General features: G+C 72.1%; 210 protein-coding genes and 1 pseudogene (2 of these 211 only partly in view). 99 read left to right on the forward strand and 112 right to left on the reverse strand.

Features of this window, described 5'->3' with window-relative positions; translation table 11 throughout:
- Positions 1-1,029 carry the 5' portion of a CgeB family protein gene (locus tag FF100_RS00495; protein WP_139033611.1) on the reverse strand. Its footprint begins 69 nt before the window's first position, so the window shows 1,029 of its 1,098 coding nt (coding positions 1-1,029); the start codon lies at positions 1,027-1,029; its stop codon lies beyond the left edge, outside the window.
- 167 nt (positions 1,030-1,196) lie between these two features.
- On the opposite strand from FF100_RS00495, the gene FF100_RS00500 reads away from it, so the two are divergent.
- The 5 genes from FF100_RS00500 (at position 1,197) to FF100_RS00520 (ending at position 8,886) form a co-directional block, all read left to right on the forward strand.
- Entirely contained in the window at positions 1,197-3,137 is a 1,941-nt protein-coding gene (locus tag FF100_RS00500) for an SDR family NAD(P)-dependent oxidoreductase (RefSeq protein ID WP_139033612.1), read from the forward strand.
- 562 nt (positions 3,138-3,699) lie between these two features.
- Positions 3,700-5,799 (forward strand): glycosyltransferase family protein, encoded by a 2,100-nt coding sequence (locus FF100_RS00505; RefSeq protein WP_246101855.1) that lies wholly within the window; start codon positions 3,700-3,702, stop codon positions 5,797-5,799.
- Positions 5,796-6,731: a class I SAM-dependent methyltransferase gene (locus tag FF100_RS00510; protein WP_139033614.1), complete on the forward strand. Its 936-nt coding sequence runs from the start codon at positions 5,796-5,798 to the stop codon at positions 6,729-6,731. The genes FF100_RS00505 and FF100_RS00510 overlap by 4 nt, the downstream gene beginning before the upstream one ends.
- Positions 6,728-8,050, forward strand: a complete 1,323-nt coding sequence (locus FF100_RS00515; protein WP_171070000.1) for a GT-D fold domain-containing protein — start codon at positions 6,728-6,730, stop codon at positions 8,048-8,050. Before FF100_RS00510 ends, FF100_RS00515 begins: the two co-directional genes overlap by 4 nt.
- A complete protein-coding gene (locus FF100_RS00520) occupies positions 8,047-8,886 on the forward strand; it encodes a PIG-L deacetylase family protein (protein ID WP_139033615.1) in 840 nt (279 codons plus the stop codon). The genes FF100_RS00515 and FF100_RS00520 overlap by 4 nt, the downstream gene beginning before the upstream one ends.
- Before the next feature lie 25 nt (positions 8,887-8,911).
- On the opposite strand, the gene FF100_RS00525 is transcribed toward FF100_RS00520, so the two are convergent.
- The 3 genes from FF100_RS00525 to FF100_RS00535 all read right to left on the reverse strand — a co-directional run bounded on the left by FF100_RS00525 (position 8,912) and on the right by FF100_RS00535 (position 12,607).
- Positions 8,912-9,844: a glycosyltransferase family 2 protein gene (locus tag FF100_RS00525; RefSeq protein WP_246101856.1), complete on the reverse strand. Its 933-nt coding sequence runs from the start codon at positions 9,842-9,844 to the stop codon at positions 8,912-8,914.
- 10 nt (positions 9,845-9,854) lie between these two features.
- Positions 9,855-11,663, reverse strand: a complete 1,809-nt coding sequence (locus tag FF100_RS00530; RefSeq protein ID WP_139033616.1) for an alpha/beta hydrolase — start codon at positions 11,661-11,663, stop codon at positions 9,855-9,857.
- A gap of 134 nt (positions 11,664-11,797) precedes the next feature.
- Positions 11,798-12,607 (reverse strand): WecB/TagA/CpsF family glycosyltransferase, encoded by an 810-nt coding sequence (locus FF100_RS00535; RefSeq protein ID WP_139033617.1) that lies wholly within the window; start codon positions 12,605-12,607, stop codon positions 11,798-11,800.
- 376 nt (positions 12,608-12,983) lie between these two features.
- Between FF100_RS00535 and FF100_RS00540 the strand changes: the two genes are divergently transcribed.
- The 6 genes from FF100_RS00540 to FF100_RS00565 all read left to right on the forward strand — a co-directional run bounded on the left by FF100_RS00540 (position 12,984) and on the right by FF100_RS00565 (position 19,969).
- Positions 12,984-14,351, forward strand: coding sequence for a lipopolysaccharide biosynthesis protein (locus FF100_RS00540; RefSeq protein WP_139033618.1), 1,368 nt, complete (start codon positions 12,984-12,986; stop codon positions 14,349-14,351).
- Position 14,352: 1 nt separating this feature from the next.
- Positions 14,353-15,393: a glycoside hydrolase family 5 protein gene (locus FF100_RS00545; protein WP_139033619.1), complete on the forward strand. Its 1,041-nt coding sequence runs from the start codon at positions 14,353-14,355 to the stop codon at positions 15,391-15,393.
- Between the two features lie 17 nt (positions 15,394-15,410).
- A complete protein-coding gene (locus tag FF100_RS00550) occupies positions 15,411-16,556 on the forward strand; it encodes a glycosyltransferase family 4 protein (protein ID WP_139033620.1) in 1,146 nt (381 codons plus the stop codon).
- A gap of 337 nt (positions 16,557-16,893) precedes the next feature.
- Positions 16,894-17,085: a lytic transglycosylase domain-containing protein gene (locus tag FF100_RS00555; protein ID WP_139033621.1), complete on the forward strand. Its 192-nt coding sequence runs from the start codon at positions 16,894-16,896 to the stop codon at positions 17,083-17,085.
- A 5-nt stretch (positions 17,086-17,090) separates the two neighbouring features.
- A complete protein-coding gene (locus tag FF100_RS00560; RefSeq protein ID WP_139033622.1) occupies positions 17,091-17,558 on the forward strand; it encodes a YaiI/YqxD family protein in 468 nt (155 codons plus the stop codon).
- A gap of 77 nt (positions 17,559-17,635) precedes the next feature.
- Positions 17,636-19,969, forward strand: a complete 2,334-nt coding sequence (locus FF100_RS00565) for an FdhF/YdeP family oxidoreductase (RefSeq protein WP_139033623.1) — start codon at positions 17,636-17,638, stop codon at positions 19,967-19,969.
- Positions 19,970-20,183: 214 nt separating this feature from the next.
- On the opposite strand, the gene mqo is transcribed toward FF100_RS00565, so the two are convergent.
- From mqo to FF100_RS00580, 3 genes are all read right to left on the reverse strand, one after another.
- Positions 20,184-21,884, reverse strand: coding sequence for a malate dehydrogenase (quinone) (gene mqo, locus FF100_RS00570; RefSeq protein ID WP_139033624.1), 1,701 nt, complete (start codon positions 21,882-21,884; stop codon positions 20,184-20,186).
- Between the two features lie 399 nt (positions 21,885-22,283).
- Positions 22,284-22,790, reverse strand: coding sequence for a CYTH domain-containing protein (locus FF100_RS00575; protein WP_139033625.1), 507 nt, complete (start codon positions 22,788-22,790; stop codon positions 22,284-22,286).
- A 251-nt stretch (positions 22,791-23,041) separates the two neighbouring features.
- On the reverse strand, positions 23,042-24,400 hold the full coding sequence (locus tag FF100_RS00580) for a formimidoylglutamate deiminase (RefSeq protein WP_139033626.1): 1,359 nt from the start codon (positions 24,398-24,400) through the stop codon (positions 23,042-23,044).
- Between the two features lie 125 nt (positions 24,401-24,525).
- Here FF100_RS00580 and hutI point away from each other — a divergent pair, with 125 nt between their 5' ends.
- Together hutI and hutU are read left to right on the forward strand one after the other, a co-directional pair.
- On the forward strand, positions 24,526-25,752 hold the full coding sequence (hutI, locus tag FF100_RS00585) for an imidazolonepropionase (RefSeq protein ID WP_139033627.1): 1,227 nt from the start codon (positions 24,526-24,528) through the stop codon (positions 25,750-25,752).
- 249 nt (positions 25,753-26,001) lie between these two features.
- On the forward strand, positions 26,002-27,666 hold the full coding sequence (hutU, locus tag FF100_RS00590) for a urocanate hydratase (protein ID WP_139033628.1): 1,665 nt from the start codon (positions 26,002-26,004) through the stop codon (positions 27,664-27,666).
- A 1,319-nt stretch (positions 27,667-28,985) separates the two neighbouring features.
- On the opposite strand, the gene FF100_RS00595 is transcribed toward hutU, so the two are convergent.
- Positions 28,986-30,077 carry a replication initiator protein A gene (locus FF100_RS00595; RefSeq protein ID WP_139034253.1) on the reverse strand — a complete coding sequence of 364 codons (1,092 nt, stop codon included), beginning with the start codon at positions 30,075-30,077 and terminating at the stop codon, positions 28,986-28,988.
- A gap of 289 nt (positions 30,078-30,366) precedes the next feature.
- On the opposite strand from FF100_RS00595, the gene FF100_RS00600 reads away from it, so the two are divergent.
- Together FF100_RS00600 and FF100_RS00605 are read left to right on the forward strand one after the other, a co-directional pair.
- On the forward strand, positions 30,367-30,771 hold the full coding sequence (locus FF100_RS00600) for a DUF1236 domain-containing protein (protein ID WP_139033629.1): 405 nt from the start codon (positions 30,367-30,369) through the stop codon (positions 30,769-30,771).
- 78 nt (positions 30,772-30,849) lie between these two features.
- A complete protein-coding gene (locus tag FF100_RS00605) occupies positions 30,850-33,162 on the forward strand; it encodes a PAS domain S-box protein (protein WP_139033630.1) in 2,313 nt (770 codons plus the stop codon).
- 25 nt (positions 33,163-33,187) lie between these two features.
- Here the strand turns inward: FF100_RS00605 and FF100_RS00610 are convergent, their stop codons facing one another.
- Positions 33,188-34,381 (reverse strand): MFS transporter, encoded by a 1,194-nt coding sequence (locus tag FF100_RS00610; protein ID WP_246101857.1) that lies wholly within the window; start codon positions 34,379-34,381, stop codon positions 33,188-33,190.
- A 91-nt stretch (positions 34,382-34,472) separates the two neighbouring features.
- Between FF100_RS00610 and FF100_RS00615 the strand changes: the two genes are divergently transcribed.
- Complete coding sequence (locus FF100_RS00615) at positions 34,473-35,042, forward strand: TetR-like C-terminal domain-containing protein (RefSeq protein ID WP_139033632.1); 570 nt, start codon at positions 34,473-34,475, stop codon at positions 35,040-35,042.
- Positions 35,043-35,207: 165 nt separating this feature from the next.
- Here FF100_RS00615 and pepT read toward each other — a convergent pair whose 3' ends face one another.
- From pepT to repA, 6 genes are all read right to left on the reverse strand, one after another.
- On the reverse strand, positions 35,208-36,455 hold the full coding sequence (gene pepT, locus FF100_RS00620; RefSeq protein WP_139033633.1) for a peptidase T: 1,248 nt from the start codon (positions 36,453-36,455) through the stop codon (positions 35,208-35,210).
- Positions 36,456-36,469: 14 nt separating this feature from the next.
- Positions 36,470-37,093: a glutathione S-transferase family protein gene (locus tag FF100_RS00625; RefSeq protein WP_139034254.1), complete on the reverse strand. Its 624-nt coding sequence runs from the start codon at positions 37,091-37,093 to the stop codon at positions 36,470-36,472.
- Between the two features lie 612 nt (positions 37,094-37,705).
- Positions 37,706-37,930 (reverse strand): hypothetical protein, encoded by a 225-nt coding sequence (locus FF100_RS00630; RefSeq protein WP_139033634.1) that lies wholly within the window; start codon positions 37,928-37,930, stop codon positions 37,706-37,708.
- A gap of 61 nt (positions 37,931-37,991) precedes the next feature.
- A complete protein-coding gene (locus FF100_RS00635) occupies positions 37,992-38,195 on the reverse strand; it encodes a hypothetical protein (RefSeq protein ID WP_139033635.1) in 204 nt (67 codons plus the stop codon).
- Positions 38,196-38,262: 67 nt separating this feature from the next.
- Entirely contained in the window at positions 38,263-39,354 is a 1,092-nt protein-coding gene (repB, locus tag FF100_RS00640) for a plasmid partitioning protein RepB (RefSeq protein ID WP_139033636.1), read from the reverse strand.
- On the reverse strand, positions 39,351-40,559 hold the full coding sequence (repA, locus tag FF100_RS00645) for a plasmid partitioning protein RepA (RefSeq protein WP_139033637.1): 1,209 nt from the start codon (positions 40,557-40,559) through the stop codon (positions 39,351-39,353). Before repA ends, repB begins: the two co-directional genes overlap by 4 nt.
- Positions 40,560-41,202: 643 nt before the next feature.
- On the opposite strand from repA, the gene FF100_RS00650 reads away from it, so the two are divergent.
- From FF100_RS00650 to FF100_RS00670, 5 genes are all read left to right on the forward strand, one after another.
- Complete coding sequence (locus FF100_RS00650; RefSeq protein WP_139033638.1) at positions 41,203-41,457, forward strand: acyl carrier protein; 255 nt, start codon at positions 41,203-41,205, stop codon at positions 41,455-41,457.
- 2 nt (positions 41,458-41,459) lie between these two features.
- Positions 41,460-42,671 (forward strand): acyl-CoA dehydrogenase family protein, encoded by a 1,212-nt coding sequence (locus FF100_RS00655; RefSeq protein ID WP_139034255.1) that lies wholly within the window; start codon positions 41,460-41,462, stop codon positions 42,669-42,671.
- Positions 42,671-43,639: an amino acid--[acyl-carrier-protein] ligase gene (locus tag FF100_RS00660; RefSeq protein ID WP_139033639.1), complete on the forward strand. Its 969-nt coding sequence runs from the start codon at positions 42,671-42,673 to the stop codon at positions 43,637-43,639. Before FF100_RS00655 ends, FF100_RS00660 begins: the two co-directional genes overlap by 1 nt.
- A 7-nt stretch (positions 43,640-43,646) precedes the next feature.
- A complete protein-coding gene (locus FF100_RS00665) occupies positions 43,647-44,648 on the forward strand; it encodes a DUF1839 family protein (protein ID WP_139033640.1) in 1,002 nt (333 codons plus the stop codon).
- 145 nt (positions 44,649-44,793) lie between these two features.
- Complete coding sequence (locus FF100_RS00670) at positions 44,794-47,223, forward strand: glycosyl hydrolase 2 galactose-binding domain-containing protein (RefSeq protein ID WP_139033641.1); 2,430 nt, start codon at positions 44,794-44,796, stop codon at positions 47,221-47,223.
- Between the two features lie 112 nt (positions 47,224-47,335).
- Here FF100_RS00670 and atzF read toward each other — a convergent pair whose 3' ends face one another.
- From atzF to FF100_RS00710, 8 genes are all read right to left on the reverse strand, one after another.
- Positions 47,336-49,132, reverse strand: coding sequence for an allophanate hydrolase (atzF, locus tag FF100_RS00675; protein WP_139033642.1), 1,797 nt, complete (start codon positions 49,130-49,132; stop codon positions 47,336-47,338).
- A complete protein-coding gene (gene hpxZ / locus FF100_RS00680) occupies positions 49,129-49,518 on the reverse strand; it encodes an oxalurate catabolism protein HpxZ (RefSeq protein ID WP_139033643.1) in 390 nt (129 codons plus the stop codon). The genes atzF and hpxZ overlap by 4 nt, the downstream gene beginning before the upstream one ends.
- A 141-nt stretch (positions 49,519-49,659) precedes the next feature.
- Entirely contained in the window at positions 49,660-51,045 is a 1,386-nt protein-coding gene (locus tag FF100_RS00685; protein WP_139033644.1) for an AtzE family amidohydrolase, read from the reverse strand.
- Positions 51,046-51,056: 11 nt separating this feature from the next.
- The gene (locus tag FF100_RS00690) at positions 51,057-51,272 is read right to left on the reverse strand and encodes a DUF4089 domain-containing protein (RefSeq protein WP_139033645.1); all 216 of its coding nucleotides are present in this window, start codon (positions 51,270-51,272) and stop codon (positions 51,057-51,059) included.
- A 9-nt stretch (positions 51,273-51,281) separates the two neighbouring features.
- Positions 51,282-52,943, reverse strand: coding sequence for a dipeptide ABC transporter ATP-binding protein (locus FF100_RS00695; protein WP_139033646.1), 1,662 nt, complete (start codon positions 52,941-52,943; stop codon positions 51,282-51,284).
- Positions 52,940-53,836: an ABC transporter permease gene (locus tag FF100_RS00700; RefSeq protein WP_139033647.1), complete on the reverse strand. Its 897-nt coding sequence runs from the start codon at positions 53,834-53,836 to the stop codon at positions 52,940-52,942. Before FF100_RS00700 ends, FF100_RS00695 begins: the two co-directional genes overlap by 4 nt.
- Positions 53,833-54,846: an ABC transporter permease gene (locus FF100_RS00705; protein WP_139033648.1), complete on the reverse strand. Its 1,014-nt coding sequence runs from the start codon at positions 54,844-54,846 to the stop codon at positions 53,833-53,835. Before FF100_RS00705 ends, FF100_RS00700 begins: the two co-directional genes overlap by 4 nt.
- Before the next feature lie 289 nt (positions 54,847-55,135).
- The gene (locus tag FF100_RS00710; protein WP_139033649.1) at positions 55,136-56,737 is read right to left on the reverse strand and encodes an ABC transporter substrate-binding protein; all 1,602 of its coding nucleotides are present in this window, start codon (positions 56,735-56,737) and stop codon (positions 55,136-55,138) included.
- A 228-nt stretch (positions 56,738-56,965) separates the two neighbouring features.
- Between FF100_RS00710 and FF100_RS00715 the strand changes: the two genes are divergently transcribed.
- Positions 56,966-57,622 (forward strand): GntR family transcriptional regulator, encoded by a 657-nt coding sequence (locus tag FF100_RS00715; protein ID WP_139033650.1) that lies wholly within the window; start codon positions 56,966-56,968, stop codon positions 57,620-57,622.
- A 51-nt stretch (positions 57,623-57,673) separates the two neighbouring features.
- Here FF100_RS00715 and FF100_RS00720 read toward each other — a convergent pair whose 3' ends face one another.
- Positions 57,674-58,111 (reverse strand): cupin domain-containing protein, encoded by a 438-nt coding sequence (locus FF100_RS00720; RefSeq protein ID WP_171070002.1) that lies wholly within the window; start codon positions 58,109-58,111, stop codon positions 57,674-57,676.
- A gap of 93 nt (positions 58,112-58,204) precedes the next feature.
- On the opposite strand from FF100_RS00720, the gene FF100_RS00725 reads away from it, so the two are divergent.
- Positions 58,205-59,149: a LysR family transcriptional regulator gene (locus FF100_RS00725; protein ID WP_171070003.1), complete on the forward strand. Its 945-nt coding sequence runs from the start codon at positions 58,205-58,207 to the stop codon at positions 59,147-59,149.
- A 36-nt stretch (positions 59,150-59,185) separates the two neighbouring features.
- Here the strand turns inward: FF100_RS00725 and FF100_RS00730 are convergent, their stop codons facing one another.
- From FF100_RS00730 to FF100_RS00740, 3 genes are read right to left on the reverse strand one after another with little or no spacing between them, the layout of a single operon-like run.
- Positions 59,186-61,276 carry an acetate--CoA ligase family protein gene (locus tag FF100_RS00730; RefSeq protein ID WP_139033653.1) on the reverse strand — a complete coding sequence of 697 codons (2,091 nt, stop codon included), beginning with the start codon at positions 61,274-61,276 and terminating at the stop codon, positions 59,186-59,188.
- Positions 61,273-61,647 (reverse strand): Zn-ribbon domain-containing OB-fold protein, encoded by a 375-nt coding sequence (locus tag FF100_RS00735; protein WP_246101858.1) that lies wholly within the window; start codon positions 61,645-61,647, stop codon positions 61,273-61,275. Before FF100_RS00735 ends, FF100_RS00730 begins: the two co-directional genes overlap by 4 nt.
- Complete coding sequence (locus FF100_RS00740) at positions 61,644-62,774, reverse strand: thiolase family protein (RefSeq protein ID WP_139033654.1); 1,131 nt, start codon at positions 62,772-62,774, stop codon at positions 61,644-61,646. The genes FF100_RS00735 and FF100_RS00740 overlap by 4 nt, the downstream gene beginning before the upstream one ends.
- Positions 62,775-63,383: 609 nt before the next feature.
- On the opposite strand from FF100_RS00740, the gene FF100_RS00745 reads away from it, so the two are divergent.
- From FF100_RS00745 to FF100_RS00780, 8 genes are all read left to right on the forward strand, one after another.
- Positions 63,384-64,196: an IclR family transcriptional regulator gene (locus tag FF100_RS00745; protein ID WP_139033655.1), complete on the forward strand. Its 813-nt coding sequence runs from the start codon at positions 63,384-63,386 to the stop codon at positions 64,194-64,196.
- Between the two features lie 187 nt (positions 64,197-64,383).
- Positions 64,384-65,496, forward strand: a complete 1,113-nt coding sequence (locus tag FF100_RS00750) for a mandelate racemase/muconate lactonizing enzyme family protein (RefSeq protein WP_139033656.1) — start codon at positions 64,384-64,386, stop codon at positions 65,494-65,496.
- 28 nt (positions 65,497-65,524) lie between these two features.
- On the forward strand, positions 65,525-66,613 hold the full coding sequence (locus FF100_RS00755; RefSeq protein ID WP_139033657.1) for a mandelate racemase/muconate lactonizing enzyme family protein: 1,089 nt from the start codon (positions 65,525-65,527) through the stop codon (positions 66,611-66,613).
- Between the two features lie 43 nt (positions 66,614-66,656).
- Complete coding sequence (locus FF100_RS00760; RefSeq protein WP_246101859.1) at positions 66,657-67,853, forward strand: ABC transporter substrate-binding protein; 1,197 nt, start codon at positions 66,657-66,659, stop codon at positions 67,851-67,853.
- A 24-nt stretch (positions 67,854-67,877) separates the two neighbouring features.
- Positions 67,878-68,738, forward strand: coding sequence for a branched-chain amino acid ABC transporter permease (locus FF100_RS00765; protein ID WP_139033658.1), 861 nt, complete (start codon positions 67,878-67,880; stop codon positions 68,736-68,738).
- A complete protein-coding gene (locus tag FF100_RS00770) occupies positions 68,735-70,540 on the forward strand; it encodes a branched-chain amino acid ABC transporter ATP-binding protein/permease (RefSeq protein WP_139033659.1) in 1,806 nt (601 codons plus the stop codon). The genes FF100_RS00765 and FF100_RS00770 overlap by 4 nt, the downstream gene beginning before the upstream one ends.
- Positions 70,521-71,252 (forward strand): ABC transporter ATP-binding protein, encoded by a 732-nt coding sequence (locus FF100_RS00775; protein ID WP_425463273.1) that lies wholly within the window; start codon positions 70,521-70,523, stop codon positions 71,250-71,252. The genes FF100_RS00770 and FF100_RS00775 overlap by 20 nt, the downstream gene beginning before the upstream one ends.
- An 82-nt stretch (positions 71,253-71,334) precedes the next feature.
- Positions 71,335-71,787 (forward strand): DUF4267 domain-containing protein, encoded by a 453-nt coding sequence (locus tag FF100_RS00780; protein ID WP_246101860.1) that lies wholly within the window; start codon positions 71,335-71,337, stop codon positions 71,785-71,787.
- On the opposite strand, the gene FF100_RS00785 is transcribed toward FF100_RS00780, so the two are convergent.
- The 3 genes from FF100_RS00785 to galE form a co-directional block, all read right to left on the reverse strand.
- On the reverse strand, positions 71,775-72,572 hold the full coding sequence (locus FF100_RS00785; RefSeq protein ID WP_139033661.1) for an aldolase: 798 nt from the start codon (positions 72,570-72,572) through the stop codon (positions 71,775-71,777). The genes FF100_RS00780 and FF100_RS00785 overlap by 13 nt on opposite strands.
- A 164-nt stretch (positions 72,573-72,736) precedes the next feature.
- Positions 72,737-73,924: a lytic murein transglycosylase gene (locus FF100_RS00790; RefSeq protein WP_139033662.1), complete on the reverse strand. Its 1,188-nt coding sequence runs from the start codon at positions 73,922-73,924 to the stop codon at positions 72,737-72,739.
- A 2-nt stretch (positions 73,925-73,926) separates the two neighbouring features.
- The gene (gene galE, locus FF100_RS00795) at positions 73,927-74,919 is read right to left on the reverse strand and encodes a UDP-glucose 4-epimerase GalE (protein WP_139033663.1); all 993 of its coding nucleotides are present in this window, start codon (positions 74,917-74,919) and stop codon (positions 73,927-73,929) included.
- Positions 74,920-75,099: 180 nt separating this feature from the next.
- On the opposite strand from galE, the gene galU reads away from it, so the two are divergent.
- Together galU and FF100_RS00805 are read left to right on the forward strand one after the other, a co-directional pair.
- The gene (gene galU / locus FF100_RS00800; protein ID WP_139033664.1) at positions 75,100-75,966 is read left to right on the forward strand and encodes a UTP--glucose-1-phosphate uridylyltransferase GalU; all 867 of its coding nucleotides are present in this window, start codon (positions 75,100-75,102) and stop codon (positions 75,964-75,966) included.
- 471 nt (positions 75,967-76,437) lie between these two features.
- A complete protein-coding gene (locus FF100_RS00805) occupies positions 76,438-78,570 on the forward strand; it encodes a sensor domain-containing phosphodiesterase (protein ID WP_171070004.1) in 2,133 nt (710 codons plus the stop codon).
- A 5-nt stretch (positions 78,571-78,575) separates the two neighbouring features.
- On the opposite strand, the gene FF100_RS00810 is transcribed toward FF100_RS00805, so the two are convergent.
- From FF100_RS00810 to FF100_RS00820, 3 genes are all read right to left on the reverse strand, one after another.
- Positions 78,576-78,866, reverse strand: a complete 291-nt coding sequence (locus FF100_RS00810; RefSeq protein ID WP_139034259.1) for a hypothetical protein — start codon at positions 78,864-78,866, stop codon at positions 78,576-78,578.
- Between the two features lie 98 nt (positions 78,867-78,964).
- Positions 78,965-80,179, reverse strand: coding sequence for a type II secretion system F family protein (locus FF100_RS00815; RefSeq protein WP_139033666.1), 1,215 nt, complete (start codon positions 80,177-80,179; stop codon positions 78,965-78,967).
- Between the two features lie 82 nt (positions 80,180-80,261).
- Positions 80,262-81,992: a GspE/PulE family protein gene (locus tag FF100_RS00820; protein WP_139033667.1), complete on the reverse strand. Its 1,731-nt coding sequence runs from the start codon at positions 81,990-81,992 to the stop codon at positions 80,262-80,264.
- A 156-nt stretch (positions 81,993-82,148) separates the two neighbouring features.
- Between FF100_RS00820 and FF100_RS00825 the strand changes: the two genes are divergently transcribed.
- From FF100_RS00825 to FF100_RS00835, 3 genes are all read left to right on the forward strand, one after another.
- Entirely contained in the window at positions 82,149-83,201 is a 1,053-nt protein-coding gene (locus FF100_RS00825; protein ID WP_139033668.1) for a hypothetical protein, read from the forward strand.
- Complete coding sequence (locus FF100_RS00830) at positions 83,198-83,722, forward strand: GspMb/PilO family protein (RefSeq protein WP_139033669.1); 525 nt, start codon at positions 83,198-83,200, stop codon at positions 83,720-83,722. Before FF100_RS00825 ends, FF100_RS00830 begins: the two co-directional genes overlap by 4 nt.
- A 147-nt stretch (positions 83,723-83,869) precedes the next feature.
- Positions 83,870-84,385 (forward strand): hypothetical protein, encoded by a 516-nt coding sequence (locus FF100_RS00835; RefSeq protein WP_139033670.1) that lies wholly within the window; start codon positions 83,870-83,872, stop codon positions 84,383-84,385.
- 556 nt (positions 84,386-84,941) lie between these two features.
- Here the strand turns inward: FF100_RS00835 and FF100_RS00840 are convergent.
- The 7 genes from FF100_RS00840 to FF100_RS00870 form a co-directional block, all read right to left on the reverse strand.
- Positions 84,942-85,430 (reverse strand): hypothetical protein, encoded by a 489-nt coding sequence (locus FF100_RS00840; protein WP_139033671.1) that lies wholly within the window; start codon positions 85,428-85,430, stop codon positions 84,942-84,944.
- Positions 85,431-85,585: 155 nt separating this feature from the next.
- The gene (locus FF100_RS00845) at positions 85,586-86,497 is read right to left on the reverse strand and encodes a type II secretion system minor pseudopilin (protein ID WP_139033672.1); all 912 of its coding nucleotides are present in this window, start codon (positions 86,495-86,497) and stop codon (positions 85,586-85,588) included.
- A gap of 7 nt (positions 86,498-86,504) precedes the next feature.
- Complete coding sequence (locus FF100_RS00850) at positions 86,505-87,125, reverse strand: general secretion pathway protein GspJ (RefSeq protein WP_139033673.1); 621 nt, start codon at positions 87,123-87,125, stop codon at positions 86,505-86,507.
- Positions 87,122-87,532, reverse strand: coding sequence for a type IV pilus modification PilV family protein (locus tag FF100_RS00855; protein WP_139033674.1), 411 nt, complete (start codon positions 87,530-87,532; stop codon positions 87,122-87,124). The genes FF100_RS00850 and FF100_RS00855 overlap by 4 nt, the downstream gene beginning before the upstream one ends.
- Entirely contained in the window at positions 87,529-87,975 is a 447-nt protein-coding gene (locus FF100_RS00860) for a pilus assembly FimT family protein (protein WP_139033675.1), read from the reverse strand. The genes FF100_RS00855 and FF100_RS00860 overlap by 4 nt, the downstream gene beginning before the upstream one ends.
- Positions 87,975-88,472: a prepilin peptidase gene (locus FF100_RS00865; protein WP_139033676.1), complete on the reverse strand. Its 498-nt coding sequence runs from the start codon at positions 88,470-88,472 to the stop codon at positions 87,975-87,977. The genes FF100_RS00860 and FF100_RS00865 overlap by 1 nt, the downstream gene beginning before the upstream one ends.
- On the reverse strand, positions 88,472-89,443 hold the full coding sequence (locus tag FF100_RS00870) for a hypothetical protein (protein ID WP_246101861.1): 972 nt from the start codon (positions 89,441-89,443) through the stop codon (positions 88,472-88,474). Before FF100_RS00870 ends, FF100_RS00865 begins: the two co-directional genes overlap by 1 nt.
- A 193-nt stretch (positions 89,444-89,636) precedes the next feature.
- Here FF100_RS00870 and gspG point away from each other — a divergent pair, with 193 nt between their 5' ends.
- The 3 genes from gspG (at position 89,637) to FF100_RS00885 (ending at position 93,800) form a co-directional block, all read left to right on the forward strand.
- A complete protein-coding gene (gene gspG, locus FF100_RS00875) occupies positions 89,637-90,101 on the forward strand; it encodes a type II secretion system major pseudopilin GspG (RefSeq protein WP_139034260.1) in 465 nt (154 codons plus the stop codon).
- A gap of 503 nt (positions 90,102-90,604) precedes the next feature.
- Entirely contained in the window at positions 90,605-93,022 is a 2,418-nt protein-coding gene (gspD, locus tag FF100_RS00880) for a type II secretion system secretin GspD (RefSeq protein WP_139033677.1), read from the forward strand.
- Positions 93,023-93,539: 517 nt separating this feature from the next.
- Positions 93,540-93,800, forward strand: coding sequence for a BrnA antitoxin family protein (locus FF100_RS00885; RefSeq protein ID WP_139033678.1), 261 nt, complete (start codon positions 93,540-93,542; stop codon positions 93,798-93,800).
- A gap of 162 nt (positions 93,801-93,962) precedes the next feature.
- Here the strand turns inward: FF100_RS00885 and FF100_RS00890 are convergent, their stop codons facing one another.
- The 7 genes from FF100_RS00890 to FF100_RS00920 all read right to left on the reverse strand — a co-directional run bounded on the left by FF100_RS00890 (position 93,963) and on the right by FF100_RS00920 (position 99,441).
- Positions 93,963-94,907 carry a YVTN family beta-propeller repeat protein gene (locus FF100_RS00890; protein ID WP_139034261.1) on the reverse strand — a complete coding sequence of 315 codons (945 nt, stop codon included), beginning with the start codon at positions 94,905-94,907 and terminating at the stop codon, positions 93,963-93,965.
- Between the two features lie 62 nt (positions 94,908-94,969).
- Positions 94,970-95,509: an SRPBCC family protein gene (locus FF100_RS00895; RefSeq protein WP_139033679.1), complete on the reverse strand. Its 540-nt coding sequence runs from the start codon at positions 95,507-95,509 to the stop codon at positions 94,970-94,972.
- A gap of 25 nt (positions 95,510-95,534) precedes the next feature.
- Positions 95,535-96,128 (reverse strand): DUF447 domain-containing protein, encoded by a 594-nt coding sequence (locus FF100_RS00900; protein WP_139033680.1) that lies wholly within the window; start codon positions 96,126-96,128, stop codon positions 95,535-95,537.
- A 16-nt stretch (positions 96,129-96,144) separates the two neighbouring features.
- Complete coding sequence (locus tag FF100_RS00905; RefSeq protein WP_139033681.1) at positions 96,145-97,536, reverse strand: DUF6513 domain-containing protein; 1,392 nt, start codon at positions 97,534-97,536, stop codon at positions 96,145-96,147.
- Positions 97,533-98,126, reverse strand: a complete 594-nt coding sequence (locus tag FF100_RS00910; protein WP_139033682.1) for an amino acid kinase family protein — start codon at positions 98,124-98,126, stop codon at positions 97,533-97,535. Before FF100_RS00910 ends, FF100_RS00905 begins: the two co-directional genes overlap by 4 nt.
- An 85-nt stretch (positions 98,127-98,211) precedes the next feature.
- Positions 98,212-98,910 carry a (5-formylfuran-3-yl)methyl phosphate synthase gene (locus FF100_RS00915; RefSeq protein ID WP_139033683.1) on the reverse strand — a complete coding sequence of 233 codons (699 nt, stop codon included), beginning with the start codon at positions 98,908-98,910 and terminating at the stop codon, positions 98,212-98,214.
- A 6-nt stretch (positions 98,911-98,916) separates the two neighbouring features.
- Complete coding sequence (locus FF100_RS00920) at positions 98,917-99,441, reverse strand: DUF3280 domain-containing protein (RefSeq protein WP_139033684.1); 525 nt, start codon at positions 99,439-99,441, stop codon at positions 98,917-98,919.
- Between the two features lie 151 nt (positions 99,442-99,592).
- Here FF100_RS00920 and FF100_RS00925 point away from each other — a divergent pair, with 151 nt between their 5' ends.
- The 7 genes from FF100_RS00925 (at position 99,593) to FF100_RS00955 (ending at position 105,132) form a co-directional block, all read left to right on the forward strand.
- Positions 99,593-100,834, forward strand: a complete 1,242-nt coding sequence (locus tag FF100_RS00925) for an ABC transporter substrate-binding protein (protein ID WP_139033685.1) — start codon at positions 99,593-99,595, stop codon at positions 100,832-100,834.
- A 146-nt stretch (positions 100,835-100,980) separates the two neighbouring features.
- A complete protein-coding gene (locus FF100_RS00930; RefSeq protein ID WP_246101863.1) occupies positions 100,981-101,958 on the forward strand; it encodes a YVTN family beta-propeller repeat protein in 978 nt (325 codons plus the stop codon).
- A gap of 215 nt (positions 101,959-102,173) precedes the next feature.
- On the forward strand, positions 102,174-102,596 hold the full coding sequence (locus FF100_RS00935) for a cupredoxin domain-containing protein (RefSeq protein WP_139033687.1): 423 nt from the start codon (positions 102,174-102,176) through the stop codon (positions 102,594-102,596).
- Positions 102,597-102,651: 55 nt separating this feature from the next.
- The gene (locus FF100_RS00940; protein ID WP_139033688.1) at positions 102,652-102,891 is read left to right on the forward strand and encodes a hypothetical protein; all 240 of its coding nucleotides are present in this window, start codon (positions 102,652-102,654) and stop codon (positions 102,889-102,891) included.
- Positions 102,888-103,640: an ABC transporter ATP-binding protein gene (locus FF100_RS00945; protein ID WP_139033689.1), complete on the forward strand. Its 753-nt coding sequence runs from the start codon at positions 102,888-102,890 to the stop codon at positions 103,638-103,640. The genes FF100_RS00940 and FF100_RS00945 overlap by 4 nt, the downstream gene beginning before the upstream one ends.
- On the forward strand, positions 103,637-104,494 hold the full coding sequence (locus FF100_RS00950) for an ABC transporter permease (RefSeq protein ID WP_139033690.1): 858 nt from the start codon (positions 103,637-103,639) through the stop codon (positions 104,492-104,494). The genes FF100_RS00945 and FF100_RS00950 overlap by 4 nt, the downstream gene beginning before the upstream one ends.
- A gap of 29 nt (positions 104,495-104,523) precedes the next feature.
- A complete protein-coding gene (locus tag FF100_RS00955) occupies positions 104,524-105,132 on the forward strand; it encodes a hypothetical protein (protein ID WP_139033691.1) in 609 nt (202 codons plus the stop codon).
- 109 nt (positions 105,133-105,241) lie between these two features.
- Here FF100_RS00955 and FF100_RS00960 read toward each other — a convergent pair whose 3' ends face one another.
- From FF100_RS00960 to FF100_RS00975, 4 genes are read right to left on the reverse strand one after another with little or no spacing between them, the layout of a single operon-like run.
- Positions 105,242-106,036: a formylmethanofuran dehydrogenase subunit C gene (locus tag FF100_RS00960; protein WP_139033692.1), complete on the reverse strand. Its 795-nt coding sequence runs from the start codon at positions 106,034-106,036 to the stop codon at positions 105,242-105,244.
- Positions 106,033-106,965, reverse strand: a complete 933-nt coding sequence (gene fhcD, locus FF100_RS00965) for a formylmethanofuran--tetrahydromethanopterin N-formyltransferase (RefSeq protein ID WP_139033693.1) — start codon at positions 106,963-106,965, stop codon at positions 106,033-106,035. The genes FF100_RS00960 and fhcD overlap by 4 nt, the downstream gene beginning before the upstream one ends.
- Positions 106,953-108,581, reverse strand: a complete 1,629-nt coding sequence (locus FF100_RS00970) for a formylmethanofuran dehydrogenase subunit A (RefSeq protein ID WP_139033694.1) — start codon at positions 108,579-108,581, stop codon at positions 106,953-106,955. Before FF100_RS00970 ends, fhcD begins: the two co-directional genes overlap by 13 nt.
- Entirely contained in the window at positions 108,575-109,666 is a 1,092-nt protein-coding gene (locus FF100_RS00975; RefSeq protein WP_139034262.1) for a molybdopterin-binding domain-containing protein, read from the reverse strand. Before FF100_RS00975 ends, FF100_RS00970 begins: the two co-directional genes overlap by 7 nt.
- 285 nt (positions 109,667-109,951) lie before the next feature.
- Here FF100_RS00975 and FF100_RS00980 point away from each other — a divergent pair, with 285 nt between their 5' ends.
- From FF100_RS00980 to fae, 7 genes are all read left to right on the forward strand, one after another.
- A complete protein-coding gene (locus tag FF100_RS00980; protein WP_139034263.1) occupies positions 109,952-110,920 on the forward strand; it encodes a beta-ribofuranosylaminobenzene 5'-phosphate synthase family protein in 969 nt (322 codons plus the stop codon).
- A gap of 120 nt (positions 110,921-111,040) precedes the next feature.
- Positions 111,041-111,949, forward strand: coding sequence for an NAD(P)-dependent methylenetetrahydromethanopterin dehydrogenase (locus FF100_RS00985; protein WP_139033695.1), 909 nt, complete (start codon positions 111,041-111,043; stop codon positions 111,947-111,949).
- Complete coding sequence (locus FF100_RS00990; protein ID WP_139033696.1) at positions 111,946-113,151, forward strand: ATP-grasp domain-containing protein; 1,206 nt, start codon at positions 111,946-111,948, stop codon at positions 113,149-113,151. Before FF100_RS00985 ends, FF100_RS00990 begins: the two co-directional genes overlap by 4 nt.
- Before the next feature lie 301 nt (positions 113,152-113,452).
- A complete protein-coding gene (gene mch, locus FF100_RS00995) occupies positions 113,453-114,439 on the forward strand; it encodes a methenyltetrahydromethanopterin cyclohydrolase (protein ID WP_139033697.1) in 987 nt (328 codons plus the stop codon).
- A 10-nt stretch (positions 114,440-114,449) separates the two neighbouring features.
- Complete coding sequence (locus tag FF100_RS01000; protein ID WP_139033698.1) at positions 114,450-115,364, forward strand: ATP-grasp domain-containing protein; 915 nt, start codon at positions 114,450-114,452, stop codon at positions 115,362-115,364.
- 23 nt (positions 115,365-115,387) lie between these two features.
- Positions 115,388-116,293, forward strand: a complete 906-nt coding sequence (locus tag FF100_RS01005) for a triphosphoribosyl-dephospho-CoA synthase (protein WP_425463274.1) — start codon at positions 115,388-115,390, stop codon at positions 116,291-116,293.
- A gap of 219 nt (positions 116,294-116,512) precedes the next feature.
- Positions 116,513-117,028, forward strand: a complete 516-nt coding sequence (fae, locus tag FF100_RS01010; protein WP_139033699.1) for a formaldehyde-activating enzyme — start codon at positions 116,513-116,515, stop codon at positions 117,026-117,028.
- 278 nt (positions 117,029-117,306) lie between these two features.
- On the opposite strand, the gene FF100_RS01015 is transcribed toward fae, so the two are convergent.
- The gene (locus FF100_RS01015) at positions 117,307-118,017 is read right to left on the reverse strand and encodes a HisA/HisF-related TIM barrel protein (protein WP_139033700.1); all 711 of its coding nucleotides are present in this window, start codon (positions 118,015-118,017) and stop codon (positions 117,307-117,309) included.
- 38 nt (positions 118,018-118,055) lie between these two features.
- Between FF100_RS01015 and FF100_RS01020 the strand changes: the two genes are divergently transcribed.
- Complete coding sequence (locus FF100_RS01020) at positions 118,056-119,111, forward strand: hydantoinase/oxoprolinase family protein (protein ID WP_139033701.1); 1,056 nt, start codon at positions 118,056-118,058, stop codon at positions 119,109-119,111.
- Positions 119,112-119,396: 285 nt separating this feature from the next.
- Here the strand turns inward: FF100_RS01020 and FF100_RS01025 are convergent, their stop codons facing one another.
- The 3 genes from FF100_RS01025 to FF100_RS01035 form a co-directional block, all read right to left on the reverse strand.
- A complete protein-coding gene (locus FF100_RS01025; RefSeq protein WP_139033702.1) occupies positions 119,397-119,999 on the reverse strand; it encodes an HD domain-containing protein in 603 nt (200 codons plus the stop codon).
- A 193-nt stretch (positions 120,000-120,192) separates the two neighbouring features.
- On the reverse strand, positions 120,193-120,690 hold the full coding sequence (locus FF100_RS01030) for a BLUF domain-containing protein (protein ID WP_139033703.1): 498 nt from the start codon (positions 120,688-120,690) through the stop codon (positions 120,193-120,195).
- 113 nt (positions 120,691-120,803) lie between these two features.
- Positions 120,804-121,868, reverse strand: coding sequence for a Rieske 2Fe-2S domain-containing protein (locus FF100_RS01035; RefSeq protein ID WP_139033704.1), 1,065 nt, complete (start codon positions 121,866-121,868; stop codon positions 120,804-120,806).
- 292 nt (positions 121,869-122,160) lie between these two features.
- Between FF100_RS01035 and FF100_RS01040 the strand changes: the two genes are divergently transcribed.
- A complete protein-coding gene (locus FF100_RS01040; RefSeq protein WP_139033705.1) occupies positions 122,161-122,577 on the forward strand; it encodes a DUF3597 domain-containing protein in 417 nt (138 codons plus the stop codon).
- A gap of 206 nt (positions 122,578-122,783) precedes the next feature.
- Here the strand turns inward: FF100_RS01040 and FF100_RS01045 are convergent, their stop codons facing one another.
- The 3 genes from FF100_RS01045 to FF100_RS01055 form a co-directional block, all read right to left on the reverse strand.
- Complete coding sequence (locus tag FF100_RS01045; RefSeq protein ID WP_139033706.1) at positions 122,784-123,284, reverse strand: hypothetical protein; 501 nt, start codon at positions 123,282-123,284, stop codon at positions 122,784-122,786.
- 176 nt (positions 123,285-123,460) lie between these two features.
- Positions 123,461-124,582 (reverse strand): polyamine ABC transporter substrate-binding protein, encoded by a 1,122-nt coding sequence (locus tag FF100_RS01050; protein ID WP_171070006.1) that lies wholly within the window; start codon positions 124,580-124,582, stop codon positions 123,461-123,463.
- Between the two features lie 2 nt (positions 124,583-124,584).
- The gene (locus FF100_RS01055; protein WP_139033707.1) at positions 124,585-124,944 is read right to left on the reverse strand and encodes a RidA family protein; all 360 of its coding nucleotides are present in this window, start codon (positions 124,942-124,944) and stop codon (positions 124,585-124,587) included.
- A gap of 165 nt (positions 124,945-125,109) precedes the next feature.
- Between FF100_RS01055 and FF100_RS01060 the strand changes: the two genes are divergently transcribed.
- On the forward strand, positions 125,110-125,382 hold the full coding sequence (locus FF100_RS01060) for a GlsB/YeaQ/YmgE family stress response membrane protein (RefSeq protein WP_139033708.1): 273 nt from the start codon (positions 125,110-125,112) through the stop codon (positions 125,380-125,382).
- Positions 125,383-125,516: 134 nt separating this feature from the next.
- Here FF100_RS01060 and FF100_RS01065 read toward each other — a convergent pair whose 3' ends face one another.
- The 6 genes and pseudogenes from FF100_RS01065 to rpsO all read right to left on the reverse strand — a co-directional run bounded on the left by FF100_RS01065 (position 125,517) and on the right by rpsO (position 130,201).
- On the reverse strand, positions 125,517-125,759 hold the full coding sequence (locus FF100_RS01065; protein ID WP_139033709.1) for a YgaP-like transmembrane domain: 243 nt from the start codon (positions 125,757-125,759) through the stop codon (positions 125,517-125,519).
- Between the two features lie 127 nt (positions 125,760-125,886).
- Positions 125,887-126,519, reverse strand: coding sequence for a glutathione S-transferase family protein (locus FF100_RS36835; protein ID WP_171070033.1), 633 nt, complete (start codon positions 126,517-126,519; stop codon positions 125,887-125,889).
- Between the two features lie 141 nt (positions 126,520-126,660).
- Positions 126,661-127,071, reverse strand: a pseudogene (locus FF100_RS36840) (PIN domain-containing protein); the annotation flags it as partial.
- Positions 127,068-127,307, reverse strand: a complete 240-nt coding sequence (locus FF100_RS01075) for a FitA-like ribbon-helix-helix domain-containing protein (RefSeq protein ID WP_139033711.1) — start codon at positions 127,305-127,307, stop codon at positions 127,068-127,070. The gene FF100_RS01075 and the pseudogene FF100_RS36840, both read right to left, overlap by 4 nt.
- A gap of 210 nt (positions 127,308-127,517) precedes the next feature.
- Entirely contained in the window at positions 127,518-129,686 is a 2,169-nt protein-coding gene (gene pnp, locus FF100_RS01080; RefSeq protein WP_139033712.1) for a polyribonucleotide nucleotidyltransferase, read from the reverse strand.
- A 245-nt stretch (positions 129,687-129,931) separates the two neighbouring features.
- Positions 129,932-130,201 (reverse strand): 30S ribosomal protein S15, encoded by a 270-nt coding sequence (rpsO, locus tag FF100_RS01085; protein ID WP_048427462.1) that lies wholly within the window; start codon positions 130,199-130,201, stop codon positions 129,932-129,934.
- A 307-nt stretch (positions 130,202-130,508) separates the two neighbouring features.
- On the opposite strand from rpsO, the gene FF100_RS01090 reads away from it, so the two are divergent.
- Positions 130,509-131,051, forward strand: coding sequence for a DUF892 family protein (locus tag FF100_RS01090; RefSeq protein ID WP_139033713.1), 543 nt, complete (start codon positions 130,509-130,511; stop codon positions 131,049-131,051).
- Between the two features lie 158 nt (positions 131,052-131,209).
- On the opposite strand, the gene FF100_RS01095 is transcribed toward FF100_RS01090, so the two are convergent.
- From FF100_RS01095 to FF100_RS01120, 6 genes are all read right to left on the reverse strand, one after another.
- Entirely contained in the window at positions 131,210-131,620 is a 411-nt protein-coding gene (locus FF100_RS01095) for a hypothetical protein (protein ID WP_205824726.1), read from the reverse strand.
- A gap of 116 nt (positions 131,621-131,736) precedes the next feature.
- The gene (locus tag FF100_RS01100) at positions 131,737-132,837 is read right to left on the reverse strand and encodes a hypothetical protein (RefSeq protein WP_139033715.1); all 1,101 of its coding nucleotides are present in this window, start codon (positions 132,835-132,837) and stop codon (positions 131,737-131,739) included.
- 452 nt (positions 132,838-133,289) lie between these two features.
- A complete protein-coding gene (locus FF100_RS01105; RefSeq protein ID WP_139033716.1) occupies positions 133,290-133,937 on the reverse strand; it encodes an outer membrane protein in 648 nt (215 codons plus the stop codon).
- A gap of 469 nt (positions 133,938-134,406) precedes the next feature.
- Positions 134,407-135,999: a sodium:solute symporter family transporter gene (locus FF100_RS01110; protein WP_139033717.1), complete on the reverse strand. Its 1,593-nt coding sequence runs from the start codon at positions 135,997-135,999 to the stop codon at positions 134,407-134,409.
- Positions 136,000-136,013: 14 nt separating this feature from the next.
- Positions 136,014-136,277 (reverse strand): DUF485 domain-containing protein, encoded by a 264-nt coding sequence (locus tag FF100_RS01115; protein WP_139033718.1) that lies wholly within the window; start codon positions 136,275-136,277, stop codon positions 136,014-136,016.
- A gap of 44 nt (positions 136,278-136,321) precedes the next feature.
- Positions 136,322-137,485, reverse strand: a complete 1,164-nt coding sequence (locus FF100_RS01120) for an NADH:flavin oxidoreductase/NADH oxidase (protein ID WP_139033719.1) — start codon at positions 137,483-137,485, stop codon at positions 136,322-136,324.
- A gap of 281 nt (positions 137,486-137,766) precedes the next feature.
- Here FF100_RS01120 and FF100_RS01125 point away from each other — a divergent pair, with 281 nt between their 5' ends.
- Positions 137,767-138,669: a helix-turn-helix domain-containing protein gene (locus tag FF100_RS01125; RefSeq protein WP_139033720.1), complete on the forward strand. Its 903-nt coding sequence runs from the start codon at positions 137,767-137,769 to the stop codon at positions 138,667-138,669.
- A 79-nt stretch (positions 138,670-138,748) separates the two neighbouring features.
- On the opposite strand, the gene FF100_RS01130 is transcribed toward FF100_RS01125, so the two are convergent.
- Both FF100_RS01130 and FF100_RS01135 read right to left on the reverse strand, forming a co-directional pair.
- Entirely contained in the window at positions 138,749-140,002 is a 1,254-nt protein-coding gene (locus FF100_RS01130) for a DUF2254 domain-containing protein (RefSeq protein ID WP_139033721.1), read from the reverse strand.
- A gap of 82 nt (positions 140,003-140,084) precedes the next feature.
- Positions 140,085-140,324 (reverse strand): hypothetical protein, encoded by a 240-nt coding sequence (locus FF100_RS01135; RefSeq protein ID WP_139033722.1) that lies wholly within the window; start codon positions 140,322-140,324, stop codon positions 140,085-140,087.
- Between the two features lie 371 nt (positions 140,325-140,695).
- On the opposite strand from FF100_RS01135, the gene FF100_RS01140 reads away from it, so the two are divergent.
- Positions 140,696-141,169 (forward strand): phospholipase A2 family protein, encoded by a 474-nt coding sequence (locus tag FF100_RS01140; RefSeq protein ID WP_246101864.1) that lies wholly within the window; start codon positions 140,696-140,698, stop codon positions 141,167-141,169.
- Positions 141,170-141,178: 9 nt separating this feature from the next.
- On the opposite strand, the gene FF100_RS01145 is transcribed toward FF100_RS01140, so the two are convergent.
- On the reverse strand, positions 141,179-142,099 hold the full coding sequence (locus tag FF100_RS01145) for an oxidoreductase (RefSeq protein ID WP_139033723.1): 921 nt from the start codon (positions 142,097-142,099) through the stop codon (positions 141,179-141,181).
- Positions 142,100-142,279: 180 nt separating this feature from the next.
- On the opposite strand from FF100_RS01145, the gene FF100_RS01150 reads away from it, so the two are divergent.
- The 3 genes from FF100_RS01150 to FF100_RS01160 all read left to right on the forward strand — a co-directional run bounded on the left by FF100_RS01150 (position 142,280) and on the right by FF100_RS01160 (position 144,336).
- Positions 142,280-142,519, forward strand: a complete 240-nt coding sequence (locus FF100_RS01150; protein WP_139033724.1) for a hypothetical protein — start codon at positions 142,280-142,282, stop codon at positions 142,517-142,519.
- 435 nt (positions 142,520-142,954) lie between these two features.
- On the forward strand, positions 142,955-143,188 hold the full coding sequence (locus FF100_RS01155) for a type 1 periplasmic-binding domain-containing protein (protein ID WP_139033725.1): 234 nt from the start codon (positions 142,955-142,957) through the stop codon (positions 143,186-143,188).
- Positions 143,189-143,337: 149 nt separating this feature from the next.
- Positions 143,338-144,336, forward strand: a complete 999-nt coding sequence (locus FF100_RS01160; protein ID WP_139033726.1) for an aldo/keto reductase — start codon at positions 143,338-143,340, stop codon at positions 144,334-144,336.
- 37 nt (positions 144,337-144,373) lie between these two features.
- Here the strand turns inward: FF100_RS01160 and FF100_RS01165 are convergent, their stop codons facing one another.
- Both FF100_RS01165 and FF100_RS01170 read right to left on the reverse strand, forming a co-directional pair.
- A complete protein-coding gene (locus FF100_RS01165) occupies positions 144,374-144,619 on the reverse strand; it encodes a hypothetical protein (protein ID WP_139033727.1) in 246 nt (81 codons plus the stop codon).
- Positions 144,616-144,987: an MmcQ/YjbR family DNA-binding protein gene (locus tag FF100_RS01170; RefSeq protein WP_139033728.1), complete on the reverse strand. Its 372-nt coding sequence runs from the start codon at positions 144,985-144,987 to the stop codon at positions 144,616-144,618. Before FF100_RS01170 ends, FF100_RS01165 begins: the two co-directional genes overlap by 4 nt.
- A gap of 92 nt (positions 144,988-145,079) precedes the next feature.
- Here FF100_RS01170 and FF100_RS01175 point away from each other — a divergent pair, with 92 nt between their 5' ends.
- Positions 145,080-146,135 (forward strand): SDR family oxidoreductase, encoded by a 1,056-nt coding sequence (locus FF100_RS01175; protein WP_139033729.1) that lies wholly within the window; start codon positions 145,080-145,082, stop codon positions 146,133-146,135.
- A gap of 28 nt (positions 146,136-146,163) precedes the next feature.
- On the opposite strand, the gene FF100_RS01180 is transcribed toward FF100_RS01175, so the two are convergent.
- The 3 genes from FF100_RS01180 to metX form a co-directional block, all read right to left on the reverse strand.
- The gene (locus tag FF100_RS01180; protein WP_139033730.1) at positions 146,164-146,664 is read right to left on the reverse strand and encodes a SclB protein; all 501 of its coding nucleotides are present in this window, start codon (positions 146,662-146,664) and stop codon (positions 146,164-146,166) included.
- A gap of 139 nt (positions 146,665-146,803) precedes the next feature.
- On the reverse strand, positions 146,804-147,463 hold the full coding sequence (metW, locus tag FF100_RS01185; RefSeq protein ID WP_139033731.1) for a methionine biosynthesis protein MetW: 660 nt from the start codon (positions 147,461-147,463) through the stop codon (positions 146,804-146,806).
- Entirely contained in the window at positions 147,460-148,632 is a 1,173-nt protein-coding gene (metX, locus tag FF100_RS01190) for a homoserine O-acetyltransferase MetX (protein WP_139033732.1), read from the reverse strand. The genes metW and metX overlap by 4 nt, the downstream gene beginning before the upstream one ends.
- Positions 148,633-148,894: 262 nt before the next feature.
- On the opposite strand from metX, the gene FF100_RS01195 reads away from it, so the two are divergent.
- Positions 148,895-149,737 (forward strand): chorismate mutase, encoded by an 843-nt coding sequence (locus FF100_RS01195; RefSeq protein WP_139033733.1) that lies wholly within the window; start codon positions 148,895-148,897, stop codon positions 149,735-149,737.
- Positions 149,738-149,955: 218 nt separating this feature from the next.
- On the opposite strand, the gene FF100_RS01200 is transcribed toward FF100_RS01195, so the two are convergent.
- Positions 149,956-151,302 (reverse strand): MFS transporter, encoded by a 1,347-nt coding sequence (locus tag FF100_RS01200; RefSeq protein WP_139033734.1) that lies wholly within the window; start codon positions 151,300-151,302, stop codon positions 149,956-149,958.
- A 145-nt stretch (positions 151,303-151,447) separates the two neighbouring features.
- Between FF100_RS01200 and cyoA the strand changes: the two genes are divergently transcribed.
- The 9 genes from cyoA to lysS all read left to right on the forward strand — a co-directional run bounded on the left by cyoA (position 151,448) and on the right by lysS (position 161,623).
- On the forward strand, positions 151,448-152,563 hold the full coding sequence (cyoA, locus tag FF100_RS01205; protein WP_139033735.1) for a ubiquinol oxidase subunit II: 1,116 nt from the start codon (positions 151,448-151,450) through the stop codon (positions 152,561-152,563).
- Positions 152,564-152,706: 143 nt separating this feature from the next.
- Complete coding sequence (gene cyoB, locus FF100_RS01210) at positions 152,707-154,752, forward strand: cytochrome o ubiquinol oxidase subunit I (protein WP_139033736.1); 2,046 nt, start codon at positions 152,707-152,709, stop codon at positions 154,750-154,752.
- Between the two features lie 10 nt (positions 154,753-154,762).
- On the forward strand, positions 154,763-155,395 hold the full coding sequence (gene cyoC, locus FF100_RS01215) for a cytochrome o ubiquinol oxidase subunit III (RefSeq protein ID WP_139033737.1): 633 nt from the start codon (positions 154,763-154,765) through the stop codon (positions 155,393-155,395).
- A complete protein-coding gene (gene cyoD / locus FF100_RS01220) occupies positions 155,392-155,787 on the forward strand; it encodes a cytochrome o ubiquinol oxidase subunit IV (protein ID WP_139033738.1) in 396 nt (131 codons plus the stop codon). Before cyoC ends, cyoD begins: the two co-directional genes overlap by 4 nt.
- Positions 155,784-156,530 (forward strand): SURF1 family protein, encoded by a 747-nt coding sequence (locus FF100_RS01225; protein WP_342778977.1) that lies wholly within the window; start codon positions 155,784-155,786, stop codon positions 156,528-156,530. Before cyoD ends, FF100_RS01225 begins: the two co-directional genes overlap by 4 nt.
- 182 nt (positions 156,531-156,712) lie before the next feature.
- Positions 156,713-158,071 (forward strand): ATP-binding protein, encoded by a 1,359-nt coding sequence (locus tag FF100_RS01230; RefSeq protein ID WP_139033739.1) that lies wholly within the window; start codon positions 156,713-156,715, stop codon positions 158,069-158,071.
- Between the two features lies 1 nt (position 158,072).
- Positions 158,073-158,609, forward strand: coding sequence for a response regulator transcription factor (locus FF100_RS01235; protein ID WP_139033740.1), 537 nt, complete (start codon positions 158,073-158,075; stop codon positions 158,607-158,609).
- A 108-nt stretch (positions 158,610-158,717) separates the two neighbouring features.
- Positions 158,718-159,965: an acyl-CoA dehydrogenase gene (locus FF100_RS01240; protein WP_139033741.1), complete on the forward strand. Its 1,248-nt coding sequence runs from the start codon at positions 158,718-158,720 to the stop codon at positions 159,963-159,965.
- Between the two features lie 158 nt (positions 159,966-160,123).
- Entirely contained in the window at positions 160,124-161,623 is a 1,500-nt protein-coding gene (lysS, locus tag FF100_RS01245) for a lysine--tRNA ligase (protein ID WP_139033742.1), read from the forward strand.
- A 13-nt stretch (positions 161,624-161,636) separates the two neighbouring features.
- Here lysS and FF100_RS01250 read toward each other — a convergent pair whose 3' ends face one another.
- The 9 genes from FF100_RS01250 to rpsF form a co-directional block, all read right to left on the reverse strand.
- Positions 161,637-162,104, reverse strand: a complete 468-nt coding sequence (locus FF100_RS01250) for an opioid growth factor receptor-related protein (protein WP_139033743.1) — start codon at positions 162,102-162,104, stop codon at positions 161,637-161,639.
- A gap of 50 nt (positions 162,105-162,154) precedes the next feature.
- Entirely contained in the window at positions 162,155-163,267 is a 1,113-nt protein-coding gene (gene sfnG, locus FF100_RS01255; protein ID WP_139033744.1) for a dimethylsulfone monooxygenase SfnG, read from the reverse strand.
- Between the two features lie 188 nt (positions 163,268-163,455).
- Positions 163,456-164,706 (reverse strand): acyl-CoA dehydrogenase family protein, encoded by a 1,251-nt coding sequence (locus FF100_RS01260; protein WP_139033745.1) that lies wholly within the window; start codon positions 164,704-164,706, stop codon positions 163,456-163,458.
- A 329-nt stretch (positions 164,707-165,035) separates the two neighbouring features.
- Positions 165,036-166,130 carry an alanine racemase gene (gene alr, locus FF100_RS01265; RefSeq protein WP_139033746.1) on the reverse strand — a complete coding sequence of 365 codons (1,095 nt, stop codon included), beginning with the start codon at positions 166,128-166,130 and terminating at the stop codon, positions 165,036-165,038.
- Positions 166,131-166,432: 302 nt separating this feature from the next.
- Positions 166,433-167,920 carry a replicative DNA helicase gene (locus FF100_RS01270; RefSeq protein WP_139033747.1) on the reverse strand — a complete coding sequence of 496 codons (1,488 nt, stop codon included), beginning with the start codon at positions 167,918-167,920 and terminating at the stop codon, positions 166,433-166,435.
- A 250-nt stretch (positions 167,921-168,170) separates the two neighbouring features.
- Positions 168,171-168,743, reverse strand: coding sequence for a 50S ribosomal protein L9 (gene rplI, locus FF100_RS01275; RefSeq protein ID WP_139033748.1), 573 nt, complete (start codon positions 168,741-168,743; stop codon positions 168,171-168,173).
- Positions 168,744-168,863: 120 nt separating this feature from the next.
- Entirely contained in the window at positions 168,864-169,814 is a 951-nt protein-coding gene (locus FF100_RS01280) for a DUF2232 domain-containing protein (RefSeq protein ID WP_139033749.1), read from the reverse strand.
- A gap of 103 nt (positions 169,815-169,917) precedes the next feature.
- Positions 169,918-170,169: a 30S ribosomal protein S18 gene (gene rpsR / locus FF100_RS01285; RefSeq protein WP_012332436.1), complete on the reverse strand. Its 252-nt coding sequence runs from the start codon at positions 170,167-170,169 to the stop codon at positions 169,918-169,920.
- Positions 170,170-170,172: 3 nt separating this feature from the next.
- Positions 170,173-170,652: a 30S ribosomal protein S6 gene (rpsF, locus tag FF100_RS01290; RefSeq protein WP_139033750.1), complete on the reverse strand. Its 480-nt coding sequence runs from the start codon at positions 170,650-170,652 to the stop codon at positions 170,173-170,175.
- Between the two features lie 412 nt (positions 170,653-171,064).
- On the opposite strand from rpsF, the gene FF100_RS01295 reads away from it, so the two are divergent.
- Entirely contained in the window at positions 171,065-172,060 is a 996-nt protein-coding gene (locus tag FF100_RS01295) for a DUF2336 domain-containing protein (RefSeq protein ID WP_139033751.1), read from the forward strand.
- A 45-nt stretch (positions 172,061-172,105) separates the two neighbouring features.
- Here the strand turns inward: FF100_RS01295 and FF100_RS01300 are convergent, their stop codons facing one another.
- The 3 genes from FF100_RS01300 to FF100_RS01310 form a co-directional block, all read right to left on the reverse strand.
- Positions 172,106-172,597, reverse strand: a complete 492-nt coding sequence (locus tag FF100_RS01300; RefSeq protein WP_171069991.1) for a hypothetical protein — start codon at positions 172,595-172,597, stop codon at positions 172,106-172,108.
- 167 nt (positions 172,598-172,764) lie between these two features.
- Complete coding sequence (locus FF100_RS01305) at positions 172,765-173,349, reverse strand: hypothetical protein (RefSeq protein ID WP_139033753.1); 585 nt, start codon at positions 173,347-173,349, stop codon at positions 172,765-172,767.
- A gap of 10 nt (positions 173,350-173,359) precedes the next feature.
- On the reverse strand, positions 173,360-174,451 hold the full coding sequence (locus FF100_RS01310) for a TadE/TadG family type IV pilus assembly protein (RefSeq protein WP_171070007.1): 1,092 nt from the start codon (positions 174,449-174,451) through the stop codon (positions 173,360-173,362).
- Between the two features lie 491 nt (positions 174,452-174,942).
- Here FF100_RS01310 and FF100_RS01315 point away from each other — a divergent pair, with 491 nt between their 5' ends.
- Positions 174,943-176,640: a methyl-accepting chemotaxis protein gene (locus FF100_RS01315; RefSeq protein WP_139033755.1), complete on the forward strand. Its 1,698-nt coding sequence runs from the start codon at positions 174,943-174,945 to the stop codon at positions 176,638-176,640.
- Between the two features lie 17 nt (positions 176,641-176,657).
- Here FF100_RS01315 and FF100_RS01320 read toward each other — a convergent pair whose 3' ends face one another.
- Positions 176,658-177,809 carry an alpha/beta hydrolase gene (locus tag FF100_RS01320; RefSeq protein ID WP_171070008.1) on the reverse strand — a complete coding sequence of 384 codons (1,152 nt, stop codon included), beginning with the start codon at positions 177,807-177,809 and terminating at the stop codon, positions 176,658-176,660.
- A 112-nt stretch (positions 177,810-177,921) separates the two neighbouring features.
- On the reverse strand, positions 177,922-178,596 hold the full coding sequence (locus FF100_RS01325; protein WP_171070009.1) for an HAD family hydrolase: 675 nt from the start codon (positions 178,594-178,596) through the stop codon (positions 177,922-177,924).
- A 169-nt stretch (positions 178,597-178,765) separates the two neighbouring features.
- On the opposite strand from FF100_RS01325, the gene FF100_RS01330 reads away from it, so the two are divergent.
- Positions 178,766-179,131, forward strand: coding sequence for a hypothetical protein (locus FF100_RS01330; protein WP_139033757.1), 366 nt, complete (start codon positions 178,766-178,768; stop codon positions 179,129-179,131).
- 10 nt (positions 179,132-179,141) lie between these two features.
- Here FF100_RS01330 and FF100_RS01335 read toward each other — a convergent pair whose 3' ends face one another.
- The 3 genes from FF100_RS01335 to FF100_RS01345 form a co-directional block, all read right to left on the reverse strand.
- Positions 179,142-180,098, reverse strand: coding sequence for a hypothetical protein (locus FF100_RS01335; protein ID WP_139033758.1), 957 nt, complete (start codon positions 180,096-180,098; stop codon positions 179,142-179,144).
- A gap of 9 nt (positions 180,099-180,107) precedes the next feature.
- Positions 180,108-180,560, reverse strand: coding sequence for a PRC-barrel domain-containing protein (locus FF100_RS01340; protein ID WP_139033759.1), 453 nt, complete (start codon positions 180,558-180,560; stop codon positions 180,108-180,110).
- A gap of 66 nt (positions 180,561-180,626) precedes the next feature.
- Positions 180,627-181,115 carry a DUF2721 domain-containing protein gene (locus FF100_RS01345; RefSeq protein ID WP_139033760.1) on the reverse strand — a complete coding sequence of 163 codons (489 nt, stop codon included), beginning with the start codon at positions 181,113-181,115 and terminating at the stop codon, positions 180,627-180,629.
- A 456-nt stretch (positions 181,116-181,571) separates the two neighbouring features.
- Here FF100_RS01345 and FF100_RS01350 point away from each other — a divergent pair, with 456 nt between their 5' ends.
- The gene (locus FF100_RS01350; RefSeq protein WP_139033761.1) at positions 181,572-182,246 is read left to right on the forward strand and encodes a PAS domain-containing protein; all 675 of its coding nucleotides are present in this window, start codon (positions 181,572-181,574) and stop codon (positions 182,244-182,246) included.
- A 194-nt stretch (positions 182,247-182,440) separates the two neighbouring features.
- Here FF100_RS01350 and putA read toward each other — a convergent pair whose 3' ends face one another.
- Entirely contained in the window at positions 182,441-185,530 is a 3,090-nt protein-coding gene (gene putA / locus FF100_RS01355; RefSeq protein ID WP_139033762.1) for a bifunctional proline dehydrogenase/L-glutamate gamma-semialdehyde dehydrogenase PutA, read from the reverse strand.
- A gap of 119 nt (positions 185,531-185,649) precedes the next feature.
- On the opposite strand from putA, the gene FF100_RS01360 reads away from it, so the two are divergent.
- Complete coding sequence (locus FF100_RS01360) at positions 185,650-186,114, forward strand: Lrp/AsnC ligand binding domain-containing protein (RefSeq protein WP_139033763.1); 465 nt, start codon at positions 185,650-185,652, stop codon at positions 186,112-186,114.
- Between the two features lie 185 nt (positions 186,115-186,299).
- A complete protein-coding gene (locus FF100_RS01365) occupies positions 186,300-186,590 on the forward strand; it encodes a hypothetical protein (protein ID WP_139033764.1) in 291 nt (96 codons plus the stop codon).
- 268 nt (positions 186,591-186,858) lie between these two features.
- Here FF100_RS01365 and cysK read toward each other — a convergent pair whose 3' ends face one another.
- The gene (cysK, locus tag FF100_RS01370; RefSeq protein WP_139033765.1) at positions 186,859-187,839 is read right to left on the reverse strand and encodes a cysteine synthase A; all 981 of its coding nucleotides are present in this window, start codon (positions 187,837-187,839) and stop codon (positions 186,859-186,861) included.
- A 342-nt stretch (positions 187,840-188,181) separates the two neighbouring features.
- Between cysK and FF100_RS01375 the strand changes: the two genes are divergently transcribed.
- A complete protein-coding gene (locus tag FF100_RS01375) occupies positions 188,182-189,567 on the forward strand; it encodes an NAD(P)/FAD-dependent oxidoreductase (protein ID WP_139033766.1) in 1,386 nt (461 codons plus the stop codon).
- A 154-nt stretch (positions 189,568-189,721) separates the two neighbouring features.
- On the forward strand, positions 189,722-190,816 hold the full coding sequence (locus FF100_RS01380) for a glycosyltransferase family 2 protein (RefSeq protein WP_171070010.1): 1,095 nt from the start codon (positions 189,722-189,724) through the stop codon (positions 190,814-190,816).
- Between the two features lie 27 nt (positions 190,817-190,843).
- Here FF100_RS01380 and FF100_RS01385 read toward each other — a convergent pair whose 3' ends face one another.
- A complete protein-coding gene (locus FF100_RS01385; protein ID WP_171070011.1) occupies positions 190,844-192,307 on the reverse strand; it encodes an FAD/NAD(P)-binding protein in 1,464 nt (487 codons plus the stop codon).
- A 34-nt stretch (positions 192,308-192,341) separates the two neighbouring features.
- On the opposite strand from FF100_RS01385, the gene FF100_RS01390 reads away from it, so the two are divergent.
- The 4 genes from FF100_RS01390 (at position 192,342) to FF100_RS01405 (ending at position 196,087) form a co-directional block, all read left to right on the forward strand.
- The gene (locus FF100_RS01390) at positions 192,342-192,974 is read left to right on the forward strand and encodes a 2-hydroxychromene-2-carboxylate isomerase (RefSeq protein WP_139033769.1); all 633 of its coding nucleotides are present in this window, start codon (positions 192,342-192,344) and stop codon (positions 192,972-192,974) included.
- Between the two features lie 106 nt (positions 192,975-193,080).
- Positions 193,081-194,496, forward strand: coding sequence for a M20 family metallopeptidase (locus FF100_RS01395; RefSeq protein ID WP_139033770.1), 1,416 nt, complete (start codon positions 193,081-193,083; stop codon positions 194,494-194,496).
- Positions 194,497-194,902: 406 nt separating this feature from the next.
- Positions 194,903-195,373, forward strand: coding sequence for a GNAT family N-acetyltransferase (locus FF100_RS01400; protein ID WP_139033771.1), 471 nt, complete (start codon positions 194,903-194,905; stop codon positions 195,371-195,373).
- Between the two features lie 510 nt (positions 195,374-195,883).
- Positions 195,884-196,087 carry a hypothetical protein gene (locus FF100_RS01405; RefSeq protein WP_139033772.1) on the forward strand — a complete coding sequence of 68 codons (204 nt, stop codon included), beginning with the start codon at positions 195,884-195,886 and terminating at the stop codon, positions 196,085-196,087.
- 31 nt (positions 196,088-196,118) lie between these two features.
- Here FF100_RS01405 and FF100_RS01410 read toward each other — a convergent pair whose 3' ends face one another.
- Positions 196,119-196,382, reverse strand: coding sequence for a GNAT family N-acetyltransferase (locus FF100_RS01410; protein WP_139033773.1), 264 nt, complete (start codon positions 196,380-196,382; stop codon positions 196,119-196,121).
- Between the two features lie 195 nt (positions 196,383-196,577).
- On the opposite strand from FF100_RS01410, the gene FF100_RS01415 reads away from it, so the two are divergent.
- The 3 genes from FF100_RS01415 to FF100_RS01425 all read left to right on the forward strand — a co-directional run bounded on the left by FF100_RS01415 (position 196,578) and on the right by FF100_RS01425 (position 199,572).
- Positions 196,578-197,735, forward strand: a complete 1,158-nt coding sequence (locus FF100_RS01415) for an aminotransferase (protein WP_139033774.1) — start codon at positions 196,578-196,580, stop codon at positions 197,733-197,735.
- Between the two features lie 225 nt (positions 197,736-197,960).
- A complete protein-coding gene (locus tag FF100_RS01420; RefSeq protein ID WP_139034268.1) occupies positions 197,961-198,353 on the forward strand; it encodes a DUF4112 domain-containing protein in 393 nt (130 codons plus the stop codon).
- 28 nt (positions 198,354-198,381) lie between these two features.
- The gene (locus tag FF100_RS01425; protein WP_139033775.1) at positions 198,382-199,572 is read left to right on the forward strand and encodes an ABC transporter permease; all 1,191 of its coding nucleotides are present in this window, start codon (positions 198,382-198,384) and stop codon (positions 199,570-199,572) included.
- Positions 199,573-199,695: 123 nt separating this feature from the next.
- Here the strand turns inward: FF100_RS01425 and FF100_RS01430 are convergent, their stop codons facing one another.
- Positions 199,696-200,148 (reverse strand): cupredoxin domain-containing protein, encoded by a 453-nt coding sequence (locus tag FF100_RS01430; protein WP_139033776.1) that lies wholly within the window; start codon positions 200,146-200,148, stop codon positions 199,696-199,698.
- Between the two features lie 254 nt (positions 200,149-200,402).
- Between FF100_RS01430 and FF100_RS01435 the strand changes: the two genes are divergently transcribed.
- From FF100_RS01435 to FF100_RS01455, 5 genes are all read left to right on the forward strand, one after another.
- A complete protein-coding gene (locus tag FF100_RS01435) occupies positions 200,403-202,025 on the forward strand; it encodes an ABC transporter substrate-binding protein (RefSeq protein WP_139033777.1) in 1,623 nt (540 codons plus the stop codon).
- Between the two features lie 252 nt (positions 202,026-202,277).
- Positions 202,278-203,255 (forward strand): ABC transporter permease, encoded by a 978-nt coding sequence (locus FF100_RS01440; protein WP_139033778.1) that lies wholly within the window; start codon positions 202,278-202,280, stop codon positions 203,253-203,255.
- A gap of 4 nt (positions 203,256-203,259) precedes the next feature.
- The gene (locus FF100_RS01445) at positions 203,260-204,111 is read left to right on the forward strand and encodes an ABC transporter permease (protein ID WP_139033779.1); all 852 of its coding nucleotides are present in this window, start codon (positions 203,260-203,262) and stop codon (positions 204,109-204,111) included.
- Positions 204,108-205,736, forward strand: a complete 1,629-nt coding sequence (locus FF100_RS01450; protein WP_139033780.1) for an ABC transporter ATP-binding protein — start codon at positions 204,108-204,110, stop codon at positions 205,734-205,736. The genes FF100_RS01445 and FF100_RS01450 overlap by 4 nt, the downstream gene beginning before the upstream one ends.
- Before the next feature lie 28 nt (positions 205,737-205,764).
- Entirely contained in the window at positions 205,765-206,556 is a 792-nt protein-coding gene (locus FF100_RS01455) for a VOC family protein (protein WP_139033781.1), read from the forward strand.
- A gap of 52 nt (positions 206,557-206,608) precedes the next feature.
- Here FF100_RS01455 and FF100_RS01460 read toward each other — a convergent pair whose 3' ends face one another.
- The 4 genes from FF100_RS01460 to FF100_RS01475 all read right to left on the reverse strand — a co-directional run bounded on the left by FF100_RS01460 (position 206,609) and on the right by FF100_RS01475 (position 209,661).
- Positions 206,609-207,418 carry an N-acyl homoserine lactonase family protein gene (locus tag FF100_RS01460; protein WP_139033782.1) on the reverse strand — a complete coding sequence of 270 codons (810 nt, stop codon included), beginning with the start codon at positions 207,416-207,418 and terminating at the stop codon, positions 206,609-206,611.
- 10 nt (positions 207,419-207,428) lie between these two features.
- Positions 207,429-208,328, reverse strand: a complete 900-nt coding sequence (locus FF100_RS01465; protein WP_139033783.1) for an NAD(P)-dependent oxidoreductase — start codon at positions 208,326-208,328, stop codon at positions 207,429-207,431.
- Positions 208,329-208,375: 47 nt separating this feature from the next.
- Entirely contained in the window at positions 208,376-208,771 is a 396-nt protein-coding gene (locus tag FF100_RS01470; RefSeq protein WP_139033784.1) for a carboxymuconolactone decarboxylase family protein, read from the reverse strand.
- A gap of 215 nt (positions 208,772-208,986) precedes the next feature.
- Positions 208,987-209,661 carry a DUF2268 domain-containing putative Zn-dependent protease gene (locus tag FF100_RS01475; protein WP_139033785.1) on the reverse strand — a complete coding sequence of 225 codons (675 nt, stop codon included), beginning with the start codon at positions 209,659-209,661 and terminating at the stop codon, positions 208,987-208,989.
- 381 nt (positions 209,662-210,042) lie between these two features.
- On the opposite strand from FF100_RS01475, the gene FF100_RS01480 reads away from it, so the two are divergent.
- From FF100_RS01480 to FF100_RS01485, 3 genes are all read left to right on the forward strand, one after another.
- Positions 210,043-210,309, forward strand: coding sequence for a hypothetical protein (locus FF100_RS01480; RefSeq protein WP_139033786.1), 267 nt, complete (start codon positions 210,043-210,045; stop codon positions 210,307-210,309).
- Positions 210,303-210,431 (forward strand): hypothetical protein, encoded by a 129-nt coding sequence (locus tag FF100_RS38275; RefSeq protein ID WP_281287238.1) that lies wholly within the window; start codon positions 210,303-210,305, stop codon positions 210,429-210,431. The genes FF100_RS01480 and FF100_RS38275 overlap by 7 nt, the downstream gene beginning before the upstream one ends.
- Before the next feature lie 288 nt (positions 210,432-210,719).
- Complete coding sequence (locus FF100_RS01485; protein ID WP_139033787.1) at positions 210,720-211,091, forward strand: hypothetical protein; 372 nt, start codon at positions 210,720-210,722, stop codon at positions 211,089-211,091.
- Positions 211,092-211,149: 58 nt separating this feature from the next.
- Here FF100_RS01485 and FF100_RS01490 read toward each other — a convergent pair whose 3' ends face one another.
- Positions 211,150-212,898 (reverse strand): carbamoyltransferase family protein, encoded by a 1,749-nt coding sequence (locus FF100_RS01490; RefSeq protein WP_139034269.1) that lies wholly within the window; start codon positions 212,896-212,898, stop codon positions 211,150-211,152.
- Positions 212,899-213,132: 234 nt separating this feature from the next.
- Between FF100_RS01490 and FF100_RS01495 the strand changes: the two genes are divergently transcribed.
- Positions 213,133-216,708, forward strand: a complete 3,576-nt coding sequence (locus tag FF100_RS01495; protein ID WP_139033788.1) for an AsmA-like C-terminal region-containing protein — start codon at positions 213,133-213,135, stop codon at positions 216,706-216,708.
- Positions 216,709-216,732: 24 nt separating this feature from the next.
- Here FF100_RS01495 and FF100_RS01500 read toward each other — a convergent pair whose 3' ends face one another.
- Entirely contained in the window at positions 216,733-216,936 is a 204-nt protein-coding gene (locus FF100_RS01500) for a hypothetical protein (RefSeq protein ID WP_139033789.1), read from the reverse strand.
- 263 nt (positions 216,937-217,199) lie between these two features.
- Between FF100_RS01500 and FF100_RS01505 the strand changes: the two genes are divergently transcribed.
- Positions 217,200-218,924, forward strand: coding sequence for an ABC transporter ATP-binding protein (locus FF100_RS01505; protein ID WP_139033790.1), 1,725 nt, complete (start codon positions 217,200-217,202; stop codon positions 218,922-218,924).
- 21 nt (positions 218,925-218,945) lie between these two features.
- Here the strand turns inward: FF100_RS01505 and FF100_RS01510 are convergent, their stop codons facing one another.
- From FF100_RS01510 to FF100_RS01525, 4 genes are all read right to left on the reverse strand, one after another.
- Positions 218,946-219,242 carry a hypothetical protein gene (locus FF100_RS01510; protein ID WP_139033791.1) on the reverse strand — a complete coding sequence of 99 codons (297 nt, stop codon included), beginning with the start codon at positions 219,240-219,242 and terminating at the stop codon, positions 218,946-218,948.
- A gap of 597 nt (positions 219,243-219,839) precedes the next feature.
- Positions 219,840-221,177 (reverse strand): globin-coupled sensor protein, encoded by a 1,338-nt coding sequence (locus FF100_RS01515; RefSeq protein ID WP_139033792.1) that lies wholly within the window; start codon positions 221,175-221,177, stop codon positions 219,840-219,842.
- A 69-nt stretch (positions 221,178-221,246) separates the two neighbouring features.
- Positions 221,247-222,203, reverse strand: a complete 957-nt coding sequence (locus FF100_RS01520; protein WP_139033793.1) for a LysR family transcriptional regulator — start codon at positions 222,201-222,203, stop codon at positions 221,247-221,249.
- Between the two features lie 73 nt (positions 222,204-222,276).
- Entirely contained in the window at positions 222,277-223,164 is an 888-nt protein-coding gene (locus tag FF100_RS01525; RefSeq protein ID WP_139033794.1) for an SDR family oxidoreductase, read from the reverse strand.
- A 102-nt stretch (positions 223,165-223,266) separates the two neighbouring features.
- On the opposite strand from FF100_RS01525, the gene FF100_RS01530 reads away from it, so the two are divergent.
- Positions 223,267-224,148, forward strand: coding sequence for a LysR family transcriptional regulator (locus tag FF100_RS01530; RefSeq protein ID WP_139033795.1), 882 nt, complete (start codon positions 223,267-223,269; stop codon positions 224,146-224,148).
- A 6-nt stretch (positions 224,149-224,154) separates the two neighbouring features.
- On the opposite strand, the gene FF100_RS01535 is transcribed toward FF100_RS01530, so the two are convergent.
- Positions 224,155-225,172, reverse strand: partial view of a methyl-accepting chemotaxis protein gene (locus FF100_RS01535; protein ID WP_139033796.1) — the 3' portion only. Its footprint extends 674 nt past the window's final position; 1,018 of the gene's 1,692 nt are visible here — the last part of the coding sequence; the start codon falls outside the window, past its right edge — the gene reads right to left on this strand; its stop codon occupies positions 224,155-224,157.

The raw sequence follows: 225,172 nt of genomic DNA on the forward strand, positions 1-225,172 counted from the left end.
GCGCGCATAGGTGTGCTGGTCGAGGATGCGGCGGCGCGCCGCCTGCCCGATGGCGCGAGCCCGCTCCTCCGTGAGCGCCTCGACATGGGCGGCGACGTCGCGCCCGTCGCGGGCGACCAGCACCTCCTCGCCCTCCGTCAGGAACATGTCGAGCCCGGTCCAGGCATCGGTGATCAGGCAGGCGCCGGCGCCGGCGGCCTCGAACACCCGGGTCGCCGGCGACCAGCCGGTGGCGGCCATCGAATCGCGGGCGATGTTGAGCACGGCGCGCGGCGAGGTGTTGAAGGCGTTGTGGTCGGCGGTCGGCACGTGGCCGATGCGGCGCACGTTCTCCGGCAGCGCCCGCCACTCCCAGCCGTTGCCGCCGATGAGGAAGCGCCGCTCCGGCAGGCCCGCGGCGGTGTTCAGGAAGAACTCCTCCACCCGCGCCTCGCGGTCGGGCAGCCGGTTGCCCAGGAAGGCGAGGTCGGCGGAGAACCGCGCTTCCGCCGGCACCGGATGGTGGGATTGGGGATCGAGCGCATTGTAGATCGGCACGCAGTCCTTGGCCCCGAAGCCGCGATACGCCTCCACCACCGGCGGCCCGCCGCCATAGGTGAGGACGAGGTCGAGATCCGGCAGGACCCGCCGCATCGGGTGATCGGGGGCGGCGCCGATCTCGGCGAGCGTCGCCGGGGCGTCGACGTCCCAGAACAGCCGTACCGCGTCGGGGCGGGCGGTGCGGGCCAGTTCCACGAGCAGCAGGTCGTCGAACACGCCGACGCCCGAGGCCTTCACCACCACGTCGGCCCGCGCCGCCTCGGCGATCACGCTCCGCGCGGCCCCCTCGGTGGCCTGGTAGACGACCACCTCGGCCCAGTCCGGCGGGTCGATGTCGCGGTGCTGCTGGCGCTCGAAGGCGTCGGGCTCGTAGAAGGTCGTGCGCCAGCCCCGGCCGGCGAGGTCGCGGATCAGGCCGCGGTAATAGGTGGCGGCGCCGTTCCAGTAGGCGGAGAGCAGGCTGGAGCCGTAGAAGGCGAGGCTGGGCATGCGGCGCGGGGGCTCCCTCTGACGCACCGCGCATCCCGCGATGCTCCCTGACTGTATGCCCAGATGGCGGAGCGGCGGCGTTTGGCAAATCCCGCCGCCGGAGAAACCGAGGCGACCGCCCGCGTTGACACCGCGGAAAGCCCGGCCGATACCGCGCCCGGCTCCCGATGCGCAGACAGATCCTCAAGACCGCGACGATCATCGTCCACGACCTCGTGGCGACGGCCCTCGCCGTGCTCCTCACCTTCGTGATCCGCTTCGACGGCCCGCTCCTGGCCGAGCGGCTCGCCCACCTGCCGGTGCTGCTGCCGCCCTTCGTGGCCTGCGCCGGCCTGGTCTACCGGGCCTTCGGGCTCTACCGGACCAAGTGGCGCTTCGCCTCGCTGCCGGATCTCGCCAACATCGTCCGGGCGGTGGCGGTCCTCACGCTGCTGCTCCTGGTGCTCGACTACGTGCTGGTCTCGCCGGTCGCGTTCGGCATCTACTTCTTCGGCAAGATCGCCATCGGGTTGTACTTCGTCCTGCAGGTCTTCCTGCTCGGCGGGCCGCGGCTGGCGTTCCGCTACCTGAAGTACAGCCGCTCGCGCCAGAGCGCGGCCCGCGCCGCCAGCACGCCGACCCTGCTGATCGGGCGCGGCCACGACATCGAGGTGGTGCTCCGGGCGATCGAATCGGGCGCGGTGCGCAAGCTCGACCCGAAGGGCATCCTCTCGCCGCGGGCCGAGGAGCAGGGCCAGACCATGCGCGGCGTGCCGGTGCTGGGTGCCGTCTCCGACCTCGACGAGGTGGTGGCCGGCATGGCCGCCCGCGGCATGCCGATCCGCCGCCTCGTCGCCACCCCGAGCGCGCTGGCGCCGGAGGCCGAGCCCGAGGCGCTGATCGCCAAGGCGCGCCGCCTCGGCCTGCCGCTGGCGCGCGTCACGAGCCTCGGGGATGCCGGGCGCGGGGCGGAGCTGGCGCCGATCGAGATCGAGGACCTGCTCCTGCGCCCGACCGTCGCCATCGACAAGCCGCGGCTCGAGCACTTCCTGACCGGGCAGCGGATCGTCGTCACGGGCGGCGGCGGCTCGATCGGCTCGGAGATCTGCGCCCGGGCCGTGGCCTTCGGGGCGAGCGCCGTCCTGGTGCTGGAGAGTTCCGAGCCCGCGCTGCACGGGGTCCTGAGCCGCCCCGGGCTGTCCGGCCACCCGGCGGTGAGCGGCGTCATCGCCGACATCCGCGACCGCGACCGCTTGTTCCGCGTGCTCAAGGACTTCCGGCCCGACTACGTCTTCCACGCCGCCGCGCTGAAGCAGGTGCCCTACCTGGAGCGCGACTGGAGCGAGGGCATCAAGACCAACGTCTTCGGCTCGGTCAACGTCGCGGACGCGACGCTCGCCGCCGAGGCCAAGGCCCTGGTGATGATCTCGACCGACAAGGCGATCGAGCCGGTGTCGCAGCTCGGGGTGACGAAGCGCTTCGCCGAGATGTACGCCCAGGCCCTCGATGCCGGGCGGACCAACGACGAGACCCGCCTGGTGGCGGTGCGGTTCGGCAACGTGCTCGGCTCGGTCGGCTCGGTGGTGCCGGTGTTCAAGGCGCAGATCGCCCGCGGCGGCCCGGTGACGCTCACCCATCCCGACATGGTGCGCTACTTCATGACGGTGCGCGAGGCGGCCGATCTCGTGCTCACCGCCGCCTCCCATGCCGACCGCGAGGCCCGTGCGCCCGGCGCCGGCGACCAGCGCGCCGCCGTCTACGTGCTCAAGATGGGCCAGCCGGTGCGGATCCGCGACCTCGCCGAGCGGATGATCCGGCTCGCCGGCTTCGAGCCCGGCGAGGATATCGACGTGGTCGTCACCGGCGCCCGCCCGGGCGAGCGCCTGAACGAGATCCTGTTCGCCCGCGACGAGCCGATGGTGAACCTCGCGGGCATCGACGGCGTGATGGCGGCCAAACCCGTCTTCGCCGACCGCGCCCAGCTCGCGGCCTGGCTCGACCGCCTGGCGGCGGCGCTGGCAGCGGACGACCGGACGGCGGCCGACCGGGTGTTCGGGGAAGCGATCCCGGACTTCCTGCTGCGCAGCGAGGCGGTGGGCGAGACCGCGCGCCTGTCGCGGGCGGGATAGGAGGCGGTCCCGCTCTGGGGATGCCGCATCCGGCCCCGAGCCGGCACGGCTCTCGTTCGGCCCGTTCTCTGTGACGAACCGGGGCCCGCCTCGCCGGACGAGGCTTCGGTCGGCCCGCACCCGGCCTGCGTGCACTTGGTCTCTCCCGGCGCAGGGAGCCGTGGACCGACGCCCGCAGCCCGGCAGGCGCAAGAGCTGTGGCAAGACCTGTGGCAGGAGGCGACGAGTCCCGCCCGAGCAGCGAAGGGCTTCGGTCATCCGTCACGATCTCGTGAACTTTGTACAATTTTAACGTGCGGCACCTCGCGACTGGTTTCTTCGATCGACCCCAAATCCGTGACAGATTTATCCTGTGTGTCTCTCGTCGAGCGAACAGCGCCCTACCTTCCTTCGTCTTTACAAAACATCCCAGGCTTGGTACCGCACGATCATCGGGACTCAGCAGGCCGGCCTGTTCGCACTTTTTGCTCGCGTTCGTCTGATGCGGCAGGTTATGAACTTACTCAAGAATATCTCACGAAATATTTTCCTACCGCGCAGCAATCGTCCCGCAACATCGGGCTTGCCCGAGATTTATCTCGGCGCAACCGATGCCGGCGGCGCCCCTGACGACGCCCCCACAACCATCCCGGCGGCGCTGCAACGGCGCGACCGGGCGGCGCCGCGCGAGACCCCGACGACCCTGCCGGCCGATTTCAGCCCCCAGGGCTATCGCGACTGCAACCCGGATCTCGGAGCTCTGGCCGATCACGAGGTCGCCCTGCATTACAGCACTGTCGGCAAGCCCGCAGGCCTTGCCTACCGGGCCGATCATGTCCCGGGCTTCGACCCGGACCATTTCCGCGAGACCCATCCGGCCTTCGCGCATGCCGACGACACGGCTTGCCGGAACGCCTGGCAGGCACAGGGCGGGCCGGATGCCACCCCGGGGAACCAGGCCGCGCATCTGCAGCGGCTCGGCCTGGCGCTGCCGGCTTACCCGAAGGCCTTTCCGTGGCGCTTCTACACGCGCCTCTACCCGCGCGCCGCCGCCCATCGTTGGGCGGCCCTCGCGCATTTCCTGCGGGAGGGCTTCGCCGAGGTCGCCGATGAGATCCCGTACGGCGACGACGCCCCGTCCTTCCTCATCGCCCTCGGCAACCACCTCGCCGCGCGCGGCCACCCGGCGGCGATCCGGGCCTACGAGCTGGCTATCACGCGGGACGTGACGCCCTCGCCGGCGGCGCGACGGCGGCTCGCCGAGGCCTATGGCCGCGCCGGCGCCTGGGCGGCCGCCCTCGATCTCTATGACGGCCTCCTGGACGATCTCCCGGAAGGCGACGGGGCCGAGTTGCGGGAGGCGGACCTGCGCGGCTTCGTCGGCGCGGCGGCGCGCCGGGCCGCGTGGCCGCGCCTGTTCACCCGGCTGCCCGGGGCGCTCGCCCGGCTGCCGGCGGCCGGCGACGCCATGGCCCGGGAGGTCACCGAGAGCTACTTCGCCGAGCGCGGCCGCGCCGCGCGGGCACTCTACACAGAGGGGCGTCGGGTCGAGGGGGACGCGGTCCTCGCCCGGGCGATCCGGGACGTCGCCGACCTCGCCGCCGCGTGCCTGCCTGCCGGCACGCGGGCCGCGGAGCAGGAGCCGTTCGTCGCCATCCTGGCCCACGGCCTGCCGGAGGGCGCCGGGCGCCGGCTGGACCATGCGATCATCCTCCTCGGCCGCGCCGGTCACGCCGTGCGATTCTTCGACCTCGGCACGGTGCGGGCCTTCGAGGAGGCGCTGCCTGCGGCCTCGGCCGCCATCGTGGTGCGGATGCCGGCCTGGCCCACCGTCGTCCAGGCCCTGGTGCGGGCGCGGCGGCTCGGCGTGCCGACCCTGTACGAGACCGACGAGCTGACCGTCGCGCCGGCTTTCGCGCCGCCCCCGCTAGCGGCGTTCGAGGGCCGGATCGGCGAGCGGGCCTACGAGGACCTGCTCTTCGGGGTCGCGCTCTACCGCGGCGCCGCCGCGCTCTGCGATCACGGCTTGGTGCCGACCCGGGCGCTGGCCCGGCATCTCGACGGGATCGTCGCCACCGGCCGCAGCTTCGTCGTTCGGGACGCCGCCGAGGCGGCGGAGCGGTCGCCGGCGGTGGACGACCGGGTCCGGCTGTTCCTGCACGCGCCGCGGACGCGGATCCTGGACGCCGCCGACCCGGCGGGCGCGGCACTGCTGCACGTCCTGCGGCACGAGCCGCGGGTCCGGCTGACGACGGCCGGCTTCATCGCGCTCGACGACGCCTTCGCCCCCTTCGCCGACCGCATCGACCAGCGCGGCCCGATCCCGGACTGGGAGGAGGCCCTGGCCGGATGCGACCTCAACCTCGTCCTCGCCGACGGGAGCGAGGCCGAGGACTGCCTGGCTCCGACCGGCTGGCTCGCCGCGGCGCGCCGAGGAATCCCGACGCTGGCGAGCGACACCCCCGCCCACCGTGAGACCCTGACGGACGGGACCGACATACGGCTCGCCGCCGGCGGGACGGAGTGGGCCGATGCCCTCGGCGCGCTCGTCGCCGCACCGGACCTGCGCGCGACGCTCGGCGCTGCGGCGGCGCGCCGGGCCGCCGACGCCTTCTCCCCCGAGGCCGCCGGCGAGGCCTACCGCGCCCTGCTCGCCATGCTCCGGAGCCCGACGCCGCGATGACCGTCTCGCCTCGCCTCAGCCTGACGGCCCTGCGCCGCGCGCTCGCCCGCCGCCTCGACCCCGATCGCGGGCGGCCAGGCCCCATCCCGGGCCCCGCTCCGGCGCCGCCCCCCGCACCGGTCGCCGACGACCCGGTTGCGCAAGACGACCTGGACGTGCAGCTCGAGCGCCTGATCAGGGCGATCACCGCCCGGGCGACGACGCTCGCGATGGACGGCTCGTTCTACCACGAGGTCGGCCCGGCCGTCGCCGGCGACCGCCTGGAGGCGCTCTCGGCCGAGGACCTGCTCGCCGCGGCCTTCCGGCCCGGCGCGCGGCTGCTCGATTTCGGCTGCGGGGCGATGCACAGCCGGCCCTTCATCGAATCGCTCGGCTATGCCTGGCAGGGCGTCGACTATCTCGACAGCGTCTCGAGCGGGGTGCGGGACGAGGTGGCGCGCCTCGGCGACGCCGCCGTGCGCTTCTACGACGGGCGCGTGCTGCCCTTCGCCGACGGCGAGTTCGACGTGGTCTGGGCGATGGTGGTGCTCCATCACGTCCAGCACATCGACCTCAGCTTCGGCGAGATCGCCCGGGTGCTGCGGCCCGGCGGCAAGCTGATCGGGCAGGTGGCCTATCTGGAGCAGATGCAGGATTACGGCACCTTCAACTTCACGCCTTACGGCATGAAGGTGGCGGCACGAGAGGCGGGCCTGCGCCTGACCCGGGTCGAGCCCAAGCACGACGCCTTCGTGTTCCTGCTGCGCCGCCTGCTGATCACCCTGACGGCGAGCGACGAGACCCCGTTCAACCGCATGATGGGGCCGGACGGCGCCGTCCACCGCGCCCTGATCGAGACCGGGCGCCGGCTCGGCCTCGACATCCGGACCATCAACCTGCTCCGGCTGCTGTTCTGCACGCATTTCGTGTTCGAGATCGAGAAGGCGCCGTGAGCCCGGGCGGGCTCTCCGAGGCCGGCGCCGCCCCTCGCGCCGGCTGGGCGCGGGCGGGCGCGGATCCCGTGAAGGCGGTTCGGGCGGCCGAGGCCCTGCGGGATGACGGCGACATCCTCGGCGCCGCCGCGATCCTGACCGAGCTGTGCCGGCTGTTTCCCCACCTGCCCTATGGCTGGCGCGAGCGCGCGATCCTGCGGCGGCGGGCCGGGGATGCCGCGGGCGCCGCGCACGACTTCGCCCGCGCCCTGGCGGCGAATCCGGGCGACCTGCTCACCCGGGTCCAGGCGGTGCGCCAGCTCGCCGGCGCGGGCAGGCTCGACGAGGCGCAGGCCTGCCTCGCAGCCTTCGTTCCGCGCACGCCCCAGCAGACCGGCCGGGTGGCGCGGCTCGACCAGCTCCTCGCCTACATGCGGCACCATCCCGAGGCGGAGGCGAGCCGGCTCGCCATGGCCATCCGCACCAGCCCCCGCCACCTCGACGCCGCCGCCGTCGAGGTGCGCATCGCCGCGGCCCTGGCCGAGGGGCGGCCCTTCTCGCTGATCCGGCTCGGCGACGGCGAGGGCGCCTGGATCAGCGACCCCGCGGAGGCGGACGGACGCTTCCGCGACCTTTATCGCCGCAACCGCAAGCGCATCCTACGGACCTGGTTCGGCACCGACGCCCTGATCGACCGCCGTGACTTCCTGGCCCTGCGCGAGCGGTTCCTGGCGACGGTCCCCGCCGCCACGGTGGTGGGCGTCACCTATCCGGAGCGGATCCGGCACGAATACGGCATCGCCAGCCCCGACGGCGTGCCGAGCTGCACCAACGTGCTGCGGCACGTCGCGCCGCTCCTGGATGGCGCGGGCCCGTCCTTCTGCACCCACGACATCCATCTCGACCTGCATCTCTCGGGGGGGTTGCACCGGCTCATCGGGGCCGGCCACCCGATCGGCCTGATCTCCTGCCACCCGCCGCTCGCCGCCGCGCTCGCCCGCCGGCCCGGCACCCGCCTCGCCGCCGCCCTGCTGGTGCCGGAGGAGAAGGAATTCGCCGGAATCATCGGCGCGACCGGGATGCCGGGCAGCCACTATCCGGAGGCCTTCGGCCAGGTGATCGCGCGGCTGCGCGGCCGGGACTGGACCGGGGTGCTCTGGCTCGTCGCGGCCGGCTACCTCGGCAAGCTCTACTGCCACGAGATCGCCGCCCGCGGCGGCGTCGCGGTCGATATCGGGTCGATCGCGGATGCCTGGTCCGGCAAGGCGACCCGCCCGGGCCTCGCCGACCTCGCCCGCTACCGCCTCGGCGACGGCCAGCACCAGGGAGCCCGCCGATGATCGCCGCCACCCTCGACTCTGCCGATGGAATCGTCATGACGACGGACCCTGCCACCGCCCGCGAGCGGGCGTTGCGTGCGCTGGCGACCCGCCAACCCCTGGATCTGGCAGTGGCGGTCGTCACGGCGCATCCGGACGACGAGACGGTCGGCCTCGGTGGAGCGATGGCGCGTCTGCGCAACCTCACCCTGGTGCAGCTCACCGACGGCGCGCCGCTCGAACCCGATGTCGCGGCCCGGGCCGGCTTCCCGAGCCGCCAGAGCTATGCCGCCGCCCGGCGCGGCGAGCTGGTCGATGCGCTCGCGGTGCTGGTCGAAGGGCGCCTCGCCCGCCAGGTCTTCTACGAGATCCCGGACGGCCGGCTGGCGGACCACCTCGCGGTGGCGGTCGAGCGTCTGGTCGAGGACCTGATCCACGTCGACGTCGTCCTGACCCATCCCTACGAGGGCGGGCATTTCGACCACGACGCGGCCGCCTTCGCGGTGCAGGAGGCCTGCGCCCGCCTGGCGCGCCACGGCGCGCACGCGCCGACGCGACTCGAATTCACGAGCTACCACCGGCTACACGGCCTCCTGCGCACCGGCCGCTTCCTCGACGACCCGGCCGCCCCGGAGATCGTCGTGCCGCTCTCGGCCGAGGCGGCGCGCCGCAAGGAGGTGGCTTTCGCCTGCCACCGCAGCCAGGCCGGGAATCTCCGCATGTTCGGGTTCGGCCCCGAACGGTTCCGGGCCGCCCCGACCTACGATTTCGCGCGACCGCCGGGCGGGGAGGCAATGTACGGGATGGAGGTGTGGCGGGGGCTGAGCCGGGCCTTCGCGGGCGCGACGGAAGCGTGATCCCCGCCTGTCCCCCCGCCCGGGTTCAGCGGCCGAAGGCCCTCTGCTCGCCCGCGGCCGTCCCTGCCGCCACCTGCCGTGCGGCGCAGTAGCCCGACACCGTGCCGATCGCCCACAGGACCTTGTCGCGGGCGGTGCCGGTGTCCCGGCGCAGCAGCGCGCGGCCGCCGCTCGCGGTGAAGCGAGCGAGGCGGAAGGCGAGATAGAACAGGCCGTAGCGGTGAAGCCGCAGGACTCGGCCGAAGCCGCGGGCGTAGTCGGCGGCGCGCGCGTGGCGGCCGGTCTCGGCGACCTGGTCGTGATGGACGGTCAGGCCGTGGCGGAACACCACCCCCCTCCCCTGCCCGAGGAGGCGCAGCAGGAAGTCGGTCTCCTCGCCGGAGCGGAACGGCGTCGCGGCGCCGACGCCGAGGGTCTCGTCGAAGCCGCCGATGGCGCGGGCCGCCTCGCGGCGCACGAACAGGCCGTTGGAATTGCCGGAGAACCACACGTTGCGCCGGTCGACCGCCTGGTCGGCGGCGAGGAAGGCGCCGAGTGATTCGCGGCCCGTCGCGTCGAGGGTGCGGCCGGTCACGGCATCGGCCTGGGGATGATCGGCGAACAGCCGCACCACCTCGGCGACGAGACCGGCCGGGTACCAGCAATCGTCGTCCGGGAAGGCGATCAGGTCGCCGCGGCAGCGCGCGAGCCCGACATTGCGGGCGCGCGACAGGCCCGGCGCCGAACGGGCATGGTCGATCGTCAGCCGGTCGCGGTAGCGGCCCACGATCGGCTCGAGGGTGCCGGGCTCGTTCTGGTCGACGAGCACGACCTCGAAATCCGGGCAGGTCTGGACCGCGAGGGACGCGAACAGCCGTTCGAGCTGCGCCGAGCGGCCTCGGGTGCAGACGAGCAGGGAGACGCGCGGCGGAGGATGGGAGGCGTCGGTGGACGAGGGCATGGCGGGCTCGGGGCTCATGGTCGGGTCCTCAGCCGGTGCGCGACAGCCGCAGGGTCAGGTCGGCTGGGGGCTTGGCCGGCTGCGGGCTGGCCGGCTCGGCGGCGGTGCCCGGCCGGTCGGCGGCCCGCGCCTCGCGCACCACCCCCTCGAGGATCGCGAAGATGCGGTCCTGGTCGACCGCGCGGCTGAGATTGTGGTCGGTGCCCTCGAGGATCTGGACCGGGTAGCCGAGGCGGCGGGCGACCCGCGCCTCCGAGTTGCCGAAATGCGCCTGCACCGTCGGGATGCCGAGGTCGTCGGCGCTGTAGACCATGCAGATCCGGGCGCCGCGCCGGCGCAGGGCGGCGACCCGGCCGGCGACGCTGGTGCTCTGCAGCGTCCGCCACGGCGCCCGGGTGGTCCAGCGGTCGAGGCGGGCGGCGGCGTCGCGCACGAGCGCGCGGGCGATCCTGGCGACGCTCAGGTCCCCGGTGAGGATCCGGCGCCAGAACCGGCCCTGGCGAGCCCGCGCCATGTAGCCCTGGCTGTGGCGGAAGGTGTCCCGCACCATCGTCTCGATGTCGGTGCCGGGCTTGAGGGCGAAGCGGTACAGGTTGACCAGCACCGCGGCGCGCAGGCGGGAATCGCCGCTCAGCGCCTGGAACGCCTGGTAGGCGCCGCTGCAATTGCCCAGCACCACGCCGGGCGCGAAGCCGGAGGCCGCGAGGTGGTCGATCGCCGCCGTCACGTCGGCGACCGAATCCGCCGCGTAGAGCGGCAGCGAGCCGTCCGGCCGCGCGGGACTGTCGCCGATGCCGCGCAGGTCGAAGCGGAACGAGGCGATGCCGGAGGCGGCGAGCCGCCGGGCGAGCCGCGTCGTCTGCCGGCCGTGGCCGGCCCGCGGGTTGCGGCCCGAATTGACCACCAGCACGGTGTCGCCGGTCCAGGGGCCGTTCGGCCGGCACAGGATGCCGACGAGGCCGGGGCCGAAGCGCGACACCTCCTCCTGCCACGCCGCATCCGCGAGCCGGCACGGTCCCGGCAAGGGGTCGGGCGAGGAGACGGGGAGGGAGCCGCCGGCCACCGCGAAGTCGCGCACCAGCGCGAAGGTCTGGTCGGGCGTGCGGGAGAAGAGCGGGTCGGAGACGAGCTGGGTCAGGTCGGGGAACGGACCGGTCTCGACCTCGCTGCCCAGCGCCCGGTATCGCTCGCCGAGGGCATCGACCTTCGGGCCGAGCAGCAGGATCCGCGGCGCCGGCGCGCGCTCCGCCGCCGCGAGGTCGAGCCGGGCAAGGTCGGCGAGGGTGCGGGGCCCGAGCAGGAAGCTGCCGACCATCAGCGAATCGGGCTCCTGCGGCATCGGCGTGCGGTCGGGCATCACGTCGATGAGGCGGGCCTGCATCGCCATCTCGCGGCGATAGGCCTTGCCGGTGGGAAACGGCGCCAGCATCACCAGCCGGTCGATCTCCGCGCCCGAGAGCGCCGCCAGGGTGGCGCCGAGCCGCAGCCCAACCACCACGATCTCCTCCGCGCCCGCCTGCTCGCGCAGGAACGCGACGCCGGCCCGGATCGTCTCGAGCGCCGCCGGGATCTCGGGGCCCGCCGGGTCGCGCGAATCGCCCTGGCCCGGATAGTCGAAGCGCAAGGCGGCGCAGCCGGCACCGGCGATCATCCCGGCCAGCTCGCGCCAGGAGCGGTAGGCGCACCATTGCTCGAACCCGAAGGTGCCGCACAGGAGCACTCCGCGCCGGCGGGCGCCCGGGCTGTACCAGCCGAACGCGTCGCCGAGCATGACCGGGACCGGCTCCGCCGCGATGGGCTCGTCGATGAGCGTCTGGCCCGCGCCATCGGTCAGCATCTGAACTCTTCCCTCTTCACCGCCGCCGAGCAACGCCGATCGCGCCGCTCCGGTCGATTGTTCTGGATCTTCAAGTTTGCTGCAGTGTCACCGGCGAGGCCGGCCCGCCGTCGTCGGGCGGAGGTCCCGCGGGCTCACGAGCGGGCGACGCGGACCGGGCGGCTCCGCGCCCGGCTCGCCAGCCGCAGGCGCAGGATCATCGCCAGGAAGACCACGACGTCGACGGTGTAGCGGCGCCCGAGGCGGCGCGGCTCGCGCAGGAGACGGAACAGCCATTCGAGCCGCGCGAGGCGGAACGCCGCGGGCGCACGCACCGCCGCGCCGGCGGTGTAGTCGAGGAGGGCGCCGACCCCCATCAGCAGCCGCGCGTCGATCCGCGGCGCGTGCTCGGCGATGAAGGTCTCCTGGGCCGGGTTGCCGAGGGCGACGAGGAGGATGTCGGGCGAGGCGGCGTTGATCTCGGCCAGCACCGCGCCGGTCTCCTCCGGCGCGAAATAGCCGTGCCGCACGCCGACGATCCGGTGCTGCGGATAGACCAGCGCCAGGTTGCGCGCCGCCGCCTCGGCGATGCCGGGCCTGGCCCCGAGCAGGAACAGCGTGCGCGGCTGCGTCTCGGCGACCAGGAAGGCCGGGACCAGATCGGTGCCGTTGAGGTTCTGCCGGAACGAGCGGCCGCGAAACAGCAGCGAGCACAAGTCGATGCCGAGCCCGTCGCTGACCAGGACGAAGCTGCGCAACGCCGCCGCGTAGGACGGGGTGCACAGGGCCTGCAGCAGCATGTTGGCGTTGCAGAATCCAAGGCAGAGCTGCGTGCGCTGATCGAGGACGGCGCGCAGGCGCCCGAACAGCTCGTCGCGGGTGATGTCGCTGACGCTGACGCCCTCGAGGTCGAGCCGGTCGACGCTCGCAGCTCCGGGCGCCGTATCGAGGGCGCTGTCAGGCATGGGACGCTTTCCCTATCGGTTGGATGATCCGTGTCGAGGCAAGACCATCGCCGGCACCGGTAAAGAAGTCCCAGCGGGATCGGCCCTCCGTCCAGTGAATGCACCCGCCCGCCATGCAGATGCAGCCTTAACTTCGCACAAGGTTAATGCGGCCTTCGACAGATGCCGACAAGCCACCGGCATAGTCACGGAACATGGCTAAGCTTGTCGTCTTAGGCCAGCCCGGGCGATGCTTTTGCGGCAATGGGGCCAAGGCGCGACGTCGCGTTAAAGTCCCGATAGGGGATCGCTGATAACCGTGAGACGTGGCGGGCGCGGGCGCCCCGCCGCCCGAGCCGATCGCGGCGCGGGCTCCACCGATGAGGCGACCGACACGATGCTGACACTCGTCGCGCGGCTGCGCCGGTCGGGCCGCTCGCAGCAATTCGCCTCGGCCTTCGTGGCGCGGATCGCCAGCGCGGTGCTCGGCTTCGTGATGCTGCTGGTCGCCAGCCGGCTCCTCACCACCTACGAGTACGGCGTCTACGTCTTCCTGTTCACGCTCGGCAGCGGGCTCGGGCTGATCGCGGCACTCGGCCAGCAAAACCTGGTGCTCAAGCATTACCGCGCGCAGGACGGCGTCACGCCCCACAACGACGCGCTGGTGCGCTACAATCTCGGCTGGCTCGCGGGGGCGATCGCCCTGATGCTGGCCCTCTGCGTCGTGGTGTTCGCCGTCGAGGACGCGCTGCCCGACCCGTATCACCGGCTCCACCTCGCCTGCGCCTTCGCGGCGGTGTTCGCCGTCGCCGAGTACCTGCAGAGCTACTTCCGCATCCACGGCCGGATCTGGCTGGCGCTGTTGCCGCGCGAGGTGGTCTGGCGCGGCGCCTGCTCGGTGCTGCTCTGGGGCGCCTCGCTCGCCGGCCTCCTGACCGGCGCCACCGAGGCGATGGAGATCGTGCTCGGCCTCCTCCTGGCGATGACGCTCTACCAAGTCTCTCACCTCGCCACGCATCACGGCTGGGATTGCTGGCGCGGCGGCTTCCGCCACCGGGAGAAGGGGCCGGCCTGGCGCGGCGAGAGCCTGCTCTTCACCGCCAACAACGTGATGGTGGCGGTGACCGCCTTCCTCGAGACCGTGATCGTCGGCGCGATGCTCGGCATGGAGCAGGCGGCGTTCTACTTCGTCGCCCTGCGCTACGCGACGCTCGTCAACCTGCCGAGCGCGGCGATCGACACGGTCAGCATGCCGATGATCGCCAGCCACTTCCAGGCCGGCGACCGCGAGGGCGCCCAGCGCCTGGTCGGCCGGCTGTCGCTGGCGAGCTTCGCGATCTCGGCGGCGGGCGCCGTCGTGATGGCGGTCGGCGCGCCCTTCGCCCTCGCGTTGTTCAAGCCCGATTTCGCCGCCCACACCGACGTGCTGATGGTGCTCAGCCTGTCCTCGGTCGTGACCGCGTTCTTCGGGCCGGGCGCCTCGCTCCTGACGATCGGCGGCGGCGAGCGCTACATCCTGGGAGCGAACGCGGTCCTGTTCTCCGCCTACGCGGTCCTGCTCTGCCTCGTGGCGGTCCCGTTCGGGATCCTCGGCGTCGCGGTGGCGAATGTGGGCTGGACCGTGGTGATCAACCTGGTGCTGGCCCGCTGGGTGCGCCGGCACTGGAACGTCGACAGCCGGGCCACCGCCTTCTTCACCCGCCGGGCCTGGGAGCCCGTCCCCCACGTCCCCTCTTCCGACATCGCCCCGCAGGCGGCCGAGTAAGATGCGTCACCTCCTCGTCCTCGCCGGCTTGGCCTCCGCCGGCCTGATCGCGGCCGTGCCCCCCGCCACGGCCACCGCCACCGCCACCGCCCCGCTATGCTTGCGCGGCGTCAACATCAGCGGGGCCGAGTTCGGCACCGTGCCGGGGCGCTACGGCTTCGACTACCTCTATCCCTCGGCCGGGACGATCAGCCGCTTCGCGGCCCTCGGCCTCACGGCGATGCGGCTGCCGATCCGCTGGGAGCGGTTGCAGCCGCAGCTGCGCCAGCCCCTCGACCCGGACGAGCTCGCCCGCCTCGAAGCCGCGGTCGCGGCCGCGACGCAAGCCGGGATGCGCACGGTGATCGACCTGCACAACTACGCCTATCATGGCAAGGCGCGGGTCGATTCGGAGATGGTGACCCCGGAGGCCTTCGCCGATGTCTGGCGGCGCCTGGCGCGGCATTTCCGCGGCGATGCCTCGGTGGTGTTCGGGCTGATGAACGAACCGCACGACATCCCGGCGGCGCGCTGGCTCGTCTCGGCCAATGCCGCCGTGGCGGCGATCCGCGAGACGGGCGCCAGGCAACTGGTGCTGGTGCCGGGCTCCGGGTGGACCGGGGCGCATAGCTGGACCGCCGACCTGCCGACCGGCAACAACGCCGCGATCATGCTCGGGGTGGTCGATCCGGGAAACAACGTCGCCTACGAGGTGCACCAGTACCTCGATGCCGATTTCTCCGGCACCCATGCCGAATGCAGCCGCGGCGCCGACGCCCTGCAGGCGGTGGAGCGGATGACCGAGTGGCTTGCCCGGAACGGGCGCCGGGCCTTCCTCGGGGAGATCGGCGCCTCCGGCCGCAGGGGCTGCCCGGAGCGGCTGCGGGCGGTGCTCGACCACCTCAACCGCAATCCCCAGCAATGGGTCGGCTGGACCGCCTGGGCCGCCGGCGAGCTGTGGGCGCCGGATTATCCCCTCAAGCTCGATCCCGGCGGGGCCAACGCCCCGGTCGTGGCCGCGGTCCAGGCCGCCGCCCGGGCCGAACCGTCCTGCGAACGCTGAACGAAGAGCCACCGACGATGCCGGCCGCCCCCCTGTCGATTCTGCACGTGGTCCGCCAGTTCCTGCCCAACCGCGGCGGGCTCGAGGATTTCGTCGCCAACCTCGCCCGCGAGCAGGCCCGCCTCGGCCATCGCGTCCGGGTGCTGACCCTCGACCGGCTGTTCTCGGCCCCCGAGATGCGGCTGCCGGCGCGGGAAACCCTGGAGGGGATCGACATCGAGCGGATCCCGTTCTTCGGCTCGCACCGCTATCCGGTGGCGCCGTCGGTGTTCCGCCACCTCGGCGACGCCGACCTCGTCCACGTCCACGCCATCGACTTCTTCTTCGACGCCTTCGCGCTCGCCCGGCCGATCCACCGCCGGCCGATGGTGGCGACCACCCATGGCGGCTTCTTCCACACCAACGCGCATTCGCGCCTCAAGAAGCTGTGGTTCGACGGCCCGACCCGGATGAGCGTGCGTGCTTACGAGGCGATCGTCGCCTGCAGCGACAGCGACGCGCGGCTGTTCCAGGCCATCGCGCCGGGCACCATCACGGTCATCCAGAACGGCGTCGACCTCGACAAGTTCGCCGGAGCCGCCGCGCCGGAGCCGCGCCGCGCGCTCCTGACGATCGGCCGCTTCGCCCGCAACAAGCGCCTCGACCGCCTGCTCGCGACCATGCAGGCGCTCAACGCCGAGGGCCCGGACTGGCGCCTGCGGATCGTCGGGGTGCCCTCCGACATCACCGCCGCGGCGCTCACGGCCGAGATCGACCGGATGGGCCTCTCCGGTGCGGTCACGCTCCATACCGGGCTCGACGCCCCGGCGGTCCGCGCGCTGATCGGCCAGTCGAGCCTGTTCGTCTCCGCCTCGGAATACGAGGGTTTCGGCATCGCGCTGATCGAGGCCTTGAGCGCCGGCCTCGTCCCGGTGGCCCATCCCAACGACGCCTTCGCTTGGCTTAAGGAGCGCCACCCCTTGATCACGCTGGCGGATTTCGCCGACGCCGACGCCGCGGCCGGGGCGATCCGGGGCGCCTATGACCGCTTGGCGCGGGGCGAGGTCACGCGCGGCGAGGATCTGTCGGATTACCGCTGGTCGGGCGTCGCGGCCCGCTACATCGCGGTCTACAAGGCGGCGCTCGCGGAAGCCGGGCACGGGGTGGCGGCGACGGCGGCGTGACGTTGGTGAGTGCGCGGATGACGCGCGGATGACCCCTCCCCCCCTCTGCGGGGCAGGCCGGGAGAGGGGCAGCGCGACGCTCATCCAGGACGTGCCCGTCGGAACGGGTCCGCCTCATCCGGAAGCGGCGTCCCCCTCCCTCCCCGGTCCGTGGGGCCCCCTCCCCCGCCGGAGGGGGAGGGGTCATGCGCACGCGGCGCCCACCCCGCATCAACACACCGTTAACCCTCATCCGCGACCCTGGCCGGGCGTCCCTCCCCCGGGCCCGCGCCCAGGGTGCTCGCCTCTTCGCGTCGGATCGTGCGATAAGCCGGCGAGCCCTCAACCAAGGATGACAATGCATCTCGTCGTGACCGCCCACACCGCCAACGGCCCGCTCTCGCACCAGCGCACCTCGCCCGAGGAGGCCCTGGAGAAGGCGCAGGAACTCGAGGCCGACGGCCACGATCACGTCGTCATCACCGACATCACCGGCCGGGACTACGCGCCGCCGGAATTCGACAGCCTGTTCCTCAATCCCGGCACCTGACGGTCATGTCCGGGATCACGATCTACGTCGATGCCGATGCCTGCCCGGTGAAGGACGAGATCTATCGCGTCGCCGGGCGTCACGGCGTTCACGTCGTGGTGGTCGCCAACGCCTTCCTGAATGTGCCGCGCGAGCCGTGGATCGAGCGGGTGATCGTGTCGGACAAGTTCGACGCCGCCGACGACTGGATCGCCGAGCGGGCCGGCCCGCAGGCGGTCGTCGTCACCGCCGACGTGCCGCTGGCGAGCCGCTGCGTGAAGGCCGGTGCCAGCGTGCTCGGGCCCACCGGCAAGGCGTTCACCGATTCATCCGTCGGCATGGCGCTTGCCACCCGCGACCTGATGCAGTCCCTGCGCGAGGCCGGCGCGGTGACCGGCGGCCCGAAACCGTTCTCGGCGAAGGACCGATCCGCCTTCCTCGGCGCCCTCGACCGGGCCCTCGTGCGGCTGCGGCGAAAGCCCCAGGGCGGCTGACGCCGCGTCCGGCGAACTTAACATCCCCCTGCGGGTTCCTTGTCGGCGGCTGTCCTGTCGCCGCCGGGAGAGCCAGCATGTCGGTCGAGGAGAAGACGGTCCATTACGACAGCCCGGCCGGCGGATGGGGCTCGGTGCGCGGCATCGCCGAGGTCTTCGGCAAGGAATGGGCGACGCCGCTCGCTACCGAGACCCTGTTCCGCCAGAACAAGCCGAAGGGCTTCATGTGCGTCTCGTGCTCCTGGGCGAAGCCGGCGAACTACCATCCCTTCGAGTTCTGCGAGAACGGCGCCAAGGCGACCCTGTGGGAGCTGACGACCCGGCGCTGCACGCCCGAGTTCTTCGCCAAGCACACCCTGACCGAGCTGCGCGGCTGGAGCGACTACGAGCTCGAGCAGACCGGCCGCCTCACCCACCCCTTGCGCTACGATCGCGCCAGCGACCGCTACGTCGCTTGCGGCTGGGACGAAGCGTTCCGGGCGATCGGCGCCGAGCTGCGCGGGCTCGATCCGAAATCGGTGGTGTTCTACTCGTCGGGGCGTGCCAGCCTCGAGACCTCGTACCTCTACGCCCTGTTCGCCCGGCTCTACGGCAACAACAACCTGCCCGATTCCTCCAACATGTGCCACGAGACGACGTCGGTGGCGCTGAAGAAGGTGATCGGCGCCAGCGTCGGCACGGTGGTGTTCGACGATCTGTCGAAATGCGATGCGATGTTCTTCTTCGGCCAGAATACCGGCACCAACTCGCCGCGGTTCCTGCACCCGCTGCAGGAGGCCTCGAAGCGGGGCGTGAAGATCATCACCTTCAATCCCGTGCGCGAGCGCGGCTTGGAGAGCTTCACCAACCCGCAGAGCCCGGTCGAGATGCTGACCCGCAAGGCGACGCCGATCAGCAGCCAGTATCACCAGGTCCGGCCCGGCGGCGACATCGCGGTGATGCTCGGCCTGTGCAAGCATGTCTTCGCGGCCGACGACGCCGCCAAGGCCAAGGGCACCCGGGTCCTCGACGTCGACTTCATCGCCCAGCACACGACCGGGTTGGAGGCCTTCGAGGCGAAGGTCCGGGCGACCTCCTGGGAGGAGATCGAGCGTGAATCCGGCCTCAGCCGCGCCGACATCGAGGCGGCGGCGCAGGTCTATGTCGAGGCCGAGCGGGTGTGCGCCTTCTACGGCATGGGCCTGACGCAGCACGTCAACGGCTTCGAGAACGTCGCGATGGTCGTCAACCTGCTGTTGCTCAAGGGCAATATCGGGCGTGAGGGGACCGGCGTATCGCCGGTGCGCGGCCATTCCAACGTGCAGGGGCAGCGCACCGTCGGCATCTCGGAGAAGCCCGAGCTGGTGCCCCTCGACCGGATCGCCGAGCAGTTCGGCTTCGAGCCGCCGCGCGACAAGGGCGTCAACACCGTCGAGGCCTGCGAGGGCATCCTGTCGGGCGAGGTCCGCAGCTTCATCGGGCTTGGCGGCAACTTCGTGCGGGCGATTCCCGATCAGGACCGGATGGAGAAGGCCTGGACCCGCATGCGCCTGACCGTGCAGGTCGCGACGAAGCTCAACCGCTCGCACCTCGTCAACGGCGAGATCGCCTATCTCCTGCCCTGCCTCGGCCGCACCGAGGAGGACAAGCAGGCCGGCGGGCCGCAGGCGGTGAGCATCGAGGACACGTTCAGCTGCATCTACGGCTCGCTCGGCCGCCGCACCCCGGCGAGCGACTTCCTCAAATCCGAGGTCGCGATCGTCGCCGGCATGGCCAAGGCGACCCTGGCGCCGAACCCGAAGGTCACGTGGGACGAATGGGTCGGCGATTACGGACTGATCCGCGACGAGATCGCCAAGACCTACCGGGAGGAGTTCCACGACTTCAACGACCGGCTCTGGATTCCCGGCGGGTTCTACCGCGGCAACTCCGCCCGCGACCGGATCTGGAAGACCGAGACCGGCAAGGCCACGTTCACCGCGCCCGCGATGCTGTCGGCGACGGGATTCGAGGACGAGCCCGGCCGCTACCGCCTCATCACCATGCGGTCGAACGACCAGTTCAACACCACGATCTACGGCTACAGCGACCGCCTGCGCGGGATCGAGGGCACCCGCGACGTGCTGCTGATGAATCCCGGCGAGATCCGCCGGGCGGGCCTCAGCGAGGGCCAGGTCGTGTCGCTCGTCGGCGATGCCGGCGACGGGATCGAGCGGGTGGTGACCGGGCTGACGGTGACGCCGTTCTCGCTGCCGGACGGGTGCCTGGGCGCCTATTACCCCGAGATGAACCCGCTGATGGCGCTCTCGCACCACGACGTGCACTCGAAGACGCCGGCGGCGAAATCGGTGCCGGTGCGGATCCGGCCGGAGCCGGGCGGCCCGAAGACCGACCGGCGCGAGCCGACCGGGCATTCGGCGCATCCGATCTGAGGGGGGTGGATCTGGTCCCGGACAGCCGCGTGGCGGTCGGATCAAACCCTTTCGAGATCAGGCGCGGGATCGCCTCTCCTGGCGATTCCGGGCTTGCCCGGTATCGCTGCAAGGTGTGGGAGAGGGGAGGCCTGTGCTCTTTTCTTCCCCGAACTGCCCTATCGGTGCGGGTAGCAGGCGAAAGTGCGAAACGGTCTTCTCAAGAGGCCGGTTCTCAGGGCGCCAGGTCGCCGACCGGGCCCTTGACCGGGGTGTCGGCGCTGTCGAGCACGGTGTTGCTCACCGGGGTGGGCTTGATCACCGCGCGGTCGATCGCCGGCGGGGCCGGCAGCTGCAGCTGCTCGCTGGTATAGGCCCAGGCCTGCGCCACCTTCCCGGGATCGTCGTTCAGCAGCGCACCGTAGCTCGGGACGATCCGGCGGATCGTCGCCTGCCACTCGGGCGTGGCGACGTTCTTGGGAAAGACCTTCTCCAGCACCTGCAGCATGATCGGCGCCGCCGTCGAGGCACCCGGCGAGGCGCCGAGCAGAGCAGCGATGCTGCCGTCCTTGGCGTTCACGATCTCGGTGCCGAGCTTCAGCACGCCGCCCTTGTCCTTGTCGCGCTTGATGATCTGCACGCGCTGGCCGGCCTGCCACAGGCGCCACTCGCCCTTCTTGGCGTTGGGGAAGTACTCGCGCAAAGCCGCCAGGCGGTCGTCGTCGGAGAGCATGAGCTGCCCGGCGAGGTATTCCACCAGCGGGTACTCGTCGAGGCCGACCTTCATCATCGGCCAGACGTTGCTGGTCGTGGTCGAGGTCAGCAGGTCGAAATACGAGCCCTCCTTGAGGAACTTGGTCGAGAAGGTCGCGAACGGCCCGAACAGGATGACGCGCTTGCCCCCCAGCACCCGGGTGTCGAGGTGCGGCACCGACATCGGCGGCGAGCCGACCGAGGCCTTGCCGTAGGCCTTGGCGAGGTGGAGCGTCGCGACGTCCGGATTCTCGTTGATCAGGAACGAGCCGCCGACCGGGAAGCCGGCATAATCCTGGCCCTCCGGGATGCCGGAGGCCTGGAGCAGGTGGAGCGCGCCGCCGCCGGCGCCGATGAACACGAACTTGGCGTCGACCGTCTGGCGCGACCCGTCCTTGAGGTTGCGCGCGGTGACCCGCCAGGAGCCGTCCGGGTTCTTGACGATGCCCTGGACCTCGGTCGAGACGTCGAGGCGGAAGGTCTTCTGGCGCTGGAGATGGGCGACGTACTGGCGGGTGACCTCGCCCCACTCGACGTCGGTGCCGAGCGGCGACCAGGTGGCGGCGATCGTCTGCTTCGGATCGCGCCCCTCCATCATCAGGGGCACCCACGTCTTGAGCTGCTCGGGATCGGTCGAGAACTCCATCCCGGCAAACAGCGGGCTCGCCTTCAGCGCCTCGTAGCGCTTGCGGAGATACGCGACGTTGTCGTCACCCCAGACGAAGCTCATGTGGGGGGTGTAGTTGATGAAGGTCTTCGGGTCCTTCAGGACGCCGTTCTTCACCTGCGAGGCCAGGAACTGGCGCGTGACCTGGAACGCCTCGTTGATCTCGATCGCCTTGGCGATCTCGATCTTGCCCTTCTTCTCGGGGGTATAGTTCAGCTCGGCGAGGGCCGAGTGGCCGGTGCCGGCGTTGTTCCAGCCGTTCGAGCTCTCCAGCGCCACCTGGTCGAGGCGCTCGACCATCCGGATCGACCAGTTCGGCTCGAGCTGGTTCAGCCACACGCCGAGGGTCGCGCTCATGATGCCGCCGCCGATCAGCAGCACGTCGACCGTGTCGGCGCCTTGCGCGAGGGCGAGCGAATCGGGCAGCGCCGCGGCCGCGAGCCCGGCCGCAGCGCCGCCGAGGATCTGGCGCCGGCTGATGCCCGTCGGGCAGGTGGTCGTGTCGTCGGCGCGCATGGCCCAATCCCGTTCTCGTGCGGGCCGGCAGGCGCGTGGGCGCCTCCGGCCGTGACCGGCGTCGAAGCGCGATCGAGCGGACGTGCTCGTTCGCAAAGCCGTTCGGGTGGGTTTCCTCGAGGATGGTCGCGGCACCCCGACCGGGATCGGTCGGTCCCTCGCGACGCGTCAGGCCCCGCTTCCGCGTGTGGTCGGCGGAGGAGGTGTCCACTCGCCGGAAGCGCGAGGCGGCGCACCGCGGATGAATCGCGGGCCGGCCCCAGTGACGGCAAGCGCGTTGGCCGGTTAGGCTCGATGCTGTTGCGGCGGGCTCATAGACGATACGGACGGCAAGGACAATCGCCGGGAGCATCCCCAGGGGCATCCGCCCGGTCCTCGGCGGTGCCGGCTCCCCTGCCCTCACAGCGGCGCGGCGATCACCTCGTGCAGGGTGACCGGACGGCCCGCCTCGCGGGCGAGGCGCAGCAGGGTCGATTGGCGGAAGCGCGGATCCGCCGTGACCTCGCGGCCGATCCAGTCCGGCATGGTGAGCACCTGCGCCTCGTGCTCCAGCTCGACCTCGGCCAGGACCATGCCCGACAGCGCGCCGCGATACTCGTCCACTGTCCAGACCACGCCGTCATGCGGCACGCAGTGGCGGGTCTTCTCGATCAGGCAGGTCTCGCAGACCAGGCGCAGCATCGCCTCGGCATCGGCGCGGGGGATCTCGTACTCGAATTCCGGCCGCGCCAGGCCGTCGCGCCGGCCCTTGATCGTGAGCCAGGCCGTCTCCTCGCCGAGCCGCACCCGGACCTTGCCGCCGGCGAACTCGCCCACGAGCCCGTCCGTGAGCCGGCTCCGGCTCACGGCATGGTCGCGCCACCCCGCATGGGCCACCAGGAACTTCCGCTCGACCTCGTACCGCATCACTCTCGACCGTTCACGCCCCGCCCGTCGGCCATGACCTTGCGACGACCGAGCCGGCTCGGCCTTCGCCGAGGCGGCGCGGCTGATAGCCGATCGCGCCTGTGAGGACCAGGGCGATCCATCCCCCGCGCGCAGAGGCGCGGAATACTCTCCTTGGGCTGATGTTCCTGCATCATTTTTGCCCCAGGGTCATCCCGTCGCGACGATCACCGTCGGGACAGGGCGCGACCCTGCGGGCGGACAGGACCGCCTCACTCCGCCATCAGCCGGCGGAGCGCCCCCGCATACCGCGCCGCCACCGCCTCGCGGGCGACGTGCCGTCCGCCCACGACGACCCTGCGGCCCGCCACCCAGACCCCCTCCACCGCGCGGGAGCCTGCGGCGAAGATCCAGCCGTCGAGGAGGGCGTCGCCCCGCCGTTCGAGCAGGGCCAGGTCGGCGCCGTCGAGGGCGACGCAATCGGCCGGCGCTCCGCGCGCGAGCCCACCGCTTTCCGCGGCGAGCGCCTGGGTGCCGCCGGCGAGGGCGGCGTCGAACAGGGCGCGCCCGGTCGAGGCGCCGGGAGCGGCGAGCACGTTGCGCTGGCGTTGGCCGAGGCGCTGGGCGTATTCGAGCTGGCGCAGCTCGTCGGCCGCGCCGATCAGCACATTCGAATCGGTGCCGACCCCGTAGCGCCCGCCCGCCGCGACGAAGCCGGGGGCCGGGAAGATGCCGTCGCCGAGACTCGCTTCCGTCACCGGGCACAGGCCGGCGACGGCCCCGCTCGCGGCGAACCGGGCGGTCTCGTCGGGCGTCATGTGGGTGGCGTGGATCAGGCACCAGCGCGCATCGAGCCCGACCCGATCGAGGAGCCACTGCACCGGCCGCGCGCCGGACCAGCTCACGCACTCCTCCACCTCCCGCGTCTGCTCGGCGGCGTGGATGTGGACCGGCCCGCCTGCCGCGAGACCGATCGCGGCGGAGAGGTCCTCCGGGGTCACCGCCCGCAGGCTGTGGGGCGCGATGCCGAGGGCCGCGCCGGGGAGATTCGCCACGGCGGACCGGGACGCCTCGACCAGGCGGGCGAACAGGTCGAGGTCGCTGACGAAGCGGCGCTGCCCCTCCGTCGGCGCGGCGCCGCCGAAATTCGACCGGCGGTAGAGCACCGGCAGCAGGGTGAGGCGCAGGCCCGTGAGCGCGGCCGCCGCGGCAATCCGCTCGGCCATTTCGGCGACATGGGCGTAGGGGCGGCCGTCGGGCGCGTGGTGCAGGTAGTGGAACTCGCCGACCCGGGTGAAGCCGGATTCGAGCATCTCGACATAGGCCTGCGCCGCCACGGCTTCGGCCTCGTCGGGAGTCATCCGCAGGGCGAAGCGGTACATCGTCTCGCGCCAGGTCCAGAACGTGTCGGCGCTCGCGCCGCGGCGCTCGGCGAGCCCCGCCATGCCGCGCTGGAAGGCGTGGCTGTGCAGGTTCGGCAGGCCTGGCACCAGCACCGCCACCCGGACGTCGCCCGGCTCCGGCGCCCGGCCGGCCTCGACCTCCGAGAAGCGCCCCTCCGCGACCGTCAGCCGGAGATCGGCCTGCCAGCCTGTCGGCGTCAGGGCGTGGGCGGCGTGCAGCACGGTCATCGGCGCGTCTCCTGCATTGGGGCTCGGCACTGTGACCCGAACGGCCCGCTCGCGTCCATTCATGTCTATACAAACTGGATCTCTCATGTCTATACATATGAGCGATTCACCGGGAGGATGCGGGTATGAGCGAGGCAGAGCGACCGCCGCAGGTCTGGCGCAACGTCAGGCTCGCCACCTTCGCGCCCACCCTCCCGGGCATCGGCGCGGTGGAGAAGGGCGCGCTCGCGATCCGCGACGGCCGCATCGCCTTCGCCGGCGCGGAGGCCGACCTGCCGGGGGCGGCGCTCGCCGGGGCCGAGACCATCGACGGCGAGGGCCGCTGGATCACCCCGGGGCTGATCGACTGTCACACCCACCTCGTCTGGGCTGGCGACCGGGCCCACGAATTCGAGCTGCGGCTCGCCGGCGCCTCCTACGAGGAGGTGGCGCGGGCCGGCGGCGGCATCGTCTCCTCGGTCGCCGCCCTGCGCGCGGCGAGCGAGGACGATCTGGTGCGCCAGACCCTGCCCCGGCTCGACGCGCTGCTGGCCGAGGGCGTCACCACCGTCGAGGTGAAGTCCGGCTACGGCCTCGACCTGCCGGGCGAGCGCAAGGCGCTGCGCGCCGCCCGCCGCCTCGGCGAGGTCCGGCCGGTCGGCATCCGCACCACCTTCCTCGGCGCCCACGCCCTGCCGCCGGAGGCTGGCGGCGACAAGGACCGGTACATCGCCGAGGTGGCCGGCACGATGCTGCCGGCGTTGGCCGCGGAGGGCCTCGTCGATGCGGTCGATGCCTTCTGCGAGGGGATCGCCTTCTCGCCCGAGCAGGTCGCGCGGGTGTTCGACCGCGCCGCGGCGCACGGCCTGCCGGTGAAGCTCCACGCCGACCAGCTCTCGAATCTCGGCGGCGCCGCGCTCGCCGCCCGCTACCAGGCCCTCTCGGCCGACCACCTGGAGCATACCGACGCGGCCGGGGCCGCCGCCATGGCGGCGAGCGGCACCGTCGCGGTGCTGCTGCCCGGCGCCTACTACTTCATCCGCGAGACCAAGCTGCCCCCAGTCGACCTGTTCCGGCGCTACGGCGTTCCCCTGGCGGTCGCCACCGACTGCAATCCGGGCACCTCGCCGCTGACCTCGCTGCTGCTGGCCATGAACATGGCCGCGACGCTGTTCCGCCTCACCGTCGATGAGTGCCTGGCCGGGGTCACCCGCGAGGCCGCCCGCGCCCTCGGGATCCTCGCCGAGGCCGGCACCCTCGAAGCCGGTAAGCGCGCCGACCTCGCGGTCTGGTCGGTCGAGCGGCCGGCCGAGCTCGTCTACCGGATGGGGTTCAACCCGCTTCATGTCCGGATCCGGGCGGCTCGCGACTGAGTGGCCGCCCTCATGACGCGACGGACCTGACATCCACCGGGTCATTCCGCGGCCGCACGGCTTGGCCCGGAATCCAGGACCGCAGGTGGAAAAGAACAAGGCGGACCGCGCCCCGCCTTGTCCCGAACCATCATCGCTTCCGACGTCCGGGCTCCGCTGCGCGGCCCCGGACTGACGATCGAGGGTTTGAACTCTTCCGGTTTCATCAAAGCACTGTCCGACTCACGTGACCGTCCGGAGCCCCCAGCCATGACCCGCATCGACAACGCCCGCACCATCCGCGCCCCCCACGGCTCGACCCTCACCGCCAAGAGCTGGCTCACCGAGGCGCCGCTGCGGATGCTGATGAACAACCTCGATCCCGACGTCGCCGAGCGGCCGGGCGAACTCGTCGTCTATGGCGGCATCGGCCGGGCGGCGCGGGACTGGGCGAGCTTCGACCGGATCGTGGCGGCCCTGCGCGACCTCGACGACGACCAGACCCTCTTGGTCCAGTCCGGCAAGCCGGTCGGCGTGTTCCGCACCCACGCCGATGCCCCGCGGGTGCTGATCGCCAACTCGAACCTGGTGCCGCACTGGGCGACCTGGGACCACTTCCACGAGCTCGATCGCAAGGGCCTGATGATGTACGGCCAGATGACGGCCGGGTCCTGGATCTATATCGGCAGCCAGGGCATCGTGCAGGGCACCTACGAGACCTTCGTCGAGATGGGCCGCCAGCATTACGCCGGCGACCTGTCGGGCCGGTGGATCCTCACGGCGGGCCTCGGCGGCATGGGCGGCGCGCAGACGCTCGCCGCCACCATGGCGGGCGCCTCCTGCCTCGCCGTCGAGGCGCAGGCCTCGCGCATCGAGTTCCGCTTGCGCACCGGATACGTCGACGTCCAGGCCCGCGACCTCGACCATGCCCTAGAGCTGATCGCGGAATCCGGCCGGACCAAGACCCCGCGCTCGGTGGCACTTCTCGGCAACGCCGCCGAGATCTTCGGCGAGCTCTACGCCCGCGGCGTGCGTCCCGACTGCGTCACCGACCAGACCTCCGCCCACGATCCGGTCAACGGCTATCTGCCGGCGGGCTGGACGGTGGCCGAGTGGGAAGCCAAGCGCGAGAGCGATCCGGCCGCGGTGGCGGCAGCCGCCAGGCGCTCGATGGCGGTGCATGTCCGGGCGATGCTCGATTTCCACCGCGCCGGGGTGCCGGTGGTCGATTACGGCAACAACATCCGCCAGATGGCGCTGGAGGAGGGCGTCGAGGACGCCTTCGCCTTCCCGGGCTTCGTGCCGGCCTATATCCGCCCGCTGTTCTGCCGCGGCGTCGGCCCGTTCCGCTGGTGCGCGCTCTCGGGCGACCCCGAGGACATCTACCGCACCGACGCCAAGGTGAAGGAGCTTCTGCCCGACAACCACCACCTCCACCGCTGGCTCGACATGGCGCGGGAGAAGATCCGGTTCCAGGGCCTGCCGGCGCGGATCTGCTGGGTGGGCCTCGGCGACCGCCACCGCCTCGGGCTCGCCTTCAACGAGATGGTGCGCACCGGCGAATTGAAGGCGCCGATCGTCATCGGCCGCGACCACCTCGATTCCGGCTCAGTCGCCTCGCCGAACCGCGAGACGGAGGCGATGCGCGACGGCTCGGACGCGGTCTCCGACTGGCCGCTCCTCAATGCCCTCCTCAACACCGCGTCCGGCGCGACCTGGGTCTCGCTGCACCATGGCGGCGGGGTCGGGATGGGCTTCTCGCAGCATGCCGGCATGGTGATCGTCTGCGACGGCAGCGAGGCCGCCGACCGGCGCCTGGAGCGGGTTTTGTGGAACGACCCCGCCACCGGCGTGATGCGCCATGCCGATGCCGGTTACGAGGAGGCGGCGGCCTGCGCCCGGGAGCACGGGCTGGATCTGCCGAGCCTGGGGTGAGGGTTTTCCCCGGGTTACGAGGACGTTCGGACCGGTCCTCCTGACGGTTCTCGTCCTGAAGCCGTGTCCGATCGTTCGTCATCACGTTCAAGCCCACGCCGTCATTCCGGGCTCTGCTGCGCGGCCCCGGAATGACGCGAAGGCTGTCCGTACCGGTGAGGACAGTTGGGAGGTTCTGATACCGCAGCGCCTTCGAACGAACTCGTTCGAAGGCACGAGGGTATGAGATCGGGATTGTGCTGACGTGAGAGCCGGTCCGCCGTGTCCAGACACCCTGCCCATCGTCGATGAGCCCTCCCGATACCGTCCGACGTACTTCGGGAACTTCCCATTCTCACGCCGCAACCCTGGCGAAGACGCCCGCACAGGGCGAAACCGGCCCTTGCTCGATTGGCCGCTGCCGATCCCCGGAGCCGCCCTCCCGCGCCCGCCCTGTCCACTGACGCAGGGTCCGGAATGGTGGGGAAACCGTGCATGATCCGGTCCCCGACCGGTCGCCCATCCCCGCTGTCCCCGATGTACGCCGCTCCGCCGATCCTCGTGCCATCCACCGCCGACGACCGCGAGTGGCGCCACCACACGGCGCGGTCGAGGGTCGGCCTCGCCCCGATGCCTTCGTTCCCGGATCAGTCGCTGCCGGGGCGTACTTCACGAACGGTTCGCCATGATCCTGATCCACGTCAGCCGTCGTCCCGCATCGCCCGATCCATCCCATCCGTTCCTGAATCCGCTCGTACGATGCGAGGTCTGACGAGTCGAGAACGCGATCCTCCACCCCGGAGAGTCCCACAGGAAAGCTTTCACGAGTCACGTCCTGCCGCTCCCGCTCCCTTCGACAGATGCGGTGGCCAGGTGATTCGTTCCGATGAGGCCTGTGGACTCCGGTGGACGCTCGTGGACGGCGACTCGACTCGGGTCTTCTCGGTTCGGGGGCTCGGTCGATGGGTGCGGACTCGGGGCGTGAGTCGTTGTCCGGCTTTTCCCCAGAATGCACCGCTTAGAGTGTTACAGGAATCTTTATGGATTTAGGCGCTTCGGCGGCGGCGATTCCCGAAACGCGCCCAAATGCTTAATGCGAGTCGGCCGTTCCCGTTGTGCCGAGGATCTGTCCCCGTTGTACCGCGAGTCCTGTCCCCGAAGTGCCGTGCCGGCGTTCCCGATCGCACGGTGCCCGTTCCCGAAGTGCCGATCCGACCCTGCGGCGTTCCCGAAGTGCCGAGTCCACCCGACTCGTTCACAGGGATTCCGGGGATTTCTCCTCGGGCACCCCCCGTCCCCATGGCCCCGGACCCGTACATCGGGAACGGGAGGCCTGTGGATCAGTGGGCGTCGCGCACGAAGCGCTCGGCGAAGCCCAGGAAGGCGCTCTCGTAGTTCTTCGGCTCGCGGTCGGCATCGCCTTCGAGCCAGTGGTCGAACTCGGTCTTCAGCCCGTAGACGTCCCAGCCCGGATGGGCCTTGCGGCAGAGCGCGATCGTCTCATCCGACAGGTGGCGGAACAGCGGCAGCTCCTGTGCCGCCTTCGGCTTGCGGGTGCGCTTGGTGGGGCTCTTGGGCTTCGGCGCGGCAGCGATCAGGATCTCGTCGGTCACGAGGTCGCGGCGGATCATCCGCAGGTGCGGCTCGCCGCGCTCCTTGTCCTCGATCCGCAGCACGAAGCCCGGCAGCTCGTCGGCCTTGGCGATCTTGGCGATCTCGAACTTGAACCGGCGATAGGTGCCCTCGGCGCCCGACTTCTCGAACAGGGTCGGCAGGCTGATGGCGAAGCCCCCCTCCCCTGCCCCGCCGGCATGCTTGCGGGCGATGCGGTAGAGCCAGCGCTCGCGTCCGCCGGTGATGCCGAAATAGGCGGGATCGATGGCGAGCACGCCGCCATCCATCAGCACGCCCTCGTAGAACCAGTCCGACAGGGTGATCGACATGCCGCGGCTGGCATTGGTCTCCTCGTCGATCGTGTCGTCGAACGAGTCGATCCAGCTGAACTGGCGCTCCTTGCGCTTGGCCTTCTCGGCCCGGATGTTGGTGCGCACCGAGGTCGATTGCAGGCGAAACAGCGCGTCGCGCAGGAGCTTGTACTGCCGCCCGCCAGTCTCGCGGCCGATGCCCTTCAGGAGGTCGTAGGGCATGAAGTTCAGCTTGCGCGGGATGTCGTTGCGGCCGCGCTTCTTCATCTCGCAGATCGTCGAGGCGGCCCAGATCAGGATGTCGGCATCCCAGATCGTCGCCATGCCGTAGGCCTGGTTCGGCAGCACCCGCACCCAGACCGAGCCGTCCGGGCTCGTATAGTCGATCTCCTTCAGGCGCTTCTGCTTGGCGATCGAGAAGAACGGCCGCTCCATCGTCTCCCGCTGGTCGCGGAAGTGCACGAAGGGCACCACCATGTCGATCTGGTCGTTGCGCCGATGGCTCATCGTCACGCCCGTGTCATGCCCGCATCCGGCAGCCCCGGCCCCTGCCGCGCCGTGCCGCTCCCTGCCGTCGTGCCGTCCAACATCCCGCTCATGCCGACGACGCTAGGACCCGCCCGCCTTCCAAATCGTGGACGCCAATGGGTTTTCGGAGGTCGTCCCCGATCCTCTTCAATCGCGGTTAACGTCGATTCCGGATTGCGGCGTTCGTCCAGGCGGCCGGCGCGGCCCGGAACTTCCCCCGCCCCCGCGCCGTTCTCCCGCAACAGCCAAGCTCAGCCTGAGACCTCCCATGCGCTTCGTCACCGCCGCCCTCCTCCTCGCCACCAGCCTCACGGCCGCCCAGGCCCAGGGCACCGTCCGGGGCGCACAGGACGGTGCGGCAAGGGGCGAGGCGATCGCCGGACCGGTCGGGGCGGTGGTGGGGAGCGCCATCGGGGCCGCCGTCGGCACCGCCAACAGCATCCTGGGCATCGACCGGCGCGAGCGATTCCGCATCTACGCCGCCGGCGAGCGCCGGCCCTCCTTCGCGTATCAGGGGCCGATCCGCGCCGGCACCGTGCTGCCGCCCGAGGGCGTGATCTACTACGACGTGCCGCCGGAATTCGCCCTCAAGGGCTACAACTACACCATCGTCAACGACCACCCGGTCCTGGTCGAGCCGGGCACCCGTCGCATCGTCGAGGTGATCGACTGACGGGGATAGGCCGCGATCGTTCGTGACGCCGGGGCCGGGTTCGGGGTAAGAGCCGGTAGGAAGAAACCCCCGTCCGGAATGTCACGCCCCTCCGATCCTCCGAGCGTCGTCTGCGACCCTGGCCGCCTGGCCGCGCTCGAGGCTCACGCCGTCCTCGACACCCTGCCCGAGCAGGGCTTCGACGACGTGGTGCGACTGGCGAGCCGCCTGTGCGACACGCCGGTCGCGCTGGTGAGCCTCGTCGCCGGCACCCGGCAATGGTTCAAGGCCCGCACCGGCTTCCCCTTGGCCCAGACCGACCTCGGCCGCTCGGTCTGCGCCCACGCCCTGACGCAGCCGGATTCGCTCCTCGTCATCCCGGACCTGACGCAGGACCCGCGCACCCGCGACAACCCGCTCGTCACCGCCTCGCCCGGCATCCGGTTCTATGCCGGGGCGCCTTTGCGCACGCCGGAGGGGCACGTCCTCGGCACGCTCTGCGTGATCGACTACGTGTCCCGGCCCGAGGGCTTAAGCGCGACCGAGGCGGACGACCTCCGCGCCCTGGCGCGCCAGGTGACGGGCCATCTGGCGATGCGCCGGGCGGCCGCCGAGCGCGAGGCGGCGCTGCGGGCGGTGCAGGCCACCGAGGAGCGCTACCGCCTGGCGGCGCGCGCCACCAACGACGCGATCTGGGACTGGGACTTCGCCACCGACCACGTGCTGTGGAACGAGGCGCTGCAGGCCGCCTACGGCCACCCCCTCGCGGAGGTCGCGCCGACCGGGGCGTGGTGGATCGACCATATCCATCCCGACGACCGCGCCCGGATCGACGCCTCGATCCACGCCGTCATCGACGGCGCCGGGACGGTGTGGAGCGACGAGTACCGCTTCCGCCGCGCCGACGGCTCCTACGCCGACGTCCTCGACCGCGGCTCTGTGATCCGCGACGCGGCCGGCCGGGCGATCCGGATGATCGGCGCCATGCTCGACCTCACCGAGCGCCGGCGCGCCGAGGCGGCCCGGCGCGATTCCGAGCGCCGGCTCGATCTCGAGCGCAGCCTGCTCAAGTCGGTCTTCCGGCAGGCGCCGGTCGGCATCTCGGTCGCCGGGACCGAGCCGGGCGCGCCGAACCTGATCAATGCCCGGGCCGAGGCGATCCTGGGCCACAGCCTCGGCGGGCCGGCGCTCACCCGCTACCAATCCTTCCGCGCCGAGCATGCCGACGGGCGCATCTATGCCCCGGACGATTACCCGTCCCTGCGCGCGCTCCGGGAGGGCGCCGTGGTGACCGGCGAGGCGATGCGCTACCGCAACGCCGCGACCGGCGCCCTGCGCCTGCTCGAAGTCTCCAGCGCCCCGGTGCGGGACGAGGACGGGACGATCCGGGCGGCGGTCACGGTCTTCCTCGACGTGACCGAGCAGCGCCGGGCCGAGGCCCAGCTCCGTCGCCTCGCCCTCGTCGCCGAGCAGTCGAGCGACTTCATCGCCATCGCGGATGCCGACGGCATCATCGACTACGTCAACCCGGCCGGCCGCGCCCTGGTGGGCCTGAGCGAGGACGCGGCGCGGGGAGCGCATCTCACCGACGTCTTCGCCCCCGAGGACCTGCCCTTCGCCGAAGGAACCATCCTGCCGGCGATCCGGGCCGGCGGCAGCTGGAGCGGGGAATACCGCCTGCGCCATCTCGCCAGCGGAGCCGTGGTGCCGGTGCGCTACAACCTGTTCGCGCTCCGCGGTCCCGGCGGCGGCTTCGAGGGCTTCGCGGCGGTGAGCCACGACATCTCGGCCCGCAAGGCGGCCGAGGCGCGGCAGGAGATCCTCAACCGCGAGCTGAGCCACCGGCTCAAGAATACCCTGGCGATGGTGCAGGCGGTCGCCGTGCAGACCCTGCGCAACGCCACCGACCCGGCGGCGGCCCGCGACGCGCTCGTCGCCCGCCTGGTGGCGCTCGGCAAGGCGCACGACATCCTGCTGACCGGCGAGGGCGAGAGCGCCGACCTGCGGGCGGTGCTCGAGGGCGCGCTGGCGATCCACGACGACGGCCGCCCCGGCCGGTTCCGGCTCCAGGGCCCGCCGGTGCCCTGCGGCGCCCGGGCGGCCCTGTCGCTGACCCTGATGGCGCACGAGCTCGCCACCAACGCGGTCAAGTACGGCGCGCTGCGCCATCCCGACGGCTACGTCACCCTCGACTGGGCCGTCGCCGGCCGCGCCGGGCCGGTCCTGTCGCTGCGCTGGCAGGAGCATGGCGGGCCCCCCGTGACGCCGCCCGCCCGCAAGGGGTTCGGCTCGCGCCTGATCGAGCGGGGACTCGCCGGCACCGTCGACGGCGAGGTCGCCACGCATTACCCGCCCGAGGGCGTGGTGTGCACGCTCACCGCGCCGCTGGCGGAGCTGCTGACGGGCGAGTGAGGGGCGTCCCCTCCCCTCCCCTTCCCTACGCCGCCGCCACGCCCCGCTCCGGCCGCGCCCGCAGCACCGCGAGCCCGCCCCCGCTGACCACCAGGATCACCGCCGCATACAGGTCGGCGGTCGTCGCGTAGCCGAGGCTGCGGGCGAGGAAGCCGGCGCCGACCGCCGGCAGGCTGAAGGCGAGGTAGCTCTGGACGTAGAAGGCGGCGAGCAGGCCGGCGCGCTCGTCGGGCCCGGCGAGGGGCATGATCGTGCCGAGGCAGCCGAGGAAGCTGGCGCCGAAGCCGCCGCCGGTGACGAGCGTGCCGAGGATCAGCACCGGCACGCTGGCCAGATGGATGCCGGCGACCACGATGACGACGCCGAGCGCCGTCGCGAGCACCCCGAAGGTCAGGTTGTCCCGGGGCGTCCGGCCCCGGCGCACGCTCACCGAGACCGCCCCGGCCACCATCAGCGCGGTGACGACGGCCCCGCCGGTGAGCGGCGCCCGGCTGCCGGTGGCCGCCGCGACGACCGAGGGCACCAGCGAGAGGTAGAAGCCGCCGAGCGTCCAATTGGCGAGGTTGATCGGCGTCACCAGCGCCAAGGAGCGCCGGATATGGGGCGGGACGGCCATGCGGGGCCTGAGCGAGGCGAGCGCCCCCGGCCGCGTCGCCGCGCTCTCGGGGATGAGCCGGACCGCCAGCGCCAGCCCGGCGAAGACGCAGGCGAGCAGGCCGTAGACGAGGTGGAGCGGCAGCGGCGCGACCTGGATCAGCGCGCTGGCGCCGAGCGCGCCCACCGCCATGCCGGCAAGCGGCGCCACCGCGTTGACGACCGGGCCGCGGGCACGGTCGACATCGACCAGGGCCGCGCCGAGGGAGGCGGCGGCGATCCCGGTGGCGAGGCCCTGGACGATCCGGGCGACGACGAGCCAGGCGGCGCCGTAGCCGACGAGCAGGAACAGCCCCATGGCGACCGCCTCGAGGAGCAGCGCCCCGGCGATCACCGGCCGGCGCCCGAGATGGTCGGACAGCGAGCCGGCGACGAGCAGCGCCTTGAGCAGGGCCACCGCGTAGACCGCGAAGACCAGGGTCACGAAGACCGGCGAGAGCGCCAGGGTCTCCTGGTAGATCCGGTAGAGCGGCGTCGGGGCCGCCGCGGCGGCGAAGAACGCCCCGAGCGTCACGGCGTGGACGCCGAGCGGGTCGAGCTGCCAGGATCCTTGACCTCTGCGCATCGCCATGCCCCTTAAAGCAAACCCGTTGCGTTAACGATCTAGAGCCGCGGGGTGCTAAAAGCAAATTCTTTGCGTTTGGAGGATGGCGGCGATGGCGGAGAGGGAGGCGGGACCGCGCCCGGGCGGGCGCAGCGCGCGCGTCCAGGCCTCGGTCCACCGCGCCGTGCGGGCGCTGCTCGCCCGGATGGACCGGGCCGAGGTCACGATCCCGCTGGTCGCCGCGGAGGCCGGCGTCACGCCCTCGACGATCTATCGCCGCTGGGGCGAGCTGAACGAGCTTCTGGCCGATGTCGCGGTCGAGCGGCTGCGCCCCGACATGGTGCCGGTCGAGACCGGTAGCGGGCGGGGCGACCTCCTGGCCTGGGCCGAGCAATATGCCGAGGAGATGTCCTCGGGCCTCGGCCGCGAGATGATCCGCGACGTGCTGGCGGCGGAGGGCGCCGCCGGTCCCCGGCGCTGCTGCTGTTACGCCCGCCAGCAGATCGCCGTCATCGCCGACCGCGCCGCGACCCGCGGCGAGGCGTTTCCGGATCTCGACGCGGTGCTCGACGGCGTCATCGCGCCGATCCTGTTCCGGATCCTGTTCGACGAGGCGCTGGGGGGTGAGCGGGTCGGGGTGCTGGTGGAGGGGGTGTTCGCGGGGTTCGGGCGGCGGGCATGATGACGGCCCGATCCAGCGGGCGCGCGGCGCAATCCCGGGAACCGCGCCGGCCTCGGGAACGCGCGGGCAGCGTGCCGCTTCGTGCCCTCCCCCCTGTGGGTCCGGATCCCGGGCTCGGCTGTCGCGGCCCGGGATGACCCGGAGGGTGTCACGGCCGCGGTCGGCTCACGACGCGCCCTCCCCCGCCGCCAGCAGGCAGATCCGCCGCGTCACCCGCCACGCCGTCGCGAAGGCCGGCACCGGCAGGAACTCGAACCGCGAGTGGAAATTATAGGCACCGGTGAAGTAGTTCGGCGTCGGCAGGCCGCGGGCCGAGAGCGCCGCGCCGTCGGTGCCGCCGCGCATCGGGATCTGGTTCGGCGTGACGCCTTCCGCCGCGAAGGCCGCGAGCAGCAGGTCGACCGGGCGGCGATCGTCGCCGAGGCTGTCGTGGATGTTGCCGTAGGTGTCGGTGATCCGACACTCCACCCGGCCCGTCGGATAGCGGGCCGCGATCTCGTCGGCGACCGTGTGCAGGCGCGCCTTGCGGGCGGCGAACCCGTCCTTGTCGAAGTCGCGGATCATCGCCTGCAGGCGGGCCTCGCCGGAATGGGCCTGGAGGCCGTTGAACCAGATGTAGCCCTCCCGGCCCTCCGTGTTCTCCGGCGTCTCGGCCCGATCGAAGCGGGCGATGAAGTCGTGCGCCATCAGGAGCGGGTTCACCATCACGCCCTTGGCCGACATCGGATGCGCGGCGACGCCGGTGAACACGATCTCGGCGCCGGCCGCGTTGAAGGTCTCAAACACCACCTCGCCCACCGCGCAGGCATCGATCGTGTAGGCGAAGTCGCAGGGAAAGCGCGCGAGGTCGAGGGCCTTGGCACCGCGCAACCCGATCTCCTCGTCGGGCACGAAGGCGACCCGGATGTCGCCATGCGCGTCCTCCGGCGTCAGGGTGGCGAGCAAGGTCATCAGCACGGCGATCGCCGCCTTGTTGTCGGCCCCGAGGACGCTGGTCCCGTCGCCGACGATCACGTCCTCGCCGGTCCACGGCGCGATCTCCGGGTGCTCGGCCGCCCGCAGCCAGATGTCCCGCTCGCGGTTGAGGCAGAGGTCGCCGCCGTCGAAGCGCAGCACCTGCGGACGGATCTCGGGCGAGAGCCCGACATCGACGGTGTCGAGATGGGCGACGAAGCCGATCGGCGGCACGCCGGGCCGGGTGCCGGGCTTTCGCGCCGTCAGGATCGCCTGCGCGTCGAGCTCCACCTCGGTGAGGCCCAGATCGCGCAATTCCCCGGCCAGCAGCTCGGCGAGCGCCCGCTGGCCCGGGGTGCTCGGCAGGGTGGTCGCGCGGGCATCGCTCTGGCTCGCCACCGCGAGGTAGCGGACGAAGCGCTCGACCAGTTGCGCCCGCAGGGCCGTCTCGTCCGGCATGGTCCGGTCCATCCTCAGCTGAGCGCCACGGCAAAGCCGCGCTGCACCGCCGGCCGCGCCATCAGGGCGTCGTACCAGCGTCGCACATGGGGGTGATCGGCGAGGTCGACCCGGTGCCGGGCGTGGCGCCAGGCCCAGCCGAGGATCGCGAAATCGGCGATCGAGAGCGCGCCAGCGACGTACTCGCCCTCGGCGAGGCGCCGGTCGAGCACGCCGTAGAGCCGGCGCGTCTCCTTCTGGTAGCGCTCGAGCCCGTAGGCGCGGTCTTTCTCGTCGACGGTCAGGAAGTGGTGGACCTGGCCCGGCATCGGCCCGAAGCCGCCCATCTGCCACATCAGCCACTCCATCGCCTGGACCCGGCCGCGCCCGCCGGCTGGGAGGAACAGCCCGGTCTTCTCGGCGAGGTAGACCAGGATCGCGCCGGACTCGAACACCGAGATCGGTGCCCCGTCCGGCCCCTCGGAATCGACGATCGCCGGAATGCGGTTGTTCGGGCTCAACCGGAGGAAGTCCGGCTCGAATTGCCGGCCCTTGGTGATGTCCACCGGCTCGACCCGGTAGGGCAGCCCCATCTCCTCGAGGGCGACGCTGATCTTGCGCCCGTTCGGCGTGTCCCAGGTGTAGAGCTGGATCATGATGCGCCCTCCTCCGGGGCCGGACCGTAGGACGGTTCGGGCGCGGAGTCGCGCCGGTTTTCGGCCGGGCGGGTCGCGGCGGATCCGCTTCCACGGCATGGCAGGGCCTGCCGCAGGCGACCGGGCCTGATCTCTCCCCGTCGTCTCCGCCGCCCGGCGTGGGGCGGGAGCGGAAGGCGGGGCATGGCTCGCTCGCGCGCGCGTTTCCGTCCGTGACCCCCGACCTCCCCTGCCCGGTCATCCTGGGCTTGAGCACGAAAGTGCCACATGCCCGCAAATGACGCACAATTGTGCTTGTGCGCCGGGCCGTCGCCGGGTACCACTGTGATCACAGACACGACACAGGCTGCCCTCGAGAGCGGCCCGAAGTCTGGGGAGGAACGCCCTCACAGAGGGCCAGCACCGCCGCGACGCCATCGCGGCGGTGCTTCCGTGATGGGCTCAGGCCGGCGAGCGGGCCGTGCCGGCCGCCAGGCCCCGCCGTGAGCGCAAGCCGCCGGAACGGGGCCGCCCCCGGGTCGCTACCGGCACAGCGGCTTCAGCCCAGGATCGCGACATCCGGCAACGACGGTCTCCACGGGGCGGACGATCCTGGTATCGGGTCGGGTCGCCGCGTCAGGCCTCCCTCCCCGGCTCCGGCGGCTCCGGGAACGGCGTCCAGTGGGTGAAGGCGTCCGGCGCGTAGCCGTACTCGGTGGTGGCGACGTGCCAGGGCCGGCCATCCCCGGCCCGTCCGGGATCCCAGCGGATCACGGCGCGCCGGTCCGGCACGTCCCGGTGGATGGCGATGATCCAGCGGCCGTCCTGTGGGGCGCGATCGATGGGCCTCCAATCGGTCATCGGCTGCTCCGCGGCGATTGTCCTCAGCACGACCAACGCGCCGGGCCCGGGCCCGTTCGCGTCAGCGCGGGGCGGCGCCGCGGGCCAGGCGCTCGCCGGCCTCGCACTCGCGCAGGTAGGTTTCCCGGTTGTCGCCGGTGATGCCGCTCTGGTCGGCCTTGGCCTCGCAGATCTGGCGGCCGTCGGCGGCGCCCGGTTCGGGCGCAGCTTGAGCGAGGGCGGTGGCGGGCGAAAGGAGCGCGAGAATCAGCACGGCGCGGCGCATCGGGGGCCTCTCGGGTCGCGGGCGGGACATCTGGAGACATGTCCCGCCCGGCCGTCCGGTTCCCCCATCAGGGCCGCGAGCGGCCGGCCCGGTAGGCGGCCAGGATCTCCGGCAGCCGATCGAGGACGTAGTCGGCCAGCCCCGGCTCCAGGCTCTCGTCGAAGGTCACCGCCACCCGGTCCTTCCCGCGCTCGATCCGGGCGATGCCGCGTCCGGCTTCGTCGCTCCACACCTGCGGCGCCGGCCGTGGTGCGGCGGCCGGTGCGAGCGCGGCCAGCAGCGTCGCGAAGCGCTCGTTGGTCGGCTTGTCGGCGAAGGCCGGGTCGGCAATGAGGCGGGCGATCCGGTCGGGGCGCGCCGCCTTGATCCGCTCGGCGAGCAGCATCCAGCGCGGGCGCCCGGCAGCCGGCGCCGGGCCGATGGCGCGGACGATCTCCGCCGGCACGGTGCGCGCCACCGAGATCAGGGTCGAGAGATCGCCCTTGCCGACGCCCATCGCGGCGGTGATCGTGGCGCGGGCAAAACCGTGCTCCTCGAGCCGGAGCGCGAAGAAGGCCCGCTCGATGTAGCTCAGGTCCTGGCGCTCCAGGTTCTCCTTGCCCTGCGCCACCACCAGCTCGGCATCGGAGAGCGGGCGGACCACGGCCCGGACCGGCCGGGCGAGCCGGTGCGCCGCCTGGATGCGCCGGCGACCATAGGCGACCTGATAGCGGTCCGGGGCGTCGGGATGCGGCCGCACCAGGATCGGCACCTGCTGGCCGCTCTCGCGGATGCTCTCGACGAGGGCGGCGAGGCCCGGATCATGCGCATCCGCCACCCGGTCGGCGATGAAGGAATCGTCGATCCGGCCCGGCTCGATCTCGACCACGACGCTGCCGGCCTCGATCTCGGCCGCGGCATCGGCCCGGGCGGCGAGGCCACGCAGGGTGCTGCTCATCGCCCGCACCGGGCCGCTGCGGCTGCGCTCCGGGGGCCTGACGTCCGGGCCCGTGGGGGTGTCCGGGGTGGCGGGGTTTGCATCTGCAAACTCCGGCTCGGCGGCGTCCGGGTTTGCAGCTGCAAACGCCTCCGGCTCGGGCGCCGGCGGGGCGGCCGGACCGGCGGGCTTCGGTGCCGGCCGGGCGCCGAACAGCGCGTCGAGGTTCGACTTGCGGCTCATGACCGGCCCCAGGCACGACGGATCAGGCCCTCGATCTCGCCGTTGACCGCCTCGAGGGATTCGAGCGCCCGGTCATAGGTCGAGCGGGTCACGCTCTCGCGGCCGATCTCGTAGAGGGTCTGCTTCGACAGCCCGGCATCCGACACCGCCGAGGATTTCAGCATCGGCGCGGTCAGCACCGCGTCCTCGAACAGCGTGCGCAGCATCCCGACGATGCGGGTCTGCGGCGCGTCCTGCTGCTCGTAGCGGGTCACGAGGTAGCGCAGCCAATCGTATTGCAGCCGCCCGCCGGATTCCGCCACCACGCCGAGCAAATCCTCGGTCATCGCCAGGAACTGGCTCATCGAGGCGACGTCGAGCATCTGCGGATGCACGGTGATGAGAAGCGAGGTCGCGGCGCAGAGCGCCGAGAGCGTCAGGTAGCCGAGCTGCGGCGGGCAATCGATCACCACCACGTCGTATTCCTCCGCCACCGTCTCGATGGCGTGGGCGACCCGGTCGAAGAACAGCGGCTCGCCGGCCCGGCGCCGGCTCAGTGCGCGGGGCGTCTCGTGCTCGAACTCCATCAGCTCGAGATTGGCCGGCACCAGGTCGAGGCCGGTGAAATAGGTCGGCCGCACCACCTCGCGCAGGGGCTTGGCGTCGTCGTAGCGGATCGCGCCGTACAGTGTCTCGTCGGCGCCGACATCGAGTTCGGGCTGCACGCCCATCAGGGCCGAGAGGCTGGCCTGGGGATCGAGGTCGATGGCGAGCACCCGGTAGCCGCGCAGCACCAGGGACTGGGCGAGGTGGGCGGTGGTGGTGGTCTTGCCCGACCCGCCCTTGAAGTTCGCCACCGCCACGACCTGCAGGTGCTCGTTCGCACCCCGCCGCGGGTGGTAGCGGCGGCCGCCACGGGTGTTCTCGTCGAGGTAGCGGCGCAGGCCGTGTATGTCGGCGAGGCTGTAGGAGCGCCGGCCGTTGGACGAGACCTCCGGCTGCGGCCCGAGCCCGTCGGCGGCGAGCTGCTGCAGCCGCGACACCGTCACGCCGATGATCCGGGCGGCCTCGGTCGAGGTAAAGCGCCGCAGACCCTTGGCGGCGGTGGGCGGAAACAGGCCGGACGAGATCGCCTGGAGCTGCTCGCGCAGGATCGACGCATGGGCGCCGATCATCGCAGCGGGCGCGACGGGGGCGGGGGGATGCGGCGGCGTATGCTGATTCATGCTCGCGAGCCCTGCTTGCAGAAAAATCGCCGGTTCGGCGTTCAAACTGCAATTGGCCTGTTCGAGCCCCGATTCGCAATCGCCGCCGCCGGTTCGACGCAAGCCTCGCGCAAGCCCGAGCGCCGAGGCGGCCGCCGATCCGGCAGGGCGACGGCAGGGGAGGGAGCGCCCGGCCCGCCACCTGGACCGGGACCTCCGGACGGACATGCGGCTACCTCGAAAGAGGGCTGCGCCGGCCGCTTCAACGCGCACGCCCCCGGCGCTAGGGTCTGGGTCGGCGCCGACCCCGCCTCCGCCGGACAGGGGAGACCACGGACATCCGCCGCACGGCCCCCACGTCCAAGGTCAAGCTCCTCCGGCGGAGCGGCTTAGGCTGAGACCACGAAAGGCTTAGGCTCCCGCCTCCCTGGATGAAATCCGTAAGCTTGACGGAATCCTCCGCCCGACTCCGCGATGGGATTTGCCAGCCGTTAAGCCGGGTCGAGTTTAGTGGCTGACATCAGCTCCGTTCGAGCGTCCTGCGCCGCAGTGGAGCAGGTGTTTCGCTAAAATAGACGCCCGAAAATTTACCAAGATTTATACCTGACATTGCACCCTCATCTGCGTGATGAGAGTGTCGTCTCATACAGGAAGGTGGAGCCTCATGGTCGAAATCTCCGATATCCGGGACGTGCTGAAGTCGCTCGAGTCGCTGAAGGGGGTGGTCGACACGCTGTCGGACGACGACGACCTGTTCGAGAAGGGCCTCGATTCCTTCGGCTCGGTCCAGCTGATGCTGGCCCTCGAGGAGCGGTTCGAGATCGAGTTCCCCGACTCGGCGCTCGGCCGGCGCTCGTTCTCGACCATCCGCATCATCCGGGACACCGTGGCGGGCCTCGCCCAGCAGGAGGCCGCATGAACATGCACGTCGAGGTCGCGGCGGCTCAGCCCGTCGCGACGCCGGTGCCGGCGGGCGGCCTCGACGCGCGGGCCAAGCGCGTCGCGGACATCGCCGCCCGGCACGCCGACGCGGTCGATCGCGAGGGCCGGTTCCCGGCCGAGGCGGTCGCCGCGCTCAAGGCCGAGCGCCTGCTCGGCATCCAGGTCCCGCAATCCTTGGGAGGGGAGGGGGCCACGATGAGCGAGATCGCCGAGCTCTGCGCCGTCCTCGGGCGGGCCTGCTCGGCCTCCGCGATGGTGTTCGCGATGCACCACATCAAGCTCGCGAGCCTCGTCACCCACGGGGTCGACAGCGCCTGGCATCGCGGCCTGATGGAGCGCGTCGCGGCTGAGCAGATGCTGATCGCCTCCTCGACCACCGAGGCCGGCATCGGCGGCGACCTGCGCAACAGCCTGTGCGCGGTCGAGGCCGAGGGTGACGTGTTCCGCCTCACCAAGGAGGCGAGCGTCATCTCCTACGGCGCGCAGGCCGACCTGATCCTCGCCACCGCCCGCCGCCATCCGGAGGCCGCGACCTCCGACCAGGTGCTGGTGGCGCTGCTCGCCAACCAGATCACGCTCGAGCGCACCAGCATCTGGGACACGCTCGGCATGCGCGGCACCTGCAGCGACGGCTTCGTGCTCCGGGCCGAGGGCCTGCCCCTCGTGCAGGTGCTGCAGAAGCCCTTCGCGGAGATCGCCGCGCAGTCGATGCTCGCCGCCTCGCACCTGCTCTGGGGCAGCGTGTGGTTCGGGATCGCCGCTTACGCGGTCGATCGCGCCCGCGCCTTCGTGCAGGCCGAGGCGCGCAAGAAGCCGGGCCAGGTGCCCCCGGGCGCGCTCCGTCTCGCCGAGGCCGCCAACGCATTGCAGGCGATGAAGAGCACGGTCGTCGCCGGGCTCGCCCGCTACGAGGCCGCCAAGGGCGACGCGGACGCCCTCAGCGCGATCGGGTTCTCGATCATGCTGAACAACGTCAAGACCACGGTCTCGGGCCAAGCCGTCGACATCGTGCAGCGCGCGCTCTCGGTGGTCGGCATCGCCGGCTACAAGAACGGCACCCCGTTCAGCCTCGGCCGGCAGCTGCGCGACGTCCTCTCGGCGCCGCTGATGATCAACAACGACCGCATCCTCTCCAACACCGCCAACCTCCTGCTGGTGCAGAAGGGCAGCGGCAAGCTCCTGAGCGCGTGATGGACCAGAGCCTCTCCTCCGATCTCCTGCCCGCCGCCGACGAGGCGCCCGTTGACGTGGCTCCCGAGCCGCGCTCCTTCCTCGACCGGCTGTTCGACCGCGGCCTCCTGATCCGCACCGGGGTCGACGGGCTCTACGGCCGCTCCGGCGCCTTCGAGAGCGTGGTCGAAGCCCTCGACCGGCTGGTCTCGCGCATCGGCGGGGCCGACGGCGCCGAGGCCCTGCGCTTCCCGCCCGGCATGGCCCGCTCCAGCTTCGAGCGCAGCGGCTACCTGAAGGGCTTCCCGCACCTCGCCGGCACGGTGCACAGCTTCTGCGGCAACGAGGCCGACCACGCCCGGTTGCTCGCCTGCCTCGACGCCGGCGAGGACTGGACCGCCAAGCAGGCGGCGACCGACATCGTGCTGACCCCGGCGGCCTGCTACCCGCTCTATCCCGTCGCCGCGGCCCGCGGCCGGCTGCCGGAAGGCGGCCTGCTGTTCGACCTGCAATCCTACTGCTTCCGGCACGAGCCCTCGCTCGAGCCGACCCGGATGCAGCTGTTCCGGATGCGCGAATACGTCCGCATGGGTACGCCGGAGCAGGTGCTGGCCTTCCGCGAGCTGTGGCTCGCGCGCGGCACCAAGATGATGAGCGACCTCGGCCTGCCGCTCGCCATCGACCCGGCCAACGACCCGTTCTTCGGCCGCGCCGGCAAGATGCTCGCCAACAACCAGCGCGCCCAGGCGCTGAAGTTCGAGCTGAACGTGCCGGTCAACAGCGAGGACAAGCCGACCGCCTGCCTCAGCTTCAACTACCACCAGGACCATTTCGGCACGACCTGGGACATCAATCAGGCCGACGGCTCGACCGCCCACACCGCTTGCGTCGGCTTCGGGCTGGAGCGGATCACCCTTGCGCTGCTGCGCCACCACGGCCTCGACCTCGACGCCTGGCCGGCGGATGTGCGCGCCCAGCTCTTCGGCTGAGGCCGCGATGTCGGCCGCCCTCGCACAACTCCCCCGGGATGTTGCGATCGAAGCCCCGCGGACGGAGACGTCCGCGGCCCGCTTCACCCCGCACGCGCTCCACGCCCCCGACCGGACCTGGCCGGAGACGAACTGCTACGTCGATCTCTGGATCGAGCTCCTGCACGTGCGGGGTCTCGCGCCCGAGGCGATGCTGGGCTTCACCCTGCGGCAGGATTTCGAGGGCGACCAGTTCACGTTCTTCAAGCCGAAGGCGGCCGATCTCGAGGCGCTCTATGGCCTCGAGATCCTGGAACTCGCGCTCTACGAAGACCTGGAGAGCCACAGCCTCGTCCAGGCGGCCCGCGGGCTGCCGGTGCTGGTCGAGGTCAACGCCTACTTCCTGCCCGACACCGCCGGCACCACCTACCGGCGGGAGGCCTCCAAGACCACGATCGGTATCCTGGCCCTCGATCCCGCGCGGCGCCGGCTCGACTACCTCCACAATGCCGGCCGCTTCACCCTCGAGGGCGAGGATTACGACGGCATCTTCGCCCGGGGCGAGCTCCTGCCCTATGCCGAGTTCGTGAAGCCCTGCGGTCCGGCCCTGGCCGGTTCCGCGCTGACCGACGCGGCGCTGACGCTGCTGCGCCGGCACCGGGCGCAGGCGCCGGAGGCCAATCCGGTCGCCGCCTTCCGCGCGGCCTTGGCGGCGAAGGAGGATGCCTTCGTGCAGCGGCCGCTCTCGGCCTTCCACGCTTACGCCTTCAACACCACCCGCCAGCTCGGGGCCAACTTCGAGCTGCTCGGCAGCCACCTCGCCTGGCTGGAGGCCGAGGGCGCAGGATCGTTCGGCATGGCGGCGGCGGCGGCGACGCGGCTCGCGCAGGAGGCCAAGGCGTTCCAGTTCCAGCTCGCCCGGGCCTACGCCCGCGGCCGGCTCGCCGGCCTGCCCGAGCGTCTGGCCGCCGCCGAGGCGAGCTACGCCGCTTTGTTCGACGCCCTCGACCGCGCCCTCGCCGCGGGGTGAGGGACCGTCTGACCGGCGTTGCCGGTCGAGCGGACACGCAGCGACAACCCTCGGCGTCATCCCGGGACTCGCCCCAGGCGACAATCCGGGATGACGCCGGGGATGTCATCGCCGTTGCGCCATTCCAGCACCCTCCAAGGACGACATGGCCCTTCTGCGGAACGCCGACCGGACCCTCGACGGGCCGTGGGAGATGATCGTCACCGGGCCGGGCGCCTGCGCCGGGCCGGCTGACCTCGATGCACTCGCCGGCTTCATCCCCGCTCCGGTGCCCGGCACCGCCGCCGGTGCCCTGCGCGCGTCAGGCCGCTGGTCGGAGGCCGCGCCGACGCCGCTCCACGGCTCCGACATCTGGTACCGCACGACGATCGCGGGTCAGGGCCGCGAGATCCTGCGCTTTGACGGGATGGCGACGCTCGGCGAGGTCTGGCTCGACGGTCGGCTCCTGCTCTCCAGCCGGTCGATGTTCCTCGCCCACGAGGTCGCGGTCGATCTCGACGGCACCCACAGCCTCGTCCTCGCGTTCCGTTCGCTCGGCCAGGATCTCGCCCGGCCGCACAAGCGGGGGCGCTGGCGGCCTCAGCTCGCCACGCCGGGCTCGCTGCGCCACGCCCGCACGACGTTGCTCGGCTTCATGCCGGGCTGGTGCCCGAGCGTCGACGCCGTCGGCCCCTACCGCGCGGTCACCCGGCGAGGGGAGAGGGGGCGCCCCACCGACATCGACCTGCGGACATGCGTCGAGGACGGGACCGGGATCCTCACCGTCCGGCTGACGGTCCCGGATGCCGCCGATCCCCCGACCCTGCGCTGCGACGGCCGCGGCACGCCCCTGACCGAGACCGCGCCCGGCCGTTTCGAGGGCCGGCTCGCCCTTCCCGACATCGCCCTGTGGTGGCCGCACACCCTCGGCGAACCACGGCTGCACGCCGTCGCGGTGGAATCCGGGGAGCGAACGTTCGATCTCGGCCGGGTCGGCTTCCGCACGATCACCCCGCTCCGCCCCTTCGCGGAGGGCCTGAGCCTCGCGGTGAACGGCGTGCCGGTCTTCTGCCGCGGCGCCTGCTGGACGCCGGCCGACCTCGTCGGGCTGCCGGACGACCGGGAGGCTTACGCCCCGCTCCTGCGGCTCGCCGTCGAGGCCGGCATGACCATGCTGCGGGTCGGCGGCACGATGCTCTACGAGGCGCACGCCTTCCACGACCTCTGCGACGAGCTCGGCATCCTGGTCTGGCAGGACCTGATGCTGGCGAATTTCGATTACCCGACCGAGGATCCCGGCTTCCGGGCTGCGCTGGAGGCCGAGATCGCCCAGCTCCTCGACCGGCTCCAGGCCTCGCCCTCGCTCTGCGTCGTCGGCGGCGGCAGCGAGGTCGAGCAGCAGGCCGCGATGCTGGGCTTCCCGGAGACGGTCTGGCGCGCCGCGGCGGTGGAGGCGATGCTGCACGAGGCCGTGTCCGCGCGTCGGCCCGACCTCGTCGTGGTGCCGAACTCGCCCTCGGGCGGCGACCTGCCGTTCTCCACCAATGCCGGCGTGACTCATTATTACGGCGTCGGCGCCTATGGCCGCCCGTTCGAGGATGCCCGCCGGGCCGAGGTGCGCTTCGCCTCCGAATGCCTGGCCTTCGCCAACGTGCCGGAGCCGGTCTCCCTGGCGGAGGCCGGGCTGACCGATCCCCGTGACCCGGCCTGGGCCGGAGGCGTGCCGCGCGACCGCGGCGCCGATTGGGATTTCGAGGACGTGCGCGATCACTACGTCGGCGCGCTCTACGGCGTCGACCCGGCGGCTTTGCGCCGCGACGATCCCGCGCGCTACCTGACCCTCGGCCGCGCCGCCGTCGCCGAGGTGATGGAAGCGACGGTTGCGGAGTGGCGCCGCCCCGCCTCGCTCACCGCCGGCGGCCTGGTCTGGCTCTGGCGCGACCTCGCGCCGGGGGCCGGCTGGGGCGTGGTCGATGTCGCCGGCCGGCCGAAATCGGCCTGGTACGCCCTCAAGCGCGCCTTCCGGCCGGTCCAGGCCGTGCTCTCGGACGAAGGGCTGAACGGTCTCCACGCCCATGTCCTGAACGAGACCGACCGGCCGCTCGACGCGACGCTGGCGCTCACCTTCACCGCCGCCGCCGGCAAGGTCGCCGCGAAGGCGGAGCGGTCCCTGTCGCTCGGGCCCCGCGCGTCGATCAGCCTGTCCTCCGCCACCCTGCTCGGCCGGTTCTTCGATGCGACCGTCGCCTACCGGTTCGGCCCTGCGGCGCATACCCTGGCGCATCTGCGGCTGACCGGTGCCGACGGGACCGTGCTGGCCGAGGCGTTCCACTTCCCGAGCGGTCGCGATGCGGTACCGCAGGAGATCGGCTTGTCCGCCGACCTCGTCGAGGAGGGGAGGGGGGTCGCGTTGCGGATCGCCTCGGCACGCCACGCGCTGGCCGTCCACGTCGCCCTCGAGGGCGAGGGGCGCCCGTCGGACAACTGGTTCCACCTGGCGCCGGGGGGCGAGCGCCGCCTCGCGTTGATCGGCACGCAGGGGCGGCCGACCGGCACGGTGCGGGCGGTGAACGCGAGCGAGGTGGTGCGGTTCTGACGCGGGTGCGGCCCGCCCGGCGGCCTCGCCCTCCCGGGTGATGCCGAAGCCGCTGCGCGGCCCCGGACCGAGGCGATGGATGGTGGGGCTGCCGGTGTCGTCGAGCGGGCGCTCAGCCCCCGGCCGCCAGATACGCCCGCCACCCGCCGAACCGCGACACGTCCTCGGCCGCCCGCACGCCCTCGGGCTCGCACAGGAACCCCTTCGGGGTCGTGCCGTCGGCGAGCCGCAGGGTGCCGATGCCGAGGGGGGCGGGGATCGCCGCGACGAAGCGGCCGAACGCCTCCGGCGACAGGGCCCAGACCTCGGTGGCGATCGCGGCCCCGCCCTCCGCCACCCGCACCAGGCCGGGGCGGCGCGGGCCTTCGCCCGGCAGGGCATAGAGCCGGTAGTCCGGCCGGGTCGCGACCGCGCGCAGGAGCTGCGCGCCGAGCGCCGTCAGCTCGCCGTTGAGGCCCAGGCCCGACAGGTGCGCACCGACCACCGCCAGCTCGACCGCATCGCCGGCCGCCCGCGCGGGTCCCGGCTCGAGCGCCGGCGGCAGCGTGGCGCCGGTCGCGCCCATCGGGACGCCGCCAGCGCGGTGGAGGGCGCCGCCGAGGGGAATCAGGGCGGCGTCGCGGCCCGCCGGCGCGATCAGCGTCACGCCGGCCGGCCCGCCATCGGCGCGCGGACGGCTCGGCACGGCGAGCGCGCAGAGATCGAGCAGGTTGACGAAGTTGGTGTAGGTGCCGAGCTCGGCATTGGGGCCGATCGGGTCGGCCTCGAGCGCCGCCAGGGTCTGCGGGCGCGGGAAGGTCGGCACGCACAGCGCGTCGATGTCGCGCCAGACCGGCTCGGTGGCACGGCGCAGCTCGGCGAGGCGGTAGCGGCCCGCGAAGGCGTCGGCGGCGGAGAAGCCGGTGGCGCGCTCGGTGATGGCGCGGGTGACCGGGTGCAGCGCCTCCGGCTGCGCGGTGATGAACGGGCGGATCGCCTCCCATCGCTCGGCCACCCACGGCCCGTCATAGAGTAGCGCGGCGGTGGCGAAGAACGGCGCGAGATCGACCGGTATCAGCGTCGCGCCCAACGCCGCGAGATCGGCGAGCGCGGCGTCGAAGGCGGCCTCGGACAGCGTATCGCCGAAGAAGCGCCGGCTCGCCGCATCCGGCACGCCGATCCGCCGTGGCAGCGCCCCGGGGCGCCCGAGGGGCAGGGCCCGCGAATACGGGTCGGCGGCGTCGAACCCGGCGAGCGCGGTCAGGCCGTCGAACGCATCCTCGGCGGTCAGCGCGAAGACCGAGACGCAATCGAGGGTGCGGCAGGCCGGCACGACGCCGCGGGTCGAGATGGCGCCGAGGCTGGGCTTCAATCCGACGATCGCGTTGAGCCCTGCCGGCACCCGGCCCGAGCCGGCGGTGTCGGTGCCGAGCGCCAGCGGCACCAGTCCGGCCGCGACGGCGACGGCCGAGCCCGACGACGAGCCGCCGGGGACGAGCCGCGGATCGAGGGTGTTGCGCGGCACGCCGTAGGGCGAGCGCACGCCGACGAGACCGGTGGCGAACTGGTCGAGGTTGGTCTTGCCGATGACGAGCGCCCCGGCTTGGCGCAGGCGTGCCACCACCGCGGCATCCGCCTCGGCCACCGCGGCGTAGCCGGGGCAGGCGCAGGTGGTGGGCAGGCCCGCCACGGCGATGTTGTCCTTCACGGCGACCGGGATACCGTGGAGCGGGCCCGCCGGCAGGTCTTGCGCCTCCGCCGCCACCTCGGCCTCGGGCCGCAGGGTGATGAAGAGCGCCGGATCGGCATGGGCCGCGATGCGCCGGTAGACCTCGCGCACCGCCTCGGCGGGGGTGAGGGACCCGGAGGCGTAGGCCTCGCGGTACTGGGCGACGGTCAGGGGCAAGGGGCTGAGGGGGGTGGAGGTCACGCCGGCACCTCGTCGATCAGGCTGACATGCGCCGCCACCACCCGCCAGCCCTCGGGAAACCGGACCCAGGACTGCATCTGACGCCCCACCTTGCCCGGATGGGCCTCGCGCCAGAACAGCGTCGAGGCGGTGGCGAAGTCGCGCCCGAAGGTGGTGATGACGGTCTGTCCGATGCTGCGCTCGACCCCGACCGGCGAGCGCGCCCGGCGGAAGGCCCGGATCGCGTCCATGCCGTAGAGGTTCTCGGCCGTGCCGTACCGGATGGTGCGGGAATCGTCCCGGAACAGGGCCTCGAGGGTCGGCACGTCGTTGGTGACGAGGGCGGTCTCGTAAGCAGCGAAGGCCGCCTCGACCTCGGCCTTCACGTCGGGGTGGTCGATGTCCATGGGGGTGGTCCTCCCTTCCATCGATGTGGAAAGATCCATGTCGGAAACGGAAAGTCGCGGGATCCCCTCTCCCGTGCGGGCGAGGGGTCGGGGTGAGGGTGGCGCGGTTCAGCGTGGCCGCGGTCGCACATCCGGCAGGGGTCACCCCGCCACCGGCGCCGCCCCCACCCCCGCCGCCTCGATCGCCCCGGCCACCCGCAGGGCCAGATCCTCCCGCCACGGCGCCGCGATCACCTGGACGGCCAGGGGCAGCCCGCCCCCGACCCGCACCGGCACCGCGACGACCGGCAGGCCGATGAACGAGATCGGCTGGGTGAAGATCCCGATATTCGGCCGCGCCGGCACGGTGACGCCGTCGAGCTCCATCGTCGCCTGGCCGATCGTGAGCGCCCGGCAGGGCGTGCAGGGGGCGAGGATCACGTCGACCTCGTCGAACAACGCCAGCACCCGGGCGCGATACCAGCTGCGGAAGCGCTGGGCGCGGTGGACCCAGGCGGCCGGAATCGTCGTGCCGGCGATCAGCCGGTCGCGCACCGCCGGGTCGTAGTCGCCGGGGCGCTCGCGCAGGCGGTCGAGGTGCAGGCCCGCCGCCTCGGAGGCGGTGATGACGAAGGCCGCGGCCCGCGCCCGCGCGGCTTCCGGGATCTCGATGCTGCGGGTCGCCGCCACCGCCTCGGCGGCGAGTCGCACGGCCGCGAAGCAATCGGGCTCGCCGCCGCGGGCGAAGTAGCCGCCGGCCACCGCGATGCGCAGGCCGGAGGTGCCCTGCGCGAGCGCCGCCGTCACCGGCTCGACCGGACGCGGCGCCTGCCAGGGATCGTCGGGATCCTCGCCCTGCATCGCGTCGTAGGCGAAGCTCAAGTCGGCGACCGAGCGGGCGAGCGGTCCGAGATGGTCGAAGCTCGCGACGAACGGGAACGAGCCGGCCCGCGACAGCCGGCCGAAGGTCGGCTTGAGCCCGAAGGTGCCGCAGAACGCCGACGGCACCCGGATCGAGCCGTTGGTGTCCGAGCCGAGGGTGAGGGGCACGAGCCCCGCCGCGACCGCCGCCCCCGAGCCGCCCGACGAGCCGCCGGTCATCCGCCCGCGGTCGTGCGGGTTGCGCGAGGGGCCGTCATGGGCGTTCTCGCCGGTGAAGTCGTAGGCGTATTCCCCCATGTTGAGGGCGCCGACGAGGATCGCGCCGGCCGCCTCCAGCCGCCGTATTAGGGCGCCGTCGCGGGCAGCCGGAGCACGGGTGCGGTTGATCTTCGAGCCGGCGCGGGTCGGGAGCCCGGCGACGTCGAACAGGTTCTTGACCGCGAAGGGCACGCCGGCGAGCGGGCCGGGCGGCTTGCCGGCGGCGCGCTCGGCGTCGAGCGCCGCGGCGCGGGCCCGGGCGCGCTCCGCCGTCACATCGGTGAAGGCGTTCACGCCCGGATCGACCGCGGCGATCCGCGCCAGGGCGGCCTCGATCGTGGCCGAGGCGGTGAGCCGGCCCGCCGCCACGGCGGCGGCGATCCCGACGGCGGTCTCCTGGTTCGTCATGCCAGACTCGCTCATGCCCGGAACACCGGCGCCGGCTCGACGGTGTCGTCGAGGGGGAAATCGAGCACCAGGCGGGCGGCCGCCGCCGTCGCCTTGACGCTGGCGATCACCGTCTCGCGCCACTCGGGCGCCATCGGGATGCCGGAGAGCGGCACCATCGCGTCGACGACCGCGCCGGCGGAGTCGTCGTCGAGGGGCACGGCAGGGGAGGAGGGAGAGGTCGTCATGGTTGGCCCTCACACGGGTGGGCGGGGAATGGCCGCGAGCAGCGCACGGGTGTACTCGGCCTTGGGCGCCTCCAGCACCTCGGCGGTCGGCCCCTCCTCGACGATGCCGCCGGCCCGCATGACGATGACGCGGTCGCAGAGCAGGCGCACCACCTGCAGGTCGTGGCTGACGAACAGGTAGCTCATGCCGAGCGCCTGCTTGAGGTCGGCGAGCAGGTTCAGCACCACCGCCTGCACCGAGACGTCGAGGGCCGCGGTCGGCTCGTCGAGGATGACGAGGTCGGGGCTCGGCGCGATGGCGCGGGCGATGCCGACCCGCGCCTTCTGGCCGCCGGAGAGCTGGTGCGGGAAGCGGTCGAGGAGGTCGACCGGCAGGCCGACGAGGCGGGCCAGTTCCTCGCAGCGCGCCCGGATCGCCTCACCTCCCTGCACGGTGCGGAAGCGCAGGAGCGGGTCGGCGATGGCCCGCGCCGCGGTCCAGCGCGGGTTGAGCGATTCGGTCGGATCCTGGAACACCATCTGGATCTTCGGCCGCAACGGATGGCGGGCGAAGCGCGCCGCCGGCACCCGGCCGATCTCCTCGCCGGAAAACACGATCGAGCCCTCGGTCGGGTCGAGGAGCCGCATCACCATCGTCGAGGTGGTGGACTTGCCGCAGCCCGATTCGCCGACGAGGCCGACGCTCTCGCCCCGGGCGACCGTGAAGCTCAAGGAATCGACCGCCCGGAACGGCGCCGCCGCCTTGCGCGAGAGCAGGGATTTCGCCTTCGGATAGTCCTTCACCAGCCCCGAGACCGCCAGCAGCGGCGCCCCCGCTCCTCGAGCCCGCTCCGGGGCTGCGGCCGGCGCCCCCTCGGGCAGCAAGTCGCGCAAGGTTGCGCCCGGGCGCGGGGTCGCCTGCATCAGCCGGCGGGTATAGGCGTGGGCGGGTGCCCGGAAGATCGTCGCCGCCGGCGCGGTCTCGACGACGCGGCCCTGCTCCATCACGACGATGCGGTCGCAATAGGTCGCGGCCAGCCCGAGATCGTGGGTGATGAGCACGGTGGCCATGCCGCGCTCCCGGGTGAGGCCGGTGACGAGGTCCATCACCGCCTTCTGGGTCGTCACGTCGAGGCCGGTCGTCGGCTCGTCGGCGATGAGGAGCTGCGGCCGGCACGCGAGCGCCAGCGCGATCACCACCCGCTGGCACATGCCGCCCGAGAGTTCGAACGGGTAGGCGTGATAGCGCTCTTCAGGCCGGGCGATCTTCACCTGCTCGAGCGCCGCGATGGCCTTGGCCTTGGCGTCGCCCGAGCCGGCCTCGGCGTGCTGGCGCAGCACGTCCTCGATCTGGTGGCCGACCTTGCGGATCGGGTTCAGGGCGGCGCGGGGATTCTGGAAGATCATCGAGATCTCCCGCCCGCGCAGGTCGCGCATCTGGCGCTCGGTCGCGGCCCGCAGGTCGATGCCGGAGAAGCCGACCTCGCCGCCGGCGATGCGCCCGGCCCGGTCGAGGATGCGCATCACCGCGTAGGAGGTGACCGACTTGCCCGAGCCGGATTCGCCGACGATGCCGACGGTCTCGCCCTTGGCGATTGAGACGTCGACCTGGCGCACCGCCTGCACCGTGCCGCGGCGGGTCGCGAACTCGACCGTGAGGTCGCGGATGGCGAGGAGCGGGAGCGCGGTCACGTGCGCCTCTGGGGGTCGACGATGTCGCGAAGGCCGTCGCCGATGAGGTTGAAGCAGAACACCGCGAGCATCAGGGCGAGGCCCGGGAACAGCGCGATCCACCACTCGCCCGAGACGATGAAGCCCGCGCCCTCCGCCACCATGATCCCCCATTCCGGGGTCGGCGGGCGCACGCCGAGGCCGATGAAGGAGAGCCCCGCCGCGTTGAGGATTGCGTAGCCCATGGTCAGCGACATCTGCACCATCATGATCGGCAGGATGTTCGGCAGGATCGCGGTGAGGACGATGCGCAGGTCGGTGTTGCCGGTGAGCCGCGCCGCCATCACGAAGCCGGCGTTGCGCCGCTGCGCGGCCTCGGCCCGGGCGAGGCGGGCATAGAGCGGGAAGTTGATGATGGCGGTGGCGAGCACGATGTTGCCGACGGTGTTGCCGAGCGCCGCGACGATCCCCATCGCCAGGACGAAGAGCGGGAAGGCCATGATGGTGTCGGCCAGCCGCCCGACGATCCGGTCGGTCCAGCCGCCGAAGAACCCGGCCATGATCCCGGCAAGCCCGCCGGCGACGAAGACGAGGGCCACCGAGAAGACCGCGATGGCAAGATCGAGCCTTGCCGCCACCACCACCCGCGAGAGGATGTCGCGCCCGAGCTGATCGGTGCCGAAGGGGTGGGCGAGCGTCGGGGCCTGGAGCGCCACCGCGGTATCCGAGGCGAGCGGATCGTAGGGCACCAGCGACGGACCCACCGTCGCGCAGGCGACGAGGCCGAGGAGCAGCGCGAAGGCGAAGCCCGTGACCGGGTTGCCGGCGATGACGGCGCGGGCATGCGCCAGCGTCGCCGAGACACCGGCGCGGGGCCGCTCGGCCGGGAGGGCAGGGGAGCCGGCGGCGCTCATGCGGCCTCTCTTACGCGCGGGTCGATCAGCCCGTAGGCGAGGTCGATGGCGAGGTTCAGCACCGTGTAGAGCAGCGCCATGGCGAGCACGAAACCCTGGACGGGGGCAAAGTCGGAGGCGATCAGGGCCTCGACCGCGTAGGAGCCGACGCCCGGCCAGGCAAACACCTTCTCGACCAGCACGTTGGCGCCGAGCAGGAACGAGAACACCATGCCGAGCGTCGTCACCACCGGCAGCATCGCGTTCCTGAGCGCATACGTGACCACGACCCGGCGACGCGACAGGCCGGCGGCGCGGGCGGTGCGGACGAAATCGGCGGCGAGCACCGCCAGCATCGCCGCCCGGGTGATCCGGGCGATGGGAGCGAGCGCGAAGATCGCCAGCGTCAGGCCCGGCAGGGCGATCTGCGCCAGTGCCGCCCGGAAGGTCTCGATGTCGCCCGCCATCAGGCTGTCGAGGAGGAAGAAGCCGGTGCGCGTCGGCGGCGGCGAGGCGAAGGCGTCGAGCCGCCCGAGCGGCGCCGGGGCCCAGCCGAGCACGAAGTAGAACGCGTAGACGAGGAGGAGCCCGGTGAAGAACACCGGCAGCGACACGCCCGCGGTCGCCACGATCCGGCAGGCGTGATCGACGAGCGAGCCTTGGCGCAGGGCCGCCGCGACGCCGAGCGGTACCGCGACGAGGAGCGCGAGGGCGAGGCCGACCAGGGTCAGCTCGGCGGAGGCCGGCAGCCGGGCGCCGAGATCAACTGTGACCGGCTGGCCGGTGGTGAGCGAGCGGCCGAGATCGCCGCGGGCGAGGTCGGCGACGTAGCGGGCGAATTGTTCGGGCAGCGGCCGGTCGAGGCCGAGCTCGGTGCGGATCTGGGCGATCGCCTGCGGGGTCGCGGCCGGCCCGGCGAAATAGGCCGCGGTGTCGCCGGGCAGGACGCGCGTGAGCAGGAACGACACCACGACCACCCCGGCAAGCGCCGGGAGCGTGGTGGCGAGGCGGTCGAGGAGCGTGCGCAGCATGGTGTGGCCCTCCTTGTGCGTGGCGGGAAAGACGAGGCGCGGGTTGAACCCTCCCCCCTCTGCGGGGGAGGGTGCCCGGCGGAGCCGGGCGGGAGAGGGGACGCCGCTTCCGGAGATGTTGCGCGTTTCATGAAGGGCGCTCACCGGAGCGGCGTCGCGCTGCCCCTCTCCCGGCTCACTGCGTTCGCCACCCTCCCCCGCAGAGGGGGGAGGGGGAAACCCGAGCCACTCCTTTCTTCCGGACAGTCCAGCGAACGAGGAAGGCGTCAGCGCCCCAGCATCCCACCCCTCACGACGCCGTCCCCTTGGTCAGGTAGCGGAAGTCCGGCTCGCGGCAGGGCTGGAACTGGTAGCCGTTGATCGTGCGCTGCATCGCGACGTCGTGGGTCGGCTGGGCGATCGGCACCATCGGCACCTCGCGCTCGGCGAGCGACACGAAGTCGATCACGCTCTTTTGGTAGACCGCCGGATCGTCGGTGAAGCGGGCGGTATCGATCAGCGTGTCGAGCGCCGGGTTCTGGTACGAGGCGATGTTGAAGATCGAGTTCGCCCCGTGCAGGGTCCAGAACAGGTAGTAGTCCGGGTAATCGAGCCAGCCGGCGAAGCGGTTGAGGACCATCGGGTTGGTCTTCTTCGAGATCTCGCCGCGAAAGTTCGCACCTGGGATCTTGCCGATCTCGACCGTGATGCCGATCCCGGCGAGCGCCTCCTTGATCAGCACCGCCATCGGCTCGGCGACGGTGGCGTTGCCGGCATCGAACAGCAGCGTGGTGGTGAGGCCGCCGGGCGCGGCGGCCTGCACCAGGGCCTTGGCCTTCGCCGGGTCGGTCCGGTACGGGAACGGTTGCGGCCAGGCCACCCGCGGCGTCTCCGGCCCGCCCGACATGTCGAGGCCGCGGCCGAACAGCGAGGCTTGAAGAATCTTCTCGTAGGGCAGCACCCAGGCGACCGCCTGGCGCAGGCGGACATCGGTGAACGGCCCGACCGCGGTGTTGAGGTATACCGACCAGACCCCGTTCGGGATCGGCACGCCGACGACCTTGATCTTGCCGGCGTCGATCAGGTCCTTGAAGTCCTTCGGCGGCAGCCCGTACGAGATGTCGGCATCGCCCTTCTCGATCAGCGCTCGGCGGGTCGAGGGCGAGGCGATGTCGCGGGCGATGACCCGGCGCAGCTGCGGCAGCTTGCCCGACGTCCAGGCATCGTTGCGGGCGTAGATCGTCTCGACGCCGGGCTTCCAGCTCTCGACCCGGTAGGCGCCCGAGCCCGCGACGTTGTTCTTGAGCCACTCCTTGGCCCAGGGGTCACCGCCGCCGTTGGCTTTCGCCAGTTCCGCATCGATCACGAACGGGATCGTCACGGCGAGGTTCGACATCGTCATCTTGTCCTTGCGGACGAAGTCGATGCGGAAGGTCTTGTCGTCCAGCGCCACGAACTGCTCGGGCTTCTCCAGCGAGCCGGCATTCATCTGCGTGGTGGCGAAGCCTCCGATCGACACCGCCCGGTCGAGGGACCACTTCACGTCCTTGACGGTGACCGGCCGGCCGGAATGGAACGTCGCGTCGCGGAGCTTGAACGTGCAGCTCATCCCGTCGGAGGCGACCTGCCAGCTCTCGGCGAGTTCACCCTCCAGCTCGCCCATCTTCACCGCATTGCCGCCGCCGCCCGGGATCGGCACCGGCTTGAAGCGCAGGAGCCGGTCGTAGCAGTTCAGTGCCACCCCGTTCACCGGCTGCGAGGCGCCGATGCCCTGCATGTCGAGGGAGTTCGGCCCGTATTCCTGCACCAGCAGCAGGGTTTCGTTGCGGGTCGGGTTCTGCGCGTGAGCCTGGCTCTTCGCCACGAACGGCGCGGCGAGCCCGGCGGCGAGAGCGGTGCGGCGGGTGATCATGCGGCGCGGACCTTCGTGGGCGAGAGGAGGCGGGTGCCCGCGTCGGCGGGCGTGACGCCACCGCGAGGCAAGGATCGGACCGGCATCGGAAATTGCATGCAACATGGAAAGAGTGCATGCATTTCGGCGATGTTGCACGCATGTTGTTTGGGCGCGGGAGCCGCAATTTCAGGCATGCCGGCGGCGTGACGATGCGGCAGGGTCTCGCCTGTTCGCGACGGGGATGAGATGGACGAGGCGGCAGGACGGACGCGGACCGAGCGGCTGGCGGCCGAGATCGCCGAGGCGATCGTCACCGGCGCGCTGGCGCCGGGCCACCGCCTCGACGAGCAGGCGCTGGCCGACCAGTACGGCGTGTCGCGCACGCCCGTGCGCGAGGCCCTGCGCCAGCTCGGCACGTCGGGCCTCGTCGAGGTCCGGCCGCGCCGCGGCGCGGTGGTGGCGCAGGTCACGCCCGCGCAGCTCGCCGAATTGTTCGTCGCCATGGCGGAGATCGAGGCGACCTGCGCCCGGCTCGCCGCCCAGTCGATGAGCCCGCTCGAACGCCGCCGCCTCGACGCCCTCCACGAGGTCATGGCCGACCTCGCCGCCACCGGCGATGCGGGCGCCTATGCCCGGGCCAACACGACGTTCCACGGCGCGGTCTATGCCGGCGCCCACAACGCGGTGCTGGCCGATTTCGCCCTCTCCTTGCGCCGCCGGCTCCAACCCTACCGCGAGGCGCAGTTCCGCCAGGACGGACGGCTCGCCCGCTCGCATGCCGAGCACGGGGCGGTTGTCGCGGCGATCCTGGCCGGGCGGGCCGAGGAGGCGCATGCCGCGATGCTGCGGCACGTCACGCTGGTGGAGAGCGCGGTGGAGGGAATGCTGGTGCGGGGGGCCTGACGCTTGCCGACCGGGGCCGGGCGAGATCGCCCGGACCCTGGCACCGCTGCCTCATCCCATGCTCACGCCGTACTGCGCGCAGATCGCGACGATCTCCGGCGGCGTCAGCCCGCCGGGCGCCGCGCGGCCGGCACGGTCGAAGTGACGGAACATCTCGAGCGCCTGGATGCCCGGCCGGGCCATGACCAGGAATCGCACCGGCCCCGTCATGTCGTTGCGGAAGCCGTGACGCGTGCCGCCCGGAAGCTGCACGGTCGTTCCCGGTCCGGCCCGTCTCTCGCCGGAGGCGCCCAGGATCGTCAGCTCGCCGTCGAGCACGAAGAAGACCTCGTCGTCGCCGGCATGGACGTGCGGCGGCACCCCGTATCCCGGCGGGATGATGTGCTCGCCGACGAACAATCCGTGCCGCGCAGGCTCGGCCTTCACCACCATCGCGGCGCCGAAGACGTTCAAGGCCTCGCCACCCCCGGCCTCTGTGAGGCCGGCCATCGGTTCCGTCGCATGGGTCATCGTCGATCCGTCCGTTCGAAGAGGGCTTGCGCCCCGCCCGCCTACCTTGCGAATTTCAGCGGGAGGGAGGAGATGGCGATCGTGGACGCGGTGTTCGCCCACGCGAACAATGCTGCCATACCTGCCCTCATGCGACCGTTCCTCGGCATCGAAGCCTTCGTCCGGGTGGTGGAGACCGGCAGCGTCACCGCTGCCGCCGAACGCCTGCAGACGGCCAAGTCCTCGGTCAGCGAGACGGTGCGCGCGCTGGAGGAGCGCCTGGGCGTGCGCCTCCTCGATCGCTCGACGCGGAATGTGCGCCCCACCGAGGCCGGCCGTGCCTTCTATCTCCGCTGCCTTCGGCTGCTCGCCGACGAGGAGGCGGCGCGGCTGGAAGCGCAGGCCTGGCAGACGGCGCCCGCCGGGACGCTGCGGATCGCAGCCCCGGAGTGCTTCACCGCCCGCCATCTCATTCCGGGCCTGCCGGCCTTCCTGTCGGCCCACCCCGCCGTCACGATCGAGTTCGTCGAGGGCGCCGCCTCCGTGCGGCTGGTCGAGGACGGCTTCGACCTCGCCATCCGGGTGGTCGAGACGCCTGCCGAGGGCCTCGTCGTGCGCCGGCTCGCGACCTCCCGCGTCGTGATCGTCGCCTCGCCGGGTTACCTGGCCCGGCATGGGCCGCCGGCCGAGCCGGCGGACGTGGCCGAGCACCGCTGCATCGGCTTCTCGCCCCTGCCCTGGCGGGACACCTGGCGGATCGGGATCGCCGCCGTTCCGGTCCGCCCGGTTCTCGCCACCGACAACGCCGAGTCGCTGCGCGCCGCGGCCCTGGCCGGCATCGGCCTCGTCGCCATTCCCGACTGGGCCGTGTCCGACGTCCTCGCGGCGGGCCAGCTGCAGCGGGTGCTGGCCGGCTACGACACCCCGGCGAGCGGCATCCTCGCGGTCTATCCGACGAACCGCCTCACGACGCCCAAGGTGCGCGCCTTCGTCGATCACGTCGCAGCCCTGCTGCGGCACCGCGGCCTGCCGCCCTGAGGCGTCCCGCCGTCCTCGGCCCGCCGCCCGGGGCGGTCACGGCGTGCCTTCCACGAACACCACCGCGTCGAGCGCCATGCACGCCCCCGGCTCCGTTCCCACCAGAATCGGGTTGAGGTCGAGGCTGGCGATCGCCGGCTCCTCGACCATCAGCCGCCCCACCGCCACCGCGGCGGCGAGGTAGGGCGCGACCGCGAGCGGCGGCTCGCCGCGCACGCCGGCGATGAGCGGGGCGATCCGCAACCCTCCGAGCGCCCGTTCCACCTCGGCCTCCGAGAACGGGGGCAGCAGCACCGCGACGTCCGGCATCGCCTCGACGGTGGTGCCGCCGTCGCCCACCATCACGACCGGACCGAAAACCGGGTCGCGATGCGCGCCGAGCACCAGTTCGCGCCGGCCCCGCGCCATCGCCGCGACGATGACGCCGGAGGAGGCGTGACCCGCCGCCGCCAGCCCGGTCCGGCAGGCCTCGAAGGCGGCGCGGACCGCTGCGTCGCCGCTCACCCCCAGATGCACCAGGCCGAGTTCGCTCTTGTGCGCCACCTCCGCCGAGCAGCCCTTGACCGCGACCGGGCCGCCGATCTCGACGGATGCCGCCACCGCCTCCTCCGCCGTGCGGCAGAGCCGGTGGCGCACCACCGGCACTCCGGCGCGGGCGAGGCGGCCCAGGCTCTCGGCCTCGTCGAGGAGGCGCGGCGGCGTTCGGGCCGGCGGGGGAGGGGCCGGGTGCGGCGGCCGGCCCGCGGCCGCCGCCATCCGCTCGCGGTGGGCGATGAGCTGGTGCAGCGCCCGCACCGCCTCGCCCTCGCCGGGGAAGACCGGCAGCCCGCGGGAGCGGAACGGCGATGCGACGATCTCCTGGGGGGCGACGATCACCACCGGCTTGCCCGTCGCCTGTGCGAAGGCGGCGGTGTCGCGGCCGAAATCGTCGACCGCGTAGGCCCGTCCCGCCACCGGCACCCCGACCAGGAAGGCATCGGCGGACGGATCCGCGGCGATCACCGGCAGGATCTGGCCGAACAGCGCCGAGTTGGTCATCAGCGCCGCCGTGATGTCGACCGGGTTGCGGGTCGCGGCGAAGCTCGGGAGGATCGCCCGCAGGCGGCCCTGGGTGTCCTCGCGCAAGGGGGCGATGTCGAGCCCGCAGGACGTGGCGGCATCCGCCGCCATCACGCAGGTCGCGCCCGAATTGCTGATCGCCACCAGGCGGCGCCCGCCCGGGCGCCAGCCCTTCAGGTACAGCTCGGCCGCCGCGACGAGATCGGTGGTGTCGCGCGCCCGCCAGATTCCGTGCCGCTCCAGGAAGGCGTCGACCAGCCGGTCCTCGTTGGCGAGCGCGCCGGTATGCGACTGCGCCGCCGCCTGCCCGGCGGCGGTGCGGCCGGACTTGAGCGCGACGATCGGCAGCCCGCGGTCGCGGGCGATGGCGGCGGCCTCGGCGAGGTGGTGCGGGTCGGGGATGCTCTCGAGGTAGAGGAGCAGCAGCCTGAGGGCCGGATCGGCCGCGACCGCGGCGGCGAGCTCGCACACCGTCACGTCGGCGTCGTTGCCGGTGGCGTGGGTGTGGCGCACGCCGATGCCGCGGGCGCGCAGCAGCCCGTAGGGCACGACGCTCATCGCCCCGCTCTGGCTGACGATCCCGACCGGGCCGTCCTGCGGCGGCGCCTCCAGGAACATGCTGGAGAAGCTCGCCACCGCGCCGGTGCCGAAATTGGCCAGCCCCTGCGCGTTTGGGCCGATCATCCGCAGGCCCCGGGACCGGGCGCGGGCCACCATCGCCCGCTCGGCCGCCTGGGCGGCGGGGTCGGCGGTCTCGCCGAAGCCCGAGGCCATCATGATCGCGACCTTGACGCCGATCGCGCCGCACTCGTCGAGGGCCGCCACCGCGGCCTCGCCCGGCACCGCGATGATCGCGAGGTCGGGCGCCCGCGACAGGGCCGAGAGCCGCGGCACCGTGCGCCGGCCCTGGACCTCGTCGCGCCGCGGGTTGACCGGCCAGACCTCGCCGCGAAAGCCGAAGCGCGACAGGTAGAGGAGCGGTCGGCCGCCGATCTTGTCGGGATTCTCGGAGGCGCCGATCACCGCGATCGAGCCCGGGTCGAGGGCGGCCTGGAGGCTCGACGTCATGGCTGGCTCTCCGGTACGACGAACGGGACGAGCCCGGCCCCGAAGGCGCGGAACGTCGTGCGCACGGAATCGCCGATCGCGATCCCCTCGGGCGGGCAATGCGCCATGAAGCGGAAGCCTTCCTCGGCATCGACCAGGGCAAGACCATAGGGGGCGTGGGCCTGGAGGTCCGGCGACGGCGCGCGGGACACCACGGTCACGGCGTAGACCGTGCCGCGGCCCGACGCCGAGTCCACGTCCGGATCCTCGCGGCCGCAGGACGGGCAGAACGGGCGGCGGACATACTGGACATGGCCGCAGGCGCGGCAGCGCGCGAGCGTCAGGCCCTCGCCGCCCATCGTCCAGTCCGGGGGCATGCCGTCCGGGCTCATCGGCCGTTCTCCAGGACGAGGCTGACATGGGAGGAGAGCACGCCGCCGTCGCCGTGCAGCAGCGCCAGCGCCGGGGGCGCGACCTGGCGCGGGCCGGCCTCTCCCCGCATCTGCCGCACGGTCTCGGCGAGATGGGCCATGGCGCCGCCGACCCCGCAATGGCCGTAGCTCAGGAGGCCGCCATGGGTGTTGAGCGGCAGCGCGCCGCTGGCGGAGAAATGCCCCTCGCGGGCGAGCCGCCCGGCGGCGCCCCGCGGCGCCAGGCCGATCTCCTCCAGCAGGATCGCGAGCGTGATGGTGAAGCTGTCGTAGATCGCGGCGTAGCGGAGATCGCTCAGCGCGATGCCGGCCTGGGCGATTGCCCGGCCGGCGCTCTCGCCGGCGCCGAAGGCGGTGAGGGAGGGCGCGGCGCTGACATGCTGGTGGGTATGGGCCTGCGCCGCGCCGCGGATGCGCGGGCCGGACCGCGCGGGGTCGTCGCGCTCGATCACGAAGGCCGCGCCGCCATCCGAAACCGGGCAGCAATCGAGCAGGCGCAACGGCGCGGCGATGAGCTTGGAGTCCCGCACCATTGCGGCGGTGATCGGCTCGGTCAGGTGGGCGCCGGGCGTGCGGGCGGCATTCGCCCGCATCAGCACCGCCAGTTCGGCATGGTCGTCGATGCCGTATGCGTGGGCGTAGCGCGAGGCGACGAGGCCGTAATAGGCGGGAATGGTCGGGCCGAGCGGCACCTCGTAGGTCGGGTGGCCGATCTGGGCCAGGGTCTGGACCGCCGCGTCGCGGGACTGGCCCGACAGCCGGTTCTCCCCCGCCACCACCAGGATCCGCTCCGCGGCGCCCGATTCGACCAGCAGATGGGCCAGCATCACCAGGGCGAAGCCCGTGGCGCCGCCGAGCTGCACCGCGTGGGCGTAGGCCGGCCGCAGGCCGAAATGCTCGGCGAACACCGTCGAGAGCATCAGGTGCGGGTGGGTGGTCGAGTAGCCGGTGACCAGCCCGTCGATCTCGCGCCGCTCCAGCCCGGCATCGGCGAGCGCATCCGCGGCGGCGCGGCTCATCAGGTCGAGGGTGGAGAGGCCGGAGAGGCGCCCGAACGGCGTGAGGCCGAAGCCGGTGATGCGGCTCATCGGGCGAGTGTCCGGAGAGGAGGGCCGACGTCACGGCCGCTCCCCCGTTCCCGGACGACTGGAGCGTCGCCGGAAGGAGATCCGGGATCCAGCACCAACGGTCGCGACGCGTCCGAATCTCCGCGCCGTTGATACGGCAGAGCCGCTTCGCGGCAGGTCTTGTGCTGGATCCCGGATCTCCTTCCGCGAGCGCTCCAGTCGTCCGGGAAAGGGGCCGGGCTCGTGGCGGACAGGCCGGCGATCCCCTCGGGCATCGCCCTGCACGGCCGCGCAGCACGGCCGGTCGCGGCCGGGCCATCGGAATGCCTAGTATTCCGCGTGGCGGAACTTCGCATCGGGCGTCCTCCGGGCCGGGCCGTCGCGGCGAAGGACGAGCCTTGTGCCGGCAACCTCTTGCCGGACGATGGTTGCCTTCCGACGAATAGCCTGTCAACACTGGTGCAAGCCGGGCGATGATCGGAGATCGTCGCCGGGCGGGGAGAGCCGGGACCGACCGAAAGAGTTCTGTTGCAAGGAACTCATCCCTCAAGGGCGGCGGGACCGGGAACGCGTGAGAGGCGCCATGCACCCTCGGCCGGGCCAGGATCCGCGTGCGGCGACGGGAGCCGCATGAGCCCGTCCGCCGAGGCCGACGACGCCCCGCCTCCCCCCACCCCGCCCGAGCCCAACGCGGTCCAGAAGGTGTGCGCCGTGCTGCGGGCGCTCGCCGCCCCCGCGCCGCGGCGCCTGACCGACCTCGCGGCCGAGACCGGGCTCAACAAGGTCACGGCACTCCGCATCCTCGACACCCTGGCGCAGGAAGGCTTCGCCGCCCGGGCGGCCGATGGCCGGCGCTGGCGGCCGGGGCCGGAGCTGACGGCGCTCGGCGCCAGTGCCGGCCGGCCCGACGATGTGCGGGCGCTGGCCCGGCCGGGGCTGGTGCGGCTCGCCGAACTCTCCGGCGACACGGTGCTGCTCTCGGTGCGGAGCGGGGTCGAGGCGGTCTGCATCGAGCGCGAGGTCGGCGCCTACCCGATTCGTGCCAACTACCTCGATATCGGCAGCCGCCGGCCCCTCGGGGTCGGAGCCGGGGCGATGGCCCTGCTCGCCTGGCTGCCGGACCGCGAGGTCGAGGCGATCCTCGGCATCGTGGTCCAGCGCCTCGGGCCCTATCCGCGCCTCGGCCGGGAGGAAATCCGGGGGGCGATCGTGGAGGCGCGGGCGCGGGGCTACGTCGTGCTCCTCGACCAGGTGGTGGACACGATGGGGGCGATCGGCGTGCCGGTGCGCGACGAAGGCGGGCGCACCGTCGCGGCTCTGAGCCTCGCGGCGCTCACCACCCGCATCCGGGCGCGGGAGGCGGAACTGGCGGAGGCGCTCCGGCGCGAGGCCGACCTGATGGAGCGGGAGCGGATCCCGGCGGGGCGGGGAGGGGAGGGGTGAGCGGAAGCCTGATTCCCGCCAGCGACCTCGCCCCGAGGTGTCCGTTCATCGACGATGGACCGATCGCGAAGGAGGGCTCCGCAAGCCCCTGCGATCCCTGGAGCCCTCCTTCGAGGCTGCCGCGCGAGGTCGTGACCAGGAAAGCTGTTCGAGCCGCGTGGAAAAACGTCACATCACGGAGACCCGGATGAACATCACCGACATCCAGTCCCAGATCGTCTCGCTCCCGTTCGACATGGGCGGCCCGCCGGCCAGCTTCGCCGGCAAGGCCTGGACCCATCTCGACATCCTGCTGGTGCGGGTCGAGACGGACGAGGGGCTGGTCGGCTGGGGCGAGGCCTTCGGCCATGCCGGCATCCAGGCGACGCGGGCCGCCCTCGACACCATCGTGGCGCCGCTCGTGCTCGGGCGCTCCTCGGGCGACATCGCGGCGCTGACGCGGAGCGTGCTCCACGCCACGCATCTGCTCGGCCGCAACGGCCCGTTCGTCTTCGCCTTCTCCGGGATCGAGACGGCGTTGTGGGACCTCGCCGGCAAGCGGGCGGGGCAGCCCCTGGCCCGCCTGCTCGGCGGCGAGGTCCGCGAGCGGCTGCCGGCCTACGCCTCGCTGCTCGCCTATCACGAGCCGGCGCTGGTGCGCCGCAACGTCGAGGCGGCCTGCGCCGCCGGCTACCGCCACATCAAGCTGCACGAGGTCACCGAACCGGCGGTCGCCGCGGCGGCCGAGGTGACGCGAGCGTTCGGGGCCGCCCTGATGGTCGACGTCAACTGCGCCTGGAGCGTCCCGGCGGCGCTGCGGATGGCCGACGCCTTCGCGCCCCACGACCTCCTCTGGTTCGAGGAGCCGGTCTGGCCGCCGGAGGACGTGCACGGGCTGGCGCAGGTGCGGGCCCGCGGCGTCCCGATCGCCGCCGGCGAGAACACCGCCGGGCTGTTCGGCTTCAAGGCGCTGATCGAGGCCGGCGCCATCGACGTCGCCCAGCCGAGCGTGACCAAGATCGGCGGCGTCGGCGAGATGCTGCGGGTGATCACGCTCTGCGAGGCGCACGGGATCCGGGCGGCGCCGCACAGCCCGTATTTCGGCCCCGGCCTCGTCGCGACGATGCACGTCATCGCGGCCCGCGTCGAAGACCCTCTGGTCGAGGTGCTGTGGCTCGACATGGAGGCGAACCCGTTCGATCCTTGGATCCGGGCCGAGAACGGCCACGTGCGGCTGCCCCCCGGGCCCGGCCTCGGCTGCGACCCGGATCCGGGCGTGCTCGAGCGCTACCGGGTCGGCGACATCGTCCGCACGGCATAGAATCAAGAGCAATCAGGGAGGACACGCCATGAAGGTCGACCGCGTCGAGACGCGCCCCATCCTGTTGCGCCCGGAGCGGCCCATCGGCTCGGCGCTCGGGCAACTGCATGCCTTCGGCTGCATCCTCGTCACGGTCCACGCCGACGGGCTCACCGGCGAGAACATCGTGTTCACGCTGAACGACCGCCGCACCCGGGTGCTGCGCAGCCTGATCGACGAGATGGCCGATCTGGTGGTGGGCCAGGATGCCGGCCACATCGCCGGCTTCTGGTCGCGGGCCTGGCGCGACGTCAACTTCATGGGCCACAAGGGCATGCCGATCATGGGCATCTCGGCCCTCGACGGGGCGCTGTGGGACCTTGGCGCCAAGCGCGCCGGGCTGCCGCTCTACCGCATGCTCGGCGGCGCGAGCGCCCGCGTCCCGGCCTACCAGTCCGGCGGCCTGTGGCTCGACCGCTCGACCGACGAACTCGTCGCCGAAGCCGCCGGCTTCAAGGCGGCGGGCTTCACGGCGATGAAGATGCGGCTCTCGGCCGGCGACCCGGACTGGAACATCGCCCGGGTGCGGGCGGTCCGCGAGGCGATCGGCCCGAAGATCCGCCTGATGGCCGATGCCAACCAGGGGCTGACAGAGACCGACGCCATCCGCCTCGGGCGGCGCCTCGAAGAGTTCGATCTCACTTGGTTCGAGGAGCCGCTGCCGGCCTGGGACGTCGAGGGGCTGGCCCGCGTCGCCGCCGCCCTCGATACCCCGATCGCCAGCGGCGAGACCGACTATACCCGCTACGGCTTCCGCCGGATGATCGAGCTGCGCTCGGCCGACATCCTGATGCCGGACCTCCAGCGCGTCGGCGGCGTCACCGAGTTCATGCGGGTCGGCCACCTCGCCGAGGCGCACGACCTGCCGGTGTCGAGCCACCTGTTCCCGGAGCAGAGCCTGAGCGTCCTCGGCGCCCTGGCGAACGCCCATTCTCTCGAATACATGCCGTGGTTCTCCGAGCTGTACTGCGAGAGACTGGACTTCGCCGACGGATCCGCCATCGTACCGGAGCGGCCGGGCTTCGGATTCACCTTCGACGAGGACAGGATCCGGCACCTGGAGCGGCAAGGCGCTTAAAAACCAACTGCGCCGGCCGGGACGACAACGGGAGGAGGACGCCATGGTGACGACGAACCGTCGTGCGCTCGTGATGAATGCTGCCGGCCTTGCGGGGGCGGCAGCCCTCGGGTTTCCCCGGCCGGCGCTGGCGCAGGGCGAGCCCCTGCGCATCGGCTGGCTCGCGGCGATGACCGGTCCCAGCTCGGCCCCGACGGTCGGCTTCAACCGCGGCGTGGTCTTCGCCGTCGAGGCGATCAACGGTGCCGGCGGGGTCAAGGGCCGCAAGGTCGAGCTGGTCACCCGCGACTCGCAGGGCGATCCGACCAAGGCGGTCAACGCCGTGCAGGAGATGATCAGCCAGGCCAAGGTCCACGCGATCTGGGGCCCGACCAATTCGGGCGAAGCGCTCGCCGTGACCCCGATCATGGCGCGGGCGAAGATGCCGAACATCCACCCCTGCGTGATCGACAGCCTGATCGATCCGGCGAAGTATCCCAACGCCTTCCGCATCGCCCCGTCGAACACGCAATGGGACGACGCGGTGCGCAGCTACTGCCTCAAGGTGCTCAAGGTGAAGCGCGTCGCGGTGATCGGCGACACGACCGGCTACGGGGTCACCGCCGCCAAGGCGTCGGGCGCGGCGTTCAAGCAGGACGGGGCCGAGGTGGTCTATCTCGGCAACATCGATTCGACCCAGCCCGACATGACCCCCGACCTCCTGCGCGCCCGCAATGCCGGCGCCGAGGTGATCGTGGTCTGGAGCGTGTCGACCGGCATGGATGCGCGCCTGTTCAACACCCGCGCCCGGATGGGCTGGGACGTGCCCTTCGTCGGCCATCCCTCAATGGCGTCGGGCGAGATCGGCGGGCTGCTGGAGAAGCCGGCGAACTGGGACAAGGTCTACGCGGTCGGCTATCGCAGCTGCTCCTACGACGAGGCCGGCAAGCTCACCCCCCGCAGCGAGGAGTTCGTGGGCCGGCTGAAGGGCAAGGTCGCGCTCGCAGACACCCTGCTGTGGTGGGTGGCGGCCGGCTACGACGCCGTCAGCCTGATCGCCAAGGCGGTGGAGGAGACGGGATCGAGCGCGCCCGACGCGATCGTCAAGCACTGGAACGGCCTGACTCAATATCCGGGCATCTTCGGCGACTACACCTACACGCCGACGCAGCATAACGGCTACCCGACCGAGGAGGTGGTGATGTCGGCGGCCAATTCCGGCCGCGACGGCAGCTTCCGGCTCGCACCGGGATACTCCTGAGGCGGCGATCCGGGGAGCGCCGCCATGCTCGCCTCGATCCTGGCCTCGGGCCTCGCCGTCGGCGCGATCTACGCGCTGATCGGCATCACCTACAACACGATGTTCTCGACCTCCCGGGTGATGAGCTTCACCGCCGGGCAGCTCGGGATGCTCGGCGGCGTGCTCGGCTCGCTGTTCAGCTTGCGCCTCGGGCTGCCCTGGCCGCTCGGGCTCGTGCTCACGCTCGCCTGCGGGGCGCTCGTCGGCATCGTCACCGAGTTCGTGGCGGTGCGCCCGGTCCTGAAGAGTCTCGACCAGCACCTCTACGTGCTCTCGACGCTCGCCTTGGCGCTGATGATCCAGCAGGTCACCGCGATCACCTGGAGCACCGAGCCGCAGCCCTTCCCGCGCCTGCTCGGCGGCTTCGGGGAGACCGTCCTCGACGAGAAGTTCTGGCTGCCGGTGGCGGCCTGCCTCGTCGTGGTGGTCGGGCTCGAGCTCCTCTACCGGCGCACCCTCCTCGGCCACGCCTTCCTCGCCGTGGCGGAGGACAATTTCGCGGCTCGCGCCCTGGGCCTGCCTGAGCGGCGCCTGCGGGTGATGAGCTACGCACTTGCCGGCGGCATCGGGGCGCTCGCCGGCTTTGCCGGCGGGGAGTTGCTGCTCGCCTTCTTCGCCAACGGGCCGCATCTCAACTTCTACGGCTTCATCCCGGTGGCGCTCGGGGGCTTGGGCAACAACCGCGGCGCGCTCGTCGGCGGCCTCGTCCTCGGGCTGTTCCAGCAGGCGGCGAACTTCGTCGTCGGCGGCATCTTCGCCTCGGTCGCCGTCTTCACCCTGTTCATCGTCGTGCTGCTCGCGGCCCCGCAGGGCCTGCTCGGCTCGGCCCAGGCGAGGCGCGTATGAGCATCCCGTCCGTTCTCGCCGCCGCGGACGCCCCCGTCCGCACCGGCCCGGGAGCCCGCCTCGCGGCGGCCGCGCCCTTCCTCCTCATCCTGGGCCTCGCGCTGGCGGTACCGCTCGCCGGCAACGATTACTGGACGCTGATCGCCACGCGGGCGGCGATCTACTGGATCCTGGTCTCGGGCCTCAACCTCGTCGTCGGCTTCGCCGGGCAGCTCGCCATCGGCTACGTGGCCTTGCTGCTCGTCGGCGCCTACACCACCAGCGTGCTCGCCGCCGGCACGGTGCTGCCGGCACTGCCCGCCTTCGCGGCGCTCGCCTGCGCCGGAATCGTCGGCGCTCTGGTCGGGGTGGTGGTCGGGCTGCCGGCGTTGCGGCTGCGCACCTTCTACTTCGCCATGACGACGTTGGGCTTTGCCACCATCGTCACGCAGATCGCGCTCGCCTGGCAGGACGTGACCGGCGGCGGCATCGGCATCACCGGACCGGAGATGCCGAGCCCGTTCGATTCGCGCCTCGGCTTCTACGGCCTGTGCCTCGCGGGCGCGGTGTTGTGCACCTGGATGACCCTCAACGTCGCCGGCAGCCGCTGGGGCCGGGCGCTCGTGGCGATCCGCGACGCCGAGGTGGCGGCGGAGGCGGTCGGCATCGCCAAGCCCAGGCTCCTCGTCGCGGTGTTCCTGTTCGCCGGCGGCGTCGCGGCCGTCGCCGGCGGGCTGTTCGCCTCGCTCCAGACCTACATCACGCCGGACGCGTTCACGTTCGACCTGTCGCTGCTGTTCTTCATCGCGGTGCTGATCGGCGGGCGCGGCTCGGTGCTGGGGCCGCTCATCGGCACGATCCTGCTCACCCTCCTGCCGGAGGTGGCGGCCCCGCTCGCGGCCTGGTCGACCTTCCTCTACGCGTTCCTGCTCCTCGTCATCGTGCTGGTGCTCCCCGGCGGCATCGCCGACCTCCTCGACCGCGGCAAGCACCGCCCGCTGCCGCTCGAGCGCAGCATCGCCCCGCGCGCCGCCGCGCTCCAGGACCTCGCGGCGCGCACGACGGCGCGGGAGCCGATCACGCTGACGGGCGTGCGCCTGAGCTTCGGCGCCGTGAGGGCGATCGACGGGCTCGACCTGACCTTGCGGCCGGGGGGCGTCCACGGGCTGATCGGCCCGAACGGCTCGGGGAAAACCACGACGCTCAACGTGATCTCCGGCTATTACCGGCCGCAGGAGGGCCGGGTGAGCCTGGGGACCCGCTCGCTGCTCGCTGAGGCGCGGGAGGCGCGGGCGCTCCTGCGCATCGCCCGCACCTTCCAGACCCCGCGGATCGTCGGCGACGCGACCGTGATCGAGAACGTGATGCTCGGTGGCAGCGTCGAGGGGCGGGCCACCCTGGCGGAGGCGTTGCTGGCGCTCCCGCGTCACCGCGAGGACGAGCGGGCTTTACGCGCCTCGGCCCGCCTCGCCCTGCGGGCGGTCGGGCTCGACGGTCTCGACGAGGTCCGGGCCGGGCGGCTCCAGCACAGCGAGCTGCGCTTCCTCGAGATCGCCCGCGCGTTGATGCTGCGCCCGGCCTTCCTGCTCCTCGACGAGCCGGCGGCGGGCCTCTCGGCCCAGGAGATCCAGCGCCTCGGCGGCCTGATCCGGGCGGTGGCGGATGCCGGGATCGGCGTTCTCCTCGTCGAGCACCACGCCGACCTGATCTTCGCCATCTGCGACGAGGTGACGGTGCTCAATCTCGGCCGGGTCCTCGCCGCCGGCACGCCGTCGGAGATCCGCAGCCACAGGGAGGTGGTCAGTGCCTATCTCGGCGGGTGAAACCTTGCTTCGCGTCGACGGCCTGGAGGCGGGCTACGGCAAGATCCGGGTGCTCCACGGCGTCGACCTCACGGTGGCGGCCGGCGAGGTGGTGACGCTGCTCGGCCCCAACGGCGCCGGCAAGTCGACGCTGCTGCGGGCGCTCTCCGGCCTGCTGCCGGTCCAGGCCGGCACCGTCCGGCTCGGAGACGCCCTGCTCTCGGGGGCCGGCCCCCGCCAGGCCGTGCGGGCCGGGCTCTCGCACGTGATCGAGGGCCACCGGGTCTTCACCGGGCAGACCGTGCGCGAGAACCTGCTGCTCGCGGCCTACGACCTGCCCCGGGCCGAGCGCGCGGCGCGGATCGACGAGGCCCTGTCCCACTTCCCCGAGATCGCCGCGAAGAGCCACGACAAGGGTGCCTCGCTCTCCGGCGGCCAGCAGCAGATGCTGGCGGTGGCGCAGGGCCTGGTGCAGCGCCCGCGCCTCCTGATGCTCGACGAGCCCTCCGCCGGCCTTTCGCCGGTGCTGGTCGACCGGGTGCTGGAGGTGGTGGCGCGGCTGCGCCGGCAGGGCACGGCGGTGCTGCTGGTCGAGCAGCTGGTCGAGAAGGCGAGGGCGGTCTCGGACCGGGTCTACGCCCTGGCGCAGGGACGGATCGTGCTGGAGGCGGTCGCCGGGGCGCCCGATCTGCCGGAGCGGCTCGAGCGGGCGTATTTCGGGGGGGTGGGATGAGCCGTCTGCTCTTCCGTCGGGCGCATGGCGACCCGGGGAGAATGCCCGGCGGCTCACCGGGCGAGGTCCGGATGTGCTCCAGGTGAAGGCACCCGCCCACCTGTTCAGGCATGCGGGCGCGATGAAGCGGCATGATCCCGACACCGGCGACGCACATCTCGGCCCCACCGACCCGCGCTCCTGGGCGGTGCTCGCCCTGGCGCTGGTCTTCCTCGCCCTCGGCGCCCTGTTCCTGGCCGCGCCCGGGGCCGGCGCCGCGATCTACGGCATCCCCGAGCCGGCGGGGTCCGGCCGGACCGCCCTGCGGGCCATCGGCGCCCGCGACGTGGCGCTGGCGCTCTACCTCGCCGGGCTGACCCTGGTCTCGACCCGGCGCGCCGTGGCGGTCGTGCTCGCGGCGAGCCTCGTCATTCCGGCCTGCGACCTGGCGATGGTCGCCGGCACGGCGCTGTGGTGGCAGGTGGCCCTGCACGTCGTGAGCGCCGGCGTGCTGGCGCTCGTCGCCTCATGGGTGATGTGGGATCACGCCGCGTAGTCCGGCTCCTCCCGGTCGAGCCGCCGGCGGATCGCCGCGAGGTGGAGGCGGGCGGATTCCGGGTCGCCCTCGCGCATCTGGCGATAGGCGGCCTCGGCGATGGCGGGATCGACCGGCAGGACCGGGCGGCCGGTCGAGAGGGCGAGCACCTGCACCTCGGCGGCGCGCTCCAGGTAGTACAGGTCGTCCCAGGCCTCGGCGATGGTCGGCCCCAGCACCATGACGCCGTGGTTCTTCATGAACACGATGTCGGCCTCGCCGACGCTGTCGGCGATGCGGTCGCCCTCGCGCGCGTCGAGGGCGAGCCCGTTGTAGTTCCGGTCGAAGGCGGTGCGGCCGTAGAACTTCAGCGCGGTCTGGCCGGCGAAGATCAGCGGATCGCCCTCGGTCATCGACAGGGCGGTGGCATGGGGCATGTGGGTGTGCAACGCCACCCGCGCCCGCGGGATGCGCGCATGCAGGCGGGCATGGATGTAGAAGGCGGTCGCCTCCGGCTGGCCCTTGCCCGACACCACGTTGCCGTGGAAGTCGCAGACCAGGAGCTTGGAGGCGGTGAGCTCGGCGAAGGCGTAGCCGTAGGGGTTGACGAGGAAGAGGTCGTCGTAGCCCGGCACCATCGCCGAGAAGTGGTTGCAGATGCCTTCTTCCAGGCCGTAGCGGGCCGCCATGCGGAAGCAGGCCGCCAGCTCCTCCTTGGCCTGCCGCACCTCGGGGCCGGCAAGGTCCGGCTGGTTGAGGCCGTCCGGAATCCGCTCGGCCGTCGGGGTGCCCAGTGCGTGAGCCATGGTTCTTCGTCTCTCCTCGCGAGGCGCCGATCCTCGCAAGAGACGGCCCTGCTTGTCCACCGCTCGAGCGTCTTCCGACGAGGCGGATTCCGGCTCGTCGGAGAACATGCGGCGACATCAAAGGTCCAGAGCACCGCCGGAGGGCGGCGCGATCGGGCGATGCCCTAGCGAGGTCCGCTCAGATGCTGCAGCAGGGCGGGGGTGGCGTAGCCGTCCGCCGGCAGCCCCGCGGCGGTCTGGTAGCGCCGCACGGCCTCGCGCAACTTCGGCCCCGCGCGCCCGTCGAACGGGCCGTCATAGTGCCCCCGGGCGGAGAGCCCGCGCTGGAGCGCGGTGAGCCCGGCCTGGTCGAGGCGCGGGCCGGTCGGCCAGGGAGCGGCGAGCGGCGGCCCGCCGGCGATCCGGTCGGAGAGGTGGCCCACCGCCAGCGCGTAGGAATCCGAGGTGTTGTAGGCCCGGATGGCCTCGAAATTCGCCGTGATCAGGAAGGCCGGGCCGCCGGCGCCGCCGGGCAGGAACAGGCTCGCCTCGCCGGCCTCGGGCAAGGCCTCCCCGTCGAGGGAGCGCACCCCGCGCCGGGCGAACTCGGAGAACGGGCCGCGGTAGCGCGCGAGGTCGAACCCCGCCGGCAGGGCGACGGCGACGCCCCAGGGCAGCTCGCGTTGCCAGCCAGCCTGATGCAGGAAGCTCGCGATCGAGGCGAGGGCGTCCGGAACGGAGTCCCAGATGTCGCGCTGCCCGTCGCCGTCGAAATCGACCGCCGCGCGCAGGTAGGCGGAGGGCAGGAACTGCGTCTGCCCCATCGCGCCGGCCCAGGAGCCGCGCATCCGCTCCGGGCTCACGTCGTGGTGCTCGAGGATCTCGAGCGCCGCCAGAAGCTCGTCGCGAAACAGCTCGCCGCGGTGGCGGGCCTCGGCCAGGGTGGCGAGCGCGCGCACCACCGGCAATGTGCCGGCGCTGGCGCCGAAATCCGATTCGATGCCCCAGAACGCGAGCAGCACCGGGCCGGGCACGCCGTAAGCCGCCTCGATCCGCGCCAGGATGTCGGCGCGGCGCGCGGCCTCCGCCCGCCCGCGGGCGATGCGCCCAGGCGAAACCGCGCCAGTCAGGTACTCCCAGACCGGGCGGCCGAACTCGCCCTGGCGGCGCAGGCGCGCCAGCACCGCCGGGTCCGGGGTCACGCCCCGGAACGCCGCGTCGAAGGTCGCGCGCGAGACCTTGCGCGCCTGGGCGGCCGGCCACAGCGCCTCGACGAAGGCGCGGAAATCGCCGGCCCCGGCGGGGGCAGCGAGGACCGGCACGCCGGCGAGCGCGAGAGCGGCACGCAGGGCCGCCACGCGGAAGCGGCGCATCGTCAGACCCGGTTGCGGCGGCCCAGCGCCTCTTCCCAGGCGAGCGCCTGGGTGACGATCTCGCGCAGGTCGTCGTGCTGCGGCGCCCAGCCGAGCTCGGTCCGGATCCGGTCGGCCCCGGCGACGATCCGGGACGGATCGCCGGGCCGGCGCGGCGACAGCTTGACCGGGAAGTCGACGCCCGAGACCGACTTCACCACGTCGATCACCTCCAGCACCGAGTAGCCGCGGCCGTAGCCGCAGTTGAGCGTCAGGCTTGCCCCCCCGCCGCGCAGGTGGTTGAGCGCCACGAGATGGGCCGCTGCGAGGTCGGAGACCTGGATGTAGTCGCGCAGGCAGGAGCCGTCCGGCGTCGGGTAGTCGGTGCCGAACACCTCGAGCTGGCCGCGCTTGCCGAGGGCGGCCTGCGTCGCAACCTTGATCAGGTGGGTGGCGTTGGGGCTCGACTGGCCCGAGCGCCCGCGCGGATCGGCGCCCGCCACGTTGAAGTAGCGCAGGACCACGTAGCTGATGCCGTGGGCGCGGGCGGCGTCCTCCAGCATCCACTCGGTCATCAGCTTCGAGCGGCCGTAGGGGTTGATCGGGCTCGGGGTCAGATCCTCGGGCACCGGCACCACGGCCGGCTCGCCGTAGACGGCCGCCGTCGAGGAGAAGATCACGTGGCGCACGCCCGCACCGATCGCCGCCTCGATCAGCGCCCGCGACTTGACCGTATTGCCGAGATAGTAGCCGAGCGGATCCGAGACCGAATCCGGCACCACGATCTTGGCGGCGAAGTGGGCGAGCGCGTCGATCTTGTGCCGGCGGATGGTCTCGGCGACGAGGGACTGGTCGGCGACGTCGCCGCGCACCAGCGTGACTTCCGGCGGGACCGCCCAATCGAACCCGGTCGAGAGATCGTCGAGGACCACGACCTCGTCGTGGCCGGCATCGATCAGGGCGAGCACCATGTGGCTGCCGATGTAGCCCGCGCCGCCCGTGACAAGTACCGCCATTCCGTTCGCTCCCCGCCGTGATGCGGGTTGATCCATAACGTGCAATGCTTCAGCGTCAATTAAGCTGTCCGGTGACAAGGCAGCGGGGAGAGGGTAGGCCGGCCGGGCGTGAGAGCCCGGATGCGCCCGTCCCCGCCGGGCGGTCCGGCAGCTCCCGCTATGTCGACTGGAACACGTACGATGAAACGCATTCGCAAAGCCGTCCTCCCGGTCGCGGGTCTCGGCACCCGTTTCCTGCCGGCGACCAAGGCGGTGCCCAAGGAGATGCTGACGGTCGTCGACCGTCCGGTGGTCCAGCACGTCGTCGACGAGGCCCGCGAGGCCGGGATCGAACACTTCATCTTCGTCACCGGCCGCGGCAAGGCGGTGATCGAGGACCATTTCGACATCTCCTACGAGCTCGAGCGCACCCTGCAGGAGCGCAACAAGACCGAGGCCTACGAGGCCCTGAGGAAGGACCTGCCGGGCGCCGGCCAGACCAGCTTCACCCGCCAGCAGGAACCGCTGGGCCTCGGCCACGCGGTGTGGTGCGCCCGCGAGATCGTCGGCGACGAGCCCTTCGCGGTGATCCTGCCCGACATGCTCAGCCGCGGCAGCATGGTGCAGATGCTCAGCGCCTACGAGAAGCACGGCGGCAACGTCATCGCCGTTGAGGAGGTCGCCCCCGACCAGACCCACCAGTACGGCATCGTCAGCGTCGGCCAGGAATTCGGCGACACCTTCGAGATCACCGGCATGGTGGAGAAGCCGCCGAAGGGCACCGCGCCGTCGAACTACATCATCTCGGGCCGCTACATCCTGCAGCCGGAGATCTTCTCGATCCTGGAGCGCGGCGAGCGCGGCGCGGGCGGCGAGATCCAGCTCACCGACGGCATGAAGCGCCTCGCCGAGACGCAGAAGTTCTACGGCATGCACTACCGCGGCAAGACCTACGACACCGGCTCGAAGCTCGGCTTCCTGGTCGCCAACCTCGCCTACGGCCTGGAGCGGCCGGAGCTGCGCGACGCGCTCACGCAGGAGATCGAGGCGCTGCTGAAGAAGGGCTGATCCGGCCCGTCCGAACCGCACCGGGCCCCGCGCGGCGCAGCCATCCCGCGCCGCGCGGTGGCCGCAACGGGCGGGCTCCCGCCGGGAGCCCCGCGCGCCCGGCGTCCCTTCCCGGGGCGGGGCCGGCCCGCCCCGGGAAGGATTGCACACGAGAGCACCGCCCGATCGCGCTGCGATCGGACGCTGCCCTCGACCTTTGATTGCGCCGCATTTTTTTCGCCGACGAACCGGTCTCCGCGTCGCCGGCAGTTGCTCCAGGTCTACCGGTATCGGCCGGCTTTACCGGTAGTATGGAGCCAATCCTCTCCCAGCGTCCGCAACAGGAGAGTTGCGTTCTGTTGACGCAGGACCGACTTGCGGTCCGGTGCCTTATGCAGGCGTAAGACTTAAAGGCGACGACGTCCGTTCTTGCCTCGAAATACCGTCGACCCTATGGTCGTCGGACCGAGCGGCTCAGCAAGTCGGCGACGCATGCCCCACTCCCGGAAAGACAAGCGGAGGGTTGCGGCCCTCGACAGGACCGGCCTGCTGTCGGCCCGCTCGGACGAGACGTTCGTCAGCTTGGTCGGGGTCGCCGCCGATGCGTTCGGGGTGGCGATCGCGACTCTCTCGCTGATCGATGCCGACCGTCAGGTCTATTTCGAGAAGGTCGGCATCACGGTTGCCTCGACCGAGCGCGGCATCTCGTTCTGCACCCGCACCATCGAGAGCGACGGGACGGTGGTGATCCTCGACGCGGCGCAGGACCCGCTCTGGCGCGACAACCCGATGGTCATCGGCCCGCCCTACATCCGGTTCTATGCCGGGGTGCCGCTGCGGATCGACGGGCAGGCGATCGGCACCTTCTGCCTCATCGACACTGCGCCGCGCGCCGCGTTCTCCGACGGCGAGCACCTGCGCCTCGAACGCTACGCCGCCATCGCCCGCGAGATGCTGGAGTTGCGGGCGCAGCACGCCAACCGGGACAGCGCACGGATGCGCTTCCGGCACATGGCCGAGACCAGTCCGGACGCGATGATCGTGTACGACGCCGAGGGCGGCATCCTGCACTGGAACGGCAGCGCCGAGCGAATGTTCGGCCATGACGCCGCCACGGCCGCCCGCCTCGACGTCTCCGACCTCACGGCCGGGCCGGGCGCGCGGGCGCCGTGGTTCGACGACGCCCCGGGGGCGATCCGCGAGACCGAGATCCGCCTGCGCGACGGGGCGACGAGGGCGGTGGAGGTCTCGCTGTCGCGCTGGCGCGAGGGCGGCGAGACGATCTACGGCGCCATCCTGCGCGACACCTCGCAGCGCCGCGAGCGCGAGGAGGCGCTGCACGCGCTCGCCCATCGCGACGCCCTGACCGGGCTCGCCAACCGGCCGCTCATGCGCCTGCGCCTCGAGGCGATGCTGGCCGCCGGGCCCGTGGCGGTCCTGCTGATCGACCTCGACGGCTTCAAGGACGTCAACGACACCGTCGGCCACGCGGCCGGCGACGAGGTGCTGAAGGAGGCGGCGGCGCGGCTCCTCGCCTGCGTCCGGGGCAGCGACGTGGTCGCCCGCATCGGCGGGGACGAGTTCGTGATCGCGTTGCCCGGCTGCGGCGATCCGGCGGTCGGCGGGGAGGTGGCCGCCCGCATCGTCGCCGCGATGGAGGAGCCGTTCCCGGTGCAGGAGCGCCGCGTGCGGATCGGCGCGAGCGTCGGCATCGCGCTGGCGCCGTCCCAGGCCGAGAGCATCGACGACCTGCTCTTCTGCGCCGACCTCGCCGTCTACAAGGCCAAGGCCGACGGCCGCCACCGGCACCGGCTCTACACGCCGTCCTTGCGCGCCGCGGTCTCGGACCGGCAGCGCTTCGTCCACGAGTTCCACCGCGCCCTGGAGCAGGAGGAATTCGTGCTGCATTACCAGCCGCAGATCCGCCTGCGCGACGGCGCTCTGGTCGGCGCCGAGGCGCTGATCCGCTGGCGGCACCCGGAGCACGGCCTGCTCCAGCCCGGCGCGTTCCTGCCGGCCCTGCTGTCGAGCCGCCACGCCGTGGCGGTCAACGACTGGGTTCTGCGCAAAGCCTGCAGCCAGGCCGCATCCTGGCTGCCCGCCGCCGGGCCGCATTTCCGCATGGGGGTGAATGCCTGCGCGACCCGCCTGCATTCCGGCGAGATCGACGCGGTGGCGATGGCGATCCTGGCCGAGACCGGGCTCAACCCCGAGAACCTCGAGCTCGAGATCACCGAGACCGTGGTGCTCGCCCACGGGAGTGCCACGACCGCGGCCCTCCATGCCTTGCGCGAGCGCGGCATCGGCATCGCCTTCGACGATTTCGGCACCGGCTACGCCTCGCTGAGCATGCTCGAGGAGTTCCCGATCACCCGGCTGAAGATCGACCGCTCCTTCGTGCGCAAGATGAACGACGCCCCGGACGTGCCGGTGATCCGGGCGATCCTGCAACTCGCCAAGGGCTTCGGCCTCGACGTGGTCGCCGAGGGGATCGAGACCGAGGACCAGCTCCGCCGCCTGCGCCGGAAGGGCTGCGCCGAGGGCCAGGGCTACTTCTTCAGCCCGCCCGTCGATCCGGAGACCTTCGCGGCGCGCTTCCTCTCGGGGGGCGTGACGGTGCCCTGACGGCGCTACTCGTCGTCGAACCAGTTGCGCCCGGGCTCGATGCAGCGATAGCCGACGAGGCATTGCGGCGTGTCGCGGGTCGGCACGACGGCGTTCCGGGTGATCTGCGTCGGCTCGCAGAAGCTGCGGTCGCGCACGTAGCGGTCGTAGGTGTAGCCGCCGGTGCCCAGCACCGCGGCGCCCTGCGCGGCCAGGAAGGCGCGGGCCTGGCCGCAGGTCATGGCGAGGGTCGAGGGCCGGCCCTGGGCGACGGCGAGGGTCGGAACCGCCGCGAGGACGAGGGCGGCGAGGAGGATCGAGGATCCGGGTTGTCGGCGGTCGGCGGACACGACGGGTGCGCTCCGATGGTCTGAGGCCCGCCAACGCCCGTGGGCCCGGCCTGGATCCGCCGCCCCTACTGCGTCAATTGCCCCACGCTCAGGATCGCCCCCATCACCGAGATGATGAGCCCGCCGATCAGCCCGCCGATCGCCACCGTCACCAGGGGGGTGAGCAGGGCGAGCAGCCGGTCGATGCGCTGGCGGGTCTCGGTCTCGTGCATCTCGGCGGCATGCAGCAGCACGCTGCCGAGGCGGTTCACCTGCTCGCCGCTGGCGATCAGGTTCAGGGTCGAGGCGGCGTAGGGCTTGAGCGAGGCCAGGCCGGAGGCGAGGCTGCCGCCCTCGGCGAGCCGCCGCCCGGCCTCGTCGAGGGCGCGGCGGAACACCCGGTTGCCGGCGAGCGGGCGGGTCGCCGCCACCGCGTCGGGGATGGGCACCTCGGCGACGAGCAGCGTGCCGAGCACCCGGCAGAACCGGCCGCACTCGATGCCGACCACGATCTCGCGCACCAGCGGCAGGCGCAGGGCAAGCTGCGCGCGGGCCGCCGCGAAGGCCGGCAGGCCCCACACCCGGGCGAGGCCGAGCACCGCGAGCGCCAGCCCGCCGACGAGGACCGGCCACGAGGCCGACAGCGTGTCGCCGAGCCATCCGGCGGCGCGGATCGCGAAGGGCGGCGCCTGGCCGCTGCCCTCGAACAGCGGCGCGAGGGCCGGCACCAGCACGCCGACGATCATCGCCACGGTGCCGATCGCCATCGCGACGAGCAGCGCGGGATAGATCATCGCCGAGATCAGGTGGCGCTTGACCGCGTCGCGCCGCTCGATCGACCCCGTGAGCGAGCCGACCACGTCGACGAGGGTGCCGGTCGCCTCGCCGGCCCGCACGATGTCGACCATGTCGCGCGGGAAGGCCTGCGGGTGGGCCGCCATCGCCCGCGACAGCGAGGCGCCGGCCACCACCCGCTCGAGCAGGTCGGTGAGGATCGGCTTCAGGGCCGGGCCGGCCTGGCGCTCGACGAGCCGCAGGGCCCGGTCGACGGTGAGGCCGGCGCCGATGAGCGTCCCGAACTCGCGCAGGAAGGCGACCCGGGCGGCGTCGTTGACCCGGTCGCGGCCGAACAGGTCGCGGCGCCAGAACGGAGCCGGGCCGGTGCTCGCCTGCTCGATCTCGTAGACCTGGAGCCCGTCGGCGCGGAGCAAGGCCACGGCGCGCTGACGCGTCTCGGCCTCGATCTTGCCGGCGCGCGAGCGCCCGTCGCCCGCATAGGCCTTGTAGGCGAAGCGCGGCATCTCGGTGCACCTCACGCAAGGCCCGCCGCGCCGGGTCCGGCACGGCGGGCAATGATGGTGATCGGGAGCGTCGCGAGAGACATCACAATGTCCCTTCCAGCACCCGTCCGACCTCGTCGAGGGTGGTATCGCCGTCGAGCACCCGCGCCCGCGCGCTGTCGGCAAGCCCGGTCATGCCCGCATCGCGCGCCCGGGCGGTCAGGGTCTGCTCGTCCGCGCGCTGGGCGATCAGCCCGCGCAGGTCCCCGTCGAGGGTCATGATCTCGGAGGCGACCATGCGGCCGCGATAGCCGGTGCCGTTGCAGGACGGGCAGCCGCGGGCACGCTTGAGGCTCAACGGCCGATCGGGCGGAACCCCGAGGCGCAGGCGCTCCTGCGGCGTCGCCGGTGTCGCCTCGGCGCAGAGGCCGCAGAGGCGCCGCACCAGGCGCTGGGCCACCACGCCGTTGAGCACCGCGGCGATGAGGTAGGGCTCGATGCCCATGTCCATCAGCCGGGTCACCGTCGCGGGGGCGGAGTTGGTGTGCAGCGTCGAGATGACGAGGTGGCCGGTCAGCGCCGCCTGCACGGCGATGCGGGCGGTCTCGCCGTCGCGGATCTCGCCGACCATCACCACGTCCGGGTCCTGGCGCAGGATCGAGCGGAGCGCCGCCGCGAAGTCGAGGCCGATGCCCGGATGGGCCTGGACCTGGTTCACCCCGGCCATCCGGTACTCGACCGGATCCTCGACGGTGACGACCTTGAGGTGCGGGCCGTTGATCCGGCGGAGCGCCGCGTAGAGCGTCGTGGTCTTGCCGGACCCGGTCGGGCCGGTGACGAGGACGAGGCCGTTCGGCCGGCTCGTCATCGCGGCGATCTCGGCGATCGCCGTAGCGTCGAAGCCGAGGGCGGAGAAGTCCTCGACGCGGCGCGAGCCGTCGAGGACGCGCAGGACCACGCTCTCGCCATGGGCCGTCGGAAGGGTCGAGACGCGGATGTCGACCTCCTGGCCGCGGTCGGGGGCCTGCATGCGCCCGTCCTGCGGCAGGCGCCGCTCGGCGATGTTGAGCCCGGCCTGGATCTTGATGCGGGTGGTGAGCGCCAGCTGCACCGATTTCGGCAGCCGCTCGGATTCGACCAGTACCCCGTCGACCCGGTAGCGCACCCGCATGTCGGCTTCTTCCGCCTCCAGATGGATGTCGGAGGCCGACAGCTCGAAGGCCTTGCGCACCAGCCGGGCCGAGAGCCGCACGATCGGCGCCTGGCTCGCCACGTCGGCAAGCCGCGCGAGGTCGTCGTCGCCGCCCGCCTCGCCCTCCTCGGCAACGTCGCCGTAGACGGCGCGGTGCGCCCGCTCGAAGCTGCCCGGGCCGACGAGGCAGGGCGCCACCGCACGGTCGACGAGGTGCTCCAGCGCCCGGGTGGTCTCAGGCTCGAACGGATCGACGAGGGCGACGACGAGGCGGTCGCGGTCGGCGGCGAGGGGCAGCACGCGGGCGCGGGCGCAGTAATCGGGCGAGAGGAGGTCGGCCAGGACCGGCTCGCCCGGCAGCTCGTCCTGGCGCAGGATCGGCAGGCCGGTCGCCTCCGACAGCGCGGTGACCAGGGTCGCCTCGTGGACGAGGCCGAGTTCGGTGAGCAGCAGCGGCAGCGGGCGCCGGCCGGGTCCGTCGAGGGCGGCGAGCGCACGCTCGTGGCCGGCGGCGTCCAGCACCTCGCTCTCGGCCAGCCGGTCGACGAACGCGCGCAGGTCCTCGGCCCGGCCGCGGGCCGCGTCGCGCCGGTCGGCCCGCAGCCGCCGCGGCCTGGTCTTCGCCCCCCAGATGCTCAGCATCGCCCTGCCCCAGAGAACCTGCCCGGAGAAACTCGCTCCGGCGCGGGGCCGGACGGCGCTATTCTCGCGCCGCGTCCTTAAGCGGACGGAAATATCGCGGCGTTAGACCGGTCCCCACGCCCCTCGTCCTGTCCGGGGCGCCGGAGCCGACCCGTCTTGCGCGCGCCATCCGCCCTGTCCTCGGTCGAGGCCTCGTTCCGCCAGGGCCTCGACGCCGCCTCGCTTCTCCTCGGCTTCTCCGAGCCGCGCACCGACCGCGCGCCGGCACTGCTGATCCTGCGGCTCGGGCCCCCGACCGATCCCGGCCTGACGCTGATCGACCGGCGCGAGGGCCAAGACCGGACCTACCGCCTCGATCTCGCGGCCGACGACCTCGCCGACCGGCTCGCCGCGATCCGGGGCGGCCGGACCGAGGCGCGGGCGAAGGTCCTGGTCGATCCCGGAGCCTGCTTCATCCGCACCCTGGACCTGCCGAGCGCGGCGCTGCCGCGGATGCGCGCGGTGCTGGCGCAGGAGCTGGAGGCCGCGACCCCGTTCCGCGCCGACCAGGTGTTCAGCGACTGGTACGTCGAGGGCGAGGACCCCGAGACCCGCACCCTGCGGGTGCGCCACGTCGTGCTCAAGCGCGCCCGCCTCGGCCCCGTGCTGGCGGCGCTCGCGGGGGCCGGCATGAGCGCGAGCGTCGTGGCGGTCGGCCCGTCCGAGGAGCGGACGATGCCGGTCGACCTGCTGTCGAGCGGGCACCGCGCCCTGCCGGGGCTCCTGCGCGGCGCGGGCGACCTCGTCCTCGCCGCCGTGACGTTCCTGTTCCTGCTCGCGGCCTTCCTGGGCTTGCGCCAGCACCAGGCGGCGACGCTCCAGGCCCTCGACGAGTCGTTCGCGATGGCGCGCCGGGCGGCAGCCTCGGGCCTGCCGCCGGCCGTGCAGGCGGGCGCGACCGCGATCCTGGCCGAGCGCGGGCCCTCCATGGCCCGCACCTGGGATGCGGTCGCCGCGGCGCTGCCGGCCACGGTGTCGGCGCAGAGCCTGCGCCTGACCGGCGCCGGGCTCGACTTGACGCTCGTCGCTCCCGACCCGCCGGCGGTGCTGGCGGCCTTGGGCACGCTGCCGGGCTTCGGCGCGCCGCAGCTGCGCGAGGCCTCCCCGATGGAGGGCGGCCAGCGCGTCGTCGTCGCGCTGCCGCGCCGTCCCGCCGGGGGCCGGCCGTGAGAGCGCTCCCGGTCAACGGCCGGGCGCTGATCTTCGGCCTCGCGGGGGTGAGCCTCGCCGCCGCCGTCGCGGCCGGGCCGGTGCTCGACGCACTGGCCGCCGCCGACGACATCGCGGCGTCCCGCGACCGCCTCGCCCGGGCGCAGGCCGCCGCCGCGGCGCCCCCGGTGCCGGCGCCGTTGAGCGCCCCGGACGAGACCGGACTCGTCCTCGCCTTCCGGTCCCGTCTCGACGCGCTGGCCGCCGAGCGGGTGGCGTCCGTCGACGGGGCGGGGATCAATCCCGATCCGGCGCGCCCGACCCTGCCGCGCCTCTCGGCCTCCCTGCGCGGCACCGCCGAGGGGCTGCACGGCCTGCTCCAGGCGCTGGAGACCGGGAGCCCCCTGATCGTGCCGGAGGAGGCCGAGCTCAGCGTCGAGCGCCCGGCCGATCCGGAGATCGGGCGGGCGACGGTGATGCGCCTGACCCTTACCGTGCGCGGCGTGCTGCTGCCCGCCCCACCGACCCAGGGGACGCCGTGACCGGGAGCCCGACATGACCGTGCGTGCCGCGGTACCGCCGCGCCTGAGAACGGGCGCGTTCGCAGGCGCAGGGCAAGCCCGCACGGGCGCCGGCGCCGATGCGCCGAGCGCCCGTGCGTCGAGGCGTCGTTGCAGAGGCGCGAGGCCATGAGACGGATCCTGCCCCCCCTGCGGGCCGCCCTGGCGGCGACCGGGCGCGGGTCGCGCGTGGCCTGCGCGGGCGCCGCGGCGCTGATGCTCGCCGCCTTCGCCTGGCCGGTCGATGGCGGGCCCGCCGCCCCGCCGCGCCGGGCCGCCGCCCCGGTGCCGCCCGCCGACGAGACCGCGCTCGCCCGCCCGCTCTTCGATCCCGGTCGCCGTCCCTGGACCGCCCGGGGCCCGCGCGACATCCTCGCCGGCGACCCGCCGCGGCCGGTCCTGACCGTGCGTGGCATCCTGCTCGACGGCTCGGCCGCCCGGGCATTGATCGACGACGGCAGCGGCATCCAGGCCTGGCTCGCCCGCGGCGAGGGGAGGGGGGATTGGCGCATCGCCGAGATCGGCCGCGACCGGGTCACCCTGGTCCAGGGCGAGCGCCGCTACGTCGCGACCTTCCTCGGCGCGCCCACGACCCTGAGGCCGGTGGGGGCGAAGCCGGTGGCCGAGGCGGGCCTGCGGCAGTGAGGGCGGGTGACGTGACGCCCGGCGACGGGGGCGTCCCGCGCCGGCCGACCGGAGGGCTTGGCTTGCGCTCACCGCGGCCTTCCCGAAAGGTGCGAGACGGCGGCGTGGTCGGACGAGGGAGGGGGGCCCTGGCGAGCCGCATCGCGTCTCGGGCCCGAAAACACGAAGGCCCGCCGGCGCACCGACGAGCCTTAAGGGGCAGGGTCCACGTTTCAGGGTGCGGGTGGTCGTGCACGATACGCCGATGATGGCCGACTCGGCCCCGTATCGTATTCAGCCCGCCCTGAAGCCACTATCCCTGTCGATCGTAGTCCGGTGGCGTTTCCTGATCACCGGCATCGGTCTGTGTCGCGTGAGGGCTGCAACCTTGAGAATTCATGGCTACCTCCTCGAGTTCAACTCGACGAAGACTATGCTGCTCCTCTCCGGAGGGATGGTCAAGCGGAATTCGTCGCCGACTTTTTTAAACTGTCGCGCTGGAACAAAAACCTAACGACAGGTTAACGCGTGTGATCCCCGGTTTCGCCTGGCGCCCTCCCCGGCCGTCGCGCCGGGGTCAGGCGACGTGCAGGATGGCGTCCTTCACCACCCGGGCGACGATGTCGCACGTCAGGGCGCTCGCGGCACAATGCGTCACCTGGCGGTCGCTCTGGTCGTGGTCGAGACGGGGGTCGCAGGCGCTGGCCAGGAAGTAGCCCGCATCGGTGATGCTCATCACGTAGACGTCCGAGGCGCGGCCGGTATGCCGGTTGATCAGCATGAACTGGGTGTAGGCCTGCTCGAAATCCGGCCGACCGCGAAGGGAGGGCCCGCGCTCGATCAGGACGCCGTGGGGCGCGAGCTGGCTGCCGGCCGCCTCCAGTACCTCGGCGGTGATGTCGCGCAGGAGCGCCACGCGCTGCGCGTCCTCGGGCGAGAGCGGCGCCGGATCCTGCGGCTCGGGATCCGCCTCGGCCTCGCGCCGGAGCCGGTGCTCCTCGAAGAAGGTCCCGAAATCCGACAGCACCACGTCCGGGCACCGCGGCACCGTCCTGGTCTCCGTCATCGCATCGCGCTCCCTTCCGTTCGCCCAGGCGCCGAATCGAAGACCTCCTCGCATCGAAGATCTCGCCGACCCTTCGCCTAAGCTTAACTCCGCGTCCCGCCGATCAGATCCGGTTCGATCGGCCCAGCCGGGACGCTTTCCTCTTCGGCATGGCGTCACGGCCCCGCCGCGAGAGCCACCGCGATCGGCGCGCAGGCGGGATGGCCGGTGCCGCCGACGAGGTCGGGTGCCACGGTCTGCTGCCAGACGACGAAGCCGGAGCCGCCGAGCGTGAGGATCGCCGAGCGCCCGGCCCGGGCGCGCCCCTCCTCGACGACGACCGAGAGGCGGAAGACCTGCCGCGGCGACGGGACCGGGCCGGCGGAGCCCGGCAGGGAGCGGATCGCCCCGGGGTTGGCCCGCCGCACCAGGGCGGCGAGGTCGAAGCGGCCACCCTCGTTGTAGACCGTCAGCACCGGCCGCAGGCGCGCGGCGATGGCAGGCGTCATCGAGGGCAGGCGGTCGACCTCGTCGATGCTGGCAAAGGGCGCGTTGCGCGGTCCCCAGGGCAGGCCGCGGGCGCGGTATTGCGGCAGCTCGGCGCCGCCATTGGGCTCCGGCGCGTCGTCTAGGTCGCGGTAATCGACGATCTCGGCGGCGAGCGCCAGCACCTCCCGGTCCGGGATGCCGAGGAGCCGGAACGCCTCCTCCATCGCCGGGCGCGGGGTGGCGTTGAGGTCGATCAGCGTGCCCTGGTCCTGGAGCGACACGTACGCGGTGCGGCCGGGCGAGAGCGGGCAGGCGGTGACGGTGCCGTCCTCCGGCAGGCCGATGCCGGTCCGGCGATTGGTCCGGGCGAGGTCGAGCTGGTAGGCGATCAGGCGGCCGATGCCGTCCGCCGCCCCCTGGAGGCGTACGGCCTCGGCCCGGGCCTGGGCGAGGCCGGTGGCGGAGCAGACCTGCAGGATCGCCGCCGCCAGCACGGCGCCCACGACGATGAAGATCGCCAGCACCGACAGGAGCACGAGGCCGGCCTCGTCGTCCTGGACCGGGCAGGCGTCGGGGGCGCTCACGTCTGGGAGGCTCATGAGAGGATCATGGGCCGGAATCGAGGGCGATCAGCAGGGGCGGCCATCGGCGGCGATCCGCCGGGGGGAAGGCGACCTGGATCTCGACGATCAGCGGCTGCCGGTCCGGCCGCGACCAGGCCGGCAGCCAGACCGGCCGGGCGCCCTCGGACGGGGCGCCGTAATAGCGCAAGACCAGCCCGGCGATCCGCCCGAGGATCACCTCGGCCCGCAGGGCCGCCGGCTGCCCCGGCATGATCTCGGCCTCGGTGCGGCTCTCCCGGAGGTCGAAGGCGCCGTCCCGGCCCGGAACGCGGGACAGCGTGACGGCGAGCTCGGTCGGGCGTTCGAGGGTCTGGTCGGGGGCGAGCGCCGCCACGAGCCCGTCCGGGCCGCCGCGCAGGGTCGGCCGGCGGCCGTCGGGGCGCCGTTGCGCCAGGCTGCCGAGGGTGCGCCGCAGGTGGTCGCGGACCGATTGCACCTCCTCGGCCCCGGCGGCCCGGGACGCCGCCGCCGCCGCGCCGCCGGCGATCCGCACGGCGTTGAGCAGCAGCACCCCGATCAGCCCGGCGAGCGCGAGGCAGACCAGGGTCTCGACCAGGGTGAAGCCGGCCTCCGCGGCCGCGCGCTCGGGGGGCGGCCGGCTCATTCGGGCCTCCCCGGGATCAGGGTGGCGTAGAGCGGGGCGTCCGTCCCGCCGCGGGAGACCCGGACCTGCCAGAGCGGCGGCGGCACCCGGCCGAGCCCGAGGACCGGGCGCAGGTCGGCGATGCTGAGCGTCCAGGGCGTGCCGTCCGAGAAGGTGCCCTGCAGCAGGCCCGGCCGCAGCGGGCCGTCGGCGAGGCGGCGCAGCACGACGCCCTCGGCCTCGTCGGCTGCGACGCGGCTCGCCTCGATCCGTCGGACCGCACCCGCCGCCGTGCCGGCGATCTGGAACGCCATCACGGTGGCGGCGGCGGCGATGCCGAACGCCACCAGCACCTCGACGGTGGTGAAGCCGTCCTCGTCCGACGGGTGCGGCCGGTACGGCAGCAGGCGGCGGAGCCGCGCGATCACCGCCCGTCCTCCCGCAGCACCCGGCCGGTGAGCGCGCTCACCGACAGGACGCGGCGCGCGGGGCCGGCGGCGAGCACGATCCGCCCGCCGGAGGAGCTGCCGTCGGGCAGCAGCCGCAGCTCGCCCGGCACCGGCCGCCCCGTCGGCCCGGGCTCGACCGCGATGCTCAAGGACCCGACCGGGATCGGCGCCGCACCCGGGCGGGAGCTCACGAAGCGGGCGTCCCCCGGCTCGAAGGCGAGGCGCCCGGGCCGGCCCGAGCGGATCGCCTCGGCCCGCAGGCGGCCGATCTCGGCGGCGACTGTCTCGGAGACGAGGAGCGCGCGCCGGTCGAGGGCGCCGGGGCCGAGCGACTGGAACGCGACCCCGGCGGCGAGGCCCAGGATCGCCATCGTCACCAGCATCTCGACGAGGGTGAAGCCCTCCTGTCCCCGCCCCGCCATCAGTCGATCGGGCCGAGGACGAGAGCGGCCTGGATCCCGAGCGCCGCGTGCAGCCCGAGGGCCAGGAACGGCCCGAACCGCAGGGCGGTGGTGCGTCCGATCTCCCGCCCGGTGGCGGCAAGGACGCCGATCACGGCGAGCGCCGACAGGCTGGCGGCCAGGATCAGCACCGGCAGGCCGCTCAGGCCGGTCCAGGCGGCGGCGGCCCCGATGAACTTGACGTCGCCGAGGCCGAGCCCGATCCGGCCGGTGAGACGCGCATGCCCGGCGCGCACCGCCCGGAACAAAGCGTAGGCGGCGGCCGCCGAGGCGAGGGCGAGGCCGAAACCCCGGATGCCGTCGTCCCAGGCGGCGACGCCGAGGCCCGAGACCAGGAGCGCGAGGTTGAGCGCGTTCGGGATGATGCCGCGGCGCAGGTCGATCAGGCTCGCCGGCAGGGTCAGCGGCAGCGGCAGCAGCGCGGTCAGCACCGCGCCGGCGAGGAGGGCGGCGGACATCACGCCCGCCGGCCCGGACGCGCCCGGGCCGGCGTGAGCGCCAAGATCCGGTCGGAGGGGATCCGGTCGGAGGGGATCCGGGCCGGGGCGGCCGGGCTGCGGATCTCGGCCGCGTCCGGCCGCGCTGGCGCGCGAGCCGCCGGGAGGTTCGGCGCGGGCGCCGCCGTGTTCCCGGGCTCGCGCGCCGGGGCGGGCTCGGGCGGCGATTCCGGTTGCGGTTCCGCCGCGTCGCGGGCGGCATGGCGCAGGGTCCATTCGCGCAGGTGCAGCCAGTAGATGTAGGCCGCCAGCGCGGCCGCCATGACGGCGGCGAGCCACAGCGCGAGCAGCAGGCTGGCGGGGACGCGGCCGTTCAGCTCGCGCATCAGCCCGAGGGCGAAGGCCGCGTACCACGACACGCCCGAGACTGCGCCGGAGATGAGGAAGATGGCGGTGCGCCGGCCCGACACCCCGTCGAGCATCGGCCGGGAGAGGTCGCGCAGCACGCCGGGTAGCACGACGGCGTGGATCAGGAGGCCGTTGACGGTGAGCGCCAGCACCACCGCGATCTTGGCCCAGAGCTTCGGGTTGTCGAACTTCTCCGGGGATTCGACCGCGTAGACGGCGAGGAAGCCGAGCCCGGAGAGCCAGAGCAGCCCGAGACCGACCGACACGACCTTGCTGACGAACAGGAAGATGCGGGCGATCTCGCCCGGCAGGCTGCCCCAGCGCATCCAGCGCAGGATCCAGAAATCGAGCATCGTCGCGCCGCCGAGGCCGAAGCTCAGGCCCACGAGGTGCACGGCGACGAGCAGCGTCAGGACGCGGATCGGCGGCAGCGGCGCCGGCAGCGGCACCTGAAGAGGCGCTTGCAGCGGCTCCCCAGCGAGCGCGGCCCCCCCGAGCGCGACGAGGCCCGCGAGCGCGAGCCCGGCGATCGCCGGCCGGCGCCCGCGCGACCGCCGGCCCGCGTATTCGGCTGCGCGCTGCATGCTTCCTCCTGCCGCTGCCCCAGGGACTCGTCGATGAGGCCGGGATCCTGGCCGGAATTGGATAACAAATCCCGACCGTCCCGCCGCGCCGTCCCTCCGTCAGCTTCGGCAGAGAGGGCTTCTTTACGAAGGACTGGCAGCGTGCCCGCGGATTGTCCGCTCGCCGCGAGGCCGCACGATGCTCGTCACGACCATGAAGCAAAGCCGGGAGCCGCTGGGGAAGCGGCAAGACGGCCAGACAGAAAGCCGGCGAGAGAACCAGGCCGGCTTCTCGCTGGTCGAGCTGCTCGTCGTCCTGGCGATCATCGGCATGATCGCCACGATGGTGACGCCGCAGGTCCTCGGTTATCTCGGCCGCGCCAAGGGCGAGACCGCGCGCATCCAGGTCAAGAACATCGCCCAGGCGGTCGAGCTCTACTACCTCGACCTCGGCGCCTACCCGACGACCCAGCAGGGCCTGCAGGCGCTGGTGCAGCCGAGCGGCCCGACCTGGCGCGGCCCCTACGTGCGCGATGCCCGCGGCCTGACCGATCCGTGGGGCCACGCCTATCTCTACCGTTCCCCGGGCGCCGGCGGCACGCCGTTCGAGGTCTACAGCCTGGGGGCCGACGGCAAGCCCGGCGGCAACGGCGATCAGGCCGACGTGGCGAGCAACTAGAGCATTTTCCGACGAGGCGGATACCGGTTCGTCGGAAAAAATGCAGCGAAATCAACGATCGGGAGGAGCGACCGCCGGCAATGCGATCGGACTCCGCTCCCCCGTCGCGTCCGGGTTGATGGGCTGCTCCGGCCGATCCAGCCCGATCGCCGAGGCCTCTGCGGGTCATCCCGGGTTCCGCCTGCGCGGCACCGGGATGACGGTCGTCGGTATCGGCGGCGTCAAGCCAAGTCTAATCGGCGTTCGGCCAGGTCATCGGACAGATTCCGCCGCCACATCGGGCGGTCTTGCGCCGCGTGTCCGGTCGCCGCCGCCGCCCCACGACTTCGCTCCCGACCTGATCCCGACTGGGCATCGCTCCGGCAGATCGCACGCGGAAGCTGCACGTCTCGCTAACGGCAACTGCCGGAACTGGACCGCCAGGCCGTCCTCAACTCCCCATTAACCATGATCCGCCTAACGTTCGGTCATCGACGAAGCGGGCTTTGGGGAACGGCGAGCGGATGACCAGAGTTGCGCCTGTCCTCGCCCTGGCGCTCGCCTGCGGCTGGTCGTCGACGGCCCACGCCGCCGAGCCGCTCCAGCACCATCCGGGCCGCCGCGATCCCGGTGCCCTCGTGCTGCGCGGCAACGACCGCCTGATTGGCGGCGAGGCGCCGGCCCGGGAGCCGATCCCGGGCGGCCCGGTCAGCCTCAACCTCGTCGAGGTGCCGCTGCCGGTCGCCGCCAAGGCGGTGTTCGCCGACACGCTCGGCTGGGGCTACAGCCTCGACGAGCGCGCCTCCGGCACCATCACCCTCCAGACCGGCGGGCCGGTGAGCCGCGACGCCCTGCTGCGGATGGTCGAGGGCGCGCTGGCGAGCCGCGGCCTGTCCCTGCGCCGCGCCGGCCGCAGCGTCCAGATCGTGCCCGCGGGCACGCCCGCCGAGATCCGCCCGGTCCAGGGCCTCGGGGCCGAATCGGGCGCCGTCGCGGTGCCCCTGCGCTGGATCTCGGCCGCCGAGATGCAGGCGATCCTGGGAGCGGTCGCGCCGCGCGAGGTCGTGCTGCGCGCCGACCGGGCGCGCAACCTGCTGATCCTCTCCGGCGACGCCAACCAGATCCGGGTCCTGCGCCAGACCATCGCGGTGTTCGACGTCGATTGGATGCGCGGCATGTCGACCGCGATGGTGCCGGTCCGCAGCTCGAACCCGGTGGCGCTGTCCCGCGACCTGACCCAGATCTTCGGCGGCGAGACCGCCGGCACCGGCGACGTCATCCGCTTCATCCCCAACGAGGCCCTGAACGCGATCCTGGTGGTGAGCTCGCGCGCCGCCTATCTCGACCGCGCCCGGGCGCTCCTGGAGCAGCTCGAGACCCTGGCCGCCGACCGCGAGCGCCAGCTCTTCGTCTACCGGATCCAGAACCGCTCGGCCAAGGAACTGGCCGCCGTGCTGCAGGGCGTGGTCATGGCGGAGATGGGCGGCGCCTACGGGGGCGCCGGGGCGGGCGGCTTCGGCGGCTATGGGGGAGCCTCCGGCGGCGGCTACGCCGCCTTGGGGGGCGGGATGGGCGGCGGGCTCGGGGGCGCGGGCGGCTTCGGCGCTGCGGGCGCCATGGGATCCGGTTCGATGGGAGCCGGCACCGCGGGCGGTCCTCTGGGCGGCGCGTCCGGCGGCGCCTCCCCGTCGGGCTCGGGCTGGGCCTCGGGCGGAACGGGCGATCCCGCCGCCGGCGGAGCCGGCTTCGGCGGCGCCTCCGGCGCGGCGGGGGGCTTGAGTGGCGGTGGCTTGAGTGGCGGGGTCTTGGGCGCGGGGGGCTTGGGCGCGGGAGGCTTTGGTGCGGGAGGGCTGGGCGCCGGTGCGCTCGGCGGCGGGGGCTATGGCGGCGGAGGTTACGGCGGCGGGCTCGATTCGGGCTTTGCCGGCGGCGCCGGCATGCGGCGGGACGCGATCGGCATCGTCGCGGACGACGCCAACAACAGCCTGGTGATCTCGGCCACCCGCAACCAGTACGACAAGATCCTGCGCATCCTCGGCCGCCTCGACGCGATGCCGACGCAGGTGCTGCTCGAGACCGTCATCGCGGAGGTGACGCTGAACGACAACCTGGCCTTCGGCGTGCAGTGGTTCCTCAAGCAGCAGGGCAGCCGCTTCAACCTCGGCAGCGCCGATACCAGCAAGGCCGCGACGGGCCTCGGCCTCAGCGGCACCTCGGGGCTGGTCGCCGCGGCGGCCCGCGGCGTGCCGGGCTTCAACTACCTGCTCAACGCCGCCGACTTCAACGTGGTGCTCAACGCGCTCCAGGGCGTGACCCGGGTCAACGTGATCTCGTCGCCCAACATCACGGTGCTCGACAACCGCACCGCCAAGCTCCAGGTCGGCGACCAGGTGCCGATCATCAAGCAATCGGGCCAGAGCGCGCTCACCGCCGGCGCACCGATCCTCAACCAGATCGAGATGAAGGATACCGGCGTCATCCTCTCGGTCACGCCGCGGGTGAACAAGAACGGCCTCGTCGTGCTCGACATCAACCAGGAGGTCAGCGACGTCGTCCCGACCACGACCTCGGCGATCGACTCGCCGACGATCCGCCAGCGCCGCGTCGCGACCAGCGTCGCGGTGAGCGACGGCCACAGCCTGGCGATCGGCGGCATGGTGCAGGAAAAGGCGCAGATCACCAATGAGAACCTGCCGGTGCTGAGCGACCTGCCGGTGATCGGTCCGGCCTTCCGCAACCGGATCGACAGCCGGGTGCGGACCGAGCTCCTGGTGTTCATCCGCCCCCGGGTGATCCGCGGCACCGTCGAGGCCGACCGCATCGCCGAGGATTTCCGCCAGCAGTTCCGGGCGATGATGCCGGTCCGCCCGGTCCTGCCGCCCGCGCCCCTGCCGATCGCGCATGAGGGGCCGGAAGGGATCCTGCGACGGATGCTGGATTGAAGGAGTGCTGCCTTGCGCCGTCCGCGCGAGCGGATCCGAGGACGGCGCGAGGGAATGTCGGTCGCTACCGCCCGCGCAACCTTCCCCGGGCAGCCCTGCGGCCGGCGGTCGGATCGTCATGATCCCGTAAGGATTCCGTAAGGTTTGTCCTCCGGATGGCGGCCTCGCGCAGTCGGCGACGAATCCCTCTTGACCATCCCTCCGGAGAGGAGCAGCATAGTCTTCGTCGAGTTGAACTCGAGGAGGTAGCCATGAATTCTCAAGGTTGCAGCCCTCACGCGACACAGACCGATGCCGGTGATCAGGAAACGCCACCGGACTACGATCGACAGGGATAGTGGCTTCAGGGCGGGCTGAATACGATACGGGGCCGAGTCGGCCATCATCGGCGTATCGTGCACGACCACCCGCACCCTGAAACGTGGACCCTGCCCCTTAAGGCTCGTCGGTGCGCCGGCGGGCCTTCGTGTTTTCGGGGCTCGCCATGCCGTGATAGAGCTAGGCGAGGAGGACCCTCATGTCATTCGACCGTTCCCGCCGCGGCAGCGATCCCCGGCAAGCCGCCGAGGCCGCGTTCCGGGCCGTGACCCGCAAGACCCCCGAGGGCCCGGCCCCCGACGCCAAGGCGGTCAAGCCTGCCGCGAAAGCTGCGGTGCCGGGCTTGCGCGAGACCGTCTCCTTGCGCCTCGACCGCGACGTGCTCGACCGTTTCCAGGAGGAGGGCCCGGGCTGGCAGGAGCGCATCAACGCCGCCCTGCGCAAGGCCGCAGGACTCTGAGTCGCGTGTCCCCGAGTCGGTTGGTTCCGGTGCGGCTGCGCTTCTCGATGCTTCTGCTGCTGCTGGCCGCCCCGGCGCAGGCGCAGGGCGGGCTGGTGACCAACCCGTTCGCGTCGAACTACCCCTCGGTGCCGATCCGCGAACGGGTGACCCCGCCGGGGCTCAGCGCAGGAACAGCCCGAAGGCCCGCGGTCCGTCCGCGGTCTTCACCGTTCCGGTCACACGCAGGGACGCGGTATCGATCACCGTGAGGGTGTTCGACTCCCAGTTCGCCACGTAGACGTGCCGGCCATCCGGGCTTGCCTGGATGCCCTCCGGGTACTCGCCGACATCGAGCCGGGGTCCCGGGGACAGGGTCGCGGTGTCGAAGGTGCTGACCGTGCCGCCATACTGGTCGGTGACGAAGGCGCGGCCGCCGGCCAGCGCCACCGCGTAGGGCCGCTCGCCGACCTTCACCCGGCCGACCTCCCGGCGCTCCGCGATATCGACCACCGAGACGTCGTTCGAACCGACATTGGCGGCATAGGCCCGCTTGCCGTCCGCGTCGATCGTGACCCCGAACGGCCGCGTGCCGACCGGGATCGTCGCGACCCGTTGGCGGGTCGCGGTATCGACGAGGGACAGGGCGTCGTCGTCCCGGTCCGCCGCCAGCAGGACGTGTCCGTCCGGCGTCACCGCGATGCCCGACGGCGAGGTGCCGACCGCGATCTCGGCCGCGACCGCGAGGCTCTGCGGATCGACCTCCCACAGCCGCTTGGCGTACCAGTCGGCGACGTAGACCGCCCCGCTGACCGGGTTGACCCCGACCCCGAGGGGCCCGCCGCCGAGCGGCACGGTCCGGGCGACCCGCCGCGACGCCGCGTCGATCACCACCAGCGCCTTGCCCTCCGGAGCGGTGACGTAGACCCGGGCCCGGTCCGGCGACAGGCCGATGCCGGCCGGCGCCCCGGGCACGGGGATCGTCGCCACCACCTTGAGCGCCTCGAGATCGACCACGTCGACCGCATCGGCATTCTGCGCCGTGACGAACGCCTCCGCCGCCCGTGCGGGGACCGGCGACACGCCGATCCCGGCCAGCAGGCAGAGCCCGGCAAGGTGCCGGGTCATCCTGGAGCGACGCAGGTTCTGATCGGAAAACCGCACGACACGTTTCCGGAACCTGCTCGGGCTCACGAGTTGCCCTTCTCGATCTTCGCCTTCAGGTTGTCGAGGCCGCTGCGATACAGCTCCTTGACCGCTTTGATCGCCGCCTCGTCGCTCAGCTCGGGCGGCGGATCGTTGTTCATGTAGCCGCGATAGAACGCGCCGTCCCACACCACCTCGGACGCCTTGCCGCCGTCGGCCGGCTCGACCTTGATCGTCGAGGAGTAGTTGTTGACCGGCAGCACCTTCACGTCGACCTTGTTGATCCGGTACGACAGGCTCTTCTGCTCGGCCGAGTACTTGTAGAGCTCTTCCTCGACGGTGGCGCCGCCCTTCAGCGTGAGGGTGCGGGTGGCCTTGATCTCGTTGCCGCCCTTGCCCTCGGTCTTCTCGACCGGCGGCAGCCAGCTCATGTCCTGGAAGTTGCCGACCACGGCCCAGACCTTGTCGGGGCTGGCGTTGATCGTGACCTTCTCCTCGACCTTCTTGCGGGTCGGGCCGTGGGCCTGGGCGGCGGGGGCCGCCGCGAAGGCGGCCACGAGGGCCGCCGCGATGATGCGCTTCATCGGGTCTCTCCTGTTCGCGCGTGTCTCACGCGTCATCGACTGCGAGGGTCGCGGCCGCCGCCTGCGGCAGGGCGGCCGCGACCCTCGCGGCGATCCAGTTCCAGGCCTCGCGCTCGGCGGGCCCGGCCGTCTTCTCGACGGCGATGCGGTGGTGGTGCAGCTCGGCCAGCACCGTCTCGGGATTCAGCATGTGCAGGCGCGTCGACAGGATCGCCGCCTCCAGCACCGCGTTGACCGCCCGGTTGTGACCAAGGAATGGCTGGTGCGCCTCCTCGTGCACCACCCGGCCGCGGAAGCGCGGCCGGACGGGATCGTCGCGCACCTCCACCACCTGCAATTCCATGTGGCCATAGGCCTCGGCCAGCCGCGGCACCGGGATGCTGCGGCACGGCACGGTCGGCCAGCCGCGCCGGCCGGTGACGCAGCCGGCGATCACCCGGATATCGGCGGGCGCCACCGCGGCGAAGTATGGCTGCGCTTCCAGGTTGGCGATGGTCGGCGAGGGCCGGAACGGCGCCACCCAATAATCCTCGCCCTCCCGGATCAGCCCGAACGGCACGAGGTGCACGGCCCCGTCGGCCGCGGCCGTCGTCACGATGGTCTCGAGGATCAGCGGCATGACTCTCGATGATTCCTCAGGGCTTGCCGCTGTGGCGCGTATGGCCCGGGGCCTTGAAGCGGGTGGTGTCCTCGACCTCGGCATCCAGGGCGCAGCCCCACTCCAGCGGCTCGTCCTGCACGTAGCGCTTGCCGAGGCGCCAGGCGAGTTCCGCCTTGGTCAATTCACCGCCGAGATAGAAGGCATGGGCGCCGTCCCCCTCGACGCCGAGATCGGGGAAGAACGCCATCGCGTCGCGCCCGGTCTTGTGGATGTCGCGGTTGTAGATGTGCACCCCGTCCTCCGCCACCGCCACGCGGTAATTGGGGTCGCGCACCTCCGCCGCCAGGGTCGCGATCTCGTCGGGCGTCTGGGTATAGGGGCGCTTGTCGTGGAGCGAGAGCAGGGCGCGGCCGTAACCCTTGGGCAGGGCGGCGTCGGCCTTCGCCGCGTACATCACCCGCCGGGCGGCGTCGTGCTCCTCGACCGTGCGGCGGGTGTGGTTCGAGACCTGCACGATCAGCACGTTGCCGATCGCCAGCTCCGAGCACACCCCCATCAGCAAAGCCGTCACCCCGAGGCTGTCGGCCTCGGTGAGTTCGGTCAGGTTGCCGGTGCCCATCATCATGGCGATGTCGGGGTGGCGGCGCCGTGTCTCGTGGTAGCGCACCAGCGAGGCGGCGAAGCCGAAATGGATCGGCTCGAGGATCGGGTCGGCGATGAACGGCCGGCCCGCCCGCTGCATCCGCGCGATCGCCCGGTCGAGGGAGGGCAGGTCGTCGGGCCGCATCGGCACCAGCACCGGCACCGCATCGGTCTCGAAGGCGAGATCCAGCGTCTCCTCGTTGAGGCTGAGCAGGAAATCGGCGCCGGCCGCGGCGCCCTGGCGCAATTCGTCGGCCGAGAACGAGTCGACGCTGACCCGCAAGCCTTCGGATTTCAGCAGCCGCACGGTGTCGCCGAGATGCGGGAACGGGGTGTCCGGCAGCCCGCCGAGATCGATCACGTCGGCCCCGCGCCGGGCGAGGTCGCGCGCCCGCCCCAGGATCTCCTCGGGCGACAGCCGCGACGCGTCGACGATCTCCGAGAAGATCCGCACGTCGTGGCGCGACAGGTCCACTTTTCGCCCGGCAAGCCCGAGGAAGACCGGCAGGTCGACGATTTCGTCGGGCCCGCGCTCCACCGGCAGGCCGAAATGCTCTGACAGCGCCGCCGGATCGGCCCGGCAGCGCCCGGGCAGGATCACCCGCGTCGCGCCCTCCGGCATCGTGACCCGACGGCGGATGATCTCCTCCGTCATCAGTGCCGCGACCTTCACGCCGGCATCGGCGATGGTCCAGGCGAAGCGGTCCGGCGGCAGGCCGGCGGCGATCTTCTCCAGCCGCGCCTTGGCGAGGCGCCCGGTGACGAAGACGAGATGCTCCCTCACGCGGCACACTCCGCGAGCGCGGCGCGGCACAGCCGGTCGCCGCCGGGGCCCCGCAGCACGATTCGTCCGGGGAACCGAGCCGCGAAACCGGGCAGGGCGGCATCGACGAGCCCGGTGCGGGCCAGCTCCGCCGGCCCGGCACCTAGCCGCGCGTCGGCCGATTTCACCAGCAGGCAGGTCCCGGCGCCGAGACGGGCCGCGAGCCACAGGGCCAGGCTGTCCGAGGTGACGTCCCAGGTCTCCGGGATCTCCGGCCGGCCGGCCTTGAGCGCCGAGGGGTCCCAGACCGGTACGGCACCGGCGCCGAGCGCTTGCGCAGGGTCCTGGGTCACCTCCAGGCGCGGCTCCAGGGCGGCGAAGATGCGGGCCATGCCCGCCATGGCGTCGAGGGCGAGGCGATGGGCAAGGGGATCGGGGAAGCCGAGCGCGCCTTGCGCCGCCCGCACCGCGTCCGCGAGGCCGCCGCCGCCCGGCACGATCACCACCGGCCCCTCGGTGCCATCCGCGAGCGCGCCGAGCAGCCGGCACAGCCGGGCCCGATCGGCCACGAGGCTGCCGCCGACCTTCACGACGCTGAGAGCGTGGCTCATGCTGCATGTCCTGCGCACGCAGGGATTCCGCGCCATATCTTGGTTCGGATGCGTCCTCGACCAGCCCCTACCCGCACGGTCACGACTACGCTGCCTCGACGCACGGCACGATGGCGGCGAGGCAGCGCGCGGCCTCGGCGATCCGCTGCGGGTCGAGGCCTCCCGTCCGGTCGGCCCCGGCGCACAATCCCCCGCGGAAGCCGAGATAGCCCGGCCCCAGCGCGGCCAGGACCGGGATGTCGTCGAGCCTGAGCGACCCGGCGAGGCCGGACAGCAGCCCGTGCGCCCGGCACGCGGCGGCGAACCCGGCGAGGCGCGGGAGGGGCAGGTGGTCGGTGAGCCGGCGCCCGTCCTTGGCCCTCGTGTCGATCATCGCGCCCGAGAAGCCGGCGGCGGCGAGCGCCGGCACGTCGGCGCCGTCCGGCCCGTCCTCGGCGAACAGCACCGCGATCACCGGGAGGCCGGCAGGCAGGCGCAGGCCCGCGGCCTCGCGGCCCGGCGCCCAGGCGATCTTGAGGTAGCCCACGCCCGTTCCGGCGAGCGCCGCAAGGCAGGCCGAGGCCGCGTCGGCGTCGCCCGGCTCGCCCGCCACCGCGCTCGACAGCCGGTCGCCGGCGGCGGCGGCGATCGCCCGCACGATGTCGGCGGGGAGGGCGCCGAGGGCGCCGCGGTCGGGATCCTTGGCGTCGATCAGGTCGGCGCCGTGATCGCGGGCGAGCGCCGCCTCGGCGGGGTCGCGCACGCTGACGAGGAGGCGGACGCGGGAAGGAGAGGGGTGGGGCACGGGACGTCAGGACCGGTTCGGCAGCGGCTCGGCGAAGAGGCGGTTCTTCACCAGCGAGCGCACGCCGTGAAGCCAGGTGTCGTCGGTGTCGCCCTGGATCACCACCTGGCCGCCGCGCAGCACCTTGCCGCTCTCGGCCTCCGTGATGGTGATGGTGAGGTTGAGCACCTGCGGGGCGCTGCGCTGGACGTAGCCGTAGACGACCAGCGCCGCTCCCGCCGCCTTGGCGATGGTTTCCGCGCAGCCCTCGCATTTGTAGAGCGGCGCGTCGCGCCGGATCGCCGCGGCCTGGGGGCCGAGGTCGACGGGGTCGAGCCCGCGGGCCACCACTTCCCGCCGCAGGGCCTCGCTCGCCAGCGCCAGCCGCTTGGCGTCCTGCGGCTTCAAGGGGCGCGGCCCGATCGTCCCGGGCTCGGCCAGCTCGATCCCGAACAAAGCCGCCTTGTCGGCGGCCGCCGCGGCGGGCAGGCCGACGAGCAGGGCCGCGAGGGCCGAGAGGGCGCGAAGACCAAGGGCGCGGAGAACCAGCATCGCCCCGACCCTCGCACGGCGATGCGGGGGGACGCAACGCGGGCCCCCGGCGCCCGCCTTCGGACTTTGGGGGGAGGGCCTGGGTCCTTAGGGAATCCTCATCGATGAGGCGTTGAGGCTGCGGGAGAATCCCTGGTAGCGTGCCGACCGCATGGCACAGTTCCGCACGGCCACCCTCGCCCTTCTCGCCGCCCTGGCCGGCATGCCAGCCGCCCTCGCGCAGGCACCCTCGCCGCCCGCCGCGGCCGCGCCACAAGGGGCCGAGATCCGCATCGGCCTGATCTATCGGCCGGTCCCGGCCCCGTCCTCCTACGACGCCCAGGCCGCGCCCGAGGACGAAGGGCTGGCCGGCGCCAAGCTCGCGATTCAGGACAACACCACGACCGGACGCTTCGTGCGCCAGAGCTACGCCCTCGACGCGGTGGCACTCGGCACCGCCGCCCCCGGCGAGACGCCGCCGCAGAGCCCGGTCGACGCCGCCCGCGACCTCGCCGCGAAGGGCCTGCGCTTCATCGTGCTCGCGCTCCCCGCCGACGAGGTGCTGGCGGTGGCCGATGCACTGAAGGGCTCCGGCGTCGTCCTGTTCAACGCGGCCGCCCCCGACGACCGCCTGCGCGGCGCCGATTGCCGGGCCGACGTGTTCCACGTCGCCCCGAGCCGGGCGATGCAGACCGACGCGCTCGCGCAGTTCCTCGCCTTCATGCGCTGGCGCAAGCTCTTCCTGATCACCGGTCCGCAGGACGGCGACAAGCTGTGGGCCGAGGCGATGAAGCGCTCGGCGAAGAAGTTCGGCCTGCAGATCAGCGCCGAGCGGCCCTGGACCTTCGGCCCGCTGGCGCGGGCCCGCGGCGACACCCCGACCCGGGCCGAGGCCCTCGTCTTCACCCGCGGCCTCGATTACGACGTCGCCGTGGTCGCCGACGAGGCGGGTGACTTCGGCGACTACGTGCCGTTCCACACCGTCGATCCGCGGCCCGTCGTCGGCACGCAAGGGCTCGTCCCGACCACCTGGCATCCGACGCTGGAGGTCTGGGGCGCCGCCCAGGCCCAGAACCGCTTCCGCCGCCTCGCCGGCCGGCTGATGCGCCCCCTCGACTACCAGGTCTGGGCCGCGGTACGGGCGGTCGGCGAGGCCGCGTTCCAGAAGAAGACGGTCGATCCGGCGGCACTCGCCTCGGCCATCGCCGATCCGGCTTTCAGCCTGCCGGGCTACAAGGGCGTGGCCTTGAGCTTCCGCCCCTGGGACCACCAGCTGCGCCAGCCGCTGCTCCTGGTCCAGCCCCAGGCCCTGGTGGCGGTGGCGCCGGAGCAGGGCTACCTGCACCAGCGCACGCCGCTCGATACGCTGGGCGTGGATCTGCCGGAGACGCAGTGCAAGCTGACGAAGTCGTGACCCGGCCATAAGTCGGTCTCGCCCGCAAGGGCGCGGCGGGCCAGGTAAGAGCATAATCGGATCGCGCGCAGCGCGGCCGGAGGGGAGGACGAATGAGCCGTCACCGGATCAGACCGGCGCAAGCCGCACGCGTCGCGGCCGCCCATATGGCAGCCCTCTTGGCGGCCCCCTTGGCGGCCCTCTCGGCCGCCCCCTTGGCCGCCGCACCTGCCCACGCCACCACGGTCTACGTCAGCAACGAGAAGGGCAACTCGGTCAGCGTCATCGACGTCGACACGCTGAAGGTCACGGCGACCTGGCCGGTCGGGCGCAGGCCGCGGGGGATCACGGTGGGGAAGGACGGGAGCCTGCTCTACGTCTGCGCCAGCGACGACGACCGCATCGACGTGCTCGACACCAAGACCGGCAAGATCGTGCGCTCCCTGCGTTCCGGGCCGGACCCCGAGCAGTTCATCGCTCACCCGTCCGGCAACCCGCTCTACGTCGCCAACGAGGACGACAGCCAGGTCACGGTGCTCGACATCGAGAAGAACAAGGTGGTGGCCGAGGTGCCGGTCGGCGTCGAGCCGGAGGGGATGGGCTTGAGCCCGGACGGCGCGATCCTGGTCAACACCTCCGAGACCACCAACATGGCCCATTTCATCGACACCAAGACCTTCCAGGTGATCGACAACGTGCTGGTCGACGCCCGTCCCCGGTTCGCCGAGTTCAGCCAGGACGGCAAGTGGCTCTGGGTGTCGGCCGAGGTCGGCGGCACCGTCTCGGTGATCGACGTCGAGACCCGCAAGGTGGTGAAGAAGATCACCTTCAAGATCCCGGGCGTCACCGACGAGCAGATCCAGCCAGTCGGCGTCCGCCTGACCAGGGACGGGACCAAGGCCTTCATCGCCCTCGGCCCGGCCAACCGGGTCGCGGTGGTCGATGCCAAGACCTACGAGGTCCAGAAATACCTGCCGGTCGGCCAGCGGGTGTGGCAGCTCGCCTTCACGCCGGACCAGAAGCTCGTGTTCACCACCAACGGCACCTCGAACGACGTCTCGGTGATCGACGTCGAGGCGCTGAAGGTGACGAAGAGCATCCCGGTCGGCCTGCTCCCGTGGGGCGTCGCGGTCTCGCCGCAGTGAATTCAGCCCCGCGCCGCAAGCTGAATGAGGCGCGGGATCCCCTCTCCCGAGTGGGAGAGGGGTAGGGGTGAGGGTGACACGCTTCCGTGTGAAGCTCAGAGCGTCGTGCTGCTGGCGGGATGGTTCAGGATCCTGCGGAACCGTAGCACCCTCACCCCCGGCCCCTCTCCCATACGGGAGAGGGGAGAGTGCTCGACCTCCCACCCGGATCCCCCATGCGCGCCCTCCTCACCGCCGCCCTCGCGGCCTGCCTCCTCACCACCGCCGCCACTGCCGGCGACCTCACCAAGGGCCGCACCGACCTGCCCGAACTGTTCCTCGGCGCCGAGGACAACGACTACGCGGTGCCGGTGAAGGACATCGAGATGGAGGCGGGCAAGTCCTACCGCCTGCGCATCACCGCCAAGGGGCAGAAGGAGTACAAGTTCTTCGCCAGCGAGTTCTTCCGCGGCGTGTGGATGAACCAGATCGTCATCAACCACCTCGAGGTGCACATGGCCGGGCCGCCGCACCACCTCGAATTCGACGACCAGGGCACGATCGCGGTGGAGTTCGTCACGGTGCGGGCCGGCGAGTTCCCGTGGTCGGTCCAGGGACTCGAGAGCCGGGGCATGACCGGGCGCTTCATCGTGAAGTGACGGGCGTGTGCGGCTGACCTACATCGCCCTCAACGAGACCGGAGGAACCCCAAGGATGCGTGCGTGCCTCGCCGCCCTGATCCTGCTGACGGCGCTCCCCGCCCGCGCCGACGACGCGGCGTCGTGCCGGGACGGCATCGCGATGATCAAGGCCGAGCTGGCGAAGTCGCCGCCCGAGCCGGTCGCCAGGGTGCTGAAGAAGGAGCTGCGCGTCGCCGAGCGGGAACTCGGCGAGAAGGAATACGACGAGTGCCTCGACGCGGTGCGCGACGCCCGCAGGGCCTTGAGCCGATGAGCGCCGAGGCGCTGGCGGTCGAGGGCGTGACCCATCGCTTCGGTGCCCGCACGGCGCTCGACGGCGTGTCGTTCACCGTGCCGCCGGGGGCCTTCGTGGCCCTGCTCGGGCCGAACGGGGCCGGCAAGACCACCCTGTTCTCGGTGGTGACGCGCCTCTACGCGAGCCAGGCCGGCCGGGTCGCGCTGCTCGGTCACGACTTGAATCAAGAGCCCTCCCGGGCGCTCGCCCGCCTCGGCGTGGTGTTCCAGGCCCGCACCCTCGACACCGACCTGACGGTGCGCCAGAACCTGCTCTATCACGCCGCCCTCCACGGCATTCCCCGCAAGGCGGCGCTCGCACGGATCGAATCGCTGCTCGCCCGCATCGGCCTCCTGGAGCGGCGCGACGACAAGATCCGCACCCTGTCGGGCGGCCAGTCGCGGCGGATCGAGATCGCCCGGGCGCTGATCCACGCTCCCGACCTGCTGCTCCTCGACGAGCCGACCGTCGGCCTCGACCTCGACTCCCGCGCCGACATCGTGGCGATCGTCCGCGCCCTGGTGCGGGAGGAGGGGCTGTCGGTGCTCTGGGCCACCCACATCTTCGACGAGATCGACGCGGACGACCGGGTCGTGGTGCTGCATCGGGGCCGCATCGTCGCCCGCGGCGTCGCGGGCACTTTGAGCGAGCCGACCGGCTCCCTCGAGACCGCGTTCCGCCAGATGACCGCCGAGCGCGGACCCGACGGTCCGAGGAAGGTCGCATGAGTTCGGGCGCCACCCTCACCCCGGTCCGCGGCCGGCTCGATTTCGGCGGCTACCTCATCGCCCTGTCGGGCATCGTGCGCCGGGAGCTGTTGCGCTTCTTCAACCAGAAGGAGCGGTTCTTTTCGGCCCTGGTGCGGCCGCTGGTCTGGCTGTTCATCTTCGCCGCGGGGTTCCGCAATACGCTGGGCCTCTCGATCACGCCGCCCTACGAGACCTACGTGCTCTACGAGGTCTACGTCGTGCCGGGCCTCGCGGTGATGATCCAGCTGTTCAACGGCATGCAATCCTCGCTGTCGATGGTCTATGACCGCGAGGTCGGCTCGATGCGGGTGCTGCTCACCAGCCCCTATCCGCGCTGGAGCCTGCTGCTCGCCAAGCTCATCGCCGGCGTGATCGTGTCGCTGATCCAGGCCTACGTCTTCCTCGGGATCGCCAGCTTCTTCGAGACCGACATCCCGTGGATCGGCTACCTCGCGGCCCTGCCGGCCTTCCTCGCCGCGGGGCTGATGCTCGGCGCGATCGGGCTGTTCCTGTCGTCGCTGGTGCGCCAGCTCGAGAATTTCGCCAGCGTGATGAACTTCGTGATCTTCCCGATGTTCTTCGCCTCCTCGGCGCTCTACCCGCTGTGGCGGATCAACGAATCGAGCGCCACGCTCTACTGGATCTGCCAGATCAATCCCTTCACCCACGCCGTCGAGCTGGTGCGCTTCGCGCTCTACGGCGCCTTCAACCCGGTCTCCTGCGCCGTCGTGGTCGGGACCGGGATCGCGTTCTTCGTCATGGCGGTCGCCGCCTACGATCCCGGCCGCGGGCTGCTCGCCCGGCGCGGCGGCCCGGCCGGGGAGGCGGGCTGACCGCGCCTGTGAGAGAGATGATGCCCACCATGCTCCGCTCCGTTCTCGCCACGCTGCTGATCCTCGGCGCCGCCCCGGCCCTCGCCCAGCCCAAACCCGATCCCGACTGGCCCTGCGCCCAGCGCAAGGTCTCGACGCTCGGCCCCGGCGCGGTCTGGACCGGCCCCGATCCGAGCCAGGCGCTCACCGAGTGGGGCAACGACACCGAGGCGGCTCTGCTCGCGCAGAAGATCGCGTCGCGCCGGCTGCCGCTGGAGGAGGTCGACGGCCTCCTCGACGGTTTTGCGGCCAAGCTCGACAAGGCCGAGAAGGACGCCCGCCTGACCCGGGTCTTCGCCGGCGTGTTCGAGGTGCTGAACGGCGAGCGCGACAAGGTGGTGGCCGGCATCGGCCGCTACGCCCGCGGCCAGCGCGTGATGGCCGAGCGCATCCGCGACGAGGCGGGCCGGATCAGCGAGGTGAAGACCTCGCCGGATGCGCCCGAAACCAAGGAGCTGGCCGAGCTCGAGTCGCGCTTCAACTGGGACAAGCGCATCTTCCAGGAGCGCAGCCAGTCGCTGACCTATGTCTGCGAGGTGCCGACCCTGCTGGAGCAGCGGCTGGGGGCGATCGCGAAGAAGATCCAGGCGCGGTTGTGATTTGAGACCCTCCACGTCCATCCCGGGGCTCGCCGCAGGCGAGAACCCGGGATGACGTGGAGGGTGGAAGGACCGGACGCGCCACGCGCGCCGGCCTGTCCGATCTCGCTCACCCCACCGGCGTGAACAGCTCGCCCTTGCCCAGGGTCGCGAGGTCGCCCGAATATCGCCGCTGGGGCGCCCGCAGCAGCGCTGCCGCCTCCGGTGCCACACCCTCCAGCGACTTCGCCAGGAGCCTCAGGACCACGAGATCCTGCCGCCCGGTCTCGACGAAGGTCGGCAGCAGGGCGCCGTGGCGGGCCGCGACCAGGGTGCCGCGGCGCATGCCGTAGCCCGGATGGTCGCCGACCGCCTCGGCCACGATCGTCCCGGCGATCATCCGGGACCCCGCATGGTCCCCGGCGCCCTTCGCCACGATCAGCCCGGCGCGCATCCGGTCGCCGAGGCGTTCGCCCGCCATGCCGCCGATCACCAGCGTCGCACCGTCGAGCCCGCAATCCGCGCCGTGCAGGGCGCCGCCGGCGCTCTCGCCGGCGTGGCCGGCGATGCGGATCGTGCCGCCCTTGGCCGCCGTGCCGGCGAAGGGACCGGCGGAGCCGCTGACGGTGACGATCCCGCCCGTCATGCCGGCGCCGAGGCGCTGGCCGACATCGCCCTCGACCACGATCCGCCCGGCGGCGAGACCCGCCCCGACGCGGTCGAGCCGGTCGGTGGCGCCGACGATCCGCAACTCCTCCGACCCGTCGAGGTGGAGCGCGAAGCAATCGCCCAGCGTCAGGCCGCGGCGGCCGGTGCCGATGACGAGGCGGGCGGCCTCGGCCTCCGACAGGCCGGCAACCGCAGCGGGCGTGACGCCGGCGAGGTCGAGGCGCTCGGGCGCCTCGCGGAGAGTGAGGGTGCTCATGCGGCCTCTCCGAGCAGGTCCCGGAGGTGGAAGTGGTGGCGGCCGAGATTGCCGCCGTAATTGCCCGCCGTGACCGCGACGAGGCCGAGATCGGCTCCGGCCCGGGTCGAGGCGTGGAGCGCCGCCCGCATCGCGGCCGAGACGGAGGCGGCGGAGAGCCCGTCGATGACGATCTCCAGCACCACGTCGACCTCCGGCGGCAGGGCCGAGCCGGCGCGGCCCTTGAGCGTCGGGCAATAGGCGTCGTTGGTCGAGGCCATCATGCCCTTGGTGCGCGCGCCGACCTTGGAGCCGGAGCGCACCACGCCGCCCGGGAAGGGCAGGATCACGTCCGGCACCGTGCGCGCCGCCGCGACCGCGATCTCGGCCACCCGCAGGGTGTCGCCGAAGCGCCGGCCGAGGAACAGCAGGTTGCCGCCCCCGACCGCGCCTTGAACCGTCGGCACCGAGTGCTCGCACAGGAACTCGCCGTCCATCACCGGCGTGCGCCAGTAGCGGCGGCCCGCAACGCGCTTGGCGGTGGCGAAGCCGTCGCCGAAATAGCGGATCGCGCCGCCGAGCTTGAGCGCCTTGCCGACATTGGGATCGTCCCAGGCGATCCCGGCGAACACCGCGCTGCCCGGCGAGGTCAGCACGCATTGCCCGACCCGGCGCAGGAGCTGGTCCTTGAGGCCGCCGGCATCGAAGCCGAAGAGCAGCACCCGCACGCCGGGGCGCCCGTCCGGGGTCGCGTCGGGGGCGAGCACGGCGTCGATCCCGGCCTCGGCGCCGCAGCCGATCACCGAGGTGGCGAAGCCCGTCATCGTGGTCGCGGCGATCATCGCCCATTCGGGCGTCTCGGCGGTCAGCACCAGGGCGGTGGCCGCCATGTCGAAGGCCTCCGCGAAGGTGTCCTCGACCCGGATGCCGTGGAGAATCAGGTCCGGCATGACACCGCCTCGAACACCTCGCGATCGGGGAAGGCCGCGTCGGGCACGGTGAAGCTCGACAGGCCGGCGCCGAAGCGCCCCTGGAGATAGGCATCGGTCCGCCGCGCCATGCCGGCATCGGCCTCGACCGAGAGGCTCAGCGTGTGGCCGCGGGTCCAGGACACCACCTCGCCGTCCTCGACGATGACCGCGCCGTCCTTCAGCACCCGGTGGGCGCGGGCGAACATCGCGGTCCGGTCGGGCTGGTCGCGGTAGACCGCGATGTCGGCCCGCGCACCCGGGCGCAGGTGGCCGCGGTCGGTGAGGCCCAGGAGCTTCGCCGGGCCGGAGCGGGTGAGCTGCGCCACCTCGGTCAGGGTGTATTCGCGCTCGATGGCCGCGAGGCCGGAGCGCTCGGCCGCGACCTTCGGATGGGCGGCGACCTCCCGGTCGCGGGCCTCCTTGTCCATCAGGAGGTGGAGGATGCGCGGATAGGCGGTGAACGGCCCGCCATTCGGGTGGTCGGTGGTCAGGATGGTGCGCTCCGGGTCGGGCGAGAGCAGCATCATCTCGAGCCCGATGGCGAATTGCAGCGACGAGGTCGGGCCGCGGTCGCGGTAGCGGAACGGCACGATGCCGCCGCCTTCGGCATCGCCCGCATTGACGATCCATTTGCGCGGGCTCGCCGCCTTGCGGCCGGAGAACTGGCGCAGGATGTCGAGCGAGATCGTCGCGGTCTGGCCGAACACCACCTGGCCGATATCGAGCGTCGCATTGGGGTGGCGGGCCAGCGCCTCGGCGATGCGCGGCGCGGCGGAGACGAAGCCGCCGGTCAGCGGGTTGTCCTTGTCGACGGCGGCATAGGCGTAGAACTGGGCGTGGGCGAAGTGGATCCGCCGTCCCTCCGCCGCTGCAAGCGTCTCGATCAGGCTGTCATCGGCCCCGGGCAGGCCGAGATTGCTGCAATGGACGTGGAGCGGATGCGGGACTTTCAGCGCCTCGACGGCGTCGAGAAGCCCGGTGAGGATCGTCCGCGAGGTCAACCCGTAGGCCGGCACCTCGTCGTCGAGGGAGAAGCGGACCGCCCCGTCCTTGAAGGCGTCGGCGCCGCCGGCATTGATCACCTTGACGCCGAGCGCCCGCGAGGTCGCGACGTTCAGCGCCACGAGGTCGCGCACCGCCTCCTTGCTCTCGCGGTCGCGCAGCAGCTGGAGCAACTGGTCGTCGTTGCCCATCACGCACAGCCCGCCCCGGTCGAGGAGCGGGATCTCGGCGAGTTCGAGCTGGGTCGCCAGCGCGTTGACCGGCGGCATCGCCGGCTCGACCGCAGTGGTGTAGCCCATCCGGGCGTAGAGCATCCCGACGTCTCTCCCTGAGCCGTGCGGGTTCGGCGCATCGGGCTCGGAGACACCCAGTTCCGGCAGCAGCAGGCGCGCCAGCACCACGTTGCCGCCGGCGATGTGCGAGTGGACCTCGACGCCGCCCGCCATGACGATGCAGCCGGCGGCGTCGATGGTGCGGTCGGGGGTGCGCTCAGACGGGGCGACGACGCGGCCGTCCTCGATCCAGACGTCACCGATGGCGTCGCGCGAGGTGGTCGGATCGACCACCCGGCCGCCGGCGATGCGGGTCAGCATGAGGCGGAGCGCTCCGGTTGGGGGGCGGGAGAAGCGGCGGAAATGCGGGCCCGGAGATCGGCGAGGATCGCGGCGGCGGGCGGCGCGCCCGACGGCACGGGGTCTGCCGCGTGCCACGCGAGTGCCGCGCGGCGCGGGTGCCAGAGGGCGGCACCGAAGGCCTCGCCCGGCACGCCGACGCCGATCACCACCCGCGCCTCGTCGCCCTTCGGTGCGCCGAGGAGGGCCACGGTCGGGACCGTGCGCGCCCAGGAGGGGAGGGGGGCCGGCAGGGAGGCGAGCCAGAGCGCGGCGTCGATCTCGCCGGAAGCGGCCTGGCGCGCCGCATCGAAGCGCCAGGGATCGTGCTCGGGGTAGCCGCGGCCGAAGCCGACCCGCGGCCCCTGGCCGGTGCTCCAGGCCGAGACCTGCGCGACGGCCCGGCCCTGGTGGGCGTCGCCGAGCGGCAGGGCGAAGCAGCGCGTGACCTCGTTGAGGTCCTTGACGAGGCCGTTCAGCATCTCGGCCCCGAGGGCGCCGATCTCGGCCGGATCGTACATCACGACGCCGTAGAGCGCCGCGCGCAGGCGCGCGGCGAGATCGGCGAAGGGATGGGGGCCGGCGACCCGGCCGGCGACGAGGCCGCGCAGGAGCCCGATGGCCGCCGGCAACCCGGCCTCGCCCGCCGGATAGGACACGTGCTGGATGCCGCCGTCGCCGGGGCCGCCGAGGGCGAGGAGCGCGCGGGGCTGCCCCGCCGCCCGGCCGCGCCCCGGCGCGTCCGCCGCCAGCTCGGCGAGGAGGCCGGAGGACCAGGGCGCGGCGCCCAGCGCCAACACCAGGTCGGCCCGGCCCCGCGTCTCGGCCGCGGTGGTGGTCATGGCGCCGCCCGAGGCCAGCGCCCCGAGATCGGCGTAGAGCGCCGCACCGGCGGCCGGGTCGAGGGACGCGCCGACCGCGCGGGCGAGGTCGAACGCCGCCTGCACGGCGGCCGCCTCGGCGCAGAGCCCGGCGATGACGGGGGCGTGCGCCCCCGCGAGCAGGGACGCCGCCGCCGCGACCGCCGCGTCCCGCTCCACCGCCTGCCCGTCGATCCAGGCCGTCATCCGCCCTCGCTGGTTGCCCGACGCGAATCTCTGTCGCGTCATGTCTGTCCGGGACGGTCGCATCCGGGGCCCCGGCCAGGCAAGTCCCCCGAAAGTCCGGCTTCTGGGGCCCGGGTCCGGGCCGGTATCCAGACCCCGTCATCCCGGGCCGGTATCGACGCGGCCGGGCTCGGCGCAACGCGAGTTGCCCACCGGGCGGGCGGTGTGGGAGAGTCCACCCGAGAGGGCGGCTCCCGCGGGCGCCGCGGTACCGGAGCAGGAAGCGAGGCCGGTTTGGCGCACGAGATGGCGACGGCGCGGGCGACGGTGCGGGTGCGCGCCGCGGCCCGGCTGCATTTCGGCTTCCTCGACCTGCATGGCGGGCTCGGCCGGCGCTTCGGCAGCATCGGGCTCGGCCTCGACGCGCCGGGCATCGACCTCACGGCGTCCTGCGCCGGGACCCTGATCGTCACCGGGGGCGATGGTTCCGGCATCGCCGGCGAATGCCAGCGGGTACGCGGCTACGCGGCCCTCGCCGCCCGCCATCTCGGCGTGCCGGAGGCGGGGGCGTTCCACCTCGCGGAAGCCATTCCGGCCCATGCGGGCTTCGGCTCGGGGACGCAGCTCGCCCTCTCGGTCGCGGCGGCGCTCGCCGCGCTGCACGGCGCGCCGTTCTCGCCGGCGGCCTTCGCCGACGTTCTCGACCGCGGCAACCGCTCCGGCGTGGGCCTCGCCGCCTTCGTCACCGGCGGACTGATCGTCGATGGCGGCCGCGACGGCAGCGACGCCCCGCCGCCGGTAATCGCCCGGGTGCCGTTCCCGGAGGCGTGGCGGGTGGTGCTGATCCTCGATGAAGGACGCACCGGGGTGCACGGCGCCGAGGAGCGCCGCGCCTTCCGCGAGCTGCCGCGCTTCCCCGCCCCCGAGGCGGCCGAGATCTGCCGCACGGTGCTGATGCAGGTGCTGCCGGCCGCGGTGACGGCGGACCTGGCCCGGTTCGGCGCCGGCATCACGGAGATCCAGCGCCGGATCGGCGACTATTTCGCCCCCCACCAGGGCGGGCGCTACGCCAGCGCCGCGGTCGCGGCGGCGCTCGCCGACGTCGAGGCTGCCGGCGTCGCCGGCTTCGGCCAGAGCTCCTGGGGGCCGACCGGCTTCGCGCTCGCCCGCGACCAGGACGAGGCCGAGTCCCTGGTCGCCGCCCTGCGCGCCCGCCACCCCGGCCTCGCCTACCGCATCGCCCGGGGCCGCAACCGGGGGGCGGAGATCGACTGAGCCCGACCCGCACCAATGGACAAGCCACAGGCGGGGCCGCGCGGCTTACAAGCGGCCCCGCCGCCCCTCCGCAGCGATTCGGAGCGGGCGGTCGCGTCGTCGTTCCGCAAGGAGGTCCGCTTGAGCCGCTCGATCCTGCACATGCTGACCCCGCTCAAGCACATGAGCCCGTTCGACGTGAACATGGCCGTGGATGCGGGGTTCGAGGTCGTCTCGACCTATACCGGCGTCGAGCGCGGCGAGGTGGTGCCGCTGGTCCAGGACTCGATCTTCTCCCGCGCGCCGCAGGACGGCACCCGGACGGCGATCTTCATCGGCGGCAAGAACGCGGAAGCCGCCCTCGACATGGTGGATGCCGCGACCGGCGCCTTCGTGCCGCCCTTCGTCAACCACGTCTTCGCCGATCCGGCCGGCTCGTTCACCACCGGCGCCGCCATGGTGGCCTGCACGCGCAAGGCGCTGGCGGACCGGTTCGGCGAGACGCTGACGGGCAAGCGCGTCGCGATCTTCGGCGGTACCGGCGTCGTCGCCTATTGCGCCGCGGTGATCGCCGCGCAGGAGGGCGCCCTGCCGGTCATCGTCGGCTATAACGGCCGCGAGCGTGTGGCGGCGATCGCCGAGGGCATGCAGGCGCGCTTCGCCGTCGCCGTCGAGGCCGCCGACGGCGCGACCCCCGAAGGGCGCCTCGCCGCCGCCCGGGACGCCGAGGTGATCCTGTCGGCGGCCGCCGCCGGCGTGCAGGTGCTGAGCGCCGAGGACGTGGCCCAGGCCGGGCGCCTGCTCGTCGCCGCCGACGTCAACGCCGTGCCGCCGGCCGGCATCGCCGGGATCGACGTCCATGCCGACGCGGTGCCGCTGCCGAGCGGGCGAGGCGTCGGCATCGGCGCGCTCGCCATCGGCAACGTGAAGTACCAGACCCAGGCCGGGCTGTTCCGTCGCCTGCTCCAGGCCGACCAGCCCCTCGTCCTCGATTTCCGCGAGGCCTACCGCCTCGCCGTCGAGCTGACCGACCACCCGGCCTCGGCGTGACGGCCCCGGCGGTCCTGATCGCGGCGCAGTCGGGGCGCGCCCTCGCCGCCGCGGCGCGCCGGGCCGGCTACCGCCCCTTCGTCGCCGACCTGTTCGGCGACGCCGACACCCGCGCGCTCGCCGCCGGCTACCGCCGCGTGCCCGGCCGCCTCGGTGCCGGGCCCGGGGCTCACGGCATCGAATCGGCGCTCGCCGACCTCGCAGCGGAGGCGGGCGATGCGGTCGGCCTCGTCCTCGGCTCAGGCTTCGAGGGCGCGCGGAACCTGATGCGGCGGCTTGCCGGTCGCCACACCCTGCTCGGGGCCTCACCCGAGGCGGTCGCGACGCTGAAGGATCCGGGCCGCTTCGCCGCCCTGTGCCGGCGCCTCGGCATCCCGCACCCGGAGATCGCGCTCGCGCCCGTGCCCGATCCGGCCGGCTGGCTGGTCAAGCGGCGCGGCGCCTCCGGCGGCGGCCACATCCGCCGGGCCGGGCCGGGCCGGCTGCCGGCCGGCGCCTATCTCCAGCGCCGCGTGCCGGGCCGGCCGCACGCGCTCAATGCGCTGGCCGACGGTCGCGGCGTGGCGGTGCTGGCGGTGACCGAGCAGTGGACGGCGCCGGGACCGGATCGTCCGTTCCGCTATGCCGGCGCCGCCGGGCCGGCCACGCTGCCGGATTGCGTGCGCGACGCGGCCGAGCGGGCGCTCGCCGGCCTCGTCGCCGCGACCGGACTCTCCGGCCTCGTCAGCGCCGACCTGCTGGTCGAGGGGGACCGCTGGTGGCTGCTCGAGATCAACCCGCGGCCCGGCGCCACCCTCGACGTGCTCGACCGCGGTCCCGCCCCGCTCTTCGCGGCCCATCTCGCCGCCGCGCGCGGGCGACTGCCGGAGCATCGCCCGATCCTCCCGGCGGCCGCCGCGAGCGAGATCCTGTACGCCGATGCGGCGATGGCCGCCGTGCCGGCCCTCGACTGGCCCGACTGGGCGATGGATCGCCCGTCCGCCGGCAGCCGCGTCGCGGCCGGGGCGCCTGTCTGCACGGTGATCGCCGAGGGGGGGGATGCGGCGGCGGCGCGACGGGCCGTTGCGGCGCGGGGCGCAGAGCTGCGGATGATGCTCGACGGTGGATCGCGCGATCCCGGATTGGCTTTCGCCTCCCACCGCTCCATCCTCGAAGGACGAGCGTGGGGATCCTCCTCTCCCGGCGGGCGGGGAGAGGCCTGAGCTCCGAACGGGCTCGGGGCCCGAAGAACGATGGTGAGGGGGTGTCTCCGGATGAGGCTCCTCCGGACAGGTCGCCTCACCGTCGGCTGCCGCCTCGCTCAGGTGACGGCAAGGTCGCCCGAGCCCTCTCCCCGCCCGCGGGGCGAGGGGATGCGCGCAACCCGGTGCGTGACTGCGCGAGTTCGTAAGCGAGAGGATCTGCTGCCTCTCATCCCAGAACGGGGCCCGCGAAGACCCCGACCGATCTGACCGGCCGTCCCGGGGCGCCATCCACCCCGCACCGGCCCGAGGGAGTCACCCGATGAGTTCAGTTGCCACCACCACCGCGTCCCGCCCGAGCGTCAACGCCCTCGCCACCCCCCTCGTCGATTCCCTGGCCGCCGAGGCGGTGCGGCTGCGGCTCGCCGTGACGCAGGCGCCGGACGGGGCGCGGCTGATCGATGCCGGGGCGGGGGTGCGGGGCTCGATCGAGGCCGGTCGGCGCATCGCCGAGATCTGTCTCGGCGGCCTCGGCACGGTGACCGTGGGGCCCGCCGGCCCGCTCGAGGCCTGGCCGTTCACCCTCACCGTGCACAGCACCGATCCGGTGCTGGCCTGCCTCGGCAGCCAGTATGCCGGCTGGAGCCTGGCCGACGAGGAGGGCGATTCGGGCTTCTTCGCCCTCGGTTCCGGCCCCGGCCGGGCGGCGGCGGCGGTCGAGCACCTGTTCGAGGAGCTGGCCTACCGCGATCCCGCCGGCCGCATCGCCCTGGTGCTCGAATCGGGCAGCCCGCCGCCGGCCTCGGTCGTCGCCAAGGTGGCCAAGGCCGCGGGCGTGGCGGCGTCCGACGTCACCTTCGTGTACGCCCCGACCCAGAGCCTCGCCGGCGCGACACAGGTGGTCGCCCGGGTGCTGGAGGTCGCCCTGCACAAGGCGCACTCGGTCGGGTTCGATCTCGCCGCCATCGTCGACGGGATCGGCGCCGCGCCGTTGAGCCCGCCGCATCCGGACTTCATCCAGGCGATGGGCCGCACCAACGACGCCATCATCTATGGCGGGCGGGTGCAGCTTTTCGTCGAGGCCGACGATGCCGACGCCAAGGGGCTGGCCGAGGCGCTGCCGAGCACCACGTCGCGCGACCACGGCGCCCCGTTCGCCGAGATCTTCGCCCGCTTCAACGGCGATTTCTACGCCATCGACAAGCACCTGTTCAGCCCGGCCGAGGTGGTGGTGACCTCGCTGCGCTCCGGCGCCAGCCACCGCGCCGGCCGGCTGGTGCCGGAGCTGGTGGCGCGCTCCTTCGCCTAGGGGCCGAGCCATGCGGATCGGGCTCGCGGCCGACAACGGCGCCTGGCACAAGGCCAAACTCCTCGCCGCCCTCAGCGATCTCGGCGCGGCCCCTCGGCTGTTCTCGCTCGCCGACGTCACGGTCGAGACCGGGCACGACGAGCCCCTGCGGGTGCCGGGGTTCGGCGGGGCCCTGCCGGACGGGGTGCTGCTGCGCACCATCGCGGGCGGCACCTTCGAGGCGACGACGATGCGCCTCGGCGCCCTCCACGCCCTCGAGGCCGCCGGCACCGTGGTGTGGAACGGGCCGGGTGCCATCGAGCGCTCGGTCGACAAGGCGATGACGAGCCTGCTGCTGGCGCGACACCGCATCCCGACGCCGGAGACCTTCGTGCTCTCGCGCCGCGAGGCCGCCGCGGAGGTCGTGGCCCGGGAGGCGGCGCCCGGCCGGCCGCTGGTGCTCAAGCCGCTGTTCGGCTCGCAAGGGGAGGGGCTCCAGCTGATCTCGCATCCGGAGGAGCTGCCGCCCGAGGAGCTGGTCGGCCGGGTCTACTACCTTCAGCGCTACGTCGCCCGGCGCGACGGGGCGTGGCGGGATTACCGGGTCTTCGTCTGCGCCGGCCGGGCGGTCGCCGGGATGATCCGCGAGGGCGACGGCTGGATCACCAACGTCCATCGCGGCGGCCGGCCGCTGCCCTGGCGCCCGCCGGCCCGGGCGGCGGCACTGGCCGAGGCCGCCGCCGCGGCGGTCGGCTGCGGCTATACCGGCATCGACCTCGTCGAGGACGGCGAGGGCGGCTTCCAGGTGCTGGAGGTCAACAGCATGCCGGCCTGGTCGGGCCTGCAGCAGGTGACGCCGGTCGACATCGCCCGGGAGGTCGCCGCCGGCTTCCTGGCGGCGGTCCGGGCCGGGCGCCCGCCCCGGCTCGCAACCGGGGCGGCGTGATGCCGGCCAGGTCCCCGGCCGCCATGTCCCCGGCCGCCCCGTCCTCGGCCGCCATGTCCCCGGCCCTGGCGCCGGCGGCGATCGAGCGGTCCTATCTCGCGGCGTGCCGGGCCGAACTCGCGGCGATCAAGCCCGGCAACGTCCATGTCCACGCCGCCGGGCACCGGATGTCGGTGGCGGATTTCGAGGCGAGCGCAAGCCTCTCCGCCCCCCACATCGCGGCGCCGGGCGCTCCCGTCGGGGCGCGGGTCGAGGGCGCGGTCGCCGCCACTCGGGCCGGAATCGGCCAGAACACCAATCTCGGCATCGTGCTGCTCTGCGCGCCCCTTGCCGCCGCGGCGGAGCGGCCCGGCCCCCTGCGGCCGGCCCTGGCCGCCGTGCTGGCCGAGCTCGACGCGACCGATGCCGCCGGCGTCTTCGCGGCGATCCGGCGTGCCAGCCCGGGCGGCCTCGGCCGGGCCGAGCGCCACGACGTGACGGCGGAGGCGCCCGCGCCGCCGCTGCTCGCCGCGATGGCCGAGGCGGCGGGGCGAGACCGCATCGCACGGGCCTACGTCACCGGGTTCGAGGATCTGTTCGAGACCGGGCTGCCTGCGCTCGCGGCGGCGCGCGGCGCGGGCCTGTCCGAGCCCTGGACCACCACGGCGGTCCACCTCGCCTTCCTGGCCGGGTTTCCCGACAGCCACCTCGCCCGCAAGTTCGGTCCCGAGGTCGCCGAACGGGTGCGGGCGGAGGCGGAGGGCGCGTTCCGCGGCCTGCCCCTCGGCGAGGGCGCGCGGGCGGCACTGATGGCCCACGATTCGGCGCTCAAGGCGGCGGGTCTCAACCCGGGCACCAGCGCCGACCTCACCGTGGCGACCCTGTTCCTCGACGCCCTCCGGCGGGCGAAGGCGGAGGGGACGATCGGGCCGACCGCAAGTTGCCAATAAGTCCTAGTCCCCACGCGGCTTTCCCCGCGGCTCCGGATCCGGCATGGCCCAATGTACCGGCTTCTCCGGCTTGTTCACCGATCAGCGGCGCTGTAGTGTCCGCCCGCTATCCGGACAACCGGTTCGGCTTCCCGCTGAACGCCGACAGCAAGGATGGCGGAGCACGGCCGCATTGATTGAGCGGCCGGCTAACCTTATCGACACCTGGGAGAACCCCACATGGCGACGATCAACAAGGTGATGGTGGGCGAGGCCCTCGTCGGTGACGGCAACGAGGTAGCGCATATCGACCTCATCATCGGCCCGCGCGGCAGCGCCGCCGAGACGGCGTTCTGCAACAGCCTGACCAACAACAAGCACGGCTTCACCAGCCTGCTCGCGGTGGTCGCGCCGAACCTGCCGTGCAAGCCCAACACCCTGCTGTTCAACAAGGTCACCATCAACGACGCCCGCCAGGCCGTCCAGATGTTCGGCCCGGCCCAGCACGCCGTCGCCAAGGCGGTGCAGGATTGCGTCGCCGAGGGGATCATCCCGGCGGCCGAGGCCGACGACCTGTACATCCTGGTCGGCGTGTTCATCCACTGGGAAGCCGCGGACGACGCCAAGATCGAGAAGTACAACTACGAGGCCACGAAGCTGTCGATCGAGCGCGCCATCAAGGGCACGCCGACCGCCGCCGAGGTCACGCAGCAGTACAAGACCGCCCAGCACCCCTTCGCGGCGAACGTCGCCTAGACAGGAAACCGTCCGGAACAGCCAGCGGCACCTCCCCCGCCGCCCCCGCCGCCTCCGCCGCAGGGACTGTTCCAGCGACTGGCCTCCATCTTTCTCGGACGCTGACGACACCATCGGGAGGGCCCCACCGGGCCCTCCCTTCTTGTTTGCGGGCTTCCGCGTCGACCTCGGCGGGACGTCCCGCGTCGAGCATGGCGAGCGCACGCCGCCCTTTGCCGGACGACGGACAAACGCAGTGGGAGAAGATCCGGGACAGGGCGGTGACCGACGAGGGCCCGTCAGGCCGCGGGATCAGCCCGCAGCCGCCCGTCATGGATCGCGCTCGCCACCAGCACCCCGGCAGCGCCCGCCGCCGCCAGGGCCGGCAGGTCCTCCGACCCGCGCAGGCCCCCGGCGGCGTAGAAGGCGGTCTGCGGCGCGCGCGCCTTGACGTCCGCCAAACCGGCGAGGTCCGGCCCGGCGCCGCTGCCGACCCGCGACAGCGTCATCACGATCACCTCCGGCGGCCAGGCCGAGGCATCCTCGTGCAGCTCCGCGGGACCCATCGGTGCGCCGTCGCGGCTGTCGAGGGAGAGGACCGCCCGGGCGCCGGTCCGGCGCACCAGGCCGGCATCGGTCTGGCTCTCGCTGCCGAGCACCGGCCGGCCGAGGCCGGCGGCCAGGAACGCCGCCACGCCGACCTCCGAGGCGAAGCCGGCATCGACCCACAGCTCCACCCCGGGGCAGGAGGCCGCGATCGCCCGCAAGGAGGCGAGATCGGGCGGCGCGCCGTCCATGATCGCGTCGAGATCCGCGACGTAGAGCCGGCGCGCCGGCCAGGCCGCGAGGAGCCCGCGCGCCACGTCGGCGGGAGCGGAGGTGGCCGCGAGCGGCGTGACGATCGGCGCGTAGCGCGCGCGGTCGCCGGCCCGGGCCCGCACCACCATGCCGCCGCGCAGGTCGAGGACCGGCACCACCTCGGTCCGGGTTGCGGGAGGGGCGCCGCTCATGCCACCCGGACCCGCCGCATCGTGCCCGGGATTCGACCGTGACCCATCCTCATCCCTCCGCTCCGCTCCGTCGCATCATCGGCTGGGACCTCGGCGGGGTCCATGTCAAGGCGGCCCTGGTGGAGGGGGGGCAGGTGCGGGCGGTGGTGCAGGCGCCGTGCCCGCTCTGGAACGGCCTGCCGGCTCTCGACGCCACCGTCGCCGGCCTGCCGGACTGGGTCCGGGCGCCCGCCCGCCACGCCGTCACGATGACCGGCGAGCTGACCGACTGCTTTTCCGACCGCGCCGACGGGGTGGCGCAGCTGGCCGCCTGGGCCGCCGCGCATCTCGTCGGCGAGGTCGCGATCTATGCCGGCCGGGCCGGGTTCGCGGCGCCTGGGGCCGCCGCCGAGCATGCGGCGGACGTCGCCAGCGCCAACTGGCACGCCACCGCAGCCCTGATCGGGACCCTGCGCCCGGCCGCCCTCCTCGCCGATATCGGCTCGACCACCGCCGACCTGATCCCGATCGCCGACGGGCGGCCCTGCGCGGTCGGCTACAGCGACGCCGAGCGGCTGGAGACCGGGGAGCTGGTCTATACCGGGGTCGTGCGCACCCCGGTCCTGGCCCTGTCGCAGGCCGCGCCGTTCCGCGGCCGGCGCACGGCGCTGATGGCCGAGTGCTTTGCCACCACGGCCGATGCCTACCGCCTGCTCGGGCGGCTGCCGGAGGCGGAGGACCAGCAGGACACCGCCGACCTCAAGGGCAAGTCGATCTCCGAGACCGAGACCCGCCTCGCCCGGATGATCGGCCGCGACCGTCACGAGGGTACGGGCGCCGATTGGGCCGGCCTCGCCGGCTTCTTCGCGGAGGCGCAATTGCGCCTGCTGCATGATGCCGGCCTTCTGGTCCTGTCCCGCGGCGCGGTGCCGGACGATGCGCCCCTGGTGATCTGCGGTGCCGGCCGCTTCGTCGCCGCGCGGCTCGCCGCGCGGCTCGGGCGTCGCGCCGAGGACCTGTCCGACCTCATCGCGCCGCGCCTCGCCCCGGAGGCCGCCGCCTTCGCGTCGACCTGCGGACCGGCCGTGGCGGTGGGGCTGCTGGCGGCCGAGTGATGCGATGTCCCGGGGATTGCCTGCGGATACCGGATCGTCACCCCGCGCGGCGCCTGAGACCGCCGCGCGGTCGAACGGATCCGTTCGACGGCGCAAGGCAAGCCCGAACGGGCGCCGGCGCTGCTGCGCCGGACGCCTTGGCATCGCCGGGTCGATGCCAGGGCGCGGGGGTATGAGCGAAGCCGAAACCCGGATCGCCCGAAGCAGTCAGCCGGATTTCCGGTGGCACGAGGTATCAGCCGCGATCATCGCGGAGCGTGAATGAAGGGGCATTCGCCCGTTGATTCACGCCGTACGAGCAGAATTGCCGAAATGCTGCCTGACGCGCTTCCGGGCCTCCAGCCACAACTGAGGCGAGCCTCGCTCGATCGTCGGTCCGTACCGATCCACGACCTGCTGCTCCGTGACGTTGTTCTCCGTCCAAGTGCCGCCGCCGGTCAGGGTATTCAGGAGCAACGGTTGAAGGCGATCGAGGGCCTTGGCGAAGCGCGCGGACGGTGTGTCCGCCGCTTCGAATTCCAGCCAGAGCGCCATCAGCTTTTGACCTTGCCCATGGGGAAGCAAGCCGAAGATGCGCTCGGCTGCCATCCGTTCCCTCTGCTCGAGCGCAGACTTGTCGCAGCCGGTGCCATGGAGGGGTGAATCCCCGGCATCGATTTCGACGATATCGTGAATCAACAGCATCTGCACGACCTTGAGCTGATCGATTTCTTCGGCGTGCTCGGAGAGAGTGATGGCGAACAATGCGAGATGCCAGGAATGTTCGGCCGAGTTTTCCTTGCGCGTGCCATTGGCGAGAGGAGATTGCCGAAGAATGGATTTCAGCTTGTCCACCTCGGCCAGGAACGCGAGCTGGTCATGCAATCTGTCTGTGGCCGGGTCAGGCATGCGACGGCTTCCGCGTTTGCGTCGGGACAGCAACCAAGCATGTCGAATCTTATGACGTTTTGTCTTTTATTGAAGAAAACTGCGCTCTCGTGTCAAGCCGCCCCTGTCGCATCGAGGCGCTCGTGACGCGTGCGGAACACCGCGCTGCCTCTAGGGAAAGCGTCGTGCGACCTGCCGGTCGGATCCGGCCCGGTCAGAAACGCCGACCCAGGACGGAGCCGAGGCCGTCGTCGAGCGCCGCCCGCGCGCCGAGCCACGGCAGGCTGATCGGGCTGTCGACGAGGACGAGCAGGGTCCGGCGCAGGAGCTGGTCGAGGCTCTCGGGGCCGCCGACCGGCCCGAGCCCTACGCCGTTGAGCCGCTCGTCGAGTTCGCGGGTGGTGCCGAGGAAGCCCATGGCCCAGCCGGCGAAGCGGCGCTCGGCCACCACATCCATCTCGATCACCGCCAGGGTGTGATGGCGCCGGTCGACCAGGATCGATTCGAAGATCGACTGCACCCCGGATCGCGGGCCTTCCAGGACCTGGAAGAAGCCGAGGCCGGTATAGACCAGCACCCCCGAGACACCGGCCACGTGGTTGCGCCGGCGGGCGGTGGCCAGCAGGCTCGCGAGGTGGCCCTGGCCCGCCATCACCTCCGCCGGGTGCGCGGCGGCGCTCTTGTAGACGATGCGGAAGATGTCCTCGGACATCCGAATCTCCTGGAATCAATCCAGATTGGATAGGCCAGACGGCCTGTGCCGCGATAGCGCCGCCGCGCGGCTTTCGTGTCGCGGGCGCGGGAGGGAACTTTTTCGTCTCTGGGTCAGCTGCGCCAGCGCAGCTCCCGCGGCTCCAGGGGATTGACGAAGGCGGCGCCGGCCTCGCGGGCGCGCAGGAACTCGCGCTTGAGGCTGAAATACCATTGCGACTGCACGTCGCTCTCGCCCATCAGCACCATCGCGGGCTTCCGGTCCAGGCCGCGCTGGGCGATCTGGAGGACGTCCCGGTCCTGGCCGAGGAACTGGCGCATCAGCGGCCGGGCGACGGGCTTCAGCAGGTTGAGGGCCGGGATGTTCCAGTACATCGCGTTGATGAGCGCGGTCCGGCCGTTCGCCAGCGGCGATGCGAAGGTGTAGTTGGCCAAGCGCTTCTCGCCGGCGGTGATCCGCTCCAGCCGCACGCCGGGCAGCCGGAACTCGATCTCGACCTCGGGGATCGAGCCGAGCAGGCGGTAGGCCAGGGAGGCCGTCTTCGCGGTGTGGCTCGTCATGGTGAAGCCGAAGGGCGAGGGCGCGAAGTGCTTCACCTTCTCCTTCATCGTCTTCGACGGGCGCCACCACCAGGAATCGTGCACATAGGCGACGTGGGCCGGATCGACGAAGCTCAGGGCCACGAGATCGAACGAGGCCTCGACCTCCAGGATCTCGACGAGCTGGCCGCAATAGTCGAAATCGACCTCCGGGATCGGCGGCGCCGCGGCCGCATCGGGGGCGTTCGGGGTCGCCGCCATCGGATTGGCCGTCGCGTGGACCCAGATCAGGCCGGACCTCTCCGCCACCGGGAAGCGGGCGAGGCGGACCGAGGCGAAATTGGCGTCGTCGCGACGGGCCAGCGCCGGAATCGCCGCGCAGGCGCCGTCCGGCCGGAATTGCCAGCCGTGGAACGGGCAGACGAGGTTGCCGTCGACGATCCGGCCGGCCGACAGCGCCATGCCGCGATGCGGGCAGCGGTCGCGGAGCGCGAACAATGCCCCCGATTCCTCGCGCCCGACCACCACGGCCTCGTCCCCGAGGCTCACCGCGCGCATCCCGCCGGGCCGGAGGCTCCGGCTCTCGCCGACGCAGTACCAGACGTCGTCGAGCGCCCGGCGGATCGGATCCCCTGTCATGCCTCGTCCACGGTTCCCGTCGCCCCGGCCTGCCGCCGGCCGTGTCGTCCTTAACCGATCCTGCGGGCGCGTGAAGCGACCGGATGCGCGCACCTCGCCTGCACGGCGCGGGATGCAGCATGCGCATCGCGCAAGCTCGCGCTGCGGAGGCAAGCTCGCGGCGCGGAGGAACGCCGAGCGGGGCCGTTCGTTACCGTGCCGGCGATGCCGCAGGGCAAGTCACGCCCTAGATTCACTTCCGGCCGCCCTGCGCGGCCCCCCACGCACAGAGCCCCTGACGGAGGATGACACGATGAGCCTGCTCGGGACGATCGTCAGCAAGATCCTGCACCCCTTCGGCGGCGGCGAGGCCCAGGCGCAGACGCCGGGCGAGGCCCCCAAGACCGACACTCCCGCCGCGGGCGGCAGCTCGGACGCGGCCTCCGGCGGTGCGGTGCCGAAAGTCGACGGCAAGGTCGACGTCGAGGCGGTGCTCAACGACCTCGCCGCCAAGGCCGGCCAGCCGCTCAACTGGCGCACCTCGATCGTCGACCTGATGAAGCTGCTCCACCTCGACAGCAGCCTGTCGGCCCGCAAGGACCTCGCCAAGGAGCTGAACTACACCGGCGATACCGACGATTCGGCCACCATGAACGTGTGGCTGCACAAGCAGGTCATCAAGAAGCTCGAGGAGAACGGCGGCAAGGTGCCGGACGACCTCAAGGACTGATCAGATGTCGGGACGCGTCCTTGTGTCGGGACGCGTCCTTCCGGACGCCTGATCGTCAGCCCGCGGCGGCGGAGCTTCGCTCTCCACGCTCGCGCATAGCCGGTTCTCCCACTGCGAAGGCGATCCGCCAGGATCGCTTGAAGCAAGCGGTCCGACATCGTGCGGGGATGTCCCTGTCGGCCTGCTCCGTCAGGGGCAGGCCGCCGTCACCGCTGGTCGTCCTCGGGCCGGTTCTTCGCGGTGAGGTGGCGGGCCTCGACGAGCAGGCGGCGCGCCTCCACGACGGCATCCGTGAGACCGAGCCGCGCTTGCCGCACCCGCGCGGTCAGGCTCTCGCCCGCCTGCCGCAACTGCCGGGCCTCGGTGCGGGCCTGCGCCGAGGCCAGCACGATCTCGTCCAGGCGCTCGCAGATCTCGGATAGGCTCGAGGTCCGGGACAGGACGGGCAGGCCGGGGACCGGGGCCGCGCCGGGCAGGCAGACCAGCGGCAGGTGGGGCCAGGCCGCCCGCAGCCGGGCCACGACCGTCGGCAGCTCCGGCGAGAGCGACAGCCCCGCGCTCACCAGCGCCAGATCGATCACCCGGGGGCCCGGGCCGGGCAAGCGCGTGCCGAAATCCGGTCCCACGGCATCGACGATGCCATAGCCCTTGGCCGCCAGCTCCCAGGCGAGAGGCGGCACCGCCTCGCCGGTGGTCCGCAGCATCATCAGGACGGGTTCGCACGGATCACCCATGCGTTCGGCGTACCACGCCCGCCGACGCACCTGTACCGGCCGTTTGGCCTAGGCTTGGCCTTAGGATTAGGACCGCGTGACCGCGAGAATCGTCGCCGCGCGGCGTCCCTGCGAGACGATTCTTGCTCGATGCAGTTCCGCCGGGAGGATCACCGTCCGGTCCGCACCCGGGTCCAGAGCCGCGTCACCACCCGCTGGGTCCGGTCGTCGTAGGCGGTGTTGGTGAACAGCCGGCGGAAGGTGGCCTCGTCCGGGTAGATGCCGGGATCGGACAGGATCTCCGGCTTCACCAGGGCCTTCGCCGCCAGGTTCCCGCTGGCGTAGGAGACGAAGTTGGTGTTGGCCGCCGCCACCTCGGGCCGCATCATGAAATCGATGAAGGCGTGCGCCTCCGCCGCGTGCGGCGCGTCCTTGGGGATCGCGAAGGCGTCGAACCACATCAGGGCGCCCTGCTGCGGGATGAAGTAGGCGATGTCGATGTCGTTCTTGGCCTCGCGGGCACGCCGGCGCGCCTGCAGGATGTCGCCCGAATAGCCGACCGACAGGCACACGTCGCCATTGGCGAGCTGGTTGATGTATTCCGAGGAGTGAAACTTCTGCACCGCTCCGCGGATGCGGAACAGGGCGTCGCCGGCCTTGTCGAGGTCGTCGGTCCGGCGCGAATCGGGTTTCATCCCGAGCGCCTGGAGCACGCTCGGGATGATGTCGTCCGGCGAATCGAGCATCGTCACGCCGCAATCCTTGAGCTTGGCGATCAGCTCCGGGCGCAGGACGATGTCCCAGGTGTTGAGCGGTTGGTTGGGGCCGAGGCGCTCGCGCACCAGCGCGGTGTTCACCCCGATGCCGGTGGTGCCCCACATGTAGTCGACGGCGTAGACGTTGCCGGGATCGTAGGCCGCGAGCCGGGCGGTCACCTCGGGCCAGGCGTTCCTGAGGTTCGGCAGCTTGGCCTTGTCGAGGGGCTGGAACGCGCCGGCCTTGATCAGGCGCTGCAGGAACGGCCCGGTCGGCACTACGATGTCGTAGCCCGAGCGACCGGCGAGAAGCTTGGTCTCGACGATCTCGTTGGTGTCATAGGTGTCGTACACGACCTTGATGCCGGTCTCGCGCGTGAACGCGTCGAGCATCTTGGGATCGATATAGTCCGACCAGTTGTAGATGTTGACGACCCGCTCCGGCGCGGCCGCGGCCGCGAGGCCCGTCGGGAACCCCGCCGCGAGGGCGATGAGGCAGGCACTCGCCCGCAGGAAGCCGCGCCGGAGGAGCCGCATCGTCAGGCTCCGGTCGCGGCGATGATCGAGATCTCGACCTTGTATTGCGGGCCGGCGAGCTTCGCCTCGACGGTGGCGCGGGCCGGGGTGTGTCCGGCGGCGACCCAGCCGTCCCAGACCCGGTTCATCTCGGCGAAGGTCGACATGTCGGCGAGGTAGATGGTGGCCGAGAGGAGCTTGGTCTTGTCGCTGCCGACGGTGGCGAGCAGCTCGTCGATCTGCGCGAGGATGTCCTTGGTCTGCGCTTCGACGCCCTCGTCGTTCGAGACGTTGTCCGCGACCTGGCCGGCGAGGTAGGCGGTACCGTTATGGACCACCGCCTGGCTCATCCGCGGGCCGGTATCGAAACGGGTGATGGTCATCGATGAGAACTCCTCGGGGCCCTGGAAATCGCGCCCCGGCGCCTTGTGCCGCCGAACCCGGGCTCACGTAAAGGGCTCGCGACACGGAACGGCGGGTCCGGCGCAACCACGGCCGGGCCTCGTGCGTTGGCGAAGCATCGAAGCGGAGCCGAAGGGCAGATCCCCATGCTTGCGATCCTGTGGACCATCATCATCGGCTTCGTCGCCGGTGTCATCGCCAAGTTCATCATGCCTGGCTCGGCCAACGAGCCGAGCGGCTTCATCATGACGACGCTGCTCGGCATCGTCGGCGCCTTCGTGGCGACGTTCCTCGGCCAGATCACCGGCTGGTACCCACCGAACGAGGGCGCGGGCCTGATCGCCTCGGTCATCGGCGCGGTGATCGTGCTGGCGATCTACGGCTTCATCCAGGGCCGCCGCCGCAGCACGGTTCTCTGACGGCCCGGGCCGGCCTCGCCGGCCCTTCCGCGACCAAGAAGGCCCGCGCCGGGATGCCGGCGCGGGCCTTGTCGCATGGGCGGAATGCATTCGGGCCGAGCGGGGAAGGGGCGCCGCGCGGGCGCCCCCCGGGATCAGGTCCGCGCCGGCGCGTGCGAGCTGCCGTTCATCAGCGACTTGGCCGCGCAATGGCCGGTGGCGCCGCGGATCGCCAGCAGCGAGCCGGCCACCAGGGCCGCGAGGCTCAGGAACTTGTTCGGCCGCGGCTGGGCCGCGGCGGCGGCCAGCCCGAGGCCGAGCACGACCGAGATGGCGCGCTCCTTGGTGGTCAGGTTGCGCTCGCCGCCGAACACGTCGTTGATGATGTCGTTGGCCATGGTGGCTCCGTCAGGCTCTGGTCGCGGACGAGTGTCCGCTCACGTCGCGGTGCGAACGCAGCCGGGGGACGGACGTTCCCTGCGGGCAGTCCCTCCGCCCGACTTCTTCAGCCCTAGGGCGCTCGCCTCACGCCTGCGGCGCTTCTGCGATGAGCCGGTCGTCGATCTCCCGCGCCCGGACGGCGGCCGGGCGGTCGGCGAGGCGGGCCACGTAGGCCTCGTAAGCCGGGCGCCGCTCGATGCTGCCGAACTGCATCCCCCACATCAGGTGCGAGCCGACATAGAGATCGGCAGCCGAGAAGCGCCCGCCGGCGAGGTAATCGGAACCCGAGACCGCGCCGTCGAGGGCGTCGAGCACCTCCGCCAGGCTGCCGTAGCCGACCATGCGGCGTTTCTCCTCCGGCACCTCGATGCCGCGCGCCTTGTCGGTCACCGCCGCCTCGACCGGGCCGGCGGCGAAGAACAGCCAGCGGTAATAGGCGCCGCGCGCCGGGTCGGTGGCGGCCGGGGCGAGGCCGGCCTCCGGGAAGGCATCGGCCAGGTAGGCGCAGATCGCCGCCGTCTCGGTCACGGTGACGCCGCGATGGACCAGGGCCGGCACCTTGGCGAGCGGGTTGATCGCCCGGTAGGCCGCCTCCTTCATCGCCGGGCCGTAGCCGAGGATCTCGGTGCGGTAGGGCGCCCCGACCTCCTCCAGCATCCAGCGGACGATGCGCCCACGGGACATCGGGTGGGTGTAGAAGACGAGATCGTCGCTCATATGCGGCCTCCTCCCGGGCGGGCGAATCGGCAGCGCCCGTGACAGATCTTGAAGCAGAGGCGGGGGTGAGCGGGAAGGCTGCAGGACAGTCGAGCTGCCGGCACGACGCACATCGCTTCCGTCACGCTGCTGCCCATGGGTCCACGATGCGCAGCCCCGCAGCCCCGCAGCTTCGAACGGGCTCGTGTCGCGGGTGGCGACCATGAGACCGTGCGTGGCGACCGTCGCGGCGATGAAGCCGTCTGCCCTGCCGATCGCCCGGCCGGCCTCCCGCGCGCGTGCCATGAGGTCGGCATAGGCCGCGGCGGCGTTGAGGTCGAAGGGCAGGACCCGGTGCTCGAACAGCGGCAGCACCTCGGTCTCCAGGCGCCGGTGGAGCGTGTCGTGCCGCCTGCCCACCGGCAGGGTGACGAGGCCGAACCGGAGATCGGCCACGGTGATGGCCGACAGGTACAAGGTCTCGATCGACTGGGCATCGATCCAGGCGAGCACCCGCGGATCGGCTGCCGGCCGCAAGGGCTCGGAGACGACGTTGGTGTCGAGCAGGATCACTCGAAGCCCGGTGGCTCGTCCGGCCTTCGATCCCGGATCCGATCGAAGCGCCCGACATCCTCCTCCGTCAGGTCCGCCTCGCGGCCGATCGAGGCCAGAAGCGTGCCGAGCCGGACGCGCTGCGCCGGGCGTACCGCCGCTTCGAGGATATCGCGCATCTCGGCTTCCGTGCTGCGGCCGTGCTGAGCCGCACGGACCTTCAAGGCGCGGTGCGCCTCCTCGGAGAGGTTGCGGATGGTGACGGCGGGCTTGAAGGGCGTCCCTCATCGGGTCGGCGGCTTCGATAGCAAATCGCGTGATTTGTCATCAACTCTCGTCGCGCCGTCGACCGTCCGGCGCCCGACCCGGCCCATACCTGCGCACGAAAAAAGCGCGGCCCCGGAGGACCGCGCTTTCAGAGGAAGACGACGGTGGCCCTCAAGGGCCACCGCCGATCGGCTCGGCGATCACTCGCCGCGCGGCTGGCGCTCGCGGGAGCGGTCGGCGTCGCGCTGGGCCTTCAGCTTCTCGGTCAGGTCCTCGCCGGTCTGCTGGTCGACGACCTTCATCGAGAGGCGGATCTTGCCGCGATCGTCCTGGCCGAGGAACTTCACCTTCACCTTGTCGCCCTCCTTCACTACGTCGGTGACCTTGGCGACGCGCTGGGCGGCGAGCTCGGAGATGTGGACGAGGCCGTCCTTGGCGCCGAAGAAGTTGACGAAGGCGCCGAACTCCATCGTCTTCACGACCGTGCCCTCGTAGATCATCCCGATCTCGGCCTCGGCCACGATCGAGCGGATCCAGTTATAGGCCGCCTTGATCGCCTTGCCGTCGGCCGAGGCGATCTTGATGATGCCGGTATCCTGGATGTCGATCTTGGCGCCGGTCTTCTCGACGATCTCGCGGATCACCTTGCCGCCGGTGCCGATCACTTCGCGGATCTTGTCGGTCGGGATCTGCATCGTCTCAATGCGCGGCGCGTGCTCGCCGAGCTCGGGACGGGCGGCGGTGAGCGCCTTGGACATCTCGGCGAGGATCGTGGCGCGGCCGTCCTTGGCCTGGGCCAGGGCCACCCGCATGATCTCCTCGGTGATGCCGGCGATCTTGATGTCCATCTGGAGCGAGGTGATGCCCTCCTCCGTGCCGGCCACCTTGAAGTCCATGTCGCCGAGATGGTCCTCGTCGCCGAGGATGTCCGACAGCACCGCGTAGCGCTCACCCTCGAGGATGAGGCCCATGGCGATGCCGGCCACCGGACGGCGCAGCGGCACGCCGGCATCCATCAGCGACAGCGAGGCGCCGCAGACCGAGGCCATCGAGGACGAGCCGTTCGACTCGGTGATCTCCGACACGACGCGGATCGTGTAGGGGAACTCGTGGGCGGCCGGCAGGACCGGGTGCACGGCGCGCCAGGCGAGCTTGCCGTGGCCGATCTCGCGGCGGCCGGGCGAGCCCATGCGGCCGGTCTCGCCCACCGAATAGGGCGGGAAGTTGTAGTGAAGGAGGAACGTCTCCTTGTAGGTGCCCGAGAGCGAGTCGATGAACTGCTCGTCGTCGCCGGTGCCGAGGGTGGCCACCACCAGCGCCTGGGTCTCGCCGCGGGTGAACAGCGCCGAGCCGTGGGTCCGGGGCAGCACGCCGACCTCGGAGACGATCGGACGCACGGTCTTCACGTCGCGGCCGTCGATGCGCGAGCCGGTGTCGAGGATGTTCCAGCGGACCACCTTCGACTGGGCCTCCTTGAAGGCGGCCTTGATCTTCTCGGCCTCGAAGCGGGCCTCGCCCTCGACTGGCGCCAGCGCGGCCATCACCTTCGCCTTCACGGCGTCGACGGCGGCGTAGCGCTCCTGCTTGATCGTGTTCTTGTAGGCCTCGCGCAGCTCGGTCTCGCCGACCTCGAGCACGGCCTTCTCGACCTCGGAATTGTCCGCGGGCTGGAAGTTGCGCGGCTCCTTGGCGGCCTTCTCGGCGAGCCGGATGATCGCCTCGATGACCGGCTGGAAGTGCTTGTGGCCGAACATCACGGCCCCGAGCATCACGTCCTCGGACAGTTCCTTCGCCTCGGACTCGACCATCAGCACGGCGTCCTGGGTGCCGGCGACGACGAGGTCGAGGGTCGAGCCCTCCATCTCCTGGATGGGCGGGTTGAGCTTGTACTGGCCGCCGACATAGCCGACGCGGGCAGCGCCGATCGGGCCCATGAACGGCACGCCCGAGAGGGTCAGGGCCGCCGAGGCCGCCACCATGGCGAGGATGTCGGGATCGGTCTCGAGGTCGTGCGAGAGCACCGTGACGACGACCTGGGTGTCGTTGCGCCAGCCCTCGACGAAGAGGGGGCGGATCGGCCGGTCGATCAGGCGGGAGACCAGGGTCTCCTTCTCGGAGGGACGGCCCTCGCGCTTGAAGTAGCCGCCCGGGATGCGGCCGGCGGCGTAGGTGCGCTCCTGGTAGTTCACCGTGAGCGGGAGGAAGTCGATGCCGGGCTTCGGCTCCTTCATCGACACCACGGTGGCGAGCACCGAGGTCTCGCCGTAGGTGGCGACCACGGCGCCGTCGGCCTGGCGGGCGACCTTGCCGGTCTCGAGCACGAGCTTGCGCCCGCCCCACAGCAGCTCTTCGCGTTGAACGTCGAACATGTTCGTCATGCCTTCCTGCGGTCCGGGAGGGCGGCGCCAGCGCAAGACGGCGAGGGGCTCGAGGGTGAGCCACCGGCGATCCTGCCCTGGCGGTCGCGGCCCGCGTTCCTCGCGGGTCCCGGAGTGAGGGCGGCCGGACCCATTCCGGCCCGCCCGGGGCGGGGGCGCATCCCGTCTCCAGGGAGACGGGCGGCCTCTCGCGAAAACGCGGCCCGGACCGGTGCCCGAACCGCGTGGGTCCCGCCTTAGCGGCGGATGCCGAGGCGCTCGATGAGGGCGCGGTAGCGGGCCTCGTCCTTGCGCTTCAGGTAGTCGAGGAGCGACCGGCGCTGCGAGACCAGCTTGAGCAGGCCGCGGCGCGAGTGGTTGTCCTTGGTGTGGGTCTTGAAGTGCCCGGTGAGGTTCTGGATCCGCTCGGTGAGGATCGCGACCTGCACCTCCGGCGAGCCGGTGTCGGTCCCGCCGCGGGCATGTTCCTTGATGAGCGCGGTCTTGCGCTCCGCCGTGATCGACATCGCGTGTCCTTTCAGTGTGACGGGTCTAAAGGGGCGCGGTCCCCGCATCGGGGCCGCCTTCCGCATGGCTCGGCCGGGCCGGGATGTCGTCCAGCGCGGTCTGCCACGGCGAAAAACCTCGCCGTATGCGGGCGAGGGTGGCGCACCTCTACACGAAAGCCCCGGCGCTTGCCACTCCCCCTCGGGCGCTTCGCCCGCGCGCGGTTTCGTCACGCCCGCGGCGGTCCGGCCGCGAACGGCCGAGCTCGAACCCGGTATACCCCCAAGCAGTTTGGTCGCCATTCACCACGACGCGAGAGGATTCTCGATGACCACCACCGCGACCAAGGCCGGCTCCGCCACCGACGAGACCGTGCAGTCGATCTACGTCACGGCTCTGCGCAACACCCACGCCCTCGAGAAGCAGGCGGCGCAGATGATCCAGCGCCAGATCGAGCGCTACGAGCACTATCCCGAGCTGACCCAGGCCCTGCGGCTGCACAAGAGCGAGACCGACCAGCAGGTCACGCGCCTCGCCGACCTGCTGCACGGCCACGGCGAGGACCGCTCGCTCATGAAGGACATGGTGACCCAGACGGTGGGCAACGTCGCGGCTCTGGTCCACAGCGTGACCGGCGACGAGGTGCTGAAGAACCTCTACACCGACTACTCGGTCGAGACCTACGAGATCGCCGCCTACACCTCGCTGATCACGCTCGCCGAGGAGGCCGGGCACGCCCGCGACGTCGCGACCCTGCGCCTCTCGCTCCAGGAGGAGGAGCGCATGGCCGAGGCGGTGTTCCAGCAGATCGTGCCGGTGACGAAGGGCTACGTCGCCCGCGAGGCCCGGGGCGAGAAGGCGGACCGGTAGGGTCGTCCGCAGGACGGTGCAGACCGGCTCACGACACCATCCGGGGCCCCATGAGGCGCGGGATCCCCTCTCCCACACGGGAGAGGGGACTGGCTCCGTTCTCGATCCGGTGTCGCCCCGGACACGCCCGCGCTTGCTGCGAGCAGGACGACCCGCGCCTACTTCGCCCGCTCGTGCTCGGCGAGGCCCACCGCCTTGTAGTCGTAGGTCGGGTAGAACTCGGTGCGGTAGGCGCCCCAGGCGGTGTCCTCGAGGACGCGGTTGACTTCGCGCAGGCGCGTCGCCGGCAGGCGCAGGACGATGATCTGGCCGATTCCCATCGCGACGGTCCAGGACACCACCTCCATGCCCGGCGGCGGGAAGGCCTTGTAGAAGCCCTGCCTGGCGAGCTGGGCGTTCAGCTCGGAGAGCGGCCGCGACTGGTCGTGGCGCAGGAAGACCGTGAGCAGCACGGCGTTGTCCGGCGTCGCCGCCGCCGAGCCGACGGGCGGTGCCGGTGCGGTCTGCGCCCGGGCGGGGAGGGCGAACGCGGCGCCGAGCAGCAGGGCTGCGAGCGTGACCGATCTCATGCCTGATCCTGACATCGCGGGTGGGAGGGCCGCCGGCGCGGGGTATCGGACGACCGGCCGCCGCTCAACGCGACGCGGCGGGGTTCGATCCCATGAACTAACAAAAGCTCGCCGGATCACAGCAGCCTGCGGGCGAACTGCACGAAGCCGGACGCCGCCGCCGCGATGCGGCCGCTCAGGGCCGGCGCCGCCACCGGGAGCCGGCCCGCGAACTCTTGGCGGACCATTCCGAGAATGTCGTCCACCTCCGCCTCGCGCCCGGTGCCGGGTCCGAGCCGCGCCAGCTCGTTCACCGCCCGCGGCGGCGCGTCGGCGACGCGGGCGCTCCAGTCGGTGCCCCAGATCCGGCGGGCGAGGGCGTCGTTGCCGCGCTCGTAGACGGCGCGGACCCGCTCGATCATCCGGGGATCGAGGGCCCGGAACGGTTCGGCGTCGAGGCCGCGCGCGTGGGTCAGGGCATCGATGCGCGCGGTGACCTCCCGGGCGAGCCCCTGCGCGCCGCCGGTCCCGTCCGCCCGCAGGCGGCGCGACACCTCGACCCCGACCGGGCCGAGGCTCTCGTTGGTACGGTAGGCGAGGTCGGCCGGGGTCAGGAGCGGCATGAGCCGGTCGGCGAGCCCGAGCTCGGCCGCGATCCGCTCGACCAGCGGCGCCGGCGAGCGTCGGTCCTGCATCGGCACGAGATGCACGCGCCACGCGGCGGCGCGCGCCCAGGCGTCGAGGCCCCGCCGGTAATCGAAGCGGCGTGCCCGCAGCTCGGCCTCGAAGGCTGCCGCGAAGGCCCGGGCCTCGCGCAGGAACTGGATCCGCCAGGTATATTGCGACTGCAGGTAGGCCGCTTGCGGCCGCACCGTCATCAGGATCTCGGGCCGGAAGCCCCGGCGCTCGAACAGGCCGCAGAGCAGCTTCGGCGCCCGGTGCCAGGGCGGCAGCAGGCACAGGCTCTCGTAAGAGAGGAGGGCGACGTCGTCCCGGCTCTCGGCCAGCGCCCGGTCGAGGCGGGCCAACAGCTCCCCGCGCTCGCACCGGGGCCGGCGCCCGTCCAGGGTCTCGCCGAGATGCTGATGGCTGACATGGGGCGCCGCCGCCGAGGCCGGCGTCAATGCGGGGTAGAGGATGCCGGCCCTGGCGAGATCGTCCCGGCGGGTATGCAGCAGCATCTGCAGCGACGAGGTGCCGGTGCGGGGCGTGCCGATATGGATGATGGCGCGGCGCATCGGGGCTCAGCGCGCCCCGTTCCATGTCTCCGGGCGCCGCGTCCGGCGCGGCGACGTGCGGTCGACCGGGACCATGCGATCATCCCCCGTATGCCTGCCGGGGTGCCTTGCGCAGCGGCGTCCCGCAGGGGCCGGCGCGCAGCGGCCCCGCGATGCCGCTCCTGGTTGCGGACCGCGTTAGGCCGCCTCCACCACGCGAGTTCAAGCGCGAACACGGCGATTTTGCGGCGTTTCAGTCCTGGGATCGAGCAGACACGGTGGCATTGGGAGACATGGAGGCGTCGAGCTGCGATCAGCCCGGATGGCAAGCCGTTGATATTGGCGTGTTTTCGGTGGCGGCAGGCCGGTCTACGAAGCCGGAAATCTATTTTGCATGTAAATATTGCGAATGTTGTGTCCGGGATTGACACAACATTGCTGAGGATGGCGGTCTGGCGTGGGCCGCCACCGGCTCAGCGCAGGCCGCCGCCGACCACCCCGGCCTCGACGGCGAGCGTCAGGCGGTCGGTGACCGCCCACTCGACCCCGACATGCGCGTCCGGGCGCACAAAGATGTCATCGCGCGAGAACGGGGCCAAGACCGGCGTCGCTCCCGCCCGCAGCGTCCCGTGCACAGCCGCCGCGCCGGCCCGGGCATAGAGCAGCACGTCCGGCGTCAGCAGCGCGCCGACCTTCACCTGCACCCCGCCGGCGAAGTCGCGGGTATAGGCGAGCCCGCCGAAGCCTGGCGTCAGGCCGCCGGAGGTCGCGGCGAGGTAATCGAAGCCGCCGCTGATGCCGTAGACGAACCGGCCATCCTGCCACAGCCGCCCGCCCTCGAACCCAATGGTCGGGCCGGCATAGCTGCCGAAGCGCCGCGACGACACCGCCTCGAACCCGGTCGACAGGCGGGCGTAGGAGCCGGACCAGCGGCCCGCCCCGTCGAGGCCGTCCACGGCGAGCGCCCCTTCCGACAGGGCCCGGGGCCAGGCGAAGACCGGCAGGAGGCCGAAGCCGACCAGGGCCTGCGCCGCGCCGGGATCCGGCCTGAGAGCGGCAAGGCCGAGGACGAGGCAGGCCGCGAGGCGGCGGACGGGACGGGAAGGCGCGAATCCGGTCATGGCCGCAGGATAGCCGAAGCGTGAGGGCTCCGCATCGGGCGCCGCGGCCACGCCGGCTGCCGGAATGCGGACAGGCCTCCGGCGCGCTCGCGGCAGGGCTGTTCGGGCCAGGACAGGACGCGGGTGTCTCCTCGCCCCGCGGGCGGGGAGGGGGTCACGGCCCCTTTGTCGGGGCTGCGACAAGCGCAGGCGCGGCCGGAGCGAGGGGGCGGTGCCGGATGAGGCTCTGCCGGAAACATCCCCTCAACCCCCGCGGCGAACCTGCGGTTCGCTGCGGGCTCCCTTCACCCCCGACGAGGGGGCGGGATCGCTCCGATCCCCAAGGCCTCCCCCGCCCGCGGGGACAGGGGGGAACCCGGCGACGTTCGAGTGGGGGAGGGGCCCCCGGCCGGCCCTGCAACGAACGAAGCGAAACGCTGCGCGCCCTTGGCGGCGCGCAGCGAGGTGAACCGCGACGGCCTCCCGCCGGTCACGCCGACAAGGCGGGCGCCATCGCGGCGGACGGGGCCCGGCGCCGGTCCATCACCGAGACCGCGATGGCGGTGAGGAAGGCGAGCGGCATCGTCACGAGGGTGGGCGGGTCGAGGGGGAAGAGCGGGGCGGGGTTGCCCAGCACCTTCACCCAGACCGGGGGCCCGAGCACCGTCAGCAGGACCGCGCCGACGAGGCCGGTGACGCCGCCGGCGATCGCCCCGCGGGTGGTCAGCCCGCGCCAGTAGAGCGCCAGGATCAGGAGCGGCAGGGTCGAGCTGCAGCTCACCGCGTAGGCGAGGCTGATCATGTAGGCGACGTTCTGGCTCTGGAAGGCGATGCCGAGCAGCACCGACAGCAGCCCGAGCCCGACCGTGGCGAGGCGCGAGACCCGGATCTCGCTGCGCTCGGTGGCGCTATTCCGGCCGAGGATGCGGGCGTAGAGGTCGTGGCTCACCGCCGAGGCGCCGGTGAGGGTGAGGCCCGCCACCACCGCCAGGATCGTCGCGAAGGCGACCGCCGAGACGAGGCCCATCAGGGTGTGGCCGCCGAGCGCGTGGGACAGGTGGATCGTCGCCATGTTGCCGCCGCCGCGGATCGCCCCCTTGGCGTCGAGATAGGCCGGATCGCCGGCGACGATGGCAAGCGCCCCGAAGCCGAGGACGAAGATGAGGGCGAAGAAGCCGCTCTGGCACATCACCGCCCAGAACACCGAGACGCGGGCCGCGCGGGCATCCGGCACGGTGAAGAAGCGCATCAGCACGTGCGGCAGGCCGGCGGTGCCGAGCATCAGGGTCATGCCGAGCGACACCGACTGCCAGATGCTGCCGGCATAGGCCTGCGGCATCATCATGCCCTCGTGCTTGGGGTGCACGGCGATCGCCCGGGCGACCAGGGCGTTGTAGTCGAAGCCGAAGCGGGCGAGCACGAGGAGCGAGATCGCGAGGCCGGCGCCGAGCAGCAGCACCGCCTTGACGATCTGCACCCAGGTCGTCGCCACCATGCCGCCGAACATCACGTAGACGATCATCAGGGCGCCGACGAGAACCTGCGCGTAGAGGTAGTCGAGGCCGAAGAGCAGCCGGATCAGCTGGCCGGCCCCGACCATCTGGGCGATGAGGTAGAACATCACGATGACGAGGGTCGCGACCGCGGTGAAGATCCGGATCGGGGTCTCGGACAGCCGGGTCGCCAGCACGTCGGCCACGGTGTAGCGGCCGAGCTTGCGCAGGCGCTCCGCCACCAGGAACACCACGAAGGGCAGGCCGGTGGCGTAGCCGACCGCGAAGATCAGCCCGTCGAATCCCGAGGCGCAGATGAGGCCGGCAAGGCCCAAGAGCGCGCCGGCCGAGATCATGTCGCCGGCGAGCGCGATGCCGTTCTGGAAGCCGGAGATCTGGCCGCCGGCGGCGTAGAACTGGTCGGCCGAGTTCGCGCGCCGCGCCGCCCAATACGTGATGCCGAGCGTCACGAGCACGATGGCGACGAACATCGTCACCGCCACGGGATTCATGCCGCCGCCGGATTCGGCGGCGAGGGCGGGCGTCGCGGCGCCCGCGAGGACGAGGACGGGAAGGAGGGACCTGTTCATGCGTCGGGGGCCTTTCAGCGCGCGGTCATGCGGTTGGCGAGGAGGACGTAGGTGCCGGTGAGCACCATCGTCGACAGGATGCAGAGGAGTCCGAAGACGGTCGCGACCGTCACCGCCATGCCGGGGGCGATGGGGGTCGTCATGGTGGCGGGCGAGGCGATGAAGGTGCCGACGAAGGCGGCGTAGATCAGGGTCTGGATCGCCGCCATGATCCAGCCGAGCCGCGCCTGCGGCAGGTCGTCGTTCGGGTTGTGCAGAGGGGATCGCTCGACGGACATGATTAGACCTCCGTTCTGATCAGTAAAAGGGGGGCGATCGGCCGCTATTCGGCCGCCTTCGGGAAGTCTTCGGTGCCGGCGGCCACTACGCGGCCGAAGCCGTTGTTGACCCGGCTGCGCTGATACTTGTTGAGCCAGGTGCTGAACTGCACCGGCAGCATGTCGTAGGGGCGCTCCTCGCCGAGCACCATGGCGGCGTAGACCGGCCAATGCGGGTTCGCCAGCATCGGCCGGCCGAGCATCACGAGGTCGACTTGGCCCTCGCGCAGGATCGCGTCGGCGAAGACCGGGTCGGCGAGGTTCCAGTTGGCGGCGGTGAGCACGCCGGCCTCCTCGCGGATGCGCTGGGCCGCCGGCACCATGAAGCCCTCCTCGTCCCACGGCGTCTGGGCCCGGCCGGAATTGCCGCCGAACGACACGTCGACGAGGTCGAGGCCCCGCGGCGCCAGCAGCCGGGCGAGCTCCACGGAATCGTCGAGGGTCTGGCCGCCGGGGGCGAACTCGGTGACGCCGAAGCGCATCGAGAGCGGCAGCCGCTCGGGCCATTCCGCCCGCACCGCCTCGAACACCTCGACCAGGAGCCGGCTGCGGCCGGCAAAGTCGCCGCCGTATTCATCCGTGCGGCGGTTGGCCAGCGGCGAGAAGAAGCTCGACAGCAGGAAGCCGTGGGCGCAGTGGATCTCGAGCCACCGGAACCCGGCCTCCCGCGCCCGGCGCGCCGCCTCGGCGTAGTGCCGGACCACGTCGCGGATGTCGTCGTGGGTCATGGCGCGCGGCACCCGCGGCATGTTCCCGCCGAAGGCCTCGGCCGAGGGGCCGATCACCTCCCAGGCGTCCGGGTGATCCTCGGGCAGGTGCCCGCCGCCGCGCCACGGCGGCTCGACGCAGCCGCGCCGGCCGGTATGGCCGAGCTGGATGCCCGGCACCGCCCCCACCGAGTCCACGAAGCGGGCGATGCGGGCCAGCGCCTCGCCCTGCTGGTCGTTCCAGATCCCGGCGCAGTGGGTCGACATGCGGCCCTCCGGCGCGACGGCGGCCTGCTCCACCACCACCAGGGCGGCCCCGCCCGCCGCCTTCGAGCCGAGATGCGCCAGATGCCAGTCGGTCACCAGCCCGTCCGGCGACGAGAACTGGGTCATCGGCGATACGGCGATCCGGTTGCGCAACGTGACGTCGCGGACCTGCAACGCGCTGAACAGAGAGGACATCCGGTCTGGTCTCCAACTCCGCCCGCCCCCCAAGCTTCTGGCGGGGAAACGTGCGAACTGCCCGAAAATCGATCGCTCTCGACAAGAAACGAGCACCCGAATGCCCGCTCATCTACCGGCGACGACTTGCTCGACCGGAAGACTGCCCGTACCTTCCCGGAGCGTTCTTCCACAATCGCGCCGCGATCGATCAGAAACCGGCCAACCGGAAATCGGCCAATCGAAACCAGCAAGGCGGAGCGAGGGGACGCCGGGAGGGGCGCGGCACCGGGATCGACACGATGACGCTCACGACGATGCAGATGCGGGACATCGGCGCCTGGCCGAGGAACGTCGTGCTCGCCGGCAGCACCGGGCGGGGCTGGCGCAACATCCACGCGCAGCACGTCGCGGTGGAGCCGTGGACCGGCACGCTCGATCCGGTCGGCAATCCCTGCCTCGGCTACTGCGTCAACCGCCCGGCCCAGGTGCACCGGCGCATCGGCCGGGGCGGGCCGGCCGAGACCCGTACGCTTCGCCCGCGCCAGTTCCACCTGATCCCGGCCCATGACGCGAGCGAGTGGCAGCGGCGGGGCCGGTCCGAGATGCTGGCGATGCATCTGAGCCAGGAGCTGATCGACGACGTCGCCGGGCGGATGTGGAGCGCCCCGGCCGCGCGGGTCGCGCTCGACGTGCCGCTCGGCACCGCCGACCCGCTGCTCGAGCAGCTGGCGCTCGCCATCCTGGAGATCATGCGCGAGCCGCCGGACCCGTCGGCGCGCCTCTACGTCGACGAGCTGGTCCACGCCATGGCGGTCCGCCTGGTCCGGGCCTACACCGCCAACGGCCGGTCCGCACGCTCCGCCCCGGACACCGATCGGCTCGACCGGGCGGATCTCGCCCGCCTGCGCGACCTCGTCGAGGCGCATCTCGCCGAGGACCTCTCCCTGGAGGCGATGGCCGGCGCGATCGGCGTCTCGCCGCGCTCCCTGTCCCGCGCCGTGCTGCAGCACTGGGGGACGAGCGTGCACCGCTACGTGCTGTCGCGCCGCCTGGAGCGGGCCAAGACCCTGCTGCGCGCCACCGACCACACGGTCGCGTCGATCGCCCTCGATACCGGCTTCTCGAGCCAGAGCCACCTGGCGACGGTGTTCCGCAAGACGACGGGGCTGACGCCGAAGGCGTTCCGGCTGGGCGGGGCGTAGCGGCGGGGTCGGTGCGCGTCGCGGCGGCCGGCTGTCCGGGGTGGCCGGCCTCTCTGGGAAGGGGACGGATCACACCGGCTCACCCGTCCGACGACCCCCGGGCCGCCTCGTATTCCGCCAGATCGGCCGCATCGGTGATCCGCTCGCGGGCGGCCCGGTCCAAACGCTCGGCCACGCGGGCGATCGACGGCGCCGCGTAGGGCCGCGCGGCGTGCAGCGCGCCGAGGGTCTTGGCGAGGCGGAGCGTGACCTCGATCTCGGCCAGGCCCTCGCGGATCAGCGGCCGGAAGGCGTCGGTCAGCATGTCGTCGAGCGTCGGGCGCGGGACATGGACCGGGGGCCGCTCGGCCAGCTCCTCACCCGTCGGCTCGTCGGGCGGCAGGTGCAGCAGCACGCGCAGGAGGGCGTTCAGCACCTCGATCGCGGTGCCGGGATCGTTGGTGGCCGGCGCCAGCGCCCGGCTCGCGATCTCCGAGAGCGCGATCAGGCCCAGGCGCGGATCCTGGTCGAAGCGCCGGTGCCGCTCGATCGTGAAGGCGTGGGCCAGACCCTTGGTCAGTTTCCTCCCCACCGTCTCGCCATCCTCGCCCGCGACGTGCAGGACCGGCCGGGTCGGGTGAACGAGGGTGCCCGGCAGGGCGGCGACGTGGAGCACGAGCCCGTGCCGCTCCGCGAGTGCCCCCAGGGAGGCGACGTCGATATGGGTGACGTAGCCGGTCGCCTCGGCGAAGACCGGCCGCGCGCCGGCGGGCACCGGCACCGCCGGCCGGCCGCCGAGGCGCGGATCGGCGGAAAAGGTCCGCATCGCCGCGGTGGCGGCCTCCTCGACGCGGTCGATCACGTCGCCCATGCGCCCGAAGCCGGTGATGTGGCCGATCCAGCGCAGGAGCGTGACCACCACCACGGCGACGACCAGGACGGTGCCGGAGAACAGCACGACGCGGCCGCTGTCGCCGTAGACGCTCGATTGCAGGCCGATGATGCCGACGACCGAGAACACGAAGGCGCCGAGGAAGGTCGAGAGCGCGTTCTGCGAGGTCGGGTCGCCGATCAGGAGCTGCGTCGCCCGCGGCGTCGCGAGCTGGGTCGCCGAGCCGTAGGCGCTGACCATCGCGGTGAGCGAGAAGGTCGTCACCGCCAGCATGCTCGACGCCATGATCTGCAGGATCGTCCCGACCGCGTCCTGCCCGAGCCGGCCGGTCAGGTCGCCCGGCAGGAACGGCCCGACGAAGGCGGACACGACCGCGAGGCCGACGCCGAACAGGCTGATCAGCGCTGCCCGGAACCAGACCTGCCGGATGATCCGCCGTCCGATCCACGCCCACCGGCCCATCTGCCCTCGCCCCTCCGACGGGATCCTGCGATCCCCCGGGCTGGATTCTAGGGCAGAGGGGCCGGTGCGGCAGGCGCGTCCGTCAGTGGTCCGGCCGCCCGGGTGGAGAATCGCCCTCCTGCTCGGCGCGGTCGCGGTCGAGCTGCGTCAGCAGCTCGGCGAGGCGGGGGTCGAGCCCCTCGTCGAGGACCGGCTCGTACAGGGCCTGAAGGTAGCGGCCGAGCCGCTCCCGGCTCGCCGCATCGAGGGTCGGCCCGCCCTCCGGCGGCTCGCCGGGCTGGGACGCGCCGGATCGAGGCGTATGGGAATCGGATGCGATCATTGGTCCTAACATTGGCGGCCGGGCGGGTCCGGCAAGATCCCGAGAACCGACATCCTCGCCCGACCCCGTTGGCCGACACCCCGCGCCGGTTGCCCGACACCGGTGCGGCGCCCGGTGCTCTTGAGCATGGCAACCTCGATCCTGGCAATCTTGCCGCGCGGCTCCAGCACGATCCGCCGCGCAGCGGACATGTGATGGCGTTCATCCGGTGGTCGATCGTCCTTCCGCCGTGCTGGAACTTGTGCCGGATCTTCGCAGTTTGCCCACCCTCCGCACGCAGGATTGTTCGAAGCGGGACTGTTGGACGCGAGACGGGAACCGCGTCTATGCGCTACCGTTGGCTCGCCGGGGCATTCGGAGTGACCAGATCGATGCGCTTGCTAACGATGACCTTGGGTGTCCCGCTCGTCCTCGCCTGCGGCTTCGCCGCCCCCGCCCTCGCGCAGTCCGGCCGTCCGCCGGCGCTCCTCATCCACGGCAATTACTGCGGCCCGGGCAACAACGCGCCGCTGCCGCCGATCGATGCCCTCGACGCGGCCTGCGCCCGCCACGACGCCTGCACCCCCCGCGGCGGGATGGCCACTCCCGCCTGCAACGCCCGCCTGCAGCGCGAGGCCGAGCTGATCTCCCGCGATCCGCGCCAGCCGGAGGACATTCGCGACGCCGCCGGCTTCGTCGCCTTCGCGGCGGGCATGATGCCGTCGCGGCAGGTGGCTCAAGCTCCCGTTCAAGACGTCCCCGCCCAGGCGGCGCCGTGGTCGCGCCCCGTCCAGGCGGCGCCCTGGGCGCGCCCCGTCGGGCATGCCGCCCTCCCGCCTGCATCGGCCGACGAGGACGACGAGTAGGCCGTCCCGTCAGAGCGGGTATTTCACGCCGGTCAGCGTCTCGGACAGCGCCCAGAGTCGCGCCGCCGTCTCAGGGTCGCGGGCATGCGGCTCGATCGCGGCCGGCGCCGGATCGCCGCGGATCTCCCACAGGCCGTCCGGGCCGTAATAGCCGCCGCCCTCGGCCTCCGGCGCCGTGGCGGCGTAGAGCAGCGGCAGCGCTCCTCGCGCCGCCGATTGCCCGACGAGCCCGAGCAGCCCGGCGCCGATGCGCGCGGCGAGCGGCCCGGCCCGGTCGCCGCGCCGGGCGATGGCCGTCGCCGCCAAGCCGGGATGGGCGGCGATCGACCGGACCGGCGCGCCGGCGGCGCGCAGGCGCCGGTCGAGGTCGCGGGCGAAGAGCAGCATCGCGAGCTTGGTCTGGCGATAGGCCGATTGCGGCCCGTAGGCGTGCTGCCGCTGCAGGTCGTCGACGGTGATCCGGCCGGAGCGGTGCGCGATGCTCGCCACCGCGACCACCCGCGTTCCAGGCTCCCGCCGCAGGTGCGGCAGCAGCAAACCGGTCAGGGCGAAGTGGCCGAGATAGTTGGTGGCGAGCTGGCGCTCGAACCCGTCCTCGGTCTCCTCGCGCCGGGGCACCGCGGCGATGCCGGCATTGAGGAGCAGAATGTCGACCGGCCCTCCCTCCGCCGCCCACGCCGCCGCGAAGGCCCGCACCGAGGCGAGGCGCGCGGTGTCGAGGGCGCGGATCTCGATTCGCGCTGCCGGATGCGCCCGGCGGATCGCCGCGGCTTGCCGCTCGGCCTTGCCGGCATCCCGGGCCGCGAGCACGATTTCGGCCCCCGCTCCGGCGAGTGCCAGGGCCGCCTCGTAGCCGATGCCGCTCGTTCCCCCGGTGACGAGGGCGCGGCGCCCGGCCTGCGGCGGGATCATGGCGGTGGTCCAGGGCATCCGCTGACTCCTCACGCATGGAACAGCACCCGAGATGGGGCCGTCGACGGGCGTCGGAAGAGGCCGGGGCGGATCGAAACCGGCGCCGCGCACGTTTCTTGCCTGCTTGCCTCACGTGTTGACGCACGCATAGATTGCATGACCGGCCCGCTGCGGGTCCGGGGACGTGAGGGGTCCCGCATGATCGCTCGGCTGATCTCCACCTGGCGGCCGCACCGGATGCCCGAGGCCGGTGAGACAGCTCCGGAGGGGACGGGCGAGGGCGAGACCTGCCTGGCCGCGCCGCCGGAGGCGGTCGCCCACCTCCCCCCGATGATCCCGCTGACGCCGCCGCCCGCCGTGAACGACGGTCCCGAGGGGGCTCTGTACGACGAGGTCGCGGCGGCGTTGCGGGCGGCGGGGTACCTGCCGGGGGCTTAGGACGCATACCAGGCCGTCTCATGCCCTCGGCGTCATCCCGTGGCCGCGCAGCGGAGCCCGGGATCCGTAGCCGCTGCTTCAGGACGGGGCGGTCGGCGCGCTGCCCCGTTCCGGAACTCAGCGGTCAGGGATCGTGGTTCCTCTCCGGCGAGCCCCGGGGCGACGTCGAGCCTTGGAGGCACGTCGGCTCAACGGGCTGCCACGACCCGCGATCTGGCTGATGCGGTCGGGCATTGCGCCGTCCTTCGCCGCGGCTCTCCCTCCAGCCGCCGCCGGGTCGATGGCTCCGGGTGCGCGTGCATCGCCGCCCGCGGCGAGCTTGCGCTGGTCCCTGCCCCAGGGTCGCCGAAGTGGCTTTACCGGATCGTCGAACCTGATAACGATTGCAACCAGAACGAAACGTCCTGGGGAGGGCTGCTGTCGTGCTCGACTGCGGTGACGACGCGGCCCGACACGCTCGGGAGCGTCGGCTTCGACGGCAGCCAGGACTTGCAGGACTCCGCCGGCGACGGCACGCCGGCGGCGATCGTCGTCGAGGGCCCGTTCCCGATCGGCGAGCCCGGCGTCGCCGAGGTGCCGCCCGGGCAGACGGTGCGGAAGGTCATCGACACCGGCATGGTGCCCGTGACGAAGGACAGTGCCGGGACGGCGAGGCGAGGAGCGTGCTGACGTCATGACGTGGCATCGCCGTCGGGCTCGGCCGACCTGAAATCGTCCGGTCATTCCAGATCTACGACAGCGGCGCCCGGAACGACGTGGAGGAGGGGACGGCTGGGGCCGTTCCAGCTGGCTCGTCGCCCCCACCCTCGAGGACCCCCATGCACCCCGCCACTCCCCGCACCCACGCCCGCACCGGCCTGACCCTCACCGCTCTCGGTCTCGGCGGCGCGCAGATGGGCGGCCTCTACCAGGCGACGAGCCTCGCCGAGGCGGCCGGCGCGGTCCGGGCGGCCTGGAGCCGGGGCGTCCGCTACTTCGACACGGCGCCGTTCTACGGCTTCACCCGTTCCGAGCGCCGGCTCGGCACCCTGCTCACCGAGGAGAAACGGGACGCCTACGTCGTCAGCACCAAGGTCGGCCGGGTGATGGTGCCGGACCCGGGCGTCGGCCCGATGGAGGAGGGCTACGCCGATCCGCTGCCGTTCCGACCCACCTTCGACTACAGCCACGACGGGGTGCTGCGCTCCTTCGAGGCGAGCCGGCAGCGCCTGGGCATCCTCGATCCCGACATCCTCTACGTCCACGACATCGGCCGCTTCACCCACGGCGACCGCCACGCGCATCACTGGGACCAATTGACGACGGGGGGCGGCTTCCGGGCGCTGGCCCGGCTGCGGGCCGAGGGCGCCGTGCGGGCGATCGGCCTCGGCGTCAACGAGTGGGAGATCGTCGCGCAGGCGATCGACGCCGCCGACCTCGACCTCTGCATGCTGGCCGGGCGCTACACGCTGCTGGAGCAGACCAGCCTCGGCCTGATGGAGACCTGCGCCCGTCGCGGCATCGGGATCGTGGTGGCGGGCGCGTTCAATTCCGGGCTGCTCGCCGGCCAGACCACCTTCAACTACGCCGAGGCACCGCCCGCCATCGCGGCCCGGGCGCAAGCCCTGCGCACGGCCTGCGCGGAGGAGGGCGTGCGGCTGGAGGCGGCCGCGCTGCAATTCCCGCTGCTGCACCCGGCCGCGCTCACGGTCGTCACCGGCGCGCGCGACGCCGCGCAGGTCGAGGCCAACGCCGCCTGGTTCGAGGCGCCGATCCCGGCGGGGTTCTGGGACCGGCTCAAGGCGCGCGGCCTCATCGACGAGGCCGCGCCGGTCTGACGGGCGCGGGCCTCGGCGCTCTCCGGCGGCCACGCGGTCATCCCCGGCCGTCCTCGGCGAGTCCCGCCGCGATCCTGGCGGCGAGGTCGGAATCCGGCATCGTGCGCCACGCCTCGTCCAGGGTCAGCCGCACCGAATGCGCCCCGCCGGACGGCGTGCAGACCACCGCCCGGCGCCCCTCGCCGGCAAGCTTCTCCTTGGCCGCCTCCGGCATCTCGGCCAGCGCCTCGATGCAGGTCCAGGCGGTGCCGTCCGGGGTCGTCACGTCGCGCGCGTCGGTCATGGTGCTCGGTCTGCTCCGGTCAAGGTGTGGGCGGCTTGCGCGAGGAGGCGCGCCAGGGTGCCGGGATCGACGTAGGCGAGATGGATGCGCACCATCGGCCGCCCCTGGTCGCCCCGGTCCGCCGCGAAGGTCCGGGGCTCGGCTGCGATCAGCAGCGCGCGCTCGTCCTCGCCGATCGGCACCACCAGCGACACCCCGTCCTCCGCCAGCCGGGCGAGACGCCGCCGGCCGATCCGCAGGACCGGACCGGCCGCGCTCGCCTGCTCCGTGACGCCCGGCACCGTGCCGGCCGCCCGGCGGGCAACCTCGAACCAGAGCGAGGGTTTCCGCGGCGGGACCGCGCGGCGGGGTCGGGGCTGTCGAGGCATCGTTCTGCAACGCGCGCGGGGATCGGTCGGGATCCCGGCCAGTCCGCCGATGTTGCACCTCCGTCGATCCCTCACGGAGGCGCGAGCGCACGATGCCCGAGACCCGAACCGCCCTGGTCGCCGGCGCCAACGGCATCATCGGCAAGGCGCTGATGGAGACCCTGTCCGCCACCCCCGGCTGGCGCGCCCGCGCCCTGTCGCGCCGCCCGCACGGCTCCCCCGGGGCGATCGCGGTCGATCTCACGGATGCCGCCGCGACCCGCGCCGCCCTGACCGGGGTCCGCGACGTCACCCACCTGTTCTACGCCGCCCTCGCGCCGCAGCCCGACCTCGCCGCGGAGGTGCGGGTGAACGGCGCGATGCTGCGCCACCTCCTCGACGGGCTCGAGGCCGCGGGCGCGCCCCTCGAGCGGGCGGTGTTGTATCAAGGCGCCAAGGTGTACGGCGTCCATCTCGGCCCCGTGCCGTCGCCGTTCTACGAGGACGAGCCGCGCCACGTCGGGCCGAACTTCTACTTCACGCAGGAAGACGAACTGCGCACCCGCGCCGCCCGCGGCGGCCCGGCCTTCGCGATCCTGCGGCCGGACGTGGTGGTGGGCGATGCCGCCGGCAACGCCATGAACATCGCCATGGTGATCGGGGCCTACGCGGCCCTGTGCCGGGCGGACGGGGCGGCCTTCCGCTTCCCCGGCCCCGCCCACGTGTATGACGGTGTGTTCGCCCAGGTCACCGAGGCCGGCGCGCTGGCCCGGGCGAGCCTGTGGGCTGCCACCTCTGACACGGCGCGGGGCGAGGCGTTCAACTACGTCCACGAGCCGTTCCGCTGGCGCCGGATCTGGGAGCGGATCGCCGGCGCCCTCGATCTCCCCCTCGGCCCGCCGGTGCCGCTGCGCTTGGCCACCCACATGGCCGACAAGGCCCCGGCCTGGGCCCGCCTCGTCGCCGAGCAGGGGCTGGTCGACACACCCTACGAGCGCGCGGTCGGGTGGGCGTTCGGCGATTTCGTGTTCCACAGCGACTTCGATCTCGTCTCCGACATGGCCAAGATCCGCCGTGCCGGCTTCACCGAGACCGTCGACAGCGCCGACGCCCTGATTGCGGCGATCCGGCGGTTGCAGGCGGCGGGTGTGCTGCCGCGGTCGAACTGACCGGACATCCCGCCGCCGCGGCGGCCGGTCACCCCTCCCGGGCCGCGTTCGAGAACACCGTCCGGCCGCCCGGGCCGGTCTCGTCGCGCCGGGGCGGATTGCGGCGGGCGTCGTCGCGGCCGGCGAGTTCCTCCGGGTTGCTGCGCTCGGAGGCCGGCACGTCGTCGACCCGCGTCGGCGCCGCCTCGCTGCCCCCGGGCGCGCTCAGGATCCCGGATTGCGTCGTCCCGTCGCCGCCCATTCCGCCGTACCCTTGTCCCCCTTGGCCTTGCGCGCCGCCATCGGCCGCATCGGCGCCGGCGGTGCCGAAGGCCGCCCGGACGTCGTCGGCCTCGCCCGGCAGGTCGCCGGGATCGGGCGCCCGGCCCGCATCGTCGCGCGGTCCGTCGGGCCGGGCGAGGCGCCGCTCCAGCTCGCGCCGCTCCTCGGGCGTGAGCACGTCCCCGCTTGCCGTTCCGGCCGCTCCGGTCTCGGGCGAGACCCTGCCGCCGGGCACCGGGGCGTCCCGGTGGCTCGAATGCTCCGCCATGCCCGCACTCCTTCTCGCTTTGGATCCAGCCCGCCTGCCGGGGGCTGACCAAAGCGCGGAATCTAGGGCCGTTCCCGCGCGATCGCGGACGGTGCGGGACAGGACCGTGGCCGGCGGGGAAGACCCCGCTGGCGCGCCCTCACTGCCGCCGCAGCAGGAACACCCCCTGCGTGCCGACGAGGTTCCACACCCACCACGGCAGGGCGAAGCGCATCGGATGGCCCGAGGCGTCCAGCGCCGAGGCGCGCTCGATCCGCGCGCCGACCAGCCGGCACAGGCCGACGAAGTCGCGGATCGTGCAATGGTGGATGTTCGGGGTCTCGTACCAGGGGTCGGGCAGGGTGTCGGTCACCGGCATCCGGCCGCGCAGCAGCAATTCGCTGCGCACCCGCCAATGGCCGAAATTCGGGAACGACACGATCGCGTGCCGGCCGATCCGCAGCAGGTGCTCCAGCACGACCTTGGGCTGGCGCGTCGCCTGGATCGTCTGCGACAGGATCACGTAGTCGAAGGCGTCGTCCGGATACGCCGCGAGGTCGGTGTCGGCGTCGCCCTGGATCACCGGCAGGCCGTGGGCGAGGCAGGCATTGACGCCCTGGCGCGACAACTCGATGCCGCGGCCGTCGACGCCGCGGCGGTCGCGCAGCAGCGCCAGCAGCGAGCCGTCGCCGCAGCCGACATCGAGCACCCGGGATCCCGGCTCGACGAGGTTGAGCATCACCAGGTGGTCGATGCGCGACGAGCCGGTGGCGTCCTGCGGCAGGTCCGCCGGGGCGAGGGAGGCGGTCACGCTACTCACAGGCCGCGCTCCCGGGCCGCGGCCGCGATGAAGCCCTTGGCGGCCGAGATCATCGCCGGCTCGTCGAGCAGGAAGGCGTCGTGGCCCTTGTCGCTCTCGACCTCGACGAAGGCGACCGGCGCCGCCGCGGCGTTGAGCGCGTGGACGATCGCCCGCGAATCGGCGGTCGGAAACAGCCAGTCGGAGGTGAAGGACATGATGCAGAACCGGGTCCTGGTGTCCCGGAAGGCGTTGGCGAGCACGCCGCCATGGTCGGCCGCGAGGTCGAAATAGTCCATCGCCCGGGTGAGATAGAGGTAGGCGTTGGCGTCGAAGCGCTCGACGAAGGTGATGCCCTGGTGGCGCAGGTAGCTCTCGATCTGGAAATCGGCGTCGAACGAGAAGGTCGGGGCGTCCCGGTCCTGCAGGCGGCGGCCGAACTTGCGGTGCAGCGCCGGCTCCGACAGGTAGGTGATGTGGGCGCCCATCCGGGCGACGCCGAGGCCCTTGGCGGGCCGCGTGCCGACATCGAGGTAGCGCCCGCCATGCCAGTTCGGATCGGCCAGGATCGCCTGCCGGCCGACCTCGTGGAAGGCGATGTTCTGGGCCGAGTGGCGGGCCCCCGTCGCGATCGGCATCGCGGCGAAGACCCGCTCGGGGTAGCTCGCCGCCCATTGCAGCACCTGCATCCCGCCCATCGAGCCGCCGATGCACAGGAACAGGTCCTTGATGCCGAGCCGGTCGAGCAGCATCGCCTGGCCGCGCACCATGTCGCGGATGGTCACGAGCGGGAAGTCGAGGCCGTAGGCCCGGCCGGTCGCCGGATTGATCGAGGCCGGCCCGGTCGTGCCCATGCACGACCCGACGACGTTGGCGCAGATCACGAAGTAGCGGTCGGTGTCGACCGGCTTGCCGGGACCGATCAGCCGCTCCCACCAGCCGTCCTTGCCGGTCACCGGATGGGTGTTGGCGAAATGCTGGTCGCCGGTGAGCGCGTGGCAGACCAGCACCGCGTTGCTGCGCTCGGCGTTGAGGGTGCCGGCGGTCTGGTAGGCGATCTGCCACGGCGCCAGGTCCACGCCCGCATCCATCGCCAGCGGCGCATCGACCTCGAACCGGGCGACGGGGCTCGTCGGCTCGTCCGCCTGGGAGGCGGGCTCCGGGCCGGACTTCAGGAGAGGTGTGGCCATGCTTCTCACGGGGCTGTCGCCAGGCGGCGGGCTTGACGCGGCGAAGGCTGTGGAAAAACCGGAGGCGATTCGTTCTCCAAACCGGACCGGCCGTTAAAGCGTCCAAAAATTCCGCTTCGACGGACGAAAGAGGTAGGGCTTCGCTGTCGCGCCGTCAATCGACGGAAGGGACTTCTCCGGCAGGACCGCGCGACGGCGGCCCTGGCCCGCGGGCGCGGGCGGTCGTAAGACGGATCCTCCTGCCGCCTTGCCCCGCGAAGCCATGACGTCGACCCCGCCCGCCGACCTCGCCGCCCTCCGGGCCGACATCGACCGCATCGATTCGGCGATGCACGACCTCCTGATGGAGCGCGGCCGGATCATCGATCGGCTGATCGCGGTCAAGAAGACCTCGGCCTCCGGCTCCGCCTTCCGGCCCGGCCGGGAGGCCTCGATGATGCGGATGATCGCCGAACGCCATCAGGGCCTCCTGCCGCTCGACACCGTGGAGGGGATCTGGCGGGTCATCATCGCCACCTTCACCTACGTGCAGGCGCCGTTCGCGGTCCATGCCGACGTCTCCGGCGGCGACGCGCCGATGCGCGATTCGGCCCGGTTCCATTTCGGCTTCACGGTGCCGTACCGGCCGCATCCGAGCGCCGCCGCGGTGATCGCGGCGGTCGCCGCCTCGCGCGGCGACCTCGGGGTCTTCCGCCTCGACCAGGGGGTGACCGCCGGCGCCTGGTGGCGCCAGCTCGCCGGGCCCAACCGCCCGAAGGTGATCGCCCGGCTGCCCTTCATCGAGCGGCCCGGCCACCCGGCCGGCACCCCGGTCTTCTGCATCGCCAAGCCCCTCGACGATCCGGCTGCGGCCCAGCGCGACTGGGTGCTCTACGCCGCCCGGTTCGAGCGCTGGCGCGAGGAGGCGGCCGAGGCCGTGGCGGAACTGGGAGGGGAGGTGGTGGCGAGCGCCGGCCTCAGCGGAGGCTTGAGCCAGCTCCTGGCGATGCCCGGCAGCGTCGGTCCCGAGGAGGCGCGGGCGGCCCTGGCGCAGGCCGGCGCGGCGCCGGGGGAATTCGAGGAGATCGGCAGCCACGCGGCGCGGTTCCGCGTGGGGGAGGGGTAAATCAAGATCAGGTCTTGGACCGACCTTTCAAGGAAACGCGCGGTTCCCCTCTCCCGTGTGGGAGAGGGGTCAGGGGTGAGGGTGACACGCTTCCGCGCAAAGCGCTGAGCGTCGTGCTGGCAGCTCAACGATCCAGCTTTATTCTGAGCCGTATCACCCTCACCCCTACCCCTCTCCCACCCGGGAGAGGGGATCCCGCGCTTCATCCTTGCCGAATTTCAGGCCGAGACGCCGAGACGCCGGTTGAGCCCGAGCGCGCCGAGCGTGCAGGCCGCACCGGAGAGCAGGTACACCCCGACCCACGGCAGGCCGAGATGGCTCGAGGTGTACAGCGCCACGAGCGGGGCGAAGCCGGCGCCGACGAGCCAGGCGAGGTCGGAGGTCAGCGCCGAGCCGGTATAGCGGTACTTGGTGCCGAAATTCTCCGCGATGGCGCCCGAGCTCTGGCCGTAGGCGAGGCCGAGCAGCGCGAAACCGACCACCACGAAGATCGTCTGCCCGGGCATGCTGTCGCCGAACAGCAGCGGGGCGATGATGCTGCCCAGCGCGAACAGCCCGATCAGCGCGGCGGCGATCGCGATGGTGGAGCGCCGGCCGATCTGGTCGGCGATCAGGCCCGACATGATGATCGTCATCGTGCAGATGACGGCACCGGCGAACTGCACCATCAGGAACTCGCCGACCGAGCGCCCGGTGAACAGGCTGATCCAGCTGACCGGGAACACCGTGACGAGGTGGAACAGGGCGTAGCAGGCGAGCGGCACGAAGGCGCCGACCAGGATGTTGCGGCCGCTGGCCCGCACCGTCTCGATGACCGGCTCCGGCTCGAGCTCGTCGGCCTCGAGCAGGCGGCGGAACTCCTCGGTCGCGACGAGGCGCAGGCGCGCGAAGAGCGCCACGACGTTGATCGTGAAGGCGACGAAGAACGGGTAGCGCCAGCCGAAGCCCATGAAGTCGGCATCCGACAGCTGGAGCACGAAGAACGCGAACAGCCCGCTCGCCAGCATGAAGCCCACCGGCGCGCCGAGCTGCGGCAGCATCGCGTACCAGCCGCGGCGGTTCTTGGGTGCGTTGAGGGCGAGGAGCGAGGACAGCCCGTCCCAGGCGCCGCCGAGCGCCAGGCCCTGGCCGATGCGGCACAGGCCGAGCAGCACCGCCGACCAATGCCCGATCGTCTCGTAGCCCGGCAGGAAGGCGATGAGGCAGGTCGAGAGGCCGAGCAGGAACAGCGCGATGGTGAGCTTGGTCGCCCGGCCGTAGCGCCGGTCGATCGCCATGAACAGCACCGAGCCGACCGGACGGGCCACGAAGGCGAGGGCGAACAGCCCGAAGGCGTACAGCGTGCCGGTCACCGGCTCGGCCCACGGGAAGACCAGCCGCGGGAAGACCAGCACGCAGGCGAGGCCGAACACGAAGAAGTCGAAGAACTCGGAGGTGCGGCCGATGATGACGCCGAGCGCGATCTCGCCGGGCGCGACGTGCCCCGGCTCCGACGAGGCCAGGCGGGCATCCCGTTCCGGCTTGGAGGAGTTGGCGGCGGCGGCGTCCGCCATGATCGTGGCCATATCGGAATCCTGCTTCGTCACTCTACGAAGGCCCCTTCCTTAGAGGAGAACCGGCCGGTTGGGGGCCTGGACAAAACGTCCAATCCCGCGGGAGCTCCGGCGGGCGTACAGGACAGGGGCCGAAAGCTGATCGTCCGGGCTGCCCGTGAAACACTTGCGCCTCCTCCTCGTACTTCCGTTCATCCTCCTCACCGGGGGATGCAATATGGTGCTCCTCTCGCCGTCCGGCGACGTGGCGCTGCAACAGCGTAACCTGCTGATCGCCTCCACGGTGCTGATGCTCCTCATCATCGTGCCGGTGATGGCGCTCACGATCGCCTTCGCGTGGCATTACCGCGAGGGCAACAAGAAGGCCGTCTACGACCCGAATTTCCACCACTCGACCGGTCTCGAGGTGGTGATCTGGTCGGCGCCGCTGCTGATCATCGTGGCGCTCGGGGCGCTCACCTGGCTCGGCACCCACCTGCTCGATCCCTACCGCCCGGTCACCCGCATCAGCGCGTCGAAGCCGATCGTGTCGAGTGTCGGCGACCCGATGGTCTCCGGCAAGCCCCTGGTGATCCAGGTCGTCGCCCTCGACTGGAAGTGGCTGTTCCTCTACCCCGAGCAGGGCGTCGCCTCGCTCAACGAGGTCGCCGCGCCCGTCGACCGGCCGATCGAGTTCCGCATCACCTCGTCCTCGGTGATGAACTCGCTGTTCATCCCGGCGCTCGCCGGCCAGATCTACGCCATGCCGGGCATGCAGACGCGGCTCAACGCCGTGATCAACAAGGCCGGCAACTACGAGGGCTTCTCCGCCAACTACAGCGGCGCCGGGTTCTCGCACATGCGCTTCACCTTCAAGGGCGTCGACGAGGGCGATTTCAGCGCCTGGGTCGACAAGGTCAAGAAGGAGGGCGGCGGCCTGTCCCGGGCCGACTACCTGAAGCTCGAGCGCCCGAGCGAGAAGGAGCCGGTGCGCTACTACAACACCGTCGATGCCGGCCTCTACGACGCGATCCTCAACATGTGCGTCGACCGCACCAAGATGTGCATGCACGACATGGCGGCGATCGACGCCCGCGGCGGCGGCGGCCGCGAGGGCATCAACACCGTGATGAGCCTCACCTACGACAAGGCGGTGCGCCGCGGCACCGGCGCGACCCAGCAGGCGACCTTCGTCACCGCGCTCTGCACCCCTGCCGACGCCTACGGCTTGGGTGTCGCGTCCCTGGGCAACGCCTCGACGGCCTCCGCCGCCGCGACGCCCCGCCTCAACTGAACCCTGTCGCACCGGCCGCTCGCGGCCGGTGCCGGCGCGGTCGCCGGTTCGGCGGCGACCGCGAGGCCCGAACAAGGATCCGGGCGGCGCCGTTCCGCGTGGATCCGACCCCGAACAGTCCGACCTGCACTCCAGGCTGAGCCATGAACTCCGAGCACAATCCGATCGAAGCCTACCCGCACTGGTGGCGGCTGCTGTTCGGCCGCTTCACCATCGAATCCCTGCCGCTCCACGAGCCGATCGTGGTCGTCACCTTCCTCGTCGTGGCGCTCGGCGGCCTCGCCGTCCTCGGCGTGCTAACCAAGTACAAGCTCTGGGGTCCGCTCTGGCGCGACTGGATCACCAGCGTCGACCACAAGAAGATCGGGATCATGTACATGGTCCTCGGGCTCGTCATGCTGCTGCGCGGCTTCGCCGACGCGGTGCTGATGCGCTCGCAGCAGGCGATCGCGCATGGCGGCGCCGAGGGCTTCCTGCCGCCGCACCACTACGACCAGATCTTCACCGCCCACGGCGTGATCATGATCTTCTTCGTGGCGATGCCGCTGGTCACCGGGCTGATGAACTTCGTGGTGCCGCTGCAGATCGGCGCCCGCGACGTCGCCTTCCCGTTCCTCAACAACTTCAGCTTCTGGATGACCACCGGCGGCGTCGTGCTGACGATGATGTCGCTGTTCGTCGGCGAGTTCGCGGCCACCGGCTGGCTCGCCTATCCGCCGTTGTCGAACATCGCCTACTCGCCGAGCACCGGCGTCGACTACTACATCTGGGCGCTGCAGATCGCCGGTGTCGGCACGACCTTGTCGGGCGTCAACCTGATCGCCACCATCGTCAAGATGCGGGCGCCCGGCATGTCGATGATGAAGATGCCGGTCTTCACCTGGACCTCGCTCTGCACCAACATCCTGATCGTCGCCTCCTTCCCGGTGCTCGGCGCGGTGCTGGCGCTGCTCACCCTCGACCGTTACGTCGGCACCAACTTCTTCACGAACGATCTCGGCGGCAACCCGATGATGTACGTGAACCTGATCTGGATCTGGGGCCACCCCGAGGTCTACATCCTGGTGCTGCCGGCCTTCGGCATCTTCTCCGAGGTGGTCTCGACCTTCTGCGGCAAGCGCCTGTTCGGCTACGCCTCGATGGTCTACGCCACGGTCGTCATCACCATCCTGTCCTACCTGGTCTGGCTGCACCACTTCTTCACCATGGGGTCGGGGGCGAGCGTCAACTCGTTCTTCGGCATCACCACGATGATCATCTCGATCCCGACGGGCGCGAAGATCTTCAACTGGCTGTTCACGATGTATCGCGGCCGGATCCGCTTCGATCTGCCGATGATGTGGACCGTCGCCTTCATGCTGACCTTCGTCATCGGCGGCATGACCGGCGTGCTGCTCGCCGTGCCCCCGGCCGACTTCGTGCTGCACAACTCGCTGTTCCTGGTCGCGCACTTCCACAACGTGATCATCGGCGGCGTGCTGTTCGGCCTGTTCGCCGGCATCTATTACTGGTGGCCGAAGGCCTTCGGCTTCCGCCTCGACCCGTTCTGGGGCAAGGTCTCGTTCTGGTGCTGGGTCAGCGGGTTCTGGGTGGCGTTCACGCCGCTCTACATCCTCGGCCTGATGGGCGTGACCCGCCGCATGAGCTCCTTCGGCGGCACCGAGTACCAGCCGCTCTTCGTCATCGCGGCCTTCGGCGCGCTGCTCGTCGCCTGCGGCATCGGCGCGATGATCATCCAGTTCGCCGTCAGCATCCTGCGGCGCGAGCAGCTCCGCGACCTCACCGGCGACCCCTGGGGCGGCCGCACCCTCGAATGGGCGACCTCGTCGCCGCCCCCGCCCTACAACTTCGCCTTCACGCCGATGGTGCATGACGGCGATGCCTGGTGGGACATGAAGAACCGCGGCCACCAGCGTCCGGTGACCGGCTTCAAGGCGATCCACATGCCCAAGAACACCGGCGCGGGCGTGATCATCTCGGCCATCGCCACGGTCTTCGGCGTCGCCATGGTGTGGTACGTCTGGTGGCTCGCGGCGCTTGCCTTCGTCGGCGTGATCGCGGCGACGATCATCCACACCTTCAACTACGACCGCGACTACTACATCCCCGCCGACGAGGTCGCGCGGACCGAGGACGAGCGCACCCGCGCGCTCGCCACGGCCCCGGCCCCCACCCCCGTCGGCGCCTGAGGACCCCGCCATGGCACACGCACACACGGCCGCAGCGGACGACGGCGAGCTGCACTTCTACGTCACTGAGGACGAGCACGGCCACGCCGAGGGCGGGACCATGCTCGGGTTCTGGCTCTACCTGATGAGCGACTGCCTGATCTTCGCGATCCTGTTCGCGACGTACGGCGTGCTCGGACGGAACTACGCCGCGGGTCCGTCCGGTGCGGACCTGTTCGACCTCAAGCTCGTGGCGGTGAACACCGCCATGCTGCTGTTCTCCTCCATCACCTATGGCTTTGCCATGCTGGAGATGGAGAAGGGCGACCAGCGGATGACGCAACGGTGGCTCGCCATCACCGGGGCCTTCGGCCTCTGCTTCATCGGCCTCGAACTCTACGAGTTCGCCCACCTGATCCACGAGGGCGCGACGCCCCAGCGCAGCGCCTTCCTGTCGTCGTTCTTCACCCTGGTCGGCACGCACGGCCTGCACGTCAGCTTCGGGTTGATCTGGCTCGTGACCCTCATGGTGCAGGTGCACCAGCGCGGCCTGATCGAGGCCAACCGCCGCCGGCTGATGTGCCTGAGCATGTTCTGGCACTTCCTCGACGTGATCTGGATCGGCGTCTTCACCTTCGTCTACCTGATGGGGTCCCTGAAATGAGCGCCCGCGCTCCCGTTTCCGACGACGTCCACGTCGAGGTCGTCCACGACCACCACGAGGCCGGCCACGGCTCGCGCAAGGGCTACGTCACCGGCTTCGTCCTCTCGGCGATCCTGACGGCGATCCCGTTCTGGCTGGTGATGGCCGAGGTCTTCACCGATCCCCGCGTCACCTCGCTGGTGATCATGGCCTTCGCGGTGGCGCAGATCGTGGTCCATATGGTCTACTTCCTGCACATGAATGCGCGCTCGGAAGGCGGCTGGACCATGATGGCGCTGATCTTCACCATCGTGCTGGTGGTGATCGCGCTGTCGGGCTCGCTCTGGGTGATGTACCATCTCAACACCAACATGATGCCGATGTCGCCGGGCGACATGCGCAACATGCCGTGACGACGATCCAGAACGATCGTCCGATCCCGGCCGGGGCGGCTCCGCCCCGGTCCACCAAGCGCTTGTTTCTGGTGGCGCTCTCGCTGCTGGCCACCGCCCTGTTCCTCGCGCTGGGCATCTGGCAGGTCGAGCGCCGGGCCTGGAAGCTCGATCTCATCGCCCGCGTCGAGGCCAGGCTGTCCGCCGCCCCGGTCGAGGCGCCCGGCCGGGCCGCGTGGCCGGCGATCACCCGCGAGGCCGACGAGTACCGCCGCGTGACGGCGACCGGCCGCTTCCGCCCCGACCGCAGCGTCCGCGTGATGGCGGTGACCGAGAAGGGCGCCGGTTCCTGGCTGATCGAACCGTTCGTCACCGCGTCCGGCGACACGATCCTGATCAACCGCGGCTTCGTGCCCCCGGACTGGCAGGCGCCGCCTGCGGACGGGGAGGGACGTGCGGCCGTCACCGGCCTCCTGCGGATCCCTGAGCCCGGCGGCGGCTTCCTGCGCAGCAACGATCCGGCCCATGACCGCTGGTATTCCCGCGACGTCGCGGCGATCGCAGGCGCCAAGGGGCTCGGCCAAGTGGCGCCGTACTTCATCGACGCGGATGCCGCGGGCAACCGGCCGGGCGGACCGGTCGGCGGGCTGACCGTCGTCGCGTTCCGCAACCATCACCTGATCTACGCGCTGACATGGTTCGGGCTGGCGGCGCTGACGGGGTATGCAGCGTATCGGGCGTGGCGGGAGCGGGTTCCGGGCTGATGGTTTCCAGACGAGGCACCGGGAAAACCCTCCCCCCTCCGCGGGAGAGCTGTCCGGGGACAGTCCCTTTGAAGATCAAGCGCGGGATCCCCTGGAGAGGGGAGACGCGCCATCCTTTTTTCCCGGACAGCCCTGCCTCTGCGGGGGAGGGGTCAGGGCGCGGGCACCGGAACGGTCTTCCGATGACCGATTGGGCCGAGTCGCGCCGCAAAGCTCGCGAAATCCTCACCGACACCGCCCGCCGCCTCGGTGCCGGCCCGCCCGCAGGCTTCGGCGAGCCCGACGACCAGGAGGGCGGGCGCCAGAACCTGCTGCTCCTGGTGCAGCTGCGCTGGATCGCGGTGGCCGGGCAGGTCATGACCATCGCGGTGGTGCAAGGGGGCTTGGGCATCGCGCTGCCGCTCGGGCCGATGGCGGTGGTGCTGATCGGGCTCGTGCTGCTCAATTTCGTCAGCGTCGGATGGCTCGCCCGCGGCGGCAGCGTCACCGAGGGCGTGCTGTTCGTGGCTTTGCTCCTCGACGTCGTCGCGCTCACGGCGCAGCTCTACCTCAGCGGTGGCGCCACCAACCCGTTCACCTCGTTGTTCCTGCTCCAGCTCACCCTGGCGGCGGTGCTGCTGAGCAGCCGGGCGACGCTGGCCCTCGTGGCGCTGACCACCGCGGCCCTCGGCCTGCTGATGCTGGCGCACCGGCCGCTGGTGCTGCCGCAGGGCGACGGCGAGGACGAGCTGTTCCGGCTCTACCTCGTCGGCATGCTGGTCGGCTTCGTGATCGACGCGGCGCTGATCGCGGTGTTCGTCACCCGGGTCTCGCGCAACCTGCGCCGGCAGGATGCGCGGCTCGCCGACCTGCGCCAGCGCGCCGCCGAGGAGGATCACATCGTCCGGATGGGCCTCCTCGCCTCCGGGGCGGCGCACGAGCTCGGCACGCCGCTCTCCTCGCTGTCGGTGATCCTCGGCGACTGGCGCCGGATGCCGGAGCTCACCGCCTCGCCCGACATCGCCCGGGAGATCGAGGAGATGCAGGAGGCGGTCGGGCGCTGCAAGGCGATCGTCACCGGCATCCTGCTCGCGGCCGGTGCCGCCCGCGGCGAGGCGCCCCACCTCACCACGGTGCGCGGCTTCGTGACCGAGCTCGCCGGCGACTGGCGCCGGATGCGCTCCTGCTTCTGCCTGCAGGTCCGCGACGAGTTCGGCGACGACGAGGAGATCGTCTCCGACACCGCCCTCAAGCAGGTCCTGTTCAACGTCCTCGACAACGCCCTCGACATGTCGCCGAACTTCGTCGAGCTGGCGGCTCTGCGCGACGGCGACACCCTGCGGCTGTCGGTCACCGACCGCGGACCCGGTTTCGCGCCCGAGATGCTGGCGCGGCTCGGCCAGCCCTATACATCGAGCAAGGGCCGCCTCGGCGGCGGGCTCGGGCTGTTCCTGGTCGTCAACGTCGTGCGCAAGCTCGGCGGCACGGTCGAGGCCCGCAACCGCAGCTACGGAGGCGCCGTCGTGACCATCAGCCTGCCGCTCTCCGGCCTGACGGTGTGAGATGTCCGAGGACGACCGCCTGCTCGTGATCGTCGAGGACGACGACCGCTTCGCCGCCACCCTGACCCGCTCGCTCGAGCGCCGCGGCTACACGGTGGTGAGCCTGACCGGCCTCGGCGCCCTCGAGGCCCTGCTCGCCGAACGCAGTCCGGCCTACGCCGTGGTCGATCTCAAGCTCAACGGCGAATCGGGCCTCGCCTGCGTCAAGGCCCTGCACGACCACGATCCCGGCATCCTCACGGTGGTGCTCACCGGCTACGCCAGCATCGCCACGGCGGTCGAGGCGATCAAGCTCGGCGCCTGCCACTATCTCGCCAAGCCGGCGAACACCGACGACATCGAGGCGGCCTTCTCCAAGGCGGAAGGCGACGTCGACGTCTCCCTCGACGGCCGGCCGACCTCGATCAAGACGCTCGAATGGGAGCGCATCCACCAGACCCTGGTCGAGACCGACTTCAACATCTCGGAGACGGCGCGCCGGCTCGGGATGCACCGGCGCACGCTGGCCCGCAAGCTCGACAAGCAGCAGGTGAAGTGATCCCGCACCCCGCCTGCATGGCTGGCGCGTGCGGAATGCGGTTTCGCATCCTGGCGGAGGCGGCGCACCCGAGGTAACGTCCCGGCCGAAACGCCAGGAGGAGACGCCATGAACCCCCCGTCCGCCGCGGTCGCGACCCAGACCAACCTCAGCCCGGTCACGCCCAACGAGGGGACCCGCGGCGCGTTCCGGTGGGACGATCCGTTCCTGCTCGACGACCAGCTCACCGACGACGAGCGCCTGATCCGCGACTCGGCCCGCAGCTTCGCCCAGGAGCGCCTGCTGCCCGGCATCGTCGAGGCCTATGCCGAGGAGAAGACCGACCGCTCGCTGTTCAACGCGATGGGTGAGCTTGGCCTCCTCGGCGTCACCCTGCCGGAAGAATACGGCTGCGCCGGCGCGAGCTACGTCGCCTACGGCCTCGTCGCCCGCGAGGTCGAGCGGGTCGATTCCGGCTACCGCTCGATGATGAGCGTGCAATCGTCCCTCGTCATGTACCCGATCTACGCCTACGGCGACGAGAGCCAGCGCAAAAAGTATCTGCCGAAGCTCGCCTCCGGCGAGTTCGTCGGCTGCTTCGGCCTGACCGAGCCGGATGCCGGCTCCGATCCCGCCGGCATGAAGACCCGGGCCGACAAGATCGACGGCGGCTATCGCCTCTCGGGCGCCAAGACCTGGATCTCGAACGCCCCGATCGCCGACGTGTTCGTGGTCTGGGCGAAGTCGCCCGCCCACGACAACCAGATCCGCGGCTTCATCCTGGAGAAGGGGATGAAGGGCCTCTCCGCGCCGAAGATCAAGGGCAAGCTGTCGTTGCGCGCCTCGGTCACCGGCGAGATCGTGATGGACGGCGTCGAGGTGCCGGAGAGCGCGCTGCTCCCGAACGTCTCGGGCCTCAAGGGGCCGTTCGGCTGCCTCAACCGGGCGCGCTACGGCATCTCCTGGGGGGCGCTCGGCGCGGCCGAGGATTGCTGGCACCGGGCGCGGCAATACACGCTCGACCGCAAGCAGTTCAACCGGCCGCTCGCCCAGACCCAGCTGGTGCAGAAGAAGCTCGCCGACATGCAGACCGAGATCGCGCTGGGTCTCCAGGGCTCGTTGCGCGTCGGCCGTCTGTTCGACGAGGGCCGGATGGCGCCCGAGATGATCTCGCTGGTCAAGCGCAACAATTGCGGCAAGGCGCTGGCGATCGCCCGCGAGGCGCGCGACATGCACGGCGGCAACGGCATCATGGGCGAGTACCACGTGATGCGCCACGCCCAGAACCTCGAGACGGTGAACACCTACGAGGGCACCCACGACGTCCATGCGCTGATCCTCGGCCGGGCGCAGACCGGGTTGCAGGCGTTCTTCTAGCGCAGGCTCGGCGAACCGGATGCCGGTTCGTCGCAGGCCCTTCCGTACCATCCGAAGACCTGGAGCACCGTCCGATCGCAACGCGATCGGGCGGTGCTCTCGTCTTCGGTTCACGGTTCCGTTAGGTGAGGGTGCTTCCCAAGCCTGACAGATTGGCCATGACCCAGATCATCCCCGACCTCGCCACCGGGACCGACCCTGCTGCGCAGCGCGCCAGCAAGCTGGCGCAGATCACCGAAGCGTTCGGCAATCCGTTCCACGTTACCCAATTCGACAAGCGCGACAGCGCGGCGGCCCTGCACGCGCAGCACAAGGATCTGCCGGCCGGGGAGAAGACCGAGGTCCGAGCCGCCATCGCCGGGCGCGTGATGGCCATCCGCAACTCCGGCATGTTCCTCGACGTGCTGGATGACAGCGGGCGGTTGCAAGTCTTCCACCCGATCAAGGACGTGGCGCCCGAGGTGCGGACGCTATTGGGTCTGCTCGACCTCGGCGACATCGTCGGCGTGGAGGGCAGCCTGCGCCGCACGCCGCGCGGGGAGCTGACGCTGGATGCCGACCGTCTGGTGCTGCTCGCCAAGGCGCTGGAGAGCCCGCCGGAGAAGTATCACGGCCTCAAGGACGTCGATTTCCGTTACCGCCATCGCGAGCAGGACCTGGTCGCGACCGAGAAGAGCCGCCTCACGCTGCGCCGGCGCTCGCTGATCGTCCGTGCCATCCGCCGCGCGCTGGACGAGCGCGGCTTCCTGGAGGTGGAAACGCCGATCCTCCACGCCACGGCGGGCGGCGCCATCGCCAAGCCCTTCCAGACCCATCACAACGCGCTGGACATTCCGCTTTCCTTGCGCATCGCCACGGAGCTGCATCTGAAGCGGCTCGTCATCGGTGGCCTGTCGGAGAAGGTCTACGAGATCGGCCGGTTGTTCCGCAACGAAGGGATTAGCCCGCGCCACAACCCGGAATTCACCACCATCGAGCTCTATCAGGCCTACGTGGATTATGAGGAGATGATCCGCGTCACCGAGCTTCTGGTCTCGGAATCCTGCCGGGCGGTGCATAGCGGCACGACCTGCACGTTCGACGGCGTGACGCTCGACTTCACGCCGCCGTTCCGCCGCGCCTCCCTGTTCGACCTCATCGAGGAGCGCACGGGCGTCGATTTCCGCCTCATCGTCACGCGCGATGCCGTGGCGGCGGAAGCCGGGCGCCTCGGCGTCCCGGTCGATCCGGCGCACAATCGCGGGCAGATCATCGAAGCGGTGTTCGGCCACACGGTCGAGGCGACGCTGGTGCAGCCGACCCACGTGCTGGATCTCCCGAAGGAGATCTCGCCGCTCGCCAAGGCGTGGCCCGACCGGCCCGACGTCGCGCAGCGGTTCGAGACCTATTGCAACGGCTGGGAGATCGCCAACGCTTATTCCGAGCTCAACGACCCGCGCGAGCAGCGCCGCAACTTCGAGGCGCAGGCGGCCCAGAAGGCGGCCGGCAACCCGGAAGCCCCCGGCATCGACGAGGAGTTCCTGAAGGCGATGAGCTTCGGCATGCCGCCGATGGGCGGGCTCGGCATCGGCATCGACCGGCTGGTGATGCTCCTCACCGACAGCCAGACCATCCGCGAGGTGATCGCCTTCCCGACGCTGCGGCCGCTTCGTCCCTGATCGGCGGCCGCGGTCAGCTCACGGCCCGCCGCCAGTATTCCAGGCTCCCCGGGTTCACCGGGGAGCCTGCCGCTTCGTTGAGGGTGAGGATATCCGCGTGAAAAGCCCTGGCCTCATCCAGCCCGGCGAGGTCGCGCAGGGCGGTGAGGATGCGGGTGATGCGCAGGTGGTTGTGGTCGAAGGCCGTGAGCCACCCGTCGGTCGCGGAATAGAACCTCAGCATCCGGTCGCGGGCGGCGAGGAGCCCGGCCCGGGCCGTCGGATCGGCCCGGATCGCCTCGGCCTCCGCGGCCCCGAGCACCGGTGCCCCCGGCACCGCCCGGCTCGCATCCCGGAGCGGGAACAGCCACTGGATGAAGTCGTGGACGCCCTCGATGCGGTCGTCGTCGAAGGCCAGCACCTCCGCGAGGCTGCGCCCGCGTCCGTCGCGCCCGTGGCCGGCCAGGAAGGCGTGGATCGGTCCCGCACTCGCCTCGGTCATGGATGCCTCCCCGAAAAGCCCCATCAGGATAGGGCGGGGAGGCGCCGCCGTCAGGCCGCCGCCCGCCGCTCGGCCCGCGCCGCCTCCAGCGCCCGCACCCGCGGGATCACCTGCTCACCGAAATATCGCACCTCCTCCTGAAAGTGCAGGAAGCCCAGCAGCGCCAGGTCGGCGCCGGCATCCTTGAGCGCCAGGATGCGCTCGGCGATCTGGTCGGGCGTGCCGATCAGGTTCGTCCGGAAGCCGTCATTGTACTGGACCAGATCCTCGAAGCCCGATTTCGCCCAGTTGCCCTCGCGCTCCGGCGAGGCGGCGCCGGCATTCTTGACCTCGTGCCCGAAGGCGCGCACGGCCTCGGGGTCGGCCTGCTCGATGATCTCGCGCAGGACGGCCCGGGCCTCCTCCTCGGTGTCGCGGGCGATCACGAAGGCGTTGACGCCGACCTTCACGCTGCGTCCCTCGGCATCCGCCTTGTGGCGGATGTCGTCGACCTGGGCCCGGATGTTCTCCGGGGTGTTGCCGTTGGTGAAGTACCAATCGGAGACGCGGGCCGCCATGTCCCGCGCCGCGCGCGACGAGCCGCCCTGAAAGATCTCAGGAAGGGGCTCGGCCGGCTTCGGCTTCAGGGTGTAGTTCGTGTAGCGGTAGAAGTCGCCGCGGAAGCTGAAATCGTCCTCGGTCCAGATCCCGCGCAAGCTGCGGATGAACTCCTCCGAGCGGCGGTAGCGCTCGTCGTGGTCGAGCCAGGGCTCGCCGATCGCCCGGAACTCGCCCGAGAACCAGCCGCTGACGATGTTGACGGCGATGCGCCCAGCCGTGAGCTGCGAGATCGTCGCCACTTGCTTGGCGGCGAGCGTCGGATTCCACGGCCCGGGCAGGAGCGCGGCGATGACCTTCAGGCGATCGGTGGCAGCCAGCAGTGCGTGGCTGAAGGCGACCGATTCGTGCTGGTACTCGGCGCCGTAGCCGGCGGTGAAGCGGATCTGGGTCAGGGCGTAATCGAAGCCGGCTCGCTCGGCGATCCGCGCCAACTCGCGATTGTAATCGGCGTCCCAGGACGTGCGCTGGGGGATCTTGCTGATGACAAGGCCGCCGGAGACGTTCGGCACCCAGTAGGCGAAGCGGATCGGCTCAGGGGTCTGCTGCGCGGTTTTCTGCGTCATGGCGGATCCTCGCTCATCGATCATGAAGAAGAGCCGTCGCCGTCATAATCGAATGGCGCGGTTGATCTTCAGTATCGAAGGCCGTTTCCGCGCCGTCAAAAGCATCGTCATGCTTTTTTGCGGCCCGCGCGGGAAGCCCGTTCTCTCGAAGGCGCCTGCCGCGCGGACGATCTTTCTCGGATGCCCCGTCAGGCCTTCGGCCGCTCGCGGTTGCCGTACTGCGCCAGCTCCAGCCGGGCGATCGAGCGGTTATGGACCTCGTCCGGCCCGTCGGCGAGGCGCAGGGTCCGGATGCGGGCATAGGAATAAGCAAGGCCGGCATCGCTGCTGACCCCGGCGCCGCCATGGGCCTGGATCGCGTCGTCGATGATCTTCAGCGCCATGCGCGGCGCGGCGACCTTGATCATCGCGATCTCGAGCTTGGCGCCCTTGTTGCCGACCTTGTCCATCATGTCGGCCGCCTTGAGGCAGAGGAGGCGCGTCATCTCGATGTCGGTGCGGGCCTCGCCGATGCGCTGCTCCCAGACCGAGTGGTCGGCGATGCGCTTGCCGAAGGCGACGCGGCCGAGGAGGCGCTTGGCCATCTTCTCCAGCGCCTCTTCCGCCACCCCGATGGTGCGCATGCAATGGTGGATGCGTCCCGGCCCGAGGCGGCCTTGCGCGATCTCGAAGCCGCGGCCCTCGCCGAGCAGCAGGTTCTCGGCCGGCACCCGGACGTCGTGCAAGATGACCTCGGCATGGCCGTGCGGCGCGTCGTCGTAGCCGAAGACCGGCAGCATCCGCACCACCTCGATCCCGGGCGTGTCGAGGGGCACGAGAATCTGCGATTGCTGCTGGTGCAGGGGCGCGCTGGTGTCGGTCTTGCCCATCACGATCGCGACGGCGCAGCGCGGATCGCCGACGCCGGACGACCACCACTTGCGGCCGCTGATGACGTAATGGTCGCCGTCGCGGCGGATCCGGGTCTCGATGTTGGTGGCGTCCGACGACGCCACGTCCGGCTCGGTCATCAGGAAGGCGGAGCGGATCTCGCCCGCCATCAGGGGGGTGAGCCAGCGCTCCTTCTGCGCCTTGGTGCCGTAGCGGTGCAGCACCTCCATGTTGCCGGTATCGGGCGCCGAGCAGTTGAACACCTCGGAGGCCCACTGGATCCGGCCCATCTCCTCGGCACAGAGCGCGTAGTCGAGGTTGGTGAGCCCGGCGCCGCGGAAATCGCCGTCGTCATGCTCGGGGGAGGGGGGCAGGAACAGGTTCCACAGCCCCGCCTCCCGGGCCTTGGGCTTGAGCCGCTCGATCACCGGCACCGGCTGCCAGCGGTCGGTGCCGAAGGCCTCCATCTCGGCCTTGTAGGTCGGCACCATGGGGCGGACATGCTCGTCCATGAAGGCCCGGACCCGGTCGCGCCAGTGGCGCTGCCGCTCGGAGAGGGTGAAGTCCATGCGAATCCTCCCGTCGCCGGGGTCTCGCGCCCCGGCATCCCGGGGGAGCCTAGCGCCAACCGGCGTTGAGCAAAACCGCCTTTTCGAAAGGGACGGGGCACATGCGCCGTGCCGGCGCCGTACCGGGCTTTCGAATGGAGCGGCTGAGCAGGATCTGCGCGAACAGCCCCACCGCCCCGGGTCATCCCGGGGTTCGCCGAAGGCGAGAGCCCGGGATCCAGAACCGCAGGCGGGGCCGAACCGGGCGGCACGCGGCGCACCTGACCTCGAACCACCTCAGTGCCTGGATTCGGGCTCCGCTGCGCGGCCCCGGAATGACCAGGAGGGCATCAGTCCCGATACACCCGCTCGTAGCGCCGCCCGAGACCGGTCAGGATCTCGTAGCCGATCGTGCCGGCATTGCGCCCGACCGTGTCGAGGTCGAGGCCATCGCCGATCAGCGTCGCGGGCGCGCCGCGGCGCAGGACCTCCTCCGGCGCCCCGGTGACGTCGAGGATGATGAGGTCCATCGAGACGTTGCCGGCGAAGGGGCAGCGCACGCCGCCGACTACGGCCTCGCCGCGGCCGGTCGAGGATCGCGGGTAGCCGTCGGCATAGCCGAGGGACAGGGTGGCGAGGCGCCGGGGGCCGCGGGCGGTCCAGCGGGCGTTGTAGCCGGCGGTGGCGCCGGCATCGACGTCGCGGACCTGCAGGATGCCGGCTTCCAGCCGCACCACCGGGCGCATCGGGTTGCCGCGGCCGGGCCGCGGGTTGCCGCCATAGAGGGCGTAGCCCGGCCGCGCCAGGTCGGCGCGGCAGGAGGCGAGGAAATCGCCCGAGGAATTGGCGAGCGAGGCCCTCAGATGCGGATAGGCGGCGCGCACCCGGTCGAACTCCGACGCCTGGTGGTCGGTGAGGGGATCGTGCTCGACCTCGGCGCTGACGAGGTGGCTCATCAGCAGGTCGAGGCCGGCCTCCGCCATCATCGGGTCGCTGGCGAGCGCCAGGGCTTCGGGCACCGAGAGGCCGAGGCGGTTCATGCCGGTATCGACATGGAGCGCCGCCGGGCGCATCCCCCCGGCGCGGTTGCGTGCGGCCCACTCGGCGACCTCCTCGCGCGATCCGAGCACCGGCCGGAGATCGGCGTCCCGGTAGGCCTGCGCGGTCCCCGGCGGGAAGCCATTGAGCACGTAGATCGCCGCCTCGGGCGCCGCCTTGCGGGCGGTGAGCCCTTCCGACAGGTGGGCGACGAAGAAGGTGCGGCAGCCCTCCGCCCACAGGGCCGGCGCGGCCCGGGCGATCCCGCACCCATAGGCATCGGCCTTGATGACCGCGGCGGTCTCCGGGCACTCCGCCACGTCGGCGAGGTGCCGCCAGTTCGCCCGCAGGGCCGCGAGGTCGATGGTGAGGCGGCCGCCGTGGCCGATCGGATGGGACTCGGTCATGATCTCGCTCCTCGGCTCCGGTCTACCCCCCGAAAGGTGGGGAGCCAAGGGGCTGGCGGCGGGCCAAGTGACCTTAAGTCAGGCTGCCGATCTTCTTGGGTGCTGCGACCGATCCCACATCGTGTCAGCCCGGGGCTGCGCAGCGGAACCCGGGATCCAGACACCCGGGTGTGGAGGGACGGGGCCGGGAGCGTTCCTCTCGGCTCCCCAAAACCTGCGGACCCGCAAGCCCGGGCCCCGCTGTCGCGGCCCCGGAATGACGCGGGGGGGGGGCAGTGCGGAGGCGGGGGGCCGAACGGTTGTCAGTGCGTATCCGGCAGCCGGTCGCCCTGCGCCAGGTTCGAGAACCGGGTGATCTCGGCGTCGAACTGCAGCTCGACGGTACCGGTGGGGCCGTGGCGCTGCTTGCCCAGGATCACCTCGGCCTTGCCGTAGACGCGATTCATCTCGGCTTCCCAGGTGAAGAACTCCTCCGTACCCTCGCGCGGCTTCTTGTTCTTGACGTAGTATTCCTCGCGGAACACGAACATCACCACGTCGGCGTCCTGCTCGATCGAGCCCGATTCGCGCAGGTCCGAGAGCTGCGGCCGCTTGTCGTCGCGGGCCTCGACCTGGCGCGAGAGCTGCGACAGGGCGATGATCGGCACCGCCAGCTCCTTGGCGAGCGCCTTCATGCCGGTGGTGATCTCGGTCATCTCCTGCACCCGGTTGTCGCCCTTCTTGGACGAGCCCGACAGGAGCTGGAGGTAGTCGACCACGAGCAGGTCGAGGCCGCGCTGGCGCTTGAGCCGGCGGGCCCGCGCCGCGAGCTGGGCGATCGAGATGCCGCCGGTCTGGTCGATGTAGAACGGGATCGTCTGCATGTCCCGGGCGGCGTCGGTGATCTTGTAGAATTCCTCGGGCCGGATGTCGCCGCGGCGGATCTTGTAGGAGGCGACGCCGGATTGCTCGGCGATGATGCGGGTGGCGAGCTGCTCGGCCGACATCTCGAGCGAGAAGAAGCCGACGATGCCGCCGTTCTTGGTCGCGATCGAGCCGTCGGGCTGCTTCTCGCCGACGTAAGCTTTCGCGATGTTGAACGCGATGTTGGTGGCGAGCGAGGTCTTGCCCATGCCCGGGCGACCGGCGAGGATGATCAGGTCCGAGGCCTGCAGGCCGCCCATCTTGGCGTCGAGGTCGGACAGGCCGGTGGCGATGCCCGAGAGCCGCCCCTCGCGCTGGTAGGCCTTGGCCGCCATGTCGACCGCCGCCGTCAGGGCGTCGGAGAATTTCTGGAAGCCGCCGTCGTACTTGCCGGTCTCGGCGAGCTCGTAGAGCCGGCGCTCCGTCGCCTCGATCTGCTCGCGCGGCGAGGTCTCGACCGGGGCCTCGTAGGCGCCGTTGACCAGGTCCTCGCCGATGGTGATCAGGCGTCGGCGCAAGGCCAGGTCGTAGATCGTGCGGCCGTAATGCTCGGAATTGATGACCGTCGTCGCCTCGGCGGCGAGCCGCGCGAGGTACTGGCCGACCGTGAGGCCGCCGAGATCGGCGTCGCCGAGATAGGTCTTGAGGGTGATCGGGCTCGCGAGCTTGCCGGCCTTGATCAGCGTGATCGACACCTCGTAGATCCGCCGGTGCACCTCCTCCATGAAGTGCTCGGGCAGCAGGAAGTCCGACACCCGGTAGAACGCGTCGTTGTTGACCAGGATCGCGCCGAGCAGCGCCTGCTCGGCGTCGATGTTGTGCGGCGCGACGCGGTATTCCTGCTGCACGGGCTCGAGATTCGCCGTCAGGGTGCTGGGAATGGCCATCCGGCGGGGCTCCGGGCGAGAGGGGGGACGAGGTGTCAGATCAACGATGCGGCGGCGACCATCGCACCGCTATCGTTGACCAAACCTTGACCGAAGCACGGCGAAGTGGGGTCTGAAACGAGAGCGGGGCCCGCGACTCACGTCGCGGACCCCGCCATGCTGGAACAAAATGGGAACAAGTCAAGCCCGGTTCCGGGGCTTGTCCCCGCTGTCCCTGCTGTCCCACCCCGGGGGCGAGGCAGCGTGTGGATTATCCGCGGTCGTCCGCATCCGGGCCGGCCTCGGCCAGGGCGGCACCGACCTCGAGGCCGAGGTCGTCGAGGTTGAACTCCTCGCGGGTGGTGGTCGACTCGCCGCGGGCCTGGCGCTCGGCCTCCTCGGGGCTGCGGGCGACGTTCACGATCACGCTGACCTCGACCTCGGGGTGCAGCACCACCGGGACGGTGTGCAGGCCGAGCGTCTTGATCGGCTGCGCGATGTTGAACTGGTCGCGGTTGATGGTGAAGCCCTCCTGGGTCACCACCTCGGCGAGGTCGCGCGGGGAGACCGAGCCGTAGAGCACGCCGGACTCGCCGGCCTGGCGGATCAGCGCGAAGCTCTTGCCGTTGAGGGACTCGCCGACCTTCTCGGCCTCGGCGCGGCGCTCGAGGTTGCGGGCCTCGAGCTGGGCGCGCTGGTCCTCGAAGCGCTTCTTGTTGCCCTCGGTGGCGCGCAGGGCCTTGCCGCGGGCGAGGAGGAAGTTGCGGGCGAAGCCCGGCCGCACCTTCACGGTCTCGCCCATCTGGCCGAGCTTGGCCACGCGCTCGAGCAGGATCACTTCCATGGTCGTCGTCCTTTGCTGTGAGGCCGGTCGGCCCCGGGTTGGTGATGGCGGAATGGTCCGCCGTCGGGGAACCGGATCGCCTGGGCGACCCGGGGATCTCGTGTCAGGCCACCGGCGGGATCATGCCACCGGCGGCGCTTGGACCGGGCGGCGGCGCCCGGTGAGGGTGTCGACGAGGCCGAACACCGCGAGGGCGACGAGCGCCAGCCCCTGGGTGAAGAACACCAGCACGTAGAGGCCGATGAGGAGCGGCGTGCGGCCGGGCCTGCCCCGGCTGCGGTCGTGGAGCGCCGCCAGGCCCTGCAGGGCGAGGGCGGCCGCGAAGGCGCCGAGCAGCGCCACCCCGAATGCCCCGGCATAGCCGGGCGCGAGGGCCAGGACCGCGCCGATCGCGAGCGCCCACAGGGCGCGGCGCGGCAGCATCGTGGCGGGCAGGTCCGGCCAGGGCCGGGCCAGGCGGCCGGAGACCTGCACCACCCGGGCGCCGGCCCAGAGATAGAAGGTCAGGAGCAGGGTGAAGGTCGTCGCCATGATGGCGGGGGCGAGGCCGGCGACCCGCTCGGCGATGCGGGCGAGGTCGTCCTCTTCCAGTCCGGCGCCGCGGGACGGGGCCTCCTGGATCTGGAGTTGCAGCATCGCCCGGGCGAGCCGGCGGACGCGGTCCTGGTAGGCGGCGTGGTCGCCCGAGGACAGCATCACGACGACGACGAGGGCGATCGCCGCGGTGACGGCGACCCAGGCCAGCAGCCGCCCGGTCGGGTACCATTCCATCCGGCCCGGGGCCGCCTCGCGGCCGAGGAGCGCCAGATAGCCGAGCCACCAGGCGGGAAGGGCGGTCGAGACCAGGAAGGCGAGGCCGCGCAACGGCGAGGAAGCGACCGCGAGGGCGAGCGTGCCGGCGGCGGCGGCGACGAGGCCGGTCCGGTGGCTCCAGCCCATCGCGACGATCAGGATCGGCAGCGGGGCGAGCAGGTAGAGCGCCAGCGCGAGCGGCGTCGCCTGGACGACGACCCCGATCAGGAGCGCCGAGGCGAGGCCGGCGACGACGCCGATGCCGGTATGACGAAGCATGGGGAACCCGTCCGCTGTCCCGCCGCCCATCCGGGCGGGGTTAGAGGCGATCCCATCGCCCCAGCGACCCGGCGGCACGCGGCCGCCGGGTTGTTCAGTCGATTTAGCGGATCACGTAGGGCAGGAAGCCCAGGAAGCGGGCGCGCTTGATCGCCTGGGCGAGCTCGCGCTGCTTCTTGGCCGACACCGCGGTGATGCGCGAGGGCACGATCTTGCCGCGCTCGGAGACGTAGCGCGAGAGCAGCTTCACGTCCTTGTAGTCGATCTTCGGGGCGTTGGGGCCCGAGAACGGGCAGGTCTTGCGCCGACGGAAGAACGGACGACGGCCACCGCCGCCACCAGCACCGAAAGCCATGGCTTACTGCTCCTCGTTCGTGTTGCGCTCGGCGCGCTCCGGGCGCTCGGCCCGCTCAGGGCGATCGCCGCGCTCGGCGCGGTCACCGCCGCCGAAGCCGCCGCCGAAGCCGTCGTCGTCACGGCGACGGCCGCGCTCGCGGTCCTTGCGCTCGTCGCGGTCGCGCTTCTGCATCATCGCGGACGGCTCGGTCTCGAGCTCCTCGACGCGCACGGTCATGAAGCGCAGCACGTCCTCGGAGATCCGCATCTGGCGCTCCATCTCGGCGAGGGCCGCCGGGGGAGCGTCGATGTTGAGGAGGGTGAAATGCGCCTTGCGGTTCTTGCGGATGCGGTACGCGAGGGACTTCACGCCCCACATCTCGGTCTTCTCGACCTTGCCGCCGTTCTGCTCGATGACGGACTTGTAGGTCTCGATCATCGTTTCGACCTGCTGCGAGGTCACGTCCTGGCGAGCCAGGAACACATGCTCGTAGAGAGCCATGATGGGCCTTTCTCAGGGAGACTTTGGCCCGCTGCCTGAAGTCGCGGGTGCGGTTCTGGCGTCGGGCCGGTTCGTCCTCGCGTCGCACGGCGCCAAGCCCTTCGAGCCTGCAAAGGCCCGAGCGGTTGTTCGAAGGCGGAGACACGGGACGACGGGGCAAGCCCCTGCGGCGGGCAACCAGCCCACCGCCGTCCGTTCAGCCCCCGGCCGGAGCGAACGCGAGGCGCGGCCTATAGCAGGTTTTCACGAGAGGGCAAGAGGGGAGGGCAAGAGGGGAGGGCAAGAGCGGAGGGAAGCGCGGGAGGCGGACGCCTCCGCCGCACCCGGTCCGCCGCTAAGACCGGCGTAACCCTCGTCCCGTATCGTTGCCGCAGAGTTCGCTCCGAATACTCTTGCGAGGATCGTTCGTCGGATGGCGTCGGCTGCGGCTTCACGACCCGAGGGACGCCGGGCCTCCGGTGCCCCAAGTCTCGCCGACCTCGTCGACGAGGCCGAGCGGGTCGCCCCCGGCGAGGAGGCGGCGCGGGCACTCCACGACGTCGCCGACCTGCTCATCGCCGGGGCCGAGCGGCTCTCGGGCCCGCAGGTCAGCGCCTTCGACGAGGTGATGACGGTGCTCGCCGAGGGCGCCGGGACGGACTCGCGCGGGCGGCTCGCCCGGCGGGTCGGCGGTCTGGCGCGCCCGCCGCACAAGCTCGCCCGGCGCCTCGCCGACGATCCCGAGGCCAGCGTCGCGGTGCCGGTCCTGGCGGCCTGCGCCTCCCTGCCCGACGAGGTGCTGCTGCGGGTCGCCCGCCGCCGCGGGCCGGTCCACCTCGCGGCGATCGCCGGGCGCGACCGGGTCGCGGCCCGGGTCGCCGACGTGCTGGCCGACCGGGGCGACCAGGCGGTGATGGCGACCCTGCTCGGCAATCCGGGGGCGCAGCTCTCGCTCGCCGCGCTCTCGGCCCTGTCCGAGCGGATGGAGGACCGGCACGGCCTCGCGGCGGGGCTCGCGGCCCGCGGCGTGCTGCCGGGCCAGCGCAAGGCCCTGTTGCGCGGGCCCGGTCCCTCCGGCCCGCCGCGGCGGGCCGCCGAGGCCGTGGCCCTGCGGATCCGCCTCGGGCTCGACGAGGCCGACCTCCGGAACTGGCTCGCGAACGGAAGGGTGACGGAAGCCGTCCTCGGCCTCGCGCATCTCGCCGGCTGCTCCGCGGCGCGGGCCGAGGCCGCGCACCGCGCCCCGGGGGCGAAGGCCCTCGCCCTGATCGTCCGCGCGGCGGATCTGCGGCTCTCGACGCTGGGCGCCTTCCTGCGCGCCCGCCCCGGACCGGCCCCGACGCCGGAGGCGGCCGGCCGCGCCGTCGCGCTCTATCGCGGCGCGACGGTGGCCGGCGCCCGGGCGACGGTCGCCGGGTGGCCGCGCTGAGCCGGGCCTGCCCGGTCCGGAGCGATCGATCGCCGTGCGACCGGATCAGCACGCGTTCGAGCCGCTCGAATTCACCACGGTCGTCCAGCCCCTGATGATCGAGCTGGCGCTGCCCGTGAAGACTTGCGAGACCCGCGCGAACATCGCCACGTACCTGATCTGGACGACGACGACGATGGCATTGTCCTTGTCCGCCATCTGGGCGAGGGCGCTCGCCGCGACGTCGGGTTCGAGATAGGTCATGTTGCCGGCGCACACCTTGAGCGTATTGTTGCTCTCGCTGATCTGGGCCATGCTCATGACGAGCCCGCTCCGGTAGTACCGGATCATCGCGTTGGCCTGCTTGGCGATGACGGTGTTCATCGTGTTCGTCGTGCAGCTCTGGTCGCTCGACCGGGAGCAGCTGGCGATCAGGTTGGCGATCTGGGCCGAGGAGCGCTCGACGTCTCGCGTGATGGTCGAGAACTGGAACAGGTCGATGATGCCGGCAAACAGCAGCGCCAGGACCGTCCCGACCAGGGCGAACTCGACGGTCATCGAGCCCCGGCGGCTTCCGGCGAAGCGGCCGGCGAGGGCCGCCGCCGATCGCCGGGCATCCGGTCGTTGCGCCCGGTCGCCGGTCGCGCCGCAGTCTCTCCGACAGCGCGGACCCGCCATTGCCGGACGGCCCCCCGGGCGAGCCCGGCGCAAGGAGCGCGCCACCCTCATCGCCGGAACACGACGGAGGCCTGCGCCGTCATCGCCGGGATGACCGGCAAGACCCGCAGCGTCGGCAGGGCCGCCCGCAGGAGCAGGGCGTCGTTGGCCGATCCCGCGTCGAACGTGGAACCGGTGATGCTCGTCGCGACGCTCGGCGCGTCCGTCAGCCGCATCATCTCGACGATGATCTGCGCTCGGCACGTATCGGACGGCACGATGCGGATCTTCCGGCACAGCGTCGCCTTGTAGGTCGACGAGGCGCCGAGCAGAAGCTCCGCCTCGGGCGTAGCGGCCGAGTCGTACAGGGCATTGCCGAGCAGAAGCTGCGTGTATTGGGCGACCACGAATTGCAGGATGCCGACCAGCGCGATCATCGTCGGCCAGGCCAGGAGGGCGATCTCGACCGAGGCGCTGCCGCCCTGGCCGCGGATCAGGCCCAACGCCGCCGCGATCGGGCGGGCGCCGCCGCCGGAGGCAGGGGCGCCCGCCGGTGCCGTGGCGGCCGTGGCGGCTTTCCAGGCCTGCAGGCAGGCGCGGAGTCTGGCCCCGGAGCGTGACGCAACCGACCTGAGGGCGTAGGGCCGCCTCATCGTCCCGGCCTCAATTGGGGCAGGTATTGCGGCAGATGCGGATGTAGTCGATCAGGCCGCCATAGGTGTCCTCCTTCCCGGCCGCCCTCCAGCTGATGCGGTACTGCGTCGCGCTCGAATCCGAATTGCTCGGAACGACGAAGCTGATCACGCGCTCCGTCCACGCATCGGCCTGGACGCACACATCGACCATGGACGACGACGAGAACGTGTAATTGCCGGACCGCTCGACGTAGACTTCGATCCGGTTGGTCTGCCCATTCACCTGATACCAGGAGACGTCGCTGTCCTTGGCCCCGCAGATGACCTTTCCGGGCTGGTTCGCATCCCGCTCGCGCGCGATGTACCAGTATCGGATCTGGTAGTTGCCCGGAATGAGGTCCATGTAGCGGGACATGGTCGAATTCGAACGGCAGCTGCGGTTATTCGTATTGGCGGATGTCCCGCAATCGCTGTCCAGCTCGGCGAAGAAGTCTCCGAAGCGGATGACGTTGCTCGCCAGCTCGCGCTGGCCATTGATCTCGATGCCGGCGTTGATCGTCGTCCAGCCATTCCAGGTCTTGCCGTTATTGACGCCGCCCAGGACGCTCCAGTCGTTGTAGTTCACGGAGTGGGTCGGCCTCTCGAACGACTCGGTGAACAGGAGCTGCGGCGTGCCGCTGCTGCTCAAGGCCGCGGTCGTCGAGATGACCGAGCAATCCCGCGACGCCGCGAGGTCCACGCTCGCGTTGTTCAGCACCGAGCTGAAGATGATCTTCATCGTCCCGCTCGCGGAGACGTGGACGTTGACGTCGGTATTGTTGACGGCGCTCAATGCGGCGCTGGTGCCGAGAGCCTTCGCGGTCTTGACGCGATCGGCGATCGGCTGGACGTCGGAGGCGGGATACAGCTTCGTCTTGTCGGACGATGTGACGTCCTGCCGTTTGCGCGCGTTGATGTAGGCCTGGGCCTGGGTGCACGCCAGTTCGGCCGCGCTCGCCAGCCGCTGCCGGTATGCAATCGCGCGAGAGGCCTCGATCGATCCTCCGACCCCGATCAGGAGGGCCGGCAAGACGATCGCAAAGATGACGGCAACGCTGCCGCTCTCGCCGCGGAATGGCATAGGCTCGGTCCAGGGAACAACCTGACGTGGAGTAGGACGCCGATTTCCTGACATTTCGATAAAGCATTGCCCGAAAGTGAGGCGGCGGCTCGCGTCACGTTGGATGCGCCCGGACTGGTCGGTCCTCGGGCCGCAACTTCGGCGCCGCCGCTGCGGCCTGGCAGGGGGTGACGTCGCGCGGGAGGTCGAGACGAGGCCGCGTCGGCCTCGACCGAAGGGCCGGGCTCCCGGCCGTGCGACAGCAGCCCGCGGGGAGAGGGGGGCGGACCGCCCGCCCCAGGGGAGGCTGGATCTCGGACCGGTCCGCGTCGCAGGATCGCGCACGCATCCCGCGCTGCTGTGTGTCAGAACTTGGTGGCCGGCAGTCTTGACCTGTCGTGGTGTCCTTGCCGATCAATCATGCCCTAGAGATCATGAGCGAAGATTTGCGAACCGTTAAGGATTTGCGGAAATGTTCCGCAATCTCCCCCGATTCGCCCGGGCCGCTCGCGATGAAGTTCCTCGGCAACACCCGTATCCTGGTCAAGGCGGCGCTGCCGCTCCTGATCGTCGCCGCCGTCGCCTGCGGGCTCGTCCTGTATGGCCGCACCAGCCTCGCCGCCCTCGCCGTGCAGACGCGCCAGCTGGTCGAGGTGCAGATGGCGCGTCTCGAGAACATCCTGATGCTGCGCCTTAGCGTGAACGAGGCCGCGGTCCAGAGCCGCAACATGGTGCTGGAGACGCGCTCCGAGCAGATGGCGGCCTACCAGCGGCGCTACGCCGCCGCCGAGACCGCCGCGCTCGGCAGCGTCGACCATCTGATCGCCCTGTCCGACACGTCGGACCGGAAGGCCGCGAACCAGGCTCTGCGCGGGCTCCTGGTCGAGTTCCTGGACTCCTCCAGGCGCGCCAACCTCCTGGCCCTGAGCAACGACAACGAGGCGGCCGGCCGGATCCTGATGGTCGAGGCCGCGGCGGTGCGGCAGAGGGTCCGCGACGCGGTGCAGCCGCGCATCGACGGCCTGAGGGCCGAGCTCGCGCAGGCCGGCGCCGATGCCGACCGGGCCGTGACCGAGGCCGGCACGGTCCTCCTCGGGGCGGCGGTCACGGGGCTGCTCGCCGCCCTGGCGCTCGCCGTCCTCATCGTCGTCTTCGGCATCACGCGGCCGCTGGGCGGCCTGGTCGCGATGCTCGAGCGCATGGCCCGGGGGGAGGGAACCACCGAGATCCGGGCGGCGGCGCGGGGCGACGAGATCGGCGCCGTGGCCCGGGCGGTCGAGGGCATCAAGGACATGGTCGCCCGCAAGGCGGCCGAGCAGGCCGAGGTCCGGCGCCTCGCCGAGGCGGCCGCCGCGGCCGAGCGCCGGCGCGTGATGATCGAGCTGGCGGACGGGTTCGAGCGGGCCGTGGGCGGGATCGTCGGCATGGTCTCGGCCTCGGCCACCGAGCTGCAGGCGACCGCCGCCACGATGACCGCCACCGCGACGCAGACGGCGGCGCAATCCACCACGGTCGCGGCGGCGGCCGAGGAGGCCGCCGCCAATGTCGGCACGGTGGCGGCCGCGACCGAGGAGCTGGGCAGTTCGGTCCAGGAGATCGGCCGCCAAGTCCAGGGCTCGGCCAGCCTCGCCCAGGCGGCCGTCGGTGAGGCGGACAGGACGGGCCATCTCGTCCAGGCGCTGCGCGCCACCTCGGCCAAGATCGGCGACATGGTCGGGCTGATCTCCGGCATCGCCGCCCAGACCAACCTCCTGGCGCTCAACGCCACCATCGAGGCGGCGCGGGCCGGCGAGGCGGGGCGGGGCTTCGCCGTGGTGGCGGCCGAGGTCAAGGACCTCGCCAACCAGACCGCCCGGGCGACCCAGGAGATCGCCGAGCAGATCGGCGAGATCCAGGGCGTGACCGATCAGGCGGTCGGCGCCATCGGGGCGATCACCGGCCGGATCCGCGAGATCAGCGAGGTCGCGGTCGCGATCGCCTCGGCGGTGGAGGAACAGGGCGCGGCGACCCAGGAGATCGTGCGCAACGTCTCCGAAGCCGCGACCGGCACCGCCGAGGTCACCGGCACCATCGCCGGGGTGGCGCAGGCCTCGGAGGAGACGGGCGCCGCGGCGAGCCAGGTGCTCGTGGCGGCCTCCGCGCTGTCGCGTCAGTCCGAGCACCTCTCGGCCGAAGTGGTCCGGTTCCTCGGCACCGTGCGGGCGGCGTGAGGGGACGCTTCACGCCCTCACGGCTTCTTCGCCGCCGTTCCCAGATGCTTGTCGAGGAAGCCGGCGATCTCCGCGAATGCCTCGCGGGTCTCGGGGGCGTCCGGGTTGAACAGGTACTGGGCGTGGCTCATGCCCTCGAACACCTGGAGCGAGGCCTCGACCCCGGCCTGGCGCAGCTTGCGGTGGGTGCGCACGGTGTTCGACAGGAACAGGTCGCGGGTGCCGGTGGTCAGGATGGTGGGCGGCAGGCCGCGCAGGTCGCCGTAGATCGGCGAGAGCTGGGGGTCGCGCAGGTCGTGGCCGGCGGCGTAGAGCTGGGCCGCCCGGGTCAGGTAGCCGTCATAGGAGACCAGCACGTTGTCGAGCCACTCGTTGGCCTTGTAGCTGTCGCCGGTCTCGGTCAGGTCGGACCACGGCGTGCCCGGCGCGATGGCGGCCGGGAGCGGCACGCCCTCGCGCTTGGCGCGCAGCATCAGGGCCAGCGTCATGCCGCCGCCGGTCGAGGTGCCGAACACCGCCATGTTCTCGGCCGGCTGCAGGGCGAGCGCGGCCTTCCACACCGCCATGGCGTCGTCCATCGCCGCCGGGTAGGGCGCGTCGGGCGGCATGCGGTAGTCGAACGAGATCACCGTGAAGCCGCCGAAGGCCGCCATCAGCACCGCTTCCAGCGTGCCGGCCTCGCCCGGGTTGTAGACGTAGCCGCCGCCATGGATGTGGACCAGCAGCCGGTGCCGGTTGCGCTCCGGCACCTCCTTGGGCGCCACGATCCAGGCCTTGACGCCGCCGATCACCTCCGGGGTCGAGACCACGCCGAGGCGCTCGCGCAGGGCCGGCAGGGGGGCCGCGGTCTGGGCCGCAAGCTTGGCGATCAGCGCCTTCCACTCCGCCGCGCTGCCCGGATCGGCGTTCCAGGCCGGGGTGCGGTAGGGCGCCGCGATCGTCGCCTGGAATTCCGGGCTCACCGTCTCGGGCACCGGGATGCGCCGGCCCGGCACGGTGCGCGGGCCGGGCTTGGCGTTGGCGGCGTTCTGGGCCGCCTCGAGGCGGGCGAAATCCGACGCGTCGGCATTCGGCGGCGCCGATTGCTGCGCGAGAGCGGGCGCCGGCAGCGCGGTAGCCAGGACGAGGGCAGCCAGATGCGGGGCGGCGGAGCGGCGCGGGCCGGGCAAGGGACGAACATCCTGATGGCGTGAGTCCCCGCACGATTCGCACGCCGACACGCATCGGGCAAGGTTCGTCGTGCGGCGCGGTCTTCGTGCAGGCCGACGCCGCCATGCCCCGCTACGGCAGGCCGCGCCGCAAGGCGGAGCTGGCATAGCCGTCGAGCAGGTCCTGGGGATCGCGGTAGATCGCCAGGCAGCCGGCCTCGCTCAAGCGCGCCTCGGGGAAGCCGCCGCACAGGACGCCGATCACCGGCAGCCCCGCCTTCACGGCGGCCTCGGCGTCGTAGGGCGAATCGCCGATTACCAGGGCCTGGCCCCGGGTCGGGTGGCCGAGCCGCGCGAGCGCCGCCTCGAAGATGTCCGGATGCGGCTTCGAGCGCTCGGCCTCATCGGAATTGGTCGCCACGTCGACGAGGTCACGAATGCCGGCGATCTCCTGGTAGCGCTCGACCTCCTCGGCCTTGCCCGACGAGGCCAGCGCCAGGACGTGGCCCTCCGCCTTCAGCCGCTCGAACAGGTCCCGCACGCCCGGGAACGGCTTCACCTTGGCCAGGTATTTGTCCTTGAACAGCGCCGAGCGGAATTTTTCGATCGTCTCGCCCTCCCGCTCCAGGCGCTCCTCGGGCACGAAGACCGGCATCAGCTGGTCGCCGCCCTTGCCGATCTGGCTGCGGACCTCGTCCTGCGGCACGTCGAGGCCGAAGGCGCGGAAGGCTTCGGACCAGGCCGCGGCGTGCAGATCGACGCTGTCGAGCAGGGTCCCGTCGATGTCGAAGATCAGGTTGCGGATCATGGCGGGGCCTCGTCTGTTGCAGCCAGGCACGAAAGCCATGCAAAGCGCCTGGGTTCCCGAGGATGCGAGCGGCGCGGCTGGTCTTCGGACGCCTCGGCCATTAGAGGTTCGTCAACGCCGCTCTCCGCCGGCAGGCGGGGCGGTCTTTGTGGAAGCGTGGGAAATGCCGATGTCCGTCCTGTCCAGAGCCTGCCTCGTCGTGGCCGTGGCCGCGCTCGCCGGCGGCTGCATCCAAAACCCCCTCGGCCAGGTCGGCGGCGTGCTCCCGGCGGGCGATGTCGGCCCGCCGCCCTCCTTGCGCGGCGACGTGAAGCTGCCGGCCCGCAGCAGCGGCGACCTCGCCCAGGCGGCGACAGAGCCGACCCGCCGTCTCAACCTCCCGTCGAGCACCCGCGGCAGCGACACCCTCAGCGCCCCGCCCCGGCGCATCCGCCGCGAGGAGATCGAGGGCGAGGGCGGCGCGAGCAGCACGAGCGGCGGCCTGTCGCCGACCATGGGGTCGGGCGGCTCGGTCGGGCTCGGCGGCAAGTTCTGACGACGAGGGCCTAACCGGGCTCGGGCCCGGCGGCTTCCTGCGTCTCGCCGGCCTTCCGGTCCCGGGCGGCCTGCCGGGTCGCCTGCGCCCGGGCGGTCTCGCGGAGCCGCCGCAGGCGCTCCTCCAGGCCTGCGCGGGTCGCCGGCCACCAGCCGCGGCCGGTGGCGTCGGGCGCTGCCGCCGGCACCGTCTCGGCCAGCTCCGAGAAGGTCGGGATGCGCCACCAGCCCCAGACCAGGGGGCCGGGGGCGGTGATCCCGGAATAATGCGCCAGCGCCTCGGTCTCGGCGACGGGGGCGTCGTCGAGCGCCTCGAACACCACCACGCCGGCCTCCGCGGTTTCCACCGCCGCCCCGAGCGGCGGGGGATCGCCCCGGGGGACCGGGTGGCGGCGGCGCCGGCGCTCCGCCTCGGCGGCGGGGTTGCGGGCGGCCTCGCGCCGGGCCCGCCGCGCCGCCGGCTCGCTCGCCGCCGCCGCCTTCTCGATCACCCCCCAGACGTCCTTCAGCGCCTCGTAGGAGCGCCAGGGCACCCGCCAGGCCCGGATCTCCGGCGCCCAGGCGGCGAACGGGATGGTGCGCAGGGTATCGACCACGAGACGCGAATAGGGCGTGCGGACCACCAGGGCATCGGGACCGGCCTCGAGATAGGGGCTCTCCAGCGGCTCGAAGGCGTAGGCGTCGCGGCCCTTGTCGTCGCCGTAGGCGTCGAGCGCGGAGATCTCCCGGGCGATCCAGGCATCGGCCCGCTGCTCGGCGGTGGTGCCGGGCACGAACCAGCGGCGGAGCTTGCGCCGCCAGCGGGCGGTCGGGAACGTGTCCTTGAAGCGGGCGAGCAGGGCGCGGTCGAACGGCATCGCCACCAGCACGCCGGGGCGCTTGACCGTGCCGGGCGCCACGGCGAATCCCGCCCCGCGGGCGACCTCGCCGGCCGGCGCCCCCGATCCGTCCTGCTCCGCACCGCCCATCGGCCCGCCTCAGATCGTCGGCGCGCGGCCGCCGTAATAATCGTCGAGGCGCCCGCCATAGGACGGGTCGTTGAACGGGTCCTCGTCCGGGCCGTGCCGCGGCGCCCCCGCCAGGGTGTCGGCGTCGATGTCGATGACGTAGCCGCCGAGCCGCAGGTCGTAGGTCAGCGCCTTCCAGGGCACCGGGTGGTAATGCTCGCCGAAGCCCAGGAAGCCGCCGAAGGACAGGACCGCATACGCGACCTGGCCCGAGACCTTGTCGACCATGAAGTTGTAGACGCTGCCGAGATGCTGAGCCTCGCGGTCGTAGACGGCGGTGCCCTCGACCTTGTTCGAGGCGATCAGCCGCGGCGTCTCGTCGAGGGCGACGCCGTCGCCGGCGGGATCGAGCTGCATCGTGCCCGGCTCGCGCAAGGAGCGCTCGTTCGGGGAGGGACCTCCGCTGGGCAGGTCGGTCGGCATGGCGTTCTCCGCTGCGAGAGGGACGGGACCCTGGGGGAACCGACCGGTTCGGCGACGGTTCCGCGCTCACCGCGCCGGCGCATCCCCCGCGCCCGTCCCCTGTCCGTCCTCCTGCTGCGTCTCGGCCACCTCGGTGCGCACGGTCCGGCTCGCCAGCATCATCTCGACCGCGAAGGCGGTGAGCGAGGCCAGCGTGCAGACGATCGCGGCGCCGAACAGCGAGAACAGCACGCTCGCCACCGCGGCGTCCCGCAGGGTGCCGACGAACAGGGTCAGGACCGCGCCGCAGATCGCCACGCCGCCCAGAGCCGCGATCACCACCGCCACGTCGAGGGCGAGGCTGCGCCGGCGCAGGTCGCGCAGCCTCGCCTGGTCGCCGGGCCGCTCGGCGAGGCGGTCGGAGAGCTTCTCGACCTGGTCGGCGATGCGGGCGTGGCGGGTCGAGAAGACGTTGAGCAGCGTCGCGATGCCGGAGAGCAGGAAGACCGGCGTCAGCGCCACCTGGATGATGTGGGCGGTCGAATCGACCTGGGACGGATCGGCGGTGGGGAGCATGCGGAGCCGGGGAGAGAGGGAGCGGGCTTGCGCCGTGCGGCAGGCCGGGCCGGAGGGGAAGCCCGCCGCGATGTAGGGCGGCCCGGGCGGATGGCATCGTGCTGCGCGGGAACCCGGTCGATCGGCGCAAGTGTCGCGGCAAAGTCAGTTGAACAATGAGGAATCTTGTCCCAAAAGTACATCGATGGAGTATGTATTGTGCCGGACGGCCGCGGGAGGCCGGTCCGGGCGCGCGGTGCGTCGTCGTCCTTCTCCGGCCGACGGATTTTCAGGGATTGTCTCCTTTTCAGGAGATCCGATGCTGCGGGAGATCGCGGCTGCACTGCCTCACCGGCAACGATGCGTCTGGGGAAGCTTGACGGTGAGTGAGCGCAAAACTACTCATGCTCGCAAGGGTTGTGGAAATTCCCCTGGGCGGACGACGTGGCCCGGGGGCGCTGATGGACGGAGACGTGCGTGCGGGGAACGGATGGGGGACCGGCGGAGCTTCCGCCGGACGGGTTGGCGGTGGCCTGCGCGGCGCCTGACGCGGTCGCGACCTGGCAATGGGACATCGGCCGCAACGTCCTGTGCGGGGATGCCCGCATGGCGGCGCTCTACGAGGTCGAGCCGGCCGACCTGCGGAGCGGCGCGCCGGTCCCGCTCCTCCTCGCCCGCATCCACCCGGAGGACCGCGGGGCGGTGATCGCCCGCATCCGGCGGGCCGCCGACCAAGCCGGGTCCTACGTCGTTCCCTATCGGCTGCTGTCGCGGCAGGGCGCCGTGCGCTGGGTCCTGTCCTGCGGACGCTGCGCCCATGACGATGCGGGCCGGCCGACGGAAGGGCGAGGCGTCATCATCGACCTGACCGACGGTCAATCCCCGAGGCGGGTTCGCACCCGCATCCAGGCCGAGGTCCCCCTCGCGGATCATCCGCTGGAGCGCGCCGCCGAACTCGGCCTCGCCCTGCGCGGCGCCGTCGATGCCTGCCACGATCCGTTCCTGCGCCGCCTCGCCGACATGCTCCTCCTGGAGATCGGCCGCCGCCTCGCCGCCGGGCAGGCGCCGGCGGCGTGGACGAATTTTACCGCCGCGCCGTCGAACGGATCCGTTCGACGGCGCAAGGCAAGCCCGAACGGGCGCCGGCGCTGATGCGCCGGACGCCTTGGCATCGACGCGTCGATGCCGAGGCGCGAGGGTATGAGAGTATCGCCCGATCGCAGGATGATCGGGCGATGCGCGCGTCGCCGTTCCCGCGGGGCCTGCTCGACGCGGGGAGGGATCCCGGCTGGCGTCGCGCGGGCTTGTCCCCGGCCAACCCTGCGCGATGGGGGAGGGGGCGCGCCTCACCCCTCCATGGCGATCAGCGCCGCGTCGCCTCCCGCCGCCGCGGTGTTCACCGTCACGGTCTGCTCGGTGGCGAAGCGGGTGAGGTAGTGCGGACCGCCGGCCTTCGGGCCGGTGCCGGACAGCCCATGGCCGCCGAAGGGCTGCACGCCGACCACCGCGCCGATCATGTTGCGGTTGACGTAGACGTTGCCGGTGGAGAGCCGCGACACCACCCGCTCCACCGTGGCGTCGATGCGGGAATGCACGCCGAGCGTCAGGCCGTAGCCTGTGGCCTCGATCGCGTCGAGCACCCGGTCGAACTCCGCGGCCTTGTAGCGGGCAACGTGCAGGACCGGTCCGAACACCTCTTCGGTCAGTGCCCCGGGGCCGGCGATCTCGTAGATCTGCGGTGCCACGAAATGGCCCTCGCCCGGGACCTCGCCGGCGTAATGGACCTTGGCGGACCGGCGCATCGCGGCGCCGTGGCGGTCGAGGCGGGTGCGCGCCTCGGCGTCGATCACCGGGCCGACATGGGTGGCAGGATCGCGGGGATCGCCCAGCCGCAGCTCGCGCGCGGCGCCCGCCACCATGCCGATCACCTTGTCGGCCACGTCCTCCTGGACCAGCAGCAGGCGAAGCGCCGAGCAGCGCTGGCCGGCGGAGCGGAAGGCCGACGTCACGACGTCGTCGGCGACCTGCTCGGGCAGCGCCGTGGCGTCGACCAGCATCGCGTTGATGCCGCCGGTCTCGGCGATCAGCGGGACGATCGGGCCGTCCTTGGCGGCGAGCGCCCGGTTGATGTGGCGCGCCACCTCGGTCGAGCCGGTGAAGACCACGCCGGCGACGTCCCGATCCGCCACCAAGGCCGCCCCGACGGCGCCGTCGCCGGGCACGAGATGGAGCGCGCTCGCCGCGATGCCGGCCCGATGCAGCAGGCGCACGGCCTCGGCGGCGACCAGCGGCGTCTGCTCGGCGGGCTTGGCCACCACGGCGTTGCCGGCCATCAGGGCTGCCGCGACCTGGCCGACGAAGATGGCGAGCGGGAAGTTCCACGGCGAGATCGCCACGAACACGCCGCGGCTGCGCAGGGTCAGGCGGTTGCTCTCGCCGGTCGGGCCCGGCAGGTTCTGGGGCGTGCCGAAGAGCTTCGTGCCTTGCGCCGCGTAGTAGCGGCAGAAATCCACCGCCTCGCGCAGCTCCGCCACGGCGTCGTCGAGGGTCTTGCCGGCCTCGGCCTGGAGCAGGTGGATGAGCCGGCCGCGCGCGGCCTCCATCGCGTCGGCAGCCCGCTCCAGAGCGGCGGCGCGCTCCTCGGGACGGACGCGCGCCCAGGCGGCCGCCCCCTTGCGGGCGGCGCGCATCGCCGCGACCGCGGTCTCGGGCGACGCCTCGACGACGGTGCCGACGATCGTGCGGGCATCGCTCGGACTCACCACCACCCGCGACGTGCCGGCCTGCGTCACGCCGTCGATCACCGGCGCGGCCTCGGCCGGCTGCCGCGCCGCCGCCACCGCCTCGGTCAGGCGCTCCAGGGCCGCCCGGTCGCCGAGCTCGACGCCGGCGGAGTTGACCCGTTCCGGCGCGAACAGGTCGGCGGGGCGGCGGAGCTTGGCGTGCCGGGCGCGGTCGGGGTTGCCGATGCTCTCGGCCGGGCGGCGCAGCAGGCTCTCCACCGGGACGGCCGTATCGGCGGCCTGCGAGACGAAGGACGAGTTGGCGCCGTTCTCGAGCAGCCGCCGCACCAGATAGGCGAGGAGGTCGCGATGGCCGCCGACCGGCGCGTAGGTGCGGCAGGCCGCCCCCGGCACGCTGGCCAGCAGGCGGGCATAGAGCGCCTCGCCCATGCCGTGCAGGCGCTGGAACTCGTAGGTGCCGGCCTCCGGCCCGGCCCGCTCGACGATGGCCGCGACCGTGAGCGCGTTGTGGGTGGCGAATTGCGGAAAGAGCCGCGGCCGGTGGGCCAGCATCCGCTCGGCCGCCGCCAGGTAGCTCAGGTCCGTCATGCTCTTGCGGGTGAAGACCGGGTAGTCGGGAAGACCCCGCTCCTGCGCCCGCTTCACTTCCGTATCCCAGTAGGCGCCCTTGACCAGGCGCACCATCAGCCGCCGGTCGAGGCGGGCGGCCAGATCCGCGACGTGGTCGATGACGGCGAGGCAGCGCTTCTGGTAGGCCTGGACCGCGAGGCCGAAGCCGTCCCAGCCGGCGAGCGAGGGATCGCCGAGCACCGCCGCGATCACGTCGAGGGAGAGTTCGAGCCGGTCCGCCTCCTCGGCATCGACCGTGAAGTTGAGGTCGTAGCTCTTCGCCGCCTGTGCGAGGCGCAGGAGCACCGGCACCAGCTCCGCCATCACCCGGTCGCGACCGACGGCCTCGTAGCGCGGATGCAGCGCCGAGAGCTTGACCGAGATGCCTGGCCGGTCCGGCAGCGGCTTGTTGCCGGCCGCCCGCCCGATCGCCTCGATGGCGGCGGCGTAGGACTCCGCATAGGCCTTGGCGTCCTCGGCGGTGCGGGCGCCCTCGCCGAGCATGTCGAAGGAGTAGCGGTAGAGCCGGCCCTGCCCGCTCGCCGAGCGCTTGAGCGCCGCGTCGATCGTCTCGCCGAGCACGAAATGCCCGCCCATCACCCGCATCGCCTGACGGGCGGCCTGCCGCACGGCGGGAAGCCCCAGGCGCTTGGCGAGGCCGGCGAGGATGCCTTCCGGCGTATCGCCGGGCTGGATGATCCGGGCCGAGAGGCCGAGCGCCCAGGCCGAGGAGCGCACCAGCAGCGCCTCCGAGCGGGTGGCGTGCTGCTCGAAGCCGCCGAAGCGCAGCTTGTCCTCGATCAGCCGGTCGGCGGTGGCGGCATCCGGCACCCGCAGCAGGGCTTCCGCCAGCACCATCAGCGCCAGGCCCTCCTTGGTCGAGAGCGAGTATTCGCGCAGCATCGCCTCGACGCCGCCGAGTCCCCCGGTCTCCTGCCGGATCGCACCGACGAGGTCGCGGGCGAGCGCATCGACCTTCGCCTCGCGCTCGGGGCTGAGGCTGGCCCGCTCGAGGAAGGTGCGCGCGAGGGCGGCGTCGTCGGGCGCGTAGGGGGCGTGGAAGACGGGGAGCGGGGCGGGCATCGGGGCGGGTCCGGGCTTGCTGACGATTCTCAGCGTATTCGGCCTTTCGCCGCGCTTCGATGGCGCATATCCGGATTATGCCGCAGGATCGGCGGCGAAACCGCGCTTCGGTAGCGAGAATGACGGACAGCCTCGACCGGGTCGACCGGCAGATCCTGCGGATCCTCCAGCGCGAGGGGCGGATCCCGAACGTGGAGCTGGCCGAGCGGGTCGGGCTGTCGCCGACCGCCACCGGCGAGCGGCTGCGGCGGTTGCAGAAGGACGGGGTGATCACCGGGTTCGGGGCGCGGCTCGATCCGCATCACCTCGGCCTGAGCCTGCTCGTCTTCGTCGAGGTCTCCCTCGACAAGACCACGCCCGACGCCTTCGCGCGCTTCGCGGCGGCGGTGCGGCGCGCGCCGGAAGTCCTGGAATGCCACATGGTCGGGGGTGGGTTCGACTACCTGGTCAAGGCCCGGGTCGCCGACATGCCGGCCTATCGGCGCTTCCTCGGCGAGGGGCTCCTGGGCTTGCCGGGGGTCAACAACACCCGGACCTACGCGGTGATGGAGGAGGTGAAGAGCGACGGGCTGCTCCCGGTCTGAACCCGGGCCTTCCGGTCCGAACCCGGGCCTTGGCGTGATCCCAAGTTCCATGCGCGGCCTGCATGGCGCGGCTGCGACATAATGGAGCTTTGCAGCCCCTGCAGAGTTGGCAGAGGGCGCATCATGTCGCACTCTGTCGTGACTGAGCCGCCGCAGAGCGGCCCGACGGGAACGGAGGTACGCCGATGGTCAATCCGAACCGCTTGGTGAAATCAGCCTGGATCGCCGCCGAAGTCTCGCGCGAGAAGTCCGAGAAGGTTCTGGTGGTGGAAGCCTATATCGCCGTCAGCCCGCTCGAGAGCGGCTACGATGCCGACCGCTACGGCCGCCTCGTCGAGGATGTGCGGCGGATCCTCGCCGACAATCCGGATATCGACCGCGCGTCGATCCTCAGCGTCCACCGCGAGTCGCGCTGTGCGGCGCTGTTCCGCCGGAGCGTGTGCGAGGAGGAACGGCGGCCCGAACTGGTGGCGTGAGGCGCCGGTCGCGGCGTAGCGCCGATCTCAAACCCTCCGCGTCGTTCCGGGCCGCGAAAGCGGAGCCCGGAATCCGGACGCTCGGGTGAGCGAGAATCGGGCGGAACGCTCACCGCCTGATCCTGAACGTCTCGCGGTTCCGGGTCCCGGGCTCCGCTGCGCGGCCCCGGGACGACGCGGAGGATGCGTGGTCTGCCGGGCAGACCCCGAGCAGACCCCGAGAAGACCCGTTGAGGCGGGGCCCCGAAGGACCCCGCCCCTCGGCGCCTCACAGCCCCTCGAACAGGGCCGACGAGATGTAGCGCTCGGCGAACGAGCAGGCGACCGTCACGATCCGCTTGCCCTTGAACTCGGGCCGGGCCGCGATCTCGAGCGCCGCTGCGACGTTGCCGCCGGTCGAGATGCCGCCGGGGATGCCCTCGATCCGGGCGAGCAGGCGGGCGGTGTCGAAGGCGGTCTGGTTGGAGACCGTCACCACCTCGTCGATCACGCCGCGGTCGAGCACGCCCGGCACGAAGCCGGCGCCGATGCCCTGGATCTTGTGCGGGCCGGGCTGGCCGCCGGACAGGACCGGGGAATCCTCCGGCTCGACCGCGACGACGCGCAGGTGGGGCAGGCGCGGCTTGATGACCTGGCCGACGCCCGTGATGGTGCCGCCGGTGCCCACGCCCGCCACGAAGGCATCGAGCTGCCCCTGCGTGTCGTTCCAGATCTCCTCCGCGGTGGTCTTGCGGTGGATCTCGGGGTTGGCCGGGTTGTTGAACTGCTGGGGCATGATCGCGCCCGGGATCTCCTTCAGGAGCTCCTCGGCCTTGGCGATCGCGCCCTTCATGCCCTGCGGGCCGGGGGTGAGGGCGAGCTCGGCCCCGAGATAGGCCAGCATCTTGCGCCGCTCGAGCGACATCGTCTCGGGCATCACCAGGATCAGCCGGTAGCCGCGGGCGGCGGCCACGAAGGCGAGCGCGATGCCGGTATTGCCGGAGGTCGGCTCCACCAGGGTGCCGCCGGGCTTGAGGACGCCGGCGGCCTCCATGGCGTCGATCATGTTGACGCCGATGCGGTCCTTCACCGACGAGATCGGGTTGAAGAACTCGAGCTTCAGCAGGATCTCGGCATCGATGCCGCGCTCCTTGGCGAGGCGGTTGAGGCGCACCAGCGGGGTGTTGCCGATGGTCTCGGTGATCGAGTCGTAGACCCGGCCGTGGCCGATCCGGCGGCCGGTCTCCGAAGTGGCGGTGGCGTCGGCCATGGTGTGTCTCTCCCTGAGCAGGCGTCGTCCGCCGCACGGGTAGCGGAAATCCCGCTGGCCGTCGAGGTATGCCGATTTATACGGATTTGGACTGTGAATTAGGGGTCCGCCCCGGCTCCGGAGCCGCCGGAACGGCGTCAGATCTTCCGGGTTGGAAACGCCGCGCCGGGCGGGCCGCATCCGGCCGGGAAGGGGGCATAAGAGGGGGGATTTCCAGGCCCCGCCAGAAGCGTAACGTCGGGTGAGAGTGCCGCTTCGGCAAGCCCTAACCCGGCACCGACCCGGCAAGCCCTGACCGGCAAGCCCCGATCCGGCCGCCAGGATCGCCCGCGAGAGACCCGCATGCCCGAACCCCTGCACCGCACCGCCCTCGACTCCGGCCCGAGCCCGGAGGCCGGGCCGCACCGGATCCCGGTTCCGGCCGCGGGGCCGCACCGGGTGGTGATCGTCGGCGGCGGGTTCGGCGGGCTCACCACGGCGCGGGGTCTCGGCGGGGCCGAGGGCATCGAGGTCACGCTGATCGACCGGCGCAACCATCACTTGTTCCAGCCCCTGCTCTACCAGGTCGCGACGGCGGTGATCGCGCCGGGCGAGATCGCCGAGCCGATCCGGGCGATCCTGCGCCGGGACCGCAACGTCCGGGTGCTGATGGGCGAGGTCGAGGGGATCGACGCGCAGGGGCGCGCCGCGATCCTGCGCGACGGCACCCGCATCCCCTACGACACGCTGGTGCTGGCCACGGGGGCCACCCACAGCTATTTCGGCCACCCCGAATGGGAGCGTTACGCCCCGGGCCTCAAGACCCTCGACGATGCGCGCCGGATCCGCGCCCGGGTGCTGCTCGCCTTCGAGGCGGCCGAGCGCGAGGACGACCCGGCCGCCCGCGAGCGGCTGATGACCTTCGCGGTGATCGGCGGCGGGCCGACCGGGGTCGAGATGGCGGGTGCCATCGCGGGCCTCGCCCACCATGCCCTGTCGCAGGATTTCCGACGCATCGACCCGAAGCAGGCCCGCATCCTGCTGATCGAGGCGGCCCCCCGGGTGCTCGGCACCTTCACGGAGGACCTCTCGGCCTACTCGAAGCGGGCGCTGGAGCGCCTCGGCGTCACGGTGCTGACCGACCACGCGGTCGAGGACGTGTCGGAGCAGGGCATCACCGTCCAGGGCCGGCTGATCCCGGCCGCCACCGTGGTGTGGGGCGCCGGCGTGCGCGCCTCGCCGGCGGGCGAGTGGCTCGGGGTCGAGACGACGCGCCAGGGCCACGTGCCGGTGGGGCCGGACCTCGCGGTGATCGGCCGCCCCGGCATCTACGCCCTCGGCGACCTCGCGATGGCGAAGGCCGAGGACGGCACGCCCCTGCCGGGCCTCGCCCAGGTGGCCGACCAGCAGGGCCGCTATCTCGGCCGGTCCCTGCGCGACCGCATCCTGCACGGCAAGGCCCCGGCGCCGTTCCGCTTCCGCAGCCGCGGCAACCTCGCGATCATCGGGCGCAATGCCGGCGTGGTGCAGTGGGACCACGTCAAGCTCCGGGGCTTCCCCGCCTGGCTGGTCTGGGGCGTCGCCCACGTCTACCTGCTGGTCGGCTTCCACAACCGGCTGGTCGTCACCCTGCGCTGGCTCTGGGCCTATGTGAGCTTCCAGCGCGGCGCCCGCCTGATCTCCGAGCGCGACGAGGCCGTGATGGCGCTCATCCGCGGCAAAACCCCGGCCAAGCTTCCGCCGCCCTGACGGCGTCGCCCGCGGCCGGCGCGCCTACGCCGATCGGCGGGGCGGGCCTCCCCGAAGACCGTAGGCGCCTACCGCTCGCCCGCGCCGTCCCGCCATGGGAGCCTCGCGCGCATCGGGCCGGGATCGTCCCGGCCCGCGAGCGGATGCCGCCAGCATGTCACCCTCCCGCCTGTCGCCGTCCCTGTCCTGGGCCCTGGCCGTCTCGACCTGCCACCGCGGCGAGGCGCTCGCGGAGTGCATCGGCCTCGCGCTGCGGCAGTCGCGGCCGCCGGTCGGCATCGTCGTCGTCGATGCCGGCGACGACTGGGAGGCGAACCGCGACCGGGTCGCCGCCCTCGTCCGGCCGTCGGGCCTCGACCTGCAGTACCAGCACGCGGCGACGAAGTCGCTGACGATGCAGCGCAACCAGGCGATCGCGCTGGTCTCGGCCGACATCGTCTTCCTGATCGACGACGACTCGTTCATGTACGAGGATTGCGCGGCCGAGATCCTCGCCGTCTACGAGGGCGACGAGGCCGGGACGATCGCGGCGGTCGGCGCCTGCGGGGTCGAGGAGAGCCCCACCGCCCGCACGCGCGATTTCAGCCTGAAGGTCACCGGCCATGCCCGCGGCGGGCTCGGCGCCGCCTTCGCGCGGTCGGCGGCGGGCCGCTTCGTCTACCGGCACGTGCTGATGATGGGCTACGAGCAGACCTTCGTGCCCTATGACAGCGTGAGCTTTCCGCCGCTCGCGCTCCCCGCCGGCGTCTCGCCGGACGATGCGGTTCCGGTCCGCAGCATCTCGGGCTTCGCCCTCACGGTGCGGGCCGACATCGCCCGGCGCGAGCCGTTCGACCCGAGCCTGCGCCACTACGCGGCCCTGGAGGATGCCGATTTCTGCCACCGCATCGCGCGCCACGGCGCCCTGGTGCTGGCGCGGCGCGCGCGGCTGCACCACTTCCAGATCTCGGCCGGCCGCCTGCCGCGCGACACGGTGATCACGCTCCAGCTCCTCAACCTGGCCTTCTTCCTCAAGCGCCATTCGAGCATGCTGGCGGTGAAGCGGGCGCAGTACCGCCGGCTGCTGCTGCGCCGCCTCGTGGCGGAACTCGCCAAGGACCTGCTGTCGCGCCGCTTCGCGCTGCCCCAGCTCCGCGGCGTGCTGCGCGCAGCCGCCCTCCAGCGGACGATCTTCACCGCACCGGCCGACGAGATCGTGGCGCGCTACCCCGAGATCCAGCTGCGGATCATCGAGCAGCACGGGGCGTGACGATGGCGGCAGGCCCGCACCGGAGGCTCATCCGCTCGGAGGCCGCTCCCCCCGCGGCACGAAGAACGGCGTCGGCTCCAGTTCCGCGTCCTCATGCGCCACCATGCGGGGAAAATGCGCGTCGGCCTGTGCCACGAACAGGTCGCGCACCAGCGCCTGGGCCAGCCGCGTCGCCCCGATGCCGAGGCCCGGGATGTCGCCGGCCAGCGCCCCGTGGCTGAGGGTGACGCCCCAGTTGAAGACGTGCAGCAGGCCCAGATCCGGCAGCTGGCCCGGCACCCGCTCCAGCATCTGCATCCCGTCGCCGAGATAGGGGAAGCGCGCGGCGTCCGGATGCGCCTCGGCCTCCGCCGCCGGCACCCGCTCGCCCCAGGTCAGCACCGCGTCCCGGAACGCCTCCAACTCCGGCCGGCGCGTCAGGTCGATGTCGAAGCCGACCGCCACCACGGCGGCGTCGACCGGGTAGCGTCCCTGCGCGGTCTCGACCACCAGCCCGTCCGGTGTCTCCGCGATCCCGCTCCAGCCCTCGCCGAACCGCACCGCGAAGTTCGGGTGGCGGGTGCAGCGCAGGACCGATTCGTGCGGTGGCGGCGTACCCTCTCCCATCATGAAGGTCGTAAAGGCCCAGCGCCGCGCGTCGTCGAGGGCGGCGTAGCCGCGCAGGAAGCCCGGGAAGGCGGCCCATTTCGACTTGTTGACCTGCGGAAACTGCGACCGGCGCACGAACAGGGTCACCTCGGCGGCGCCGGCCTCGAGCGCCGTCGCGGCGTTGTCGATCGCCGAGGCCGAGGCACCGAGCACCGCGACACGGCCGCCGCGGAACCGCGAAAAGTCGATCGGGTCGGAGGAGTGGAACAGGCGCCCCTCGCCGCCCCGGGCGAAGGCCGGCATCCGCCGCCCGCCCGAGCCGTCGCGGCCGCAGGCCAGCACCACCTTGCGGGCATGGACCGTCTCCGGGCCGCCCGGCCCCTCGATCGCGGCGCCGATCAGCCCGTCCGCCGGCCATAGCCGGACGAGGCGGGTGTCGTTCTCCACCGGCACGCCGACGGTGTCGCGCACGAACAAGAGGTAGCGCAGCCAGTCGAGGCGCGGGATCTTGTACAGGGTGCGCCAGCCCTCCTCGCCGCTTTGCGCCTCCCACCAGGCCCGGAAGGTGAGGGAGGGGATGCCCAGATCCGGGCCGGTCAGATGCTTGGGCGAGCGCAGGGTCTCCATCCGGGCGAAGGTGCCCCACGGCCCCTCGGCGCCGCGCGGCGCCTGGTCGATCACCCGGATGTTCGCGACGCCCTCGCGCAGGAGCGCGAAGGCGGCGGTCTGGCCGCACATCCCGGCCCCGACCACCAGCACGTCGAGGGCGGGGCGCCCGTCCGGGCCGATGACCGGCAGGGTCCAGGGCGCGGGGGGGTGGTTGAGGCGGGCGAGGTCGCGGCGCACCTCGGAGGCGAGGGCCGTGAGACCCTTCACGGCTGCGGCGTCCTGGTGGATATCCATGCCCGTTCCTTGCATGCCCGTCCCGGAGGTCCCGATGGTCGAACTGTCCTGCTTCTACAGCCTGTCCTCGCCCTGGTCCTATCTCGGCGGGCCGCAGCTTCAGGACATCGTGCGCCGCCACCGCGCCCGGCTGGTGCTGAAGCCGTTCGACTTCCAGGAGGTGGTGCCGAAGACCGGCGGCGTGCCGATCCGGACCCGGCCGCAGCCGCGTCGCGATTATCATGCCGTCGAGCTCGCCCGCTGGAGCGACTATCTCGGCCTGCCGCTGACCGTGACGCCCCGGCATTACCCGATGGAGAACCCGGCGCCGAACTGGAACAAGCATGCCGGCTGGACCGTCATCGCGGCGCAACTCGCCGGGCTCGACGCCTTCCCGCTCTCGCATGCCATCCTGCGGGCCCTGTGGGCCGAGGAGCGCGACATCGCCGATCCCAACACGCGCCGGACCATCGCCGACGAGAACGGCTATGACGGCGCGGCGCTCGTCGCCGCCGAGGGCAGCGCGGCGGTCCAGGCCCAGTATCGCCGCAACGGCGAGGAGGCGGAGCGCCTCGGCGTGTTCGGCTCGCCGACGATCGTGCTCGACGGCGACTTGTTCTGGGGCCAGGACCGGCTCGGCTTCGTCGACCGGGCGCTGGCGCGGCGCGCCGCCCGGGACAGGGGCTGACTTCACGCAGGCCTGGCCAGAGCCGGGTGCATGGCGCCCGGCCTCCATCATGCGACAAGGAGGGGTGGGGCAGAGCCTAACAATGCCCCTGGATGGGCGAGGAAAGATGCACAACAGCGAGGCGATCTGGCGGCACGTCGAGGCGCACGCGGCGGCGTTCACGGCCTTCTCGGACCGGGTCTGGGAGATGCCGGAACTGAACTTCCAGGAGGTGCGCTCGGCGGCCGAGCACACCGCGATGCTCCGCGCCCACGGCTTCCGGGTGACCGAGGGCATCGACGGCATGCCGACCGCCATGATGGGCGAGGCCGGCGCGGGCGGTCCGGTCATCGCGATCCTCGGCGAATACGACGCCCTGCCGGGCCTGAGCCAGGAGGCGGGCATCGCCGAGCACCGGCCCCGCCCGGGCGAGGGCGCCGGCCACGGCTGCGGCCACAACCTGCTCGGCGCCGGCGCGCTGCTGGCCGCCACCGCCGTCAAGGACTGGCTCGCCCAGGAAGGCCTGCCCGGCCGCGTGCGCTATTACGGCTGCCCGGCCGAGGAGGGTGGCGCCGCCAAGACCTTCATGGTCCGCGACGGCGTCTTCAAGGACGTCGACGTCGCGATCACCTGGCATCCGGGGCCGTTCGTGTCGATCTGGGAGCCGGTCTCGCTGGCGATCCAGCTCATCGACTTCAGCTTCGCCGGCAAGGCCTCGCATGCGGCGGCGGCCCCGCATCTCGGCCGCTCGGCCCTCGACGCGGTCGAATTGATGAATGTCGGCGTCAACTACCTGCGCGAGCACATGCCGAGCGATGCGCGGGTGCATTACGCCTATCTCGATGCCGGCGGCATCGCCCCGAACGTCGTCCAGGCGAGCGCCACCGTGCGCTACCTCGTGCGCGCCGCCGACCTGCCCGCCCTCCTCGACCTCGCGGCCCGGGTGGGCAGGATCGCCGAAGGCGCGGCGCTCATGACGGAGACCACCGTGACGAGCCGGGTGGTGAGCGCGATGTCGAACCTGCTCGCGAACCCGCCGCTGGAGCAGGCGCTGCACGCCAACCTGATGCGGCTCGGCCCGCCGCCCTTCGACGCCGAGGACCGCGCCTTCGCGGAACAGATCCGGGCGACGCTGACCCGTGAGGACATCGTCTCGGCCCATCGCCGGTTCGGCGTGCCGGTGACCGATGCGCCGCTCTGCGACACGGTGGTGCCGCTCGGCGCCAACGGCGAGCGGATGATGGGCTCGACCGATGTCGGCGACGTGAGCTGGGCGGTGCCGACCGTGCAGGCCCGCGGCGCCACCTACGCCATCGGCACCCCCGGCCATTCCTGGCAGATGACCGCGCAGGGCAAGACCCCGGCGGCGCACAAGGGCATGATCCACGTCGCCAAGGCGATGGCCGGCACCGCGGTCGACGTCCTGCGCGACCCCGACCTGCTCGCCCGCGCCAAGGCCGACCACGCCGAGCGCTTACGGCGCACACCCTATGTCAGCCCACTGCCGGCGGACCTGGCGCCGCCGCTCGACATGGCGGGGTGAGACGCGGCGGGGGCCGCGGGGCTGTCCGGGGAAAACCCTTTTGAAAATCGATCGCGGGATCCCCTCTCCCGGATGGGAGAGGGGATCCCGCGATCGAAGACCGCGCAGGGTGGAGACGGTGCCGCAAGAAGACTGAACCGTTCCGCTGCCAGCACGACAGTTCGAGCCTTACACGGAAGCGTGTCACCCTTACCCCCGGCCCCTCTCCCGGCCGGGAGAGGGGGGATCCGCTCCGTATGCTTGATTCGATGTTACCCCAGACAGCCCTGTTTCTCTTGGTGTTTCAGGACTGAAGACCACAGGCCTTGCGGTAAAAACCCAATCAGACTCACTGTGCGAGGATCTGCCAGGAGTGGAAAGCGGACCGTGACAGTGTCAGGATGAGGGTGCGAAGGAGACCTCGCACGTGAAGGTTACAATCCGGCCTGCCACTTCAAACGACGCCGATGATATCAGTCGCATCGTCATCGCCGCTCTACGTGAAACCAACGCAAAAGATTATTCGGAAGCAGTAATTGCGCGGGTCGAGCAGGGTTTCTCACCTGTGTCAGTATTCGAGTTGCTGACAAAGCGCCTCGTGTTCGTTGCCGAGGGGGAGGATGGTATCGTCGGCACGGCAAGCCTTGATGGCCGCGTAGTGCGGACGGTCTTCGTTGCTCCAAAGCATCAAGGCATTGGAATCGGGAAAGCCTTGATGGCCGCGGTCGAGATGGAAGCGGTCGAGCAGGAAATCGCGGCACTCACTGTGCCTTCATCCGTGACGGCCGAAAAATTCTACGCCAAGCTGGGGTTCACGGCGGTGCGCGAGAGCTACCATGGCGATGAGCGGACGATAATCATGGAACGAGCGCTCCTCAGGCCAACGAAGGGAGCCTAAATGTCGGAAGCAGCTCCCTGCATGGTCAACCTGATGAGGTTTCGACCATAGCGCATCCGCCCGCCGCCCCCGCGATTCCGCCCTTTGCCTCAAATGCTACCGATGCGCCCCACCATGAGGACAGATCTCCCTCCGTAGGGTCGTCCCCGATGGAGGCGCCTGCACCCGCAATGCGGCAACCGGCCCGAAGGCTCCGTCGCTCGCGGGAACGGAACGGGTCATGATCGTCACGAGTGCGTCCTTGCTGGGGCAGATCCTCACGAACCGGACATCGTCCGGTTTCCTCCCGCCAAGGCTGGTCCGGCCCCGCCGGAGGCTCAGCCCCCGGCCAGGCCCGAGCCATCCTCGACGCCCGCAGCCGTGACGATGTCGCCGTCGACGTTCGACGCGCTGTTCGCGCTCCAGGCGTCGCCGCGAGGCGCCGTCGCTCCCCCGGACACGTCCGCGCCGATGGTCGCCCCGGCATCGGGCGCCGATTCGGGCCCGCCGCGAACGAGGGCCCGGACTGCCGTGGATCCCGACCTGGTGCGGGCGATCACCGCGGCCCTCGACAGCCGGACCGGCGACGGCGCCGGCCCCGCCGCCATGGGCCGGCGCTCGCCCGTCTCGCTGGAAACCTCGATCTCCCGCCAAAACAGCCTCTGGGACGCCTTGGAACTGGCGGGACAGGCGCAGTCATCGGATGCCGCGTCGGGACGAGCCGCGTTCCAGTGACGGCATGGTCGCGCGCGTCGTCGACGACGCGTCAGCTCAGCAAGTCGCTGTGCTCGCGGTGGCGGCGCAGCCACGACGCGGCGTAGCCGCAGAGCGGCCGGAGGCGCACGCCCTCCGCCCGCGCCGCCTCGGCCACGCTCCGCATCAGCCGGTCGGCGGTGCCGGTGCCGCGCAAGGCGGGCGGCGCGTAGACGTAGGCAATGACGAGAGTGCCGGGCTGGCGGCGGTAATCGGCATAGGCGACCTCGCCGTTCACCTCGAGCTCGAACCGGCTCCGCTCCGGGTTGTCGCGCATGGGGGCCTTCTTCCGGCGTTCGACGGGCGGGAACTCGACGGGCAGGGATTCCCCCAGGCACGAGCATGAGACGGCAAGCCGCGGAGGCGCAAGGCGGTTCCGCCCCGGGATCGCGGGCCCGCGCCGCTCGGTTCCGTCCGGCTTCCCGGCGTGGTAGCGAGGCCCGGTCCCGCCCTCGAACCCGTCGCCCGCTGCATGAACCCCATCTTTGCCGACCTGCCGACCACCGTGTTCGAGGTGATGTCGGCGCTCGCCCGGGAGACCGGCGCCGTGAATCTCGGCCAGGGCTTCCCCGACGATCCCGGCCCGGCCGACGTGCGCGCCAAGGCCGCCGAGGCGGTGGTGGAGGGCTGGAACCAATACCCGCCCATGATGGGGCTGCCGGAGCTGCGCCGGGCCGTCGCGCAGCACTACGCCCGCTGGCAGGGGCTCGATCTCGACCCCGACACCGAGGTGATGGTGACCTCGGGCGCCACCGAGGCCCTGGCCGGCGCCCTGATGGCCTTGATCGAACCCGGCGACGAGGTCGTGCTGTTCGAGCCGATGTACGACGCCTACCTGCCGCTGGTGCGCCGGGCCGGCGGCGTGCCGCGCTTCGTCACCCTGACCCCGCCGCACTTCCGGATCACGGAAGATGCCCTCGCCGCCGCCTTCTCGCCGCGCACGAAGGTCGTGCTGCTCAACAACCCGCTCAACCCGTCGGCCACGATCTTCCCCGACGAGGACCTGGAGCTGCTCGCCGGCTTCTGCCAGCGTTTCGACGCGGTGGCGCTCTGCGACGAGGTCTGGGAGCACGTCGTCTTCGACGGCCGCCGCCATCGGCCGTTGATGGCCGTCCCGGGCATGCGCGAGCGCACGGTGAAGATCGGCTCGGCGGGCAAGATCTTCTCCCTCACCGGCTGGAAGGTCGGTTTCGTGATGGCGCCGCCCCACCTGATGCGGGGCCTGGCCAAGGCGCACCAGTTCCTCACCTTCACCACGCCGCCGAACCTCCAGGCGGCGGTGGCCTACGGCCTCTCGAAGGACGACACCTATTTCGAGGACATGCGCACCGACTTTGCCCGGGCGCGCGACCGCTTCGCCGGCGGCCTGAGCGCTCTCGGCTTCAGCGTGCTGCCCTCCGCCGGCACCTACTTCCTCAACCTCGACATCGCGCCCCTCGGCGAGAGCGACGACGTCGCCTTCTGCGAGCGGCTGGTGCGCCGGCACGGCGTCGCGGCGATCCCGGTGAGCGCCTTCTATGCCCACCGGCCGGTGCGGACGATCGTGCGGTTCTGCTTCGCCAAGCGCGACGACACCCTCGACCGCGCCCTCGAGCGACTGCGCGGCCTCGCGCCCGGGCGCGCCGCCTGATGCGGGGGCTCCTTGTCGGACAGGGGGGCCGGGGCCACATCCTGGTTCATGAGCACCACGCACCCGCTCCGGAGCCCCGGGATGACCTCTTCGCAGACGGCCGGCCATGTCCCGCCCTTCGGGGCCGGGGCGTTCGGGCAAGGGACCGATTACAAGGCGACCGATTACAAGGCGACCGACTTCAAGGACGACACGCTCGGCCTGCGCGCCAGGGCCGGCCAGGCCATGGCGGGCTCGACGCCCGAGCAGGTGATGGCGCGGCTCGACCTGCTGGCGCATGTCCTCGACACCGCGATCCTGCTGCCGGGCAACCGGCGCATCGGCCTCGACGCGATCGTCGGCCTGATCCCGGTGATCGGCGACGCGATCACCACGGCGATCTCGTCCTACATCGTCTGGGAGGCCCGCCGCCTCGGCGCGCCGCGCTGGCTGATCGCCCGCATGGCGGCCAACGTGGCGATCGACGGGGTGATCGGTGCGGTGCCGCTGGTCGGCGACCTGTTCGATGCCGCCTTCAAGGCCAATCGCCGCAATGTGCAGTTGCTGCGCCGCCACCTCGAGCGCAGCGGCGCGCTGAAGCCCAGCGTGATCGACGTCACCGCCACGCGCCTCGACTGATCCTCACCGCCCGACCGGGGGACGCCGCATGAACCAGCGCCCCCCGGCTCCGGAACTCGACGCGATTCCCGTCACCTCGCCGGCGGCGGGCCCGGTGAGCCTGCCGCTCCCGGGCCCGACCGGCACCGGGCGGCTGTCGCCGCTCAACCGGCGGCGGCTGGCGAACTTCAAGGCGAACCGCCGCGGCTACTGGTCGTTCGTGCTGTTCTGCGTCCTGTTCGTCGGCAGCCTGTTCGCCGAGTTCATCGCCAACGACCGGCCGATCGTCGTCTCCTACAAGGGCGAGATCCTGTTCCCGATCGTGGTCGACTACCCGGAGGAGACGTTCGGCGGCTTCCTCGCCCGCACCGACTACCGCGATCCGGTGATCGCCAAGGAGATCGCCCAGAACGGCTGGGCGATCTGGCCGCCGATCCATTTCTCCTACGACACCCACAACCTCGACCTGCCGGTTCCGGCTCCTGCCCCCCCGACCTGGCTGCTCACCAATGCCCAGTGCAAGGCGGTGGCGGAGAAGAGCGGCGGCACGACCTGCCGCGACATCGAGTGGAACTGGCTCGGCACCGACGACCAGGGCCGCGACGTCGTCGCCCGGCTCCTCTACGGTTTCCGCCTCTCCGTGCTGTTCGGCCTCACCCTGGCGCTGGTCTCGTCGGTGATCGGGGTGCTGGCCGGCGCGGTGCAGGGTTATTTCGGCGGCTGGGTCGATCTCGTGTTCCAGCGGGTGATCGAGATCTGGACCGCGATCCCGTCGCTCTACCTCTTGATCATCATCTCGTCGATCATCACGCCGAGCTTCTTCGTGCTGCTCGGGATCCTGCTCTTGTTCTCGTGGGTGTCGCTGGTCGGCGTGGTGCGGGCGGAGTTCCTGCGCGCGCGCAACTTCGAGTACGTGCGGGCCGCCCGGGCGCTCGGGCTCTCCAACGCCCGCATCATGTTCCGCCACCTCCTGCCCAACGCCATGGTGGCGACGCTGACCTTCCTGCCCTTCGTGCTGAACGGCTCGATCACGACGCTCACCTCGCTCGACTTCCTCGGCTTCGGCCTGCCGCCGGGCTCGCCGTCGCTCGGCGAGATGCTGGCGCAGGGCAAGGCGAACCTCCAGGCGCCGTGGCTCGGGCTGACGGGGTTCGCGGTGATCGCCGTGACCTTGAGCCTTCTGATCTTCGCCGGCGAGGCGGTGCGGGACGCGTTCGATCCGCGGAAATCGTTTCGATGACGTCCTACGGGTCACACCATACGGTCGGCACGCCGATCTCAGGCAGGGAAGCATCCCCTCTCCTATGCGGGAGAGGGGATCCCGCGCTGTATCGTTGTTGATACGCTTCAGTATCCAATCAGCTCACTTCGTCGGGTCGATCAGCGTCAGCTTGCCCTCGAACGGCTTGTCCTGCTTCGTGGTCGCGGTGCAGCCGTAGGTGTACTCGCCCGGCGCGATGGTGCGCAGGCGGATCGCGCCCTTGCCGTTGGCCTTGACCAGATAGGCGTCGTTGCTCGCCACGTGGACGACGTCGCCGTCGTGGTGCAGCACGTTCTTGTTCTGGAAGATCTGCGGCGCGGTGAGCGAGACCTGCTCGCTCGACTGGTTGATCACGTGCAGGTCGACATTGGTCTGGGCCGGCAGGCGCAGCTCGGCGGGGGCGCAGCGCGGCACGCCGTTCTCGGCGGTGATCGTCACCTCGACGGGCGGCATCGCGTCGGTCTTGGGCGGCGGCAGGTCGTTGGCGGCCTGCGCTCCGCCGGTCAGGGCGGCGAGCAGGAACGCGGCAGCAGCGGCGCGGGCGGGGAACGTCATCGGGGGCCTCTCGGAGAGGGTGAGAAAGGTCGAGGCCAGAACGCCAGGTTGCGTCCGATGTTTCCTCGCCCGTCCCGATCGGCCCGCGACCCGATGCCCCCGGGCGCGATGGCCAGGCGATAACAAATATTCTCGGGGGCGCGCCCGCCGGAGACGAAGCATCTCTGCACGGCGCGGAAATTGCCACGCTTCGTCCATTGCGCCGGCGCTGCGTTGCAGCAAGGATGGCGCCCGCAACACGACGGGGTTCAGGGATGATCATCGACCGCCGCGACGCCCTCAAGCGGGCCGGCCTCCTCGCCCTCGGCACCGCGGCCTGGAGCCCGGCGGCCCTGACGCGGGCCATGGCGCAGGGGGCTGCCCAGGCGCCCCGGCGCGGCGGCGTGCTGACGGTGCAGCTCAACGGCGAGCAGCGGGTGCTGAACCCGGCGATCCGCGCCTCGACCGGCGTCTACGTCATCACCTCGAAGATCGTCGAGCCGCTGGTCGACCTCGACCAGGACGGCAAGCCGGCCGGCGTGCTCGCGACCTCCTGGGAGGCGACGCCCGACGGCAAGACCGTGACCTTTCGGCTCCGCCAGGGCGTGACCTGGCACGACGGCAAGCCGTTCACCTCCGCGGACGTGCAATACACCGCGATGGAGCTGTGGAAGAAGTACCTCAACTACGGCACCCAGCTTCAGCTCTACCTGGAGGCGGTGGATACGCCCGATCCGCACACGGCCGTGTTCCGCTACGCCCGGCCGATGCCGCTGAACCTGCTGCTGCGGGCGCTCTGCGACCTCGGCTACGTCGCGCCCCGGCACGTCTTTCAGGGCACCAACGTGCTGGAGAACCCGGCCAACACCGCGCCGATCGGCACCGGCCCGTTCAAGTTCGTGTCCTACGAGCGCGGCCAGCACGTCATCGCCGAGCGCAATCCCACCTACTGGCGCGAGGGCTTTCCCTATCTCGACCGGATCGTCTGGCGCTTCATCACCGACAAGGCGGCGGCCTCGGCGGCTCTGGAGACCGGCCAGGTCCAGCTCTCGACCTACAACGCGCTGGCCCTCGCCGATCTCGACCGGTTGAAGACGGACAAGCGCTTCACCGTGTCGAGCAAGGGGCTGGAGGCCAACGCCTTCAACAACACCCTCGAGTTCAACACCCGCCGCAAGGAGCTCGCCGACGTGCGGGTGCGCCGGGCGATCGCGCATGCCATCGACGTCCCGTTCTTCATCGAGAACTTCATCTACGGCCTCGGCCAGCCGGCGACCGGACCGATCCCGTCCTCCTCGACCGCCTTCTACCCGAGCAACCCGGCCCCCTACCCGCTCGACCCGAAGAAGTCGGCGGCGCTCCTCGACGAGGCCGGGTTCAAGCGCGGGGCCGGCGGCACCCGGTTCTCGCTCAAGCTCGTCCCGATCATGAACGGCGAGGACGTGCCGCTGCTCGCCACCTTCATCCAGCAATCGCTGCAGGCGGTGGGGATCAAGGTCGACATCGTCAACCTCGACACGGCGGGCGCGCTCTCCACCGTCTACCGCGACTGGAACTTCGATCTCGCCACCGGCTGGCACCAGTATCGCGGCGACCCGGCGGTCTCGACCACGGTCTGGTACCGCTCCGGCTCGCCGAAGGGCGCGCCGTGGACCAACCAGTACGGCTGGCAATCCGACCTCGTCGACCGCCTCACCGACGAGGCGGCGAGCGAGCTCGACCCGGAGAAGCGCAAGGCCCTCTACGCCCAGTGGGTGAAGGCGGTGAACGACGAGATCCCGGTCTGGATGATGACCGAGCGCACCTTCCTGTCGGCGACGAGCACGCGCGTGCACGGCGATCACAACACCCCGCGCTGGGGCTCGGCCGACTGGCACGATGCGTGGATCGAGGCGTGAGATCGTCGTCGATGACGCGCGCGACGGGGAACCCTCCCCCCTCTGCGGGGGAGGGTGGCCCCCGGAGGGGGCCGGGAGAGGGGACGCCGCTGCCGGAGAAGTCGCGACCATGATGACGGGCGCCATCTGGATCAGCGTCGCGCTGCCCCTCTCGGCGGGACTTCGTCCCGCTGCGCCTGCTCCGCAGGCCACCCTCCCCCGCAGAGGGGGGAGGGGTGCCGGAGCCACCCTGGAAACAGGACGGGCCCACCCATGACCATCCTCCTCCTGGCGCTGCGCCGCCTCGCCGCCAGCGTGCCGACGCTCCTCGTCATCCTGGCGGGGCTCTTTCTGCTGCTCCAGCTCGCCCCCGGCGACACGGTCGATGCCCTGATGGCCCAGATGGGCGGCGGTGACCCGGCGACGGCCGACGAGCTGCGCCGCTATTACGGGCTCGACCTGCCGGCGGCGGCCCAGCTCGCCCGCTACCTGGGGCGGCTGGTCCAGCTCGACCTCGGCCAGTCGGCGATCTACGGCAAGCCGGTCGCGACGGTGATCGCCGAGCGGCTGCCGGTGACGCTCCTCCTGATGGGGGCCTCCCTCAGCCTCGCCTTCCTCGGCGGGATCGTGCTGGGCGTGCTCGCGGCGCGGCGGATCGGGCAATGGCCCGACACGCTGATCTCGACCTTCGGGCTGATGTTCTACGCCACGCCGTCGTTCTGGTTCGGCCTGATGGGGATCGTGCTGTTCGCGATCCATCTCGGCTGGCTGCCGGCCGGCGGCTTCGAGGAGGTCGGCGCCGGCTATGCCGGGCTGACCCGGATCCTCGACATCGCCCGCCACCTCGTCCTGCCGACCCTGACGCTGGCCCTCGTGTTCCTCGCGACGTATCTCAGGATCATGCGCGCCTCGATGCTGGAGGTGATGAGCCTCGACTATGTCCGCACCGCCCGCGCCAAGGGATTGGGCGAGACCGGCGTGATCGTGCACCATGCCCTGCGCAACGCGCTCCTCCCGATGGTGACCCTGGTGGGGCTCCAAGCCGGCACGATGCTCGGCGGCTCGGTGGTGGTGGAAAGCGTGTTCGCGCTGCCCGGCCTCGGGCGCCTGGCCTACGAATCGGTGGTGCAGCGCGACCTCAACACCCTGCTCGGCATCGTGTTCGTCTCGGCGCTCCTCGTCATCACGGTCAATTTCGTGGTCGACCTGATCTACGGCCGGCTCGATCCGCGCATCGCGGCGGGGCGCTGACGCGATGGCGGCTGTGACACGCTATCTGCGCAACCCGGCGGCGCTTCTCGGCGCCGTGCTGCTCCTCCTCGTCGTCGCGGTGGCGCTCGCCGCCCCGGTGCTGTTCCCCAAGGACCCGCTCGGCCTCGCCGGCCGGCCGCTGCAATGGCCCTTCGCCAACCCGAAGGTCTGGCTCGGCACCGACGCGAGCGGGCGCGACATCGCCGCCCAGATCTTCCACGGCGCCCGGGTGTCGCTGCTGATCGGCCTCGTCGCGACGGTGATCGCCATCGCGATCGGCATCGCGGTCGGGGCGGTGGCGGGGTTCTACGGCGGGATCGTCGACGACCTGCTGATGCGGGTGACGGAAGCGTTCCAGACCCTGCCGAACTTCCTGCTGCTCCTCGTGCTCGTCGCGGTGTTCGGCTCGGACATCACCACCGTCACGGTGGCGATCGGCCTCGTCTCCTGGCCGGCCCCGGCGCGGCTCACCCGGGCGGAGTTCCTGACCTTGCGCAACCGCGAATTCGTCCAGGCCTGCCGGGTGCTCGGCATGGGCGATGCCCGCATCATCGCCCGCGAGATCCTGCCCAATGCGCTCCCGCCGGTGATCGTCTATGCCAGCGTGGTGATGGCGGTGGCGATCCTGCTCGAGAGCGCGCTCGCCTTCCTCAACCTGTCGGACCCGAACGTCGCCTCCTGGGGCAACCTGATCGGCGCCGGGCGCGGCGTGCTGCGCACCCAATGGTACGTCTCGGCGATTCCGGGCGTCGCGATCCTGGTGACGGTGCTCGCCGTGTCGCTGGTCGGCCAAGGCCTCAACGACGCCCTCAACCCGCGCCTGCGCGGCCCGGCTCCGGTGAAGGCTGCACCATGAGCGGACTCCTCTCGATCGAGAACCTCTCGGTCCGCCTGCCGCCGGGGGCCGACCGCAGCCACGCGCTGACCGGCGTCTCGCTCGCCGTCGCGAAGAACGAGATCCTGTGCGTCGTCGGCGAGTCCGGCTCGGGCAAGTCGGTCCTGGCCAACACGGTGATGCGGCTGCTGCCGCCTGGCGTGCGGCCCGATGCCGGCGCGGTGCTGTTCCGGGGCCGCGACCTCGTCGGCGTCCCGGAGGCCGAGATGCGGCGCCTGCGCGGGCGTGAGATCGGCATGATCTTCCAGGAGCCGATGACGGCCCTGAACCCGCTGCGGCGGGCCGGCGACCAGATCGCCGAGACGTTCCGCATCCACACCACGCTCCGTGCCCGCGAGATCCGCGAGAAGGCCCTGGCGCTGCTCGCCGAGGTGCGGATGCCGGACCCGGTGGCGGCGTTGCGAGCCTATCCGCACGAATTGTCCGGCGGGCAGCGCCAGCGGGTGATGATCGCCATGGCGCTGGCACTGGAGCCGGCGCTCCTGATCGCCGACGAGCCGACGACCGCGCTCGACGTGACGACGCAAGGGCGCATCCTGGCGCTGATCCGCGAGATCCAGGCGCGGCGCGGCATGGGCGTGCTGTTCATCACCCACGATTTCGGCGTGGTGGCGGAGATCGCCGACCGGGTCGCGGTGATGCAGTCCGGCCGCCTCGTCGAGGAAGGGCCGGCCGATGCCGTGCTCAACCGGCCGCGGGCGCCCTACACCCGGGCGCTGATCGCCGCAGTGCCGCCGCTGCTGCCGCGCGCCCGGTCCGGCACCGCCGCGCCCGCCATCCTGACGCTCGAGGGCGTCTCGAAGACCTACCGCAAGGGCGGCGGGCTCATCCCCGGCCGGGCCCGGGTCACCCACGCCGTCAGGCAGGTGAGCCTGTCGCTGCCGCGGGGCACGACGCTCGGCATCGTCGGCGAATCCGGGTCCGGCAAGTCGACCCTCGCCCGCTGCATCGTGCGCCTGCTCGATCCCGATACCGGCTCGATCCGCCTCGGCGACACCGATCTGGCCGCCCTCTCGCGTCGCGCCATGCGGGGGCAGGCGGGCCGGGTGCAGATGGTGTTCCAGGACCCCTTCGCCTCGCTCAACCCGCGCCGCCGGGCCGGCGAACTGGTGGCGCAGGGGCCGATGCTCCAGGGCGTCTCCCGCCGCGACGCGCTGGCGAAGGCGCGCGAGCTGTTCGGCCTCGTCGGGCTCGATCCGGCAGCCATGGACCGCCTGCCGCACGAATTCTCCGGCGGCCAGCGCCAGCGCATCGGGCTCGCCCGGGCCCTTGCCATGGAACCGGAGGTGCTGGTCGCCGACGAGCCGGTCTCGGCCCTCGACGTCTCGGTCCAGGCCCAGGTGCTGGCCCTGCTCGACAGCCTGCGCGACCGGCTCGGCCTGTCGATGCTGTTCATCACCCATGACCTGCGGGTCGCCGGCCAGATCTGCGACCGCATCGCGGTGATGAAGGACGGCGCCGTCGTCGAAGCCGGCCCGACCGCCGAGGTCTTCGCCGCCCCGCAGGCCGCCTATACCCGCGCCCTCCTGGACGCGGTGCCCGGCCGCGCCTGGATCCCCGGCCGCCCGCACGTTCCCGCCGCCTGAATCGCCCGCGGTCTGAGAAGGACAATCCATGCCCCTCACCCTCGACCACCTCGTCATCGCGGTCGCCGATCTCGACGCCGCCTTCGCCGATTACTCCCGCCTCGGCTTCACGGTGATCCGCGGCGGCGAGCATCAGAACGGCATCACCCACAACGTCCTGGTGGTGCTGGCGGACGGCGCCTACCTGGAGCTGATCGCCTTCAAGGCGCCGGAGCCCGGCAACCGCTGGTCCGAGGTCTATCACCGTGCCGGGGAAGGCTTCCTCGACCACGCGCTCCTGCCCTCCGACATCGATGCCGACGTGAAGGCGGCGCAAGCGCGCGGGCTCGACATCGCCGATCCGGTCCCCGGTGGCCGCTTCCGGCCCGACGGCGCCCGCCTCGACTGGAAGACCGCTCGGGCCCCGGGCTCCGACGTGCCGTTCCTGTGCGGCGACGTCACGCCCCGCTCCTTGCGCGTGCAGGAGGGCGACGTGCGCCGCCACGACAACGGCGTCACCGGGGTCAAGTCGGTCACGGTGGCGGTGCGCGACGTCGAGGCCTCGCGCGCCCGCTACGCCGCGCTGCTCGGCACCGGGGCCGAGGCGCCTTTGATCGAGGCGGAGATCTTGGGGGGGCCGGCCCGCGCCGTGACCCTGCCGCTCGGGCCCGACACCACCGTCACGCTGGCGAGCCCGGCGGGGACGGGCGGGGCGCTGGCCGAGGCGCTCGCCGCCCGGGGCGAGGGACCGGTCGCTGCCGTGTTCCGCGCCGGCGATGCGGCGGGCGACCTCGACCTCGCCCTCACCCACGGGGCGCGGCTGGCGATCGTGGCGGGCTGAGCGGCCATGGCGCCGTGATGCCGTTCCCGGACGCGGCCTTGCGGACACGGAATCACGTGGCCGGATCCAGCGGCGGCAGGTGGAGCAGCACCGCCTCGACCTCCGCCGCCGGATGCCGCGGATAGCGGGCCATGACCAGCGGATCGTGGCCGGGCACGATCCGGTCGGGGTCGCCCGCGAGCCGCCCGAGCCGACGCCAGCTCTCGATCATCGCGGCGATGTCGACGACGATCGGGAAGGGGTTCTGCTGGGCGAGGTTGGCGTAGAAGTGGGCCGCATCCGAGGCCAGCACGACCGGCCCGCGCGCCGTCTCCACCCGCACGCATTGTAGCCCGCGCGTGTGCCCCGGCACGGCATGGACCGTGACGCCCGGGGCGATCTCGCCATCGCCGTCCACGAAGGCGACCCGGCCCTCATAGACCTTGCGCACCATCGCGCAGACATCCTCCACCGCGAAGGCGCCGCGCAGGCGCGCATGGCCCATGCAGCGCCCGGTCGCGTAGGCCATCTCGGAATCCTGGAGATGGAAGGTCGCGTTCGGGAATGCCGACAGGTTGCCGGCGTGGTCGTAGTGCAGATGCGTGACGATCACGTCGCGCACCTCGGCCGGATCGACGCCGAGACGCCGCAGCCCCTCCAGCGGATGCAGCACCATGGTGCGGCCGTAGGCGGCGCAGGCGGGCCCGTCGAAGCCGGTATCGACCACGACGGTGCGGGTGCCGTCGCGGATCACCCAGACGAAGTAGTCGATGGGCATCGGCGCATCGTGCGGGTCCCCGCCCTCCGGCGGGTCGAGGAGGTTCGCGGAGGCGGGGCGTGCGTGGGTCGCGTAGCGCAGGGCGAGAACCTCGTAGACCGCCACGGTCCCCTCCTCAGTCTTCAGTCGGCCTCGTCGCCAGGAACGCGTCGATCGCGGTGTGGTCCGCCTCCGCCCCGAGGTCGTCGAGGGCTTGCTGCCACAGGGCCGCGACGGCCCGCGACAGCGGTGCCGGGATCCCCTCGTGGCGCGCCAGATCGTCCGCCGTGCGCAGGTCCTTGGCCATCAGCGCCATCGAGAAGCCCGACGCGTAGGTCTTCGGGATCACGAAGGGCTTCAGCTTCACCTCGGTCGAGTTGTTGCGGCCGGTCGAGACGTTGAGAATGTCCGTCATCAGCGCGGGGTCGAGGCCGAAGCGCGCCCCGATCCGCAAGGCCTCGCAGGCCGCGGTGAGGCCCGCGGCCGACACGTAGTTGTTCAGCGCCTTCATGGCGTGGCCGGAGCCGACAGGCCCGGTCTCGAAAATCGAAGCCCCCAGGGCTTCGAGGAGCGGCCTCACCGCGGCGGCGGCGGTGATGTCCCCGCCCACCATGATGGCGAGGGTCCCGTCGCGCGCGCGCTTCACCCCGCCGGAGACCGGCGCGTCGAGGAGCACGATGCCCGCCCCGGCCAGCTCCTGGGCGAGCTCGCGGGTGCCGACCGGCGCCGACGAGCTCATGTCGATCGCGACCGCCCCCGGCGCGAGCTGGTCCGCCACCCCGTCGGGCCCGGTGAGGGCGGCGCGCACCGCACGGCCGTCCGGCAGCATCGTCACCACGACGCCCGCCCCCGCCGCGGCCTCCCGCGCCGAGGACGCCACCGTGCCGCCGGCGGCCGCGAAGGCGTCCGCTGCCGCCGGCGCGGGATCGAACCCGGCGACCGTCCACCCCGCCGCCACGAGGCGGCTCGCCATCGGCAGCCCCATCTTGCCGAGGCCCAGGAAGGCGATGCGGGTAGACGAACGGTCGATGCGCATGACGGGGTCGTGCCTCTGCTGTCCCGGAACGTCGTCGGCGCGTGCCGTCACGCCTTGTCGGGGATGGCCCCTTCCGCCTTGAGCACCTCGTGCGCGGCCTTGAACGCCTCGAGTCCGGCGGGAATGCCGCAATAGACGGTGGCGTGGAGCAGGATCTCCTTGATCTCGTCGACGGTGACGCCGTTGGCGAGCGCGCCCTTGACGTGGAGCTTGAGCTCCGCCGGCTTCGACAGGGCGGTCAGCATCGCCAGGTTGAGCATCGAGCGCGTCCGGCGGTCGAGCCCGTCGCGGGTCCAGGCATAGCCCCAGCACCATTCGGTGGTGATGCGCTGGAACGCCATCATGAAGTCGTCGGCCTTGGCAAGGCCGGCATCGACGTAGTCGGCGCCGAGCACCGCCCGGCGGACCTCGAGTCCCTTCTCGAACTGCTCGCTCTCGGCCATCGCGTCCTCCCTGGAGCGTCCTTTTGTCAGGACGGTAGCAGGCCGCAGGGCGGAGATCGACCGGGTTCGCCGCGAATGTCGGGTACGTTCGGGCCCGCCGATCCCGGGGCCGGCACCCTGCCAACCTCCCGCGGGCTCGCCGCAACCTTGTGGCGGACCCCCTTCGCGCTCTGCCCGAAGCCGGCCGACGCGGCAGGATCTCCTATCGAACACGGTCAGCCGCGCAGGGAGCGGGACGACAGGTCGCTCCATGTCGCCCATACGTCCTGCCAGGGGACGCCGATCGCGTCGATGGGCGTTGTACCGGCGGCGGACAGATAGGCGCCGACGACCGCGTGACCCATCGGATAGATCGCCGTGCCGGTCGGCAATTCCCTCCGGCGATAGATCCAGCCCCAATTCGACCGCGGGTCGGCCACGTCGGGCGTGATCTCGCGCAAATACTGATGCGTCAGGGGATTGCGCGCCTCGCGAACGAGCCATGGTTCGGCCTGCCCCAGGAACATCTCGCAATGCGTGGCCAATCCTTCCAGGACGATGGCTTCGCCGGCACAGATATCGGCGGCGCGAGGCCAGAATGGCTGCCGCATGCGCAGGACGTGATGCAGTTCGTGGATCGCCACGGCAGCGGCCCGAGGGCGCGCGACGCGGGGAAGCATGTCGCTGTAGGGATCGACGGAGATCCGGCAACTGTCCGGGGCAAGAGACAGACCACCGAAACCGTCCTCCGAGCCCATGAGCTCGTTCACGTGAACGGCAATCCCGATCCGTCCCAGCTCCAGATGCTGACCAAGAGCGGACACGCCCTCGCCGATCCCCGCACGGATCTCGGCCTCGAGGTCCGCCGGCAGGCGGCCCGAACCGTTGAAGACCACAATCTCGACCGTCATGGCGTCGCTTCCCGAGCGCGGACCTCGCCATGGGGCGGGAGTATACCGCGCGCGCCGGACCTTACGTCATGAGCGTCGCGGGACGCGGCATCTTTGTCGGCCACGGATGGTCGGGCGGGACGGTCGCGTGCCCCCGCATCCCGCACGCCGACATGATGCGTGCCGTCCCGTCGACCCGGAGCCGGCGCCGATTGCCGAAGAGGCAGCGTGGCCGGTGAAAAATCAAGCCGTCCCACCCTCGTACGGCATCCCGATGTTTATTCCATCTTTCCGCGTGCGCGGGGACACATCACGGCATTGTCCGGTCGAATATATTGTAATCATCGAGGGGTAAACGGCTCAAAGGGCCAAATATCCCCGATGAATGGAGATCGATTTCAGATGAAACCCTACCTCGCCGCCGCCATCACCGCGCTCGTCCTCGGGGCCGCTCCGCTGTCCTCGGCCCTGGCGTTCGACGGCCGCGCTCCTGCCAATCCGTTCTGGCCCCGCGATGTCGAGACCACCGGGTCGATCGGCGGTCGCGCCAATACCAGCGTGCCGTTCTACGGCTCCTGCCCGATGAGCTCGGCCGCCGAGGGCAATGCCCGGCAGCAGAACTTCCCGGTCAAGCAGTACGGCCAGACCGCCGGCGGCTACCGGTGCTGAGGGGACCCGAGGCGAGCGACGTGATGCTCGTGCGCGTCGTATCCTACGGCATGACCGGTGTGCTCGCGGGCGGCCTCGCCATGACGGTCGCGGGCACTGCCAGCGCCCCGATGACCCTGTAATCCTCAATGATCCTGTAATCCTCCAGGGCCGCCCACCGGGCGGCCCTCGTCGCAGGGGAAGACCGGGTTGGGCCAGACCCGCCACCGTCACCCGAAATACACACCTCCTGCGGAACCGTGGGCATACCCGGAAATCGCCGCAAACCGCCATCATCTCTCGGGCCCGACGGCGCGAGGCTTTCGTCGGCCCCGGGCCGTGCTGTCCGACGTGCGGTCGGGCGGCAAGCTTGGCACTTCGTTAAGCACTCGCTCTCATTCTCGCGCCAACACTTTCGGGAGACCCTCAGCGTGCGCGCTCTGACCTCTTACGGCCTTCCGCGCCTCGGCGCGGGCGCGGCGCTCGTCGCCGCCCTCTTCGTCACCGCAGCGCCCCAGGCCCAGGCGCGCGACAATGTCGGCGCGGCGATCATCGGCGGCGCGGCGGCCGGCGTCCTCGGCGGCGTCGCGGCCGGCGCGATCATGAACGGCATGCAGCCGCCCCCGGCCTACGCCCCGCCGCCGCCGGTCTACGCCGCGCCGCCGCCGCGCCGGGTCTATGTCGAGGAGCCCGAGACCGTGATCGTGCGCCCGCGCCGCGGCCCGATCTGCCATTTCGAGCGCCGCAAGGTGTGGCTCGACGACGAGTCCTTCACCTACAAGCGGGTCGAGGTCTGCGAGTAAGCCTCGCGGCCTCGCAGGATTGTCAGGGGCCGGCACCCGGGGACGGGGCCGGCCCTTCTCACGTCGGCACCCCGTCCTTCACCAGGATCCAGTCCTCGATCACCACGGCGTCGAGACCCGTCGTGGCGAACATCAGGATCGCGTCCTCGGCGGTGTGGAGGATCGGCTTGCCCATCACGTTGAAGCTGGTGTTGAGCAGGATCGGCACGCCGGTCCGCTCCGCGAAGGCGCGGATCAGGGCGGCATAGGCCGGGTTGCGCTCCTCGGTCACGCTCTGGAGCCGCCCGGTGCCGTCCTCGTGCACCACCGCCGGCACGTGGCGCCGCCTCTCCGGCCGCCAGACCAGGGTGCGCTCCATGTAGGGGCTGTCCTGGTAATCCTCGAACCAGTCCGGCCCGGCCTCGGCCAGGATCGAGGGCGCGAAGGGCCGGAACGCCTCGCGGTACTTCACCTTGCCGTTCAGGATCGCCTTGGCGTCGGCCGGGCGCGGATCGGCCAGGATCGAGCGGTTGCCGAGCGCCCGGGGCCCGAACTCGGCCCGCCCCTGCACCCAGCCGACGAGCCCGCCCGCCGCCAGGATCCCGGCAGCGGCCTGCGTCACGCCGTCATGGCCGAGATGCCGGAGGCGCGGCTCCCAGCCGACCATCCGCTCCAGCGGCTCGGTCGAGACGCGGGAGCCGAGATAGGGGGTGGCGAGCCGGCCCGGGCCGGTCCAGCCCGGATGGTCCTCCTCGAAGGCGAGCCAGGCCGCGCCCAGCGCGTTGCCGTCGTCGGCGGGCGCCGAGGGAACGTGCAGCCGCTGGAAGGCGCTGCGCCCGAGCAGGCGGCCGTTGTAGGACGAGTTCAGGGCGCAGCCGCCGGTGACGACGAGGTTCTCGTGCGGCGCCAGGCGCCCGGCCTCGGCGACCAGCACGTCCATCATCTCCGAGAACACCGCCTGGCCGCAGGCCGAGAGGTCGGCCCAGCCGTCCTCGCCGACATCCGCCGGGCGGCGGGCGCGGATCTCCCCGGCCACCGCCTGCACGGTGGCGGCATCCGAGAAGCGCAGGCGGCCGTTCTCGACCCGGTACAGGCGGCGCAGCAGCGCCATCAGGTCGGGATCGGTCCGGCCATAGGGGGCGAGCCCCATGATCTTCCATTCCTCGCCCTTGGCCTGGTCGAACCCGGCGAGGTCGGTGACGAGGCCGAAGAAGAAGCCGATCGATTCTCGGCCGCGATGGCGCTTGACCTCCGAGAGGCGGCCCGCCTCCATCCGGTAGATCGCCGAGGCTCCGGTCTCGCCCATGCCGTCGACGACGAGGCAGGTGGCGTCCCGGAACGGCGAGCCCCACAGCCCGTAGGCCGCGTGCGTCAGGTGGTGGGGGTAACGGCGGAGATCCGCGATGGTCGAGCGGCCGCCATGCGCCCGGTCGAGGCCGAGCAGCGTGCCGTAGCCGGCCCGCCCCTGCGCCAGCGCCAGTTCGGCGATGAAGGTGCGCTCCGACCGCTCGGGCACCAGCGAGCGGTTGAGGGCGGGGGAATGGCCCTTCAGCGCATCGAGCGCGAAGGCGCCGGTCGCCGCCTGGCCGGCGAGGTAGCGGCTGAAATCCGGGCCCCAGGTCGTGGCGATCACGAGTTCCGCGCCGGGCGGCAGGTGGGCCTTGAGCAGACCGGCCATGCGGGGCGCCGAATCCGGCTCGCAGTTCGGGGCGCGCTTGTATTGCAGGTAGCGCTCCGTCGCCTCGGCGAAGAGCACCGTGCCGTCCGGCCCGACCAGGGCGAGGGCCGGGTCGTGGAAGGTGGTGGCGAGGCCGAGATAATAGCGCATCGGGTCCGTTTGCATGCTCACGATGCCGCTCTAACAGCCTCGGCTCCGGGTGTCAGGCCGGGCCCGAGCGTTGCGCGGGCGCATCGGGGGGCGGCTGTCGCTGCGTGATCGCGCCGGATTTCGTCCGCGTTTCCGATGACGATATGCTAGCGCAGTCATTGGGGTACGGCCTGCCGGGCCGTCGGACGAACACAAGGGCGGCGCCCCCTGGCGGGGCGGCACGGACGGCTGAAGGTGCGCGACATCCTGACCGCCCTGGCGGGCCTCGTCATCCTGATCCTCGCCGCGGCCCTGGTCGCGCCGCCCTTCATCCCGTGGGAATCCTACCGCACCGCCTTCGACGCGGCGCTCAGCCGTTCCCTCGGCGTCGAGGCCCATAGCGACGGCCGGCTCGAGGTGCGCCTCCTGCCCTCGCCGCGCCTGCGGATCGACCACCTCAGGCTCTCGACCGGGCGCGACCGCCCGTCCCTCGATGCCCGCTTCGTCAAGGCCGAGATCGCCCTGACCCCGCTCCTGGCGGGCGAGATCCGCTTCACCGAGACCCGGATCGGCCGCGGCGAGGTCACCCTGCCGATGACCGAGGCCGGGGGCTTCCGGCCGCTGCCGGACCTCCTGACCGACGGCCGCGATCTGGCGGTCGAAGACCTGCGGGTGTCGCAGCTCCTCGTCACCACCCGGGTGGCCGCGACCGGGCGCACCGATCAGGTCTATGCCGAGACCGTCCGGCTCTCGGCGCCGCGCCTCGCCGGGCCGTGGCGGGTGGAGGGCCAGGTCGAGGCGGTGCCGTTCCGCCTCACCACCGGCACTCCCGGGCCCGACGGGGCGTTGCCGGTGAAGCTCGGGACGGGGGGCGACACGGTGCCCCGGCTCGACCTCGACGCCCGGGTGACGATCGCCGACGGCGTGCCGGAGGCTTCCGGCACGGCCCGCCTGGTGGTCGGGCCGCCGGCTCAGGCGGCGGGCGCGGCCCTGCCGTTCTCAGCGCAGGGCGGGTTCAAGGCGAAGGGCCGCCTCGCCACCTTCGAGGCCCTGGCCGTCGAGGTTCCGGGTGAGGCGCCCCTGCGCCTCACCGGCCGCGGCAGCATCGACCTCGCGAATGCCCGCGCCGCGCTGAGCCTGGACGCCCGGCGCCTCGACCTCGACGGCTTCCTGATGAGTGCCACCGGGCAGGCCCTGCTCGGCCGCGGCCTGTCGCCCGCCGCGCTGCCGGGCACCCTCGCCCTCGACGTCGCGGTCGACAGCCTGACGCTCGCCCGCGAGGAATGGAGCGGCGCGGGCTTGAGCGCCACGATCCGGCCCTCCGGTGCGGTGACGCTGCGGCGCCTCGCCGGTACCGCCGCGGGCGGCCTGACGCTGGGCTTGTCCGGCGACGTGACGCCGAGCGGCGGCTTCTCGGGCCACGCCGCCCTCGATGCCCCGGCCTCGGACCGGCTCGCGCGCCTGCTCGACCGGATCGGCCTCGGCGGCCCGCTCACCGGGCTCCTCGACGGCCGGCCGTTCTCGGCCGAGGCCGACGTGGCCGCCGCCCTGCCGGTCCTGTCGGTGCGCAACGCCCGGGTGGCGCTGGGAACGGCGCGGATCACCGGCTCGGCCCGCTACAGCCCGGCCGGTCCCGACCAGGCCCGGCCGCGCTTCGACGCCCAGATCATCGCCGACGGGCTCGACGTGGCGGAGCTGCCGCCGATGCGCGGGGCGATCGCCGCCCTGCACGACCACGATGTCGGCCTGACGCTCCTCGCCCGCGACCTGCGCTACGGCCCGACCGGGACGAAGACCGGCGAGATCGCCGCCAGCCTGCAATCCGAGGGCGCCGCGCTCCGCCTCGACAGCCTGGAGGTGCGCGACCTCGCCGGGGCCCGGGCCAGCCTCTCGGGCCGGATCGGCGCCGACGGGGCCGGGCGGATCGCCGGGCGGGTGAGCGCCCCGGTCGCCGCCCCGCTGATCGACCTCGTCTCGCGCACCTTCGTCGACGAGGCGCGGCTGCTGCCGGGCTTCCTGCGCGACGGCCCGGTCGCCCTCGACGTGACGCTGGAGCGCGGCCCGGGGTCGGAGGAGGGCACCCTGCACGGCGAGGCCCGCGGCAGCGCTGCCGGCGGCCGTCTCGCCCTGACCCTCGCCGCCCAGGCCGGGCGCCTCGACGGTCTCGACGCGCGCCTCGACGGCGTGGCCTCCGGTCGCTGGCTCGGCCGGCCCGACGACCCGGCGCTCGCCACCCCGGCGACCCTGCATCTCGCCGGGCGCCGGCCGGCGGCGGACGCCCCGTTGAGCCTGACCCTCGATGCCGGCATCGCCGGGGCGACGGTCGGGACGGCAAGGCCGCTGATCCTGCCGGCGAGCGGCGGCCCGCTCCAGGACGGCGCGCTGACCCTGGCCGCGCCCGACCTGCGGCCGCTCGCCGGCCTGCTCGGCCGCGCCGCCACCCCGCCGGAGCCGGTGCCGGCGCGGCTGACCTTGGGCTTCTCCCGCAGCGGCGAGACCCCGCGCCTCGCCGTGACCGGCACGCTGGCGGGATCGGCGGTCGAGGCGACGCTGACCCGGTCGGCGGGGGACGAGATCGCCGGCAGCATCTCGCTCGAGCGGCTCTCCCTGCCCTGGCTCGCCGAGGCCCTGGTGCTGAATCCCGGGGGGGCGCCGGCCGGACCGGATTCCTGGTCCGCCGCCCGGTTCGGCCCGACCCCGGCGGCGCCCGCCACCGGCCAGGTCGCGATGACCGTGCGCCGCCTCGATCTCGGCCGCGGCCTCGCGGCGGACTGGGCGCGGTTCGATCTCGGGCTCGGTCGCGACGGCCTCTCGGTCCGCGACTTCGGCGCCGGCCTCGCCCGCGGGCGGCTCTCCGGCAGCGCCACCCTGGCGCGCCAGGGCGCCCAGGCGACGCTCGCCGCGGAAGGCAGCCTGACCGCGGCGGCGCTGCCCCCGCTCACCGGCGGCGACGCGGTGCGGGGCCAGGTCTCGCTGCGTCTGCGCCTCGGCGGCGCCGGCGACAGCACCGCCGCCCTCGTCGGCAACCTCGCCGGCAGCGGCGCCCTCGACCTCGCCGGGCTGACCCTGCGCGACCTCGACCCGGCGGCCGTGCAACGGGCGCTGACCCGGCTCTTGTCGGAGGAGGACCCGCTGCGGTCGGGCCGCGTCGAGCGGGTGGTGTCGGAGGAGTTCGACCGCGGGCCGCTGGTCATCGCCGGGCCGGTCTCGGTCCCGGCCTCGATGGTCGGCGGGGTGCTGCGCACCGGCGGCCTGTCCCTCGATCTCGGTCCGGCGACCTGGAGCGGCTTGGTGCAGGTCGACCTGAAATCCCTGCGCCTCGACGCCCGCGGTACCTTCACCGCCACGGCGACGCCCCGGGCCTGGACGGCGCCGGCGCCGACCCTCGGCCTCGCCCTCGTCGGACCGCTCGCCCGGCCGCAGCGGGAGCTCGACCTCGTCCCGCTCAGCAACGTGCTGGCGGCGGTGGTGCTGCAGCGCGAGCTCGACAAGATCGAGACCGTCGAGGCCGACCGCAACGAACTCGCCCGCCGCCGCAGCCGCCTAGAGATGGACCGCGCCCGTGCGATCGATGACGCGCGGCAGGTCCGGCAGCGGGCGGAGGAGGCAAGGGCCGAGGCCGCGCGGGCCGAGGCGGCAAGGGTTGAAGCGGCAAGGGTTGAAGCGGCAAGGGCTGAAGCGGCAAGGGTTGAAGCAGCGAAGGCTCAAGCGGCGAAGGCTGAAGCGGCGAGGGCCGCCGAGGCCGCGCGGGCCGCGGACGCAGCCCGCAGGGCCGAGGAGGAGGCGTCGCGTCGGCAGGGCGGCGCACCGGACGCGGAGACTTCGCAATAAGCCTGCCGGGGACCCCTAAGCCCCTCACGCCTCCGGCACCAACCGCCCGGCGAAGGTCAAGCACAGGCACGCCGCCCCGAGGACGAACTCCCAGCGCCGGATGTCGCCGCCGATCGACGCCACCACCGCCTGCCCGATCAGGACGATCCCGACGAGGGGCGGCACGACCGTGAGGACGAGGCGCAAGGTCCGGCGCCAGCCCCAGGCGGAGGATCGGTCCGTCGTCATCGCCCGCTCCACGCCGGCCCGGAGCGGGCGCTCGCGGCCGGCCGGGAACAGGGGTCGATCATGTGCCGCTCCGGGGCGCGCGGGTCCGCTCGGGACGGAGGTGGCGCGCGACCCCCGGCCGGTCAAGCCGCACCGGGCGTGACGCAGGCCGGGGAAACGCCGCCAGCGACCGGGTGACCCGTGCTTCCGCCTCTGTCGCGCGCGACGTTTCCCGCTTATCAGGAGCCGGACCGCGCTCCGCCCCATCCTCCGACCGGACCGTCATGCTCAAGGCCTTCCTCGCCTATTACCGGCCGTACCGGGCCCTGTTCCTCGTCGATTTCGGCTGCGCCATCCTCTCGGGCCTGCTCGAGCTCGGCTTCCCGATGGCGGTGAAGGCCTTCGTCGACGTGCTGCTGCCGCGCCAGGACTGGAGCCTGATCCTGCTGGCCGCGGCCGGGCTGACCCTGCTCTACGTCGCCAATGCGGGGCTGATGGTGGTGGTGACCTACTGGGGCCACGTGCTCGGCATCAACATCGAGACCACGATGCGGGCCCGCGCCTTCGACCACCTGCAGACGCTGTCGTTCCGGTTCTTCGACAACCAGAAGACCGGCCACCTCGTCGCCCGGGTGACGAAGGACCTGGAGGAGATCGGCGAGGTCGCCCATCACGGGCCCGAGGACCTGTTCATCGCCGTGATGACGCTGATCGGCGCCTTCGGGCTGATGCTCTATGTCCATCCGCCGCTGGCGCTGATGACCGCCGCGATCCTGCCGGTCATCGCCTTCGTCACCGTGCGCTACGGCGGCCGCATGACGCGGAACTGGCAGGCGCAGTACGGCCGGGTCGGGGCCTTCAACGCCCGCATCGAGGAGAATGTCGGCGGCATCCGGGTGGTGAAGGCCTTCGCCAACGAGGCCCACGAGCGGCGCCTCTTCGCCGCCGACAACGCGCGCTACCGGGCGACCAAGCTCGAGGCCTACAAGATCATGGCGGCGAGCCTGTCGCTCAACTATCTCGGCATGCGCCTCGTCCAGATCGTGGTGCTCGTCGGCGGCGCTGCCTATGTGGTGCGGGGCGATCTCAGCCCCGGCGGCTTCGTCGGCTTCCTGCTCCTCGTCGGGGTGTTCTACCGGCCGCTGGAGAAGATCAGCGCGGTGGTCGAGACCTATCCCAAAGGCATCGCGGGCTTTCGCCGCTACCTGGCCCTGCTCGCCACCGCGCCCGACATCGTCGACCGGCCCGGCGCGGTCGCGGTGCCGCTCACGGGCGAGATCCGCTTCGAGGGCGTGCGCTTCGGCTACGGCGACGGCCGCCCGGTGCTCGATCGTGTCGACCTCGCCGTGCGCGCGGGCGAGACCGTCGCTTTCGTCGGGCCGTCGGGCGCCGGCAAGACCACGCTCTGCTCGCTGGTGCCGCGCTTCTACGACGTCGAGGGCGGGCGCATCACGATCGACGGCCACGACATCCGCGACCTGACCCTCGCCTCGCTGCGCGGCCAGATCGGCATCGTGCAGCAGGACGTGTTCCTGTTCGCCGGGACGATCCGCGAGAACATCGCCTATGGCCGGCTCGACGCGAGCGAGGCCGAGATCCGGCAGGCGGCGCACCGGGCCCGCCTCGACACCCTGATCGAGACGCTGCCGGACGGGCTCGACACGGTGGTGGGCGAGCGCGGCGTCAAGCTCTCGGGCGGGCAGAAGCAGCGCCTGGCGATCGCCCGGGTCTTTCTCAAGAACCCGCCGATCCTGATCCTCGACGAGGCGACCTCGGCCCTCGACACCCAGACCGAGCGCGAGATCCAGCAGGCGCTCGCGGAACTGACCATCGGCCGCACGACCCTCGTCATCGCCCACCGCCTCGCCACCATCCGGCACGCCGACCGCATCGCCGTGGTGTCGAACGGGCGCATCCTCGAGCAGGGCTCGCACGAGGCGCTGGTGGCAGCCGACGGCGCCTACCGGCGCCTGCACGCGGCGCAAGCCGGCATCGTCGCCGCGGAGTAGCGGGACCGGATGAGGGGAGGGTCAGTGCGAGGCGGTGTGGAGCGCCCAGACGTCTTCCTCGACGTCGAGCAGCGTCTCGTGGACTTGCCGCGCCATGGCGAGCGCCGCCTCGTCGCTCGTCGCCGCGCCGGAGAAGCGGGCGATGACCGCGAGCGACTCGACCGACAGGGCCTGCCGGAAGCGGGCGAATCCGCCCGGGCACTCGGCCTCGTAGGAGAGGGCAAGATCGCGCAGCACGTGCGTGACCAGGGCCGCGACAGGCGCGGGGGCGGGAGGGCGGCCCTCGGCGGCCACCGGCAGGTCGAGATTCAGGATCATACTCGCGCAAGTAGTGCCTGCAACACGCCAGACATACCCGGGCTTACAGCCTAGGCCGCCTGGGATAATGCGCGACGGCGCGCGCGCCGATCGCGGCCGATCCGATGAGGCATCGCCCGTCCTCCCGCGTCCCGCGCCGCAGGTTTTTCCGATCCCGAACGGTCATGGCGTCCGCCCATCCGCCGGTCGGACCGCCGTCATTCCCATCGCATGATTAATCTTCGGTCACCGACATGGGAAAAATTTTCGCGGTTATCGGGGATGCGGCATCGGCCGAGGCGAGGCGGCGGTCACGGAGGGCCGGCGCGTCGTCCTCGTCGGGCTCGGCACCGGAGGCGACGTCCTGCCGGTGATCGCGCTCGGTGCGGCATGGCGGGTGAGGGGGCGCTGTCCGCCGCGCCGCCGCCGGTCCGGCCACCGATCCCGGATCTCGGTCCGCTGACGCATCGGTCGTCCGGAACAGGGGCGGCCTACGGGGAACCGGGAGATGGCCAGCGTCGAGCCGCGTAAACGGCATGGCCCGCTCCGTTCGGGTTCCTGCTTCTGAATCGTCGTGCCGCCGATCCGGTCATCGCGGCGGCCAGCGATGCCGGGCGGTCACGCCGCCCGGACCTCGCCCAGGAACGCCCCCACCGCCGCGCTCATCGCATCGGTCTGGCGCCCGAGGTCGCGGGTGGAATCGGTGACCTGCATCGCGACCGCGGCGGTGCCGCCGGCATCCTCGCGCACCCGGTCGATCAGGCGGGCGACTTCCTCGGTGCCGGCGCTGACGTCGCGGGTGCTGCGGGCAATCTCCGCGGTGGCGGCGCTCTGCTCCTCGACCGCGGCGCTGATCATCGCGCTGCTCTCGCTGATCCGCCCGATCGTCTCGCGGATGCGGGCGATCGCCTCGACCGACCCGCCTGCCGCTGTCCGCATGGCGTCGATCTGGCCGGCGATGGTGCCGGTGGCCCGGGCGGTCTGCTGGGCCAGCGCCTTCACCTCCGCCGCCACCACGGCGAAGCCGCGGCCGGCGGCCCCGGCGCGCGAGGCCTCGATCGTGGCGTTGAGGGCGAGCAGGTTGGTCTGGGCCGCGATGCCGGTGATCAGCGTCACCACCTGGCCGACCTGGCCGACGGCCTCGGCGAGCGACGAGACCCGGGCCGCCACCGCGTCGGATTGCGACACCGCCTCCTCGGCGACGGCGTGGGAGCGGCCGACCTCGCCGGCGATCTCCGCGATGGCGGCGCTGAGCTGCTCGGCGGAGCGCGTCACCTGCTCGGTCCCGGCGGCGGCCTCGACCATCGCGGCCGCCACCGCGGTGGCCGCCTCGGTCGAGCGGGCGGCGTTGCGCGACAACGAATCGACCGAGCCGTCGAGGGCCCGGGCCTGATCGGTGACCGCGCCGATGACCGCCAGCACCCGGTCCTCGAAGGTCTGCGCCAGAGTCGCGGCGGTGCGCCGGCGGCTCGCCTGCTCGGCCGCCGCGTAGGTCTCGAGCAGCACTTCGAGGTCGAGCCAGGCCGCCCGTGTGAGGGTGCCGCGCAGGGCTTCCCGGTCCTTGCCGGAGAACGGACGGCGCGGGGCGTCGAGCCCGAGCGCGCCGGCCAGTCCCGCCGTCACCGTGGCGTGGCAGATCGAGACCGCGTAGGCCGGCACCCCCCGGTCGTAGAACACGGTCGCCAGCCGCTCGGCCGATGCCGTGAAGTCCGGGCCGAAATCCCCGCTCGCCACCCGCACCCAGTGGGCGACGCGGGCCTCGTGCACCTCGGGATCGCGCAGGGTCGCCTGGATCTCCGGCCAGGTGGCGAAGCGGGCGTTCCACTCGGCCAGCAGCCCCGGCAGGCGCTCGCGCGCGAAGCCGGCGAGGCCGCGCAGGCGGGCGAGGTCGTCCTCCGTGAGGCCGAAGGTGGCGAAGCGCCGGCTTTGCGCGGCGGAGACGACCGTCTGATCCATGGCGAAGTTGCACCAGTTGCAGAACACAACTTGTGCGTGGGTTCCTCATAATTTTCGGTTACCGGCGATTCACCTGACTGTTAGATCTTGATCGACCGCGATGGAACCATTCGCGGCGAGGCTGCGGGCGCATTCCGCGACCTGCCGGCGCAGCCAGGCATGGCCCGGATGGCGCTCGACCCGCCGGGCCCAGACCAGGACCGAGCGGGTGACCGGCAGGTCGGGATCCGCCGGCAGGGCCGCGCAGGCGACCGGATGCACCGTCTCCAGGGTGCGGGCGATCCGCTCGTCCAGGACCGCCACCATGTCGGAGCGGACCAGGATCGGCGCCGCCGACAGGAACGGCGCCGCCATCGCGATGCGGCGGGGCGGCAGGCCCCGGCGCAGGAGGATCGCGTCGAGGAAGCCGACATCGTCGCCCGTCGAGGAGACGACGAGGTGGGGCAGTTCCGCCAGGCGCTCGTAGGTGAGGGGCGAGGCCAGGGCCGGATGCCCGCGCCGGGCGACCGCCGCGAACCCGTCGCGGAACAGCGTCGTGGTGCCGAAGCGCTCGCCCTCGACCCGGCCGGCGCCGACCACCGCGAGGTCGACATCGCCGCGGTCGAGCTGGTCGTCGAGGCGCACGGTGCCGCTCGGGCTCATGTGCAGGTGGAGCGACGGGGCCCGATGCCCGATCCATTCGGCGAGGGCCGGGGCCAGCACCACGGCGGCGGTGTTGTTGAGCACCAGCCGGAAGCGGGCGGTGGCCGAGGCCGGATCGAACCGGTCCTGCTGCAGCGCGCCCTCGATCTCGGCCAGCGCCCGCCGCACCGGTTCCGCCAGGTCGAGGGCCCGCGGCGTCGGGCTCATGCCCTCCGGCCCGCGCACGAACAGTTCGTCCCCGAGCGCCCGGCGCAGGCGCTGCAGCGCATGGCTCACCGCCGACTGGCTCAGGCCCAGCCGCTCGCCGGCGCGCGTCACGTGCCGCTCGCGCATGATCGCGTCGAACACGATGAGCAGCTTGAAGTCGAACGCGTCCCAGTTCACGGGCGTCGGTTGTAGCGGAGGGGCGCGGGGCGGGATAGGCACCGCGCCCGGTCGAGGGAGCCGGGATCGCCCGTCACGCCGATGCGGCGAGGCCGGCGGCGAAATCGCGGTAGGCGTGCAGCCGGCGGCCGAGCATGGCGGTCAGGCGCTCGCGGTCGCCGGATTCCGGGAGCATCCCGTCGGTCTGGAACCGCTCGGCCATCAGGCGCATGTCGAAGGCCATCCAGGGCGGCATCGCTCCGCCCAGCGTGCGCTCGAACGCGACCGTGTCGTCGCCGCCATAGGCGACCGGACGCCCCAGGGCCTCCGACCAGATCGCGGCGACGCCCTCGCCGGTCAGCGTCTCCGGCCCGACGAGGGTGAGCCGCTCCGAGGGCAGGGGGACGGTGCTCCCGTCGCGGCGGACGAGCGCGAGGGCGGCGATCTCGCCGATGTCGCGGGCGTCGATCATCGCGAGGCCCCTGTGCCCGATCGGCATCGGGTAGACGCCGTAGTGCAGGACGACGTCGGCGATGGTGCGGTCGTTGTCGATGAAATAGGCCGGGCGCAGGATCGTGGCCTCGAACCCCATCCCGTCGATCATCCGCTCGACCGCGAACTTGCCGGCGAAATGCGGCACGTTCAGGTAGCGATCGCTGTGGATCACCGACAGGTAGACCACCCGCCGGATGCCCGCCTCCCGGGCGAGGTTGAGCGCGACGAGCGCCTGCGTGACCTCGTCGGGCACCACCGCGTTGAGCAGGAACAGGGTCGAGACGCCCGAAAGGGCGGCCCGCATCGCGTCGATGTCGAGGAAGTCCCCCTGCGCCACCGCGACGCCGTCGGGAAGACCGGCCTTGGCGGGGTCGCGGACCTTGGCAGGATCGCGGACGAGGGCGCGGATGTCGGCGCCGTGGCGGCCGAGCGCCGCGACCACGTGGCGCCCGACCGTGCCGGTCGCGCCAGTCACCAGGATCGTCATGGGTTTGCTCCGGTTCGGGGTTGAACACGTCCCGACGATGCGCGATCCAGTCATGAGCCGATAGACGTCAGTTCTGGACGCACCGTCTCGCCGGTGGAACGGATGGACCTGCTCGCGCTCGCCGATTTCGTACTCGTCGCCCGCCACGGCGGGTTCGGGCGGGCCGCCCGCGCCACGGGACGGCCGAAGGCGACGCTGTCGCGCCGGGTGGCCGAGCTGGAAGCGAGCTTGACCCTGCGTCTGTTCGAGCGCGGCCGCCGGGTGCTGGTGCTCACCGAGGAGGGACGGGCGCTCGCCGAGCGGGCCGGCGCCCTGCTGACCGAGCTCGACGAGACGGCCGCGGCGATCGCCGCCGGCGGCGGCCGGGTCCGCGGCCGGCTGCGGATCAGCGCGCCGCTCCTGTTCGCGCAGACGGCGCTCGGCCGGGTGGCGGCGTCCTTCGCGCTGAAGCACCCGGAGGTCCGCCTCGCGGTCACCACGGAGGACCGGGCGGTCGACATGGTCGAGGAGGGCTACGATCTGGTGATCCGGGTCAATCCGGACCCGGACGAGAGCCTGGTCGGCCGGGTCTTCCTGCGCGACCGGATCGTCGTGGCGGCGGCTCCCGCATGGCGGCGGCCGCCCGAGGACGCGCCCGTGCCGGCGGTGGTGAGGACGGAGCAGGACCCGGCGGTCTGGGCGCTCGCGGGTGGCGGGAGCCTCGCCGTCTCGCCGGTTCTGGCCCTGTCCTCCCTCGTCATGGTGCGCGACGCGGTCCGGGCCGGTGTCGGGGTCGCGCGCCTGCCGCTCTCCCTCGTCGGTCCCGACCTCGCGGCGGGACGGCTCGTCCGCTGGGGCGACGTCGCGGGCGGGGAGACCGCCCTATGGGCGCTCTACCCGTCGCGGCGGCTGCTCAACGCCCGGGTCGCGGCCTTCCTCGACCACCTCGGTGAGACGTTCCCGACCGGAGCGCCGGAGGAGCTGGCATCCTTCATCGGGGAGTGACCCGGCTCACGCCGCCTTCACCGCCGCCAGGAAGCCGCCGACCTCCCGCGTCAGCCCGTCGGAATGGCGCGCCAGGATGAGCGCCGCGTCGAGCACCTGCCCGGCGGCCGTGCCGGTCTCGCCGGCCTCCCGGCCCAGGTCGCGCAGGGTCTCGGTGACGTGGCCGGTGCCCGCGGCCGCCTCGCCGACGCTGCGGGCGATCTCCTGGGTCGCGGCGCCTTGTTCCTCCATCGTGGCCGCCACGGATGCGGCGGAGGCCGACATCTCGCCGATCACCTGGCCGATGCGCTGGATGTCGGCGATGGCGGCCCGGGTCGCGGCCTGGATCGCCCCGACCTGCCCGGTGATCTCCTCCGTCGCCCGGGTGGTCTGGCCGGCGAGCGCCTTGACCTCGGCGGCCACCACGGCGAAGCCGCGCCCCGCCGCCCCCGCCCGGGCCGCCTCGATGGTGGCGTTGAGGGCCAGAAGGTTGGTCTGCGCGGCGATGTCGGCGATGACCGAGACGACGCGCTCGATGCGCTCGGCGGCCTGGGCCAGTTCGCCCACCGTGGCGTCGGTGCGGCCGGCATCCGCCACCGCCTGCCCGGCCATGCGCGAGGTCTGCGCGACCTGCTGCACGATCTCCTGGATCGCCGCCGTCATCTGCTCGCTCGCCGCCGCCACGGCGTGGACGTGGCCGGAGGTCCGCTGCGCCACCCCGGCCGCTGCCTCGGTGCGCCCGGCCCCGGCCTCGGCGCCCGCCGCCATCGCCCGGGCCGCCGCCTCCATGGTGCCGGCCGCCCCGGCGAGATCGCGCGAGAGCCCCGAGACCTTGGCTTCGAACTCCCGGGCAAGGCCATCGACCAGGGCGGCGCGCCGGGCCGCGGCTTCGTTGCGCTCGCCCTCCTGCGCTGTCAGCCGGCGCATCGCGCCGGCGGAATCCTTGAACACCTGCAGGGCGCGGGCGAGCGCGCCGATCTCGTCCCGCCGCCCGGTGCCGGCCACCGCGACCGTAAGGTCGCCCGCCGCGAGGTCGTTCATCGCC

It is taken from the genome of Methylobacterium terricola, assembly GCF_006151805.1.
Taxonomy (GTDB): domain Bacteria; phylum Pseudomonadota; class Alphaproteobacteria; order Rhizobiales; family Beijerinckiaceae; genus Methylobacterium; species Methylobacterium terricola.

Bases quoted from the DNA above. Each gene is read 5' to 3' on its own strand.
- repB (WP_139033636.1), bottom strand. From the start codon at position 39,354: ATGAGCCGCAAGTCGAACCTCGACGCGCTGTTCGGCGCCCGGCCGGCA.
- FF100_RS00940 (WP_139033688.1), top strand. From the start codon at position 102,652: ATGCGTGCGTGCCTCGCCGCCCTGATCCTGCTGACGGCGCTCCCCGCC.
- FF100_RS00545 (WP_139033619.1), top strand. From the start codon at position 14,353: ATGCGTCACCTCCTCGTCCTCGCCGGCTTGGCCTCCGCCGGCCTGATC.
- cyoD (WP_139033738.1), top strand. From the start codon at position 155,392: ATGAGCGCCCGCGCTCCCGTTTCCGACGACGTCCACGTCGAGGTCGTC.
- FF100_RS01415 (WP_139033774.1), top strand. From the start codon at position 196,578: ATGAACCCCATCTTTGCCGACCTGCCGACCACCGTGTTCGAGGTGATG.
- FF100_RS00930 (WP_246101863.1), top strand. From the start codon at position 100,981: ATGGCAGCCCTCTTGGCGGCCCCCTTGGCGGCCCTCTCGGCCGCCCCC.
- FF100_RS01525 (WP_139033794.1), bottom strand. From the start codon at position 223,164: ATGACGATCCTGGTGACTGGCGCGACCGGCACGGTCGGGCGCCACGTG.
- FF100_RS00685 (WP_139033644.1), bottom strand. From the start codon at position 51,045: ATGACGAACCAGGAGACCGCCGTCGGGATCGCCGCCGCCGTGGCGGCG.
- FF100_RS00655 (WP_139034255.1), top strand. From the start codon at position 41,460: ATGCACGTCGAGGTCGCGGCGGCTCAGCCCGTCGCGACGCCGGTGCCG.
- FF100_RS01505 (WP_139033790.1), top strand. From the start codon at position 217,200: ATGCTCAAGGCCTTCCTCGCCTATTACCGGCCGTACCGGGCCCTGTTC.
- FF100_RS00980 (WP_139034263.1), top strand. From the start codon at position 109,952: ATGGCGACGGCGCGGGCGACGGTGCGGGTGCGCGCCGCGGCCCGGCTG.
- FF100_RS01015 (WP_139033700.1), bottom strand. From the start codon at position 118,017: ATGAGCGGCGCCCCTCCCGCAACCCGGACCGAGGTGGTGCCGGTCCTC.
- FF100_RS00895 (WP_139033679.1), bottom strand. From the start codon at position 95,509: ATGAAGCGCATCATCGCGGCGGCCCTCGTGGCCGCCTTCGCGGCGGCC.
- FF100_RS01105 (WP_139033716.1), bottom strand. From the start codon at position 133,937: ATGACCGGATTCGCGCCTTCCCGTCCCGTCCGCCGCCTCGCGGCCTGC.
- FF100_RS00660 (WP_139033639.1), top strand. From the start codon at position 42,671: ATGGACCAGAGCCTCTCCTCCGATCTCCTGCCCGCCGCCGACGAGGCG.
- mqo (WP_139033624.1), bottom strand. From the start codon at position 21,884: ATGCGCGCCGACGACACGACCACCTGCCCGACGGGCATCAGCCGGCGC.
- FF100_RS01315 (WP_139033755.1), top strand. From the start codon at position 174,943: ATGAAGTTCCTCGGCAACACCCGTATCCTGGTCAAGGCGGCGCTGCCG.
- FF100_RS01145 (WP_139033723.1), bottom strand. From the start codon at position 142,099: ATGCCCTGGACCACCGCCATGATCCCGCCGCAGGCCGGGCGCCGCGCC.
- FF100_RS01110 (WP_139033717.1), bottom strand. From the start codon at position 135,999: ATGAACAGGTCCCTCCTTCCCGTCCTCGTCCTCGCGGGCGCCGCGACG.
- FF100_RS01305 (WP_139033753.1), bottom strand. From the start codon at position 173,349: ATGAGGCGGCCCTACGCCCTCAGGTCGGTTGCGTCACGCTCCGGGGCC.
- cyoB (WP_139033736.1), top strand. From the start codon at position 152,707: ATGAACTCCGAGCACAATCCGATCGAAGCCTACCCGCACTGGTGGCGG.
- FF100_RS00610 (WP_246101857.1), bottom strand. From the start codon at position 34,381: ATGCGCAGAGGTCAAGGATCCTGGCAGCTCGACCCGCTCGGCGTCCAC.
- FF100_RS00665 (WP_139033640.1), top strand. From the start codon at position 43,647: ATGTCGGCCGCCCTCGCACAACTCCCCCGGGATGTTGCGATCGAAGCC.
- FF100_RS00535 (WP_139033617.1), bottom strand. From the start codon at position 12,607: ATGCCTGACAGCGCCCTCGATACGGCGCCCGGAGCTGCGAGCGTCGAC.
- FF100_RS00805 (WP_171070004.1), top strand. From the start codon at position 76,438: ATGCCCCACTCCCGGAAAGACAAGCGGAGGGTTGCGGCCCTCGACAGG.
- FF100_RS00835 (WP_139033670.1), top strand. From the start codon at position 83,870: ATGAGACGGATCCTGCCCCCCCTGCGGGCCGCCCTGGCGGCGACCGGG.
- FF100_RS01335 (WP_139033758.1), bottom strand. From the start codon at position 180,098: ATGGGCGGTGCGGAGCAGGACGGATCGGGGGCGCCGGCCGGCGAGGTC.
- FF100_RS01115 (WP_139033718.1), bottom strand. From the start codon at position 136,277: ATGTCCGTCGAGCGATCCCCTCTGCACAACCCGAACGACGACCTGCCG.
- FF100_RS00935 (WP_139033687.1), top strand. From the start codon at position 102,174: ATGCGCGCCCTCCTCACCGCCGCCCTCGCGGCCTGCCTCCTCACCACC.
- FF100_RS01395 (WP_139033770.1), top strand. From the start codon at position 193,081: ATGCACAACAGCGAGGCGATCTGGCGGCACGTCGAGGCGCACGCGGCG.
- FF100_RS01330 (WP_139033757.1), top strand. From the start codon at position 178,766: ATGTCCGTCCTGTCCAGAGCCTGCCTCGTCGTGGCCGTGGCCGCGCTC.
- FF100_RS01430 (WP_139033776.1), bottom strand. From the start codon at position 200,148: ATGACGTTCCCCGCCCGCGCCGCTGCTGCCGCGTTCCTGCTCGCCGCC.
- metX (WP_139033732.1), bottom strand. From the start codon at position 148,632: ATGGCCACACCTCTCCTGAAGTCCGGCCCGGAGCCCGCCTCCCAGGCG.
- FF100_RS00710 (WP_139033649.1), bottom strand. From the start codon at position 56,737: ATGATCACCCGCCGCACCGCTCTCGCCGCCGGGCTCGCCGCGCCGTTC.
- FF100_RS01450 (WP_139033780.1), top strand. From the start codon at position 204,108: ATGAGCGGACTCCTCTCGATCGAGAACCTCTCGGTCCGCCTGCCGCCG.
- FF100_RS00870 (WP_246101861.1), bottom strand. From the start codon at position 89,443: ATGCAGCGCGCAGCCGAATACGCGGGCCGGCGGTCGCGCGGGCGCCGG.
- FF100_RS01380 (WP_171070010.1), top strand. From the start codon at position 189,722: ATGTCACCCTCCCGCCTGTCGCCGTCCCTGTCCTGGGCCCTGGCCGTC.
- FF100_RS01050 (WP_171070006.1), bottom strand. From the start codon at position 124,582: ATGCGGCTCCTCCGGCGCGGCTTCCTGCGGGCGAGTGCCTGCCTCATC.
- FF100_RS01090 (WP_139033713.1), top strand. From the start codon at position 130,509: ATGACCACCACCGCGACCAAGGCCGGCTCCGCCACCGACGAGACCGTG.
- FF100_RS00705 (WP_139033648.1), bottom strand. From the start codon at position 54,846: ATGCTGCGCACGCTCCTCGACCGCCTCGCCACCACGCTCCCGGCGCTT.
- FF100_RS01345 (WP_139033760.1), bottom strand. From the start codon at position 181,115: ATGCTCCCCACCGCCGATCCGTCCCAGGTCGATTCGACCGCCCACATC.
- FF100_RS01175 (WP_139033729.1), top strand. From the start codon at position 145,080: ATGCCCGAGACCCGAACCGCCCTGGTCGCCGGCGCCAACGGCATCATC.
- FF100_RS00815 (WP_139033666.1), bottom strand. From the start codon at position 80,179: ATGCCGCGCTTCGCCTACAAGGCCTATGCGGGCGACGGGCGCTCGCGC.
- FF100_RS00745 (WP_139033655.1), top strand. From the start codon at position 63,384: ATGAGCCCGTCCGCCGAGGCCGACGACGCCCCGCCTCCCCCCACCCCG.
- FF100_RS01490 (WP_139034269.1), bottom strand. From the start codon at position 212,898: ATGCGCTATTATCTCGGCCTCGCCACCACCTTCCACGACCCGGCCCTC.
- FF100_RS01360 (WP_139033763.1), top strand. From the start codon at position 185,650: ATGACGGACAGCCTCGACCGGGTCGACCGGCAGATCCTGCGGATCCTC.
- FF100_RS01060 (WP_139033708.1), top strand. From the start codon at position 125,110: ATGCTTGCGATCCTGTGGACCATCATCATCGGCTTCGTCGCCGGTGTC.
- FF100_RS01200 (WP_139033734.1), bottom strand. From the start codon at position 151,302: ATGGCCACGATCATGGCGGACGCCGCCGCCGCCAACTCCTCCAAGCCG.
- gspD (WP_139033677.1), top strand. From the start codon at position 90,605: ATGACCAGAGTTGCGCCTGTCCTCGCCCTGGCGCTCGCCTGCGGCTGG.
- lysS (WP_139033742.1), top strand. From the start codon at position 160,124: ATGACCCAGATCATCCCCGACCTCGCCACCGGGACCGACCCTGCTGCG.
- FF100_RS00730 (WP_139033653.1), bottom strand. From the start codon at position 61,276: ATGACGTCGAGCCTCCAGGCCGCCCTCGACCCGGGCTCGATCGCGGTG.
- FF100_RS01100 (WP_139033715.1), bottom strand. From the start codon at position 132,837: ATGCGCCGCGCCATCATCCATATCGGCACGCCCCGCACCGGCACCTCG.
- FF100_RS01480 (WP_139033786.1), top strand. From the start codon at position 210,043: ATGAAACCCTACCTCGCCGCCGCCATCACCGCGCTCGTCCTCGGGGCC.
- FF100_RS01390 (WP_139033769.1), top strand. From the start codon at position 192,342: ATGGTCGAACTGTCCTGCTTCTACAGCCTGTCCTCGCCCTGGTCCTAT.
- FF100_RS00975 (WP_139034262.1), bottom strand. From the start codon at position 109,666: ATGACGGCCTGGATCGACGGGCAGGCGGTGGAGCGGGACGCGGCGGTC.
- fae (WP_139033699.1), top strand. From the start codon at position 116,513: ATGGCGACGATCAACAAGGTGATGGTGGGCGAGGCCCTCGTCGGTGAC.
- FF100_RS00960 (WP_139033692.1), bottom strand. From the start codon at position 106,036: ATGAGCACCCTCACTCTCCGCGAGGCGCCCGAGCGCCTCGACCTCGCC.
- FF100_RS01310 (WP_171070007.1), bottom strand. From the start codon at position 174,451: ATGCCATTCCGCGGCGAGAGCGGCAGCGTTGCCGTCATCTTTGCGATC.
- FF100_RS00945 (WP_139033689.1), top strand. From the start codon at position 102,888: ATGAGCGCCGAGGCGCTGGCGGTCGAGGGCGTGACCCATCGCTTCGGT.
- FF100_RS01530 (WP_139033795.1), top strand. From the start codon at position 223,267: ATGGACCTGCTCGCGCTCGCCGATTTCGTACTCGTCGCCCGCCACGGC.
- FF100_RS00750 (WP_139033656.1), top strand. From the start codon at position 64,384: ATGAACATCACCGACATCCAGTCCCAGATCGTCTCGCTCCCGTTCGAC.
- FF100_RS01465 (WP_139033783.1), bottom strand. From the start codon at position 208,328: ATGCGCATCGACCGTTCGTCTACCCGCATCGCCTTCCTGGGCCTCGGC.
- FF100_RS01510 (WP_139033791.1), bottom strand. From the start codon at position 219,242: ATGATCCTGAATCTCGACCTGCCGGTGGCCGCCGAGGGCCGCCCTCCC.
- FF100_RS00605 (WP_139033630.1), top strand. From the start codon at position 30,850: ATGTCACGCCCCTCCGATCCTCCGAGCGTCGTCTGCGACCCTGGCCGC.
- FF100_RS00690 (WP_139033645.1), bottom strand. From the start codon at position 51,272: ATGACGACCTCTCCCTCCTCCCCTGCCGTGCCCCTCGACGACGACTCC.
- FF100_RS00820 (WP_139033667.1), bottom strand. From the start codon at position 81,992: ATGCTGAGCATCTGGGGGGCGAAGACCAGGCCGCGGCGGCTGCGGGCC.
- FF100_RS00580 (WP_139033626.1), bottom strand. From the start codon at position 24,400: ATGACCGTGCTGCACGCCGCCCACGCCCTGACGCCGACAGGCTGGCAG.
- hpxZ (WP_139033643.1), bottom strand. From the start codon at position 49,518: ATGGACATCGACCACCCCGACGTGAAGGCCGAGGTCGAGGCGGCCTTC.
- FF100_RS00920 (WP_139033684.1), bottom strand. From the start codon at position 99,441: ATGCTGGTTCTCCGCGCCCTTGGTCTTCGCGCCCTCTCGGCCCTCGCG.
- FF100_RS00565 (WP_139033623.1), top strand. From the start codon at position 17,636: ATGTCGGTCGAGGAGAAGACGGTCCATTACGACAGCCCGGCCGGCGGA.
- FF100_RS01180 (WP_139033730.1), bottom strand. From the start codon at position 146,664: ATGGCGGAGCATTCGAGCCACCGGGACGCCCCGGTGCCCGGCGGCAGG.
- hutU (WP_139033628.1), top strand. From the start codon at position 26,002: ATGACCCGCATCGACAACGCCCGCACCATCCGCGCCCCCCACGGCTCG.
- pepT (WP_139033633.1), bottom strand. From the start codon at position 36,455: ATGCCGGACGAGACGGCCCTGCGGGCGCAACTGGTCGAGCGCTTCGTC.
- fhcD (WP_139033693.1), bottom strand. From the start codon at position 106,965: ATGCCGGACCTGATTCTCCACGGCATCCGGGTCGAGGACACCTTCGCG.
- FF100_RS01435 (WP_139033777.1), top strand. From the start codon at position 200,403: ATGATCATCGACCGCCGCGACGCCCTCAAGCGGGCCGGCCTCCTCGCC.
- FF100_RS00925 (WP_139033685.1), top strand. From the start codon at position 99,593: ATGGCACAGTTCCGCACGGCCACCCTCGCCCTTCTCGCCGCCCTGGCC.
- gspG (WP_139034260.1), top strand. From the start codon at position 89,637: ATGAAGCAAAGCCGGGAGCCGCTGGGGAAGCGGCAAGACGGCCAGACA.
- FF100_RS00755 (WP_139033657.1), top strand. From the start codon at position 65,525: ATGAAGGTCGACCGCGTCGAGACGCGCCCCATCCTGTTGCGCCCGGAG.
- FF100_RS00740 (WP_139033654.1), bottom strand. From the start codon at position 62,774: ATGAGCCGCATCACCGGCTTCGGCCTCACGCCGTTCGGGCGCCTCTCC.
- FF100_RS00530 (WP_139033616.1), bottom strand. From the start codon at position 11,663: ATGCTGACCGATGGCGCGGGCCAGACGCTCATCGACGAGCCCATCGCG.
- FF100_RS00615 (WP_139033632.1), top strand. From the start codon at position 34,473: ATGGCGGAGAGGGAGGCGGGACCGCGCCCGGGCGGGCGCAGCGCGCGC.
- FF100_RS00520 (WP_139033615.1), top strand. From the start codon at position 8,047: ATGATCGCCGCCACCCTCGACTCTGCCGATGGAATCGTCATGACGACG.
- FF100_RS01260 (WP_139033745.1), bottom strand. From the start codon at position 164,706: ATGGACTTCACCCTCTCCGAGCGGCAGCGCCACTGGCGCGACCGGGTC.
- FF100_RS01410 (WP_139033773.1), bottom strand. From the start codon at position 196,382: ATGCGCGACAACCCGGAGCGGAGCCGGTTCGAGCTCGAGGTGAACGGC.
- galE (WP_139033663.1), bottom strand. From the start codon at position 74,919: ATGGCGGTACTTGTCACGGGCGGCGCGGGCTACATCGGCAGCCACATG.
- FF100_RS01475 (WP_139033785.1), bottom strand. From the start codon at position 209,661: ATGACGGTCGAGATTGTGGTCTTCAACGGTTCGGGCCGCCTGCCGGCG.
- FF100_RS00700 (WP_139033647.1), bottom strand. From the start codon at position 53,836: ATGAGCGCCGCCGGCTCCCCTGCCCTCCCGGCCGAGCGGCCCCGCGCC.
- FF100_RS00670 (WP_139033641.1), top strand. From the start codon at position 44,794: ATGGCCCTTCTGCGGAACGCCGACCGGACCCTCGACGGGCCGTGGGAG.
- FF100_RS01030 (WP_139033703.1), bottom strand. From the start codon at position 120,690: ATGTCCGAGGACATCTTCCGCATCGTCTACAAGAGCGCCGCCGCGCAC.
- FF100_RS01455 (WP_139033781.1), top strand. From the start codon at position 205,765: ATGCCCCTCACCCTCGACCACCTCGTCATCGCGGTCGCCGATCTCGAC.
- FF100_RS01045 (WP_139033706.1), bottom strand. From the start codon at position 123,284: ATGATGCTGCGGACCACCGGCGAGGCGGTGCCGCCTCTCGCCTGGGAG.
- alr (WP_139033746.1), bottom strand. From the start codon at position 166,130: ATGACCGAGTCCCATCCGATCGGCCACGGCGGCCGCCTCACCATCGAC.
- FF100_RS00900 (WP_139033680.1), bottom strand. From the start codon at position 96,128: ATGCCGCTGATCCTCGAGACCATCGTGACGACGGCCGCGGCCGACGGG.
- FF100_RS00970 (WP_139033694.1), bottom strand. From the start codon at position 108,581: ATGCTGACCCGCATCGCCGGCGGCCGGGTGGTCGATCCGACCACCTCG.
- FF100_RS01235 (WP_139033740.1), top strand. From the start codon at position 158,073: ATGTCCGAGGACGACCGCCTGCTCGTGATCGTCGAGGACGACGACCGC.
- FF100_RS01170 (WP_139033728.1), bottom strand. From the start codon at position 144,987: ATGCCTCGACAGCCCCGACCCCGCCGCGCGGTCCCGCCGCGGAAACCC.
- FF100_RS01065 (WP_139033709.1), bottom strand. From the start codon at position 125,759: ATGGCCAACGACATCATCAACGACGTGTTCGGCGGCGAGCGCAACCTG.
- pnp (WP_139033712.1), bottom strand. From the start codon at position 129,686: ATGTTCGACGTTCAACGCGAAGAGCTGCTGTGGGGCGGGCGCAAGCTC.
- FF100_RS00525 (WP_246101856.1), bottom strand. From the start codon at position 9,844: ATGAGCCCCGAGCCCGCCATGCCCTCGTCCACCGACGCCTCCCATCCT.
- FF100_RS01125 (WP_139033720.1), top strand. From the start codon at position 137,767: ATGACGCTCACGACGATGCAGATGCGGGACATCGGCGCCTGGCCGAGG.
- FF100_RS00725 (WP_171070003.1), top strand. From the start codon at position 58,205: ATGGCGATCGTGGACGCGGTGTTCGCCCACGCGAACAATGCTGCCATA.
- FF100_RS00630 (WP_139033634.1), bottom strand. From the start codon at position 37,930: ATGACCGATTGGAGGCCCATCGATCGCGCCCCACAGGACGGCCGCTGG.
- FF100_RS00650 (WP_139033638.1), top strand. From the start codon at position 41,203: ATGGTCGAAATCTCCGATATCCGGGACGTGCTGAAGTCGCTCGAGTCG.
- cyoC (WP_139033737.1), top strand. From the start codon at position 154,763: ATGGCACACGCACACACGGCCGCAGCGGACGACGGCGAGCTGCACTTC.
- FF100_RS01035 (WP_139033704.1), bottom strand. From the start codon at position 121,868: ATGACAGGGGATCCGATCCGCCGGGCGCTCGACGACGTCTGGTACTGC.
- hutI (WP_139033627.1), top strand. From the start codon at position 24,526: ATGAGCGAGGCAGAGCGACCGCCGCAGGTCTGGCGCAACGTCAGGCTC.
- FF100_RS01160 (WP_139033726.1), top strand. From the start codon at position 143,338: ATGCACCCCGCCACTCCCCGCACCCACGCCCGCACCGGCCTGACCCTC.
- cysK (WP_139033765.1), bottom strand. From the start codon at position 187,839: ATGGCCGACGCCACCGCCACTTCGGAGACCGGCCGCCGGATCGGCCAC.
- FF100_RS01300 (WP_171069991.1), bottom strand. From the start codon at position 172,597: ATGACCGTCGAGTTCGCCCTGGTCGGGACGGTCCTGGCGCTGCTGTTT.
- FF100_RS00635 (WP_139033635.1), bottom strand. From the start codon at position 38,195: ATGCGCCGCGCCGTGCTGATTCTCGCGCTCCTTTCGCCCGCCACCGCC.
- FF100_RS01440 (WP_139033778.1), top strand. From the start codon at position 202,278: ATGACCATCCTCCTCCTGGCGCTGCGCCGCCTCGCCGCCAGCGTGCCG.
- FF100_RS01425 (WP_139033775.1), top strand. From the start codon at position 198,382: ATGAACCAGCGCCCCCCGGCTCCGGAACTCGACGCGATTCCCGTCACC.
- FF100_RS01130 (WP_139033721.1), bottom strand. From the start codon at position 140,002: ATGGGCCGGTGGGCGTGGATCGGACGGCGGATCATCCGGCAGGTCTGG.
- FF100_RS01140 (WP_246101864.1), top strand. From the start codon at position 140,696: ATGCGCTTGCTAACGATGACCTTGGGTGTCCCGCTCGTCCTCGCCTGC.
- FF100_RS01500 (WP_139033789.1), bottom strand. From the start codon at position 216,936: ATGACGACGGACCGATCCTCCGCCTGGGGCTGGCGCCGGACCTTGCGC.
- FF100_RS01375 (WP_139033766.1), top strand. From the start codon at position 188,182: ATGCCCGAACCCCTGCACCGCACCGCCCTCGACTCCGGCCCGAGCCCG.
- FF100_RS01470 (WP_139033784.1), bottom strand. From the start codon at position 208,771: ATGGCCGAGAGCGAGCAGTTCGAGAAGGGACTCGAGGTCCGCCGGGCG.
- FF100_RS01120 (WP_139033719.1), bottom strand. From the start codon at position 137,485: ATGTCCTCTCTGTTCAGCGCGTTGCAGGTCCGCGACGTCACGTTGCGC.
- FF100_RS01150 (WP_139033724.1), top strand. From the start codon at position 142,280: ATGATCGCTCGGCTGATCTCCACCTGGCGGCCGCACCGGATGCCCGAG.
- FF100_RS00765 (WP_139033658.1), top strand. From the start codon at position 67,878: ATGCTCGCCTCGATCCTGGCCTCGGGCCTCGCCGTCGGCGCGATCTAC.
- FF100_RS01325 (WP_171070009.1), bottom strand. From the start codon at position 178,596: ATGATCCGCAACCTGATCTTCGACATCGACGGGACCCTGCTCGACAGC.
- FF100_RS00850 (WP_139033673.1), bottom strand. From the start codon at position 87,125: ATGAGCCGGCCGCCCCCCGAGCGCGCGGCCGCGGAGGCCGGCTTCACC.
- galU (WP_139033664.1), top strand. From the start codon at position 75,100: ATGAAACGCATTCGCAAAGCCGTCCTCCCGGTCGCGGGTCTCGGCACC.
- FF100_RS00510 (WP_139033614.1), top strand. From the start codon at position 5,796: ATGACCGTCTCGCCTCGCCTCAGCCTGACGGCCCTGCGCCGCGCGCTC.
- FF100_RS00575 (WP_139033625.1), bottom strand. From the start codon at position 22,790: ATGCGGTACGAGGTCGAGCGGAAGTTCCTGGTGGCCCATGCGGGGTGG.
- FF100_RS00540 (WP_139033618.1), top strand. From the start codon at position 12,984: ATGCTGACACTCGTCGCGCGGCTGCGCCGGTCGGGCCGCTCGCAGCAA.
- FF100_RS01420 (WP_139034268.1), top strand. From the start codon at position 197,961: ATGGCGGGCTCGACGCCCGAGCAGGTGATGGCGCGGCTCGACCTGCTG.
- FF100_RS00910 (WP_139033682.1), bottom strand. From the start codon at position 98,126: ATGAGCCACGCTCTCAGCGTCGTGAAGGTCGGCGGCAGCCTCGTGGCC.
- FF100_RS00865 (WP_139033676.1), bottom strand. From the start codon at position 88,472: ATGTCCGCCGCCCTCCTCGCCGGCGCGGTGCTGACCGCGCTGCTGCCG.
- sfnG (WP_139033744.1), bottom strand. From the start codon at position 163,267: ATGACGCAGAAAACCGCGCAGCAGACCCCTGAGCCGATCCGCTTCGCC.
- FF100_RS01385 (WP_171070011.1), bottom strand. From the start codon at position 192,307: ATGGATATCCACCAGGACGCCGCAGCCGTGAAGGGTCTCACGGCCCTC.
- FF100_RS01000 (WP_139033698.1), top strand. From the start codon at position 114,450: ATGCGGATCGGGCTCGCGGCCGACAACGGCGCCTGGCACAAGGCCAAA.
- FF100_RS01445 (WP_139033779.1), top strand. From the start codon at position 203,260: ATGGCGGCTGTGACACGCTATCTGCGCAACCCGGCGGCGCTTCTCGGC.
- FF100_RS00950 (WP_139033690.1), top strand. From the start codon at position 103,637: ATGAGTTCGGGCGCCACCCTCACCCCGGTCCGCGGCCGGCTCGATTTC.
- putA (WP_139033762.1), bottom strand. From the start codon at position 185,530: ATGCCCGCCCCGCTCCCCGTCTTCCACGCCCCCTACGCGCCCGACGAC.
- FF100_RS00955 (WP_139033691.1), top strand. From the start codon at position 104,524: ATGCTCCGCTCCGTTCTCGCCACGCTGCTGATCCTCGGCGCCGCCCCG.
- FF100_RS01135 (WP_139033722.1), bottom strand. From the start codon at position 140,324: ATGATCGCATCCGATTCCCATACGCCTCGATCCGGCGCGTCCCAGCCC.
- FF100_RS01515 (WP_139033792.1), bottom strand. From the start codon at position 221,177: ATGGATCAGACGGTCGTCTCCGCCGCGCAAAGCCGGCGCTTCGCCACC.
- rpsF (WP_139033750.1), bottom strand. From the start codon at position 170,652: ATGGCTCTCTACGAGCATGTGTTCCTGGCTCGCCAGGACGTGACCTCG.
- FF100_RS01005 (WP_425463274.1), top strand. From the start codon at position 115,388: ATGTCCCCGGCCGCCCCGTCCTCGGCCGCCATGTCCCCGGCCCTGGCG.
- FF100_RS01025 (WP_139033702.1), bottom strand. From the start codon at position 119,999: ATGCCTGACCCGGCCACAGACAGATTGCATGACCAGCTCGCGTTCCTG.
- FF100_RS01365 (WP_139033764.1), top strand. From the start codon at position 186,300: ATGGTCAATCCGAACCGCTTGGTGAAATCAGCCTGGATCGCCGCCGAA.
- FF100_RS01040 (WP_139033705.1), top strand. From the start codon at position 122,161: ATGAGCCTGCTCGGGACGATCGTCAGCAAGATCCTGCACCCCTTCGGC.
- FF100_RS00720 (WP_171070002.1), bottom strand. From the start codon at position 58,111: ATGGCCGGCCTCACAGAGGCCGGGGGTGGCGAGGCCTTGAACGTCTTC.
- FF100_RS01230 (WP_139033739.1), top strand. From the start codon at position 156,713: ATGACCGATTGGGCCGAGTCGCGCCGCAAAGCTCGCGAAATCCTCACC.
- FF100_RS01195 (WP_139033733.1), top strand. From the start codon at position 148,895: ATGACGTCGACCCCGCCCGCCGACCTCGCCGCCCTCCGGGCCGACATC.
- FF100_RS01095 (WP_205824726.1), bottom strand. From the start codon at position 131,620: ATGAGATCGGTCACGCTCGCAGCCCTGCTGCTCGGCGCCGCGTTCGCC.
- rpsO (WP_048427462.1), bottom strand. From the start codon at position 130,201: ATGTCGATCACGGCGGAGCGCAAGACCGCGCTCATCAAGGAACATGCC.
- FF100_RS36835 (WP_171070033.1), bottom strand. From the start codon at position 126,519: ATGAGCGACGATCTCGTCTTCTACACCCACCCGATGTCCCGTGGGCGC.
- FF100_RS00845 (WP_139033672.1), bottom strand. From the start codon at position 86,497: ATGAGCCTCCCAGACGTGAGCGCCCCCGACGCCTGCCCGGTCCAGGAC.
- FF100_RS00890 (WP_139034261.1), bottom strand. From the start codon at position 94,907: ATGACCCGGCACCTTGCCGGGCTCTGCCTGCTGGCCGGGATCGGCGTG.
- FF100_RS00760 (WP_246101859.1), top strand. From the start codon at position 66,657: ATGGTGACGACGAACCGTCGTGCGCTCGTGATGAATGCTGCCGGCCTT.
- FF100_RS00735 (WP_246101858.1), bottom strand. From the start codon at position 61,647: ATGAGCCCGGACGGCATGCCCCCGGACTGGACGATGGGCGGCGAGGGC.
- FF100_RS01055 (WP_139033707.1), bottom strand. From the start codon at position 124,944: ATGACCATCACCCGTTTCGATACCGGCCCGCGGATGAGCCAGGCGGTG.
- FF100_RS00860 (WP_139033675.1), bottom strand. From the start codon at position 87,975: ATGGCGGGGCGGGGACAGGAGGGCTTCACCCTCGTCGAGATGCTGGTG.
- FF100_RS00595 (WP_139034253.1), bottom strand. From the start codon at position 30,077: ATGAGCCATCGGCGCAACGACCAGATCGACATGGTGGTGCCCTTCGTG.
- repA (WP_139033637.1), bottom strand. From the start codon at position 40,559: ATGAATCAGCATACGCCGCCGCATCCCCCCGCCCCCGTCGCGCCCGCT.
- FF100_RS01250 (WP_139033743.1), bottom strand. From the start codon at position 162,104: ATGACCGAGGCGAGTGCGGGACCGATCCACGCCTTCCTGGCCGGCCAC.
- FF100_RS01270 (WP_139033747.1), bottom strand. From the start codon at position 167,920: ATGGCCATTCCCAGCACCCTGACGGCGAATCTCGAGCCCGTGCAGCAG.
- FF100_RS00885 (WP_139033678.1), top strand. From the start codon at position 93,540: ATGTCATTCGACCGTTCCCGCCGCGGCAGCGATCCCCGGCAAGCCGCC.
- FF100_RS01280 (WP_139033749.1), bottom strand. From the start codon at position 169,814: ATGCTTCGTCATACCGGCATCGGCGTCGTCGCCGGCCTCGCCTCGGCG.
- FF100_RS00715 (WP_139033650.1), top strand. From the start codon at position 56,966: ATGGACGAGGCGGCAGGACGGACGCGGACCGAGCGGCTGGCGGCCGAG.
- FF100_RS00500 (WP_139033612.1), top strand. From the start codon at position 1,197: ATGCGCAGACAGATCCTCAAGACCGCGACGATCATCGTCCACGACCTC.
- FF100_RS00560 (WP_139033622.1), top strand. From the start codon at position 17,091: ATGTCCGGGATCACGATCTACGTCGATGCCGATGCCTGCCCGGTGAAG.
- FF100_RS01295 (WP_139033751.1), top strand. From the start codon at position 171,065: ATGGCGTCGGCTGCGGCTTCACGACCCGAGGGACGCCGGGCCTCCGGT.
- FF100_RS01340 (WP_139033759.1), bottom strand. From the start codon at position 180,560: ATGCCGACCGACCTGCCCAGCGGAGGTCCCTCCCCGAACGAGCGCTCC.
- FF100_RS00790 (WP_139033662.1), bottom strand. From the start codon at position 73,924: ATGCGCCGCTTCCGCGTGGCGGCCCTGCGTGCCGCTCTCGCGCTCGCC.
- FF100_RS00600 (WP_139033629.1), top strand. From the start codon at position 30,367: ATGCGCTTCGTCACCGCCGCCCTCCTCCTCGCCACCAGCCTCACGGCC.
- FF100_RS00840 (WP_139033671.1), bottom strand. From the start codon at position 85,430: ATGACGGAGACCAGGACGGTGCCGCGGTGCCCGGACGTGGTGCTGTCG.
- FF100_RS00555 (WP_139033621.1), top strand. From the start codon at position 16,894: ATGCATCTCGTCGTGACCGCCCACACCGCCAACGGCCCGCTCTCGCAC.
- FF100_RS00785 (WP_139033661.1), bottom strand. From the start codon at position 72,572: ATGGCTCACGCACTGGGCACCCCGACGGCCGAGCGGATTCCGGACGGC.
- FF100_RS00770 (WP_139033659.1), top strand. From the start codon at position 68,735: ATGAGCATCCCGTCCGTTCTCGCCGCCGCGGACGCCCCCGTCCGCACC.
- rpsR (WP_012332436.1), bottom strand. From the start codon at position 170,169: ATGGCTTTCGGTGCTGGTGGCGGCGGTGGCCGTCGTCCGTTCTTCCGT.
- rplI (WP_139033748.1), bottom strand. From the start codon at position 168,743: ATGGAAGTGATCCTGCTCGAGCGCGTGGCCAAGCTCGGCCAGATGGGC.
- FF100_RS01165 (WP_139033727.1), bottom strand. From the start codon at position 144,619: ATGACCGACGCGCGCGACGTGACGACCCCGGACGGCACCGCCTGGACC.
- FF100_RS01240 (WP_139033741.1), top strand. From the start codon at position 158,718: ATGAACCCCCCGTCCGCCGCGGTCGCGACCCAGACCAACCTCAGCCCG.
- mch (WP_139033697.1), top strand. From the start codon at position 113,453: ATGAGTTCAGTTGCCACCACCACCGCGTCCCGCCCGAGCGTCAACGCC.
- FF100_RS00550 (WP_139033620.1), top strand. From the start codon at position 15,411: ATGCCGGCCGCCCCCCTGTCGATTCTGCACGTGGTCCGCCAGTTCCTG.